The 188,397-nt window shown below is 72.0% G+C and carries 153 protein-coding genes and 13 pseudogenes (1 of these 166 running past the window's edge); 78 read left to right on the top strand and 88 right to left on the bottom strand.

Annotated elements, in window-relative coordinates; genetic code table 11:
• The first annotated feature begins 106 nt into the window (after positions 1-106).
• Positions 107-1,033, top strand: coding sequence for a homocysteine S-methyltransferase (gene mmuM / locus ACWCQS_RS29720; protein ID WP_451007292.1), 927 nt, complete (start codon positions 107-109; stop codon positions 1,031-1,033).
• A gap of 197 nt (positions 1,034-1,230) precedes the next feature.
• Positions 1,231-1,536: pseudogene (locus tag ACWCQS_RS29715) on the top strand (substrate-binding domain-containing protein); the annotation flags it as partial.
• Positions 1,537-1,754: 218 nt separating this feature from the next.
• On the opposite strand, the gene ACWCQS_RS29710 reads toward ACWCQS_RS29715, so the two are convergent.
• The 3 genes and pseudogenes from ACWCQS_RS29710 to ACWCQS_RS29700 form a co-directional block, all read right to left on the bottom strand.
• Positions 1,755-3,323 (bottom strand): carboxylesterase/lipase family protein, encoded by a 1,569-nt coding sequence (locus tag ACWCQS_RS29710; protein WP_451007302.1) that lies wholly within the window; start codon positions 3,321-3,323, stop codon positions 1,755-1,757.
• A 164-nt stretch (positions 3,324-3,487) separates the two neighbouring features.
• Positions 3,488-3,964 (bottom strand): annotated as a pseudogene (locus ACWCQS_RS29705) (alginate lyase family protein); the annotation flags it as partial.
• Positions 3,957-4,577: pseudogene (locus ACWCQS_RS29700) on the bottom strand (putative Ig domain-containing protein); the annotation flags it as partial. The pseudogenes ACWCQS_RS29705 and ACWCQS_RS29700, both read right to left, overlap by 8 nt.
• Positions 4,578-4,854: 277 nt before the next feature.
• Between ACWCQS_RS29700 and ACWCQS_RS29695 the strand changes: the two are divergent.
• The 3 genes and pseudogenes from ACWCQS_RS29695 to ACWCQS_RS29685 all read left to right on the top strand — a co-directional run bounded on the left by ACWCQS_RS29695 (position 4,855) and on the right by ACWCQS_RS29685 (position 6,638).
• The gene (locus ACWCQS_RS29695; RefSeq protein ID WP_451007291.1) at positions 4,855-5,868 is read left to right on the top strand and encodes a hydroxyacid dehydrogenase; all 1,014 of its coding nucleotides are present in this window, start codon (positions 4,855-4,857) and stop codon (positions 5,866-5,868) included.
• Between the two features lie 351 nt (positions 5,869-6,219).
• Positions 6,220-6,372: pseudogene (locus tag ACWCQS_RS29690) on the top strand (LacI family transcriptional regulator); the annotation flags it as partial.
• Positions 6,373-6,434: 62 nt separating this feature from the next.
• Entirely contained in the window at positions 6,435-6,638 is a 204-nt protein-coding gene (locus ACWCQS_RS29685) for a hypothetical protein (RefSeq protein WP_451007290.1), read from the top strand.
• A gap of 124 nt (positions 6,639-6,762) precedes the next feature.
• Here the strand turns inward: ACWCQS_RS29685 and ACWCQS_RS29680 are convergent, their stop codons facing one another.
• The 3 genes from ACWCQS_RS29680 to ACWCQS_RS29670 all read right to left on the bottom strand — a co-directional run bounded on the left by ACWCQS_RS29680 (position 6,763) and on the right by ACWCQS_RS29670 (position 8,697).
• Positions 6,763-7,023 (bottom strand): hypothetical protein, encoded by a 261-nt coding sequence (locus tag ACWCQS_RS29680; protein ID WP_451007289.1) that lies wholly within the window; start codon positions 7,021-7,023, stop codon positions 6,763-6,765.
• On the bottom strand, positions 7,020-7,883 hold the full coding sequence (locus ACWCQS_RS29675) for an isocitrate lyase/PEP mutase family protein (protein ID WP_451007288.1): 864 nt from the start codon (positions 7,881-7,883) through the stop codon (positions 7,020-7,022). The genes ACWCQS_RS29680 and ACWCQS_RS29675 overlap by 4 nt, the downstream gene beginning before the upstream one ends.
• A gap of 157 nt (positions 7,884-8,040) precedes the next feature.
• Positions 8,041-8,697, bottom strand: a complete 657-nt coding sequence (locus ACWCQS_RS29670) for a ThuA domain-containing protein (protein WP_451007287.1) — start codon at positions 8,695-8,697, stop codon at positions 8,041-8,043.
• Between the two features lie 81 nt (positions 8,698-8,778).
• Here ACWCQS_RS29670 and ACWCQS_RS29665 point away from each other — a divergent pair, with 81 nt between their 5' ends.
• Both ACWCQS_RS29665 and ACWCQS_RS29660 read left to right on the top strand, forming a co-directional pair.
• Positions 8,779-9,411, top strand: a complete 633-nt coding sequence (locus ACWCQS_RS29665) for a VOC family protein (RefSeq protein ID WP_451007286.1) — start codon at positions 8,779-8,781, stop codon at positions 9,409-9,411.
• 61 nt (positions 9,412-9,472) lie between these two features.
• Positions 9,473-9,871, top strand: a complete 399-nt coding sequence (locus ACWCQS_RS29660) for a VOC family protein (protein ID WP_451007285.1) — start codon at positions 9,473-9,475, stop codon at positions 9,869-9,871.
• On the opposite strand, the gene ACWCQS_RS29655 is transcribed toward ACWCQS_RS29660, so the two are convergent.
• From ACWCQS_RS29655 to ACWCQS_RS29645, 3 genes and pseudogenes are all read right to left on the bottom strand, one after another.
• A complete protein-coding gene (locus ACWCQS_RS29655) occupies positions 9,857-10,540 on the bottom strand; it encodes a helix-turn-helix domain-containing protein (RefSeq protein ID WP_451007284.1) in 684 nt (227 codons plus the stop codon). The two genes, ACWCQS_RS29660 and ACWCQS_RS29655, sit on opposite strands and share 15 nt — an antisense overlap.
• A 125-nt stretch (positions 10,541-10,665) precedes the next feature.
• Positions 10,666-10,866, bottom strand: a pseudogene (locus ACWCQS_RS29650) (AraC family transcriptional regulator); the annotation flags it as partial.
• A 203-nt stretch (positions 10,867-11,069) separates the two neighbouring features.
• Positions 11,070-12,293 (bottom strand): YihY/virulence factor BrkB family protein, encoded by a 1,224-nt coding sequence (locus ACWCQS_RS29645; RefSeq protein WP_451007283.1) that lies wholly within the window; start codon positions 12,291-12,293, stop codon positions 11,070-11,072.
• 131 nt (positions 12,294-12,424) lie between these two features.
• Here ACWCQS_RS29645 and ACWCQS_RS29640 point away from each other — a divergent pair, with 131 nt between their 5' ends.
• The 15 genes from ACWCQS_RS29640 to ACWCQS_RS29570 all read left to right on the top strand — a co-directional run bounded on the left by ACWCQS_RS29640 (position 12,425) and on the right by ACWCQS_RS29570 (position 27,425).
• Positions 12,425-14,062 carry an acyl-CoA dehydrogenase family protein gene (locus ACWCQS_RS29640; protein WP_451007282.1) on the top strand — a complete coding sequence of 546 codons (1,638 nt, stop codon included), beginning with the start codon at positions 12,425-12,427 and terminating at the stop codon, positions 14,060-14,062.
• A 323-nt stretch (positions 14,063-14,385) separates the two neighbouring features.
• On the top strand, positions 14,386-15,672 hold the full coding sequence (locus ACWCQS_RS29635) for a GAF domain-containing protein (RefSeq protein ID WP_451007301.1): 1,287 nt from the start codon (positions 14,386-14,388) through the stop codon (positions 15,670-15,672).
• A 175-nt stretch (positions 15,673-15,847) separates the two neighbouring features.
• Positions 15,848-17,182: a hypothetical protein gene (locus ACWCQS_RS29630; protein WP_451007281.1), complete on the top strand. Its 1,335-nt coding sequence runs from the start codon at positions 15,848-15,850 to the stop codon at positions 17,180-17,182.
• 87 nt (positions 17,183-17,269) lie between these two features.
• Positions 17,270-17,842 (top strand): GNAT family N-acetyltransferase, encoded by a 573-nt coding sequence (locus ACWCQS_RS29625; RefSeq protein ID WP_451007280.1) that lies wholly within the window; start codon positions 17,270-17,272, stop codon positions 17,840-17,842.
• A gap of 127 nt (positions 17,843-17,969) precedes the next feature.
• On the top strand, positions 17,970-18,053 hold the full coding sequence (locus ACWCQS_RS29620; protein WP_309486338.1) for a putative leader peptide: 84 nt from the start codon (positions 17,970-17,972) through the stop codon (positions 18,051-18,053).
• Between the two features lie 125 nt (positions 18,054-18,178).
• The gene (locus ACWCQS_RS29615; protein ID WP_451007279.1) at positions 18,179-19,879 is read left to right on the top strand and encodes a nitrite/sulfite reductase; all 1,701 of its coding nucleotides are present in this window, start codon (positions 18,179-18,181) and stop codon (positions 19,877-19,879) included.
• Positions 19,876-20,058 carry a hypothetical protein gene (locus ACWCQS_RS29610; protein ID WP_451007278.1) on the top strand — a complete coding sequence of 61 codons (183 nt, stop codon included), beginning with the start codon at positions 19,876-19,878 and terminating at the stop codon, positions 20,056-20,058. The genes ACWCQS_RS29615 and ACWCQS_RS29610 overlap by 4 nt, the downstream gene beginning before the upstream one ends.
• The gene (locus tag ACWCQS_RS29605) at positions 20,055-20,765 is read left to right on the top strand and encodes a phosphoadenylyl-sulfate reductase (protein WP_451007277.1); all 711 of its coding nucleotides are present in this window, start codon (positions 20,055-20,057) and stop codon (positions 20,763-20,765) included. The genes ACWCQS_RS29610 and ACWCQS_RS29605 overlap by 4 nt, the downstream gene beginning before the upstream one ends.
• An 86-nt stretch (positions 20,766-20,851) precedes the next feature.
• Positions 20,852-21,388, top strand: a complete 537-nt coding sequence (gene cysC, locus ACWCQS_RS29600; RefSeq protein ID WP_388624176.1) for an adenylyl-sulfate kinase — start codon at positions 20,852-20,854, stop codon at positions 21,386-21,388.
• Entirely contained in the window at positions 21,385-22,323 is a 939-nt protein-coding gene (gene cysD / locus ACWCQS_RS29595) for a sulfate adenylyltransferase subunit CysD (protein WP_451007276.1), read from the top strand. Before cysC ends, cysD begins: the two co-directional genes overlap by 4 nt.
• Positions 22,324-22,325: 2 nt before the next feature.
• Positions 22,326-23,660 carry a sulfate adenylyltransferase subunit 1 gene (locus tag ACWCQS_RS29590; RefSeq protein ID WP_451007275.1) on the top strand — a complete coding sequence of 445 codons (1,335 nt, stop codon included), beginning with the start codon at positions 22,326-22,328 and terminating at the stop codon, positions 23,658-23,660.
• Positions 23,661-23,882: 222 nt separating this feature from the next.
• Positions 23,883-24,992 carry an aliphatic sulfonate ABC transporter substrate-binding protein gene (locus ACWCQS_RS29585; protein ID WP_451007274.1) on the top strand — a complete coding sequence of 370 codons (1,110 nt, stop codon included), beginning with the start codon at positions 23,883-23,885 and terminating at the stop codon, positions 24,990-24,992.
• A gap of 12 nt (positions 24,993-25,004) precedes the next feature.
• Positions 25,005-25,808, top strand: a complete 804-nt coding sequence (locus tag ACWCQS_RS29580; protein ID WP_451007273.1) for an ABC transporter ATP-binding protein — start codon at positions 25,005-25,007, stop codon at positions 25,806-25,808.
• Positions 25,795-26,679, top strand: a complete 885-nt coding sequence (locus ACWCQS_RS29575; RefSeq protein WP_451007272.1) for an ABC transporter permease — start codon at positions 25,795-25,797, stop codon at positions 26,677-26,679. The genes ACWCQS_RS29580 and ACWCQS_RS29575 overlap by 14 nt, the downstream gene beginning before the upstream one ends.
• Before the next feature lie 8 nt (positions 26,680-26,687).
• Entirely contained in the window at positions 26,688-27,425 is a 738-nt protein-coding gene (locus tag ACWCQS_RS29570) for a sirohydrochlorin chelatase (protein WP_451007271.1), read from the top strand.
• Positions 27,426-27,447: 22 nt separating this feature from the next.
• Here the strand turns inward: ACWCQS_RS29570 and ACWCQS_RS29565 are convergent, their stop codons facing one another.
• The 5 genes from ACWCQS_RS29565 to ACWCQS_RS29545 form a co-directional block, all read right to left on the bottom strand.
• On the bottom strand, positions 27,448-27,756 hold the full coding sequence (locus ACWCQS_RS29565; protein ID WP_450983870.1) for a hypothetical protein: 309 nt from the start codon (positions 27,754-27,756) through the stop codon (positions 27,448-27,450).
• A 717-nt stretch (positions 27,757-28,473) separates the two neighbouring features.
• Positions 28,474-29,109: a mycothiol-dependent nitroreductase Rv2466c family protein gene (locus tag ACWCQS_RS29560; protein WP_451007270.1), complete on the bottom strand. Its 636-nt coding sequence runs from the start codon at positions 29,107-29,109 to the stop codon at positions 28,474-28,476.
• Between the two features lie 55 nt (positions 29,110-29,164).
• A complete protein-coding gene (locus ACWCQS_RS29555; RefSeq protein WP_451007300.1) occupies positions 29,165-30,133 on the bottom strand; it encodes a sigma-70 family RNA polymerase sigma factor in 969 nt (322 codons plus the stop codon).
• A 71-nt stretch (positions 30,134-30,204) separates the two neighbouring features.
• Positions 30,205-31,248 (bottom strand): ketopantoate reductase family protein, encoded by a 1,044-nt coding sequence (locus ACWCQS_RS29550; RefSeq protein ID WP_451007299.1) that lies wholly within the window; start codon positions 31,246-31,248, stop codon positions 30,205-30,207.
• Positions 31,249-31,295: 47 nt separating this feature from the next.
• A complete protein-coding gene (locus tag ACWCQS_RS29545; protein WP_451007269.1) occupies positions 31,296-31,847 on the bottom strand; it encodes a DUF1697 domain-containing protein in 552 nt (183 codons plus the stop codon).
• Between the two features lie 422 nt (positions 31,848-32,269).
• Here ACWCQS_RS29545 and ACWCQS_RS29540 point away from each other — a divergent pair, with 422 nt between their 5' ends.
• Together ACWCQS_RS29540 and ACWCQS_RS29535 are read left to right on the top strand one after the other, a co-directional pair.
• Positions 32,270-34,528: an MMPL family transporter gene (locus ACWCQS_RS29540; protein ID WP_451007268.1), complete on the top strand. Its 2,259-nt coding sequence runs from the start codon at positions 32,270-32,272 to the stop codon at positions 34,526-34,528.
• A gap of 328 nt (positions 34,529-34,856) precedes the next feature.
• Entirely contained in the window at positions 34,857-35,720 is an 864-nt protein-coding gene (locus ACWCQS_RS29535; RefSeq protein ID WP_451007267.1) for a phosphotransferase enzyme family protein, read from the top strand.
• 28 nt (positions 35,721-35,748) lie between these two features.
• On the opposite strand, the gene ACWCQS_RS29530 is transcribed toward ACWCQS_RS29535, so the two are convergent.
• From ACWCQS_RS29530 to ACWCQS_RS29515, 4 genes and pseudogenes are all read right to left on the bottom strand, one after another.
• Complete coding sequence (locus ACWCQS_RS29530) at positions 35,749-36,474, bottom strand: exonuclease domain-containing protein (protein WP_451007266.1); 726 nt, start codon at positions 36,472-36,474, stop codon at positions 35,749-35,751.
• Positions 36,475-36,576: 102 nt separating this feature from the next.
• Positions 36,577-37,815, bottom strand: coding sequence for an SAV2148 family HEPN domain-containing protein (locus ACWCQS_RS29525; RefSeq protein WP_451007265.1), 1,239 nt, complete (start codon positions 37,813-37,815; stop codon positions 36,577-36,579).
• Between the two features lie 116 nt (positions 37,816-37,931).
• A pseudogene (locus tag ACWCQS_RS29520) lies at positions 37,932-38,150 on the bottom strand (copper amine oxidase); the annotation flags it as partial.
• A gap of 25 nt (positions 38,151-38,175) precedes the next feature.
• A pseudogene (locus ACWCQS_RS29515) lies at positions 38,176-38,960 on the bottom strand (Tat pathway signal sequence domain protein); the annotation flags it as partial.
• Positions 38,961-39,155: 195 nt separating this feature from the next.
• Between ACWCQS_RS29515 and glgX the strand changes: the two are divergent.
• Together glgX and treY are read left to right on the top strand one after the other, a co-directional pair.
• Positions 39,156-41,267 (top strand): glycogen debranching protein GlgX, encoded by a 2,112-nt coding sequence (gene glgX / locus ACWCQS_RS29510; RefSeq protein WP_451007264.1) that lies wholly within the window; start codon positions 39,156-39,158, stop codon positions 41,265-41,267.
• 195 nt (positions 41,268-41,462) lie between these two features.
• A complete protein-coding gene (gene treY, locus ACWCQS_RS29505) occupies positions 41,463-43,838 on the top strand; it encodes a malto-oligosyltrehalose synthase (RefSeq protein ID WP_451007263.1) in 2,376 nt (791 codons plus the stop codon).
• 27 nt (positions 43,839-43,865) lie between these two features.
• Here the strand turns inward: treY and ACWCQS_RS29500 are convergent, their stop codons facing one another.
• A complete protein-coding gene (locus ACWCQS_RS29500) occupies positions 43,866-44,768 on the bottom strand; it encodes a LysR family transcriptional regulator (protein ID WP_451007262.1) in 903 nt (300 codons plus the stop codon).
• Positions 44,769-44,864: 96 nt separating this feature from the next.
• Between ACWCQS_RS29500 and ACWCQS_RS29495 the strand changes: the two genes are divergently transcribed.
• Complete coding sequence (locus ACWCQS_RS29495) at positions 44,865-46,415, top strand: dihydrolipoyl dehydrogenase (protein WP_451007261.1); 1,551 nt, start codon at positions 44,865-44,867, stop codon at positions 46,413-46,415.
• A gap of 138 nt (positions 46,416-46,553) precedes the next feature.
• Positions 46,554-47,804: a M14 family zinc carboxypeptidase gene (locus ACWCQS_RS29490; RefSeq protein WP_451007298.1), complete on the top strand. Its 1,251-nt coding sequence runs from the start codon at positions 46,554-46,556 to the stop codon at positions 47,802-47,804.
• A gap of 34 nt (positions 47,805-47,838) precedes the next feature.
• Here the strand turns inward: ACWCQS_RS29490 and ACWCQS_RS29485 are convergent, their stop codons facing one another.
• Both ACWCQS_RS29485 and ACWCQS_RS29480 read right to left on the bottom strand, forming a co-directional pair.
• A complete protein-coding gene (locus tag ACWCQS_RS29485; RefSeq protein WP_451007260.1) occupies positions 47,839-48,252 on the bottom strand; it encodes an SSI family serine proteinase inhibitor in 414 nt (137 codons plus the stop codon).
• Positions 48,253-48,362: 110 nt separating this feature from the next.
• Positions 48,363-48,914 carry an FHA domain-containing protein gene (locus ACWCQS_RS29480; protein ID WP_451007259.1) on the bottom strand — a complete coding sequence of 184 codons (552 nt, stop codon included), beginning with the start codon at positions 48,912-48,914 and terminating at the stop codon, positions 48,363-48,365.
• Between the two features lie 191 nt (positions 48,915-49,105).
• Here ACWCQS_RS29480 and treZ point away from each other — a divergent pair, with 191 nt between their 5' ends.
• Positions 49,106-50,851 (top strand): malto-oligosyltrehalose trehalohydrolase, encoded by a 1,746-nt coding sequence (treZ, locus tag ACWCQS_RS29475; RefSeq protein WP_451007258.1) that lies wholly within the window; start codon positions 49,106-49,108, stop codon positions 50,849-50,851.
• A 78-nt stretch (positions 50,852-50,929) separates the two neighbouring features.
• Here the strand turns inward: treZ and ACWCQS_RS29470 are convergent, their stop codons facing one another.
• The 5 genes and pseudogenes from ACWCQS_RS29470 to ACWCQS_RS29450 all read right to left on the bottom strand — a co-directional run.
• Entirely contained in the window at positions 50,930-51,865 is a 936-nt protein-coding gene (locus ACWCQS_RS29470; protein WP_451007257.1) for an aminoglycoside phosphotransferase family protein, read from the bottom strand.
• 65 nt (positions 51,866-51,930) lie between these two features.
• Positions 51,931-53,058 carry an aminopeptidase P family protein gene (locus tag ACWCQS_RS29465; RefSeq protein ID WP_451007256.1) on the bottom strand — a complete coding sequence of 376 codons (1,128 nt, stop codon included), beginning with the start codon at positions 53,056-53,058 and terminating at the stop codon, positions 51,931-51,933.
• A gap of 254 nt (positions 53,059-53,312) precedes the next feature.
• Complete coding sequence (locus ACWCQS_RS29460) at positions 53,313-53,897, bottom strand: PDZ domain-containing protein (protein WP_451007255.1); 585 nt, start codon at positions 53,895-53,897, stop codon at positions 53,313-53,315.
• A 158-nt stretch (positions 53,898-54,055) separates the two neighbouring features.
• A pseudogene (locus tag ACWCQS_RS29455) lies at positions 54,056-54,703 on the bottom strand (LysR substrate-binding domain-containing protein); the annotation flags it as partial.
• Between the two features lie 112 nt (positions 54,704-54,815).
• Positions 54,816-55,952: pseudogene (locus tag ACWCQS_RS29450) on the bottom strand (multicopper oxidase domain-containing protein); the annotation flags it as partial.
• Positions 55,953-55,980: 28 nt separating this feature from the next.
• Here ACWCQS_RS29450 and ACWCQS_RS29445 point away from each other — a divergent pair.
• Positions 55,981-57,498, top strand: coding sequence for a hypothetical protein (locus ACWCQS_RS29445; protein ID WP_451007254.1), 1,518 nt, complete (start codon positions 55,981-55,983; stop codon positions 57,496-57,498).
• Between the two features lie 32 nt (positions 57,499-57,530).
• Here ACWCQS_RS29445 and cyc2 read toward each other — a convergent pair whose 3' ends face one another.
• Together cyc2 and ACWCQS_RS29435 are read right to left on the bottom strand one after the other, a co-directional pair.
• Complete coding sequence (gene cyc2, locus ACWCQS_RS29440) at positions 57,531-59,693, bottom strand: germacradienol/geosmin synthase Cyc2 (protein ID WP_451007253.1); 2,163 nt, start codon at positions 59,691-59,693, stop codon at positions 57,531-57,533.
• A 317-nt stretch (positions 59,694-60,010) separates the two neighbouring features.
• Positions 60,011-60,301, bottom strand: a complete 291-nt coding sequence (locus ACWCQS_RS29435; RefSeq protein WP_451007297.1) for a hypothetical protein — start codon at positions 60,299-60,301, stop codon at positions 60,011-60,013.
• A gap of 245 nt (positions 60,302-60,546) precedes the next feature.
• On the opposite strand from ACWCQS_RS29435, the gene ACWCQS_RS29430 reads away from it, so the two are divergent.
• Together ACWCQS_RS29430 and ACWCQS_RS29425 are read left to right on the top strand one after the other, a co-directional pair.
• Positions 60,547-61,401 carry an alpha/beta fold hydrolase gene (locus tag ACWCQS_RS29430; protein WP_451007252.1) on the top strand — a complete coding sequence of 285 codons (855 nt, stop codon included), beginning with the start codon at positions 60,547-60,549 and terminating at the stop codon, positions 61,399-61,401.
• Positions 61,398-62,660, top strand: a complete 1,263-nt coding sequence (locus tag ACWCQS_RS29425; RefSeq protein WP_451007251.1) for a cytochrome P450 — start codon at positions 61,398-61,400, stop codon at positions 62,658-62,660. The genes ACWCQS_RS29430 and ACWCQS_RS29425 overlap by 4 nt, the downstream gene beginning before the upstream one ends.
• Here the strand turns inward: ACWCQS_RS29425 and ACWCQS_RS29420 are convergent.
• Positions 62,653-63,843 carry a damage-control phosphatase ARMT1 family protein gene (locus tag ACWCQS_RS29420; protein WP_451007250.1) on the bottom strand — a complete coding sequence of 397 codons (1,191 nt, stop codon included), beginning with the start codon at positions 63,841-63,843 and terminating at the stop codon, positions 62,653-62,655. The two genes, ACWCQS_RS29425 and ACWCQS_RS29420, sit on opposite strands and share 8 nt — an antisense overlap.
• Positions 63,844-63,865: 22 nt before the next feature.
• Positions 63,866-64,513: a ScbR family autoregulator-binding transcription factor gene (locus ACWCQS_RS29415; protein WP_450986427.1), complete on the bottom strand. Its 648-nt coding sequence runs from the start codon at positions 64,511-64,513 to the stop codon at positions 63,866-63,868.
• A gap of 434 nt (positions 64,514-64,947) precedes the next feature.
• On the opposite strand from ACWCQS_RS29415, the gene ACWCQS_RS29410 reads away from it, so the two are divergent.
• Positions 64,948-65,754 (top strand): lytic polysaccharide monooxygenase auxiliary activity family 9 protein, encoded by an 807-nt coding sequence (locus ACWCQS_RS29410; protein WP_451007249.1) that lies wholly within the window; start codon positions 64,948-64,950, stop codon positions 65,752-65,754.
• Positions 65,755-65,784: 30 nt separating this feature from the next.
• Here ACWCQS_RS29410 and ACWCQS_RS29405 read toward each other — a convergent pair whose 3' ends face one another.
• Positions 65,785-66,438 (bottom strand): Tat pathway signal sequence domain protein, encoded by a 654-nt coding sequence (locus ACWCQS_RS29405; protein WP_451007248.1) that lies wholly within the window; start codon positions 66,436-66,438, stop codon positions 65,785-65,787.
• A gap of 592 nt (positions 66,439-67,030) precedes the next feature.
• On the opposite strand from ACWCQS_RS29405, the gene ACWCQS_RS29400 reads away from it, so the two are divergent.
• A complete protein-coding gene (locus ACWCQS_RS29400) occupies positions 67,031-67,762 on the top strand; it encodes a DUF6230 family protein (protein WP_451007247.1) in 732 nt (243 codons plus the stop codon).
• Between the two features lie 5 nt (positions 67,763-67,767).
• Complete coding sequence (locus ACWCQS_RS29395; protein WP_451007246.1) at positions 67,768-68,229, top strand: DUF6114 domain-containing protein; 462 nt, start codon at positions 67,768-67,770, stop codon at positions 68,227-68,229.
• Positions 68,230-68,486: 257 nt separating this feature from the next.
• Here the strand turns inward: ACWCQS_RS29395 and ACWCQS_RS29390 are convergent.
• A pseudogene (locus ACWCQS_RS29390) lies at positions 68,487-68,672 on the bottom strand (transcriptional regulator); the annotation flags it as partial.
• Positions 68,673-68,849: 177 nt separating this feature from the next.
• On the opposite strand from ACWCQS_RS29390, the gene ACWCQS_RS29385 reads away from it, so the two are divergent.
• Together ACWCQS_RS29385 and ACWCQS_RS29380 are read left to right on the top strand one after the other, a co-directional pair.
• The gene (locus ACWCQS_RS29385) at positions 68,850-69,305 is read left to right on the top strand and encodes a tellurite resistance TerB family protein (RefSeq protein ID WP_451007245.1); all 456 of its coding nucleotides are present in this window, start codon (positions 68,850-68,852) and stop codon (positions 69,303-69,305) included.
• A gap of 29 nt (positions 69,306-69,334) precedes the next feature.
• Positions 69,335-70,327, top strand: a complete 993-nt coding sequence (locus ACWCQS_RS29380) for an Lrp/AsnC family transcriptional regulator (protein WP_451007244.1) — start codon at positions 69,335-69,337, stop codon at positions 70,325-70,327.
• A gap of 89 nt (positions 70,328-70,416) precedes the next feature.
• Here ACWCQS_RS29380 and ACWCQS_RS29375 read toward each other — a convergent pair whose 3' ends face one another.
• From ACWCQS_RS29375 to ACWCQS_RS29315, 13 genes and pseudogenes are all read right to left on the bottom strand, one after another.
• Positions 70,417-71,808, bottom strand: a complete 1,392-nt coding sequence (locus tag ACWCQS_RS29375) for an MFS transporter (RefSeq protein WP_451007243.1) — start codon at positions 71,806-71,808, stop codon at positions 70,417-70,419.
• 216 nt (positions 71,809-72,024) lie between these two features.
• Positions 72,025-72,984 (bottom strand): ABC transporter substrate-binding protein, encoded by a 960-nt coding sequence (locus tag ACWCQS_RS29370; RefSeq protein WP_451007242.1) that lies wholly within the window; start codon positions 72,982-72,984, stop codon positions 72,025-72,027.
• A 113-nt stretch (positions 72,985-73,097) separates the two neighbouring features.
• Positions 73,098-73,766, bottom strand: coding sequence for an ABC transporter permease (locus ACWCQS_RS29365; RefSeq protein ID WP_451007241.1), 669 nt, complete (start codon positions 73,764-73,766; stop codon positions 73,098-73,100).
• Positions 73,763-74,416 (bottom strand): ABC transporter permease, encoded by a 654-nt coding sequence (locus ACWCQS_RS29360; RefSeq protein WP_450986417.1) that lies wholly within the window; start codon positions 74,414-74,416, stop codon positions 73,763-73,765. The genes ACWCQS_RS29365 and ACWCQS_RS29360 overlap by 4 nt, the downstream gene beginning before the upstream one ends.
• Before the next feature lie 662 nt (positions 74,417-75,078).
• Positions 75,079-76,206, bottom strand: a pseudogene (locus tag ACWCQS_RS29355) (ABC transporter ATP-binding protein); the annotation flags it as partial.
• A 126-nt stretch (positions 76,207-76,332) separates the two neighbouring features.
• Positions 76,333-77,052 carry an FAD:protein FMN transferase gene (locus ACWCQS_RS29350; RefSeq protein WP_451007240.1) on the bottom strand — a complete coding sequence of 240 codons (720 nt, stop codon included), beginning with the start codon at positions 77,050-77,052 and terminating at the stop codon, positions 76,333-76,335.
• 1 nt (position 77,053) lies between these two features.
• Positions 77,054-77,476: an FMN-binding protein gene (locus ACWCQS_RS29345; protein WP_451007239.1), complete on the bottom strand. Its 423-nt coding sequence runs from the start codon at positions 77,474-77,476 to the stop codon at positions 77,054-77,056.
• Between the two features lie 15 nt (positions 77,477-77,491).
• Positions 77,492-78,829 (bottom strand): ferredoxin reductase family protein, encoded by a 1,338-nt coding sequence (locus tag ACWCQS_RS29340; protein WP_451007238.1) that lies wholly within the window; start codon positions 78,827-78,829, stop codon positions 77,492-77,494.
• Positions 78,830-79,117: 288 nt separating this feature from the next.
• Positions 79,118-80,482 (bottom strand): PP2C family protein-serine/threonine phosphatase, encoded by a 1,365-nt coding sequence (locus tag ACWCQS_RS29335; RefSeq protein WP_451007237.1) that lies wholly within the window; start codon positions 80,480-80,482, stop codon positions 79,118-79,120.
• A 189-nt stretch (positions 80,483-80,671) separates the two neighbouring features.
• Complete coding sequence (gene msrB, locus ACWCQS_RS29330; RefSeq protein ID WP_451007236.1) at positions 80,672-81,079, bottom strand: peptide-methionine (R)-S-oxide reductase MsrB; 408 nt, start codon at positions 81,077-81,079, stop codon at positions 80,672-80,674.
• A 14-nt stretch (positions 81,080-81,093) separates the two neighbouring features.
• Positions 81,094-82,482 carry a UDP-N-acetylmuramate--L-alanine ligase gene (murC, locus tag ACWCQS_RS29325; protein WP_451007235.1) on the bottom strand — a complete coding sequence of 463 codons (1,389 nt, stop codon included), beginning with the start codon at positions 82,480-82,482 and terminating at the stop codon, positions 81,094-81,096.
• Positions 82,483-82,698: 216 nt separating this feature from the next.
• Positions 82,699-83,172 (bottom strand): indole-3-glycerol phosphate synthase, encoded by a 474-nt coding sequence (locus ACWCQS_RS29320; protein WP_388624326.1) that lies wholly within the window; start codon positions 83,170-83,172, stop codon positions 82,699-82,701.
• 130 nt (positions 83,173-83,302) lie between these two features.
• Positions 83,303-84,199 carry a pyrimidine reductase family protein gene (locus ACWCQS_RS29315; RefSeq protein WP_451007234.1) on the bottom strand — a complete coding sequence of 299 codons (897 nt, stop codon included), beginning with the start codon at positions 84,197-84,199 and terminating at the stop codon, positions 83,303-83,305.
• A gap of 37 nt (positions 84,200-84,236) precedes the next feature.
• On the opposite strand from ACWCQS_RS29315, the gene zapE reads away from it, so the two are divergent.
• The 9 genes from zapE to ACWCQS_RS29270 all read left to right on the top strand — a co-directional run bounded on the left by zapE (position 84,237) and on the right by ACWCQS_RS29270 (position 92,923).
• The gene (gene zapE, locus ACWCQS_RS29310; protein WP_451007233.1) at positions 84,237-85,340 is read left to right on the top strand and encodes a cell division protein ZapE; all 1,104 of its coding nucleotides are present in this window, start codon (positions 84,237-84,239) and stop codon (positions 85,338-85,340) included.
• 166 nt (positions 85,341-85,506) lie between these two features.
• Entirely contained in the window at positions 85,507-85,845 is a 339-nt protein-coding gene (locus ACWCQS_RS29305) for a hypothetical protein (protein ID WP_451007232.1), read from the top strand.
• 77 nt (positions 85,846-85,922) lie between these two features.
• Entirely contained in the window at positions 85,923-86,501 is a 579-nt protein-coding gene (locus tag ACWCQS_RS29300) for a carbonic anhydrase (RefSeq protein WP_451007231.1), read from the top strand.
• 8 nt (positions 86,502-86,509) lie between these two features.
• Positions 86,510-87,988, top strand: a complete 1,479-nt coding sequence (locus ACWCQS_RS29295; protein WP_451007230.1) for a SulP family inorganic anion transporter — start codon at positions 86,510-86,512, stop codon at positions 87,986-87,988.
• Between the two features lie 136 nt (positions 87,989-88,124).
• Entirely contained in the window at positions 88,125-88,976 is an 852-nt protein-coding gene (locus tag ACWCQS_RS29290; protein ID WP_451007229.1) for a slipin family protein, read from the top strand.
• A 10-nt stretch (positions 88,977-88,986) separates the two neighbouring features.
• The gene (locus ACWCQS_RS29285) at positions 88,987-89,538 is read left to right on the top strand and encodes a YbhB/YbcL family Raf kinase inhibitor-like protein (RefSeq protein WP_451007228.1); all 552 of its coding nucleotides are present in this window, start codon (positions 88,987-88,989) and stop codon (positions 89,536-89,538) included.
• A 41-nt stretch (positions 89,539-89,579) separates the two neighbouring features.
• Positions 89,580-90,446 carry a PPK2 family polyphosphate kinase gene (locus ACWCQS_RS29280; protein WP_451007227.1) on the top strand — a complete coding sequence of 289 codons (867 nt, stop codon included), beginning with the start codon at positions 89,580-89,582 and terminating at the stop codon, positions 90,444-90,446.
• A gap of 17 nt (positions 90,447-90,463) precedes the next feature.
• On the top strand, positions 90,464-91,987 hold the full coding sequence (locus ACWCQS_RS29275; RefSeq protein ID WP_451007226.1) for an FAD-dependent oxidoreductase: 1,524 nt from the start codon (positions 90,464-90,466) through the stop codon (positions 91,985-91,987).
• An 81-nt stretch (positions 91,988-92,068) separates the two neighbouring features.
• Positions 92,069-92,923 carry a polysaccharide deacetylase family protein gene (locus ACWCQS_RS29270; RefSeq protein WP_451007225.1) on the top strand — a complete coding sequence of 285 codons (855 nt, stop codon included), beginning with the start codon at positions 92,069-92,071 and terminating at the stop codon, positions 92,921-92,923.
• Positions 92,924-92,986: 63 nt separating this feature from the next.
• On the opposite strand, the gene ACWCQS_RS29265 is transcribed toward ACWCQS_RS29270, so the two are convergent.
• Together ACWCQS_RS29265 and ACWCQS_RS29260 are read right to left on the bottom strand one after the other, a co-directional pair.
• Complete coding sequence (locus ACWCQS_RS29265) at positions 92,987-93,658, bottom strand: ABC transporter (RefSeq protein WP_451007224.1); 672 nt, start codon at positions 93,656-93,658, stop codon at positions 92,987-92,989.
• Complete coding sequence (locus tag ACWCQS_RS29260; protein WP_451007223.1) at positions 93,655-94,533, bottom strand: ABC transporter ATP-binding protein; 879 nt, start codon at positions 94,531-94,533, stop codon at positions 93,655-93,657. Before ACWCQS_RS29260 ends, ACWCQS_RS29265 begins: the two co-directional genes overlap by 4 nt.
• 81 nt (positions 94,534-94,614) lie before the next feature.
• Between ACWCQS_RS29260 and ACWCQS_RS29255 the strand changes: the two genes are divergently transcribed.
• The 5 genes from ACWCQS_RS29255 to ACWCQS_RS29235 all read left to right on the top strand — a co-directional run bounded on the left by ACWCQS_RS29255 (position 94,615) and on the right by ACWCQS_RS29235 (position 100,490).
• Positions 94,615-95,349: a peptidyl-tRNA hydrolase gene (locus ACWCQS_RS29255; RefSeq protein WP_451007222.1), complete on the top strand. Its 735-nt coding sequence runs from the start codon at positions 94,615-94,617 to the stop codon at positions 95,347-95,349.
• Between the two features lie 107 nt (positions 95,350-95,456).
• Positions 95,457-96,773, top strand: coding sequence for a DUF692 domain-containing protein (locus ACWCQS_RS29250; RefSeq protein ID WP_451007221.1), 1,317 nt, complete (start codon positions 95,457-95,459; stop codon positions 96,771-96,773).
• 249 nt (positions 96,774-97,022) lie between these two features.
• Positions 97,023-97,796, top strand: a complete 774-nt coding sequence (locus tag ACWCQS_RS29245; protein WP_451007220.1) for a DUF4142 domain-containing protein — start codon at positions 97,023-97,025, stop codon at positions 97,794-97,796.
• A 106-nt stretch (positions 97,797-97,902) separates the two neighbouring features.
• The gene (locus tag ACWCQS_RS29240; RefSeq protein WP_451007219.1) at positions 97,903-98,682 is read left to right on the top strand and encodes a TIGR04222 domain-containing membrane protein; all 780 of its coding nucleotides are present in this window, start codon (positions 97,903-97,905) and stop codon (positions 98,680-98,682) included.
• Positions 98,683-98,849: 167 nt separating this feature from the next.
• Positions 98,850-100,490, top strand: coding sequence for an alpha/beta hydrolase (locus tag ACWCQS_RS29235; RefSeq protein ID WP_451007218.1), 1,641 nt, complete (start codon positions 98,850-98,852; stop codon positions 100,488-100,490).
• A gap of 10 nt (positions 100,491-100,500) precedes the next feature.
• Here the strand turns inward: ACWCQS_RS29235 and hemQ are convergent, their stop codons facing one another.
• Both hemQ and hemG read right to left on the bottom strand, forming a co-directional pair.
• Positions 100,501-101,232 carry a hydrogen peroxide-dependent heme synthase gene (gene hemQ, locus ACWCQS_RS29230; RefSeq protein WP_451007217.1) on the bottom strand — a complete coding sequence of 244 codons (732 nt, stop codon included), beginning with the start codon at positions 101,230-101,232 and terminating at the stop codon, positions 100,501-100,503.
• A gap of 5 nt (positions 101,233-101,237) precedes the next feature.
• On the bottom strand, positions 101,238-102,761 hold the full coding sequence (gene hemG, locus ACWCQS_RS29225; protein ID WP_451007216.1) for a protoporphyrinogen oxidase: 1,524 nt from the start codon (positions 102,759-102,761) through the stop codon (positions 101,238-101,240).
• 139 nt (positions 102,762-102,900) lie between these two features.
• Here hemG and ACWCQS_RS29220 point away from each other — a divergent pair, with 139 nt between their 5' ends.
• Both ACWCQS_RS29220 and ACWCQS_RS29215 read left to right on the top strand, forming a co-directional pair.
• Positions 102,901-103,878, top strand: coding sequence for a DUF4349 domain-containing protein (locus ACWCQS_RS29220; protein ID WP_451007215.1), 978 nt, complete (start codon positions 102,901-102,903; stop codon positions 103,876-103,878).
• Positions 103,879-103,905: 27 nt separating this feature from the next.
• On the top strand, positions 103,906-105,300 hold the full coding sequence (locus ACWCQS_RS29215) for an FAD-dependent oxidoreductase (RefSeq protein WP_451007214.1): 1,395 nt from the start codon (positions 103,906-103,908) through the stop codon (positions 105,298-105,300).
• Between the two features lie 269 nt (positions 105,301-105,569).
• Here ACWCQS_RS29215 and ACWCQS_RS29210 read toward each other — a convergent pair whose 3' ends face one another.
• On the bottom strand, positions 105,570-105,839 hold the full coding sequence (locus tag ACWCQS_RS29210; RefSeq protein ID WP_388624380.1) for a hypothetical protein: 270 nt from the start codon (positions 105,837-105,839) through the stop codon (positions 105,570-105,572).
• Positions 105,840-105,930: 91 nt separating this feature from the next.
• Here ACWCQS_RS29210 and ACWCQS_RS29205 point away from each other — a divergent pair, with 91 nt between their 5' ends.
• Positions 105,931-106,755 (top strand): rhomboid family intramembrane serine protease, encoded by an 825-nt coding sequence (locus tag ACWCQS_RS29205; protein ID WP_451007213.1) that lies wholly within the window; start codon positions 105,931-105,933, stop codon positions 106,753-106,755.
• A 10-nt stretch (positions 106,756-106,765) separates the two neighbouring features.
• On the opposite strand, the gene hemE is transcribed toward ACWCQS_RS29205, so the two are convergent.
• Positions 106,766-107,806 carry a uroporphyrinogen decarboxylase gene (gene hemE, locus ACWCQS_RS29200; protein ID WP_451007296.1) on the bottom strand — a complete coding sequence of 347 codons (1,041 nt, stop codon included), beginning with the start codon at positions 107,804-107,806 and terminating at the stop codon, positions 106,766-106,768.
• 159 nt (positions 107,807-107,965) lie between these two features.
• Between hemE and ACWCQS_RS29195 the strand changes: the two genes are divergently transcribed.
• From ACWCQS_RS29195 to ACWCQS_RS29175, 5 genes are all read left to right on the top strand, one after another.
• On the top strand, positions 107,966-108,643 hold the full coding sequence (locus tag ACWCQS_RS29195; protein ID WP_451007212.1) for a DUF3000 domain-containing protein: 678 nt from the start codon (positions 107,966-107,968) through the stop codon (positions 108,641-108,643).
• Between the two features lie 280 nt (positions 108,644-108,923).
• Positions 108,924-109,580 (top strand): response regulator transcription factor, encoded by a 657-nt coding sequence (locus ACWCQS_RS29190; protein WP_055709811.1) that lies wholly within the window; start codon positions 108,924-108,926, stop codon positions 109,578-109,580.
• Positions 109,581-109,773: 193 nt separating this feature from the next.
• Positions 109,774-111,066 (top strand): ribonuclease D, encoded by a 1,293-nt coding sequence (locus ACWCQS_RS29185; protein ID WP_451007211.1) that lies wholly within the window; start codon positions 109,774-109,776, stop codon positions 111,064-111,066.
• Positions 111,067-111,240: 174 nt separating this feature from the next.
• Entirely contained in the window at positions 111,241-112,458 is a 1,218-nt protein-coding gene (locus tag ACWCQS_RS29180; RefSeq protein WP_228616427.1) for a thiolase family protein, read from the top strand.
• Positions 112,455-114,584 carry a 3-hydroxyacyl-CoA dehydrogenase NAD-binding domain-containing protein gene (locus ACWCQS_RS29175; protein ID WP_451007210.1) on the top strand — a complete coding sequence of 710 codons (2,130 nt, stop codon included), beginning with the start codon at positions 112,455-112,457 and terminating at the stop codon, positions 114,582-114,584. The genes ACWCQS_RS29180 and ACWCQS_RS29175 overlap by 4 nt, the downstream gene beginning before the upstream one ends.
• Before the next feature lie 61 nt (positions 114,585-114,645).
• Here ACWCQS_RS29175 and ACWCQS_RS29170 read toward each other — a convergent pair whose 3' ends face one another.
• The 4 genes and pseudogenes from ACWCQS_RS29170 to ACWCQS_RS29155 all read right to left on the bottom strand — a co-directional run.
• Positions 114,646-115,038, bottom strand: coding sequence for a hypothetical protein (locus ACWCQS_RS29170; protein ID WP_451007295.1), 393 nt, complete (start codon positions 115,036-115,038; stop codon positions 114,646-114,648).
• A gap of 10 nt (positions 115,039-115,048) precedes the next feature.
• Positions 115,049-116,065 carry a hypothetical protein gene (locus ACWCQS_RS29165; RefSeq protein WP_451007209.1) on the bottom strand — a complete coding sequence of 339 codons (1,017 nt, stop codon included), beginning with the start codon at positions 116,063-116,065 and terminating at the stop codon, positions 115,049-115,051.
• A gap of 47 nt (positions 116,066-116,112) precedes the next feature.
• A pseudogene (locus ACWCQS_RS29160) lies at positions 116,113-116,586 on the bottom strand (NlpC/P60 family protein); the annotation flags it as partial.
• A 70-nt stretch (positions 116,587-116,656) separates the two neighbouring features.
• Positions 116,657-117,094 (bottom strand): annotated as a pseudogene (locus tag ACWCQS_RS29155) (CapA family protein); the annotation flags it as partial.
• Between the two features lie 170 nt (positions 117,095-117,264).
• On the opposite strand from ACWCQS_RS29155, the gene ACWCQS_RS29150 reads away from it, so the two are divergent.
• Both ACWCQS_RS29150 and ACWCQS_RS29145 read left to right on the top strand, forming a co-directional pair.
• Positions 117,265-118,239: a hypothetical protein gene (locus ACWCQS_RS29150; protein WP_451007208.1), complete on the top strand. Its 975-nt coding sequence runs from the start codon at positions 117,265-117,267 to the stop codon at positions 118,237-118,239.
• Positions 118,240-118,277: 38 nt separating this feature from the next.
• A complete protein-coding gene (locus tag ACWCQS_RS29145; RefSeq protein ID WP_451007207.1) occupies positions 118,278-118,676 on the top strand; it encodes an NTP pyrophosphohydrolase in 399 nt (132 codons plus the stop codon).
• 246 nt (positions 118,677-118,922) lie between these two features.
• Here the strand turns inward: ACWCQS_RS29145 and ACWCQS_RS29140 are convergent, their stop codons facing one another.
• The 9 genes from ACWCQS_RS29140 to ngcE form a co-directional block, all read right to left on the bottom strand.
• Entirely contained in the window at positions 118,923-120,446 is a 1,524-nt protein-coding gene (locus ACWCQS_RS29140) for an amino acid permease (protein ID WP_451007206.1), read from the bottom strand.
• A 154-nt stretch (positions 120,447-120,600) separates the two neighbouring features.
• Positions 120,601-122,529, bottom strand: a complete 1,929-nt coding sequence (gene dxs / locus ACWCQS_RS29135; RefSeq protein ID WP_451007205.1) for a 1-deoxy-D-xylulose-5-phosphate synthase — start codon at positions 122,527-122,529, stop codon at positions 120,601-120,603.
• Between the two features lie 135 nt (positions 122,530-122,664).
• The gene (locus ACWCQS_RS29130) at positions 122,665-123,957 is read right to left on the bottom strand and encodes a sugar ABC transporter permease (RefSeq protein ID WP_451007204.1); all 1,293 of its coding nucleotides are present in this window, start codon (positions 123,955-123,957) and stop codon (positions 122,665-122,667) included.
• Entirely contained in the window at positions 123,954-124,745 is a 792-nt protein-coding gene (locus ACWCQS_RS29125) for an ATP-binding cassette domain-containing protein (RefSeq protein WP_451007203.1), read from the bottom strand. Before ACWCQS_RS29125 ends, ACWCQS_RS29130 begins: the two co-directional genes overlap by 4 nt.
• A 186-nt stretch (positions 124,746-124,931) precedes the next feature.
• On the bottom strand, positions 124,932-126,032 hold the full coding sequence (locus ACWCQS_RS29120) for a sugar ABC transporter substrate-binding protein (RefSeq protein WP_451007294.1): 1,101 nt from the start codon (positions 126,030-126,032) through the stop codon (positions 124,932-124,934).
• A gap of 133 nt (positions 126,033-126,165) precedes the next feature.
• Positions 126,166-127,365: an ROK family transcriptional regulator gene (locus ACWCQS_RS29115; RefSeq protein ID WP_451007202.1), complete on the bottom strand. Its 1,200-nt coding sequence runs from the start codon at positions 127,363-127,365 to the stop codon at positions 126,166-126,168.
• Between the two features lie 187 nt (positions 127,366-127,552).
• On the bottom strand, positions 127,553-128,473 hold the full coding sequence (locus ACWCQS_RS29110; protein ID WP_451007201.1) for a carbohydrate ABC transporter permease: 921 nt from the start codon (positions 128,471-128,473) through the stop codon (positions 127,553-127,555).
• A gap of 15 nt (positions 128,474-128,488) precedes the next feature.
• Complete coding sequence (locus ACWCQS_RS29105; protein ID WP_451007200.1) at positions 128,489-129,424, bottom strand: carbohydrate ABC transporter permease; 936 nt, start codon at positions 129,422-129,424, stop codon at positions 128,489-128,491.
• A gap of 73 nt (positions 129,425-129,497) precedes the next feature.
• Complete coding sequence (gene ngcE, locus ACWCQS_RS29100; RefSeq protein WP_451007199.1) at positions 129,498-130,940, bottom strand: N-acetylglucosamine/diacetylchitobiose ABC transporter substrate-binding protein; 1,443 nt, start codon at positions 130,938-130,940, stop codon at positions 129,498-129,500.
• Positions 130,941-131,301: 361 nt separating this feature from the next.
• Here ngcE and ACWCQS_RS29095 point away from each other — a divergent pair, with 361 nt between their 5' ends.
• Positions 131,302-135,108 carry a GH92 family glycosyl hydrolase gene (locus ACWCQS_RS29095; RefSeq protein WP_451007198.1) on the top strand — a complete coding sequence of 1,269 codons (3,807 nt, stop codon included), beginning with the start codon at positions 131,302-131,304 and terminating at the stop codon, positions 135,106-135,108.
• A 59-nt stretch (positions 135,109-135,167) separates the two neighbouring features.
• Here the strand turns inward: ACWCQS_RS29095 and ACWCQS_RS29090 are convergent, their stop codons facing one another.
• On the bottom strand, positions 135,168-138,437 hold the full coding sequence (locus ACWCQS_RS29090) for a GH92 family glycosyl hydrolase (RefSeq protein ID WP_451007197.1): 3,270 nt from the start codon (positions 138,435-138,437) through the stop codon (positions 135,168-135,170).
• Between the two features lie 473 nt (positions 138,438-138,910).
• Here ACWCQS_RS29090 and ACWCQS_RS29085 point away from each other — a divergent pair, with 473 nt between their 5' ends.
• Entirely contained in the window at positions 138,911-141,580 is a 2,670-nt protein-coding gene (locus ACWCQS_RS29085) for a SpoIIE family protein phosphatase (RefSeq protein ID WP_451007196.1), read from the top strand.
• Positions 141,581-142,024: 444 nt separating this feature from the next.
• On the opposite strand, the gene acnA is transcribed toward ACWCQS_RS29085, so the two are convergent.
• Positions 142,025-144,742, bottom strand: coding sequence for an aconitate hydratase AcnA (acnA, locus tag ACWCQS_RS29080; RefSeq protein WP_451007195.1), 2,718 nt, complete (start codon positions 144,740-144,742; stop codon positions 142,025-142,027).
• A 379-nt stretch (positions 144,743-145,121) separates the two neighbouring features.
• On the opposite strand from acnA, the gene ACWCQS_RS29075 reads away from it, so the two are divergent.
• Together ACWCQS_RS29075 and ACWCQS_RS29070 are read left to right on the top strand one after the other, a co-directional pair.
• On the top strand, positions 145,122-146,651 hold the full coding sequence (locus ACWCQS_RS29075; protein WP_451007194.1) for a helix-turn-helix domain-containing protein: 1,530 nt from the start codon (positions 145,122-145,124) through the stop codon (positions 146,649-146,651).
• A 63-nt stretch (positions 146,652-146,714) separates the two neighbouring features.
• Positions 146,715-146,864 (top strand): hypothetical protein, encoded by a 150-nt coding sequence (locus tag ACWCQS_RS29070; protein WP_451007193.1) that lies wholly within the window; start codon positions 146,715-146,717, stop codon positions 146,862-146,864.
• Between the two features lie 29 nt (positions 146,865-146,893).
• On the opposite strand, the gene ACWCQS_RS29065 is transcribed toward ACWCQS_RS29070, so the two are convergent.
• The 9 genes from ACWCQS_RS29065 to ACWCQS_RS29025 form a co-directional block, all read right to left on the bottom strand.
• Complete coding sequence (locus ACWCQS_RS29065) at positions 146,894-148,087, bottom strand: MFS transporter (RefSeq protein WP_451007192.1); 1,194 nt, start codon at positions 148,085-148,087, stop codon at positions 146,894-146,896.
• Positions 148,087-148,590, bottom strand: coding sequence for a GNAT family N-acetyltransferase (locus ACWCQS_RS29060; RefSeq protein ID WP_451007191.1), 504 nt, complete (start codon positions 148,588-148,590; stop codon positions 148,087-148,089). Before ACWCQS_RS29060 ends, ACWCQS_RS29065 begins: the two co-directional genes overlap by 1 nt.
• 1 nt (position 148,591) lies before the next feature.
• Entirely contained in the window at positions 148,592-149,860 is a 1,269-nt protein-coding gene (locus tag ACWCQS_RS29055) for a type III PLP-dependent enzyme (protein ID WP_451007190.1), read from the bottom strand.
• On the bottom strand, positions 149,857-151,149 hold the full coding sequence (locus ACWCQS_RS29050) for a DUF6271 family protein (RefSeq protein ID WP_451007189.1): 1,293 nt from the start codon (positions 151,147-151,149) through the stop codon (positions 149,857-149,859). The genes ACWCQS_RS29055 and ACWCQS_RS29050 overlap by 4 nt, the downstream gene beginning before the upstream one ends.
• Positions 151,146-152,192 carry a phytanoyl-CoA dioxygenase family protein gene (locus tag ACWCQS_RS29045; RefSeq protein WP_451007188.1) on the bottom strand — a complete coding sequence of 349 codons (1,047 nt, stop codon included), beginning with the start codon at positions 152,190-152,192 and terminating at the stop codon, positions 151,146-151,148. The genes ACWCQS_RS29050 and ACWCQS_RS29045 overlap by 4 nt, the downstream gene beginning before the upstream one ends.
• Before the next feature lie 97 nt (positions 152,193-152,289).
• Positions 152,290-153,777 carry a glycoside hydrolase family 3 protein gene (locus ACWCQS_RS29040; RefSeq protein ID WP_451007187.1) on the bottom strand — a complete coding sequence of 496 codons (1,488 nt, stop codon included), beginning with the start codon at positions 153,775-153,777 and terminating at the stop codon, positions 152,290-152,292.
• Positions 153,778-153,785: 8 nt separating this feature from the next.
• On the bottom strand, positions 153,786-154,616 hold the full coding sequence (locus tag ACWCQS_RS29035; RefSeq protein ID WP_450983332.1) for a carbohydrate ABC transporter permease: 831 nt from the start codon (positions 154,614-154,616) through the stop codon (positions 153,786-153,788).
• Positions 154,613-155,611, bottom strand: a complete 999-nt coding sequence (locus ACWCQS_RS29030) for a carbohydrate ABC transporter permease (protein WP_388624616.1) — start codon at positions 155,609-155,611, stop codon at positions 154,613-154,615. The genes ACWCQS_RS29035 and ACWCQS_RS29030 overlap by 4 nt, the downstream gene beginning before the upstream one ends.
• 99 nt (positions 155,612-155,710) lie before the next feature.
• On the bottom strand, positions 155,711-156,988 hold the full coding sequence (locus ACWCQS_RS29025) for an extracellular solute-binding protein (protein ID WP_451007186.1): 1,278 nt from the start codon (positions 156,986-156,988) through the stop codon (positions 155,711-155,713).
• 325 nt (positions 156,989-157,313) lie between these two features.
• On the opposite strand from ACWCQS_RS29025, the gene ACWCQS_RS29020 reads away from it, so the two are divergent.
• Entirely contained in the window at positions 157,314-158,117 is an 804-nt protein-coding gene (locus ACWCQS_RS29020) for a GntR family transcriptional regulator (protein WP_451007185.1), read from the top strand.
• 127 nt (positions 158,118-158,244) lie between these two features.
• Here the strand turns inward: ACWCQS_RS29020 and ACWCQS_RS29015 are convergent, their stop codons facing one another.
• The 10 genes from ACWCQS_RS29015 to ACWCQS_RS28970 all read right to left on the bottom strand — a co-directional run bounded on the left by ACWCQS_RS29015 (position 158,245) and on the right by ACWCQS_RS28970 (position 174,074).
• Entirely contained in the window at positions 158,245-159,813 is a 1,569-nt protein-coding gene (locus tag ACWCQS_RS29015; RefSeq protein ID WP_451007184.1) for an MmgE/PrpD family protein, read from the bottom strand.
• A gap of 93 nt (positions 159,814-159,906) precedes the next feature.
• Positions 159,907-160,275 (bottom strand): nuclear transport factor 2 family protein, encoded by a 369-nt coding sequence (locus ACWCQS_RS29010; protein WP_388624626.1) that lies wholly within the window; start codon positions 160,273-160,275, stop codon positions 159,907-159,909.
• Between the two features lie 50 nt (positions 160,276-160,325).
• Positions 160,326-161,288, bottom strand: a complete 963-nt coding sequence (locus ACWCQS_RS29005) for a diacylglycerol/lipid kinase family protein (RefSeq protein ID WP_451007183.1) — start codon at positions 161,286-161,288, stop codon at positions 160,326-160,328.
• Between the two features lie 135 nt (positions 161,289-161,423).
• Complete coding sequence (locus ACWCQS_RS29000; RefSeq protein WP_451007182.1) at positions 161,424-162,617, bottom strand: cytochrome P450; 1,194 nt, start codon at positions 162,615-162,617, stop codon at positions 161,424-161,426.
• Between the two features lie 150 nt (positions 162,618-162,767).
• Positions 162,768-164,237 (bottom strand): MFS transporter, encoded by a 1,470-nt coding sequence (locus ACWCQS_RS28995; RefSeq protein WP_451007181.1) that lies wholly within the window; start codon positions 164,235-164,237, stop codon positions 162,768-162,770.
• A 151-nt stretch (positions 164,238-164,388) separates the two neighbouring features.
• Complete coding sequence (locus ACWCQS_RS28990) at positions 164,389-165,156, bottom strand: thioesterase II family protein (RefSeq protein ID WP_451007293.1); 768 nt, start codon at positions 165,154-165,156, stop codon at positions 164,389-164,391.
• Between the two features lie 29 nt (positions 165,157-165,185).
• Positions 165,186-166,184 carry an LLM class flavin-dependent oxidoreductase gene (locus ACWCQS_RS28985; protein ID WP_451007180.1) on the bottom strand — a complete coding sequence of 333 codons (999 nt, stop codon included), beginning with the start codon at positions 166,182-166,184 and terminating at the stop codon, positions 165,186-165,188.
• 38 nt (positions 166,185-166,222) lie between these two features.
• Positions 166,223-167,824 carry a fatty acid--CoA ligase gene (locus tag ACWCQS_RS28980; RefSeq protein ID WP_451007179.1) on the bottom strand — a complete coding sequence of 534 codons (1,602 nt, stop codon included), beginning with the start codon at positions 167,822-167,824 and terminating at the stop codon, positions 166,223-166,225.
• Positions 167,825-167,847: 23 nt separating this feature from the next.
• A complete protein-coding gene (locus ACWCQS_RS28975) occupies positions 167,848-173,763 on the bottom strand; it encodes an SDR family oxidoreductase (protein WP_451007178.1) in 5,916 nt (1,971 codons plus the stop codon).
• A gap of 11 nt (positions 173,764-173,774) precedes the next feature.
• Positions 173,775-174,074 (bottom strand): acyl carrier protein, encoded by a 300-nt coding sequence (locus ACWCQS_RS28970; protein WP_388624645.1) that lies wholly within the window; start codon positions 174,072-174,074, stop codon positions 173,775-173,777.
• Positions 174,075-174,235: 161 nt separating this feature from the next.
• On the opposite strand from ACWCQS_RS28970, the gene ACWCQS_RS28965 reads away from it, so the two are divergent.
• The 12 genes from ACWCQS_RS28965 to serS all read left to right on the top strand — a co-directional run bounded on the left by ACWCQS_RS28965 (position 174,236) and on the right by serS (position 186,365).
• Positions 174,236-175,867 carry an aldehyde dehydrogenase family protein gene (locus ACWCQS_RS28965; protein ID WP_451007177.1) on the top strand — a complete coding sequence of 544 codons (1,632 nt, stop codon included), beginning with the start codon at positions 174,236-174,238 and terminating at the stop codon, positions 175,865-175,867.
• 27 nt (positions 175,868-175,894) lie between these two features.
• Positions 175,895-177,037, top strand: a complete 1,143-nt coding sequence (locus tag ACWCQS_RS28960) for an acyl-CoA dehydrogenase (RefSeq protein ID WP_451007176.1) — start codon at positions 175,895-175,897, stop codon at positions 177,035-177,037.
• 116 nt (positions 177,038-177,153) lie between these two features.
• Entirely contained in the window at positions 177,154-178,449 is a 1,296-nt protein-coding gene (locus ACWCQS_RS28955; protein ID WP_451007175.1) for an aspartate aminotransferase family protein, read from the top strand.
• A 2-nt stretch (positions 178,450-178,451) separates the two neighbouring features.
• Positions 178,452-178,934 carry a type II toxin-antitoxin system RatA family toxin gene (locus ACWCQS_RS28950; RefSeq protein WP_451007174.1) on the top strand — a complete coding sequence of 161 codons (483 nt, stop codon included), beginning with the start codon at positions 178,452-178,454 and terminating at the stop codon, positions 178,932-178,934.
• A 21-nt stretch (positions 178,935-178,955) separates the two neighbouring features.
• Positions 178,956-179,489 (top strand): hypothetical protein, encoded by a 534-nt coding sequence (locus ACWCQS_RS28945; RefSeq protein WP_450983346.1) that lies wholly within the window; start codon positions 178,956-178,958, stop codon positions 179,487-179,489.
• Positions 179,486-180,031: a flavin reductase family protein gene (locus ACWCQS_RS28940; RefSeq protein ID WP_451007173.1), complete on the top strand. Its 546-nt coding sequence runs from the start codon at positions 179,486-179,488 to the stop codon at positions 180,029-180,031. Before ACWCQS_RS28945 ends, ACWCQS_RS28940 begins: the two co-directional genes overlap by 4 nt.
• Complete coding sequence (locus ACWCQS_RS28935) at positions 180,028-181,011, top strand: VlmB-like protein (protein WP_451007172.1); 984 nt, start codon at positions 180,028-180,030, stop codon at positions 181,009-181,011. Before ACWCQS_RS28940 ends, ACWCQS_RS28935 begins: the two co-directional genes overlap by 4 nt.
• Entirely contained in the window at positions 181,008-182,015 is a 1,008-nt protein-coding gene (locus ACWCQS_RS28930; RefSeq protein WP_451007171.1) for a beta-ketoacyl-ACP synthase III, read from the top strand. The genes ACWCQS_RS28935 and ACWCQS_RS28930 overlap by 4 nt, the downstream gene beginning before the upstream one ends.
• A 75-nt stretch (positions 182,016-182,090) precedes the next feature.
• Complete coding sequence (locus ACWCQS_RS28925) at positions 182,091-182,321, top strand: phosphopantetheine-binding protein (protein ID WP_076095786.1); 231 nt, start codon at positions 182,091-182,093, stop codon at positions 182,319-182,321.
• Positions 182,321-183,541: a beta-ketoacyl-[acyl-carrier-protein] synthase family protein gene (locus ACWCQS_RS28920; RefSeq protein ID WP_451007170.1), complete on the top strand. Its 1,221-nt coding sequence runs from the start codon at positions 182,321-182,323 to the stop codon at positions 183,539-183,541. Before ACWCQS_RS28925 ends, ACWCQS_RS28920 begins: the two co-directional genes overlap by 1 nt.
• Positions 183,542-183,625: 84 nt before the next feature.
• Positions 183,626-185,095, top strand: a complete 1,470-nt coding sequence (locus ACWCQS_RS28915) for an APC family permease (RefSeq protein ID WP_451007169.1) — start codon at positions 183,626-183,628, stop codon at positions 185,093-185,095.
• Entirely contained in the window at positions 185,088-186,365 is a 1,278-nt protein-coding gene (gene serS / locus ACWCQS_RS28910; RefSeq protein WP_451007168.1) for a serine--tRNA ligase, read from the top strand. Before ACWCQS_RS28915 ends, serS begins: the two co-directional genes overlap by 8 nt.
• Positions 186,366-186,417: 52 nt before the next feature.
• On the opposite strand, the gene fabI is transcribed toward serS, so the two are convergent.
• The 3 genes in view from fabI to ACWCQS_RS28895 are tightly spaced (at most 28 nt apart) and all read right to left on the bottom strand, a layout consistent with a single transcriptional unit that may run on beyond the window.
• Entirely contained in the window at positions 186,418-187,185 is a 768-nt protein-coding gene (gene fabI / locus ACWCQS_RS28905) for an enoyl-ACP reductase FabI (protein ID WP_451007167.1), read from the bottom strand.
• Entirely contained in the window at positions 187,182-187,511 is a 330-nt protein-coding gene (fdxA, locus tag ACWCQS_RS28900) for a ferredoxin (RefSeq protein ID WP_451007166.1), read from the bottom strand. Before fdxA ends, fabI begins: the two co-directional genes overlap by 4 nt.
• Positions 187,512-187,539: 28 nt before the next feature.
• Positions 187,540-188,397, bottom strand: partial view of an MFS transporter gene (locus ACWCQS_RS28895; protein WP_451007165.1) — the 3' portion only. It continues 510 nt past the right edge of the window; only the last 858 of its 1,368 coding nucleotides appear in the window; its start codon lies off the right edge, out of view — the gene reads right to left on this strand; it ends in the stop codon at positions 187,540-187,542.

The raw sequence follows: 188,397 nt of genomic DNA, 5'->3' as shown, positions 1-188,397 counted from the left end.
GCGCCCTCGTGGCGGAGCCACGTGGGCGGTTCGGCAACGCGGCGAGCGTGCGTGCCAGGCGTCGCCGAGCAGGCGGGAATTTGACGACAGGGCCTAGCGTCATGACATGACCAGCGACACCTCCCCCAGCCTCGCCTCCGCCCTCGCCGCCGGGACGGTCGTGCTCGACGGCGGCATGTCCAACCAGCTGGAGTCGGCCGGACACGACCTCAGCGACGAGCTGTGGTCGGCGCGGCTGCTCGCCGAACGGCCGGAAGCGGTGACGCAGGCGCATCTCGCCTACTTCCGGGCGGGCGCGGACGTGGCCATCACCGCGAGCTACCAGGCCACCTTCGAGGGTTTCGCACGGCGCGGGATCGGCCATGACGAGGCCGCGCGGCTGCTCGCGCTGAGCGTGGACCTCGCCCGGGAGGCCGCCCGGCAGGCCGGGGACGAGGGCATCGACCGGCCGCTGTGGGTGGCGGCGTCCGTCGGGCCGTACGGCGCGATGCTCGCGGACGGCTCCGAATACCGCGGGCGGTACGGGCTGGGCGTGGCCGAGCTGGAGCGCTTCCACCGGCCGCGGATGGAGGTGCTGGCCGCCGCCGCGCCGGACGTCCTCGCGCTGGAGACGGTGCCGGACGCCGACGAGGGCGCCGCGCTGCTCAGGGCGGTGCGCGGGCTGGGGGTGCCGGCCTGGCTGTCCTACACGGTCGACGGTCGGCACACGCGGGCCGGGCAGCCGCTGGAGGAGGCCTTCGCCCTGGCCGCCGACGTGGACGAGGTGATCGCGGTCGGCGTGAACTGCTGTGCGCCGGAAGACGTCGAGCCCGCGGTTCGGATTGCGGCGCGGGTGACCGGCAAGCCGGTGGTGGTCTATCCGAACAGCGGCGAGGCCTGGGACGCCGAGGCGCGCGCCTGGACGGGGCGGACCAGGTTCGGCGCCGACCGGGTGAAGACCTGGCGGGACGCCGGGGCGAAGCTCATCGGGGGGTGCTGCCGGGTGGGGCCGGAGGCGATCGCGTCGATCAGGCGGGCCTTGGGCACGGCCTGAACGTGGCACTGGCCCCGCCTCCTTCGGGGCGCTGGCCTCCCGCGCGGGAACCGGTTTCTATGGTGTTGCCGCAGTTCCCGACGGTGCGGAGGGGCTGGGTATGACCAGGAGGAGCGAGGCCGCCGGGCGGAGCACGATCCGGGATGTCGCGGCGCGGGCCGGGGTGTCCGCGTCGAACGGTGTCCCGGGTGCTGGGCCTGGAGCGGGGGCTGGACTTCACCGCCGTGGTGGCCGCGGCCGACATGGTCGCCGCGGGTGCCCTGACCGCGCTGCACGAGGCCGGCCTGGACGTGCCGGGGGACGTGTCGCTGGCCGGGTACGACGACATACCGTTCGCCCGCGACCTGCGCCCGGCGCTGACGACGGTGCACGTCCCTCACGAGGAGCTGGGCCGCCTCGCCGTGCGCACCGCCCTGGGCCACGCCGCCGACTCCACCGGCGAGCATCTGCTGCTGGGCACGCATGTGGTGGTGCGGGATTCGGTGGCGGCGATGAAGGGGTGAGGCCGGGCGGACCGGCGGCTGACTACCGGCGACGCGCGATCGACACGACAACCGGCAACCGGCAACCGGCGACCGGCGACCGGCGACCGGCGACACGCGACCGACAACAGACGGCCGACAACCGCCGATCGGCGCCTGACAACCGGCAACGGTGGACGATCAGCTCGTCGCACCCCGCGTCGGTCGGCCGGCGACGGCCGGCCGTCGCCCGTCGGCGATCAACGCCGCCGGGCCCCCACCGACCGCCGCAAGCGCCGTACCGCCGCCGCCAGCTCCGCTCCCGGGGCCCGGATGTCCGAGGCGGGGCCGGGTTCCGGGACGGTGGGAGCGGCCGACCAGAGGGCGATTTCCGCGTCCCGCGGACCGTGTGCGGTATGCGGTTCGCCGTCGCCGAAGATCCGCACCGGATGGGACGCGTCCCAGGCCTGCCAGCCGGGGTCCCCGCTCGTCGCGAAGCGTACCCAGGCCGTGTGCATCGCCTCGGCCAGCTCCCGCGGGGCGCCCTCGCCCGCGAGCTTCTTCGACTCGGGCAGGTCGCCGGAGTCGAAGACGAACCCCAGTTCCAGGGCGTGGCAGGCGCCGAGGTCGGGGACGTTGGACGGCCAGGCGAACTCGTACACGTAGGAAGCGCCGGGGCGGGCGTCGGCGAGGCGGTGCAGCGGGAGGCGCAGCAGGTGGTCGGTGACCATCTGGCCGACGATCTCGGCGGCGCCGGCGTCGGGGCGCAGGGCGCGGTAGCCGCGGGGCACCTCGTGGCCGGCGCGGCAGCGGGCCATGGCTCCGGCGAGGGCGACGGGCCCGAGCCGGTCGACGCGTTCCAGCAGCCCGCCGGGCACGAGCCAGAGCCGGTACTCGTCCCGGGTCCAGCCCATGAGCAGCTCGACGCCCTGGGCCGCGTCGCCGTCGATCAAGGCCTGGAGGGGATCGCGGGGCACGAGGTCGCCGTCCACGACGATGCCGAACGCGGGTCCGCCCAGGACCGGGCTGCTGAGCCGCCCGACCTCGGCCTGGGTGCGCAGCAGCAGGTCGCGGTCGACGGCGGCGAAGGCCTCGGCGGTGGCGGGGATCTTCAGCCGGGTGGCCATGCGGCGCACCATGCGCCGTACCTTGTCCCGTTCGGACGCCTCCGGTGGCCCGCTCTGCAGCACCGCGCGCCGGATCAGGCCCCGGCTCGCGGGTGCGGCGAGCAGCACACCCGCGCTGATGGCGCCGGCCGACTGACCGCACAGGGTGACCTGGTCCGGGTCGCCGCCGAAGGCGCCGATCGCGTCGTGCACCCAGCGCAGGGCGGCGAGCTGGTCGCGCAGGCCGGGGTTGGGCGGTGCGTCGGGGAAGAGCCCGTAGCCCTCGACGCCGAGCCGGTAGTTGACGGAGACACAGACGACGCCGTCCCGGGCGAAGGTGGCGCCGTCGTAGACGGGCACGGCGGAGGACCCCCTGGTCAGGGCGCCGCCGTGGAGCCAGACCAGGACCGGGAGGCGGGCGCCGGGGTCCGGCTGCGGGGTCCATACGTTGAGGTTGAGGCAGTCGTCGCCGGGGATCTCCAGGTCGGACAGGTACTGGGCGAACGCCTCGGAGTACGGCGGTTTCGGCGCGGTGGGACCGAAGGCGCCGGCGTCGCGCACCCCGTCCCAGGGCTCGGGCGGCTCGGGCGGGCGGAACCGCCGGGGACCGAAGGGCGGGGCGGCGTACGGGATGCCCCGGAACACCGCGACACCCCGCTCGTACCGGCCGCTTACGGCCCCGTACGGCGTTCTGACCACGGGGTTCGCCTGGTCCGCCGTCATCGCCCACCAGCCCTTCGCCGCGCGCTCGTGCACCGTGCACCATCAGAGCACCACAAGAGCGCCCGGTATTCCGGCGCACGGGCGCGCGGGAGGGCCGTTCGGGCTACCCCGGTACGGTAGGTGAGGGAGCTGTCGCTTTCCGTGCGGCGGCTACTTGGCGTACACAGCGTGCCGAAGCCGAGCTGGTCGTAGCCGCCGCTGGTGGAGCCGTAGTCACCGCCGCCGCCCTCGGGGGCCACGAGGTCGTGGTACGTGGCCGAGATGTACTTGTCGTCCAGGTACAGACGGCGGTTGTAGTGGAAGTGGAGCATCGCCCACGCGGGGCGGACCTGTCCGCGGGAGCCGGAGCCGATGACCGTCTGCGACTGCTGGGCGCAGTTCTGGCCGCTGCCCCAGGTGTAGGTGGTGTAGGGGACGTCCTGGCCGGTGTCGTACTTCGCGACGTACTGGGCGGCCTTCATGAAGCGGCGCTCGTCGTACGAGTACAGGTCGTCGCCCTGGTTCCAGGCCATCTCGCACAGGGCACCCATCTGGCCCATGCCCATGATGGTGTGCCCCTGTTCGCGGCCGGACTCCTGCCACTGGCCGAGGGCGTAGCCGTCCGCGTCGGTGTACAGGTACGGCATCGCGTGCGCGATGGAACTGGCCGGTCATGGCCTGGTCGTTGACGCTGAGGTCGGTCCCGGCGCCCCGCACCACGAAGGTACCGTCCTGGTGGGCGGTGCTGCCGGGTGTCCGGACGGCGACCACGCCGAGCGTGCCGTAGGCCCGGTCGTCGAGGATCACGTCGCCGAGGTCGTCGTAGGTCCAGGGCGCGGGCGGCGGGGTGCCGACGGTGAGGGTGAGGGTGCCGCTGGTGTCGCCGGCCGCGTTGCCCGCGGTGGTGGTGACGGTGAACTCGCCGGCGCCGGTGGGTGTTCTGGAGATCAGGCCGGTGCGGGAGTCGACTTGCAGGCCGTCGGGCAGCCCGTCCGCCGTGAACCGGGTCGGTTCGTGCGCGGCCCGCAGGAGGTACTGGAAGCGAACTCCCTTGCTGGCGAAGGCAGTTGTGGCAGAGGTGAGTCGGGGTACCGACGGGGTCGGCATGGCGGCGGAGGCGGTCTGCGACAGCGGGCCCCGGCCGGCGGTGTTGGTCTTCGCAACGGTGTAGTGGTAGGTCGTGCCGGGTACGCCGGTGGCGTCCGTGCAGCGGATGCGGGCGCCGGTGCCGACCGGGCCGATGCCCGTGGCGATGGTGCGGTAGGGGCCGTCGGGCGTATGGCAACCGGTTGCTATGCGGGAAGCTTCTTCCGGTGTCGGTGGTGCGTCAAGAGCCTTGACGCACTTTCGAAAAGGCGATGTAACCGGTTGTCCAGCTGGTGCACGCGAGTTCGGACGCCGAGATCCCCACCCTCGGCACTCCACGTCCACGTCCACAACACCCACCCGCCCGATTGACCGCCCCTTCTTGGCAGACCTACGGTAGAAGGCGCTTTCTGAAGCTGTTTCCATTCCCGCACCACACCCCGTTCCCCTCCCTCCCAGGAGAGCCATGCCCAGCCCCCACCAGCCGCGGGCCGTGTTCGCGATGGATCCGGTGCACCTGCCGTTGCTCTTCCCTCCGCCGCTCATGGCCCGGCTGAGGCGGACGGCCGACATCGACACCGGGCTCGTCGTACGGGACTTCGCCGATCCCGCGGTGGCCGACGCCCTGGCCCGGGCCGAGGTGCTGATCACCGGCTGGGGCTGTCCGCACCTGGACGCCGATGTCCTGGCCACGGTCCCGAAGCTGCGTGCCGTCCTGCACGCCGCGGGCTCGGTCCGTTCCCTGATCGGCGAGCCCCTCTGGCAGCACCGCGTCATCGTGTCCAGCGCGGTCACCGGCAACGCCCTGCCGGTGGCGGAGTACACGCTCGCGATGATCCTGCTCGCCGGGAAGGACGCCTTCGGCCACCGCGAGCGCTACCGCCGCACCCACGCCGGCCCGCCCCCCGCCGAGACCGCGGCCACCGGCAACCTCGGCCGCCGCGTCGGGGTCGTGGGCGCCTCCCGCGTGGGCCGCCGGCTCATGGAGCTGCTGCGACCGTTCGACCTGACGGTGCTGCTGCACGACCCTTATGTGAGCCCCGCCGAGGCCGCCACACTCGGGGCCGAACTGCTGCCGCTGGAGGAGCTGTTGCGGCGCAGCGACATCGTCAGCCTGCACGCCCCCGACATCCCCGAGACCCACCACATGCTCGACCGGCCCCGGCTCGCCCTCATCCGGGACGGTGGCGTGCTGATCAACACCGCGCGCGGTGCGCTGGTCGACCACGAGGCGCTGACCGAGGAGCTGGTCTCGGGACGGCTGTCTGCGGTCCTCGACGTCACCGAACCCGAGCCGCTGCCCGCCGGTTCCCCGCTGTACCGGCTGCCCAACGTCTTCCTCACCCCGCACATCGCGGGCTCGCTCGGCAACGAGCTGGAGCGGCTGGGCGCGATCGTCGTGGCGGAACTGGAACGGCTGGCGGCGGGCCTGCCGCCGTTGCACGAGGTGCGGCACGCGGATCTGGCCCGGGTCGCCTGATGCCCGCGGGAGGGCCGCTGCCCACAGGCCCGCCGGGCTCTGGAGGGTGGCTGTCCGCAGCCCCACCCCGGAGGCCGCTGTCCACAGGCCCGATGGGCCCTGGAAAGCGGTTGTCGAGGGTTGCGTAAGCGGTTTCCGGAGCCTTTTCACCATCTCGGTGACTCTCACGCCGCCCGGAACACCCCCACGGGGGTTGCCGCCCTCGAGCGACGCCTCCCGCCCAGGAGCAGGCCGGTGATCCGCGGCTTCGCCCCGGACCGACCGCGTCCCGACCGGTCTCGGAGATGTTCGGAGTTTCGAAAGTACCGACCGCACCCTCCCGCGAATTCCCATGTCGCAGGAAGCGCTTTCCGCCCGGTCGGTGAGATGGCGGCGACCGCGCTACGGCTGCTGGTGCGGATGATGCGGGGCGAGCGCCCGGAGGGCACGCGTACCGAACCGTCGACCCGGCTGGTGGCGCGGGCGAGCACGGCCGCGCCGCCCGAGGAGCGGCCCACTGCGTGATGTGCGGCGCCCTTTCGGGCGCAGGACGGTGACGGCATCCCGGGCGGCATCGTTTCCCGGGCATGGACCTCACCACGCGCACCGCAGCGGGCCTCGCCGTGGCCGCAGTCGCCCTGGTCACCGCCTACGGCGCGGCCCACGCCGCCTGCCACACCGTGGCTCCCGGACCGCACCGGGCCACCGTGGCCGTACCCGGCGACCAGCACGACGCGAAGGAGGACGTGGAGCTCGACCAGACGGGTCGGCCCGACCTCGGCGAGGACTGAACAGACCCCTGCCCGCCCGGGACCGCAGCACGGCGACGGCCGGACACCTTCCGCAGGGGGTGCCCGGCCGCCGTCGTATACCGTCTGCCCTGTCCGGTCGTGGTGAAGGGGTGACGGGCGCCGGTCAGTCCTCCCCGCGGTGGCCGTGGGCGGCGCCGACGAGGGCCTCGATCGCGTCCACGGCGCTGCCGTCGTGGTCGCTGCCGGCGGTGCCCTCGCCGGTCTGGACATTGGCCGTGCGGTCGACCTCCAGCCAGGAGTCGGCGTGTGAGTTGTCGATCACGGTGATCAGGCTGCCGGACGCGTCCGCCGGTGGCGCACCGGCCCCGAGCACCGCGGCGGCGACCGCCGCCACCATCCCGAACCGGGGTACGGCGCCGGTCACACGCCCACCCCCTCGGGGGTGAGCCGCTCGCGGGCGATGTTGCGCTCCAGCAGGGTGGTGGAGGCCTTCACCCCGATCCCGCTCGCCGGGTCCACCTCCGGCAGCCGGCCGTCGGCCGCCTTCAGGCCGGCGAGCGCGGAGTCCATCGCCTGGTGCGCGGCGAACAGGCACGGGGTGCTGTAGATCGCGACGTCCACGCCGAGGTCGGACAGCTCACCGAGGGACAGCCGGGGCGACTTGCCGCCGGCGATCTGGTTGAACAGCAGCGGCTTGTCTCCGACGACCTCACGGATGCGCTTGAGCCACTCGACGCTGCGCACCCCGTCGACGAGCACCACGTCGGCGTCGGTCGCGGCCAGCCGCTCGGCCCGGTGCAGGATGTCGTGCTCGTCGGTGGCGTCCGTACGGGCGACGACCACCAGGTCCCTGCGGGTCCGCAGGACCTGGTGCAGCTTCTCCAGGTACTCCTCCAGCGGCAGCACCTGCTTTCCGTCGGCATGGCCGCAGCGGCGGGGCCGTTTCTGGTCCTCGAGGATCACACCGGAGGCGCCGATGCGCTCCAGGCCCTCGACGACGTGACAGGCGACCTCGGGGTCGACGTACCCGTCGTCGATGTCGACCAGCAGGTGATGGTGCGGGAACGCGCCCCGCAGCCGCTGGACGAAGGCCAGCATGTCGGGCCATGCGATGAAACCGATGTCCGGCAGCCCGTAGTACGAGGCCGCGAAGCCGAAGCCCGAAACGAACATCCCGTCGTAGTGCTTGGCCGCGATCGACGCCGAGTACATGTCGTACACGCCGATCAGCGGTGTGGTCCCGGGCCCGGCGATGCGCTCGCGCAGCTTCTTACCGTAAGTCAAGGTCCGGCTCCTCCTGTGGGTGGGTGACGCGGGGCCGGATGGCCGACGCGTCTCGACGCCCTTTACCAAGACAAGAGCATTCCTAGATACCCACGTGACTCCCTGCGTACGCGAGCTTTACTCACCCCAACGGTGGAACGGGTTCACCGGAGAAACGTCACGCATGGAGCCGTCCCGCCCAGCCGAGCCCGCCGTCGAGGTGGGCCAGGAAGGCCGGATCGCGGTAGGCCTCGGCGGTGTGACCGAGTGCGGTGTAGAACACGCGACCACCGCCCGGCCCCTGCTCACGGCACCAGGCCAGCGGATGGTCCGCGCCCATCCCGCCGCCGTCGTACGACGCCTCGTCCGCGCTCAGCAGCACGCGCACCCGCCCACGGGGGCTGGCGTCGAAGTCGTACCACTCGTCGGTGAAGTCCCAGACGGCCGGCAGCCCGCGGGTCGCGGGGTGGCCGGGGTCCTCGACGACCGCCCGGCCGGGCTGGAGGGCCGGGTGCCGTACGAAGCGGGCACCGAGGAGTTCGCCGTAGTACGGCCAGCCGTACTCGGTGCAGGCCGCCGCGTGCACCCCCGCGAAGCCGCCGCCCCCGTCGACGTACCGCGCGAGCCGCTCCCGGCCGGCCGGGGTCAGCACATCGCCACTGGTGGAGAGGAAGACGACGACCGCGTACCTGTCCAGCGGCCGTTCGAGGTCCGCCGGATCCTCGGTGTGCTCGACGGCGAACCGGCCGAGCGCGCGCACGGCGGCGACGGCGTCCGGGATGGAGTCGTGGCGGTAGTCCGTGGTGCGGGTGCAGAGCAGCAGTCGCGCGGCCATACGACGACCCTAAGCCGCGGCCGCCCGCGTCCGCTCCAACTCCCTTGAGGCGCCGGGCCGCTGACCGTAGCCTCGCCGGACATGAACGCCGTCCCCCCGCTCCTGGACCATCTCGTCCTCGCCACGCCCGATCTGGCGGCGACCGTCGCCGACTTCGCCCGGCGGACCGGGGTGACGCCCGTGCCCGGCGGTGCGCATCCCGGCCTCGGCACGCGCAACCATCTGGTGGGGCTGGGCGGCCGCAGCTATCTGGAGATCCTCGGCCCCGATCCCGAGCAGCCCGAGCCCGCCGGTCCCCGGCCGTTCGGGGTCGACCGGCTGACCGCGCCGCGCACGCTGACCTGGGCGATCAGCCCGCCCGACCTGGACGCGGCGATCACGACGGCTCGCGAGCGGGGCTACGACCCCGGGCCCGTGCACCCGATGAGCCGGCGCACCCCCGACGGCACGGTACTGCGGTGGCGGCTGACCGACGGCGGCCCTGCGCATCCCTCCGGTCTGGTCCCGTTCCTGATCGACTGGGGCGCCTCCCGCCACCCCGCGGCCTCGGGGCTGCCGGTCACCCCGCTCGTGGAGGTGTCCGCCACGGTGCCGGACCCGGAGGAGGTGCACGGCCGGCTCGCGGCCCTGAACACGGCGCTGGCCCTCACCGCGGGCCCCCTCGCGCTCTCCTTCACGGTGGACACCCCCAACGGTCCGGTCACCTTCGGCTGAGGCGGGCCGCGTGTCCGATTCCTTCAAGACCGGCCGGCGACCGCCCGCCTACGGTGACGGCATGACTCCACGATTCGCCCTGATCGGCGTGGTGACGTCGGACATGGCCGCCGCGCTCGCCTTCTACCGTCGCCTCGGACTCGTCTTCCCCGAGGGGTCCGAAAATCAGCCGCACGTCGATGCGGAGCTGCCCGGCGGGCTGATCTTCGCCGTGGACACCGAGGAGACAGTCCGTTCCTTCCACTCCGGCTGGCAGCCGCCCGAGCGCGGTGGCCGCGTCGGGCTCGCCTTCCGGTGCGGCTCGCCCGCCGAGGTCGACGCCCTGTACGAGGACCTGGTGAACGCCGGGTACCACGGCGAGCTGAAGCCGTGGGACGCGTTCTGGGGCCAGCGGTACGCCACGGTGCACGACCCCGACGGCAACGGCGTCGACCTGTTCGCCCCGCTACCCGCCGAGTAGCTGCCCCAGCGGCATGCCCGTCAACTCCCGTACCTCGCGCGCGAGGTGGGGTTGGTCCGCATACCCGGCGCGGACGGCCGTCTCGGCGTACGGCGTCCCGGAGCGGGCCAGCGCCAGCGCCCGTTGCAGCCGCAGGATGCGGGCCAGGGTCTTGGGGCCGTAGCCGAAGGCGCCCAGGCAGCGGCGGTGCAACGTCCTTGTGCCGATGCCGAGTTCGGCTGCCGTGGCCGACACCGGGCGACCCTCGTCCAGGCGCTCCACCAGCCGGTGCAGCAGTGGGTCGGGGGCCGTGGTCCGCGCCGCCCGGTCCAGGGCGATGTCCTCCAGTGCCGTCGCCGGGTCGGGCGCCGCCTCGACACGCTCGCACAACCGCCGGACCCGGGCGGCGGGCCAGAGGTCGGCCAAGTCGACCCGCAGATCTCGCAGTTCGTGCGCAGGCACGCCGAGCAGGGCGGGTGCGGTGCCGGGGAAGAAGCGGACACCGGCCCAGGAACGGGGCGGGCCTCCGGGGACGTAGGGGTGGGTGTTGGGACCCGCGACCAGCAGCCGGCCCTCGCTCCACAGCAGATCCATGCAGCCGTCCGGCAGCACCGGCCCGCCACCGGCCCCGTCCGGGATGTTCGTCCACACGACCGCACCGGTCAGCCGGGACGCCCGCTCCCTGTACACGGGGGCCAGCCTACGTCGCCGACGCCGCCGGGCCCCACCTCCCGCATCAGCCCCGGCCCGATTCCCGGATCGGCTCGGACCCGACCGAGTCCAGCTCCGAGGCCGCCGGAGTGCATATGCACCCCTCAGGAGCGGCCCCCGCCGCGGCCCGCCCGGTGCTCCTGCGGGCTCACTCCGTACTCGCGCTTGAACGCGGTGGACAGGGCGAAGGCGCTGCCGTGGCCGACCTGGCGGGCGATGCTGGCGAGGGTGAGGTCCGTGTCGCGCAGTCGGTCGTCGGCGAGCGCGGCCACCGTCCACGGGTGCGGCGGGTCGTCCTGCGGCAGGCACACTTCGCCAGGGAGGCGGCGGCCGGGGCATGTCAGGCCTGACCCCGGCGGGCGCGGGGCTCCCGGCCGGTACAGGCACACGCCTCCCGCACGTGCGCGCCCGTACGCCCACCCCGCCACCCTGCACGCCCCGGGCCCGCGCCCCATACGCGTGATCCCCTCCCCGCCGACCCGCGGGCCCTCCCCCCAGGTCAGTACTCCTACCGCGCCGTCCCGCCGTCCCCGTTGGTCTCGTGTGGATGCCGGTCGTCGGTCTCGTGCGGCGGTCTGCCGCCGTTGGCCTCGTGCGGGTCCCGGCCGTTCGCCTTGGGCGCCTGGTGGGTGTGCTTGGCGTGGGTGCGCAGGCGGGCCGTGACGTCCTCCGGGGGCAGGAAGCGGGACCAGCGCTCGGGGAACTCGGAGGGCATGTCGGGGTCGTCGGGGTCGGCCTCGCGGGCCGCCGCGGCGCGGGCGACGTACTCGGCGACCTGCACCTCCCGCAACCGCTCGTTCGCGGCGCGGGCGGCGGCCGTGGCCGCGGCGGGCCAGACCCGGTCGATGGCGGCGTTCACCGCCGCGCCGACGAGGACCGCGAAGGCCGACACGCCGATCCACAGGAGCACGGCGACGGAGGCGGCGAGGGAACCGTAGATGGTGGCGCCCTCGATGGTGTGCACGAGGTAGATCCGCAGCAGGAAGCTGCCGAGGACCCACATGGCCAGGGCGACGAGCGCGCCGGGCACGTCCTCGATCCACGGGGAGCGGACCGGCACGGACACGTGGTACAGGGTCGTCAGGAAGGCGATGGACAGGACGATGACGACCGGCCAGTACAGGACCTGCACCAGCGTCTCCGACCAGGGCACCACCCGCACCACCGCGTCCGGGCCCGCCACCATCAGCGGCAGGGCCACCGAGCCGATCAGCAGCGCCACGATGAACAGCAGGAACGACATCATCCGGGTCTTGACGATGCCCCGGACGCCGTCGAGGCCGTACATCACGGTGATGGTGTCGATGAAGACGTTCACCGCGCGCGATCCCGACCACAGGGCGAAGACGAAGCCGATGGAGATGACGTCGGGCCGGCCCTTCATCACGTCGTGCAGGATCGGTTCGGTGATCTCCTTCACACCCTTGTCGGACAGGACCGTCCGGGAGGCGTCGAGGATGTTGGTCTCGAGGCTGCTGATGGTGTGGGCGCCGGTCCAGGTGTCCACGTAGGCGAGCAGCCCGATGAGGCAGAGCAGCAGCGGCGGCACGGACAGCAGCGTGAAGAAGGCCGCCTCGGCCGCCAGGCCCAGGATGCGGTACTCCATGCAGGAGTTGACGGTGTCCTTGAGCAGCAGCCAGGCCGTCCTGCGCTTGGAGACGTTCCGGTAGAGGGCTCTGGCCCGGTGGAGGCGACCGGCGGGCCGCTCGGGGGGTTCACTTGCTGGCTGCACGACCCAAAGGTATCCGCAGCACCGGACCGCCCTCACCTTCCGGGGCTGGCGAGCGGGTCCGGCGCGCCCGGCGGGGCCGCTGTGCCACTCTGGAGTCCATCACCGCCGCTGTTCCGGGTAGGTTCGCAATCATGGCAGGCACCTCCACCCACACCGTGACGAACCAGCCGCCTCCCCTGGTCGGCTACGACGTCTTCGCCGCCGACCGGGCCCTCGTGGCGGCCGTCGAGCGGCACACCGGTCCGGACGTGCTGGACGAGGTGCGCTCGGAGCTGTCGGCGCTGGGCCGCGCCGCGGGCTCGGCGCAGGTGCAGGAGTGGGGGGTGCAGGCGAACGAGCACCCGCCCCGGCTGCGCACCCACGACCGGTACGGCCACCGGATCGACGAGGTCGACTTCCACCCGGCCTGGCACCGGCTGCTCGGCAAGGGGGTCTCGGCGGGGCTGACCGGCGCCTGGACCCGGCCGTCCGGGCACGTCCGCCGGGCGGCCGGCTTCCTGGTCTGGACCCAGGTCGAGGCGGGCAACTGCTGCCCGCTGTCGATGACCCACGCGGCGGTGCCGGCGCTGCGGACCGACCCGGTGCTCGCCGCCGAGTGGGAGCCGCGGCTGACGTCCACGGTGTACGACCGCGAGCTGCGGCCCGCCGTGCGCAAGCCCGGAGCGCTCTTCGGCATGGGCATGACCGAGAAGCAGGGCGGCAGCGACGTCCGCGCGAACACCACCGAGGCCCGGCCGCTCGCCGAGGGGGGCGCGTACGAACTGACCGGGCACAAGTGGTTCTGCTCGGCTCCCATGTCGGACGCCTTCCTGGTGCTGGCGCAGGCCCCGGAGGGCCTCACCTGTTTCCTGGTGCCGCGCGTCCTGCCGGACGGCAGCCGCAATGTGTTCCTCATCCAGCGACTGAAGGACAAACTGGGCAACCGGTCCAACGCCTCGGCCGAGGTGGAGTTCGCCGGCACCTGGGCGCGCCGGGTCGGCGAGGAGGGGCGCGGGGTGCGGACGATCATCGAGATGGTCGCGGCCACCCGGCTGGACTGCGCGCTGGGCTCGGCGGGCCTGATGCGGCAGGCGGTGGCGCAGGCGGTCCACCACTGCGCCCACCGGGAGGCGTTCGGCGGCAAGCTGATCGACAAGCCGCTGATGCGCAACGTCCTCGCCGACCTCGCGCTGGAGTCGGAGGCGGCGACCGCGCTCACGCTCAGGCTGGCGGCCGCCTACGACGACGGCGGTGAACCGGAGCGCGCCTTTCTGCGACTGGCGGTGCCGGCCGCCAAGTACTGGATCACCAAGCGCTGTGCGCCCGTTGCGGTCGAGGCCGCGGAGTGCCTGGGCGGAAACGGCTATGTCGAGGAGTCGGGCCTGCCCCGGCTGGTACGGGAGTCTCCGCTGAACTCGATCTGGGAGGGCGCCGGAAACGTTCAGGCACTGGATGTGCTCCGGGCGCTGCAACGCGAGCCGGGCGCACTCGACGCCTGCCTGACCGAGATCGGCCGCTCACACGGAGCCGACCACCGCCTCGACCGCGCCGTGAAGGACCTCTTCACCGAACTCGCCGACCTGGACGCCGTCGAGGGCCGCGCCCGGCGGATCGTGGAACGCCTCGCACTGGTGCTCCAGGGTTCACTCCTGGTCCGGCACGCCCCGCCGGAGGTGGCGGACGCGTTCTGCGCGTCCCGCCTGGGCGGGGACCATGGAGCGTCCTTCGGCACGCTGCCAACAGGTCTGGATCTGGCGCCGATTGTGGAACGGGCACGCCCGGCACTGTGAAACGCGGCCTGCCGAGCCGAGCGAAGACGGCCGAGCCCCCGGTGGGGGTGGTGCTGCGCCGACACGGCACCACCCCCACCTCATGGGCCCGTTAAGCCCGCGGACGCGACACCGCGTCGGGGTCAAGTCTCGGCCACCCCCCGAACGTCCACCAGGGTTGCAGGGGGTTGCAACTTGTGGGGGCACGTGCGCGGAGTGTGTGCCTCCGGCCTGCCCGGAGCGGCAGTATGAGAGAGAGCAGCCGGACCGGAAACCGCCGCCAGGACGGCTTGACAAATATGTTCGACGCCCCGACCGGGAGGACCCCCGTGGTGAACGCGCCGATGAACGTGGCGCGCCTGGCCGCCGTGGACGCGGCACAGGCGGCGCAGCTGCTGAGTGAGGTACGTGACGCCACCCTTGCCGGTCAGCGGGCGAGAATCGCGCCCCGGCCGGTGATCGAGCAGTCCTGGGGGCGGATGCTGCGCAGTGGTGTCGATCCCGACCACGACTTCAGATCCGGGCTGCTGCCCTCCGACGAAGTGCTGCGCCGGCGCGAGGAGTCGCCGCTCAGGCACGTCCTGCCGGTGCTGCGGCAGGGTCTGCTTTCGGTCGCCGACATCGCCCAGCACATCATGGTCGTCGCGGACGCCGACGGGCGGGTGCTGTGGCGGGAGGGGGCCTCGCCGGTGCTGCGCAAGGCGGACGGCCTGGGCTTCGAACTCGGCGCGGACTGGCGGGAAGACGTCGTCGGCACCAACGGGGTGGGCACTCCGGTGGTGGTACGGCGGCCCGTGCAGGTCTTCGCCGCCGAGCACTTCGTCCGCTCGCACGCCTCGTGGACCTGTACCGGAGCGCCGATCACCGATCCCAGGGACGGCCGGCTGATCGGTGTGGTGGACGTCAGCGGCCCGCTGGAGACCATGCATCCGGCGACCCTCGCCTGGGTGGACTCGGTGGCCAAGCTGGCCGAGGCGCGGCTGCGGGAGTTGCACCGGGACTCGCTGGAGCGGCTGCGGTCGGTGGCGGCGCCGGTGCTGGCCCGGCTGGACGGGCGGGCGCTGGTGGTGGACCGGGACGGCTGGTCGGCGGCGGTGTCCGGGATGCCGTATGTACGGCGGGTCGGGCTGCCCAAGTCGCTGGCGCCGGGCCGCCGGTGGCTGCCGTCACTCGGGTCGTGCGCCGTGGAGCCGCTGGCCGGCGGCTGGTTGCTGCGCGCGGCCGAGGAACCGGCCGGCACGGCTCCCCGGATCGTGCTGGATCTGGCCAGGCCGGGACGCAGTACGCTCACGGTGTCCGGTGCGGCGGGGTCCTGGTCGCATGAACTCAGTCCCCGGCATGCCGAGTTGCTGTATCTGCTCGCCGCGCACCGGGCCGGCCGCGGGGCGGCGGCCCTGGCCGAGGACCTGTTCGGGGACTCCTCACGCACGGTGACGGTGCGGGCGGAGATGTCCCGGATTCGGCGGTACTGCGGGGAACTTCTGCAGCATCGGCCGTATCGTTTCCGCGAGGACGCGGAGTTCGAGGTGCTTCTCCCCGACGACCCCCGTGACCTGCTGCCTTCCTCAACGGCGCCGGCGATCGTGCGGATACGGACGGCCGCGCAGCGCGGCGGGCCCGCGGACCGGTGAGCGTGTCTTCCGCATATTTGCGGGGTCTTCGCCCTGCGCGGGCCGTTGCTGCCGTAGCATCCCATGGGGGCCTCCCCAGCCGCTTCTCGCGTCAACGTAAAGATCATCAGGCGCAGTTGGCCCGCCACCGGCCGGCGCGCCCCGGCGGCGAAGGAGCCCTGGAGAAGGGGACGAGATGAAGCATCGCGGCAGACACCGCCGGCGCAGGCGGGGCGCTGCACTGCGCGCGGTCCTGACCGGGACCGCCTTGGCACTCACCGCGGCCGCCACCCTGATCAGCGCTTCCCAGGCGGACGTCACCGACAGCCCCGGCGCGCTCAGGCCGCTCTCCTCCCCCACGGACACGGGCCGGCTGCGGCTCCAGGAGCGGCTGGTCCCCGCCCGCACGCTGGACCGGCTCTCCGCCGCGATGGGCCGCCCGGTCGGCGTGGACGCCGTGCTGGCGAGCGCCGACCGCGGGATGCGCGCGTCCGCCGACTGCTCCTCCGCCGACCGCGCGTCCCTGCCCGTCACCCCGGCCGCCACCCGCGCCTACTGCTGGGACCCTGCCGACTCCGCCGGCACCGCCTGGCGGCCGGCGTCGGTGACCACGTCCGGGGACGCCGACGACGACGGTGTCTGGGGCGCCCACCGGGTCGTGCTGGCCGGCTGGACCCACAGCACCACCGCCGGCCCGGCCGCCGAGCGGGGGCTGGCCAGGGTCGCCTTCGTGAACGCCGACGACCCTGCCCGGCTCGCCTACCGCTGGGTGCTGTTGGTGGTGCCGGTCGACGGCGGCCGTGACTACCGGGGGCTGACCTCGGGGATCTCCGGGATGGTCTGGTACCAGGACAAGCTGCTGGTCACCGCCAGGACCGGCGGCGCCGACGCGCTGTACGTCTACGACCTGGACCGGATCCAGCGCGCCGGCGTCGACGGGCCAGCGATCGGCCGGGTGCCCGGCGGCTGGTCAGCCGACGGCTACCGCTATGTGATGCCCGCGGTCGGCTCGTACCGCTTCACCGGGGGCCGCTGCCATCGCTCGGGCCCGCCCTGTCCCGGCGCGCTCGCCCTCGACCGGAGCAGCGTGCCGGACAGCCTGGTCGCCGCGGAGTGGACCGCGCCGGACGGGGAGCGGAACGCCCGGCTGTGGCGGTATGCGTTCAGCACGGATCCGGCGCACGAGGGGCTGCTCGCCACGGACGCCGTGGGGCGGGTGACGGCGATGGACGCCTACCGGACCCGGGCGGCCGGGATCCGGGGCGTGCTGTCGTACCGGCAGCCCGGGGCGCAGGACGCGTCCTGGTATGTGGGACGCCTGCCCGGCTCACGGGACGGACATGGGGGGCTGTGGCGGCAGGACGCCGGCGGCGCGAAGGCGGCGCACTGCGGCGCGGACGGCTCGCGTCGGTGCTGGGCCGAGGCGGCGGGCTCCCTGTCGTACTGGCAGGAGACGGGCGAGGTCTGGTCGCTGTCGGACCGGATGCTCTTCGCCGTGCCCCTGGCAGAACTGGACCGGTCTCTGGGCTGACCCCGCCGCCCTCCGAAGGCGACCGGCTGTCCACAGGGTGACCGGGGCGATCGACAGACCGGACGGTGGGATGATTCCCTGGCCCGCATGAGCAGCGTCCCTGTCACCACCTGGTCCCTGGAGCAGACCTCGCCGGCCGACCTCCGGCCGGCCGCCGTGCCCGAGGGCGATGTCCGGATCGTGCGCGCAGAGGTTCCCTCCCCCGAGTTCAGCCGCTTCCTGTACGCCTCGGTCGGCGGCGACATCCGCTGGACCGACCGGCTGGGGTGGACGTACGCCCGGTGGCAGGAGTACCTGGACCGGCCCGGTGTGGAGACCTGGGTGGCCTATGACCGGGGCACCCCGGCCGGCTATGTGGAGCTGGACCCGCAGGAGGAGGGCACGGTCGAGATCGCCTACTTCGGGCTGGTCCCCGCCTTCCGCGGCCGGCGCATCGGCGGTCATCTGCTGGCGTACGGCACGGCGCGTGCCTGGGACCTGGCCGAGCGGTGGCCCGAGCGGACGCCGACAAAGCGGGTGTGGCTGCACACGTGCAGCAAGGACGGCGAGTTCGCCATGGACAACTACCAGCGGCGCGGCTTCAAGCTGTTCGACACCAAGGTGGAGCTGGAGCCGGATGTGGCCGAGCCCGGTCCCTGGCCAGGCGCATACCCGGCCTGACCTGCCGGGACAAGCCTTCCCGCACGGCATGTGAGCGACGACACCCTTGTCCCATGATTCGGGACAAGGGTGTCCGCATGTTGGATAAAGCTGGACTGTGTCCAGATCGCCATGACACGCTTCCGTCATGTCTGGAACTGGAATTGCCTTGGTGAGTCGGCGGCACGTCGACCTCGGCCGCATGTCCAGCGCCATCTGTCCGGCGAGCTGACCGCCCCAGCACCGCCGCGAACCCCCTACCTGATGTTCCTTGCGCAATGACGCGCACGCCTGCCCGCGTGCGCGCATCTACGCAGGTCAGAGCCGATTCCCACCGGTCCCGAAGGACGTAGAACCATGGCCGCCACTCCGCCGAACCCCGCCGCCTCCGCGCCCCGCCGCAAGGTGAGCCGTCACCGTGGTGAGGGTCAGTGGGCGGTGGGCCACTTCACCCCGCTGAACGGCAACGAGCAGGTGAAGAAGGACGACGACGGTCTCAATGTGCGGACACGCATTGAGACGATCTACTCCAAGCGCGGTTTCGACTCGATCGATCCCAGCGACCTGCGCGGCCGGATGCGCTGGTGGGGGCTGTACACCCAGCGCAAGCCCGGGATCGACGGCGGCAAGACGGCGGTGCTGGAGCCGGAGGAGCTCGACGACCGCTACTTCATGATGCGGGTGCGCATCGACGGCGGTGCGCTGACCACCCAGCAGCTGCGCGTCATCGGGGAGATCTCCCAGGAGTTCGCGCGCGGCACCGCGGACATCACCGACCGGCAGAACGTGCAGTACCACTGGATCCGGGTCGAGGACGTGCCCGAGATCTGGGAGCGGCTGGAGGCCGTGGGCCTGTCCACCGTGACCGCCTGCGGTGACACCCCGCGTGTGATGATCGGCTCCCCGGTGGCGGGCATCGCCGAGGACGAGATCATCGACGCGACGCCGGCGCTGGAGGAGATGAAGCGCCGCGTCCTGAACAACAAGGCGTACTCGAACCTCCCCCGGAAGTTCAAGACGGCCATCTCGGGTTCGCCGCTGCTGGACGTCGTGCACGAGATCAACGACGTGGCGTTCGTCGGCGTACGGCACCCCGAGCACGGTCCGGGCTTCGACCTGTGGGTGGGCGGCGGTCTGTCCACCAACCCCAAGCTCGGTGTGCGACTGGGCGCCTGGGTGCCGATCGACGAGGTCCCGGACGTCTACGAGGGCGTCATCTCGATCTTCCGTGACTACGGCTACCGCCGGCTGCGCAACCGCGCCCGGCTGAAGTTCCTCGTCGCCGACTGGGGCGCGGAGAAGTTCCGTCAGGTGCTGGAGGACGAGTACCTGGGAGGGCGCAAGCTGATCGACGGGCCCGCCCCCGAGCAGCCCGTGCAGCAGTGGCGCGACCACATCGGCGTGCACCGGCAGAAGGACGGCCGTTACTACGTCGGTTTCGCCCCGCGGGTCGGCCGCGTCGACGGCGCCACGCTGACGAAGATCGCCGAGCTCGCGGAGGCGCACGGCTCGGGCCGGGTGCGCACCACCGTCGAGCAGAAGATGATCGTCCTCGATGTCGCGCAGGACAAGGTCGACTCGCTGGTCGAGGGCCTTCAGGCGCTGGACCTCACCGCCCGGCCGTCCTCCTTCCGGCGCGGCACCATGGCCTGCACCGGCATCGAGTTCTGCAAGCTCGCCATCGTCGAGACCAAGCAGCGCGGCTCGTCTCTGATCGACGAACTGGAGCGCCGCCTGCCGGACTTCGACGAGCCGATCACCATCAACCTCAACGGCTGCCCGAACGCCTGCGCCCGTATCCAGGTCGCGGACATCGGTCTCAAGGGCCAGCTGGTCCTGAACGACAAGGGCGAGCAGGTCGAGGGCTACCAGGTGCACCTCGGCGGCGCCCTCGGCCTGGAGCCGGGCTTCGGCCGCAAGGTGCGCGGACTGAAGGTCACCGCGGAGGAGCTGCCCGACTACGTCGAGCGGGTCCTGAAGCGGTTCCAGGCCGAACGCGAGGACGGCGAGCGGTTCGCCACCTGGGCCGCGCGCGCGGACGAGGAGGCACTGTCGTGAGCGAACGTGCCGCACCCTTCTACTGCCCCTACTGCGGTGACGAGGACCTGCGTCCGCACGAGCAGAGCCACGGCGCCTGGGAATGCGGGGCGTGCAACCGCGCATTCCAGCTGAAGTTCCTCGGGCTGCTGGCCCGGGGCCTTCAGCGAGCCGACGACGGAGGGGATCCACAGACATGATGACGGCTCAGGAAGACCGTACGACCGACGAGTTGAAGGCGCTCGCCGAGCAGGCGGGCCGCGACCTGGAGGACGCCTCCGCGCTGGAGATCCTCCAGTGGGCGGTCGACACCTTCGGCGCGAAGTTCTGCGTCACCTCGTCCATGGAGGACGCCGTCGTCGCCCATCTCGCCTCGCGCGTACTCAAGGGCGTGGACGTCGTCTTCCTCGACACCGGTTACCACTTCCCGGAGACCATCGGCACCCGTGACGCCGTCGAGGCGGTAATGGACGTCAACGTCATCACCCTCACGCCGAAGCAGACGGTCGCCGAACAGGACGCGGAGTACGGCCCGAGGCTGCACGACCGCGACCCCGACCTGTGCTGCGCGCTGCGCAAGGTCAAGCCGCTCGAAGAGGGGCTGAAGGGCTACCAGGCGTGGGCGACCGGCCTGCGCCGCGACGAGTCCCCGACCCGGGCGAACACCTCGGTCGTCGGTTGGGACGAGAAGCGGCGGAAGGTCAAGATCTCCCCGATCGCCCGTTGGACGCAGGACGACGTGGACGCCTACGTCACCGAACACGGCGTGCTCACCAACCCGTTGCTGATGGACGGCTACGCCTCCATCGGGTGCGCCCCCTGCACCCGCCGGGTCCTGGAGGGCGAGGACGCGCGCGCCGGCCGCTGGGCGGGCCGCGCCAAGACCGAGTGCGGGCTGCACGGATGACGACGAACACAGCCGCTCACACGGCAGCCACAGCTCCCGCTGCTACTGCTGTGACGGAAGCGAACACTGCGACCCAGGAGAACCACTTGACGACCGGAGCCACCGTCTGGCTCACGGGTCTGCCGAGCGCCGGCAAGACCACCATCGCGTACGAGCTGGCCGGCCGGCTGCGCGCCGAGGGCCACCGCGTCGAGGTGCTCGACGGCGACGAGATCCGCGAGTTCATCTCGGCGGGCCTCGGCTTTTCCCGCGAGGACCGGCACACCAACGTGCAGCGCATCGGTTTCGTCGCCGAACTGCTCGCCCGCAACGGCGTCAAGGCGCTGGTGCCGGTGATCGCGCCGTACGCGGACAGCCGGGAGGCGGTGCGGGGACGGCACGCGGAGAACGGGACGTCGTACCTGGAGATCCATGTGGCGACCCCGGTCGAGGTGTGCAGCGTGCGTGATGTGAAGGGGCTGTACGCCAAGCAGGCCGCGGGTGAGCTGTCCGGGCTGACGGGTGTCGACGACCCGTACGAGGAGCCGCGGACACCGGATCTGCGGATCGAGTCGCAGCACCAGACCGTGCAGGAGTCCGCGGCGTCCGTGTACGCCCTGCTGAGCGAGAGGGGACTGGCATGACGACGACCGTGGCGAAGGCCGAGGAGGGCACGGCCAGCCCGTACGCCCTCTCCCACCTGGACGCGCTGGAGTCCGAGGCCGTGCACATCTTCCGCGAGGTGGCGGGAGAGTTCGAGAACCCGGTGATCCTGTTCTCCGGCGGCAAGGACTCGATCGTCATGCTGCACCTGGCGCTGAAGGCGTTCGCCCCGGCTGCGGTGCCGTTCTCGCTGCTGCACGTGGACACCGGGCACAACTTCCCCGAGGTGCTGGAGTACCGCGACCGTACGGTGGCGAAGCACGGGCTGCGGCTCCATGTGGCCTCCGTCCAGGACTACATCGACCGCGGTGTGCTGAGGGAGCGTCCCGACGGCACCCGCAACCCGCTGCAGACGCTTCCGCTGACGGAGAAGATCCAGAGCGAGAAGTTCGACGCCGTGTTCGGCGGCGGGCGCCGGGACGAGGAGAAGGCCCGCGCCAAGGAGCGGGTGTTCTCGCTGCGCGACGAGTTCTCCCAGTGGGACCCGCGCCGCCAGCGCCCGGAGCTGTGGAACCTGTACAACGGCCGGCACGCGCCCGGTGAGCACGTCCGGGTGTTCCCGCTGTCCAACTGGACCGAGCTGGACGTGTGGCAGTACATCGCCCGCGAGGGCATCGAGCTGCCGCAGATCTACTTCGCGCACGAGCGCGAGGTGTTCAAGCGCAGCGGCATGTGGCTGACCGCCGGCGAGTGGGGCGGCCCGAAGGACGGCGAGAGGGTCGAGAAGCGCCAGGTCCGCTACCGCACCGTCGGTGACATGTCCTGCACCGGTGCCGTCGACTCCGACGCCACCACGCTGGACGCCGTGATCGCCGAGATCGCCGCCTCCCGGCTCACCGAGCGGGGCGCGACCCGCGCCGACGACAAGCTGTCCGAGGCCGCGATGGAAGACCGCAAGCGCGAGGGGTACTTCTAAGCATGAGCACGACCACGACCGAGGCGCTCTCGGCCACCACGCTGCTGCGGTTCGCCACCGCCGGCTCCGTCGACGACGGCAAGTCCACGCTGGTCGGACGGCTGCTGCACGACTCCAAGTCGGTCCTCACCGACCAGCTGGAGGCCGTGGAGCGGGCCTCCGCGAGCCGTGGCCAGGACGGCCCGGACCTCGCGCTGCTCACCGACGGCCTGCGCGCCGAGCGGGAGCAGGGCATCACCATCGACGTCGCCTACCGCTACTTCGCCACCCCGCGCCGCCGGTTCATCCTGGCCGACACGCCCGGACATGTGCAGTACACCCGCAACATGGTCACCGGCGCCTCCACCGCCGAGCTGACCGTGATCCTCGTCGACGCCCGCAACGGCGTGGTCGAGCAGACCCGCCGGCACGCGGCCATCGCGGCCCTGCTGCGGGTCCCGCACGTGGTCCTCGCGGTCAACAAGATGGACCTCGTCGCGTACGAGGAGAGCGTGTTCGCCGCGATCGCCGAGGAGTTCACGGAGTACGCGACCGAGCTGGGCGTGCCGGAGGTCACCGCGATCCCGATCTCGGCGCTCGCCGGTGACAACGTGGTGGAGCCGTCCGCGAACATGGACTGGTACGGCGGCCCGACCGTCCTGGAACACCTCGAAACCGTTCCCGTCAGCCATGACCTGGCGCACTGCCACGCCCGGCTGCCCGTGCAGTACGTGATCCGGCCGCAGACCGCCGAGCACCCGGACTACCGGGGCTACGCGGGCCAGATCGCGGCCGGCACCTTCCGGGTCGGCGAGGAGGTCACGGTCCTGCCCTCCGGGCGGACCACCCGGATCTCCGGCATCGACCTGCTGGGCGAGCCGGTCGACGTCGCGTGGACGACGCAGTCGGTGACGGTCCTGCTCCAGGACGACATCGACGTCTCGCGCGGCGACCTGATCGTGCCGACGAAGGACGCGCCGGCCACCACCCAGGACGTGGAGGCGACCGTCTGCCATGTGGCCGACGCGCCGCTGACCGTCGGTCACCGGGTGCTGCTCAAGCACGGCACCCGCACGGTCAAGGCGATCGTGAAGGACATCCCGTCCCGGCTCACGCTGGACGACCTGTCCCTGCACCCGCACCCGGGGCAGCTGGTCGCCAACGACATCGGCCGGGTGAAGATCCGTACCGCCGAGCCGCTGCCGCTCGACTCCTACGCCGACTCGCGGCGCACCGGCTCGTTCATCCTGATCGACCCCAGCGACGGCACCACGCTCACCGCGGGCATGGTCGGCGAGTCGTTCGCCACCCCCGAGCCGGTCAGGGACGACTCCGCGGACGACGGCTGGGACTTCTGAGCATGAAGACGACCGACGTCTACTCGACGTTCGCCAAGGAGGGCGGCCGCATCGGCAGCGGCGCCCTCGGCAGCGGGCAGGGCGGGGTAGCGCGATGTGTGCGCTGACGTACGCGCACCGCTTGCGCGCCCTCACCCCCCACCGCTGTAGACGAAGACCTGCCGACCTCCCGGCCACGACTTGAGAGACGTGACCGCCGGGCCAACGAGAGGAACCCCTCCCGTGCCTGCCATCCGCTCGAAGCTGTTCCGTCGCGGCATAGCCGCCCTCACCGCTCTCCCCCTCCTCACGCTGGCCGCCTGCAGCTACGGCTCCCAGGCCAAGAGCGACGACACCACCAAGGTCGCCGCCGGCGCGAAGAAGATCGACGGACTCGACTCCGTCAAGATCGGCTACTTCGGCAACCTGACCCACGCGACCGCGCTGGTCGGCCGGGAACAGGGCCTGTTCCAGAAGGAACTGGGCGCCACCAAGGCGGACTACGCCACCTTCAACGCCGGTCCGTCCGAGATCGAGGCGCTCAGCTCCGGTTCCATCGACATCGGCTGGATCGGCCCCTCCCCCGCGATCAACGGCTACACCAAGTCGAACGGCAAGAGCCTGAAGATCATCGGTGGTTCGGCGTCCGGCGGGGTGAAGCTGGTCGTGAATCCGAAGAAGATCTCGTCCCTCAAGGACGTCAAGGGCAAGCGGATCGCGACCCCTCAGCTGGGCAACACGCAGGACGTGGCGTTCCTCAACTGGGCCGCCGAGCAGGGCTGGAAGGTCGACGCGCAGAGCGGCAAGGGTGACGTCACGGTCGTCCGCAGCGACAACAAGGTGACCCCGGACGCGTTCAAGGCCGGCTCGGTCGACGGCGCCTGGGTGCCGGAGCCGACCGCGTCCAAGCTGGTCGCCGAGGGCGGCAAGGTGCTGCTGGACGAGTCGGCGCTGTGGCCGGACAAGAAGTTCGTGATCACGAACATCATCGTGCGGCAGGCCTTTCTGAAGGAGCACCCGAAGGCGGTCGAGGCGGTGCTGAAGGCCTCGGTCGAGGCCAACAAGTGGATCAACGCCAACCCGGACCAGGCGAAGGCGGCGGCGAACAAGCAGCTTGAGGCGGACTCCGGCAAGGCGCTGCCGGCGAACGTCCTGGACTCGGCGTGGAAGTCCATCCAGTTCACCAACGACCCGCTGGCCGCCACCCTCAGCACGGAGGCGGCGCACGCGGTCAAGGCCGGGCTGCTGGACAAGCCGAACCTCAATGGCATCTACGACCTGACGATCCTCAACAAGGTCCTCAAGGCTTCAGGTGACAGCCCGGTCGATGCGGCCGGTCTCGGCACCAGCTGACGCCTGTTCCCGATGAGTTCCCAGGAGGTGACGACCATGGCAACAACCCTGGCCAAGGCCGCTGAGTCGGTCGAGTACGCCGCACGCCTCGAGCATGTCTCGAAGTCCTTCGCGACACCCGGCGGGCAGCAACTCGTCCTGGACGACATCAGCATCGATGTCGCGCCCGGCGAGTTCGTCACCCTCCTGGGGGCCTCGGGCTGCGGCAAGTCCACGCTGCTGAACCTGGTGGCGGGCCTGGACCGGCCCACCGCCGGGTCCATCACCACGGACGGGCGCCCGGCCCTGATGTTCCAGGAGCACGCCCTGTTCCCGTGGCTGACCGCGGGCAAGAACATCGAACTCGCGCTGAAGCTCAGGGGGGTTGCCAAGCCCGAGCGGCGCGGCAAGGCGGAGGAGCTGCTCGAACTCGTCCGGCTGAAGGGGGCGTACGGCAAGCGTGTCCACGAGCTGTCCGGCGGTATGCGGCAGCGGGTGGCGATGGCCCGCGCGCTGGCGCAGGAGAGCAGTCTGCTGCTGATGGACGAGCCGTTCGCGGCGCTCGACGCCATCACCCGGGACGTGCTGCACGACGAGCTGACCCGCATCTGGTCCGAGACCGGGCTGTCCGTGCTGTTCGTGACGCACAACGTGCGCGAGGCGGTGCGGCTCGCGCAGCGTGTCGTGCTGCTGTCCTCCCGCCCGGGCCGCATCGCCCGGGAGTGGGAGGTCGACATTCCGCAGCCGCGCCGCATCGAGGACGCGCCCGTGGCGGAACTGTCCCTGGAGATCACCGAAGTACTGCGTGGGGAGATCCGCCGCCATGGCCAGCACTGAGACGACGACCTCTCCCGAGACGGGGAGCGTGGAGGCGGGCCTCGACGCGCTGGAGACGGCGCAGCAGGGCCGTACGCCGTTCCGCAAGACCCTCGTCGACAAGATCGTCCCGCCGATCACCGCGATCGTCGTGGTCCTGGTGGTCTGGCAGGGTCTGATCGCCCTGAAGATCGTCGACGATCCGACCAAGCTGCCGTCCCCGTCGGCCGTCTGGCAGGCGTTCCGGAAGGACTGGCTGGAGGGCAATCTCCTCGGCTACATCTGGACCAGCATCTCGCGCGGTCTGCTCGGCTTCTGCTTCGCCTTGCTGATCGGCACCCCGCTGGGCCTGCTGGTGGCGCGGGTGAAGTTCGTGCGCGCGGCCATCGGCCCGATCCTGTCCGGTCTGCAGTCGCTGCCGTCGGTGGCGTGGGTGCCGCCCGCGGTGATCTGGCTGGGCCTGAACAACTCGATGATGTACGCGGTGATCCTGCTCGGTGCCGTGCCGTCCATCGCCAACGGTCTGGTGTCCGGCGTGGACCAGGTGCCGCCGCTGTTCCTGCGGGCGGGCCGCACGATGGGCGCCACGGGCCTGAAGGGCACCTGGCACGTCACCCTGCCGGCCGCCCTGCCCGGGTATGTGGCGGGCATGAAGCAGGGCTGGGCCTTCTCCTGGCGATCCCTGATGGCCGCGGAGATCATCGCGAACTTCCCCGACCTTGGCACAGGGCTCGGCCAGCTGCTGGAGAACGCCCGCACCGCCGGCGACATGGCCATGGTGTTCGAGGCCATCCTGCTCATCCTGTTCGTCGGCATCGCCGTCGACCTGCTGATCTTCAGCCCGCTGGAGCGGTGGGTGCTGCGCAGCCGCGGCCTGCTGGTGAAGGGCTGAGGCACAGCATGCACGACCCGGTCCTGCTCATCATCGCCCACGGCAGCCGCGACCCGCGGCACGCCCAGGCCGTGCATGCCCTCGTGGAGCGGGTACGGTCGCAGCGGCCGGGGCTGCGCGTGGAGACCGGCTTCCTGGACTTCAACGTCCCCTCGGTTCCCGGGGTGCTGGAGTCACTCGCGGCGCAGGGAGTGCGGGACGTCGTCGCCCTGCCGCTGCTGCTGACCCGCGCCTTCCACGCCAAGGCCGACATCCCCGCCGTGCTGCGGGAGGCGCCGGCCCGGCTGCGGATCCGGCAGGCGGACGTGCTCGGTCCGTCACCGCTCCTGCTGTCGGCGCTGGAACGGCGGCTGTACGAGGCGGGGTTGACGCCCGCAGACAAGTCCTCGACCGGGGTCGTGCTGGCCTCGGCGGGGTCCACCGACCCGGAGGCGATCGCAGTGATCGCCGACATCGCGCGGGAGTGGTGGCACACCGGTTGGTGCGCCGTGCGACCTGCGTTCGCCTCCGCATCTCTCCCCCGCACGGAGGACGCCGTACGGGAGCTGCGCTCTCTCGGCTGCGAGCGGGTCGCCGTCGCGCCGTACGTCCTGGCCCCCGGCTTTCTGCCGGACCGCATCGCGCGAGGTGCGGCCGGGGCGGACGTACGGGCGGACGTGCTGGGTCCGGCACCGGAGGTGGCGCGGGTGCTGCTGGAGCGCTACGACGCGGCACGCCGGCCGGCGCTGACGGCCCTGGGCGCCTGACCGTTTTCCGGCTCTCCCGGGGTCACAGGCCGAGCGCGTGCAGGAGGTGCTGGGTGAAGGTGAGGCTGGCGGTGCCCGCGCCCGCCGTGATGGCGACGTTCTCCAGTGCGGTGCGGATACGGCCCCGGTTGGGTGGCAGGCCGTCCTCCGCGGACAGCGCCAGTTCCGCCTGGACGACCTCCCCGTTCCCGGCGATCCGCGGGTACTCGGCCCGGAGTGCCTCGGTGAGCCGGTCGGCCACCGCCATGAGGGTTTCGAGGTCGGGGGTGCCGTTCCTGGGGTCGATACGGGCGAAATCAATGGGCCCGTTCCCGAAGTTGTAGGTGCTCATGTCCTGTCCTCGCTTGTGATCCGAAGGAGCCTTCGGGGATGGGGGGCTACGGCTTCGGCGCGGGCGACCAGGCTCTGGTTGCCGAAGTTGCCGGTGCGGCTGACGTCGCCGATGTTCCCGGCCGGCGCCCGGCGACCGCGGGCCGTCGTGCACCGGGCCGGGGAGCGATGCCACGCAAAGAGCGTGTCGAGTAGGCCGAAAATCGCCGCCCGTCCGGGTGACCGGTGTCCGTTGACCGGGCTCCGGAGGGCGACGTGGGCGACAGGGGGACGACCGTTTCCGGGAGCCCCCGCACGTACGGCCGATCTCCGGCGACCCGGTCGCCGCGGTGGGCGAGGACGTCGCCGGGGCCCACCGAGGCGCCCGGTCGCCGGGGCGCCCCCTCCCCGCGGTGCCGCACCGGGGCCGGTGACCGGCTGCCCGCGCGGTACGGGGGCAGTGCCCGCGATGCTCTGCCCGTCACGCTCATCCGTCCCCTTGCCCCTTCCGGCCGTCTGCGCGCTTCACCCTAGGGACAACGGGACGAGTTTGTCGCGAGGTTCGGCGAGGGCTGGCCCTGGGGGACGGGCATGTGATAGAGGGCCGCCGGGGTCCGGCGCTCCCCTGTGACGTCGGACCGCGGCGGCTCTTCGTTCTGCGTCGGTCACCACCCGTGTGTCACACGAGCGGCGAACTCGACGCGGGCGAGCGATGTTTATCGGCCAAGCCGGTTCCGGGTCAGTCGAAGCGGAGGGCTCCGGTGCGGGTGCGCTTGAGTTCGAACAGGTCGGGGTGGCGGGCCAACACCCGGAAGCTGTCGAAGAGTTCTGCCGCCGCCTCGCCGCGCGGGACGGCGCGCAGCACGGGACCGAACCACACCGTGCCGTCGACGTGCAGGGTCGGCGTGCCCACGTAGCCGCCCGTCTCCGGCTCGGCGCCGGCCTCGTGACTGCGGCGCACCGCGTCGTCGTACGACGGGTCGTGGGCGGCGGCCGACAGGTCGGCGGGGAGCCCGAGTTCGGCCAGCGCCTCGGTGACCACCCGGTCGAAGTCCTCGATGCGGCCTTCGTGGATCCGGGTGCCGAACGCGGTGTACAGGTCGCGCAGCACCTTGTCGCCGTGCCGTTCGGCGGCGGCCACGGCGACCCGTACCGGGCCGATCGAGCGGTCCACCAAGTCCCGGTACCAATCGGGGAGTTCGTTGCCGAAGTTGTGCAGGTACAGGCTCATCACCCGGAACCGGAGGTCGAGCGGGCGCAGGCGCTCGACCTCCAGCAGCCAGCGGGAGGTGATCCAGGCGAAGGGGCAGGCCGGGTCGAAGAAGAAGTCGACCCGGGTCGGGGCGGACTCGGTGGCGGTGTCGCGGTGCGTCATGCCAGTGACCCTAGGGCCGCATTGGTGCACTGTCCCGGTCCAATCTCCTCTCGTTTCACTGGTCCAATTCTGCGTCGGCGCCCCCGGCCCCGGTCCGCCCCGGGTCGACCGCCGCGATCTCCGTCGCGCGCAGGCGTTCCGGCTCCGCCACGACGTCGATCCGGGCGATCCGGCCGTCCGCGCCGAAGGCGAAGGCCAGGACCAGCCGGAGCCGCCCCCGCTCCGCCATGACCAGGCCGAACTCGCCCTCCAGTAGGGCGAGTCCGGTGAGCTGAGCGCGCGCCACGGCGGCCATCGCACCCTGGGCGACGGGCGCGGCGCCCCGCACGGTGATCGGTTCGGCGGTGGGTACGACCAGCGCGTCGGCGTGCAGCACCACGTCCGGGTCGAGCAGCGCGACCAGGGCCGTGAAGTCGCCGCCGCGGGTGGCGGCCAGGAACGCCTCGACGGCCCGGCGACGGCGTACGGCGTCGGCGGCGGGCGCGGCCGGCCGGCCCTGGACACGGCGGCGGGCCCGGCTGGCGAGCTGCCGGGTGGCGGCCGGAGTCTTCTCGATCAGCGGGGCGATCTCCTCGAAGGGCACGGCGAACATGTCGTGCAGCACGAAGGCGACCCGCTCGGCCGAGCCGAGGGTGTCGAGGACGACCAGCAGCGCAACCCCGACCCGGTCGGCCAGCAGCGCCTCCCGGGCCGGGTCGCCGGCCTCGGCGCCGGCCGCCGGGGTGTCGTGTTCGTGGCCGTGGGCGTCGAGGAACTCCTCGCGCCGGTTGCGGCGGGCGCGCAGCAGGTTGAGGCAGACCCGGGTGACCACGGTGGTCAGCCAGCCGGTGAGGTTGTGTATCCCGTCGAGGTCGGCGTCCCTGGCCCGCAACCAGGCCTCCTGCAGCGCGTCGTCGGCCTCGGCGGCCGAGCCGAGCAGCCGGTGGGCCACGGCCGTGAGATGCCGCCGGTCCGCCTCGAACCGCTCCGCGAGCCGCCGCCCCGTGTCCTCCGTGACGTCGTCCGCGCCGGTCCCGCCCAGGATGTCGTCCACCGTTCCCCCCGCCCCTCGCCCTTAGGCTCCAGGTCCTACGAAACGCCGAACCGCTCGGAAGATCAACTGCCGTGCGGTGCACCGGCGTCGGCCGCCACCGCACCCTCGGCCGCATCGGCCCTGCGCACCAGTTCCGCGACCGGCATCGACCCGGCGGCCCGGCGCTCCCGTGCGAACCGGTCGGCGAGCCGCTGAAGCAGTTCGTTCAGCGGCGTCGGTACGCCGTGCAGCCGGCCGAGGAGCACGATCTCCCCGTTGAGGTAGTCGGCCTCGATGGTGCCGGTGCCCCGGACGAGGGACTGCCAGGAGGAACCGCCGCCGCGCGGGGCCCCGTCCAGCGGCACCAGGGTGACCTTGTCGCCGCGGGCCGCGCGCTGCTCCTCCAGGCTCGTGTACGCGATCCCTGCGGCGTCCAGCACGGCCTCCCCCTCGGCCCGCACGCGCTTGTACAGCGCCTGGGCGGCCCCGGTGTCGCGGGTTCCGGTCAGCGCCTCGACGGCGTTGCTGAGGTTCGCGAGCAGCTTGGCGTACTGCCAGCGGGCCACGTCGGGCACCACCGGCGCCTCGAAGTGGGAGGCCTCCAGGTCGGCGGCGATCCGCTGGGCGGTGTCGTCGGTGCCGTGCGGGAGGCGCCCGAGGTGGAGGATGCCGGTGCGCGGAGTGCCCGCGGCGGAGACGACGCCGGGCTCCACGAAGGTCGAGGGCAACCAGACGCAGACGCCGTACACATGACGGAAGCGGCGCAGCGCGAGCCGTCCGCTCTCGACTCCGTTCTGCAGCAGGACGAGCGGCAGCCGCTCGGCCGCGGTGCCCCCGCCGGCCACGGGCACGTCGCCCCACGTCTCCAGGACGGCCAGGGCGTCCTGGGTCTTCACGGCGAGCACGAGGACGTCGTCGGCCCGCAGCTCCCCGAGCGGCTCCGGCCCGTCGACGGCCGTCAGCCGGTACGTCAACTCCCCTTCCGGCACCCGCAGTCGCAGCCCCCGCTCCGCCAGCACCGCCAGATGCTTGCCGCGTGCCACGAGGACGACCTCACGCCCGGCCTGGGCCAGCCGCCCGCCGACGGTCCCGCCGACCGCTCCGGCCCCGATGATGATGTAGCGCATGGGGTAGAGCCTCGCACAGGCGTACGCGGCCCGTCCGATGCGGTCCGTCACGCCCCCGGAACGGTCAGCTCGACCAGCTTGACCACCGTGTTCCAGTTCCGGCTCGTGGCGATCAGGCCCTTGGTCCGGGGGCGGCGGGAGAGCACCTCGGCGAGCTTGGAGCGGCCGAGGCCCTCGGGGGCGTACAGGTACAGGCAGCGGTCGCCGAGGCGGAACTCCTCGGGGAGATGGACGGCGGGATCGATGTCCGCGAAGCGGTCCGGGGTGACCGGTGCGGAGAAGTACGTGACGTGCAGCTGCTTGGGCGCCAGGTCGGCGGCCGGGAACGGGCAGGCCTCGGCGACCGCCTTCAGATAGGCGTGGTCGCGCACGATCACGTCGACCGGGAAGCCGAACTGCTCCTCGATCGCCCGGCTCAGCTCCGCCGCGAGCGACTCCTCGTCGCCGTGACCGGCGGTGAACACGGCCTGGCCGCTCTGCAGATGGGTCCGTACGCCGGTGTGGCCGAGGCCGGTCAGCAGCGTACGGAGGTCGGCCATCGGCAGCTTCTTGCTGCCGCCGACGTTGATTCCGCGCAACAGCGCCGCGTAGGTCGTCATCCGTCCAGCGTAGAGCGGCCGTCGTGCCCCGTGGGGGTGGGCACGACGGCCGGGCCCGCGCAGGGCGGGCTGCGCGAAACTCTCGCTGATCGGCGGGCGGCGGATCAACCTCTACACGCAGCTGTGACTTGTTCAACAAGGTTTCGTAATCACAAACCGCCGCGCCGGCGGCAGAACGGACAACCCATGTCCGGCGGCGGGCGGGAGAGGCCGGCTGGATCTGCCGGCGAACCCCGAGACGCGCCCCCGAGAAGTGCGGATAGGTGTAAGGGGCCACTGTCCTCCCCAGTGCTGACCGGCGGGTCGCCGAGTTCACCGGGCAGCACGACGAGACGCGTTTATCCAGCTCATACGGTCGTACCGGAGCAAGCGCAGACGTGGCGGCAGGGGGCCGCCACCGCACACGAGGGGTAGGACCCGCGATGGGGAACAGGGACGTGCCGGTGCGGGGGCTGGCCGCCCGCGCCGGTGGCTGGAGCGCCCGGCACCGCTGGGCGGCCGTCGGCATATGGGTGTTGTTCGTCGTGCTGGCCATGGGGCTGGGCTCGGCGGCGGGCCGGGTCGACGTCGACGAGAGCAACCAGCTCAAGGGCGAGACGCACACCGCCGCCCAGATCATCGACGACGCGGGGATCAAGGAGCCGGCCGGCGAGACCGTCCTGATCCAGTCCAAGGACGCCGGCGTCACCGCGACCGGCACCGAGTTCCGCAAGGCCGTCGCCGACGTGGTGAAGGCGGTCGAGGGCACCGGGAAGGTCACGGCCGTGACCTCGCCGTACGACACGCACACCATCTCCCGGGACGGCCGCAGCGCGCTGGTGCAGTTCGACATGCGCGGTGACGCCAAGACGGCCGTCGACCGGGTCGAGCCGGTGCTGAACGCGGTCGCCGGGGTGCAGAAGGCGCATGACTCGCTGCGGATCGAGGAGATCGGCGGCGCCAGCATGCAGAAGCAGTACAAGGACGCCTTCGGGGACGACTTCAAGCAGGCCGAGTACTCGGCGGTGCCGGTGGCCCTCGGCATCCTGCTGATCGCTTTCGGGGCGCTGATGGCCGCGCTGCTGCCGGTGGCCCTCGCGATCACCGCGATCATGGCGACGATGGGTCTGATGGGCCTCGTCAGCCATCTGCAGCCGATGAGCGACACCGCCAACTCCGTGATGCTGCTGGTCGGTATGGCCGTCGGCGTGGACTACTGCCTGTTCTATCTGCGCCGTGAGCGCGAGGAGCGGCAGGCCGGTCGGGACGCGGGCACCGCTCTGCGGATCGCCGCCGCCACCAGCGGCCGGGCGGTCATCGTCTCCGGGGTCACGGTGTGCGTGGCGATGGCGGGCATGCTCTTCACCGGGCTCGCCCAGTTCGAGGCGATGGGCCTGGCCTCGCTGATGGTGGTCGCGGTCGCCATGGTCGGGTCGGTGACGGTCCTCCCGGCGCTGCTGTCCCTGCTCGGCGAGCGGGTGGACAAGGGCAAGATCCCGTTCCTGAGCCGCCGCGACCGGAGCCGGAAGCGGGCCGCGGGCGAGGGCAGTCGGGTGTGGACCGCCGTCCTGCGCGCGGTGCTGGCCAGGCCGCTGGTCTCCGTTGTCGTGGCGGCCGGTGCGCTGCTGGCGGTGGCGGCGCCCGCGCTCGGCATGAAGACCCAACAGCTCACCCTGGACCAGGAGTTCGGGAAGTCGCTGCCGATCGTGCAGACGTACAACCGCATCAACGACGCCTTCCCGGGCGGCAGTGAGCCGGCCCAGGTCGTCGTCAAGGCCAGGGACATCAACGCGCCCGAGGTGCGGCAGGCGCTGGCCGACTTCAAGAAGGAGGCGATCGCCTCCGGCGCCTCGCGCGGCCCGGTCGACATCCGGGTGCACGACGCGCAGAACGTCGCCCTGGTCTCCGTGCCGCTGGTCGGCGGCTCCGACATGGACCAGGCGGTCAAGAGCCTGGACAAGCTGCGCGACGAGGTACGGCCCGACACGCTCGGCAAGGTGGCAGGCGTGCAGGCGCCGATCACCGGGCAGGTGGCCGGCAACCACGACTTCAACGACCAGCTGCTCGGCTCCGTCGTCCCGGTGTTCGCGTTCGTGGTCGTGTTCGCCTTCCTGCTGATGCTGCTGTCGTTCCGCTCGCTGACCGTGGCCATCACCTCGATCGTGCTCAACCTGCTGTCGGTGGGCGCCGCGTACGGCATCCTCGTCGCCGTCTTCCAGCACGGCTGGGGTGCCTCGCTGGTGGGCGCGGCAGGGGTCGGCGCGATCGTGACCTGGCTGCCGCTGTTCCTGTTCGTGATCCTGTTCGGGCTGTCGATGGACTACCACGTGTTCGTGGTGTCCCGGATCCGCGAGGCCCGCATGAACGGCCGTACGACGAAGGACGCGATCCGGCACGGCGTGGTGACCACGGCCGGCGTCGTCACCAGCGCCGCGGTCATCATGGTCGCCGTGTTCGCGATCTTCGGCACCTTGTCGATGCAGTCCATGAAGCAGATGGGCGTGGGCCTGGCCGCGGCGGTCCTCATCGACGCGACGGTCATCCGCGGTGTGCTGCTGCCGGCCGTGATGGCCCTGCTCGGCGAGCGCAACTGGTACCTGCCGAGGTGGCTCCACTGGCTGCCGGACCTGACCCACGACGAGACGCCGGCTGCGGTTGCTTCCCCGCCGGTGCGCGAGGAGGGGGAGCGGCTGCCGGTCTGATCCGGCAGGCCTGATGGGCGCCTACCCGATGGGCGGTTGAGAGCGCGCGGGTGCGGGGGCGTGGGGAGCTGGTCGCACAGTTCCCCACGCCCCTTCGTGCGCTACTCCCCCGTAGAAGCGGCAGTTCGGACTCGATCGGATCCCCGCGCCTCAGGCGCCGCGTCCACGGCCGACGGGAGCCCGGGCAGTGACCGGCCGCGGTCGGCCGACCTGTGCGAATGCGAGACTGGCCGGAGCGACCCGCCCGGAACCGGCATGCGACCGGCACCCGCACGGCGGCGGCCGGGTCCGCTCGAGGCACGGGACGACAGTGGGGCACGGAGGCACGATGGACGAGGCACGGGCACGGGACGTACTGGCCACGGCGGGAGTGCTGCCGGGCCCGGCCCGGGACGCGGCTCTCCTCGCCCTCGGTGAGAACGCGGTGTTCGCCGCCGGTGATCTGGTGGTGAAGGTGGGCCGCGACGCCGAGCTGCTCGACCGGGCCCGACGCGAGCTGGACATCGCCGGCTGGCTGGCCGAGGCCGGCGTGCCGGCGGTACGGGCGGCCGAGCCGAAGCCGCGGCTGGTCGAGGGCCACCCGGTGACGGTGTGGCACCGGCTGCCCGACCCCGTACGGCCCGCCGAGCCGCGGGACCTCGCGAGGCTGCTGCGGATGGTGCACGCACTTCCCTCTCCTCCCTTCGCTCTGCCGCCCCGCGAACTGCTGGCCGGTGTGGAGCGCTGGCTGCGGCTCGCGGGCGACGCGATCGACCCCGAGGACGCCGCCTATCTCCGCGCGCGCCGGGACGGGTTCGCGACGGCCGCGGCCGCCCTGACGCCCCATCTGCCGCCGGGGCCGATCCACGGGGACGCGCTGCCCCGCAATGTGCACGTCGGCCCGGACGGGCCGGTCCTGGTCGACCTGGAGACCTTCTCCGCCGACCTGCGCGAGCACGACCTGGTGGTCATGGCCCTCTCCCGCGACCGGTACGGGCTGCCCGCCGAGGCCTACGGCTCGTTCACCGAGGCGTACGGGTGGGACGTGCGGGAGTGGGACGGCTGCGGTGTGCTGCGCGGGGCCCGGGAGACGGCCAGTTGTGCCTGGGTGGCCCAGCATGCGCCGAGCAATCCGAAGGCGCTGGCCGAGTTCCGGCGACGGGTCGCGTCCCTGCGGGACGGGGACGAGACGGTGCGCTGGTACCCGTTCTGAGGCTGTTTTCGCGCCCCTGAGGGGCGGGCTAAGCAGGCTGGCTCTGCGTCAGCTCCCGCAGCGGCCACGCCCCGTCCACCACCGCCCCCGCCTCCCCCTTGCGGCGCAGGAACGCCTGGAAGTCCGCCGCCCATTGCGCATACCACTCGATCTGCCGCTGGTGCAGGTCGGCCGGAGCCAGGGACGCGATCTTCGGGTGGCGGTCGGCTATCGCGGATGCGAGGCGCGCGGCGGCGAGGGCGTCTGCCGGGGCCGTATGGGCCGCGTCGAGGACTATGCCGTACTCGGCGCAGACCGCTTCCAGGTTCCGTTTGCCACGGCGGTAGCGGTCGACCCAGCGGTCGATGGTGTAGGGGTCGACGACCGGGGCGGGGGCGGCGCCGCCCAGGCGGTCGGCGAGGGACGGCAGGGCGTGGCGGCGCAGCTCGGCGGAGAGCAGGGTGAGGTCGAACGCGGCGTTGTAGGCGACGACCGGGACGCCCGCCTTCCAGTACCCCACCAGGACGTCGGCGATGGAGTCGGCCACTTGGTCGGCCGGCCGGCCCTCGGCCGTCGCCCGCTCGTTGCTGATGCCGTGCACCGCCACCGCGTCCGCCGGGATCTCCACGCCCGGATCGGCCAGCCACTCCCGGCGTCCCATGGGCTCACCGGCCCTGACCTCGATCACCGCGCCGGTGACGATGCGCGCCTCACGCGGATCGGTCCCGGTCGTCTCCAGGTCGAAGCCGATCAGCAGCTCCCGGTGCCAGCCCATGGGCGGCCCCCCTTCTTGGTGGTGCTTTCCCCCAGTGGCCTCCACCCTCGCACGCGGCACTGACAATCAGGGGATCGCGTTCCGCTTGCGCCGGCGGACAGTTCAGGACACGGGGCGCGAATCCGCCCAGGCGAGCTCGAACTCCTCGCGGTATGTCGGGAAGAGACCCGCTTCACCCACGTCGTCCGACTTGACCAGCTTGTTGCCGTTGCGCAGCACCAGTACCGGCGACTCCATCCCCCGCGCGCCTCGCAGATAGGACTGCACCACGCCGATGCCGTCGGCGCCGTCGCCGTCCACCAGGTAGGCGGTGAAGCGCGGCGTCTCGTCGTAGACCTGGATCTCGAAGGCGCCCGGGTCGCGCAGCCGGGCGCGGACCCGGCGCATGTGCAGGATGTTCATCTCGACCGACCGGCTCAGTTCGCCCCGTTTCATCCCGAGTTCGCGCTCGCGGCGCTTGACCGAGCTGGACGCGGGGTTGAGGAAGAGCAGCCGTACCCGGCAGCCGGTCTCGGCGAGCCGGACCAGACGGCGGCCGGAGAAGTTCTGCACGAGCAGGTTGAGGCCGATGCCGATGGCGTCGAGCCGGCGGGCGCCGCCGAACAGGTCCTCGGCGGGGAACTGGCGCATCAGCCGCACCCGGTCGGGGTGGACCGCGACGACATCCGCGTACCGGTCGCCGACCAGGTCCTCGACCGCGTCCACGGGCAGCCGGCGCGCCGAGGGGACGTCACCACCCGCGCCGAGCGTCTCCAAGAGCCGGGCGGAGGCGCGCTCGGCCTGGCTCAGGACCGCCTCGGACAGCGCCCGGTTGCGGGAGACGACATTGCGGGTCACCTCCAGCTCGTCCAGGGCGAGTTCGAGGTCGCGGCGCTCGTCGAAGTACGGCTCGAAGCACGGCCAGTGCTGCACCATCAGTTCGCGCAGCTGGGGAAGCGTGAGGAAGCTGAGCACATTGTCGTCGGCCGGGTCGAGCAAGTAGCCCTTTCGACGGCTGACCTCACGGACGGCGACCGCGCGCTGCACCCATTCCTGCCCGGCCGGGCCGGCCGCGGCGACCACCCAGTCGTCCCCGTGGACGGGTTCGTAGATGGGCCGCAGTACGGCGGCCACGACCGCGCGCAGCCGCTGCTCGACGAGGTTCAGCCAGATGTAGGCCCGGCCGGCCCGCTGGGCGCGGGTGCGCACCTCGCGCCAGGCATCGGCGTCCCAGTCCAGCTCCGGCCCGATGGACCCCGCGTCCATCGGGCGGGCCAGGGACACCGCGCCGGGCGGGACGTCTGTGGAGTTCCCCTCGTGACCCTCGTCACCAGGGGGCAGCTCCAGGCCTCCCGAGCCCACCCGCGCACCGCCTTCCGATCCCCCGGGCCTTTCCCGTCTCAACGATCAAGGAAGGGTACTCCGCGAGGGGTGGGCGGTGCAGCCGGATGGACAGGTCGGTTTCCCGACTGTTCTCGTCAACTGCGCGGTTCCCAATGACCGTTCTGCCATGCCAGGTCACCCGGAGTGAGCGGATTCATAGCGGTCACGTCCCGGGGGGCGATGGCGAAGCCCTGCCAGTGCACCGGCATGGGCTGCTGGTCCTCGTCCCGCGCGATGTGGTGAAAACCGACGTTCATCCAGATCACCGGGTGGGTCAGGGTCTGTCCGCCGACCCATCGGTCGACGGACGCGGCGTGCCCGTGGTCGCACTTCGGGGGCCGCGACCTTGCGCGCACTCAGGTTGATCACCAGGGACCTGGTGTCGATCCAGGGGCCGTTCCTGACCTTGGTGAACAGCCGGACGCACCGGTGCAGACCGCACTGGTCGAGGACCGCCGGCTGGGCGCCGGGAGCGGCCCGGTAGATCCCGCCGCTCAGCAGCAGCTGGTCCGGGGAGGTGAGCTGCTTGCCGGTGGCGTCCTTGTAGTCCGCCTTCAGGCCCGCGCCGAGCGGGGAGGCGATCAGAAGCCGGGCGGCCCCGGTGTTCTCGTCCCGGCTCGGCGGCGGCTGGACGCCGCGCTGGGTGCCGGTCCGTTCGACCTTGCCGGTGTCCAGGTCGACGGTCCTGGTGACGAGGGTGTCGTTCCTGTAGTCGTAGAAGGTGATGTCGGCCCGTCGCGGCGCGTGCGGGTCGTCCGCCTCGCCGGGCTCGGGTTCGGCGAGGTCGACGCTGAGGCGCTGCGGTCCCCGGCCGCCGTCGACGTTCTCGCCCGTGGTCGGCAGCTGCGGGTTCAGGGCTGTCTTCTCGGCCCGGCGGATCTCGTCGTCGGTGAGCGGATCCCGGCCGGTGCCCCTGCCGCGCTCGGCGGGCGCCGGTTCGACGACCCCGGGCCGGACCGCGCCGGGCCCTGCCCGGACCGCGCACCGGCGACTCGCGCGCCCGCCGAGGTGTCCGCCCCCGCCGTGCCCGGCAGGGTGATCGCGACCCTCGCGGCGGTCCCCACCGTGGCGAGGGCCACTCCCGCCACCAACTTGCCCAGATGGCGGTGCACTGTCTCACGCACATTTCCCCCTGCTCCCCGTGGTGCTCCGGGAGTACGTGTTGCCCCACTGGTTCGGCACACGGCCGGTACGAGAGCCGCCGTGTGCGCCGGTCGGTGGGTAAGAGAGACGCAAGACACGTGAGGTTCCGTCGATTCGGGGCGACTCGGGGGCCAACGCGGCCCCGGGGCGGCGGCACACCTGGGAGAGTCATAGCCATGCAGGTCTGGCCTGGAGAGGCGTATCCGCTCGGCGCCACCTACGACGGCGCCGGAACCAACTTCGCGGTCTTCACGGAGGCCGCGGACCGAGTAGAGCTGTGTCTGCTGCACGACGACGGCTCGGAGACGGCGGTGGAACTCCGCGAGACCGACGCGTTCGTGCGGCACGCGTACGTGCCGGGCGTGATGCCGGGGCAGCGGTACGGGTTCCGGGTGCACGGCCCGTACGACCCCGGGCGCGGACTGCGCTGCAACTCCGCGAAGCTGCTGCTCGACCCGTACGCGAAGGCGGTCAGCGGGACGGTCCGGTGGGGTGAGGAGGTGTACGGCTACCACTTCGGCGCTCCGGACAGCCGCAACGACCTGGACTCGGCCCCGCACACCATGGCCTCGGTGGTGATCAACCCCTACTTCGACTGGGGCGACGACCGGCCGCCGCGCACCGAGTACCACCACACGGTGATCTACGAGGCCCATGTCAAGGGCCTGAGCATGCGTCACCCTGGACTGCCGGAGGAGCTGCGCGGCACGTACGCGGCGCTGGCGCATCCGGCGCTGATCGAGCACCTGACCAAGCTCGGGGTGACGGCCCTGGAGCTGATGCCCGTCCACCAGTTCGTGCACGACCACCGGCTGGTCGACATGGGCCTGAGCAACTACTGGGGCTACAACACCATCGGTTTCTTCGCCCCGCACAACGCGTACGCCTCCTGGGGCGACCGCGGCCAGCAGGTGCTGGAGTTCAAGTCCGCGGTCCGGGCGCTGCACGAGGCCGGGATCGAGGTCATCCTGGACGTCGTCTACAACCACACCGCCGAGGGCAACCATCTGGGCCCGACGCTGTCGTTCAAGGGCATCGACAACCGGCAGTACTACCGCCTCACCGAAGACCCCCGCTACTACATGGACACCACGGGCACCGGGAACTCGCTGCTCATGCGGTCCCCGCACGTGCTCCAGCTGATCATGGACTCGCTGCGGTACTGGGTCACCGAGATGCACGTCGACGGGTTCCGCTTCGACCTCGCGGCGACCCTGGCCCGGCAGTTCCACGAGGTGGACCGGCTGTCGTCGTTCTTCGACCTGGTGCAGCAGGACCCGGTGGTCTCCCAGGTGAAACTGATCGCCGAGCCCTGGGACGTGGGCGAGGGCGGCTACCAGGTGGGCAACTTCCCGCCGCTGTGGACCGAGTGGAACGGCAAGTACCGGGACACGGTGCGGGACCTGTGGCGGGGCGAGCCGCGGGCGCTGGCGGAGTTCGCGTCCCGGCTGACCGGATCGTCCGATCTGTACCAGGACGACGGACGCCGGCCGCTGGCCTCGATCAATTTCGTGACCTGCCACGACGGCTTCACGCTGCACGACCTGGTCTCGTACAACGACAAGCACAACGCGGCCAACGGCGAGGACAACCGGGACGGCGAGAGCCACAACCGGTCCTGGAACTGCGGGGCGGAGGGCGAGACCGACGACCCGGACGTGCTCGCGCTGCGCGCCCGGCAGATGCGGAACTTCATCGCCACCCTGATGCTGTCCCAGGGCGTGCCGATGATCAGCCACGGCGACGAGTTCGCCCGCACCCAGCAGGGCAACAACAACGCCTACTGCCAGGACAGCGAGCTGTCGTGGGTGCACTGGCCGGAGGAGCCGGAGAGCGACCTGCTGGAGTTCACGCGCGCGATGGTGTGGCTGCGCCGCGACCACCCGGCCTTCCGCAGGCGCCGCTTCTTCCACGGCCGTCCGGTGGAGGGCACCCACGACGAGCTGTCCGACATCGCCTGGTTCACCCCGGAGGGCGCGGAGATGACCCAGCGGGACTGGGACTCGGCGCGGGCGTCCGCGCTTTCGGTGTTCCTGAACGGCAACGCGATCTCCGAGCCCGGCCCACGCGGGGAGCGCATCACCGACGACTCCTTCCTGCTGATGTTCAACGCCTCCCCGGGGCCGCTGGACTTCCTGGTGCCGGTCAACCACGGCAGGCAGTGGCAGGTCATCATCGACACGGCCCGTCCGGACGGGGTGCCACCGGGATCCGGGCCGAAGGTCGGCGCGGGCGACCGGCTCACCCTGCCCGACCGCAGCCTGACGGTGCTGCAGCGGCCGACGTAGCCGGGGTCCGCGCGCGGCGGCAGCCCCGTCGGCGGGGCTGCCTGTCCGGTACGCGCGCGTGGAGGACGTTTTCGCCGCGTCGGCCGGAAGGGGCGAGCAGGCCGGAAGGGGCGAGCATGAGTCCGTTCGGGGCGAGCATGGGTCCGTTCGGGGGCCGATGACACGAAAGGCGGCGGGCTGGGTACGTAGGTCTCCATGACTTCTGCGCGACTCGGACCGGAGGTGCCCACCGCCACCTACCGGCTGCAGCTCCAGCCCGCGTTCCCGTTCGCCGCCGCCGCGGCGGCCGTACCGTATCTGGCGTCGCTCGGCGTCTCGCATCTGCATCTGTCCCCCGTCCTGGAAGCCGTGCCCGGCTCGCCGCACGGCTACGACGTGGTGGACCACGCGCGCGTACGCGAGGAACTGGGCGGTGAGGAGGGTCTGCGGTCGCTGGCGCGGACCGCGCGGGAGCACGGTCTGGGCCTGGTGGCCGACATCGTGCCGAACCACATGGCCATGGTGCCGCGGCACAACCACGCCCTGTGGGAGGTGCTGCGCGAGGGCCCCGACTCGCCGTACGCCCGGTGGTTCGACATCGACTGGGAGGCGCAGGACGGACGGCTGCTGCTGCCGGTGCTCGGCGGTCCGGTCGGCTCGCAGCTGGAGCACCTCGTGGTGGACGGCGACGTGCTGCGTTACCACGAGCACGTCTTCCCGCTGCGCGAGGGCACCCATGGCCTGCCGCTGCCCCAGCTGCTGGACGCCCAGTGGTACCGCCCGGTGTGGTGGCGGCTGGCCCGCACCGAGCTGAACTACCGGCGGTTCTTCAGCATCTCGGAGCTGATCGGGCTACGCGTGGAGGACCCGGAGGTGTTCCAGGCCACCCATGCCAAGATCCTCCAGCTGCTGCACGAGGGCGTGCTCGACGGGCTGCGCGTCGACCACCCCGACGGGCTCGCCGACCCCGACGCCTACCTCGCGCGGCTGCACGAGGCGACCGGCGGGCGCTGGACCGTGGTGGAGAAGATCCTCGCCGACGGCGAACGGCTGCCGGCGTCCTGGCCGATCGCGGGCACCACCGGCTACGACGCCCTGCGCCAGGTCGACGGCCTGTTCACCGACCAGACGGGCGCCTACGAACTGCTGGGCCGCTACCGGGCGTTCGCGGCGCCGCAGACGGACCGGGGCGGCAACTGGGAGGCGACGGCACGGCGGGCCGCCTACAAGGTGCTCACGCACGAGCTGGCCACCGAGACAGACCGGCTCACCCGGGTGGCCACCCGGCTGTGCGCGTCCTCGCCGGATCTCGGCCTGCGCGACCGGGCTCCCTGGGCGCTGCGCACGGCCGTGGAGGAGCTGCTGGTGCGGATGCGGGTGTACCGGCCGTACGCCTGTGGTGACGCGGCCGCCGTCGTCACCGAGGAGGCCGCCGATGAGGCCCGGCTCGCGTTCGTGGTGCCCGAGGAGGCGGAGGCCGTCGGCATCGTGCGCCGACTGCTGGTCGAGCCCCCCGGTGACCCGTCGGCGCCGGACCACGCCGACCGGGTGGAGTTCCGCACCCGGTTCGCGCAGACCGCGTCGGCGCTGCGCGCCAAGTCGGTGGAGGACACGGCGTTCTACCGCTATGTGCCGCTGCTGTCGGCGACCGAGGTGGGCGGCGATCCGGGGCGGCCGGGGGTGTCCCCGGAGGACTTCCACGCGTACTGCGCGCGCGTGCAGCGCGACTGGCCGGCCACCGGCACGGTGGTCTCCACGCACGACACCAAGCGCAGCGCCGACGTACGCGCCGCGCTGGCCGTGCTCACCGAGTGCCCCGACCGGTGGGCGGAGCTGCTGGCCGAGGTGAACCGGCCCGAGGAGGGCGTGGGCGTCCCGGACGGGCAGCTGGCCTGGGCGGCCTGGCAGACGGTGTTCGGGCTGGGGCCCGCCGAGGAGGCTCGGGTCCAGCAGGCGCTGCTGAAGCACGTGCGCGAGGCGGGCATGTACACCAGCTGGACGGAGCAGGAGCCGCCGTACGAGGAGGCGGTGGCCTCGTTCGTCGCGGCCGGGCCGTGCGGGCCGCCCGGCGAGCGCGTGGCGGCCTTCCGCAAGGCGCTGGAGCCGCACATCCGGGCCAATGTGCTCGGCACCGCCCTGGTCCATCTGACGATGCCCGGGGTGCCGGACGTGTACCAGGGCACGGAGGGCGAGTACCGGGCGCTGGTGGACCCGGACAACCGGCGTCCGGTGGCGTTCCCGCCCGAGGTGCCCGGCGAGAAGGACGCGCTGACGGCGGCGGCGCTGCGGCTGCGCGCCCGCCGTCCCGGCGCCTTCGGCGCGGCGGCCTCGTACGATCCGCTGACCGCCGAGGGCCCGGCGGCCGGGCACTGTGTGGCGTTCGCGCGCTCCGGCGAGGTGGTGACGGCGGTGACCCGGCTGTCGCTGCGGCTCGCGGAGGCGGGCGGCTGGCGGGAGACCCGGCTGGCACTGCCGCCCGGACGGTGGGCGGACGTGCTCACCCCGGAGCGGGAGTTCACCGGCGACACGCGCGTGGCGGACCTTTTCGACCGGTTGCCGGTGGCGTTGCTGGAGCGGGTCGCCGAGGGGTGAGCGGCAGGGCGGAACGTCTGAGGAGCCTCAGCGGACCGGAGGGGCTCCCGGGGCGGGCCAGGTGGCGCGCAGGAGGTCCGTGAAGGCCTCGGCGGCGCCGGTGGGCGGCACGCGCGCGTAGACGGTCAGGGGGCGCTTCCAGGCCGGGTCGGGGGTGAGGATCACGCAGTCCTCGCCCACGGCCCCGCGCACGACGTCGGCGGACGCGGCGCACACGCCGACCCCGGCGGCGGCCATGCGTAAGGCCGTCGAGGTGTGCTCGGTCCACACGGCGGTCCGCGGCCGGAACCCGGCCTTCCCGCACGCCCAGTCGAGGAAGCGCTCGCCGTGGACGACGGGTTCCAGCGCACAGCGGACCCAGGCGCGGTCGGCGAGCTCGGGCAGCGTCACCGTCGTACGACCCGCGAGCCGGTCGTCGAACGGGACCACCAGGACGAGTTCCTCCTCCCCGACCGGTACGACGGTGCCCGGCGGGTCGGCGGGCTCCGGGCCGAAGGCGAGGTCGGCGGTGCCGCGCTGGACGGCCTCCTCCAGCGCCTCGGCGGTGGCGTACTCGTGCAGCCGCAGCAGGACCCGGGGATGGTCCGTGCGCCAGCGGGCGAAGACATCGGGCAGGACGCCGACGGCGAGGGAGTGCAGGGTGGCGACGTGCAGTTCGCCGCCCTCGGCGCCGGCGGTGGCGCGGGCCGCGCGGCGGGCCTGCGCGGCGCTGCGGACGGCGAGTTCGGCGTGTGGCAGGAAGGCCCGCCCCATCGGGGTGAGGCGCACACCGCGGGCCATGCGCTCCAGCAGGGCGCCGCCGACCGACTTCTCCAGGGCCTTGATCTGGTGCGAGAGCGCGGGCTGGGTGACGTGCAGGGCGTCCGCCGCGCGGGTGAAGGACGCCTCGTGGACGACCGTCACGAAGTACTCCATCTGCCGCAGGCTCAACTCCGCGCCCTCCCCCGCTCCCCATAAGCATCCTGCATGGCTTCCACAAGAACATTGCCTTGGACTCATGGCAAGGGGCGGGCGGAGGGTGGGGGCATGAGCACACGGGGCATGAGCACACAGGCCACGAACACAGCGGACGTCATCGTCATCGGCGGCGGCACGGGCGGTTACAGCACCGCCCTGCGCGCCGCCGCGCTCGGTCTTGACGTGGTCCTCGTCGAACGCGACAAGGTCGGCGGAACCTGTCTGCACCGGGGCTGTATCCCGAGCAAGGCGATGCTGCACGCCGCCGAACTGGTCGACGGCATCGCCGAGGCACGCGAGCGGTGGGGCGTGAAGGCCACGCTGGACTCGGTCGACTGGGCGGCGCTGGTGGCCACGCGGGACGACATCGTGGCGCGCAACCACAAGGGGGTCGAGGCGCATCTGGCGCACGCGGGCGTGCGGGTGGTGCGGGGCAGCGCACGGCTGACGGGGGCGCGCACGGTGCACGTAGGGGGCGTGCGCCTGGACTTCGCGCTGAGCGCGCAGAATGCGTACGCGCGAGGCACGCACGCCTCTGCCACACGCCCGCTCACCGATCCCGCGCCCGGGGTAGAGCCGCAATCCGCACCGGGCGTTCACGACTTCAGGGCGCGCCGGGGCATCGTGCTCGCGACCGGCTCGCGACCGCGCACGCTCCCGGGGCTCCAACCGGACGGGCGGCGGGTGGTGACCAGCGACGACGCGCTGTTCGCGCCGGGGTTGCCCGCGTCCGTGCTGGTGCTGGGCGCGGGCGCGATCGGCGTGGAGTACGCCTCCTTCCATCGGTCGATGGGCGCGGAGGTCACCCTGGTCGAGGCCGCGGACCGGATCATTCCGCTGGAGGACGCCGATGTGAGCCGGCATCTGACACGCGGGCTGAAGAAGCGCGGGATCGATGTGCGGGCGGGCGCGCGACTGCTGGACGCGGAGGTGCTGGAGAACGGCGTACGCGCGCGTGTGCGCAGCGCGCGGGGCGAGACACGCACGGTGGAGGCGGAGCGGCTGCTGGTGGCCGTCGGCCGGGCGCCGGTCACCGAGGGCCTGGACCTGGCCGCGGCCGGCCTCACGACGGACGAGCGGGGGTTCGTCGTACCGGCGGACTGGAGCCGGCTGGAGACGGCCGTGCCGGGCATCCATGTCGTCGGGGACCTGCTGCCGCCGCCCTCCCTGGGCCTCGCCCACGCCTCGTTCGCGGAGGGCCTGCTGGTCGCCGAGACCCTGGCGGGCCTGCCGTCGGCCGCGGTGGACTACGCGGCCGTCCCCCGGGTGACGTACTCCTCGCCGCAGACCGCCTCGGTGGGGCTGAGCGAGGCGGAGGCACGCGCGCGTGGGCGTGCGGTCGAGGTGAACACGATGCCGCTGACCGCGGTGGCCAAGGGCATGGTGCACGGCCAGGGCGGCATGGTGAAGGTCGTCGCCGAGGCCGGCGGCGGGCAGGTGCTCGGCGTGCACCTGGTCGGCCCGAACGTGTCGGAGATGATCGCCGAGAGCCAGCTGGTCGTCGGCTGGGACGCCGAGCCCGCGGACGTGGCCCGGCATGTGCACGCGCATCCGACGCTGTCGGAGGCGGTGGGCGAGGTGTTCCTGACGCTCGCGGGACGCGGCCTGCACCAGCAGTGAACGCACGGCACGCACCACGCCCGCCGCGCACCCGGGATTCCGCCCGGGCGCCCCCGGTAGCCTCCCCCGCCGAATACTTGACAGTTCACCCTTCGCATGCGGGACTTGGAGGGCGAAGCCGGGCGGAACAAGTCGGGGGTGAGTCTTCTGCCGGAGCTGCGCTACCCCAGCGTTCCCGAACTGATCGCCTCCGCGAAGGCGTTGGCCGCTCAGGAACCCGGGCTGTGCTCGCTCAGGCGGGTGGGCGTCTCGCGCGGGGGAAGACCCCTGCACCTGCTGTCGGTGGGGCACGCCCGGCGGGCGGTGCTGGTGGTCGCCGGCGCCCACGCCAACGAGCCGACCGGGGGCTCCACCCTGCGGGTGCTGGCCGAACGCGTACTGGCCGAGCGTGAGTTGCGGACGGACACGTCCTGGCACTTCCTGCTGTGCGCGGATCCGGACGGCGCGAGCCTGCACGTGACGCCGGCGCCGCGCAGCCTGCTCGACTACCACCTCGGCTTCTACCGGCCGACGGGCGCCGAGCAGCCGGAGTGGTCGCCGTCCGTGCTGCCGCCGGACCGGCTGCCGCCCGAGACCCGGGCGCTGACCGGGGTGATCGACGAGCTGCGGCCCTACCTGCAGGTGACCCTGCACGGCACGGACCTGGGTGGCAGCTGGGTGCAGCTGACCAGGGACGTTCCGGGGCTCGCGGAGCCGTTCGCCAAGTCCGCGGCGCAGCTGCACATCCCGGTGGAGACCGGCGCCTCGGACGCCGCCGGCTGGCCGGCCTCCGGCCCCGGGGTGCATGTCATGCCCGGCCCGGAGACGGGCGTGGCCTATCCGAGCATGCCGGACGACGCCCGGCACAGCACCTGGTACCACGCGCACCGCTACGGCGGTCTGACGGCCGTGGTGGAGGTGCCGATGTGGGCGAGCGACCTGGTGGACGATCCGGCGCCGCACCCGGCTCCGGCGGCGGCGATGCGGCGCCTGGCGCAGCGGCTGCTGCGGGACTCGCTGGAGGTGGAGCGGATCCTCGCCGAGGCGCTGCCCCGCCTCGACGGCGCGGACGGCCCGCTGCTGCGGGCGGCGCGCTGGGCGCTGGAGCTGATCCCGGGTCTGGCCGAGGACTGGATCCACACCCCGCCGGCCGCCACGACGATGGCGTACGTCGGCAGTGTGGACGCCTTCGGGCGGCGGCTGCCGCTGCGCGCGGCGGCGATGCTGCTGCGGGTGCTGCGGGAGACGGACGACCTGGCGGCGCCGCGGCTGGAGCAGCTCGTCGCCGACTGGTGCGACGCCTTCGCGGCCCGTTTCCGGGCCCGCTGGGTGCCGTTGGAGCATCAGGTGGAGCACCAGTCCCGGACGGTGCTGGTGGCGGCGCAGCAGGCCCGGGAGCGGGCGGTGTGAGCCGGCCGGCCCCCACCGCACACCTGATCGGCGGTCAGCCGTCCAGGTCGAACACCGCACCGGTCCGCGCTTTCATGACGCACGTGTTGGCGTACATCTCCTGGAAGTGGACCGGCCGGCCGTTCCAGCGGCCGCTCGCGTGGGCGGTCACCGGGGCGTAGATCATCGGGCAGAAGACGTTCTTGGGCGGGATGCGGCCGATGTCCCCGTCGGCGGCGGCGAGTTCGGCGCAGGCCTCGGCCGCGTGCGGGTGGCCCAGGGGCGGATCGCACAGCAGCAGCGTGCCCCAGACGCCGCCCGAACTCGCCGCACCCTTGGTGACGGTGAGGTAGAGCCAGTTGCCGGGGAGGAGATCGCGGGACGCCGCGTGGGCCGGGCCCGCGGCGAGGAGCCCGGCGGCCGCCAGCAGGACGCCGCCCGCCGCTGTCGCTCTGGTGAAGTACGTCATGCACCCTTGCATCGGCACGCCGACGCGCGTTCCCCAGCCCGGCTCACCCGATCGGGACCGCACGCGCGCGTGCCGGGAGCATCCGTTCGAAGGGGACCGGCCGGCGCCGCTCAGCTCGCGGCGAGCCGGAACGCCATCCTGCCGAAGGCGACCTGGTCGCCCTCGCTGACGACGACCGCGCCGATCACCCGGCGGCCGTTGACGGTGGTGCCGTTGGTGGAGCCGAGGTCCCTGAGGACCCACACGCCGCCCTGCCGGCTGAGCTCGGCGTGCACGCGGGAGACGGTGTCGTGGTTCAGGCGCAGCCCGTTGGCCGGGTCGCGGCCGATGCGCAGCGGATGGGTGCGCTCCGGGTGCGGCAGCAGCAGCTTGGGCAGCCGCTCGGCCTGCCAGGCCCGGCGCAGCCGTACGGTGAATCCGGAGACGGCCTCCACGGTGCCGAGGACCGCGCGGGAGAGGCGGTTCTCCCGGGGCAGGTCGGCGACGAGGGCGGCCAGTTCATCGGCGCGGCGGGCGGCCAGCGCCAGCTCCATGCGGCGCACGAACGTGTCGTGCGAGAGCCGGCCCATGGCGACGCCGTCACGCAGCACCTGCAGCGCCTTGTCGCGCTCCGCGTCGGACAGCCGCGCGGGGTACGTGGAGAACTCGAAGGACGACGTCACGCAGGTGATTGTCGGGCAGTGAACCCCCGGTGTCCAGAAAACGGGGAATCGACGCCGATCTGCGGGTACTTCCGCGACACCCACCGGGAAAGGACGGATTGGAAGGCGGATTGATCGTCCCGGCGGGCACGATGGGAGCGCGGGACATCACGGTGAGCAGGCGAGACATCACAGACGAAGGGGAACCGTCCGTGCAGTTCGAGGTGTGGGCACCGCAGGCAGACCGAGTGACGCTCCATTGCGAGGGCGGCACGCGCGCGTTGGCGCGCGATCCCGAGCGAGCGGGCTGGTGGACGGGGGAGGCGGAGGCCGGGGACGGCGCCCGGTACGGCTTCGCGCTGGACGACGGCCCCGTCCGGCCCGACCCGCGCTCGCGCCGCCAGCCGGACGGACCCGACGGGCTGAGCGCGGTCGTGGACCACGGGCGCCACGCGTGGCGCACCGAGTGGGCGGGGCGGGGCCTGCCGGGTGCCGTGCTGTACGAGATGCACGTGGGCACGTACACCGCGGAGGGCACCCTGGACGCGGCGGCGGCCCGGCTGGAACACCTGGTGGAACTGGGGGTCACCCACGTACAGTTGCTGCCGGTGTGTCCGTTCCCCGGGCGGCACGGCTGGGGTTACGAGGGGGTGTCGCCGTGGGCGGTGCACGAGCCGTACGGCGGCCCGGAGGCGCTGAAACGGTTCGTGGACCGGGCGCACGAACTCGGCCTGGGTGTCGTGCTGGACGTCGTGCACAACCACTTGGGGCCGTCCGGGAACCATCTGCCGCTCTTCGGGCCGTACTTCACCGACGCGCACCACACGCCGTGGGGCTCGGCGGTGAATCTGGACGGGCCCGGCTCGGACGAGGTGCGCGCGTTCTTCGTCGGCAGCGCGCTGGCGTGGCTGCGGGACTACCGGATCGACGGGCTGCGGCTGGACGCGGTGCACGCGCTGTACGACACGCGCGCGTGCCACTTCCTGGAGGAGCTGTCGACGGCCGTGGACGCTCTCGCCGAGGAGCTGGGCCGGCCGCTGTTCCTGATCGCCGAGTCGGACCTGAACGACCCGCGGGTCATCACCCCGCGCGCGGAGCACGGCCTCGGGCTGCACGCCCAGTGGAACGACGACTTCCACCACGCGCTGCACACCGCGCTGACCGGTGAGTCGCAGGGCTACTACGCGGACTTCGCGCACGCCCCGTTCGCCGCGCTCGCCAAGACGCTCACCGGTGGCTACTTCCACGACGGCACGTACTCCACCTTCCGCGGCCGGCACCACGGCCGGCCGCTGGACCGCGCGCGGGTGGCCGGGCACCGGCTGCTCGGCTACAGCCAGACCCACGACCAGGTCGGCAACCGCGCCCAGGGCGACCGGCTGTCCGCCCGTCTCTCCCCCGGTCTGCTGGCCTGCGCGGCGACGCTGACGCTGACCTCGCCGTTCACGCCGATGCTGTTCATGGGCGAGGAATGGGCGGCGGGCACGCCCTGGCAGTTCTTCACCGACCACACGGACCCGGAGCTGGCCGAGGCGGTACGGCGGGGCCGACGGCGGGAGTTCGCGGCGCACGGCTGGGCCGAGGAGGACGTACCGGACCCGCAGGACCCGGCGACCCGCGAGCGGTCCTGCCTGGACTGGTCGGAACCGGAACGCGAGCCCCACGCGCGCGTACTCGCCTGGTACCGCCGGCTGATCGCCCTCCGGCACGAGCAGCCGGACCTCACCGACCCGGATCTGGCCGACACGAAGGTGGCGTACGACGAGGACGCCCACTGGCTGGCCTTCCGGCGCGGTGACGTACGGGTGGTGGTGAACCTGGGCAAGGCCCCGGCGGCGATCCCGCTGGGCACCCGCCCCGCGGTGGTCCTGGCGGCCTGGGAGCCGGTGGAGCTTCCGGGCCCGGACGGGCTGCTCCAGGTGCCCGGGGAGTCGTGCGTGGTGCTGGCGCAGCCCTGAGCGGGGCGGTGTCCGGTCGCGACCCCCGCCGCGCGGGCGCCCCCGTTGTGCGCCCCGCGGCGGGCCGGAGCCGGTGCGCTACGGCTCCGGCTCGTCCTCCTTGAAGTCCGACAACCGCTCCAGGAGGATCGGCTCCCACGCACGCCGCAGCTGGGTCCGCAGCAGCGCCGGGGAACCGCCCGCGCGGCCTTCCAGGTGGTCGGTGAGGTGGATGACGGCGTCGCATCGGGCGAGCCACAGGCCGCGCAGGCAGGGGCGGGCGCCGTAGCCGGCGAGGGTGGCGGCGCGGACGGCGGCCGGGGAGCCGACGGCGAGGGCCAGGCCGGCGATGTCCTCGGCGGGGTCGCCCAGGACCGCCCGGGTCCAGTCCAGGATGCCGCGCACCCGCCCGTCGGCGCTGACCACCACGTGCTCGCCGGTCAGAGCGTGGTGGGTGAGGACTGAGGTGCCGGGCTGCGTGGCGAGCTGGGCCGCGCCGGGCGGGGTCAGCTGGTGCATCCGGGCGGTGTCGAACTCGTCGGCGGCGGCGAGCCGTTCGGCCGTGTGCACGGCCATGCGGCGCAACGCCTCCAGGGAGCGCGGGGCGGTGCGCGGCACGCCGAGCGCCTCGGCCTGTCGTGCGGGCACCGCGCGCAGCCCGGTGAGCAGCCCGGCGAGGTCGGCCTCGCCGACGGCGGAGACGTCGTGCTCGTCGGCGGTGCCGCCGGGCACCTTGGTGTCCAGGGTGTAGGCGAGGCCGGGCGCCCAGTCGCCGTGCGCGACGCTGGTGGGGACGGCGACGGGCAGGTGCGGCCGGAGCAGGTCGCGCAGGCGCAGTTCCCGGCGGCGCCGTACCGAGGCCTCGCGGTCGGGGGCGAGGCGCAGCACATGGCGGGTGCCGACCCACCAGGTGTACGCACGGCCCTCCGTCACGGGCCGCACATCGGGGCCCGTGGTGTCGTCGCCGCCCTCCTTGAGCAGCGAACGGACCAGTCTGCGGACGGTGTCCGCGGTGGGTGTCGGTGCCTGGGTCATGGGTCGCGCGTCGCCGTTCCTGAATGTCCGTCGAGGGTGTGTCTCCGGGGTCGCTCAGTGGTCTCTCAGTCCACTATGACCAGGTCGCGCGTGGTGTTGTTGAGGCGGCGGCCGCCGTCCTCCGTCACCGTGACGATGTCCTCGATGCGTACCCCGAAGCGGCCGGGCAGGTAGATGCCGGGCTCGACGGAGAAGCACATCCCGGGCACGAGGGGCTGTTCCTCGCCCTCGATCATGTAGGGCGGCTCGTGCGTGGTGACGCCGATGCCGTGCCCGGTGCGGTGGATGAAGTACTCGCCGTACCCGGCGTCGGTGATCACCGCGCGGGCGGCGCGGTCGACGTCCTGGCAGGCCGCCCCGGGCCGTACGGCCTGGTAGCCCGCCTCCTGGGCCTCGCGCACGATGTCGTGCACCCGGCGCTCCTCCTCGGTGGGCTCGCCCACATGGACCGTACGGGTGGTGTCGGAGCCGTAGCCGTCCTTCAGGCCGCCGAAGTCCAGGACGACCATGTCGCCGCGCCGGATGACGCGGTCGCCGACCTCGTGGTGCGGGTTGGCACCGTTGGGGCCGGAGCCGACGATGGTGAAGTCGACCTGCTCGTGGCCGAAGCGGCGCAGCAGGCCGGCGAGGTCGTGGCCGACGTCGGACTCGCGGCGGCCGGCGAAGGGAACTTTGCGGATCTCCTCGAACGTTGCATCGGCAGCCGCTCCGGCGGCGGCGAGGAGTTCCAGTTCCGCGGCGTCCTTGACGGCGCGCAGCATGGGGAGGGCGTCGGTGAGAGAGGCGTAGGAGGTGTCCGGAAGGGCCCGCTGGAGGCCCAGCAGGTGCATGGCCCAGGTGTTGTCGCTGATGCCGAACCGGCCGTGGCCGTCGAGGAGGGCGGCGGTGACGGCGTAGGGGTCCTTGCCGTCGGTCCAGTCGCGCAGGGTGAGCGCGGACGCGCCGGTCGCGTGCTCGGCGTCGGGGGCCTCCAGGGTCGGCACCACGAGCACGGGGTCCTGGCCGGGGGTGAGGACCAGCACGGTGAGCCGTTCGGTGACGGCGGTGGGCGTGTAGCCGGTGAGCCAGACCATGTCCGGTCCCGGTGCCACGAGCAGCCCCGCGAGACCGGCGTCGGCCGCGGAGCGCGCGGCACACTCCATGCGGGCCCTGTAGTCGGCGGCGGTGAAGAGCGCGGGCGTACTACCGGTCATCCGGGCCTCCGGGCGGGTGGGGATACGGGCGACGGCGTCTCGGGCAGCATCCTGCCCGGCCGGACAGGGTCACGCGAGCCGATCGCCGGTGCTCCCCGCAGGGCGCGGTCGGCTCGGAAGGGACTCGGCATGGGGCCATCATGGCGCGCGGGGCGCACGGTGACCAGCGGGTTTCCCGGGGTGACCGAGAGGTGGTGGGGCGGCGGCCGCGCCGGCCCGCCGAAGTGTCATGAGACGGGCCCGCGCCGGTCCGCTCAGGTCGCCATGCCCGGTACGACCGTCAACTGCTGGTAGGCCCCGCCGCTGTGACGCACGGTGAGGAGCACCTGCTTCCCGGGGCGGGCCTGGGCGACGGCCCGGGCGAGGTCGGCGGCGGTGTCCACGCGCGCGGAGCCGAACTGCAGCAGCACGTCCCCGCGGACCAGGCCGGCCGCATAGCCGGGGCCCGGCACATGCACGCCCACGACCAGCGCGCCCGCCTTCTCGGCGTCGACGACCTCCACGCCCAGGGTCGCCCCGGTCGCGGCGGCAGGGGCGGGGTTCGGGGTGGCGGCGGGGGCGGCGGGGACGGTGGACATGCCCCTGGCCGTGGATGCGCTCGGCGGGGCCTGGCGTTGCAGCTCGGCGAGCCTGCTCATCCCGATCACCGTGGCGCCGACGGTGCCCATGCCGACGCCGGACAGCACCAGCAGGGTGCCGGTGCACAGGACGAACAGCAGGGTCCGCAGCCGCCGTCCGCGCCGTGGCACGGCGTGCGGGCGGTGGGGCGGGCCGGTGGTGCCGCCCTCCCGTGGGTCCTGACCGGGCATCGGCTTGGGACGCAACGCAGTCTGTTCCATGGTTCGCTCGCCTCCGGCTGTGCTCTACCCGGAGTGCCGGGCCGCGACGAGACACGAACGAGTGAGAATGGCCGGAGCGTGGCGGAGGGTAGCCATGGCCGAAGAGGCGGGCGCCAGGGGAGCGCCCAGACCACCACAGCCTCCGCGCGACGGGGTGATCACGCCGCTCCGACCAGCCTGCGCACCACCTCCTGTGCCGCTGCTCCGGGACTCCCGCCGTGGACGAGTTCCGTGCGGTGGACGACCTGGGGCGCGGTGAGCGGGACGGCGACCGCGCCGGGTACGGCGGTGGCGGTCGGCCGGGGCAGCAGGACGAGGCCGTGTCCCGCGGCCGCGAAGGCGGTGAGGGCGCGCAGGTCGGTGCCCTCGTAGCGCAGGGCGGAGCGGAACGCGCGGCCGCCGGTCGCGGCGCGCAGCTGGTCGAGCGGGAGGGCGGCGTCGGGCGCGTCGAGCCAGCGGGCGTCGGCGAGGTCGTCGAGGCGCAGGCCGGCCCGCGCGGCGAGGGGGTGGCGGGCGGGCAGCAGGACGCTCACGGGTTCCTCGGCGAGGCCGTGTGTGGTCAGCGGCGCCACGTCGGGCAGGCGCAGCGGGTCGCTGGGTGCGGCGAGCCCGTCGACGAGGCCGAGATCGGCGGTTCCGGTGGCGACGGCGGCCGGGATTTCCTCGCGGGTGACGACACGCAGGGTGACGCCGGCCGGCGGGAGGGCCGCGAGGACACCGGCGCCGAGCGCGGTCGGGGTGGTGACGAGGGTCAGGCCCCGCTGGGGTGCGGCGGCCATGCGGACGATGTCGGCGCGGGCCGCGCCCGCACCCGATGATCCGGGCCCTGGCGCAAGCCGCGGTCGGCCACGCGGTGTCCGGGTTCGCCCGGCCGGCGTGACCCGCTCCACGAGAAGGTCCGCCGAGGCCGGAGCGGTCTCAGCCCGGGTGCGCCTGCCCATGGCCGCCGTGTGCGCCGCCGTGGTCGAACTTCAGGGCTTCGGGCGGCATGACGACGAAGGGCCGCATCATGCCCATGTCCTCGTGCTCCAGCAGATGGCAGTGGTACATGAACCGGCCGTACGCCCCGTCGAAGCGGCCCATCACCCGCAGCATCTGGCTGCCCGGCACCCGGAAGACGTCCTTGTTGCCCCGCTCGTTGGGGGCGAGCGGGATCGCCCGGCCGGCGTCGTACCGGATCGGCGTGCGGGTGCCGCCGACGGCCGGGTCGAAGCCCGAGACGTCGTAGGCGTCCCGGCCGAGCAGCTGGAAGTCGGCCAGGTGGATGTGCATGGGGTGGACGATGGGTGCGAGGTTGAGGAAGCTCCACTGCTCGTAGCCGCCCTCGGCGATGGTGAAGCCTAGGCCGTCGTTGAACGTCCGGGAGGTGCGCCGGTAGGTCTTCGTGCTGCCGTCGGGCCCGGTGACCTGCACTATGCCGTCGGCCGGTAGCTGCAGCCCGCTCGGATCGTCGACCTCGGTCAGCTCCCAGATCTCCGGGTGGCCGCCGGCTCCCTTGGTGGCGGGCGGGGTGAGCAGGACCAGACGGTGGCCGTGCGGGAGGTCGTGGGTGAGGCGGCGGAAGGAGCCGGAGAGCACCGCGGGCAGTTCGAAGGCGTCCTCCTCGCTCGTCTCGCGGACCCGGAACTCCAGGACGTCCGGGTGGCGCACGTCGCCGGCCGGATCGGGCACACCCGCCGGCTGGTTGCGGCCCTTGTTCACCAGCCGCAGGGTGCGGCCCGCGAGGGTACGGAAGTCGACCAGCAGGTCGAAGCGCTCGGCCGGCGCGGCGGTCAGCGTGGGCAGGTCACCGTCGAAGTCGATCGGCACCGGGCGCGGCAGCAGCCCGCCGTCGCTCCCGATCTGGTGCACGACGCCCGGCACCGGGTTACCGTCCTCGTCGATCAGCACGAGCTCGAAGATGCGCGCGTTCGAGGCGTTGACCAGCCGGAAGCGGTACCAGGCGGCGTCCACCTCGGCGTACGGCCAGATGCGGCCGTTGACCGTGGTGTACGGGCCGGTGAACGGGATGGAGACCGGCTTTCCGGTCTCCGGGTTGCTCTGCTGGACGATCATGTCAGTGGGCGCTGTTACGTTCTGTGACATGACCGATCACGCCCTGCGGCTGCTGCGGCAGCACCCGCGCCTCGCCGAACTGGCCGCGTTCCCCTTCGGGTTCGACCTGGACCGGGCCGAAGTCGGCCATGTCGAACCGGTCCGCCTGGCCTCGGGCGGCCCGCTGGAGGTGGTCGCGGGTGACGACTCCGGCGGCACGTACTTCCTGTGCGCGGACGGGTCGATGCTGTACGCCGACTCGGAGGGGGGAGCCGGGATCATCGGGGCGAGCGCGGAGGAGGCGCTGGAGATCATGATCGGCCTGCCGGGCTGGCGGGACTGTGTGGACCTGTCCCCGGCGGACGGCGAGGAGGCGATCCTCGCGTACGTGGCCGGGACGGAGGACGAGATCCGCGAGTGCCACGGCATCGACGCCGAGCGCGTCGAACTGCGCGCCGCGCTCGGTCTGCCGGAGCGTTCCCCGGTGGAGCTGGTCGGCATGCTGCACGCGGCCCTGCTGCGCACCGAGCCGGACCATGTGCTGCTCAACGCCGAGGAGGGGATGGCCTACCGGCTGCTGGCGGACCACCCCCGGCCGCCGTTGTGGGAGCGGGTGCTGGCCGAGGGCCGCGCCGGGCTCGCCCGGCTGCGCGCCGGGGACACGGCCGTGGCCGACGATCCGCTGCGGCGCCGACTGGTGCTGCGGGCCGCGCAGTTCGACCGTGCGGAAGGCGACCTGCCCGTGCTCCGGCTGCTGCTGCGCCGGGAGGCGGAGTCGTCGATGAGCGACGGACTGCGGCTCGCGGCCGTCCTGGTGGGCCTGCACGGGGACCCCGCGGACCTGCCGCTGCTGCACGGGGTGCGCGAGACGGACTACGACACCTGGTGCGGTCTCGGCGGCATACCGGACCCGGACGCCGACGGGGCCGAACTGCGCCGGTGGGCGCAGGGCCTGGACGACTCCCTGTTCGGCACCGACCCGTCCGACGAGCCGGAGTCGACCTGGACCGACCTGGCCGCGGCGCAGGGGCTCACCGAGCTCGCCCGGGTCACCCTGATCCGGCGGCTGGACGCCGTCGTCATGAACCAGAGCCTGTTGCGGCGGCCCGGTGCCCCCGCCGCGATCGACCCCTCCCCACTCGGTGCCCTGGCCCACGACTTCGAGGACCTGGGCGACCTGGAACAGGCGCTGCGGGCCCGGCGGCTGTACGCCGCGCTGCGGGAGTCCGCCTGGGACCGGGTGTCGGCCCTGCTGGACCAGGCGCGGCTGGAGCGCGAGACGGGCCGGCTCGTCCCCGCCGCGCGGACTCTGGCCGGGCTGCGGGACATCCTCTTCGCACCGGGCGACGACTCGCTCGGGTACTGGCGGGAGGTGAACCTCGGCCGGTTCGTCGCCGAGGAGCACTATGCGCTGGCCCGCGCCCTGGCCGACGCGGATCTCCGTCAGGAGGCCCGCGCGGTCCTGGCGGGCGGCGAGGCGATACGCGGCGAACTGCGCGGGGCGGCCCGCACAGCGCTGGACAAGGCCGCCGGGGAGCCGGCCGAGCGGCTCGGCGAGTCCGGCTGACGAGCGGCGCGGTCAGCCGGTGAGCGGCGCGGTCAGCCGGCGAGCTGGACGGGCGGCGCCGGGGCCCGGTCGGGCAGGAAGCCGTGTGAGCGGCGACCCAGCCACTCGGCCTTGTAGCGGTCCACGTTCCGGTGCCAGTTCAGGATGCCGGCCATCCAGTTCTGCAGGTCGAGGACATAGCCGTCCATGGCGGCCCGGGCCGCCTCCGAGAGCTGGAAGTCGTCGTGGAGCACGGGCAGTTCGTGCTCCACGACATGCTCGAACTGCTGCATGCGCTGGGTCGTCAGGTCGTGTACGACCCGGAGGGCGGCCGGGTGGTCGACGCCGAAGAAGTTCTGCACCACCAGGACGGAGTTGTGGATCTCGCCCTCGAACTCGATCTCCTTCTGGTACGAGAAGATGTCGTTGAGCAGACAGGCGTAGTCGATGGCGGCGTTCTCCAGGGAGCGGACCGGGCCGCTGCGGTACACCTCCGGCGGGACGGCGGGGCCGTGACCCCTGCGGCACAGGCTCAGGGTGAGGTCGGAGCCGAAGGTGGCGCGCCGCATCTCCAGGTAGTCGACCGGGTCGGGGATGCGGTTCTGCAGCTGGTTGGACAGCTCCCACACCCAGCTCTCGGTCATCGTGTCCACGGTGGCCTTCAGGGTGCGCCGCTGGTCGGCGGTCATGCCGGCCGTCGTCCGCGCCCACAGGTCGGTCAGCCCCCGCTCCATCGCGTCGGCCGGGACCAGGGCCGGCTCGCCCTCGACGGGCATGCACCGCGACAGCCGGGTCGTGGTCAGCCGGGCGGCGGCGAGGTCCCGGCGGTGGCCGTAGACCAGCGGGTAGTAGTCGTCACCGTAGGTTCCCCAGGCGAGCCACTGGGCGCTGAGGTCGAGCGCCTCGGGCGTGGCGTCCGGGTCGAGGCCGGCGGAGCACAGTGCGAGGTCGTAGGCGGCGAGTTTGTCCTCGTCCCAGACGCCCTCCTCCAGGATGCCCATGCGGTGCGACCAGCCCACGAGGTTGCGGCGCGCGTCGTCGAGGTGGGGGCTCAGTCCGAGCCGGTAGGGCATGTGGAACTCGGGCAGGATGGACGGGCCGACCTTCTGGTACGGCAGGTGGGTGTAGGCGCGCAGGCGTTCCTGCGCGGCAGCGGCGAGGAGTGCGCCGACGTCGGCGGCCGAGACGCCGGGGCCGCTCGGCAGTTGCCAGGGCGAGCCGGGCCGCGCTCCCTTGTTCATGTAGCGGCTGGAGCGCATGTGCCATTCGTGGCCGCCGGACTGCCAGTCCTGCAGTCCCTTGGTGTACGCGGCGACCGCGGCGACCTGGTCCGGGGTGAGACCCTTCTCCACCGCCACGGCCGGGACTTCGGTGAGCGCGGTGTGCTCGAACTGGTGCAGGCGTGAGGTGAGGATGTCGTTGACGGTCTCGGCGGCTTCCTGGGTCGTACAGCCGAAGAAGGTCTCCAGCACCAGCACGCCGTTGCTGTTCTCGCCCTCGTCCTCGACCTCGCGCTGGTAGGAGAACAGGTCGTTGCGCAGGTGGACGGCGTCGGAGAACGTCTCCATGAGGACCCGCAGCGGCCGGGTGCCGGCGACGGCGGCGGGCACCTCGGCGGTCGCGTACTCCACGAGCCCGGCCGACCAGGGGGCGCCGCCCACCTTGCGGCGCATCTCGATGTACTCGACGGGGTTGGCGATCCGCCCCTCGTTGATGTTCGACAGCTCCCACATCGACTCGTTGAGCAGATGCTCGGTGGCCACGCAGAAGCGGCGGCGCCAGTCCACGGACATCGACGGCACCGTGCGCGCCCACAGGTCCTTCAGCCCCGCCTCGACGGGATTCTCCGGCTCCGGCACGGGGGTCGCCGGGTCGAGCGGCATGAACAGCGGCAGGCGGTCCAGGTGGGCCTTTCCGGCGGCGCGGTCGGGGGTGCGCTTGTACATGTCGAGGAAGTGGTCGTCGAAGAAGAACACCCACACGTACCAGTCGGTGATCAGCGAGAGAGCGGGGCCGTCGCAGTCGGGGTGGGTGTAGGCGCACAGGAGTCCGTAGTCGTGCGCCTCCAGGTCGGCCTGCTCCCAGATCCCGGAGCCTTCCAGCATGCCCATCTCGCGCGCCCACCCGGTCGCGTGGGCGCGGGCCTCGTCGAGGTGCGGGTTGAGCCGCGCGGGGTACGGCATGTAGAAGTGCGGGAGTTCGAACGGCTGCGTCATGGCCGGGGCCCTACCCGCGGTCTCCGACGCCCATCCGCCGTGCGGGACATGATCACACCATCGCGTGAACCGCCCCTGAACCGGGGAACTCCCGCCGCCTGCCGTGGGCTTTACGGGCGGGCGGCAGAAGTTCCGCGACGGTTCAGGCCGCCATGCACCCCGCCGCCTCCCGCACACGCTCCGCGCTCGCGCGCGTGCCGCCCAGGGGCCGCCCCGGCAGATCCCCCGGCCGGCGGAAACCCCGGGGGCAGCAGAAACGCCCCGGCGGTCGACGGGACGGCCCCGGGCTCCCGCTCCGTCTCCCCGGGCCAGTTCCGTCAACCGCCCCTGAGCCGACCCGAGTTGCTCGGTGTCGACCCGCGCGCGGTGCCGGGCGGCGCCGTGCCGCAGGGTGCGGTGCAGGGCCGCGTCGCTCCGGCCGCCGATCCACACGGGCGGGCCGCCGGGGCGCGGGGCAGTACGCCGAGCCGTGGCGCGCCGTCCTCGCCCCGCCACAACCGCGGTAAGGCCATGGGCGGTTCGTCGGTACGGCGGCCCCGCCCGGCGAGGGGGACGCCGACCGTGTCGAACTCCGCGCGGTCCCAGCCGGTGCCGACACCGAGGACCAGGCGGCCGTTGGGAGGGCCGGGCGAGGGTGGCGGCCTGGCGGGCGAGGACGACCGGGTCGTGCAGCGCCGCCACCAGGACGCTGGTGACCAGCCGGATCCTCCGGGTCGCGCCGGCCACCGCGGAGAGCAGGACCAGCGGGGCCGGGGTCACCCCGACGTCTCCGGTCCCGGCAACACCGCCGGCCCCGCCCCTGTGCCACCTCCGGACCCTTGCCGAGCCGCCGCGGACGGGCCACGGTAGGCGCATGACCTCCTTTGTGCTGCCCCATGAGGTGCACGGCGACGGCGCCCACAAGGTGTTCGCCGTGCACGGCTGGTTCGCCGACCGCTCCGCCTACGCCGCCGTCCTGCCGGATCTCGACCGCACTGCCTTCAGTTACGCGCTGGTCGACCTGCGCGGTTACGGCGAGGCCCGGCACGCGGCGGGCGCGTACACGACGGCCGAGGCGGCCGGGGACCTGGTGGAGCTGGCCGACCGGCTGGGCTGGGACCGGTTCTCGGTGATCGGGCACTCCATGGGCGGCGCGGTGGCACAGCGCCTTGCGGCCACGGTCCCGGACCGGCTGCGCCGGATGGTGGGCGTCTCGCCGGTGCCGGCCTCGGGGGTGCCGCTGGCCGACGGGCAGGAGGCGCTGTTCACGGACGCCGCGCACAAGCCGGAGAACCGGCGCGCGATCCTCGACTTCACCACCGGGGGCCGGCGTCCCGCCGCCTGGCTGGACCGGATGGTCGCCCGCTCGCTGGAGCGCAGCGACGCGAAGGCGTTCCGGGCCTGGCTGGACTCGTGGGCGGGCGAGGACTTCCACGCCGACGTGGCGGGCAGCGAGGTTCCCGCGCTCGCCGTGGCCGGGGAGCTGGATCCGGCCCTGTCGCCGGAGGTGATGCGGCGGACCTGGATGTCCTGGTATCCGCGTGCCGAGCTCGTGGCACTGCCGTTCGCCGGGCACTACGCCATGGACGAGGCCCCGCTGGACCTGATCCGCGTGGTCGAGGACTTCCTGCGCGCGGACGCCGAAAGCCCGGCGGCCGCCGAAGACCCGACGCCCGCCGTGGACCCGGCGGCCGCCGTGCCCCCCGCCGACGCGAGTGAGCCGGCGTGAGCGTGCGTGAGACCCGGCCGGTGCCCGACGTGTTCGACCCGCGGCGGTACGCCGTCGGTGTGCCGCACGACGACTACCGGCTGCTGCGCGACCGTCATCCGGTCGTCTGGCAGGAGGAGCCGGAGGTGCTGGGCTGGCCGGCCGGGCCGGGCTTCTGGGCGGTGACCCGGCACGCGGACGTCGTCCGGATGCTGAAGGACGCCACGACGTACTCCTCTCATCTCGGCGCGACCCAGATCCGCGACCCGGATCCGGAGGATCTGCCGTTCATCCGGCGCATGATGCTCAATCAGGATCCGCCGCAGCACGGCCGGTTGCGGCGGCTGGTGAGCCGGGCGTTCACCCCCGGCCGGGTCGACCGGTTCGCGGCCGTCGCCCGGGAGCGGGCGCGCATCCTGCTCGCCGCGGCGCTCGGGCAGGCGCGAGAAGGGGACGGCACGGTCGATCTGGTGGCCACCGTCACCGACGAGTACGCCCTGCTCAATCTGGCGGATCTGCTGGGTGTGCCGGAGAGCGACCGGCGTTTGCTGCTGCACTGGACGCAGCGGGTCATCGGTTACCAGGACCCGGACGAGGCCGGTCCGGCGGTGCTGGACGAGGCGGGCAAGCCGGTCAATCCCCGGTCCCCGGCGATGCTGAAGGACATGTTCGCCTACGCCGGACAGCTGGCCGCACACAAACGACGGAATCCTGCCGACGACATCATGACCACACTCGCCCAGGATCCCGAACTCGCCGACGGGGAGCTGGAGATGTTCTTCTTCCTGCTCACCGTCGCGGGCAACGACACCGTGCGCAGCGCGGCCCCCGGTGGACTGCTGGCACTGGCGGAACACCCGGAGGCGTACGCGGCGTTGCGCGCGGGCGACATCGAACTCGCCACCGCTGTGGAGGAGTTGCTGCGCTGGCATCCGCCGGTGCTGACCTTCCGCCGGACCGCCGCACGGGACACGGAACTCGCGGGTCGGCGGATCCGGGCCGGGGACAAGGTCGTGGTCTTCCACGCATCGGCCAACCGGGACGAGCGGGTCTTCATCGATCCGGCCCGGCTCGACCTCGCCCGCTCCCCCAACCCGCACGTGTCCTTCGGTGACGGCCCGCACGTCTGCCTGGGCGCCCACTTCGCACGGCTGCAACTGCGGCTGCTCCACGAGGAGGTGCTGCGCGTGCTCCCCGAGCCGCAGCTCGCCGCACCGGCCGGGCGTCTCGTCTCGAACTTCATCAACGGCATCAAGTCACTGCGGATGCAGGTCACTTGAGGTCGGTGCCGGACACCTGGATCAGCGCGTGCGTGCCGCTGGTGCGCCAGCGCCCGTCCTCGGCCGCCACCAGCGCGGCCTCGGTCGCCGTGGACAGGCCGGTGATCACGTCCGACTTCAGGGTGCGCAGTGCGGCGACCGGGCCGGGGAAGTAGGCGGTCGTCTCCTGGAAGGGCGTGGTCGGCGGCCAGAGCCGGTCGCCCACCAGACGCCGGTAGTTGAGGTCGCCCTTGAAGACGGTCAGCGTGGCCGCGGCGAACTCGGCGCGCAGGTCGTCCGGCATCTGCGAATACGGCAGCGGGGCGCAGGAGAAGGGGTGGGCGCGCACGGTGAGGCGGCCGTCGGCCATGGCCGACCAGAGCACGCGCGCGTACTCGGCGGCCGCGCCGGACGCGGCGCGCAGCCGGTGCAGCGCGTCGACGACGTCGGCGGTGGTGGCGTCGGAGACGTAGTACGGGTACGGCTTGACGTGCAGCACCGCCCGCGCGGCCCGGCCCTCGGCGAGGAGGTGGGCGAGCAGCAGCAGGTCCGGGACGAGTTCGCGGCCCGCGTTGTCCGCGACCAGGACGAGCGTGGCCACGTTGCCGGGCGGCAGCAGCGACCACAGGGCAGCGCTGTCGTCGGCGACCAGCGCGGGAGCCGGGTCCCGGGCCTCGGCGCCCTCGGCGGAGAGCCGGAAGCCGAGGTCGGCGCGGTTGCCCCACAGCGAGCCGTGCAGCAGGGCACGCGCCCGCTCTTCCTCCGGCAGGCCGGGCAGGGCGTCCAGTGCGGACAGTTCCCCGTCCGTCTCCGGCGCGTCGAGTTCGGCGCGCTTGAACGGGCGGAAGGGGTCGATGCCCTGCCAGGCGCCGGGGCCGAACCAGCCGACGGCGTCCAGCAGCCGACGGTAGAAGTAGCTCTCGGACCACAGCCACGGCACGTCGTACCAGGAGAGCCCGGCGCAGCCGGCCAGGCCCCACTCCTGCCACCGGTCCCGGTCCGGGGCGTCGGCGGGCAGCGGCTGGACCGTCCCCTCGGTGCAGCTCTTCAGCAGCTCGTCCAGCGCCCGGTGCTGATCGGGGCCATACGGGAAGGCGTCCCGTACCCGGCTGATGATCGCGGGGTGCCGCTCGGCCAGCACGCTGTGCGGGAACGAGCCGGGTTCGTTGCCGAGGATCACGGGTGCGAACGGGGTGGAGGGCATGTCCGTCACCGTATCGCGTGGGTCAGGCGGTTCTGATCTCCCGCTCCAGCTGCGTGGCGAGGGTGACGTAGCGGGGGCGGCGGTGGACCGGGACCAGGCCCCGGATCAGGAGGTGCCACATCTCGGCGACCCGGCGCGGAAGCCGTCCTACCGGTTCGAGCGAGCGGCCGGCGACCCGGGTGCCTACGAAGAAGGAGACCAGGGAGTGCGCGACGATGCCGATGTCGAGATCGCCGTGCACATCGGACTCCCGGACGGCCCCGTGGAACTTCCGGTTGGCGAACTCCAGCCATTCGGTGAACGGGTGCCGCAGGGGCGGCCGTACGGCGACGCCGGCGGTCGCGAGGCGGAGCGCGGCGCGCGGCACCGGGTCCTCCACGGCGAGTCGGGCGATCCCGAACGTGGTGCGCATCAGGCCTTCCAGCGAGGAGTAACCGCGGCTCTCGACCTCGGCGACAAGCGCTTTCGCGGCGCCCGCGTTGAGTTCGAGGATGGCGTGGGCGAGGTCCTCCTTGGCGGCGAAGTGGAAGTACAGCGCCCCCTTGGTGACCTTCGCGTGCGCGACGATGTCGCTCAGGCTCGTGGACTCGTAGCCCTGCCGGTCGAACAGATCGGCGGCGGCCGTGATGATCGTTGCCCGGGTCTGTTCGGCGCGTAACTGCCTCGCCATCCTTGGACCCCTCCTCGCGACTCGTACGAACGGGACATGCGGTTTGTTTTTGACCCCTTGCACACGATAACTCACCGTCCGGCAGCGGCAGTCCGGGGTGCGGGCCGGCACCAGGACACGTGTCATCGGCGGATCCGGCATCGGGCGGGCCCTCGGCGGTCCGTGAACGACGAGACCAGAACGGATCCCCCCTTCCTTGGCCGGCTGTCCTGGGCAGCCGCGCGGCGGCGGGTGCCGGACCCATGATCGCCACGATACGAGGACGACCGCCGGCTCCTCAACGGGGTCTCGAATCAGGCGCGAAACGTCCGTACCGGTCGGCGCTTTCACGCCCCCGGGCCATCGGTGCGCCGGTCCGGCTGAACACGGGGAACGCCTGCGCCGTACTGGACCGCGCAGACCCCGTTCCCGCGCCCGCCGAGGAGACATCCCGGATGACCGCCCGCACGAGCGTCACGGTGGCCGTCGCCGCGGCCCCGCTCCTGCTCCTGTCGTGGGCGGCGGGGTCCGCCCAGGCGCACGGGGCCCCCACGGATCCGGTCAGCCGGGTCTACGCCTGCTCCCCCGAGGGCGGCGACGCCGGCCGCTCGGCGGCCTGCCGGGCGGCGGTCGCGGCGAACGGCACTCCCTTCACCGCGTGGGACAACCTGCGCGTGGCCGGGGTGAACGGCCGTGACCGGCAGGTGATCCCGGACGGCAGACTGTGCAGCGGCAACCTTCCGGCGTACCGGGGCCTGGACCTGGCGCGGCGGGACTGGCCGGCGACGCGGCTGACGCCCGGCGGCAGACTGACGATGACGTACGCCTCGACGATCGCCCACACAGGCACGTTCCGGCTGTATCTGACCGAGCCCGGCTACGACCCGGCGAAACCGCTCACCTGGTCCGAGCTGCCGGAGCGGCCCTTCGCGCAGGTCACCGATCCACCGCTGCGCGACGGGGCGTACCACATCGCCGCGACACTGCCGAAGGACCGGACGGGGCGTCAGGTTCTGTACACCATATGGCAGAACAGCAGCACGCCGGACACCTACTACTCCTGTTCCGACGTGGTCTTCGCGGAGAAGGGGGCGGGGACGACGAAAACCGGACCTGCCGTCTCGGCAGGTCCGGCTTCCGCCGCGGGCGGGCAGGCCACCCGGGAGATGGGCCCCTCGGCGCCCGTGCTGGCGGGCGGCGCCGCCGCGGTGCTGGTGCTCACCGGGGGCGCCGCCCTCGCCGTACGGCTACGGCGTCACTGAACTCAGCGCTGGCGCAGTCCAGTTGACGGCTCAGTTGACGTACACCGGGGTGCCGCCGTCCGTCACGGGCGCGTACTTGGCGGTGAAGTAGCCGCTGGAGAAGCACAGCGACGAGCCGGAGGTCTTGGTGAACTGCTGGTTGGTGAAGCTGATGCTGTTGTCGGTGTTGTCGGCCTTCCCGGTCAGGGAGGGCGCCTGGTAGACGCAGGTGATGGAGCCCAGCAGGGTGCGCAGCTTGACCGTGGTCTGGATGATGGAGCCGCTCGCCGGCGAGACGGTGAGGGTGCCGTCGGAGGCTACCGTCGCCGTGTAGGGCAGGTTGTCGACGGTGATGCCGCTGACGCCGAGGACGCCGATGACGTTGCTCGTGCAGGAGCTGCTGTCGAAGGTGTGCCCGGTGACGGACTCGGTTGCCGTGCCGGGGGCGGTCGGGTTGCCCGTGACCGTGGCGGTGAACTGGGAGGTCTTGCAGGTGACGCCGCTGGTACCGGTCGCGCTGGAGTAGAGCGTGGCGGACGTTCCGGAGGCCAGCGGTGCGGTGAGGGTGTCGCCGGTCGCGACGGCGGTGCCGCCCGCGCTGCCGGTGGTGAGGACGGCGCTGCCGTCGGCGGAGGCGGGGGCGGCGACCGCGAGGGCGAGTGCGGTGGCGGTGCCGGCGAGGGCGAGAAGGGATCGCGTACGCATGCGGGTGCCTCTTTCCTGGGTGGGGTCCGGGTGAGGTGGGGATGGGGGGTGGCGGTGCCGCCGGCGCAGGGCCGTGCGCCTTCTCCGTACGCGACGGTCCGGCGACAGCGGCGGTCCGGACACCGGCCGAAGGCCCCGGGGGAAGGCCTTCGGCCGGGCCGGCAGGGGGCGGCCGGCACGGCCGGGGGAAGGGGCCGTGCGGTGCCGCACTGAGGTGAAACGGTTTCCTTCGGCCGCGATGAGCGGTCGGCGTGAGACGCCGGGAAACGCATCCGGTGCCGCTCGGCGGATCCGGCGCCACGGATCCGTGAAAACAGGGGAAGTTGTAGACCTGATCAACCATCAACGTCAAGCGCTGCAAGGGCAGTTGTAGGGTGCGATCGCAGCTCGGGCACATCCGACACTCTTTTTTCACATCTGCCTTGACCCTCCGGAGTAACCGGCGGTAACTTCCTCGCAGGCTACTGACGCGTAACGAGAAAGCCCTTGCTCCGCCGGGGTGCGAGGAGGCGTACGCGACAGTCGCTGTCCGCGCCAGGACACCGCGCCGCTGAAGCCCAACCCGCATTGATCCATGCCCATGGGAGCAGACATGGCCTCGTCCCCGGACGTCCCGTCCGTCGGAAACACCCCCGAGAACCCGGGAAACGGTTCACCCTCGGAAGCCTCCGGATCCTCCGCAGCCTCCGGATCCTCCGCAGCACCGCACGCGGCCGGGACCGCCGCCGGCGAGAGACGGGGCCGGGTCCGGGCCCGCCGGGCCGCGGTGATGGCCGTACCGGCCACCCTGATGGCCGCCGGTCTCGCGGTGCTCACCGCTCAGGGGGCGCTGGGCGTGCAGTTCGCGATCTCCGGCATGCCGTTCACGGTCACCGCGACGGAACTGAACGGAACCGGTTTCGAGCAGTTCGGCGCCCTCGACACCATGGCCGACGGCAGCCCGAACGCCGGGGACACCGGGGGCCAGGAGCTCGTGGTGACCTCCGCCATCAAGAACGCCACGCTCGACCATCTGTGCCAGAGCGTCGACCTCGGCGGCACCAACCTGCTGATCACGGCGGGCGCCGGCGCGGACAAGGTGCAGGCGAGCGATCTGACCACGGACTCCACGCACCTGTCCGGCGACGCCGCCTTCACCAACATCGAGATCGGCAACGACGCCAGCACGCTGACCGAGGCGGGCGTGAAGGGCCCGATCGGTGTGTTCAGCCAGCAGGCCGACACCGTGCACATCGCCAATCTGCGGCAGACCAACTACGCGACGACGGCCGGTGTGTTCAAGCTTCCCGGTCTCAAGCTCCGCTTCAGCGACTCGGGGTGCTGATCGCGGTGGCCGACCGTCCACGCCGGGGAGCGCGGGCCGCCTTCCGTGGCTGGCGGGCCCGCCGGCCGTTCTGGGGCGGGCTGCTGCTCGCGCTGGCCGGCGGCGAGATCCTGCTCACCGAGAAGGCCTCGCTGAAGGTCGTGATGCACATCGGCATGCAGGGGGTGGCCGGCTATCTGCTGCCGACGCTGATGGCGCTGCTGGGCCTGCTGATCCTCTTCAACCCGACGCAGCGGCTGTTCTACTCCATCACCGGGGTCCTGCTCTCCCTGGGCAGCTGGGTCACGTCCAACCTGGGCGGCTTCTTCATCGGCCTCCTGCTGGGCGTGACCGGCAGCTGCCTCGCCTTCGGCTGGCTCCCCGACCAGGAACCGCGCGTCAGCCGCCGTCGGCGCCGGAAGCAGGCCAAGGCGGCGGCGCATGCACCGGCCGCAGGGGCCGAGGGCGCGGAGGGCCTGCCCGCCTGACGAGCGGGAGACACCGGTCGACCACCCAGGCGGCAGACACCGGTCACCATCCAGGCGCCGTACCGCCCCACCCGCTCCGGCACCTGGCCCGCACTCACCGGGCCTCCTTCGCCTCGCTCTTGATGCCACGGTGAGGGCCAGGGCGTACAGCCCGAGGACCGCGGCGAGCAGCAGGTGGTACGGCGCGGGCAGGGCGGTCATGCCGAGCGCTGCGCCCGGCGGGCTGGGCGGTACGGCGAGTCCGACGGCGGCGAGGACTGGCTGACTGCGGGCAGCGCGCCGCCGACCCGCTCGGCGAGTCCGGTGACGTCGCTCTTCCCCTGGACCAGCGCCGAGACGATGTGCAGCCGGGCGGGCGAGGCGAGCAGTCCGAAGGCGGCGGCCGCCTCGGTGAGCACCTCGGCGGAGGGGTCCTGGTGGCCGGTGCCGGGCGCTGTCACCACTGACGCCTTCCCCTTCTTCCCCTGCGTCGTCCTGTGTTCGGTCCGTGTGCGGGGATTCAGTCCAGGTCGGCAGGAACTTCCCGGTGGTCCCAGGAGTTTCTACGGTGCTGTAGAAGCTGCGGCCGGTGCGCAGAGGGGGCACCCGTCCGTGGATCACGAGCGATACGAGGAGTGCGCATGGCCCTGTGGGACCGCGTCAAGGAGTCGGCGTCGCAGATGCAGACCCAGTTGGTGGCGAAGAAGAACGACCTGAAGAGCGGCGCGTTCCGCGATGCGAGCATGGCGATGTGCGCGCTCGTGGCCGCCGCCGACGGCACCGTGGACCCCTCGGAGCGGCAGCGGGTGGCCCAGCTCATCGCGACGAACGAGGTGTTGCAGAACTTCCCGGCGGACGACCTCAGGCGCCGCTTCGAGGAGAACCTGAGCAAGCTGACGACCGACTTCGCCTTCGGCAAGGTGAGCGTGTTGCAGGAGATCGCCAAGGCGAAGAAGAAGCCGGCCGAGGCGCGCGCCGTGATCCAGATCGGCATCGTGATCGGCGGCGCGGACGGCGACTTCGACAAGACCGAGCAGGCCGTGGTGCGCGAGGCGTGCTACACGCTGGACCTGCCGCCGCACGAGTTCGACCTCTGAGCCGGCCGGGAGCGCGCGAGGATGGGGGCATGCTCGACGATCTCGACCGTGCCCTCATCCACGCCCTGCATCTGGACGGCCGGGCGCCGTTCAGCAGGATCGCCGAGGTGCTCGGGGTCTCGGCGCAGACCGTGGCCCGCCGCTACCGGCGGCTGCGTACCGAGGCCGGGCTGCGCGTGGTGGGCCTCGCCGACCCGGACCGGGCGGGCCGCGCCCAGTGGCTGGTCCGGCTGACGGCGACGGCGCGCTCGGCGCAGGACATCGCCGGGGCGCTGGTGCGGCGGCCGGACACGTCGTGGGTGAAGCTGACTTCGGGGGGCACCGAGATCACGGCGGTGATCCACGCCCCGGCCGAGGACGCCTCCCCCGGCTCCCTCCTGCTGCACGACGTCCCGCGCACCGGCGGCATCACGGCCGTCTCCGCGCACTGCCTGCTGCACACCTACCTGGGCGGCCCCGCCAACTGGCGGCGCAGCGCCCAGGCCCTCGACGCGCAGCAGCAGGTGGCGCTGGAGTACCGGGAGAGCGCCGAGGGAGTACGGCAACCGGGCCCGGAGGACGCCGAGTTGCTCGCGGCGCTGGAGCGGGACGGGCGGGCCGGGCAGGGGGATCTGGCCCGCGCGACCGGCTGGTCACCGGCGACCGTGGCCCGGCGGCTGGCCGAACTGCGCGCGTCGGGCGCCCTGTTCTTCGACGTGGAGGTGGATGCCGGCCTCTTCGGCGTCCACACCCGGGCCCTGCTGTGGCTGTCGGTGCGCCCGGCGCACCTGGAGCGGGTCGCGCTCGCCCTGGCCGGCCACGACGAGCTGGCCTTCGTGGCCGCGACCACCGGCCGCACGAATCTGGTCGCCCAGGCGCTGTGCCGCGACCCGGCCGACCTGCACCGGTATCTCACCCGGCGGCTCGGGGCGCTTCGGGAGATCGACGCGCTGGAGACCAGCCCGGTGCTGCGCACCCTGAAGGCGGCGAGTCCGGTGCTGAAGGCCGGGTACCGGGTGGCGTCCACCCGGCGGGGTGGTTGAGGCCGTACGCGGCTGCGGGTGCGGGTGGGTTGCCCGCGCCCACGCGGCGGAGCCGCATATCGACACGGCCTCGTGCCCCTTCGGGGTGCCTAGGCTCCCTCCCCCGTCCCCACCCGCGCACTCGCCGCCCAGGCCACCCCCAGCAGTCCCGCCGCCACCCAGCACGCGCCCTGCGGTGCGCTCGGTCCGGTCCCCGCCAGGTACGCGCTGCCGAGGACCGCCACCCCCAGCGTGGCGCCCAGCTGCTGTACCGCGTTGAGCAGCCCGGCCGCCGAGCCGACCTCCTGGGGACGCAGGGGGCGCAGGGCGAGGGTGAAGAAGGCGGGCGTGAACAGGCCGGCGCCGAGGCCGACCAGGGCGAGGGCCGGCAGCAGCGCGACCGGGTAGTGCCCCGGCTCGGTCGTCCGGTACGCGGCCACGGCGGCGAGCAGTCCGGCCAGCAGCAGCCCGAGCCCGTACGGCATGACCCGCCGCCCGTGCCGCCGTACCAGCCGCGACCCCGCCCACCAGGAGGCGAGGGCGAGCCCGGCGGACCACGGCAGCAGACTCAGCCCGGAAGCCAACACGCCCGTGCCTGCGTCGAGTTGGAGCTGCAGGACGACCACGACGGTCAGCCCGTTGGTCACCGCGAAGAAGGCCGTGGAGATGACGAGGGCGGCCGGGAAACCGCGGTGGGTGAACAGGCTGGGCTCCAGCAGCGGACTGGCCGTACGCCGCTGTTGCAGGGCGAAGCCCCCGAGCACGAGCAGCCCGGCGCCGAGCAACAGCCAGTCGAAGGCGTGCAGTTGGCCAAGGTTGCCGCCGATCAGCGGGTATACCAGGAGCCCGGTGCCGAGGGCGGCCAGTGCGGTGCCGGGCCAGTCGAGGGACGGGCGGTGCGGGGCACGGTTCTCCGGCAGGTTGCGGGCGAGGGCCAGCACCACCGCGGCCACCGGGACGTTCACCAGGAACGCGGACCGCCAGGACGAGCCGAACAGGTCGGCGTGGGTCAGCACGCCGCCGACGACGGGTCCGCAGACCGCGGCAAGGCCCATCACCGGTCCGATGCTGCCCAGCGCCTTCGCCGTCTCCTCACCCGAGAACATCGCCTTGATCAGCCCGATGGTCTGCGGGATGATCAGCGCCGCCGCGGCACCCTGCACCGCCCGGAAGGCGATGAGCAGCCCGGGGGACGGCGCCAGCGCGCAGGCCATGGACGCCGCCGTGAACAGCGTGACGCCGAGGACGAACATACGGCGCCGGCCCGCGATGTCCCCGAGCCGCCCGCCGGTGACGAGCAGCACGGCGAACGGCAGGGTGTAGGCGGCGCCGAACCACTGGACGTCGGAGAGTGGCCCGCCCAGGTCGGTATGGACGGCGGGCGCGGCCACCTGGACGACGGTCGCGTCCAGCAGGTTCATCGCCTCGCCGAGGAGCAGGGCGGCCAAGGCGGGCCACCGCCTGCGGTACGGGGCGGCGACAGCCACGTGTGCTGTGGTCATGGGTGTTCAGCTGTTCCTCTCGCGCTCGGTGCGGGGGCCGGGACCGGCCCGGGGCCAGCGTGCGAGAGCGAGGGAGCGGGGCTCCAGCAGGAGCGGTGTGCATGCGGATTTCTTCCATCGGCCGCGCTGTTGGTGAAGAAATCCCACAGCACGACGCGGGTGCTCCCGGTCTTCGGGGGCACCCGCGTCGGCTGTGCGGGGTCGTACCGAGGGACGTCAGGCGAGACCGGCGGACTGCAGCCAGGTCTTGGCCACGTCCAGCGGGTCCTTGCCCTGGACCTGTACCTGGGTGTCCAGGTTCAGCAGGGTCGCGGTGTCGAGCTTGGCCGAGACCGCGTTCAGCGCGTCGACGCCCTTCTGGGAGAGGGCTCCCTTGTGGACGAGCGGCTGGACGTTCTCGAAGCCGAAGAGGTTCTTCGGGTCCTGCAGGACGACGAACTTCTCCTTGGAGATGGTCGAGTCCGTGGTGAAGATGTCCGCGGCCTGCACGGCGTTCTTCTGCAGCGCGGCCTGGGTGAGCGGGCCGCCCGCGTCGAGCGCCTTGAACGACTTGAACTGAAGGCCGTAGACCGACTTCAGGCCCAGCAGGCCCTGCTGCCGGGTCTGGAACTCCGGCGAGGCGCCGATGACCAGGTCCTTCGCGATGTCCTTCAGATCGGCGATGGTCGACTTCTCGGTGAGGTGGTACTTCTTGGCGGTGGCCGCGTTGAGCGTCACGGAGTCCTTGGACTCCGCCGCCGCCGGCTTGAGCAGGGTCAGCTTGGAGTCGAGCTTGGCCTCGATGGCCGTCGTGGTGGCCTCGGCCGTCGTCGGCTTGGCCTTGGGATCGAGGTAGGCCAGCAGCGCGCCGTTGTACTCGGGCAGCACGTTGATGGAACCGTTCTTGATCAGCCCGTAGGTGGTCTCGCGGCTGCCGATGTTCGGCTTGTAACTGACCTTGATTCCCTTGGTCTTGAGGGCCTCGCCGTAGATGTCGGCGAGCAGGGTGCTCTCGGGGAAGTTGTTGGATCCGACGACCACGGTGTCGCCGCTCGCCTTGCTGTCCGTCAGCGGGTTGCCGCCGGACTTGTCGTTGGAGGAACAGCCCGCCAGCAGAGCCGTCGCCGCCGCGAGGGCGACCACCGCCGCGCCTCGGTTCCTCCGGATGGACCTGCTGATGCGGATGTTGGAAGTCACCCACCGATCCAATCCAGCCGGTTCGCGGTCAGTCAAGGGCCGCAGATCACCGATTGGCCTCGATCTGCGGTCACTTGGGGGCCCGGCCCACCGCCCGCACCGGCGGGCGGGCGTCAGCTGCTCCGCCGTACCCCGGCCGAAACCGTGATCCGGGAGGCCGCCCAGAAGACCAGGAGGGTGGCCAGGGCCAGTCCCGCGACCAGGGTGGCGCCGCCGACCACCTTGTCGTAGTCCTTCTGGTAGAGCCCGTCGATGATGTACCGGCCGAGTCCGCCGAGGCTGACGTAGGCGGCGATGGTGGCGGTGGAGACGATCTGGATGGCCGCCGTGCGCAGGCCGCTGAGGATCAGCGGCAGCGCGACCGGCAGCTCCACCTGGAACAGCACCCGCGCCTCGGGCATGCCCATGCCCCGGGCGGCGTCCACGGGCGAGGGGGCGACGGAGCGGATCGCCTCGTAGGTGGTGACCAGGATCGGCGGTACGGCGAGCACGACCAGCGGGATCATCACCGGCAGCAGGCCGAAGCCGATCCAGATGAACATCAGGACCAGGAGACCGAAGCTCGGCAGGGCCCGGCCCGCGGTGGCGATCAGCGCGAGGGCGTTGCCGCCGCGGCCGTAGTGGCCGGTGACCAGGCCGACGGGCAGTCCGATCAGGGCGGCGAAGAGCAGTGCTTCCAGGGAGTACCTGACGTGTTCGGCGAGCCGGGTGGGGATGCCGTCGTAGCCGTGCCAGTGGGCGCTGTCGCTGAAGAAGGCGTGTGCGAAGTTCAGGACGTTCACCGGGTGGCACCCTTCCTCGGCATCCAGGGGGTGAGCAGGCGGCGGACGAGGACCAGCAGGGCGTCGGCGAGGATGCCCAGCAGCGCGGTCGTCAGCACCGAGTTGACGGCCAGGGCGGGCCGGTGGTAGGTGGTGGCGTCGTTGAGCATGTTGCCGAGCGCACCCTGGTTGCCGATGAGCATGCCGACGCTGACCAGGGAGAGGCTGGAGACCACGGCCACCCGCAGGCCCGCGATGATCGCGGGGGCGGCTATGGGCAACTGCACCTGGAGATACCGGCGTACCGGGCCGAAGCCCATGGCCTGCGCGGCGGCCAGGGTCTCCTGCGGCACCGAGCGGACGCCGTCCACGATGCCCGGCACCAGCACCACGAGGCTGTAGACCGCGAGCGGGATCATCACCGTGGTCTCGCTCTGCCCGAAGTAGTCGATGAGGACGACGAAGAAGGCCAGCGACGGGATGGAGTAGAGCACGGTGGTGATACCGAGGACGGGTGGGTAGACCCAGCGGAAGCGCACGCAGAGCTGGGCCACGGGCAGCGCGACGAGCAGCGCGGCCAGCACCGGCAGCAGGCCCTCGCGCACATGCAGGCCGACGAGCCCGAGATAGCTGTGCTGGAGGTCGCTCGGAAGGTCGAAGAAACCGTTCATCGGCCGGCCTTGAGGTCGACGTCGCCGTCCGCGCCCCGACCGGGCATGGCATCGGTGTCGTCCGCTGCCTGGCCGGGCATGGCGCCGCTGTCGTCCGCGGCCTGGCCGGGTACGGCGCCGGTGTCGTCCGCCGCCTGGGCAGGTGCGGCGCCGCTGTCGCCCGCCGCCTGGCCGGGTGCGGCGCCGGTGTCCTCCGCCGCCTGCCCGGGTGCCGCATCGGTGTCGGCCGCGGCCTGGGCAGGTACGGCATCGGTGTCGTCCGCCGCCCGGCCGAGTACGGCACCGGTGTCCTCAGCCGCCTGCCCGGGCGCCGCATCGGTGTCGGCCGCGGCCTGGGCAGGTACGGCATCGGTGTCCTCCGCCGCCTGGCCAGGCACGGCGCCGCTGTCCCCCGCAGCCTGGCCGAGCACGGCGCCCCTGTCCTCAGCCGCCTGCCCGGGCGCCGCATCGGTGTCGGCCGCGGCCTGGGCAGGTACGGCATCGGTGTCGCCCGCCGCCCGGCCGAGCACGGCGCCCGTGTCCTCCGCCGCCTGCCCGGGCGCCGCATCGGTGTCCTCCGCCGCCTGGCCAGGCACGGCGCCGCTGTCGCCCGCTGCCTGACCGGGTACGGCGTCGGTGTCGTCCGCGGCCTGGGCAGGTGCGGTGCCGGTCCCGGCCGCGGGTCGGCTGCGTTCGGCGTCGGTGCCGGCCGCGACCCGGCTGTGCGCGGCGCGGATGGCCTCGCCGATGACCTGCTGGGAGACGACACCGACGGCGCGTCCCTCGCCGTCCACCGCGACGGCCCAGCCGGTCGGCGAGAGCACCGCCCCGTCGAGCGCGGTGCGCAGCGAGTCCCTGCCGGGCACGAACGGCCGCCCGTGGTCGAGGAGTTGCTCCCGGTCCACGGCCCCGGCGGTGAGCCGGCCGGGCTCGCTCCAGCCGAGCGGTCTGCCGTCGGGGTCGGTGACGAGGAGGTAGGGGGCGTCGGCGTGGGCGGCGAGCCGGTCGGCGTCCGCGTCGACGCCCACGATCGGCCCGGTCTGCAACTCCAGGCCGGCGGACGGGAAGAAGGACAGCCGGCGGATGCCGCGGTCGGCGCCGAGGAAGTCCTCCACGAAGGCGTCGGCGGGCGCGCTGAGCAGGTCGGCGGGCGGGGCGAACTGGGCGAGCCGGCCGCCGGTGCGCAGGACGGCGACCATCGTGCCGAGCTTGATCGCCTCGTCGATGTCGTGCGTGACGAAGACGATGGTCTTGCCCAGCTCGTCCTGGATGCGCAGCAGTTCGTCCTGGAGTCCCTTGCGCACCACCGGGTCGACGGCGGAGAACGGTTCGTCCATCAGCAGCACCGGCGGGTCGGCGGCGAGCGCCCGGGCCACGCCGACGCGCTGCTGCTGACCGCCGGAGAGCTGGTACGGGTAGCGCTTGGCGAGCGCGGTGTCGAGCCCGACCCGCTCCATCAGCTCGGCCGCTCTGGTGCGGGCCTTCTGTTTGCTCCAGCCGAGCAGCCGGGGCACGGTGGCGATGTTGTCGAGGATGGTGCGGTGCTGGAAGAGTCCGGCGTTCTGGATGACGTAACCCATCGAGCGGCGCAGGGTGTTGACCGGCTGCTGCCGGATGTCCGTGCCGTCGAGGAGGATGCTGCCCTCGGTGGGCTCCACCATCCGGTTGATCATCCGCAGGGTCGTCGTCTTGCCGCAGCCGGAGGGTCCGACGAGGACGGTGATCGCGCGGTCGGGTATCTCCAGCGACAGCCGGTCGACCGCGACCGTGCCGTCCGGATACCGCTTCGTGACTGACTCTATCCGTATCAAAACGCCGAATGCCCTTCGGGTTTGGCGGATTTCCGCCCGCTTTCGGCCACGGTCGTCGGTGCGCAGGCCGTTGCGGGGAGAGTCTAGACCGCGAGTGTTTCAGCGTTTTGGCGGGCGGGCGGCCCTTCAGACCACCGGAAGTCCCGGTGTGCGCAGCACGCCGCGTGCCGCGTCGACCGCGAACACCTCGCAGCCGGGGCGGGCGGCGGCCCAGGCCGGCCCGTGGGCGCCCAGCGCGAAGGCGGCCGTGGCGGTCACATCCGCCTCGGTCAGGGTCGGGGCCACCACGGTGAGGCTGAGCAACTCCGTCGCGGGGCGTCCCGTGCGGCCGTCGAGGATGTGGTCACCGCGCTCGTACCGCCCGGAGGTGGCCACGGCCGCGTCGCTGACCGCCAGTACGGCACAGACCCGGTCGGCCTGTTCCGGATGCCGTATCCCGACCCGCCAGGGCCCGCCGGAGACCACCACGTCACCACCGGCGTTGAGGCAGAACCGCCGCGCCCCGGCCGCCGCCAGCAGCCCGGCCGCCCGCTGCACCGACCAGCCCTTGACCACCGCGCAGGGATCGAACCCCCGGCCCGGCAGCCGCACGTCGAAGGCACCGCCGGTGGCGGCCCGGTACCACTCGCCCAGGCCGAGCACCTCCGTCAGGTCCGCGCTCAGCTCGCCGTCCGCCAACTCGCCGCGTCCGTACCGGGACACCTCGCTCCCCGGCCTGAACGGGCTGAAGCGGGCGTCGACCTGGCGCAGCCAGGCGAAGGCCTCGTCCGCGGCCGCGCCGAAGTCGCCCTCGTCGTCGATCCGCAGGGAGACCGGGAGACCCATGACGTGCTCGACACGTCGCACGTCAGGAGCCCTTGGCGTCGATCGCGGCCTGGAGGGACGCCCGGTATCCCTGGCTCGTGATCGTGGCCCCGGACACCGTGTCGATGTGCGCGCTCTGCGCCTTGAGCGTCTCCGCGATCAGCTCCGGTACGGCCCACCGGGTCTGCGGATGGTGAGGCGCCTGGAGCATCCGCACGGAGGCGATCCGGTCGCCCCGGAAGGTCACCTCCACCTGGAACACGCCTTTCGTGGTGCTCACCGCGGTGCCCGGGACGACCTTCGAGGCCGACGGCGCGGAGGGCGCAGCGGACGAGGCGGTGGAGGGCACGGTACTCGGCGTCGCCGCGGGCTGTGCGGTCTCGACGGCCCCGGTCGACGGGTGGTAGCGCCACACCGGTACCAGGCCGGCGACGGTCAGGACGAAGACGGGAATGGCTCGCTTCACGGTCGACGCCCTCTCTCAGCCCGCGAGGCTGAAGCGCTCGAAGTGGATCTGCCGCTTGGGCACGCCCAGCTCGGCCAGGCTGCGCAGCACGGCGGTCATCATGCCGGGCGGCCCGCACAGGAAGACGTCCCGTTGCCCGATGTCGGGTACGAGCCGCTCCAGTTCGGGCGGGGCGAGCCGGTCCGGGAGGACCGGTCCGGTCACCAGGTGCAGCTCGGCGCCCTTGGTGAGGGCGAGATCGCTCAGCTCGTCGTAGAGGACGGCGTCGCGGTCGGTGGTCACCCGGTAGATGACCACGGCGTGCCCGTCCAGCTCTTCCAGCAGTGCCCGGATGGGCGTGACGCCGACGCCGCCGGCGATCAGCACGGACTCCGGGCGGGTGCGGTGCAGCGTGGTGAAGGCGCCGTAGGGGCCCTCGGCGAAGACGCGGGTGCCGGGCTTGAGGTGCCGCAGTGCGGCGCTGCCGTCGCCGGACGCCTTGGCGGTGAGCCGCAGGGTGCGGCCGTCGGGGGCGGCGGACAGGGAGAACGGGTTGGCCTGCCACCAGCGGTCCCGGGTGAGGAACCGCCAGAGGAAGAACTGGCCGGCCCGGGCGGGCAGCCGGTCCAGGTCGCGGCCGGTGATGTAGACGGAGACGACGTCGTCGGACTCCGGGACGACCGCCGAGACCCGCAACCGGTGCCGCAGGTTCCGCCACAGCGGCAGCATCAGCCGGCCCACGAACAGCGAGCCGAGGGCGCAGCCCCACAGCGTGTACCAGTACATCCGCGCGAGGGGCGAGGAGGTGAAGGTCGTACCGGCCGCGACCTGGTGGGTGAAGGCGAGGACCACCGCGGCGTAGGTGTACAGGTGGATGAAGTGCCAGGTCTCGTAGGCGAGTCGGCGGCGCGCCCAGCGGCCCGAGACGGCACCGACCACGACGATCAGCGCGAGCGCGACGATCGCGCGCAGCACGCCCTCGACGGTCTCGGCGAGGTTCACGATCTGGCTCACCGGGTCCATGGCGGACGCCTGGGCGTAGCCGAAGGTGATGAACACGGCATGCGTGAGCAGGGTCCACAGGATGCCGAAGCCGGTGCGGCGGTGCCAGGAGGTCAGCCGGTCCATGCCGATCCGGCGGTCCAGCCAGGGCAGCCGGGCCACCAGCAGCAGCTGGAAGGCCATGAGGAGGGCGCCGTACAGACCGCAGAGGCGGCCGAGCACGATCAGGGGGTTGGAGGCGAATCCGGCCTGGACGAAGAACCAGGCCACGACGGCCGCGTTGGCGGCGAGCAGGGTGTACACGCCGGTGCGGGCCACGGCCTTGGGGCGGATCGTCGAAGGGGGTGCGGCACGGGTCTGGAGGGTCGTCACGGACGTGGCTCCTTGATCGGCTCCTGGGTGACGAGCTTCGCCCGCGGACGCTGTCGACTTCCTGCCGGACGACTTTCACTCGAGTATCGACGCGGCCGGTGAGGGCCGGCAGCTCGGACGGGGCCGGACGGGTGGCGCCGGCCTGGTGGCCACGGTCACCCGCTGCGAGGGCTGGGAGGCGGTCACCGCGTACTGCGAGGAGGAGGCACCGGTCCGGAGGCTCCGCGGCGCCGCGCGCCGGCACCGACCCGACCGAGCCGGTGCGCGAGGCCGCGGACGCCCGTACCCCTACCGCGAGACACTCGTACTGCCGGCCGCGACCCACTGCCGGGTGTGCGGCCGTGCGGCCATGGCCGCGACGTCGTCCTCCGCATGCCGCGCGTCCAGCCGGCCGAGGATGGTGTCCAGGACGTCGTCCAGCCCGTCCCCACCGGGGAAGCGCATGGCGGACAGCCGGGCCATGGACCGGTCGATGTCCTCACCGCGGCGCTCCACCAGGCCGTCGGTGAACAGCACCAGGGTCTGCCCCTCGGCCAGCGGATGCGTGGCCGACTCGTAACCGCCGAACCCGGTGCCCAGCGGCGGTCCGACGGGGACCGGAACGATGGAGGTCTCGCCGTCCGTCGTGATGCGCACGGGCGGCAGATGCCCGGCGCTGGCCAGCGTGACCTGGTGGCGCCCGGGGTCGACGCGGGCGAGCAGGCAGGTGGCGGGCCTGAGGTCGGCCTCCCGGGAGGCGATGTCGTCCATCTGCCGCAGCACCCGGTGCGGGGGGAGGTCGGCGGAGGCGATGTAGCGCAGGGAGGAGCGGTAGGCGTTCATGTCGACGGCGGCCTCCAGGCCGTGGCCCATCACATCGCCGACGACGAGCAGGGTCCGCCCGAAGTGCAGCCGTACGGTCTCGCACCAGTCGCCGCCGACCAGCACGCCGCCGCCGGCCGGCAGATAGCGGACGGCGATGTCGAGGTTGGGGTGCGGGCGGCCCGGCTCGGCGAGCAGGGCGCGCTGCAGGTCGCCGGCGGTGCGGTTGATGCTCGCGTAGGCGCGCGCGTGCCGGATGTGGGAGGCGGCGCGCTCGGCGAGCAGGCTGAGCAGCTCGGCCTCGGCGCGGCGCAGCGGCTCCCCGGTGCGGGCCCACACCAGGATGCCGTACCGGTCCGAGCCGCTGGTCAGCGGCGCGCACAGCGCGATCCGGGTGGCGCCCACGTACTCCAGCCAGGGCTCCGGCTGTGCGCCGAGCGCCGGTGTCCCCGCCTCGCGGGCCGCCGCGGTGGCCCACCGGGCGTCGGGCAGCGCCTCGGCGTCCCCGGTGATCGCCTCGTATCCGGATATGGTCTCGCCGCTCCGGCGCATCACGGCGGCCGTGCCACCGGCCAGCCGTACGGCGAGCCGGGTCAGCTCGGCGCAGGTCGTGCCCTCGTCGAGGGTCGTGCCGATTCCGGCCAGCGCCTCCCGCAGCACGCTCAGTCCCGCGCCGGCCACCGTGGCATCGGCGGCCGACCTGCCCTCCGCCGACTGTGCGGAGCCCGCGACAGCCGCGGAATCCTGGGCCCGCGCGGACTTCGCCGTCGTCTCGTGCCCGCCTTCGCCCTCGCGGTGGCGGGTGCTGTCGGCGGGCACAGGCCTGCGACGGGACTGGATCCAGCGCGCCACACCCAACACCCTCACAGAATCTCAAACCGGAGCAAGTGGGGCACCAGCCTCATCCGTCCCAGCGCCCCCGGCCGGCCCAGGACGGGCCTTGAGTCACGCTCCGGTGCCCGATGACGTTCATCTTCGACCGGACGGGCCGGTCGCGGATGCCTTTTGCCAGATTCGGAGTGTCGATCGATCGAGCGGGGGTCAGTCCTCGGCGGGCGTCAGCCGCAGGGAAATGGAGTTGATGCAGTACCGCTGGTCGGTCGGGGTCGGATACCCCTCCCCCTCGAAGACGTGCCCGAGGTGGGAGCCGCAGCGGGCACAGCGCACCTCGGTGCGGACCATGCCGTGGGAGCGGTCCTCGACCAGTTCCACCGCGTCGGTGTCCTTCGGGTCGTAGAAGGACGGCCAGCCGCAGTGCGACGCGAACTTCGTGTCGGAGGTGAACAGTTCGGCACCGCAGGCCCGGCAGGAGTAGACGCCCTCGGTCTTGGTGTCGGTGTACTCACCGGTGAAGGCCGGCTCGGTGGCGGCCTGGCGCAGCACGGCGTACTCGGCCGGATTCAGCTCCGCCCGCCACTGCTCGTCCGGCTTCTCGACGTCGTACGACATGAGCCTCAGCCCCTTTACTGCGACAGGCGGTCCAGGATCAGCGGGCCCAGGTCGGTCACGTCGCCCGCGCCCATGGTGAGAACGAGATCGCCGGGCTTCGCCATTCCCGCGATCACCGAGGGGATCTGATCCTTCTCGTGGACGGCGGTGACGTCGGCGCCTGCGGCGCGCGCGGCCTCGATGATCAGCTCGCTGGTCACGCCCGGGATCGGGTCCTCGCGGGCCGGGTAGATGTCCAGCACCACGGAGGCGTCGGCGAGGGCGAGGGCCTGGCCCATCTCCTTGCCCAGCTCCTGGGTGCGGGAGAACAGGTGCGGCTGGAAGACGACGAGGATGCGGGAGTCGCCGGCGGCGGCGCGCATGGCCTCCAGGTCGGCGGTCATCTCGGTGGGGTGGTGGGCGTAGGAGTCGATGACCTGCACCCCGGCGGCCTCGCCCTTGAGCTGCAGGCGCCGCTTGACGCCGGTGTAGGCGGCGAGCGCGGGCGCGAGCCCTTCGGCCGGGATGCCGAGGGCGGCACCGGCGGTGAGCGCGGCGACCGCGTTGAGGGCGTAGTGGCGGCCGGGCACGGAGACCGTGAAGGCCAGCTCCTGCCCGTCCAGGACCACGGTGACCTGGCTCTTCAGCCCCTGCGGGACGATCGACAGGACCCGTACGCCGGCGTCCTCGGCCTCGCCGTACGTCACCGTCTTCACCGAACCCGCGAGCCGCCGGGTCAGCTCCCGTGCGCCCTCGTGGTCGGCGGAGATCACCAGCGTGCCGCCCGGGACGATCTTCCCGGCGAAGGTCTCGAAGGACTCGTAGATCTCGTCCATCGAGGCGTAGTTGGCGTGGTGGTCGAGTTCGACGTTGAGGACGATGGCGACCTCGGGCGCGTACTTGTGGAAGCTGCGGTCGCTTTCGTCCGCCTCGGCGACGAAGATGTCGCCCGCGCCGTGCAACGCGTTGGAGCCGGGCGCGTCCAGGTCGCCGCCGATGGCGTACGACGGCTTCAGGCCCAGCTCGGTGAGGGAGACGGCCAGCATCGAGGTGGTCGTCGTCTTGCCGTGGGTGCCGGCCACGGCGATCGGGCGCAGCCCCTCCATCAGCGCGGCGAGCGCGTCGGAGCGGTGCACCACCGGGACGCCCAGCTCGGCCGCGCGGGCCAGCTCGGGGTTGTCCTCGCGGATCGCCGAGGACACCACGACACAGCTCGCGTCGTCGGCGAGGTGCTCGGCGGCGTGCCCGATGTGCACGGTGACCCCGAGCGCCCGCAGCGCCTCGGCCGTCGCCGACTCCTTGGCGTCACTGCCCGCGACCTCGGCCCCGCGCTGCGCGAGGATCTTGGCGATGCCCGACATCCCGGCGCCGCCGATGCCGATGAAGTGCGGTCGGTCCATGGCGGTAGGAAGGCCGGGTGCCATGTGGTTCTCCCCAGAGACGGTACGTACGAGAGCGGGCCTAGCCTATGCGCTGAAGCACCGGGCTCGTCGCAGCGAGGGGCAGGGCCGCTGACCCGAGGGGCGCGGGGCCGTGTCGATGTGCGGCTCCGCCGCGCGGGCGCGAGCAACCACAACGCTCCGGCACCCGCGAACGCACCGCACCCGCGACGGCGCTCATCGGCCGAACCGGCGGAGCGGCTACGCCTTGCTGTGCGAGAAGAGCTTCAGCACCGGCACCCCCACCTTGTGCCGCGCCCGCGAGGCCCAGTCCCGGTGGAAGAACTCCTCCACGTAGTGGGGGTCGGTGAGCACGATCACCTCGTCCGCGCCCACCTCGGCGACGAGGGACTTCAGCGCGTCCAGCGGATGGTCCTCCACCATCTGCCCCTCCGCCCGGCTCCCCGCGGCCCGCAGCGCCTGCACCGACACGTCCAGGGCCTGCTGCCCGACGCTTCGGGCGTCCTCCCCCTCGGGCGTCTCGTGTTCGCGGACCGCCTCGTCGAGTTCGCCGAGCGCGATGTCGTCGATGGCCCGCAGCAGGCGGTCCGCCTGGTCACCGCGCGGCTGGAGGAGCACGTGGAAAGCGACCGGCTCGTCTCCGTGCAAGGTCGTGACGAACTCCACGTCGGCGGACGTCAAAGCCTTCTCGATCATCAGAACGCTGGTGAACACCAAACGCCTCTTCTCCTCCGTGGGCCCTGACAGGACCCCTGCGGAAACCATCCTGCCCCGAGATCGCACGGGTTGTGCCGGATTAAGTCTGCCCTCCGGAAGCTAAACGGAACGACACATTCCGCTCATTTCAGGACCGCCGGTAACGACCGAACAGAAATCCGGCGTCCTCGAGGAGGGACACGAGCTCGAACCGGTGCGGCACGGCGACCGACGGCCCGCCGGTGATGCGCTGTGCGTCGCCCGCCGTGAGCATGGGCGACAGGGTCAGGCACAGCTCGTCCAGCACCTCGGCGGCGACCAGCTGGCCGAGCAGCCGGGGACCGCCCTCGGTGAGCAGCCGGGTGTGGCCGAGGCCGGCCAGGGCCCGCACCGCCCGCGCGGGGTCGATGCCGCTGCCCTCGCCGGCGGTCACCACCGTGGCGCCGGCCTTCTGGGCGGCGGCGACACGGTCGGGGGCGGCCGCGGATCCGGTCAGGACCAGCGTCGGCACCAGGGGCGAGGTGAACAGCGGGAGCGAGAAGTCCAGGTCCAGGCTCGCGGTGACCACCGCGATCGCCGGCGCCGGACCCTGCCCGGCGGCTGCCCGGGCCTCGGCGAACTCGGCACGCGCGCGTGCGGGGCGGTACCCCTCCTGGCGCACCGTTTCCGCGCCCACCACGACCACGTCCGCGAGCGCCCGCAGCGTGCCGAAGATCCGCATGTCGGCGGCGCTGGAGATGGGCTGGGAGCGCCCCTCGTGCTGGGCGGCGCCGTCGAGCGTGGAGACCATGTTGGCCCGCAGGCACGGCCGCGGGGCGCCCGGCGGCTCCGGGTAGGCGTAGGCGGCGGCCAGCTCGGCGAGACTCCACTCGCGGTCGACGTGGGCGTCATGCTCGACGTGGGCGCCGTGGTCGACGCGACCGCCGACACCACTGGGCGCATGGGCCACCAGAGTCCCGGCAACCCCCCTCGCCCCCTCCCTCTCGGCCGTCCCGCCGGAGGCCTGGGCTGCTGTTTCGTCGGTCACAGGGAACAGGCGTCGCATGTCGTGCAGTGTGACACGGCGCTTAGCATGGACAACCGTGTCGTCCTCCACCACCGCCCCCGGATCCAGCCCTCTGACCGACGCGGGCCCCCTCTCCCTGTGCGCCCGCGAGCCGCACGTGCCCGCGGACCGGCTGGTCGCCGAGATGGTCCCGCCTCCGCGCTTCGACTCGGTCCGCTTCTCGACGTACATACCGGACCCGAACCAGCCCAGCCAGAGCGAGGCCGTGACGGTACTCGAAGGCTTCGCGGGCGGGCTCGGCGGGGCGCACGCCTCCGGCGCCGGCCGGCGCGGCTTCCTCGGCTTCGGCAGGGCCAGGGCGCCCAAGGCCCCGGCCGGCCCGCGCGGGGTCTATCTGGACGGCGGCTACGGCGTCGGCAAGACCCATCTGCTCGCCTCCCTGTGGCACGCCACCCCGGCCGAGCCCGCGCTCAAGGCCTTCGGCACCTTCGTGGAGCTGACGAACCTGGTCGGCGCGCTCGGCTTCCAGAAGACCGTGCAGACCCTCTCCGGCCACCGCCTGCTGTGCATCGACGAGTTCGAGCTGGACGACCCGGGCGACACGGTCCTGGTGTCGACCCTGCTCGGCAAGCTGGTCGAGGCGGGCGTGGCGCTCGCCGCCACCTCCAACACGCTGCCGGGCAAGCTGGGCGAGGGCCGGTTCGCCGCCGCCGACTTCCTGCGCGAGATCCAGGGCCTGTCGGCCCACTTCCGCACCCTGCGCATCGACGGCGAGGACTACCGCCACCGCGGCCTGCCCGAGGCACCGCGGCCGTTCACCGACGAAGAGGTGACCAAGGCGGCCTACGCCACCCCGGGCGCCTCGCTCGACGACTTCCCGCATCTGCTGGACCACCTGGCCAGGGTCCACCCGAGCCGGTACGGCGCGCTGACCGACGGGGTGAAGGCGGTGTGCCTCACCGATGTGCGGCCGGTGCCGGACCAGTCGACGGCGCTGCGGCTCGTGGTGCTGGCGGACCGGCTCTACGACCGTGAGGTCCCGGTGCTGGCCTCGGGGCTGCCGTTCGACAAGCTGTTCAGCGAGGAGATGCTGAACGGCGGCTACCGCAAGAAGTACTTCCGCGCGATATCCCGGCTCACCGCGCTGGCCCGCGACGCGAAGGGGCTCGTCGGCTCCTAGTCAAGAGCGAGATCGCGCCACGCGACCGGCACTTTTCACGCTCTCTTGCGCTTGTGACGCGTAGTTGACCCTGCAAAGGACTTTGCAGGGTTAACGTGTTTCTTGACCAAGCATTGACCAATGTTTGGTGCCCGCGAGAGATGTGAGACGTCCGGGAGGAGGGCGCATGTTGCGAGGTACGACGGCCCGGACCGTGCTCGTCGCTGCGACCGTCGCCCTGCTCGCCCTGCTGTTCCCGGCATCCGCGGAAACCTTCACACCTGCGCACACCCTCAGTGAAGCAACGGCCAAGGCCGAGGCCGGAACCACATCGTCCGAACAGCCGGTGGGCGACGAGCCGGACGTGTTCCGCGGCTCCGCCTCCCGCTGCGCGCGGCAACACCCGCCGATAGCCGGCCGGGCAGCCGGTACCGGCCCCGCACACACACCCGGCACCGCGCACGGCCCGGCCCCCAGAGCCTCCAGAGCCCACGCCCCGGCAGCACTTCAGGTCTTCCGCTGCTGACAGGCGCTCATCTTTCCCCCCACAACCGTCGTTCAGGTCCGACGCGCCGCTCCGACGCGCCAGGAGGAACCACATACATGCAGCCCCTCATCGACAACGCCCGTACCTTCGGACAGCGCCCTGAGGAGTTCGCCAAGCTCGCCGAAGGCCAGTCCCCGCAGGTGCTGTTCATCACCTGCTCCGATTCCCGGGTCGTCCCGGCCCTGATCACGGGCGCCCGCCCCGGCCAGCTCTTCGAGCTGCGCACCGCGGGCAACATCGTCCCGCCCCACACCTCGCGGCACCCCACCAGCGAGGCAGCCACCATCGAGTACGCCGTGGAGGTGCTCGGCGTCCAGCACATCGTCGTCTGCGGTCACTCGCACTGCGGCGCCGTCGGCGCGCTCGTGCGCGGCGACGACCTGACCGCCGTACCCGCCGTGCGCGACTGGCTCGCGCACGCCACCCCGCGCCCGGCCGGCCAGGCCGAGGACCCGGAGGTCGCCATGGGCGTGCAGGCCCACGTCCTGACCCAGCTGCTGCGGCTGCGCTCCTACCCGTGCGTCGAGCGGAAGCTGGCGGAGGGCCGACTCGGCCTGCACGCCTGGTACTACGAGGTGCACACCGGCGCCGTACGGGCGCACCGCCCGCAGACCGACACCTTCGAGTCCCTGTGAGCGCGCCGATGACCAGCAAGAACCTCATATCCCGGTTTCCTTTTCCGCGGCAGGACTTCGCCGCCTCCCTCGTCGTCTTCCTGGTCGCGCTGCCGCTGTGCGTGGGCGTGGCCGTCGCCTCCGGTGTCCCGGCCGAACTCGGCCTGGTCACCGGGATCGTGGGCGGCCTCGTCACCGGGCTGATGCGGGGCAGCAGCCTGCAGGTGTCGGGTCCGGCGGCCGGCCTGACCGTGCTCGTCCTCGAGGCGGTCAGGGAGTTCGGGCTGCCGGCCCTCGGCGTGATCGTCCTCGCCTCCGGACTTCTCCAGGTGGCGATGGGCCTGCTGAAGCTGGGCCGCTGGTTCCGCGCCATCTCGGTCTCCGTCGTCGAGGGCATGCTGGCCGGAATCGGACTGGTGCTCATCGCCGGGCAGTTGTATCCGGCGCTGGCGGCCAAGGCCCCCGACTCCGGCCTGGGCAAGATCGCCGGGTTGCCCGGGGCGTTCCTGGACGCCCTCGGCGACGGCAGGGCGGTGGCCTCGCTCGCGGTGTGCGCGGGCACGATCGCGGTGCTGCTGCTGTGGCAGCACCTTCCGGCGAAGGCGCGGACGCTGCCCGGCCCGCTGGCCGCGGTCGGCCTCGCCACGGTGGCCGCGTTCGCGCTGGACCTGCCGGTGGCCACGGTCGAGGTGCGGGGCCTGCTGGGCTCGGTCCAGCCGCCGCCGCTCTGCGCGTTCGGCGAGCTGGCGAGTGCCGGGCTGCTCGGCACGGTCGTCGCCTTCACCCTGATCGCCTCCGCCGAGTCGCTGTTCAGCGCGGCGGCCGTGGACCGGCTGCACTCCGGGCCGCGCACCGAGTACGACAAGGAGCTGGTCGCGCAGGGCGCCGGCAACGCGGTGTGCGGCCTGCTGGGCGCACTGCCGATGACCGCGGTGATCGTGCGCAGCGCGGCCAACGTCCAGGCGGGCGCCCGTACCAAGGCCTCCCGCGTCCTGCACGGCGTGTGGCTGCTGCTGTTCGCCGCGCTGCTGCCCGACGTGCTCGCCTACATCCCGATCCCGGCGCTCGCGGGCATCCTGATCCACTCGGGCGCCAAGCTGGTCCCGGTCCGGGCGCTGGCCGCGCTGTGGCGCGAGCACCGGGGCGAGGCGCTGATCCTGGCGGTGACGGCGGTCTCGATCGTGGCGGTCAGCATGTTCGAGGGCGTGCTGATCGGCCTGGCGATGGCGGTGGTCAAGACCGCCTGGCAGGCCTCGCACATCAGGCTGGAGGTCGTCGACAAGGGCGCGGGCCCGGTCGACGCCTGCCTCTCGGGCAACGCGACCTTCCTGCGGCTGCCGAAGATCCTGGACAGCCTGGAGTCGCTGCCGCAGGACCGCCCGGTCCGCCTGGACCTGTCCGGCCTGCACCATCTGGACCACGCCTGCCGTACGGCCCTGGAGAACTGGGCCGCGCGGCACAGCGCCGCGGGCACGGAACCGGTGCGGGTCACGATGCCCGTCCGCTGAGGTCCCCGTCTCCGGGCCGGGGTGCCGACGCCCCTCGGCACCCCGGGCCGGTCCCCCCGGCTTATGGCTTCCGCCCCACCCCGGGCATATGGTTACAGCAGCGGACGAAATCGGACCTCTCCGTGAGGAGGTCACCATGCTCCAGGAGCTGCTGGGCGCCGTGGCGGCGGCGGGTTCGGTCGCCGTGGTCTACCTGGCGATGGCGGCACGGATCGTCAAGCAGTACGAGCGAGGCGTGCTCTTCCGCCTCGGCCGGGTGATGGGAGGCGAACGCCAGCCCGGCCTGACCCTGGTGATCCCGTTCGTGGACCGGCTGCACAAGGTCAACATGCAGATCGTCACGATGCCGATCCCGGCCCAGGAGGGAATCACCCGCGACAACGTCACCGTCCGGGTGGACGCCGTCGTCTACTTCCGCGTGGTCGACGCGGCGAGCGCCCTGGTGAAGGTCGAGGACTACAAGTTCGCGGTGTCGCAGATGGCCCAGACGTCCCTGCGGTCGATCATCGGCAAGAGCGACCTGGACGATCTGCTCTCCAACCGCGAGAAGCTCAACGAAGGCCTGGAGCTGATGATCGACAGCCCGGCCGTCGGCTGGGGCATCCAGGTCGACCGGGTCGAGATCAAGGACGTCTCGCTGCCGGACACGATGAAGCGGTCCATGGCCCGCCAGGCCGAGGCCGACCGGGAACGCCGGGCCCGGATCATCAACGCCGACGCCGAGTACCAGGCCTCCAAGAAGCTGGCCGAGGCGGCCCAGCAGATGGCCGACACCCCGGCCGCTCTCCAGCTGCGGCTGCTCCAGACGGTGATGGCGGTGTCCGCCGAGAAGAACTCCACGCTGGTGCTGCCCATCCCGGTGGAGCTGCTGCACTTCCTGGAACGGGGCAACCAGCAGGCCGCGCCGAACGGCGACGGCACACCGCGCCTGGAGAAAGGCGAACAGAAGGCCGTGCCGAACAAGGGCGGAGAGCCCCACTCCGGATAGCGTGCCGGGCATGCGCAGAAGCTGGGTGATCGCCGTGGCCGCGATGGCCTTCGCCGCGGGCTGCGGGAACGGTGTCGAAACGGCCGTCGCGCCCTCCCCCGTCGCCGCCCGCCGGCTGACCGTCACCAGTACGGCGTACGCCGACCGCGGCACCATCCCGCGCCGGTACACCTGCGACGGCGCCGACGTCTCGCCTCCGCTGTCCCTCGCCGGCGTACCCGCGGGCACGGCCTCGCTGGCCCTGCTTCTGCGGGACGCCGACGCCGCGCACGGCAGGTTCACGCACTGGCTGGTGTGGGACATCGACCCGCACACCAGGCGGCTGTCCACCGGGGAGCATCCGCGGGGGGCGGGCGAGGGCCGCAACGACTTCGGGAGGACCGGGTACGGCGGTCCGTGCCCGCCGCGCGGTGACCAGGCGCACCACTATGTCCTCACGGTCTACGCCGCGGACCGCCGTGTGTCGCCGGGCGCGGGGGCCACGTCGGCGGATCTGCTGCGGGCGCTGTCCGGGCACACGCTCGCCGTGGGCGTGTTGATGGGCCGGTACGGGCGGGGGTAGTCACCGGCGCCACGCAGACGCACGACCCGGGATCCGGAGGGATGGTGCCCGTGGCGAAGAAGAACGGCAGGGACCTGCGGGAGGCGCTGCGTCTCCCGCCCGGTGAGCCCGTCGAACTGGACGCGTACGACACGCGGGCCACACCCGGTGCCCCCGGTGGGAAGAGGACGGCCCTGCAGGACACCGCACGCACGGGAAAGCGACTGGCCGAGTTCCAGGCGCGGTTGTGGGCGGCGAGCACGGCGGGGGACCGGCGGCGGGTGCTGGTGGTGCTCCAGGGGATGGACACCAGCGGCAAGGGCGGCACGGTCAAACACGTCATCGGCCATCTCAACCCGGCCGGCTGCCGGATCCGGGCGTTCAAGGCGCCCACCGAGGAGGAGCGGCGGCACGACTTCCTGTGGCGGGTGCGCCCGGCACTGCCCCGGCCGGGCGAGATCGGCATATTCGACCGCTCCCACTACGAGGACGTGCTCATCGCCCGGGTCCGGCATCTCGCCCGGCCCGCCGAGATCGGCAGCCGCTACGGCCTCATCAACGACTTCGAGCGGTCCCTCGCCGAGGACGGCGTGACCGTGGTCAAGTGCTTTCTGCACATCTCCCGCGAGGAGCAGCGGCGCCGCCTGCTGTGCCGCCTGGACCGCCCGGACAAGCACTGGAAGTTCGATCCCGGTGACATCGACGAGCGCGCGCTGTGGCCCGCCTACCGGGAGGCGTACCAGCTGGCCCTGGAGCGCTGCGCGGCGCCGTACGCGCCCTGGTATGTGATCCCGGCGGACCGCAAGTGGTACCGGAACTGGGCGGTCGGCCGCCTGCTGCTGGAGCATCTGGAGGAGCTGGATCCGCGGTACCCGAAGGGCGACTTCGACGTGGCGGAGTGCCGGGAGCGGCTGCTGAAGGGGGCGTAGCCGGGTACCCGGCGGCCATGCGGGAACAGTGGCAGGTCACCGACTCGTACTGGCTCCGGACCGCACCGGGGCCGTCCCGTCCCCGGCTGAGCGAGGACCTGGACGTGGACGTGGCCGTCGTCGGCGCGGGCATCGCCGGGCTGAGCACCGCGTACGAACTGGTCCGGGCCGGGCTGCGGGTCGCGGTGCTGGAGGCCGGGCGGGCGGCGGCCGGGGTCACCGGACACACCACGGCCAAGCTGACCGCCCAGCACACCCTCGTCTACGACCGGCTGCGGCGCACCCGCGGATCCGAGGGGGCGCGGCTGTACGCCCGCTCGCAGTCGGAGGCGATCGAGCGCGCGGCGGCGCTGGTGGCCGAGCTGGGCATCGGCTGCGAGTGGGAGACCCGGGACGCGTACACGTATGTGCGGGACCGGTCGCGCGTGGACGAGGTGCGGGCGGAGGCGGAGGCGGCGCGGGAGGCGGGGCTGCCGGCCGCGTTCACCACGGAGACCGGGCTGCCGTTCCCGGTGGCGGGCGCGGTCCGGGTGACGGGGCAGGCGCAGTTCCATCCGGTGAAGTACCTGCGGGCGATCACCGAGGATCTCGTGGCGCGCGGCGGTCAGGTGTACGAGCGAACGCGGGTCGTCGGGCTGCAGGAGGGCGGAGAGCCCTGCCGTCTGACGACCGAGGTGGGCCACACGGTCACGGCGCGGGACGTCGTGATCGCCACCCACTACCCGGTGTTCGACCGGGCCCTGCTGTTCGCCCGGCTCGCCCCGCGCCGGGAACTGGTCGTGGCGGGCCCGCTGGGCGCCGGCCCCGACCCGGAGGGCATGTACATCACGCCGGAGGAGAACACCCGCTCGGTGCGCACGGCGCCGTACGGCGCGGACGGGCAGCGGCTGCTGGTCGTCACCGGGGAGCACTTCACGCCCGGCACCGGCGATGTGCGGGCCGGCTTCGACGGCCTCGCCGCCTGGGCCGAGGAGCACTTCCCGGGTGTGGCCCTGGACCACGCCTGGGCCACCCAGGACAACGACTCCACCGACACCGTGCCGCTGGTCGGCACCTTTCACCCGGGTGCCCGGCACACCTACGTCGCCACCGGCTTCGGCGGCTGGGGCCTGAGCGGCGGCATCATGGCCGGGCTGCTGCTGACCTCGCTGATCACCGGGCGGGACTGCGCCTGGCGCGAGCTGTACGACCCGCGGCGGCTGAAGCCGGTGGTGCGCGAGGTGCCGTCGCTGCTGAGGACACAGGCGGAGGTGGCCCGGCACTTCGTCGGCGACCGGCTCAGACCGCCGGCCTCGGTGGATGGCCTGGCGCCCGGCGACGGGGCGGTGGTGCGGGCGGACGGCGGCCGGCTCGCGGTGCACCGGGACGACGAGGGCGCCCTGCACGCGGTGTCGGCCCGCTGCACCCACCTCGGCTGTCTGGTCGCCTTCAACCGGACCGAACGCGCCTGGGAGTGCCCCTGCCACGGCTCGCGCTTCGACGTCGACGGCGCGGTGCTCCAGGGCCCGGCGGTGCGGCCGCTGGAACAGCGGGAGATCTGAGGGCCGCCGCGCGGGTGACCGTAACGCCGCGCCATGGAACATATCGCCATACAAGCGGTCATCCAGACCTACGTTCATACGGTGACCACTCGAGTACGCCGTATCAGTGCCCTCAGTGCCCTGGGCGTGGCCCTCGCCGCCTGCGGTACGGCGAGCCACCCGGGCGGTGTCCACCGGCCCCCGGCCAGGCCGTCCGTCGCCGCCGCCCCGTCCGCCTCGCGGCCGCCCGTGCTGGCCCCGGGTCCCGGCGGCCTGACCCCGGTCTTCGAGCACGGCCCGCGCACCCTGGGCAAGACCGTCGCGCTGACCTTCGACGCCGACATGTCCGCCGACCAGGGGCCCCGCGCCGCCGCCGGCGAGCACTTCGACAACCCGGACCTCATCGGCACCCTGCGCGCGCTGAAGGTGCCGGCGACGATCTTCATGACCGGCCGCTGGGCCGACCAGTACCCGACCGAGGCCAGCAGCCTCGGCCACGACCCGCAGTTCGAGGTCGCCAACCACTCGTACAGCCACTACGCGTTCACGGCCGACTGCTACGGCCTGCCCACCGTCGCTCCCGACAGGATGCGCTCGGAGGTGGAGCGGGCGTACGCCTCCCTGCGCAAGGCCGGCGTGCCGCACGCGCTGCCGTACTTCCGCTTCCCCGGCGGCTGTTACGACCGGCGGGCGCTGCGCGCGCTGAGCGGGCTCGGGGTGACCGCGATCCAGTGGGACGTGGTGAGCGGGGACGCGTTCGCCACCGACGCCGACGCCGTCACCAAACAGGTGCTGGACGGGGTGAAGCCCGGCTCGGTGGTCGTCATGCACTGCACCCGCAGCGCCGCCCCGACCACCGAGCGGGTCGTCCGCGCGGTCGTACCGGAACTGCGCGGGCGCGGCTACCGGTTCGTGAAGGTCTCCGAGCTGATCGGCGAGACCGGCGGGCACCGCTGACGGTCCTTTGGAGCCCGCCGGGCCGCCGTGTGCCATGGGGCCTGCTCGGGGTGACCGGCTCGCTCAGGGGGACCGTCGGGCGGTGAGCCGGCCGGCCAGGGCGAAGGCCACGGCCGTGAGCAGCGCCGCCCCGGCCAGCGGCAGCAGCGCCACCGGCGCGCGGCCGGTCTGCGAACCGGTGACCAGACCCTGGACCGCGGCCTGCGCCGGGGATCCGGTGAGCACCACCGCCAGCAGCGCGCCCAGCAGCATCGCGGGCACCGCGCGGCCGCTGGAGCGCAGCAGCGGCCGGTTGGTGAGCGCGCCGACGGCCGCGCCGAGCAGCGCGCAGGTGAGCGTGGCTGGCAGCCCGGCCGCGCCCGCCCGCGGCAGGGGTACGGGAACGCGGTGCCCGTTGCTCGCCGGGTCGCTGATCAGCGTCACCATCGCGGTCGCCACCACCCCGAGCGCCACCGAGGAGAGCAGTGCCGTCAGCAGACAGGCGAGGTGTGCCCGGGCGGGGCCGCGCGCGGCGGCGACACAGGCACGGGCCGCGTCCGGCTCGCCGGTGACACAGATCCGCACCAGCCAGGCGGCCACCGGGAGCAGACCGGCGGCCGTGTAGCCGAGCGAGTCGAGGACGGGCTGGCCGCTCTGCACGCCGATCCCGAGGAACGCGGCGTACAGGATCACCGGCGGGAGCCAGCGCTGGGAGCGCACCAGCAGGTCGGCCTGGTAGCGCAGGAGTGCGGTCATGGGCGGCTTCCGGGGCTCGGTACGGGGTCGTCCGGGGGCGGGGTGACGCTCACGACGTGCCAGGGCGGGCGTGCCGTGAGCAGGGTGCGCAGGACGACGTCGGAATGGGAGGCGGCGACACCGAGGCGGTAGGTGCCGGGGGCGGTCTCCTCGGCACAGGCGGCGGTCCGGGCCGCGTCGGGCGGCAGCCGGCCGCCGGCCGGTCCGCGCACGGTGACGAGGGTGAGCGGCCCGGCCGGTGAACTCACCTGGTCCGTACGGCGCTTGAGACCGCCGTCGAGCACGGTGTACGTCGCGTCCGGTGCCCCGGCCAGCCGGCGCGGGTCGTGGTCCACGAACACCACGGCGCCCCCGGCGGCGGTCCGCTCGGCCACCGCCCGCTCCAGCTCGGCCCGCGCCGCCGCGTCCAGTCCGGTCCAGGCCTCGTCCAGCACCAGCAGCTCCGGCTCACCGAGCAGCGCCTGGGCGACGGCGACCTTCTGGCTGCCGCCCTTGGAGAGCTGCGCCATCGGCGTACCGGCGTACGCCCCGGCACCGAAGCGCTCCAGCCAGGTGCCCGCGACGCGGTGTGCCGTCCGTCGGCTCAGGCCGTGCACCGTGCCGAGGTGGCTGAGGTAGCCGAGGGCGGTGAAGGGGAGGGCGGAGGGGAAGCGCTCGGGGACGTACGCGGTGCGGGGGTGGCCGGTGACACGGCCCTCGCTGGGGGCGTCGAGCCTTGCGAGGAGGCGGAGCAGGGTGGATTTTCCGGTGCCGTTCGCTCCTTCCACGCGGGTGAGGGTTCCGGGGGTGACGGTGAGGTCGACGCCTCTTAACACCCAGGGGCCGCGGATGCCGTAGCGGCGGCCTACGGCGGTCAGTCGCAGGTCATGTTGCATGAGGACATTCTCCGGTTCCGGCCCTGGGCTCGATCAGCTTGCCGGTCGGACACAGCCGCGGGCCCCTTAAGGTTGGCTGGTGTGAGCCAGGTTTCAGCCTCCACCGCAGACAGCCCCTTCCAGTCCGAGCGCAATCCGCGCGACGAGGCGCCCCAGTTCGTGCTGCCCCTCGTCGTACGGATCGAGAAGAGCGCGCCCCCGGCGCGTACCGACGCGCTGGAGACGGCCGCCCGGGCGGTGCTGGTGCTGCTCGGCGACGAGCGGGCGCACGGGGACGGCGAGTGGGCCGAGGCGGTACGGAGCTGGGAGGACGCACGGATCCGCAAGGTCGTGCGGCGGGCCCGGGGCGCCGAGTGGCGGCGGGCCGAGGCGCTGCCGGGGATCACGGTGACCGGCAAGTCCGCGCAGGTACGGGTGTTCCCGCCGGTCCCGCTCGACGGCTGGCCCAAGGACCTGGCCAAGCTCCAGGTGTCCGGCACCGAGCTGGACGACCCGGAGCCGCCGGTCGCCGCCGACCCGGCCCAGCCCGTGCTGTGGCTGAACCCCGAGCTGGAGATGTCGGCCGGGAAGGCGATGGCGCAGGCCGGGCACGGTGCCCAACTGGCCTGGTGGGCACTGTCCGACGCCGAGCGCACCGCCTGGCGGGACGCGGGCTGCGCACTGGCCGTCCGTACGGCCGACCCCGCCGACTGGGCACGGCTGGCCGGCAGCGGCCTGCCGATGGTGCGGGACGCCGGCTTCACGGAGATCGCGCCGGGCAGCTGCACGGTCGTCGCCGACCATCCGGCGCTGCCGACCGGACCCGACCGGCGCTGAAGCTCAAATGTTGCTCTGAACACGACACGGAGGAGGTTCGGGTCCGGGCGCCGGGGCCATACCCCCGTCATTCGGCGGAGGGGTTGGCTCGACGGAGGGGAGGCGCCATGCGGCGACTGGGCACGGGGATCGGCTGGCGGCCGGAGATCGCGGACGCCGTGGAGCACATGCCGGGCATCGACTGGGTGGAGGTCGTGGCGGAGAACGTCTGCCCCGGCCACCTTCCCGAGTCGCTGCTGCGGCTGCGCGAGCGCGGCGTGACCGTGATCCCGCACGGCGTCTCCCTCGGCCTCGGCGGCGCCGACCGCCCCGAGGAGGCCCGGCTGACCGCACTGGCGCAGCGTGCGGAGGCCCTCGGTTCTCCCCTGGTCACCGAGCACATCGCGTTCGTCCGCGCGGGCGGCCCGCTCACCGCCTCCCCGCTCCTGGAGGCCGGGCACCTGCTGCCGGTGCCGCGCACCCGGGACGCCCTGGACGTCCTCTGCGAGAACGTCCGCATCGCACAGGACGCCCTTCCGGTGCCGCTGGCCCTGGAGAACATCGCCGCACTGTTCTCCTGGCCGGGCGAGGAGCTGACCGAGGGGCAGTTCCTGTCCGAGCTGGTCGAGCGCACCGGCGTACGGCTGCTGATCGACGTGGCCAATCTGCACACCAACCACGTCAACCGGGGTGAGGACCCGGCCGAGGCGCTGGCCGCGCTGCCCGTGGAGGCGATCGCCTACGTCCATGTCGCGGGCGGCTTCGAGCGGGACGGCGTCTGGCACGACAGCCACGCCCACCCCGTGCCGCGCCCGGTGCTCGACATCCTGACCGACCTGGCCGCCCGCACCGCGCCGCCCGGCGTGCTCCTGGAACGGGACGAGAACTTCCCCGAACCCGGCGAGCTGGAGGGGGAGTTGACCATGATCCGGGACGCGGTGGCGGCTGGGCGCACCCGGGCCGCCGGGAGTGCGGGGGCCGGTGCCGCCGGTGGCTGGGCGGGCGGAGGTGTCGCCGTCCTGGCGCGGCCGACGGTCCGTGCGCGGGAGCGGCTCGCCGTCGCCCAGGCCGCCGTACTGTCCTCGCTGGTGGCCGGGACGCCGGTGCCCGAGGGGTTCGACCGGGTGCGCCTGGGGGTGCAGGCACGGGCACTCGCCTCGAAGCGGGCGGACGTGGTGGCGAAGGTGGCGCCCGAGCTGCCGGTGATTCTCGGCGCCGGGTACCGGGCGGCGTTCCTGGACTACGCCCGGGTGCGGCCGATGACCGGGGGCTACCGACGCGACGCCCTGGATTTCGCCGGGCACGTGCTGAAAGCGGACCGGCCGCAGGACCCGGGGTCTCGCCGACAGCTCCGTGAATGGTGGCTGGACCGGGCGGGTCCGGCACCGAGGTCGGGCGGACGGGTGGCCCGGGCGGCGCGGAGGCTGCTGCCGCGGAGGGCGTGACTGCCCGCAGCTACGGCGCGAGTGCAGGTGCGGCGACGGCAACTGCCCAGGGGCGCGGGCTGTATCGATGTGCGGCTCCGCCGCGTGGGCGCGACCAGCCACGACGCACCCGCAGTCGCCAACGCGCCGCATCCCCGACGGCATCCACGCGCACCCCCGAGCCCGGCGGCAGCCGCACGCAGCCGAGTAATATGCCGCCCGCACCCCACCCCCCTGCACAGTCGCGTGCGGTGCGCTACAGGAGGCGTCATGCGACCCCGACCCCCCGTCAAGGGCCGAGGCATATTCAGCGGCACAGGGCTCATCATCGCGGCCCTCGCGGCGACCGCGGCGGCGCTGCTCTACCCGCTCTGGTCCTACGCCGACCGCCAGAACCCGGCGGCCGGTGCGACCGTTCTGAGCACGCAGACCGTGACGACCCCCTACGGCCCCCTGTCCGCACAGGACCGGGACTTCATCACCAAGGTCCGGCTGGCGGGGCTGTGGGAGCTGCCCGCCGGCGAACTGGCGGAGCGCAAGGGCACCACGGCGGCCGTCCGCACGGCGGGCCAGCACCTGGTGGACGGGCACGCCTCACTGGACGCCCATGTCCGCACCGTCGCCACCCAACTCGGTGTACCGCTGCCCAACGAGCCGAACGCACAGCAGCAGCAGTGGCTCGACACCCTGAAGACGGCGCAGGGCCAGGACTTCGACCGCCGGTTCGCCGGCATCCTCCGGCTCGCCCACGGCCGGGTGTTCGCGCTGGTCGCCGAGGTCCGGGCCGGCACCCAGAACTCCCTGGTCCGCGATCTCGCCGACGACGCGAACGCGACCGTCCTGGATCACATCAAGGTGCTGGAGGCGACCGGGTACGTCGACTTCGCCGCGCTCGCGAGGGAGCTGGCCTCCTCGCCCAGCCCCGTACCGGCCCCGCCCGCCGTCGACCCGAGTGCCGCGGTGCCGGTCACCCCGTCGCCGGCCGAGTCGTACTCCCTGCCGCCCGCCACCACCAGCCCGCCGCCGGCGACGAGCGGCTCCTGACCTGCCTGACCTGGGCGCGAAACGGAATGTCACAGACCGCCAACACTGTGTCCGGATGATGAACAGGGCATGGCGCCCACCCAGGCCTCTGACATAGAAACACGTCATGTTCTGGGTCCTTCTCCTGCTCCTGGCCTGGGCTTTCGCCGGTACGGCGTGCACCCGGCTGTGTCTGGCGGCCGTCCGCGCGGCAGCCCTGGACGCGGATGCCGCGACGGCGGACCGGGAGCGCGATCTGACGCTGTACGAGGCGGCCTTCCTCTCCGGCGGCCCGGCCCGCGTCGCCGATGTGACGATGGTCGCCATGGCCCGCCAGCGGCGCCTGCTGCTCGCGCACACCGGCTGGGCCACCGTGGTGGACCCCCAGGGACGCGACGAGATGGAGCGGTCCGTCATAGGGGCCATAGGTCCGGAGGGGCAGTCGCGCATCGCACCCGCGCGGGCCCGGGCGGCCGGTGCCGAGGCGGTGCGGCGGCTAGCCGACCGGCTGGTGCGCTCCGGTCTCGCCGTCCCCGACGGCAGCGGTGCGACCGTGGGCGCCGCTGTCCGCCAGGTGCGCGCCGCCGTGCCGGCCGTGGCGGTGCTCGGGGTGACCGCGCTGCTGCTGCCCATCCAGACCGGGACGCCACGGCTGCTGGTCGCACTGTGGTTCGCCCTGCCCCTCATCCTGTCCCTGAGCTGCCTGGCCATCGCCCGGTTCGAGGTGCACCCGTACTCGCGCTGGGCCTCCCCGGCCGGGCAGCGGCTGCTGGGCGCCCTGGTGCGCAGGCCGGCCGGCGACGAACGGTCGTTCCTGACCTCGGTCGCCGTACGCGGGATCCGTGCGATCGGTGAGCCGCAGCTGCGCGCCGCCTTCACCCACCGCGACCAGCCCTGGCGGGAGTGAGAGCGCCCGGGGGGTCTCCCCGGGGTCGTTCCAGGGGCGCATAGGGGGCATAGGGCCGACACCGGCCGGATGGTGCTTGCCTTCACCGAGAACCGAACGAAATATCCCTTTTGTTGTCGCCGGGGCGTGGCAGCCCTGCCATCGCCGCCGCACCGAAGGGATACGCGATGAGAGCTGCCGCCCTGTACTCGGCCGCCGGGTCCTTGCTGCTGACCACCCTGGCCGTCGCCCCGGCGGGCGGTGCGGCCGGCGCGGTCGGGGAGCCCGCCGCCACGGCCGAGCTGCGCGGCACCGAGGTGGCCGCGGCCCGCGCCCGGGCGGCAGGCATCGACTTCGGCCCGTGTTCCGCCGCCGATGTACCGGAGGCACCCCGCGGTGTGCGGTGCGGCACGGTGACCGTCCCGCTCGACTACGCCCACCCGGACGGCACCCGGATCAAACTGACCGTCAGCCGGATCCCGGCGACGCAGAAGGACCCGCGCAACAGCAAGCGGAAGGTCCCCCGGCAGGGCGCCCTCGTCTACAACCCCGGCGGCCCCGGCGCGTCCGGCATGTACTTCCCGCTGAGCGGCACGGTCCCGCAGTGGCAGCGGATCGCCGCCGCCTACGACCTGGTCGGCTACGCCCCGCGCGGCGTGGGCCGTTCGGCGCCGCTGTCCTGCGAGGACCCGAAGCGCTTCGTCAAGGCGCCCACCACGGCGCCGGCCCACCCGACGGAGGCGTTCAAGCGGCAGCGCATCGCCGAGGCCAAGGCGTACGCGCGCGGCTGCGCCCGGCGCTCGGGGAGCAAGCTGCGCTTCTACACCTCGCTGAACAACGCCCGGGACCTCGACGTGCTGCGGGCCGCGCTGGGTGAGGACCGACTGACCTTCGTCGGAGCGTCGTACGGCACCTACTTCGGCGCGCTGTACGCGGCCATGTTCCCCTCGCACGTACGGCGCATGGTGCTGGACTCGGCGGTGAACCCGGACCCGACGAAGGTCTGGTACCGCGACAACCTCGACCAGTCGGCCGCCTTCGAGGACCGCTGGGCGGACTTCCGGGACTGGATCGCCCGCCACGACGACGTCTACAGGCTCGGGAACACCGCGGCGAAGGTGCAGCGCAGCTACGACACCGCGGTCCGGCGCCTGGCCGCGAAGGCGGCCGGCGGGAAGGTCGGTCCCAGCCAGCTGCAGAGCGCGTTCCTGACGGCCGGGTACTACGACGACTTCTGGCCGAGCCGGGCCGAGGTGCTCTCGGCCTATCTGCACGGCAACCCGAAGCCGCTGGTCCGGCTGGCCACGCCGAGCCCGGAGACGGCCACCGATGCGGAGAACGGCAGCGCGGTCTACACGGCCGTGGAGTGCAACGACGCGCCCTGGCCCACGGACTGGAAGGTGTGGGACCGGGACAACACCCGGCTGGCCCGGGTGGCGCCGTTCGAGACGTGGGCCAACGCCTGGATGAACCTGCCCTGTGCGTACTGGCCGGCGCCCCGGCAGCAGCCGCTGGACCTGCGGACCGGGCCGGGTGAGCTGCCGCCGGTGCTGATCCTGGCGGCCGAGCGGGACGCGGCGGCGCCGTACCCCGGGGCGCTGGAGATGAACCGGCGGCTGGCCGGCTCGGTGCTGGTGACCGAGCGGGACGCGGGGACGCACGGGATCGGGGGCGGGCCGAACCAGTGCGTCAACGGGCACCTCGACGCGTATCTGCTGGAGGGGCGGGTTCCGGGGCGGCGCGCGTCGTGCGCGCCGCACGGGTTGCCTCCGGCGGCCGGGCCGGCGAAAGAGGCTCGGCGAGGCTCTTTGCGGGCCGGGCGGCGCTAGGGGGCGCGCTTCAGGCCAGGCCCGCCACCAAGTCCGCGATGTCCTTGCGGCGGCCTGTGAAGAACGGGATCTCCTCGCGGACGTGCATGCGGGCCTCGGAGCCGCGCAGGTGGCGCATGAGGTCGACGATGCGGTGGAGCTCGTCGGCCTCGAAGGCCAGGATCCACTCGTAGTCGCCGAGGGAGAACGAGGCCACCGTGTTGGCGCGCACGTCCGGGTAGCCGCGGGCCATCTTGCCGTGGTCGGCGAGCATGCGGCGGCGGTCCTCGTCGGGCAGCAGATACCAGTCGTAGCTGCGCACGAAGGGGTACACGCTGACGTAGTTGCGCGGGGTCTCGTCGGCGAGGAACGCCGGGATGTGCGAGCGGTTGAACTCGGCGGGGCGGTGCAGCGCCATGTTGGACCACACCGGCGTGAGGGCGCGGCCCAGCTTGGTGCGGCGGAAGAGGTTGTACGCGTCCTGCAGCTGGTCGCTGGTCTCGGCGTGCCACCAGATCATGAGGTCGGCGTCGGCGCGCAGGCCGGAGAGGTCGTAGGTGCCGCGGATCGTCACGTCCTTGGCGGCGAGCTGGTCGAACAGCTCCTGGACCTCGTCGGCGTAACCCGCGCGGTCCTCCGGCAGCACGTCCTTCAGCTTGAAGACCGACCAGAGGGTGTAGCGGATGACCTCGTTGAGGTCCTTGGCCAGCTTGCCCTTGTTCGGGATCCTGCCGGACTCGGTGGTGGGGGCGTCGTCACTCATGGTCCCTATTCTCCCGCTCCGCCGTGGAGGCTCTGCACCGGGTTGGCCGCAAGCTCCCGGATTCCGCTCAGGTCGCCGCCGAGCTGGTCGACGGCCGCGTATGCGCTCGCGATGCAGGCCGGGATGCCGACGCCGTCGTACTGCGCACCGCACACCGCGAGGCCCGGCAGCTCGGCGACGTGCTCGCGGATGCGGGCCACGCGCGCGTGGTGCCCGACCGGGTACTGCGGCAGGCCGTCGGTCCAGCGGGTGACCCGGGTCCGCAGGGGTACGGCGTCCAGGCCGGTGGCCTCGCGCAGGTCGTGCCGGGACACCTCGACGAGGGCGGCGTCGTCCCGCTGGAGGATCTCCGTCTCGCCGTGCCGGCCCACGGAGGTGCGCAGCACGAGCACGTCCGGGTCCTCCTCGGCGATCCAGCCCCATTTGCGGGAGGCGAACGTGGACGCCTTGATGGCGCGGCCGTCGACGGGCGGCACGAGGAAGCCGCTGCCCTCCGGGAGGTCGGCGTCCGCACGCCGGTAGGCGAGGGTGACGAGGGCCATCGAGGCGTACTCGACAGCGGCGAGTTCGGCCGCCGCGGCCGGGGCCTCGGCGCGCAGCAGGCCGGCGGCCGCACCTGCGGGCACGGCGACGACGACCGCGTCCGCGTGCAGCACACGGCCGCCCGCGACCACGCGCCAGACCGTGTCCGGCCGCGCCGCCGCGGAGGGCTGCGCGAGCGGCGAGCCGTCGGCGCCCGCGCCGTCCGCCTCCGGCCTGCGCACCCTTCTCAGCTCCGTCACCGTGGTGCCGGTCAGGATCTCCCCGCCCCGCGCCCGCACCGACTCCGCGACCGCGAGCGGCAGGGTGCCGACTCCGCCCTCGATGCCCATGAAGACCGGCCCGGTCTGCTGGTTCGCCGCGGCCTTGGCCTGGATCTCGCGGACCGCCTCCGTGAGGGAGGCGTGGGTGCGGGCGGCCTGGAAGAGCTGCGGGACGGCCGAGCGCATCGAGATGCGGTACGCGTCGCCGGCGTACACCCCGCCGAGCAGGGGCTCGACGAGGCGGTCGACGACTTCGCGGCCGAGGCGTGCGGCCACGAACTCCCCCACGGCCACGTCGTCGCCGACCTCGGTGCGCGGCAGGTCGGCGTCGCGCTCGATGCGGGCCAGGCCCTCGTCGGAGAGCACTCCGGAGAGCGCGCCGGCGGTGCCGGGGACACCCATCACATGGCCCTTGGGCATGGGTCGCAGGGCGCCGCGGGTCCAGATCGAGGCGGTCGCGGTGGCCGGCGGCTGAAGCCGCTCGGTCAGACCGACCTCGCGGGCGAGGGCCACGGCCTCGGGGCGGCGGGCGAGCATCGACTCGGCGCCGAGGTCGACCCGCACGCCCGCGATCTCGCCGGGGAGCAGCTTGCCGCCGACCCGGTCCGCGGCCTCCAGCACGGTCACGCGCGCGCCGCGCCCGAGCAGCCGGTGGGCGGCGGCCAGCCCGGCGACACCGGCACCGATGACGACGACATGCCCCGTGGGCGTACCCGTTGCGCTCATGCCCCCACTTTCTCAGACCCCACTGACACTCCGGCCAGGGCCCGAGGTCCCCCGCACCGGGGACCGTCGGCCGAACGTTCCGGCACGTCCGGTCGTCGTAGGAACGTCACAGGCCGCACAGCCCTCGGGGGTACCGCTCATGCGCACAGCACGTTCCGCACGACCCGCACGTCCCGCCAGGGCCCTGGCCCAGATCCTGCTCGCCGCATCCCTCGCCCTCGCCGGGTGCGGCGGCGCCGCCGACGACAACACGGGCGGCGGCACCTCGGCGAAGTCCGCGGCGAACGGCGCGGACGTGGCCGCCGGACCGCGCACGGCGGACGGCACCAAGCCCGCGGCACCGAGGACACCACGGCTCACCCAGAACGCGATCATCCGGACCGCGTCCCTCACCCTCCAGGTGAAGGACGTGCCCAAGGCCCTGGACCAGGCCCGGACCACCGCGGCGGACGCGGGCGGCTACGTCGGCGAGGAGAGCACGAGCCGGGACGCCGGCGGCCATGAGCACACCCGGGTCGTGCTGCGGGTGCCCGGCGCGAAGTACGACGAGGTGCTCGCCGGGCTCCAGGGCACGGGCCGGCTGATCGACCGTACGGCCCAGGCGGAGGACGTCACCGACCAGGTCGTCGACGTGGACAGCCGCGTCAGGTCGCAGCGGGCCAGTGTGGACCGGATCCGCGCGCTGATGGCCCGGGCGACCAAGCTGAGCGATGTCGTCGACCTGGAGGGCGAGTTGAGCAGCCGTCAGGCCGACCTGGAGGCGCTGCTGGCCCGGCAGGCGTCCCTGAAGGACCGCACGAGCCTCGCCACCATCACGCTGTCGCTGTCCGAGACGCCGGTGAAGAAGGCCTCCGGTGACGACTCCCCCGGTGTCGTGGACGCGCTGTCCGGTGGCTGGCACGTGTTCGTGAGCATGCTGCGCTGGATCGTCCTGGCGCTCGGTGCCGCCCTGCCGTTCGCGGCGTGCGCGGCGCTGCTGACCCTGCTGTGGCTGCGGGTCGTACGGCCCCGGCTGCCGCGCCGGCCGGAGCCCGCGCCCGCAATGACCGCGCTGGGACCGCTGCCGTCGGCCCGCCCCGCGCCGGAGTCCGCCGAGGAGCGGCCCGACCGCGACTGACCTGCCCGCGCCCCGTAGCGTGGTGCCATGAGCGTGCGCGGCGGGCGGGGCGGGACGGAACGACTGGTCGTGATCGGCGGGGACGCCGCGGGCATGTCCGCGGCGTCGCAGGCACGCCGGCTGAAGGGGCCCGGCGAACTGGAGATCGTGGCCTTCGAACGCGGCCACTTCACCTCCTTCTCGGCGTGCGGCATCCCCTACTGGGTGGGCGGCGACGTCCCGGAACGGGACGAACTGATCGCCCGCACCCCCGAGGAGCACCGGGGGCGCGGGATCGATCTGCGGCTGCGTACCGAGGTCACGGAGATCGACGTGGCCGGGGCGCGGGTACGCGCGCGTGACGTCGATTCCGGCGCCGAGTCCTGGACGCCGTACGACAAACTCGTCATCGCCACCGGCGCGCGGCCGGTCCGCCCCGGCCTGCCCGGCGTGGACGCCCCCGGCGTGCACGGCGTGCAGACCCTGGACGACGGCCAGGCCCTGCTGGAGACGCTGGCACGCACGCGTGGCCGCAGGGCCGTGGTCGTGGGCGCCGGCTACATCGGCGTGGAGATGGCGGAGGCGCTGATCAACCGCGGCTTCGAGGTGACGGTCGTCAACCGCGGCAAGGAGCCCATGTCGACGCTCGACGCGGACATGGGCCGGCTGGTGCACCGGGCCATGGAGGGCCTCGGCATCACCATGGTGAACGACGCCGAGGTCACCAAGATCCTCACCGGGGAGGACGGCCGGGCCCGCGCGGTGGCCACGGAGGACGCCGAGTACCCGGCGGACGTCGTCGTCCTCGGCATCGGCGTCCGCCCGGAGACCGCCCTCGCGAGGGCCGCCGGCCTCCCCCTCGGCACGCACGGCGGCCTGCTCACCGACCTCGCGATGCGGGTGCGCGGCCACCGGAACATCTGGGCGGGCGGCGACTGTGTGGAGGTGCTCAACCTGGTCTCGGGCCAGGACCAGTACGTGCCGCTCGGCACCCATGCCAACAAGCACGGCCAGGTCATCGGCACCAACGCCGGCGGCGGTTACGCCACGTTCCCGGGCGTGGTCGGCACGGCGGTCAGCAAGGTCTGCGACCTGGAGATCGCCCGCACCGGTCTGCGCGAGAAGGACGCCGACCGGGTGGGCCTGCGGTACGAGACGGTCACCATCGAGTCCACCAGCCGCGCCGGTTACTACCCGGGCGCCTCCCCGATGACGGTCAAGATGCTCGCCGAACGCCGCACGGGCCGGCTGCTCGGCGTCCAGATCGTCGGCCGGGAGGGCGCGGCGAAACGGGTCGACATCGCCGCGGTGGCGCTGACCGCGCAGATGACGGTGGAACAGATGACAGCCCTGGACCTGGGCTACGCCCCGCCTTTCTCCCCGGTGTGGGACCCGGTCCTGGTGGCGGCGAGAAAGGCGACGGCGAAGGTGCGGGTCTCCTAGGTCCTGTCGTCAAACTCCCGCCGTCCGCCCGGAGGGCGGGCCTCGCGCCCGCCGCGGAGCAGCTGATGTATGCAGTAGGTGCGTGCTCTGGGGGTCCCCCCCGGCCCAAGGCTGGGGGAGTGCCGGGCCCTGGCCCTCGTACTGGGCGTACTTGGGCCCGGGCCCTGTACGGCGAGTGGGGGTGCCCCCTTTGGGGGAGCGTGCATGGCGTCGCGGGGCTGGGGGCACCGCCCGGCCGAAGGCTGGGGGAGGGAGTTTGACGACAGGGCCTAAGCCGTTCCGCTGATGCGGGGCAGAGCCGAGACGGCCGCCGGTGGCTGCTCGCCCGCCGGTTTCGCGTGTGTGGCGGTGGGCCGGGTCGACCGCAGCCGATAGCTGACGGCCTCGTCCAGCGTCACGGGCCGCTGCATCTGCGAAGCCAGCCGTCCGGCCTCCTGGCCGAGCCGTGCGACGTCCTCCCAGGGGAGCCGTACGACCAGGGAGATCTCCGCCTCACCGTCGGGCAGCGCATGCATCGGAGGAATGATTCGTTCACTCATCGCCTGTCCTCACGTCGGTTGACGAGAGATACGCACACTCACCCCACGCCGTTCACCGATTCGCCCGCCGCATCCCGGGCACTACTTCTGTGTGGTCATCCCCGTCCATGACATGAACCCGGTGCGCCGCACGCCCTGGGTGACGTACGCCCTCATCGCCGCGAACGTCCTGGTGTTCGTCACCACGCCCGGCATAGCCGGTTCCGTGGCCGGCGGCAGCGGCCTGGCGCAGTTGTGCCATCTGCAGGCCTTCATGGACCACTACGCGGCGGTCCCCCGAGAGCTGATCCACCATCAGATGCCCAGGCTGGTCCCGACGGGCGGCGTCGGTGTGGGCCCGCACGGCCCGGGCTGTGTCGTGGCGCCGCCGGCCTACGACAAGTCGCCGCCGCTGTCGGTCTTCACGGCCATGTTCCTGCACGGCAGCTGGCTGCACCTGCTCGGGAACATGCTCTTCCTGCTGATCTTCGGCAACAACGTCGAGGACCGGATGGGCCACATCCGCTTCTTCCTTTTCTACGTCGTCTGCGGTTACGCGGCCGGATACGGTTTCGCGCTGCTCAACGACAGTTCGGGCGACCCGTTGATCGGCGCGTCCGGTGCGATCGCGGGGGTGCTCGGCGCCTATATCGTGCTGTGGCCGAGGGCGCGGGTGTGGGTGCTCGTCCCGTTCCTGGTCTTCCTGCCGCTCCGGCTGCCCGCCTGGCTGGTGCTGGGCTTCTGGTTCCTGCTGCAGGCGGTCTACTCGTCCGGGCACGGCGTGTCCGGGGCGGGCACGGTCGCGTACGCGGCGCACGTGGTCGGATTCGTGGCCGGCATGCTGCTGGCCTGGCCGCTCAAGCCCGGCACGCCACCCCCGCCGGAGCCGCGCGGCCTGCTGTTCGGCAGGCGGGCGCGGCCCCGCTACACCTGGTGAGCCGGCCGGGTCAGCGGGCCGTCGCGGTGTGGACGTAGTCCACGAGCCGGGTCAGCGCGTCCGGGTCGGTGTTCGGCAGGACGCCGTGGCCGAGGTTGAAGACATGGCCCTCCAGGCCGGCGGCCGCGTCCAGCACCTCGCGGGCCTTGGCCTCGACGGTGTCCTTGTCGGTGAACAGGACCGTCGAGTCGAGATTGCCCTGGAGCGCCTTGCCGGGGCCGACGCGGCGCTGCGCCTCGTCCAGCGGGACGCGCCAGTCGACGCCGACCACGTCCGCGCCGGCCTCGCCCATGAGCTTCAGCAGCTCGCCGGTGCCGACACCGAAGTGGATGCGCGGGACGCCGTAGCCGGCGACGGCGTCGAAGACCTTCGCGGAGGCGGGCATGGCCGAGCGCCGGTAGTCCGCCGGGGCGAGGGCGCCGACCCAGGAGTCGAACAGCTGGACCGCGCTCGCGCCGGCCTCGATCTGCACCTTCAGGAAGGCGGCCGTGATGTCGGCCAGGCGGTCCAGCAGGTCGGCCCACAGCTCGGGGTCGCCGTACATCATCGCCTTGGCGTTCTCGTACGTGCGCGAGGGACCGCCCTCGACGAGGTAGCTCGCGAGGGTGAAAGGCGCACCCGCGAAACCGATCAGCGGAGTGCTGCCCAGCTCCTTGGTGAGCAGGCCGATGGCCTCGGTGACGTAGGGGACGTCCTCGGGTGTGAGGTCGCGCAGCCGGGCCAGGTCGGCGCGGGTGCGGATGGGCTCCTCGACGACCGGGCCGACGCCCGGCTTGATGTCGAGGCCGAGGCCGACGGCCTTCAGCGGGACGACGATGTCGCTGTAGTAGATCGCCGCGTCCACGTGGTGCCGGCGCACCGGCTGCAGCGTGATCTCGGTGACCAGCTCGGGCCGCATGCAGGACTCCAGCATGGGGATGCCCTCGCGCACCTTGCGGTACTCGGGCAGGGAGCGGCCGGCCTGGCGCATGAACCACACGGGGGTGTGCGGCACGGGTTCGCGCCTGCACGCCTTGAGGAAGGCGCTGTCGTACGTCGCTGTCGGCTGCATGCTGGTCTTGGCGGTCACAGAGGCAAGTTTCGCATGCCGTCGGACGCGGTTCGCCCCTGCCCGGTGCCGGCCGGGAGTCGGGGCGCTCGCCCGTGGCCACGTGCGTCGCGGTGGTGTCTTGCCCTGCGCGAAGGCCCGGTTCCCCTTACTCTTCCCCGCATGGCTGCGGCTCACGGACGAATGTCGGACAGCGCTGACGGATTGGACGACGTGAAGGACACCGAGGAGGCGGACCGGCGTTCCGGAACTTCGGGGCCGCCGGCGTTCCAGGCCGCGGTCGAAGCCCTGCGCAGCAGCCGGCTGCGGCCGCAGGTCGAGGTGGAGCCCACGCCCGCCCCGCAGCGGCTCGCCCCGTACACGTACGCGCTGGAGGCCGTGGTGGTCGACGGCGAACAGGAGCTGGCCGATGGACGCCTGGTGCTGCTGCACGACCCGGCGGGTCACGACGCCTGGCGCGGCACCTTCCGGCTGGTGACGCTGGTGCGCGCGGAGCTGGAGCCGGAGATGGCCGCCGATCCGCTGCTGCCGGAGGTCTGCTGGTCATGGCTGACCGGGGCGCTGCAGGCGCGCGGGCTCGGCTACGGCGAGCCGAGCGGGACGATCACACGCGCGAGTTCGCACTACTTCGGCGGGCTGGCCGAGCGGCCGGCGGCCTCACAGATCGAGATCCGGGCGTCCTGGACGCCCCGGGAGGGTCTCGGCGGCGTGCCGGACACCGCCTCCCATCTGGCCTCCTGGTGTGATCTGCTGGCCCAGGTCGCGGGGCTGCCGCCGGCCGGTCCGGGCGACGCCTCGGTGGTGACGCTGCCGCAGCGCAGGGGCCCGCAGTCACGGTGAGCGCGGCCGGCGAACCGGCGCTTCATCCGCATGGGCGCCTTATTGACCATCCCTTTGTCGATACGGCCACTTTCCGACCTCGAATGGCACCCTCTCGAACCGATTCGATCTTCGGATGATCGATCGCATGTCCGAATTGCACAGATTGTTACTCACTAGATCGTGATCATTCTCTAAAGGCGGACGACTTTGCTGCCGAAGACGACTGTGACCTTGAAAGCACGGTTCGTCCCGGCTTCCTCCCCACAAGCCGGCCCCGTCCCCCCACCCAGGAGGCCTGGTGTCCGTTCTCCTCGAGCAGCCCGCAAGCCTGGTCGCCTACCGCCCGAACAAGCCGACCGCCATGGTGGTCGTGGCCGACCCGCGCGTCCGTTCCACCGTCACCCGCCATCTGTGGGCGCTCGGCGTGCGCGATGTCATCGAAGCCTCGTCCATCGCGGAGGCTCGTCCCCGCATCGGCAACCCGCGCGACATCTGCGTCGCCGACGTCCATCTGCCCGACGGCTCCGGCCTGACCCTGCTGTCCGAGACCCGCGCCGCGGGCTGGCCCAACGGGCTGGCGCTGTCCGCCGCCGACGACATCGGCGCGGTGCGCAACGCCCTGGCCGGCGGGGTCAAGGGGTACGTCGTCACCGGCACCCGTACCAACCTCGGCCTGCCCACCCGGCCCGGCGCCGCTCCCCTCGGCGCCGCCCGGATGCACCGCCGCCCCCCGGGTGCCCCGAGCCACCCGGGCGGCTACCGCGAACTGTCCGGCCGCGAGGTCGAGGTGCTGCGGCTGGTCGCGGAGGGCCAGTCGAACAAGGCGATCGGCGTGTCCATGGGCCTGTCCGCCCTGACCGTCAAGAGCCACCTCGCCCGCATCGCCCGCAAGCTGGGCACGGGCGACCGGGCCGGCATGGTTGCCGTGGCCCTGCGCACGGGGATCATCCACTGAGCCGAGCCGAGCACCGGGCCGAGCGTCCAAGCGATCATTGTCCACCGAGCCACCCGTTGAGCCGTTCAGAGCAGCGGACGGTTCACTCCGTGAACCGCACCTTTCACCGACCTGACTGGTTTACGACCCTCCAGCGCCCGCCGACGGAACGTTCCGTCGGCGGGCGCCGTCCACACACGGATACCCTTGACAGGTGACCGACGCCCAAGAGACCGCAGCAGACAGCTCCCTGCGCATCACCGGAGGCACTCCCCCGGACGACGCCGGATCTTCTGTGATGGGGGCGCCGACACCGCTTCTCGAACCCCGCGAGGGCATTCCGCCCGTCGTCGCCGACGAGGCCTCGCTCGCCAAGGTGGTCGCCGCCTTCGCCGCGGGCTCCGGCCCGGTCGCCGTCGACGCCGAGCGGGCCTCCGGCTACCGCTACGGCCAGCGCGCCTACCTGGTGCAGCTGCGCCGCGAGGGCGCGGGGACCGCGCTGATCGACCCCGTCGCCTGCCCCGACCTGTCCGGGCTCGGCGAGGCGCTGTCCGGCGTCGAATGGGTGCTGCACGCCGCCACCCAGGACCTGCCCTGCCTGCGTGAGATAGGCATGGTCCCGGCCCGGCTCTTCGACACCGAGCTGGCCGGAAGGCTCGCCGGATTCCCCCGGGTCGGCCTCGGCGCCATGGTCGAGAACGTGCTCGGCTTCGTCCTGGAGAAGGGCCACTCCGCCGTCGACTGGTCGACCCGGCCGCTGCCCGAGCCGTGGCTCAGGTACGCCGCGCTCGACGTGGAGCTCCTCGTCGACCTGCGCGACGCCCTGGAGAAGGAGCTGGACCGGCAGGGCAAGCTGGAGTGGGCCCTGCAGGAGTTCGACGCGATCGCGGCCGCGCCGCCGGCCGAGCCGAGGAAGGACCCGTGGCGCCGCACGTCCGGGATGCACAAGGTGCGCAGGCGCCGGCAGCTCGGTGTCGTACGGGAACTGTGGGAGACGCGGGACCGGATCGCACAGCGGCGGGACGTCTCGCCGGGCAAGGTGCTCAGTGACGCCGCCATCGTGGAGGCGGCGCTCGCTCTCCCGGCCAACGTCCATGCGCTCGCGGCGCTGAACGGGTTCGGGCACCGGGTGGGACGGCGGCAGCTGGAGCAGTGGCAGGCGGCGGTCGACCGGGCCAAGGCCCTGCCGGATTCCGCGCTGCCCCAGCCGGGTCAGCCCGTGACCGGGCCCCCGCCGCCGCGGGCCTGGGCCGACAAGGATCCCGCCGCCGCGGCCCGGCTGTCCGCGGCCCGGGCGGGGATCACCGCTCTGGCCGAGCAGCTCAACATGCCGCAGGAGAACGTGGTGTCCCCGGACACGGTCAGGCGTATTTGCTGGGAACCACCGAAGGTGATCGACGCCGGCTCGGTGGAGACCGCCCTGGCCGGATACGGGGCGCGGGCGTGGCAGGTGGAGCTGGTGGCGCCGGTGCTGGTCGCCGCGCTGGCCAGGAACCAGGGTGCCTGACCGCCGTAGGGCTTGATCGCGTTCGGCGCCCGCACGTCGAGATCAAGCCATACCGCATGCCGCGGTGGTGTGACCTTCGCCGCTCCAGCGGAGGGGACTGGGCAGCAACATTACCCATGAGTAGCATGGGCTTAAGCAAGCGCTCAGCGTCCCGCACCCTGGAGGAGAGCCATCGTGCCTCGTACCGTCAGGGACGTCGTCTTCGTCGACGGCGTCCGCACCCCGTTCGGCAAGGCGGGCCCGAAGGGCATCTACCACGAGACCCGCGCCGACGACCTCGTCGTGAAGGCGATCCGGGAGCTGCTGCGCCGCAACCCCGGTCTGGACCCGAAGAAGATCGACGAGGTCGCCATCGCCGCGACCACGCAGATCGGTGACCAGGGGCTCACCCTGGGCCGTACGGCCGGCATCCTGGCCGGGCTTCCGCAGTCCGTGCCCGGCTACTCGATCGACCGCATGTGCGCCGGCGCCCTGACCGCCGTGACGACCACCGCCGGTTCGATCGCGTTCGGTGCCTACGACGCCGTCATCGCCGGTGGTGTGGAGCACATGGGCCGCCACCCGATGGGCGAGGGCGTGGACCCGAACCCGCGGTTCGTCTCCGAGAAGCTGGTCGACGAGTCCGCCCTGTTCATGGGCATGACGGCGGAGAACCTGCACGACCGCTACCCGCACATCACCAAGCTGCGGGCCGACGAGTACGCGGTGCGCTCGCAGGAGAAGGCCGCGAAGGCGTACGCCAACGGCAAGATCCAGCAGGACCTGGTGCCGATCTCGGTGCGCCGCACCAGCCCCGAGGCCGGCGAGACCGGCTGGGGCCTGGTCACCGCCGACGAGCCGATGCGCCCGGGCACGACCCTGGAGAACCTGCAGGGCCTGAAGACGCCGTTCCGTGTGCACGGCAGGGTCACCGCCGGCAACGCGGCCGGTCTGAACGACGGCGCCACCGCCTCGATCATTGCCTCCGAGGACTTCGCCCGCGAGAACGGCCTGCCCGTCAAGATGCGGCTCGTCTCCTACGCCTTCGCGGGCGTCGAGCCGGAGGTCATGGGCTACGGCCCGATCCCGGCCACCGAGAAGGCCCTCGCCAAGGCGGGCCTCGGCATCTCCGACATCGGTCTGTTCGAGATCAACGAGGCCTTCGCCGTCCAGGTCCTGGCCTTCCTCGACCACTACGGCATCGCGGACGACGACGAGCGCGTCAACCAGTACGGCGGCGCCATCGCCTTCGGTCACCCGCTGGCCTCCTCCGGCGTCCGCCTCATGACGCAGCTGGCCCGCCAGTTCGAGGAGCAGCGACACGTCCGCTACGGCCTGACCACCATGTGCGTCGGCTTCGGCATGGGCGCGACGGTCATCTGGGAGAACCCGCACTTCGAGGGGGACAAGTGAGCACCACCGCCGAGCTTCTGAAGCAGGCCGCGCAGCAGTTCCCCGACGAGGTCGTCACCAGTGCGCACGTACGCCACTTCGACCTGCCGTTCGGTGCGGGCCGCTTCGCGCTGATCACGCTGGACAACGGCTTCGACCACACCAAGCCGACCACCTTCGGCCCGGGCTCGCTGGCGAACCTGAACACCGCCATCGACCAGGTCGAGAAGGAGGCGGCGGACGGCGAGATCGTCGGCGTCGGCATCACCGGCAAGCCGTTCATCTTCGCGGTCGGCGCCGACCTCAAGGGCGTCGAGGTCCTCAAGGAGCACGAGCACGCGCTCGCCATCGGCAAGGGCGGCCACGACGTCTTCAAGCGTCTGGCGGGCCTGGCCGTCCCGACCTTCGCCTACTACAACGGCGCGGCGATGGGCGGCGGTGTCGAGGTCGGTCTGCACTGCACCTACCGCACGGTGTCGAAGGCCGTCCCGGCGTTCTCGCTCCCCGAGGTCTTCCTCGGCCTGGTCCCCGGCTGGGGCGGCTGCACCCTGCTGCCCAACCTGATCGGCGCCGACAAGGCCGTCTCGGTCATCATCGAGAACTCGCTGAACCAGAACAAGCAGCTGAAGGGCAAGCAGGTCTTCGAGCTCGGCATCGCCGACGCGATCTTCGAGGGCGCCGACTTCCTGGAGCAGTCGCTGCTGTGGACCGCGCAAGTCCTCAAGGGCGACGTCCAGGTCGAGCGCCCGGTGATCGACCGCGGTGAGGCCTGGGACCAGGCCGTCGAGCGGGGCCGGTTCGTCGCCGACACCAAGGTGCACGGCGCGGCCCCGGCCGCCTACCGCGCCCTCGACATCATCGCGGCCGCCAAGAACGGCGACCTGCAGCAGGGTTACGACGCCGAGGACCAGGCCCTCGCGGACCTGATCATGAGCGGTGAACTGCGCGCCGGTCTCTACGCGTTCAACCTGGTCCAGAAGCGCGGCAAGCGTCCCGCCGGCGCCCCGGACAAGAACCTGGCCCGCCCGGTCACCAAGGTCGGTGTCGTCGGCGCCGGTCTGATGGCCTCCCAGCTCGCCCTGCTCTTCCTGCGCCGCCTGGAGGTGCCGGTCGTGCTGACCGACATCGACCAGGAGCGCGTCGACAAGGGTGTGGGCTACGTCCACTCCGAGATCGACAAGCTGCTCGGCAAGGGCCGGATCAACCAGGACAAGGCCAACCGTCTCAAGGCGCTGGTCACCGGCGTCCTGGACAAGGCCGAGGGCTTCTCCGACGCGGACTTCGTCATCGAGGCCGTGTTCGAGGAGATCGGTGTCAAGCAGCAGGTGTTCGCCGAGGTCGAGGCGGTCGCCCCGGCGCACGCGATCCTCGCGACCAACACCTCCTCGCTGTCGGTGACGGAGATGGCGTCGAAGCTCAAGCACCCCGAGCGGGTCGTGGGCTTCCACTTCTTCAACCCGGTCGCGGTCCTGCCGCTGCTGGAGATCGTCCGCGGCGAGCAGACCGACGACGCGTCGCTGGCCACCGCGTTCGCCGTCGCCAAGAAGCTGAAGAAGACCGCGGTGCTGGTCAAGGACGCCCCGGCGTTCGTCGTGAACCGCATCCTGACCCGCTTCATGGGCGAGATCCAGAACGTCATCGACGAGGGCACCCCGGTCGAGGTCGCCGAGAAGGCCGTCGAGCCGCTCGGTCTGCCGATGTCCCCGCTGGTGCTGCTGGAGCTGGTCGGCCCGGCGATCGGCCTGCACGTCTCGGAGACCCTCAACCGGGCCTTCCCGGACCGCTTCACGGTGTCCCCGAACCTCAAGGCGGTCGTGGAGGCGGGCAAGCGCGGCTTCTACGTCTACGACAGCGGCAAGCCGGAGCTGGACCCGGAGGTCGCCGCGCTGCTGAAGCAGGGCGATGTCGTGCTGACCGAGGAGCAGGTCCGCGCCCGTGTCCTGGACGCGGTGGCGCAGGAGATCGGGCTCATGCTCGACGAGGGCGTCGTCGCCGAGGCACAGGACATCGACCTCTGCCTCATCACCGGCGCCGGCTGGCCCTTCCACCTGGGCGGCATCACGCCGTACCTGGACCGCGAGGGCGTCTCGGAGCGCGTGAACGGCAAGAAGTTCCTGGCGCAGGGCGTGGCCAGCGTCCCTGTGTAAGGCACCGCATACGGTCGTAGGATGCCCGGCACACCGACTGGTGTGCCGGGCATCGGCGCTCTCAGCCCGCGCCCTGGCGGCCGTCCTCGACATGGACGACGTGCAGCTCCGTGCCGTCGAGATCGCGCCGGGAGCGGCCGAGGATGCCGACGGCCAGGTGCGTGGGGTCGTCGGGGTCGTCCAGTGGGACGAAGGTGACGACGTCCGGGTGGTGGCCGGTCACCAGCCAGCCCTCGCCGTTGTGCAGTTCCAGCACCCGGAAGTCGCCCGCGGGGCCCCCGACCCGTACCGGCCCGAACTCCCGCAGGATCTCGGTGGCTTGGGCGGCGAGGTCCCCGGTGGGCTGTTCGAGCACGACACAGGTGCCGTGCTCGAACAGCACCCACGTCTTTCCGGAGCCGGCAAGGAGACGCCGCCAGGCGTCGATGAGAGTCTCGGTGTCCACGCCGGCCATCATGGCGCACTCAGACCTGCCGCCACGCCTCCAGGGCCAGTCCCGGCTCCGACTTGCGGCGGGTCAGCAGGAGTTGGCCGGTCGACGGAGACAACGTTGCCGCCGTCACCCGGCCGTCCGCGTCCGTGGTCAGGGACACCGTCGCGTCCACCGGCAGTCGCGGGCCCGACTCGGTCCACCAGGCGCCCGCCGACTCCGCCTCGGTGGGGTACGCGGCGAAGGCGACGCGGCCGCTCGCCGAGCGCTGGGCGAGCAGGGTGCAGTCGTGGCCGTCGAGTTCGCAGCGGACCGCCGAGACCGGGCCGGAACCGGCCGAGGGCAGCAGGGTGACCGGTTTGCCGCCGGGGCGCCAGGCGCACAGGTCGCCGCCCGGGTCGGTGTAGAAGAGCGTCGTGCTGTCGGGGGAGGTGGCCAGGGCGTACAGGGTGCCCGGGCGGACCGGGGTGCGCAGGGACTCGGTCAGGACCGGCTCGGCGCCCGCCTCCTCCTGGCGCCAGTGGAGGATCCCGTCGGGGACGGCCGCGTACAGCTCGACCCTGCCGGACTCCCCCGTCACCGCCGCCAGACCGTCCCGGACGTTCTCGCCCTTCAGGTCCCGCCAGGCCTCCCAGCCGCCCTTCTCCTTCTGTGCGAGCAGCCGCACCCCGCCCTGGCCGTCGGGCACGAAGACATGGGCGCGGCCCTGTGCGTCGACGGCGACCGCGGGCGTGCCCGTGCGCTCGCCCTTCTTCAGCGGGTGGCCGAGCGGGTTCCAGTCCAGGGCCGCGAGCCGCGGGCGGAAGTGGGTGGAGTGCACAAGTCCCGATTCGCCCTTGACGGTGGGGCGCCAGGAGACCAGATGGGCGTAGCCGTCGGCACCCTGGCCGATCGCGAGCACGGGGTGCAGCCTCTGGTCGCCGCCCACCGTGCGCGGGGTGGTCCAGGGGCCGCCGGGTTCGCGCTCCGCCCGGCACAGGACGGCGTCGCCCGACAGCTGGTAGACACTGAGCCGGCCGTCTCGGCCGCGCAGAAGCCAGTCGCCGTTCACCGGTTCACTCTAGCCGCGGGCCGCACGAACAACCTCGCCGCCCCTGGTCACAGCCGCTTCGCACTGCGGAAGAGCCCGGCGTAGAAGCCGTTTCCGTCGAGGCGCGAGACACCGCCCTGGTCGCCGATCGTGGGGCCGTTCTGCTCCTTGCGGCTGGAGATGAAGACCTTGTGGCCCTCGGTGTCCGGGCCGAGGTAGATCGCCGAGTGGTCCATGTGGTTGGCGGTGCGGTGGTCCATCTTGAAGAACAGCAGATCGCCCGGCTGGAGGACGTCGATGTTCTGCGGCCGCACGTACCAGGGGCTCGGGCCCTGGAGCTTGATGATGTCCACGCCCTCCTTGCCGCGGGCCATGCCGTCGGCGGTGCGCGGCAGCCCGTCGCCGTGGTCGTTGTCGGACATCAGCGGATAGCGGGCCCGGTAGCCGTAGACCAGGCGCAGATAGCCGGAGCAGTCCACGGCGCGCAGCCGGTCCTGCTGCGGGTACTTGGTCACGCCGTCCCGGAAGGTGTACGGGATGCCGCTGCTCGGCGGCCTTGATCCGGCCCAGGTCCTGCAGATTGGCCAGCCACGGTTTGTCCTGGGGGAGCTTGTGCGGCTCGTTGAAGCCGTAGGCGAAAGAGATCTGCGCGACCTTGACGCCCTTGACGTCCATGATCAGCGGGGTGTTCGCCTCCTTCGCGGTGCGGGCCGAGCCGGTGTGCTTCAGGCCCGCGGCGTCCAGGACGTCGAGGGTGCGCTTCACGCCGTCGTAGCCGTGGTCGAGGGTGTGGTTGGAGGCGGTGGAGCAGGTGTCGTAGCCGATGTCCTTGATGGTCTTCGCCTGCTGCGGCGGCACCTGGAAGTCCGGGAAGCCCTCGAACGGCCCCTGCGCCGGGCCCATCACCGGCTCGAAGTGGCAGATCGCCAGGTCGGCCTTGCTGATCAGCGGCTTGATGCCGGCCATCATCGGCCCGAAGTCCAGCCCGTCCACGCCCTTGCCCGTGCGCCCCGCGTCCTTGCGCGCCTGGTCGACCAGCTCGGGGTGCATGAGGATGTCCCCGGCGGCCGCGACGGTGAAGGAGCGCCCGCCGCCGGAGGCACCGGCGCCGTCCGAGAGGAGTCCGCAGCCGGAGACGGCGGCGAGGAGGGCGACCGGGGTCAGCAGGGACAGCAGGGTCCGGCTACGGCGTCTGTTCACCGGGATATCTTGGTACAACCATGAGAGCCTCTCGCTCACGCCTCAGAACGATCGCAACACTGCTGCTGGTCGTCACCGGTCTCGCGGCCGGCCTCACCGTCCTCCTCCGCACCCCGGGCGGCGCCGTGGAGGATGCCCGCCGGCCCGCGCCGAAGGGGGCCGAGCAGATCGACCTGGCCCGCGAGGTGGCGGACTACACGAGCCGGTTCGGCCCCGGCCGGGGCTATCTGCCGCCCGGCCGGGCCGACCGCGAGGACATCGCCGCGGCCATCGGCCTGTTGCTCGACGGTCACCGCGCTCAAGCCGAACAGCGGCTGTCCCAGCGGGACTTCACCGTACGCACGGTCTTCGACCGGCCCTCCGGCCACCGCTATACCGAGGTCGCCGACCGCACCGACTCCGCCGCGACGCCGCGCGGCTGGGGCCGGGTCTACCTCGATCTGGACCACCGCCCGAGCTGGTCGGTGCAGGTCCCGCATCCGGGCTTCGATCTGGGCACCGAGCAGCTCGGCGTGCGGGTGCTGCGCGGCTCGCCCGGCGGGATCCTCGTGATCGCCGGAGCACACCGCAAAGCCGGAGTCGGTAACGCGGCGGACGTGGCACACCGCGAGGACACCGTTTTCCACGCCATCTGGGCCGAACTGGCCCGCCGCGGGATGCCCGGGATCCAGTTGCACGGCTTCGCCGCCTCCGCCGCGCCCGGCTACGACGTCATCGCCTCCACCGGCGCCGGGTCGGCGGGCCGGCAGGACGGCCGCGACCTGGCCGACGCCCTGAGCGCCCATGGCTTCCGGGTGTGCCGGGCCTGGGCGCGCTCCTGTCCACTGGAGGGCCGGACGAATGTGCAGGGCCGGGCGGCCGACGCCGACCATGTGCCGTTCCTGCACGTCGAGTTCTCCCCCGGGGTGCGCGCGGGAGGGCGGCCCGCCGAGCGCGCGGCCGCCGCGATCGCCGGGATCACGGGCCGCTGGGCGAGGGAACCCGTGACAGACTGAGTCCGCCAGGGACACGGCAGAACAGGGCTGTCACCGATATGACGGACACTTCGGGTGTTGCGCGCGGAGCGCTCCCGCTGCTCATCGTCGACGGCGCGAACGTCGTCGGGTCGGTGCCCGACGGCTGGTGGCGGGACCGCCGCGGTGCCGCCGAGCGCCTGCGCGACCGACTGGCGCCCCTGGCCCGGTCCGGCGTGGCCGGCCTGCCCGGCCCGCTGGAGCTGGTCCTGGTGGTGGAGGGCGCGGCCCGGGGCGTGGAATCGGTGCCCGGGGTGCGCGTCGAGGACGCGCCCGGCAGCGGCGACGACCACATCGTGACCCTCGCCGCGGCGGCCGGCGACCGCCCATGCCTGGTCGTCACCGCAGACCGCGCACTCCGGTACCGGGTCCGCGAACACGGCGCACAAGTCACCGGCCCCCGCACAGTACTGGCCTGACCTGCCCAGCCACACGATCCGGCGCCGACCACGACCACATCGTGACCCTCGCCGCGACGGCCGGCGACCGCCCATGCCTGGTCGTCACCGCCGACCGCGCACTCCGGTACCGGGTCGGCGAACACGGCGAACAGGTCACCGGGCCCCGGCCACACGGTCCGGCGCCGGGTCGGACGTCCATGCGGTATGGGGTCGGCCCGCTCCTGTACGGCGAGATGGCCGAAGGACGGCAGCCGGGGGAGACGGTTACGGCGCGTTTCCGGCGGACGGCCGCTGGGGCTCTCCGGTGGCGGTCCGCCCGACCGGGGCCAGCCGGCTGTGGGTGCGGCCGTAGAAGAAGTAGACGGCGAAGCCGATCACCATCCAGATGGCGAACCGCAGCCAGGTCTCGGCCGGCAGGTTGAGCATCAGCCACAGCGAGGCGCACACCGACAGGATCGGGATGACCGGAACCCACGGGGCGCGGAAGGCGCGGGGCAGGTCGGGGCGAGTGCGGCGCAGGATGATCACGCTGATCGCGACGACGACGAACGCGAAGAGCGTGCCGATGTTCACCAGCTCGGCCAGCGCGCTGAGGCTGGTGAAGCCGGCGACGATCGCGATGATCACGCCGAGCAGGATGGTCGGCCGGTGCGGGGTGCGGAAACGCGGATGGACGCGGGAGAAGAAGCGCGGCAGCAGTCCGTCGCGGCTCATCGCGAAGAACACCCGGGTCTGGCCGAGCAGCAGGATCATGCACACGGTGGTCAGTCCGACGGCCGCGCCGAAGCTGATCACCCCCGCGAACCAGGGATGTCCGATGGCCTTGAAGGCGTCGGCGAGCGGGGCCTCCACGGACAGCTTGGAGTACTTCTCCATGCCGGTGACGACGATGGAGACGGCGACGTAGAGCAGGGTGCAGATGAACAGGGAGCCGAGAATGCCGCGCGGCATGTCCCGCTGCGGGTTGCGGGTCTCCTCGGCGGCCGTGGCCACGATGTCGAAGCCGATGAACGCGAAGAACACCACCGAGGCGGCCGTGAAGATGCCCATCACACCGAAGTTGGCGGGCGCCCAGCCGAACATCAGCTGGATCAGCGGGGCCCTGAGGTTGCCGCCGGCCGGCACCGGCTGGGGCTTGGGGATGAACGGCGAGTAGTTGCTGCCCGTGATGAAGAAGGCACCGGCGATGATCACGATGAGCACGACGATCACCTTGATGGCGACGACGAGCGAGGTGATCCGGGCCGAGAGTTTCATGCCGAGGACGAGGATGCCGGTGAGCACCAGCACCAGGGCCGCGGCGAGGATGTCGAAGCCGAAGCCGGAGGCCGTGTCCCGGCTGGCCAGGTAGTCGGGCAGATGCCAGCCGACGTTGTCCATCAGGGAACGGATGTAGCCGGACCAGCCGACCGCCACCACCGCCGTACCGAGCGCGAACTCCAGGATCAGGTCCCAGCCGATGATCCAGGCGGGCAGCTCGCCCAGGGAGGCGTAACTGAACGTGTACGCCGAGCCCGCCACGGGGACCGTGGACGCGAACTCGGCGTAACAGAGGGCGGCGAGCGCGCAGACCACGCCGGCCACCACGAAGGCCAGGGACACCGCCGGGCCGGCGTTGTTCTTGGCGACCTGTCCGGTGAGGACGAAGATGCCGGTGCCGATGATGACGCCGACGCCGAAGACGGTCAGATCGAGCGCGGAGAGGGACTTCTTGAGCGAATGCTCGGGTTCCTCGGTGTCCTGGATGGACTGCTCGACGTTCTTCGTCCTGAACAACGCGCTGCTCACGTACCTGCCTCCCACGCTTGGGGCCCCTCGCCGTGGCCCGTCATGATCGAGAGGGTCGGGATGCGTATGCCCCGGCACAGGCAGGTTCACGCAGACGGGCCGGTTCCGCCACCGCAAGAGTGGCGGAACCGGCCCGTGAGGGGCGTGTTCCGGGTCAGTCGCGCGCGGGCTCGACCGAGTCCACTTCCGCGGCCGTACGGTCGAACCGGCCGTCCAGCCTGGCGACCAGCCCGGTGACCTGGCGGGCGATGTCCGGGGCGGTCAGGCCGATCTCGGCGAGGACCTCGCCGCGGGAGGCGTGGTCGAGGAAGCGCGGCGGGATGCCGAAATCGCGCAGCGGCACGTCCACGCCGGCGTCGCGCAGGGCCTGCGCGATCGCGGAGCCGACACCGCCGGCCCGGCTGTTGTCCTCGACGGTGACGACGACCCGGTGCCGCTCGGCCAGCGGGGCCATCGCCTCGTCGACGGGCTTGACCCAGCGCGGGTCGACCACGGTGGTGGAGATGCCCTGCTTGTCGAGCAGGCCGGCGATCTCCAGGCACATCGGGGCGAGGGCGCCCACGGAGACGAGCAGCACGTCCGGCCGGTCGGTGCCGGGCTCGCGCAGCACGTCCATGCCGCCGATCCGGCCCACGGCGGGTACGGCGGGGCCGACGGCGCCCTTGGAGAAGCGCACCACGGTCGGGGCGTCGTCCACCGCGACGGCCTCCCGCAGCTGGGCCCGCACCTGCTCGGCGTCCCGCGGGGCGGCCAGCCTCAGGCCCGGCACGACCTGCAGGATCGACATGTCCCACATGCCGTTGTGCGAGGCACCGTCCGTTCCGGTGACACCGGCCCGGTCGAGCACGAAGGTCACCCCGCACTTGTGCAGGGCCACGTCCATGAGGACCTGGTCGAAGGCTCGGTTGAGGAAGGTGGCGTAGACGGCGAAGACGGGGTGCACCCCGGCGTACGCGAGGCCCGCGGCGGAGACGGCGCCGTGTTGCTCGGCGATGCCGACGTCGTACACCCGCTCGGGGAAGCGCTTGGCGAACTTGTCGAGTCCGACCGGCTGGAGCATGGCGGCGGTGATGGCGACGATGTCCTCGCGCTCCTCGCCGAGCCTGACCATCTCGTCGCCGAAGACGGAGGTCCAGTCGGCGCCCGAGCTGGCGATCGGCAGACCGGTGTCCGGGTGGATCTTGCCGACCGCGTGGAAGCGGTCCGCCTCGTCCTGCAGGGCGGGCTGGTAGCCGCGGCCCTTCTCGGTGAGGCAGTGCACGATCACCGGGCCGCCGAACCGCTTGGCGCGGGCCAGGGCGGACTCCAGCGCCTCGATGTCGTGGCCGTCGATCGGGCCGACGTACTTCAGGCCCAGGTCCTCGAACATGCCCTGCGGTGCGATGAAGTCCTTGAACCCCTTCTTCGCCCCGTGCAGGGTCTCGTACAGCGGCCGGCCGACGACCGGGGTGCGCTCCAGGAGTTCCTTCGTGCGGGCGAGGAACCGCTCGTAGCCGTCCGTCGTGCGCAGGGTCGCCAGGTGGTTGGCGAGGCCGCCGATGGTGGGGGCGTACGACCGCTCGTTGTCGTTGACGACGATGACGAGCGGGCGGTCCTTGGCGTCGGCGATGTTGTTCAGCGCCTCCCAGGCCATGCCGCCGGTGAGCGCCCCGTCGCCGATGACCGCCACGACATGGCTGTCCCGCTTCTTCAGCTGGTTGGCCTTGGCGATGCCGTCGGCCCAGCCGAGCACGGTGGAGGCGTGGCTGTTCTCGATGACGTCGTGCTCGGACTCGGCCTGCGAGGGGTAGCCGGACAGGCCGCCCTTCATCTTCAGCCGGGAGAAGTCCTGCCGGCCGGTGAGCAGCTTGTGCACATAGGACTGGTGGCCGGTGTCCCAGAGCACCTTGTCCTTCGGCGAGTCGAAGACCCGGTGCAGGGCGATGGTCAGCTCCACCACACCGAGGTTGGGGCCGAGGTGGCCGCCGGTCTTGGCGACGGCGTCGACGAGGAAGGTCCGGATCTCCTCTGCCAGCTGGTCCAGCTGCTCCAGGCTGAGCCGGTCCAGATCGCGCGGTCCCCTGATGCGGGTCAGCAGCGGCACCCGTGCCTCCTTGCAGTAGAGCTGATCGAGCTTTCGCCGGGCTCGCCAGAGTCTAATGTTCCGGCTTTGCACGACACGACAGCGCCCGGCACGTTTCGATGTGCCGGGCGCTGGTCAACCTGTGAAGACCAGGCGTTATGCACGCCCTGCTGTCTTCTGGGTCTTGCGCGTCACCGCGTCGATCACGACCGTGGCCAACAGCACACCACCGGTGATCATGTACTGCACCGGAGAGGCGATGCCCTGCAGCGCGAGGCCGTACTGGATCGAGACGATCACCAGCACGCCGAGGAGCGCGTTCCAGGTGCGGCCACGGCCACCGAAGAGGGACGTGCCACCGATCACGGCCGCCGCGATCGCGTTCATCAGCAGGTCACCGCCGCCGGCGCCCTGGTTGGCGGAGGCGATCTTGGAGGCGATGAACAGACCGCCGATCGCCGCGAACGTGCCGGAGATGGCGAACACCGAGATCCGGACCATGTCCACGTTGATACCGGCACGGCGGGACGCCTCGACGCTGCCGCCGAGCGCGAAGACCTTGCGGCCGTAGGAGGTGCGGCGCAGCACGAAGTCCGTGATGAACAGCACGGCGACGAAGACCACCACGGCCAGCGGCAGGCCCTTGTACTGGTTGAAGACGACCGCGGCGGCGAAGGCCACGATGGCCAGCAGCACGGTGCGCAGGATGGTCTCGCTCAGCGGGCGGGACGGCACACCGGCGGCCTCGCGGCGCTTGTTGCCGAAGTAGGAGCTGAGGAAGAACAGCACCGTCACCGCGATGGCCAGGCCGTAGGCGGCGGCCACATCGGAGAAGTAGTAGCTGGTCAGCTTGGCGACCAGGCCGTTGTCGTTCAGGTTGATCGTGCCGTTGTCGCCCAGGATCTTGAGCATGAGGCCGTTCCAGAACAGCAGACCGGCCAGGGTCACCGCGAAGGCCGGCACGCCGATCTTCGCGAAGAAGAAGCCCTGCACCGCGCCCGCGACCGTCCCGGTGAGGATCGACAGCACCAGGGCCAGGATCTCGTTCATGCCGTGGGTGACGTTCAGCACCGCGAAGGTGGCGCCCGCGACACCGGAGAGCGAACCGACCGACAGGTCGATCTCGCCGAGCAGCAGGACGAACACGATGCCGACGGCGATCATGCCCGTGCCGACCATGGCGACGGAGATGTCGGAGAGGTTGCCCGCGGTCAGGAAGTTGGAGTTCAGGCTCTGGAAGATGATCCAGATGACCGCCAGGCCGATGACGACCGGGATGGAGCCGAGGTCACCGGCCTTCATCTTGCGCTTGAACTCGGTGACGTAGCCCGCGAGGCCCTGCTCGCGCACCAGCAGACGGGGGTCGACGGCGACGTCGGAGCCGCGTGCCGCCTCGGGGTTCTCCACGGGCGTGTCCTCGGGGGGCGTGGAGGTCTTGTCGATGCTCACTTCTTGATCTCCCCATTGCTGCGCGCCGCACGACGGGTCACGGCGTTGTCCGTGGCGCCGGTGATGGCGGAGATGATCTCTTCCTGCGAGGTCGACTTGACCTCGAAGACGCCGTTGTTCTTGCCCAGACGCAGCACGGCCACCTTGTCGGCGACGGCCTTGACGTCGGCCATGTTGTGGCTGATGAGGATCACGGCGTGACCGCGCTCCCGCAGCCTCTCCACCAGGTCGAGGACCTGGGCGGTCTGCTCGACGCCGAGCGCGGCGGTGGGCTCGTCGAGGATGACCAGCTTGGGCTCGCCGAGCATGGAGCGGGCGATCGCCACGACCTGGCGCTGACCGCCGGAGAGCGAGGCGATCGGGATGCGGACGCTGGGAATGCGGATCGAGAGCTGGTCCAGCAGCTCGCGCGAGCGGCGCTCCATCTCGACCTCGTCCAGCACACCGCGGCGGCGGATCTCCCGGCCGAGGAACAGGTTGCCGACGACGTCGATGTTGTCGCACAGCGCGAGGTCCTGGTACACCGTCGCGACGCCCAGGTTCTGGGCGTCGTGCGGCTTGTTGACCTGGACGGCCTTTCCTTCCCATTCGATGACGCCCTCATCGATGGGGTGCACGCCGGCGATCGTCTTGACCAGCGTGGACTTTCCGGCACCGTTGTCGCCCACCAGGGCGACCACCTCACCGGCGTGGACCTCAAGCTCTACGTCGGTGAGCGCCTGAACGGCACCGAACCGCTTGGAGACCCCGCGCAACGCCAGCACGGGCGTAGCGGACACGTGAACCATCTCCTTCGCCGCCTGACCCGGCGGGAGGTTGTGCAGAAGTTTGGGGGGTAGTTCCGTCCGGCGCCCCGCACCGAGCTTGCGGGGCTGTTTGTGTGCGCGGGGCACCGGAGGAGCCTGTGGGCGCCTTCCTCCCGCTAGGGAAATTCAAGGGTGAATTCCCCTAGTTGGAAAGGCGCGTGCGGCTGCTTACTTCAGACCGATCTTGTCGCAGGCGGCCTTGTACTGCGCGGTGCAGATGTCGGCGACCGTGTAGACGCCGTCCTTGATGACGGTGTCCTTGATGTTGTCCTTGGTCAGCGCGGTGACGGGCACCAGGACCGAGGGCACCTGCTTGGTGGTCGGGCTGTCGACCTTGTCCTTGGCGACGGAGTCGAGCGACTTGCCCTGGGCGAGGTCCACGGCCATCTCGGCGGCGGCAGCGGCCTCGGGAGCGTACGGCTTGTAGACGCTCATGTACTGCTCACCGGCGACGATGCGCTGGACACCCGCGAGCTCCGCGTCCTGGCCGGTGACCGGGATGTTGGCGATGCCGGCGGCCTTGAGGGCGGTGATGATACCGCCGGCCATGCCGTCGTTGGCGGAGTAGACGCCGATGATGTTCTTCTTGCCCAGAGCGGAAATGGCGCCCTCCATGTTGGAGTTGGCGTTCTCCGGCTTCCACTCCTTGGTGTCGTACTCCTTGCCGACGTTCACCTTGCCGTCGAGCACCTCGTGGGCGCCCTTCTTGAACTGCGCGGCGTTCGGGTCGGTGGAGGAACCGTTCATCATGACGATCTTGCCGGACTTGGCCTTGGAGCCCAGGGCCTTCAGCAGGGCCTCGCCCTGGGTCTTGCCGACCGTCTCGTTGTCGAACGAGGTGTACGCGTCGATCGGGCCCTGCGCCAGGCGGTCGTAGGCGACGACCGGGATGCCGGCGTCCTTGGCCTTCTGGACCGAGTTCTTGATGGCCGCGGCGTCCACCGCGTCCACGATCAGGACGTCCACCTTGTTGGTGATCATGGTGTCGACCTGCTGGTTCTGCAGCGTCGCGTCCTGCTTGGCGTTGGCGTAGACGATCTTGCCCTTGCCGTTGGTGAGCTCCTGGACCTTCTTCTCGATCAAGGGCTTGTCGAACTTCTCGTAACGAGCGGTCTGGTTCTCCGGCAGGAGCAGACCGACCGTGATCGCGTCGCCCTTCTTGGGGCTGGACGACTTGGAGGAGCCGCCACCGGACTGCTTGGCGCTGCCACAGGCAGCGAGCGAGACGGCCATGGCACCAGCAGCAACGGCGAAGGCCGCACGACGCATACGCATGTTCACTTCAGAAACCTCCCTGACGAGGCCGCGTCGTTGCGGCCGAGGTGGCTGGAAGTCAACTCGGCCACACGTGCGACGTCAAGAAGTAAATCCTTAACGAGATGGCAACGGTGCCATCCGTTCTCTAAGTGAAGGCAGGGGCCGCCATGGACAGCGAACCATCCAAAAGGGTCGAATCGCCCATCTCGCCGAGGGCGAGGGCGAGCGCCCCGAGCACCTCGGCTCGCCCGCCAAGTGCCCCCGGGAGAACGGACAGTTGGCGCGCCGCGCTGGGAATGGCGTAGCGGCCGACGGACTCCCTGATCGGCCCGAGCACCAGCTCACCGGCCTCGGCGAGATCACCGCCGAGGACCACCCGGCTCGGGTTGAGGAGATTGCAGAGATTGGCCACTCCACTGCCGATGTGGCGGCCGACGTCGGCGATCACCCGACGGCAGCCCGGGTCTCCGTCCCTGGCCAGCCGCACGACGCCCTCCATGGTCAGGTCCGGGCCATGACTGGGCTGGAGCAGCGGCAGCACATAACGTGCGGCCGCGAACGTCTCCAGACAGCCGCGGTTCCCGCAACGGCAGACCGGGCCGGATTCATCGAGTGTAATATGTCCGATTTCCCCGGCCGTGCCGCCCGGACCCCGGTAGATCTTCCCGTCGATCACCAGACCGGCACCGACACCGCTCGCGACCTTGATGTACGCAAGGTCACGGACCCCCTTGCCGGCTCCCCAGACCAGCTCGCCGAGAGCGCCGAGGTTGGCGTCGTTGTCCACGTGCACCGGCACACCGAGCCGCTCGCGCAGCTCCTCGGCGGGCTTGGCGCCGGTCCAGCCCGGCAGGATCGCGGTGGAGCCCAGCGTCCCCGACTCCACGTCGATGGGACCCGGCACACCGAGCCCCACGCCGGCCACCTTCGACCGGTTCACGCCCGTGGCCGCGATCAGGCGGCTGACCAGCTCCTCCGCCCGGTCGAAGCCCTGCGCGGCGGAGGCGTCGACGTCCAGCGGCTCGGCCTCCTCGGCCAGCACCTGGTGGGCGAGGTTCCCGATCGCGACGCGCAGATGGGTGTGCCCGAAATCGACGCCGATCACAATCCCGGCGTCCCCGCTCAGACTGACGCTGCGGGCCCTGCGCCCGCCCGCCGACGTGGGCGTGACCTCGACGGTTCCGCCGTCCTTCAGCTCCCGCACGATGTTGGAGACCGTCGCGGCGGACAGACCGGTCGTCCGCGCGATCTCCGCCTGCGTGAGGGACCCGGCCAAGCGCACGGCCCGTACGACCCGCTCCAGGTTGGCTCGGTGCAGCGACGACTGCGACCCTGGAGTCTCCACGACGACCTCCTGAGCGCGAGGCCGCTCCGGCGAGGCCCCGCGTATGTCCAACTAGTGAACTCTAAGCTGAGCCGTTCGGGGTGTCTTACGTCAAGAGGTTGAACCGCATCCGGGTACCCGGACACACGTGTGCACACCGCTCCGAGGCTCGGAACGGCGTGCACACGGACGGTCGCGGAGCGTCCCGCTACTTCAGGGTCGCCGAGGTCAGACCCGCCTGCACCTGGCGCTGGAAGGACAGGTACACGACCAGCATCGGAATCATCGCGATCGTCACACCCGCGAACAGAACCGGCAGGTCGGAGGCGTATCCCTGCTGCTGTTGCAGCTGGATCAGACCCTGGGTGAGCACATAGCGCTCGGGATCGGAACCGCTCTGCGGCTGCATGAGCACCGTGGGCAGGATGAACTGGTTCCACTGGCCCAAGGTGTTGAAGATCCCCACACTGATCAGGCCCGGCTTGGCCATCGGCAGCATCACCTGGAAGAAGGTCCGGGTGTGCGAGGCACCGTCCAGGACCGCCGCCTCGAAGACCGCCGTCGGCAGGGTCCGGAAGAACGCGTGCATGAAGAACACCGTGAACGGCATCGAGTACGCGACATAGACCAGGATCAGACCCTGGTAGGTGTTCAGCATGTCCAGCCGCTTGACCATGAAGAACAGCGGGACGAGAGCCAGGAACACCGGGAACATGGCGCCGGCGACGAAGAAGTAGTACAGCAGCCGGTTGCCCCAGAACTGGTACCGGGCCAGCACGTACGCCGCCATCGAGCCGAACAGCATGGTCAGCGGCACCGAGAACACCAGGACGATCACGGTGTTCAGGAAGTAGTCCCCGATGCCCTTGCTCCAGGCGCGGTGGAAGACGTCGAAGGACCAAGAGTGCGGCCAGCCGAAGGCGGAGCCGCCGATCTGCGCGTCGGTCTTGAAGGAGCTGAGCACCAGCCACAGCAGCGGCAGCACGATCAGCAGCGCCCACAGGGCGAGGAAGCCGTGCGAGAAGACGTTCAGTACGACACCCTCGCCGCGCCGGTCGCCGGGCCGGACGGGCGCCTTCGCCACGGGACCCTCGGCCGGAGCGGGGGCGGTCTCCTTGAGTGCAGTCATCGTCGATACTCCCGCTCAGAACTCGATGCGCTCGCGGCGGGTGGCGCGCAGCGTGACCACGGACAGGATCAGGGTGAGCAGCAGCATGACCACGCCCATGGCACAGGCGTAACCGCTCTTCCCGTAGTAGAGGAAGTTGCGCATCATCACGGTCGCCATCACATCGCTGTGGTGATCGGGACCGCCGCCGTACGCGCCCATGCTCTGGGTCATGGAGGACACCAGCACGAACATGTCCATCGCGACGATGCCGAGGTAGACCCAGGCGGTCTGCACGGTGTCCCACAGCAGCGGCAGGGTGATGCGGAAGAAGGACTGGTTGCGGCTCGCGCCGTCGATGAGCGCGGCCTCGTAGATGTCCTTGGGGATGGACTGCATCGCGGCCGAGAACAGCACCAGATAGAAGCCCACGCCCTGCCAGATCACGGCCACCATCAGCGCCCACAGCACCAGGCTCGGCTCGTTAAGCCACTCCACCGGGTTGTTGGCGTCGACCAGGCCGACCTTGATCAGCAAACCGTTGAGCAGACCACCGCCGTCACTGCGGTACACCGCGTTGAACAGCACCGCGAGAATCGCCAGCGACAGCACCTGCGGGAAGAAGTAGACGATTTTGTAGAACTTCGATCCCGCGACCCCCTGCACTCCGCCGGCCCGGCTGCGCCCGCCCGCGTTCAGCATGAAGGCGAAGAACAGGGCGAGCAGAATCGTGATCACCGGGATGAAGATCAGGAACAGGATGTTGTGCCAGATCGCCTCCAGGAACACATCGTCCTGGAACAGCGCCTTGTAGTTGTCCAGACCGACGAAGCCGAAGGTCTGCGACTGCCCCTTCCAGTCGGTCAGTGAATAGCCGAACGTCTGGATGTACGGCCAGATCACGAAGATCAGATAAAGCGACACGGGAGCGAAGAGAAACCCCGCGACGAACCGGTACTGCCCTTTGCGCATACCTGCCCCTGGTGTGCCGGACCGGACCGGGAGTCACGAGAACTCCCGGTCCGGAATCCGATGTCGAGCCGGCTCAGCTGTGGACGTTCTTCTTGCTGGCCGGGTCCTTCGCCTGCTTGTCCACCGCCGCCTGACACCTCTTCAGCCATTCCTTCGGCTGAATCCGCTTGGCCATGAGCTCATTGGACGCGTTCTGGATCGCCGTGTCCATCTCGCTGTACCAGTCGGGGTACAGATACCGGAACGTGTTGGCGCCGGCCGCCTTGGAGGCCTCGACCGTGGACTGCGTACCGGGCCGCAGCTTCACACTCGGGTCCACGCCGTCCTGCAGAATGGTCAGGGAGTTCGCCTCCTTGGCGAACAGCGTCGACCAGTCCTTGGACAGCATCCGCCGCATGAACTCCTTGGCGCCGGGCAGGTTCGCCGCCTTCGCGGGGATGATGAAGGGCTCACCGGAGCCGGCCCGGATCGCCTCGAACGGCATCTTGCTGCCGGGCAGCAGCGGCATCGGCAGGAACTTCATGTCGAAGTCCGTCGGCGTCTGCTTCAGCTGCTCGTTCTCCAGCCAGGAGCCACAGGTGATGAACGCGGCCTTGTACTGGTTCCAGCGGGTCTGCGACTCGGTGTGGGTCAGGCCGTTGGTGCCGGGCATCAACAGGCCCTTCTCGACGACCTCGTAGATCGCCTCGACGCCCGCCTGGGCCGCGTCGGAGCCGACGAACGCCTTCGGGTCCAGGTTGTCGATCGCCTTGACGGCGTCGATGCCGCCCTTCTTGGCGATCATGTCCATGATGGCGACATTGATGTAGTACGGGTACTTGCCCTGGTGGGCGAGGCCGCCGATGCCCTGCTTCTTGGCGTCCTGGCAGATGGCGAGGAAGTCGTCCCAGGTCTTCGGCGGCGTCCAGCCCTTCTGCTTGAAGAGCTTGCCGGAGTACCACAGGCCCCACACGGTGTAGATGTAGTTGAGGGCGACGACCTTGCCCTCCTGGATGCCCGGGTCGAGGGTGCCGGGGATCAGGGTGTCACGGACCTTCTTGCTCGGGTCGTCGACCGACGGTGCGTCGAGGACCTCGGAGAGGTCGAGCAGCGAGCCGTTCTTGTACAGGACGTCGATCTTGATCTGCTGGGCGCCGGAGTCGTCCACGACGTCCGGCGGGTTGCCGGCGTTGAAGCGCGGCTGCAGCTTGCCGGTGATCTCCTGGGTGCCGGTGTGGGTCGAGGTGATGCCGAGCTTCTTGCTGAAGTCGGCCTCCCACGCCTTGGCGTAGTCGTCGCCGTATCCGCCCTTGAAGACGACGACATCGAGTTTGCTGCCGCTCTTCGCACCGAAGGGGTTGTCCTTGGACGCCTTTCCCTTGGTGTTGCCCTCGTCGTTGCTGCCGCCTCCGCCGCCGCTCGCACAGGCGGACAGCAGGCCCATTGCGGGGGCCGCCACCAGGCCCAGCGCGGCCGAACGCTTGATCAGATCACGGCGGCCGACACCGTCGCCACCGTGGTGCGCAGTGGATCCCATGCTCAAGTCCTCGCCTTCTCCAGGACTCAGGCGGTGAACCGGATCCTCCCCGGCACCGCGGTCGGGTAGTGCTGGGTCGTGCAGAGTAGTGCTGGATCGTGCTGGAAGTGCCGACAGGTATAGTCCACTTCCCGCCAGCGGAGCAAGATCGAATGCAGGGTTCGCGATGGGTCTTTTCCGAGTTGAGACCTGGCGGAAATATGAGCCCCCTGTGGAGCGCCTGGTGGAAAAACCCGCGCCATGAGTGCCCGAATGCCACACCCAACACCCTTGACACCACGGGCCACTTGACGCCCTACTGGTTCCTGCGCACCGAAGATGACAACGTTGTCCAGAGCGGTCGCAGGAGGGGAATCCGTAGATGCAGCGGAGAACTCGGCACAGATGGGGTCCGGCGGTCGTCCTTACGGCCGCCTTTGTCATGGCCGTCGGCGCTCAGGGCGCGGCGGTCGCCCTGCCCGCCAAGACTCCGGCAGCCGACCGGGAGTTCGCATCCTCGTTCGAGACGGGCGATCCGGCGCCCGACTGGCTCAATACCGTCGACACCGCGCCGGACGGCACCAAGCGCGCCTCCGGGGTCGACGGCGGCTACAGCACCGGCATACCGGGCAATGTGAACGACCATGTCACCGAGGTCCGGGCGAGCGGCGAGAACACGGGTGCGGGCGAGGTCAAGGAGAACCTGGTCGACGGCGAGTCCGGCACCAAGTGGCTGACCTTCGAGCCCACCGGGTGGGTGGAGTTCGACCTCGACAAGCCCGTCAAGCTGGTGACGTACGCGCTCACCTCGGCCAACGACTACGCCGAGCGCGACCCGAGGGACTGGACGCTGCTCGGCTCCACCGACGGCAAGGACTGGAAGACGGTCGACACCCGGGCGGGCGAGACCTTCTCCGAGCGGTTCCAGACCAAGTCCTACGACCTGGCCGAGCCCGTCGAGTACCAGCACTTCCGGCTGGAGATCACGAAGAACTCCGGCGCGGACATCCTGCAGCTCGCCGATGTGCAGTTCTCCACCGGTGGCGGAGGCGGTCCGGTGCCGCAGGACATGCTGACGCTGGTCGACAAGGGCCCGACCGCCTCGCCGACGGCCAAGGCCCGGGTGGGGTTCACCGGGAAGCGTGCGCTGCGCTACGCCGGGCGGCACACGGCGGGCGGCCGGGCGTACTCGTACAACAAGGTCTTCGACGTGAACGTGAAGGTCGGCGGCGACACGGAGTTGTCGTACCGGATCTTCCCGCAGATGGCCGACGGCGACCGGGACTACGACGCCACGAACGTCTCGCTGGACCTGGCCTTCACCGACGGCACGTATCTGAGTGATCTGGGTGCGCCGGACCAGCACGGGTTCCCGCTGTCGCCGCGCGGGCAGGGCGACTCGAAGTCGCTGTACGTCAACCAGTGGAACAACGTTGTCGCGCGGATCGGTTCGGTGGCGGCGGGCAGGACGGTCGACCGGATCCTGGTGGCGTACGACTCCCCCGCCGGGCCGGCGAAGTTCCGGGGCTGGATCGATGACGTGGCGATCAGGCCGGTAGCGCCCGAGAAGCCGAAGGCGCATCTGTCGGACTACGCGCTGACCACGCGCGGCACCAACTCCAGCGGCAGTTTCTCGCGCGGCAACAACTTCCCGGCGACGGCCCTTCCGCACGGTTTCAACTTCTGGTCGCCGGTGACCAACGCGTCGTCGCTGAGCTGGCTGTACGAGTACGCACACGCGAACAACGACGACAACCTGCCCACGATCCAGGCGTTCAGCGCGAGTCATGAGCCGAGCCCGTGGATGGGCGACCGGCAGACCTTCCAGGTGATGCCGTCGGCGGTGTCCGGCACTCCGGACACCGGCCGCGAGGCGCGCGAGCTGGCGTTCCGGCACGAGAACGAGACCGCGCGGCCGTATTACTACGGGGTCCGTTTCGAGAACGGTCTCAAGGCGGAGATGACGCCCACCGACCACGCGGCGATGCTGCGCTTCACCTATCCCGGCACCGACGCGAGCGTGCTGTTCGACAACGTCACCGAGCAGGCGGGCCTGACGCTCGACAAGGAGCACGGGATCGTCACCGGTTTCTCGGACGTGAAGTCGGGCCTGTCGACCGGTGCGACACGGCTGTTCGTGTACGGCGAGTTCGACAGGCCCGTGACGGACGGCGGATCGAGCGGGGTGAGGGGTTATCTGCGGTTCGACGCGGGCGTGGACCACACCGTGACGCTGCGCCTGGCGACCTCGCTGATCAGCGTCGACCAGGCGAAGGACAACCTGCGCCAGGAGATCCCGGACGGCACCTCCTTCGACACGGTCAGGGAACAGGCCCAGCGCACCTGGGACAAGCTGCTCGGCAAGGTCGAGGTGGAGGGCGCGACCCCGGACCAGCTGACCACGCTGTACTCCGGCATGTACCGGCTGTACCTGTACCCGAACTCGGGCTTCGAGAAGGTGGGCGGCAAGGACCAGTACGCCTCGCCCTTCTCCCCGATGCCGAGCCAGGACACCCCGACCCACACCGGCGCGAAGATCGTCGATGGCAAGGTGTACGTCAACAACGGTTTCTGGGACACGTATCGGACCACGTGGCCGGCGTACTCCTTCCTCACGCCGTCCCAGGCGGGTGAGATGGTCGACGGGTTCGTGCAGCAGTACAAGGACGGCGGCTGGACCTCGCGCTGGTCCTCCCCCGGGTACGCCGACCTGATGACCGGTACCTCCTCGGACGTGGCGTTCGCCGACGCGTACGTCAAGGGCGTGAAGTTCGACGCGAAGGCCGCCTATGACGCGGCACTGAAGAACGCGACCGTCGTGCCGCCGATGTCGGGCGTGGGCCGCAAGGGCATGAGCACCTCGCCGTTCCTCGGATACACCAGCACCGCCACCTCCGAGGGCATGTCCTGGGCGATGGAGGGCTACGTCAACGACTACGGCATCGCGAAGATGGGCGAGGCCCTGTACCGGAAGACGGGCGAGAAGCACTACAAGGAGGAGTCCGAGTACTTCCTCAACCGCGCCCGGGACTATGTGAACCTGTTCGACCCCAAGGCGTCGGGCGGCTTCTTCCAGGGCCGTGACGCCAAGGGCGACTGGCGGGTGGACTCCGCGTCGTACGATCCGCGCGTGTGGGGGTACGACTACACGGAGACGAACGGCTGGGGGTACGCCTTCAGCGTTCCGCAGGACAGCCGGGGCCTGGCCAACCTCTACGGCGGCCGGCAGGGTCTCGCCGAGAAGCTGGACGCGTTCTTCTCCACCCCGGAGACCGCTTCCCCGGACTTCGTAGGCTCCTACGGCGGTGTCATCCACGAGATGACCGAGGCGCGGGACGTCCGGATGGGCATGCTGGGGCAGTCCAACCAGGTCGCGCATCATGTGTCGTACATGTACGACGCGGCCGGCGAGCCGTGGAAGACGCAGGCGGCGGTCCGCGAGATCCTCTCGCGGCTGTACCTCGGCAGCGAGATCGGGCAGGGCTACCACGGCGACGAGGACAACGGCGAGCAGTCGGGCTGGTACCTCTTCTCCGCGCTCGGCTTCTATCCGCTGGTGATGGGCAGTGGCGAGTACTCGATCGGCTCCCCGCTGTTCAAGAAGGTCACCGTGCACCTGGAGAACGGCCGCGACCTGGTGGTCAAGGCGCCCGCCAACAGTGCCAGGAACGTGTACATCCAGGGCGTGAGGTTCAACGGCAGCCCTTGGACGTCGACTTCGCTGCCCCATTCGCTGCTGTCCAAGGGCGGGGTGCTGGAGTTCTCCATGGGTGCCGAGCCGTCGACCTGGGGCACGGGCAAGAACGCGGCCCCGGTCTCCATCACCCAGGACGACAAGGTGCCGGCGCCCCGCTCGGACGTGCTGAAGGGTGATGGCGCGCTGTTCGACAACACCTCGGCGACGGACGCCACGGTCACCTCGGTGGATCTTCCGGTGGACGGGGCGGTGAAGCCCGTCCAGTACACGCTGACGTCGTCGGCGGACCACACCAGGGCGCCGACCGGCTGGACCCTCCAGGGCTCCACGGACGGCACGACCTGGCGGACCCTGGACCACCGCTCCGGCGAATCGTTCACCTGGGACCGTCAGACCCGGGCGTTCACCATCGCCGCGCCGGGGACGTACGCGAAGTACCGGCTGGTGCTGGACGGCGAGTCGACGCTGGCGGAGGTGGAGCTGCTGGCCTGACCCGGGCACATGACAGGGGGCGGGCCCGTTCGGGTCCGCCCCCCTTGCCGTGTGATCGGTCAGCCGGTGGCGAGGGTGAACACATGCAGGTCGCCGTTCTGCGGGAGCCGGACGCTCGCGATGGTCTTCCCGTCCGGTGCGGTGAAGGGCCTGGTGGCGAAGACGTAGGTGGCCACCGGGTCCTTGTCGGCGCCCACGACATTGTGGTACGTGGTCCTGGCGACGACCTCGTTGCCGTACTGGACGGTGCCGCCTCCGCCGCCGATGGTCCAGTCGGTGAAGGAGAGGTCGACGGTGTCGGTCGTGCCGTCGGTGTAGGTGACGGTCGCCGTGGTCTGCTGGTTGCCGTTGACCGCGCTGCCGATGAAGGACAACGTGCTTGCAGGGTCGGTGAGTTGGATGGTCCGGCCGGTTCCCGAGGCGTTGTCCGGGCGGCCGTCGGGTGAGTTCGGCCAGGTGAAGGCGAGGCCGTCGACCGTGCCCGGCCCGCCGGGCGTCAGGCCGGCCGCGGCGAGGGCCTGGCGGGAGTAGCTCCAGCCGCCGCCGTCGTAGTCGGCCTCGTCGTGCTCGCCCGTGTCGTCGGAGATTCCGGTGTTGTCGTAGGCGGCGAGCAGGGTGCCGGGGGCGGCCACGGTGAGCGTGACCGGCTGCCGGTAGGAGGTGTCGCCCGAGGTCACCGTGATCGTGACGTCGGCGAAGCCCTGTGCGGCGGTCTTCGCGGCGGTGAGGGTGATCTCCTGGACGCCGTCGGTGACCGTGCCCTCGGCGGGCGTGGCCGTGACACCGGCCGGGGTGTCCACCCGGAAGCGCACCTCGGGGCCGGTGCCGCCGGTCAGGGACAGCGCGCGGACGACGGTCCTGGTGCTGTCGCCGGGGGCGAGCGTGGCGGCGGTGGGGCCGACGCCGATCTGGTACGGCTGCTCGCCCTCGCGGAAGGACGGCGGGGCGGACCCGGGGTCGCTGCCCCAGGTCCGGTTCGGGGTGCCGGAGAGGGTGTAGTCCAGGGTGCCGCCGTCCCGGACGAAGGACGCCGGCAGCCAGGGGCGGTCGCTGCTGCGGCCGTCGACCTTCAGGGACTGGACGTACGGCGCGTCGGGCGCCGCTCCGCTCGCGCGGATGGAGATGTCGTTGCCCCGCGGCCTGCTGATCTCCACGCGCTCGAACAGCGGTGAGGCGAGGACGAGTTCGGCGCGGGAGGGCACCTGTGGATACATGCCGAGGGCCGAGAAGACGTACCAGGCCGACATCGCGCCGAGGTCGTCGTTGCCGGGGATGCCGCCGGGCGCGGTCGACCACAGCTGCCGCATGGCGGCCCGTACGGTCTCCTGTGCCTTGTACGGGGCGCCCGCGTAGTCGTAGAGGTAGGGGACGTTGATCGACGGCTCGTTGTCGAGCTCGGACTTGGTGCCGCCGTGGCCGGTGAGGGCCCAGCCGCCGTCGGCGTCGTGGAAGAAGTCGTCGAGCCGGGCGAGTGCCTTGTCCCGGCCGCCGAGCGCGGCGAACAGACCCGCCGGGTCGTGCGGGACCATCCAGGTGTACTGGGCGGCCGTGCCCTCCACGAAACCGTTGCCGGTGTCCGGGGTGAAGCCGGTGGCCCAGCTGCCGTCCGCCTTGCGGTTGGCGATGTAGCCACCGGTCCTGTCGGCGGCGATGTCGAAGTTGTTCTGCCACCACTGGGCACGGCGCCGGAAGGTCGCGGCCGTGTCCTTCTCCCCTGCCGCGGCGGCGAGTTGGGAGATCGAGAAGTCGGCCGTGGACATCTCCAGGGTCTCGGCGGCGCCGCCCCAGGCGTTGGAGACGCTCGGCATGTAGTGCAGCGCGAGGTACTTGTCCAGCGAGGGGCGCTGGCCGGCGGACAGCACCGGTTTGCCCGCCGGGGACAGGTCCTGTGCGGTCGGGACGGTGGCCGCCCGGGCCAGCGAGTCCAGGGCGCCGTGCAGGTCGAAGCCGGTGCCGCCGAAGGCCCGGATGCCGGCCAGTGCGGTCGGCGAGGGGTCGCCGTTCATGACGTGGGTGCCGCTCGCACCGTGCAGCCAGCGGTCCCAGGTGCCGCCGTTCTGCCGGGCCAGCTCGTACAGCGACTGGGCGATGTCGGAACCGGTGCTCGGGTCGAGCAGGGTGAGCAGCTGCACCTGGTCGCGGTAGACGTCCCAGCCGGAGAAGGTGCCGTACTGGGCCTGATGGCCGTGGCCCACCGTATGGACCTCGCCGTCGCTGCCGCGGTATCGGCGGTCGGCGTCGCTGATGACGTTGGGATGCAGCAGCGCGTGGTACAGCGCGGTGTAGAAGGTGGTGCGGTCGGCGTCCGTGCCGCCGCCGACGCGGACCTGGCCGAGCCGTGCGCGCCAGGCCCGGCGGGCCGCGCTCTCGACGTCGTCGAAGGAGCGGCCGGGTGGGTTCTCGGCGGCGAGGTTGGCCTCGGCGGCCTGCCGGCTGACGTAGGAGATGCCGACCTTGACGTTCACCGGTCCGGTGCCGGGCGCGAACTCGACGTATCCGCCGGCGCCCTTGCCCGCGACGGGCCGTCCGCCGTGCCTGAAGCCGCCGGTGCCGCCGGAGGCCGTGCGGGAGCCGGGGTTCAGCTTGTCGTCCTGCCAGGTGCCGGTGCTCCGGAAGGCGCCGTCGAAGCGGGCGGTGAAGTAGAGGGTGTAGTAGGCGCGCCGGCCCTCGGGGTCGAGGTAGCCGCAGAAGTCGCCGGAGGTGACGGAACCGGAGATCGTACGGCTCTCCGGGTCGATCGTGACGGTCGAGTCCGCCGAGCCGAGCTCGGAGTTGGCGGTGCGCACCAGCAGCGAGGCGGGCTTGCCGGGCGGGAAGGTGAAGCGGGCCGAGCCGGTGCGCGCGGTGGCGGTGAGGTCGGCGGTGACCCCGGAGGCGAGGCCCACCTTGTAGTGGCCGGGCTCGGCGGTCTCGTCGGCGTGGCCGAAGCCGGAGGCGTAGACGGCGTCCTCGGTGTCGCTCGCCGGGGAGGAGGTGACCTCGCCGGCGTACGGGAAGAACGGGATGTCGCCGCTGCCGCCCGCGCAGCCGGTGCCGGACATGTGGGTGAGGCTGAAGCCCCGGACGCGGGTGGCGTCGTACTGGTAGCCACCGGGGGCGGCGGTTCTGGTGGCGTCCCCTCTGGTGTTCTCGGGACTCCAGGAGAGCATGCCGAAGGGCACGACGGCGCCCGGGAAGACATCGCCGCCGTTCCTGGTGCCGATCAGCGGATCGACGTACCCGGTGGGGTCCTTGACGAGGCCGGGAGGTGCGGTGGTCGCCGCGGGGGTGGCGGCGGCGCCGGTGGTGAGAAGCGCGGCCAGTAACAGGGACAGGGGGCGGAAACGCATACGCGGCCCTTCCTCCTTACGGAGGGGTCGCGCACCACGGGTCGCACAAGCCGCAGGGACAGTAACGCGCCCCAGCGGTACCACGGAAGACCGCGGGAAGATCGCGTATGCCTCGGCAGGCGCACGCCTGGATCACCCGGTCGGGTTACCACAAGTGGGTTGACATCGTTGTCGGTTGCCGCGGTAGAGTCATGTACAGACCATAAGACAACGTTGTCGTGCACTCGGCGCACCTCACAAGCCAGCACCACCCGGGCGGGTTCCCAACACCCCCCTCACCCGCCCGGCTCGCGGACCCGGTGCACGAACACCGGGTCCGCCCAGAGCGGTTCGGGCACCGAATCCCCCAGCCACCTCCGGACCCGCCCCGACGCTCGTGACCTGGGACGATCCGCGCCCCTGGGGAGGCGACACGCGTCCAGCCCGTGGAACGGCCATAGCCACCCGGGTGAAGCCGGTGCTACAAAGGCCGCATGTCGGACATGACTGACCGGCTCAGGCGTCACTCCTGGCGGTCTGTGATCGGCAAAAGCCCGCGGAGCGTCGCCGGGCAGGTCTTCGTGCTGCAGGTGGCGCTGGTCGTGGCAATCGTGCTCTGCGCCGTCCTCGCCCTCGTCCTGCAGTCGGAACGGGACACCAGTACCGAGGCCAGACGACGGTCGATCGCCGTCGCCCAGACCTTCGCGCACTCCCCCGGCGTCCTGCAGGCGCTGCACGCGCCCAACCCTTCCAAGATCCTCCAGCCGCTCACCGAGGCGGGGCGCAAGTCCGCCGGCGTCGACTTCATCGTCGTCATGGACACCCACGGCATCCGCTACACCCACCCGATCCCCAGCAAGATCGGAAAGCGGTTCGTGGGCCAGATCGGTCCGTCACTGGCCGGCAAGGTGTACACGGAGAGCGTGCACGGCCCGCTGGGCCACGAGGAACAGGCGACCGTGCCGATCGACGACCCCCACGGCAAGGTGGTCGCGCTCGTCTCCGCCGGGATGAAGGTCAAGAACGTCACCCATGAGGTGAACCGGCAGCTGCCGATCATCCTCACCGCCGGGGCCGCGGCGCTCGTGGTGTCGACCGGGGGCACGGCGCTGGTGGGCAGGCGGCTGCGCAGGCAGACCCACAGCCTGGCCCCGGACGAGATGACCCGCATGTACGAGCACCATGACACGGTGCTGCACTCGGTGCGGGAAGGCGTGCTCATCGTCGGCGCCGACGGGCGGCTGATGCTGGTCAACGACGAGGCCAGGCGGCTGCTGGAGCTGCCCGCCGAGGCCGAGGGGCACCATGTCTCCGAGTTGGCGGGCCTCGATCCCGACTTCGCTGACCTGCTCGTCTCCGGGCGCGTGGCCACCGACGAGGTGCTGTTCGCCGGGGACCGGCTGCTGGCGGTCAACCAGCGGCCCACGGACCGGGCCGGAGGCCCCAGGGGCACCGTGGTGACCCTGCGCGACACGACCGAGCTGCAGGCGCTGTCCGGACGGGCCGAGGTCGCCAGGGAGCGGCTCAAGCTGCTGTACGACGCCGGTCTCGGCGTCGGCACCACGCTGGACGTGGAGCGCACGGCGGACGAGCTGGCGCGGGTCGCCGTGCCGCGCTTCGCCGACTTCGTCACCGTGGATCTGGCCGACGCCGTGCTGCACGGCGAGGAGCCGGCCGCCACCGCCACGGACATGCGGCGCATCGCCGTCCATGGCGTCCGGGACGACCATCCGCTCTACGAGAAGGACCGGCTGATCGACTTCCATCCGTCCACGCCGCAGGCCCGCGGGTACGGCAGCGGCCGCTCGGAGCTGGTGATCGATCTTTCCGCCGCGCAGGGCTGGCAGGCTCAGGATCCGCGGCGCACCAGGGAGATCCTCGACTACGGCATCCAGTCGCTCATCGTCGCCCCGATCCGGGCCCGCGGTGTCGTGCTGGGCATGGCGAACTTCTACCGGGCCAAGCGGGACCCCTTCGACGAGGAGGACCTGTCCCTGGCGGAGGAGCTGGTGGCCCGCGCCGCGGTGAGCATCGACAACGCCCGCCGGTACGCCCGTGAGCACGCGGTGGCGGTCACCCTGCAGCGCAGCCTGTTGCCGCGGGCGCTGCCCGAGCAGAGCGCCCTCGACGTCGGTTACCGCTATCTCCCCGCGCAGTCGGGGGTGAGCGGGGACTGGTTCGACGTGATCCCGCTGCCGGGGAGCCGGGTGGCGCTGGTCGTCGGTGACGTGGTCGGGCATGGTCTGCACGCGGCCGCCACCATGGGACGACTGCGCACCGCGGTGCACAACTTCTCCACCCTCGACCTGCCGCCCGACGAGCTGCTGGGCCATCTGGACGACCTGGTCGGCCGCATCGACCAGGACGAGGGCTGCGCGGGGGCGACCGGGGAGATAGCCGGTGCCACCTGTCTGTACGCGATCTACGATCCGGTGACCCGCCGCTGCACCATGGCGCGGGCGGGGCACCTGGCACCGGCGCTGGTCCGCCCCGACGGCAGCGTCACCTTCGCCGACCTGCCGGCCGGGCCCCCGCTCGGCATCGGGGGCATGCCGTTCCAGACGGCGGAGTTCGAGCTGGCCGAGGGCACCGAGCTGGTGATGTACACCGACGGTCTCATCGAGGACCGCGCCCGCGACCTGGACGTGGGCATGGAGCTGCTGGCGCAGTCCCTCGCGGGCCATCCCGGCCGGGCACCGGACGCGAGCTGCCAGGCGGTGCTGGACGAGCTGCTGCCCGGGCGGCCCACGGACGACGTCGCGCTGCTCGTCGCGCGCACCCGGGCACTGATGCCCGACCAGGTCGCCGAGTGGGACGTGCCGCCCGTTCCGGAGGCCGTGTCGGACATGCGCCTGGCCGTGTCCGGGAAACTGGACGAGTGGGGCCTTGCCGAGCTGGGCTTCGCCACGGAACTCGTGCTCAGCGAGTTGATCACCAACGCCATCCGCTACGGCGGCGAGCCGATCCGGGTGCGGCTGATCCGTGACCGCACGCTGATCTGCGAGGTCTCCGACGGCAGCAACACCTCGCCGCATCTGCGGTACGCCGCAACCACCGACGAGGGCGGCCGGGGTCTGTTCCTGGTCTCGCAGATGACCGAGCGCTGGGGCGTTCGGTACAGCCCGCAGGGCAAGGTGATCTGGGCGGAGCAGGCACTGCCGTAGGCGGACGGCGAGGTCGGCGGGGTGTTCGGGGTGCCGCGCGGCCCCGGTCACCCCGTGCCCGGCGGCGTCACTCACCCGGTCGTCCAACTCGCCCATCACATAGGCGCGTGGGCGAGGACGGTAATGAGCACGAGCGCGGCGCACACGCAGCCGAGGACGGCGGTGAAGAGGAGCGGCAGGCGGGTGCGCAGGGGGCGCCGGGTCATCTGGACCTCCCCGTCGGCTGGGTGGCTCCGGTGGGGGCCGGTTCGTCGTGGACGTTCGGTGTGCGGAGGTGACCCGTACGGGAACCGGGGGCGCCAGACAGGCAGCAATACTGTGCCGGTCCGCCGGGGGAAGGCTGTGTTCCCACTGAGCCGGGCCGATGACCCGGTCGCGGGAGGGACGGCGAAGGGCCGCACCCCCGGTGCCGGGGGTGCGGCCCTGAACCGCCGTGCCTGCCGCTTACTTGCGGATCAGGTTGCGCAGCACGTACTGCATGATGCCGCCGTTGCGGTAGTAGTCGGCCTCACCGGGGGTGTCGATGCGGACGACCGCGTCGAACTCGACACCGGTGTCGGTGGTGACCTTGACCGTGCGCGGCGTGGTGCCGTCGTTCAGCTCGGTCACGCCGGAGATGGAGAAGGTCTCCTCGCCGGTCAGACCGAGGGACTCGGCGGTGGAGCCCTCCGGGAACTGCAGCGGCAGGACGCCCATGCCGATGAGGTTCGAGCGGTGGATGCGCTCGTACGACTCGGCGATGACGGCCTTGACGCCGAGCAGCGCGGTGCCCTTGGCGGCCCAGTCGCGGGACGAGCCGGAGCCGTACTCCTTGCCGGCCAGGACGACCAGCGGGATGCCCTGCTCGATGTAGTTGCGGGAGGCGTCGTAGATGAACGACACCGGACCGCCGTCCTGGGTGAAGTCGCGGGTGTAGCCGCCCTCGGTGCCCGGCGCGATCTGGTTGCGCAGGCGGATGTTGGCGAACGTACCGCGGATCATGACCTCGTGGTTGCCGCGGCGCGAGCCGTAGCTGTTGAAGTCGCGGCGCTCGACGCCGTGCTCCGTGAGGTACTGGCCGGCCGGGGTGTCGGCCTTGATCGCACCGGCCGGGGAGATGTGGTCGGTGGTGACCGAGTCGCCCAGCTTGGCCAGGACCCGGGCGCCGGCGATGTCCTCGACCGGGGCCGGCTCCATGCCCATGCCCTCGAAGTACGGGGGCTTGCGGACGTAGGTGGACTGCGGGTCCCACTCGAAGGTGTTGCCGGTCGGGACCGGGAGGGACTGCCACTGGGCGTCGCCCGCGAAGACGTCGCTGTAGGACTTGGAGAACATGTCCTCGCCGATGGCGCTCGCGACGACGTCGTTGACCTCGGCCTCGGTCGGCCAGATGTCCTTCAGGTAGACCGGGTTGCCGTCCTGGTCGGTGCCCAGGGCGTCACGGGTGATGTCCACCTTCATGGAACCCGCGATGGCGTAGGCGACGACGAGCGGCGGGGACGCCAGGTAGTTCATCTTGACGTCGGGGTTGATCCGGCCCTCGAAGTTCCGGTTGCCGGACAGGACCGAGGTGACGGCGAGGTCGTGGTCGTTGACGGCCTTGGAGACCTCCTCCGGCAGCGGGCCGGAGTTGCCGATGCAGGTGGTGCAGCCGTAACCGACCAGGTTGAAGCCCAGCTTGTCCAGGTACGGGGTGAGGCCGGCCTTCTCGAAGTAGTCGGTGACGACCTTCGAGCCCGGGGCGAGGGTGGACTTGACCCACGGCTTGCGGCTCAGGCCCTTCTCGACCGCCTTCTTGGCGACCAGGGCGGCGCCGATCATGACGTACGGGTTGGAGGTGTTGGTGCAGGAGGTGATGGCCGCGACCGTCACCGCACCGTGGTCCAGCTCGTAGGTGGTGCCGTCGGGGGCCGTGACCGGAACCGGGTTGGTCGGGAAGCCGTTCGGGTGGACGGCCGGGGCGTCGGAGGCCGGGAAGGACTCCTTGCCCGCCTCGTCGATGTCGTCCACGTAGTTGCGGACGTCCTGCTTGAACTGCTCGGCGGCGTTGGCCAGGACGATGCGGTCCTGCGGGCGCTTCGGGCCGGCGATGGACGGGACGACGGTCGACAGGTCCAGCTCGAGCTTCTCGGAGAAGTCCGGCTCGGCCTTCGGGTCCAGCCAGAGGCCCTGCTGCTTGGCGTAGGCCTCGACGAGGGCGACCTGCTGCTCGGAGCGGCCGGTCAGGCGCAGGTAGTTCAGGGTCTCGTCGTCGATCGGGAAGATCGCCGCGGTGGAGCCGAACTCCGGGGACATGTTGCCGATGGTGGCGCGGTTCGCGAGGGAGGTGGCGGCGACGCCCTCACCGTAGAACTCGACGAACTTGCCGACCACACCGTGCTTGCGGAGCATCTCGGTGATGGTGAGCACCAGGTCGGTGGCGGTGGTGCCGGTGGGCAGCTCACCGGTGAGCTTGAAGCCGACGACGCGCGGGATGAGCATGGAGACCGGCTGGCCGAGCATGGCGGCCTCGGCCTCGATGCCGCCGACGCCCCAGCCGAGGACGCCGAGGCCGTTGACCATCGTGGTGTGCGAGTCGGTGCCGACCAGGGTGTCCGGGTAGGCCTTGCCGTCGCGGACCATCACGACACGGGCCAGGTGCTCGATGTTCACCTGGTGGACGATGCCGGTGCCCGGGGGGACGACCTTGAACTCGTCGAAGGCGGTCTGGCCCCAGCGCAGGAACTGGTAGCGCTCCTTGTTGCGACCGTACTCCAGCTCGACGTTCTGCTTGAAGGCGTCGTTGGTGCCGAACTTGTCGGCGATGACGGAGTGGTCGATGACCAGCTCGGCCGGCGCCAGCGGGTTGATCTTGGCGGGGTCGCCGCCGAGCTCCTTCACGGCCTCACGCATGGTCGCGAGGTCCACGACACAGGGCACGCCGGTGAAGTCCTGCATGATCACGCGGGCCGGCGTGAACTGGATCTCCTGGCTGGGCTGGGCCTGGGAGTCCCAGTTGCCGAGGGCGCGGATGTGGTCGGCGGTGATGTTCGCGCCGTCCTCCGTGCGGAGCAGGTTCTCCAGCAGGACCTTGAGGCTGTACGGCAGGCGGGCCGAGCCCTCCACCTTGTCCAGCCGGAAGATCTCGTACGACTCGTCGCCCACCTGCAGCGTGCTGCGGGCGTCGAAGCTGTTCGCCGACACGACAGTCTCCTTCATTGATGTGCGCGTACCACCGTCAATCGTGCCGCCACCCCGGCTGGGCCGATCCGCTAAGGTAAGGCTAAGTTAGGTAACCCTTAGTGGGTGGCGGTTGCGGTGCGCCTGGCAGATATCTCGATGTCGAGATAACTCTAGTACATGGGCGCTGGATGGTCATGCCCGGCCGGGCCGGGCCGTGTCGCTTTTCCTCGGCCGCGCGGGAATGACGGACGGTACGCACGGGAAGCCGAATAACGGGGCACCCAGGGATGAATCACCCACATGTACGACATCCCCCGTGAACCCGCAGGCCACTGACGTGCCGTCACCCGAATGGACCCCCCGGCGGGCGCCATCTCATATCTGAGATAACCTCAACCTCATGGCAGACGACTACCTCGTACGCATCGGCAAGCTCATCCGTGACGCCCGGCAACACCGAGGCTGGACACAGACGCAGCTCGCGGAGGCGCTGGGCACCAGCCAGAGCGCGGTCAACCGGATCGAGCGCGGGAACCAGAACATCAGCCTTGAGATGATTGCCCGCATAGGAGAAGCCCTGGACAGCGAGATCGTGTCGCTGGGGTACGCGGGCCCGATGCATCTGCGCGTGGTGGGCGGCCGCCGTCTGTCCGGCGCCATCGACGTGAAGACCAGCAAGAACGCCTGCGTCGCCCTGCTGTGCGCCTCGCTGCTGAACAAGGGGCGCACGGTGCTGCGCCGGGTGGCCCGCATCGAGGAGGTGTACCGCCTGCTGGAGGTCCTCAACTCCATCGGCGTGCGCACCCGCTGGATCAACGACGGCGTCGACCTGGAACTGGTGCCGCCGGCCCAGCTGGAGATGGCGGCGATCGACGCGGAGGCCGCCGTACGCACCCGCTCGATCATCATGTTCTTCGGTCCGCTGCTGCACCGCATGGACCACTTCAAACTGCCGTACGCCGGCGGCTGCGACCTCGGCACGCGGACCATCGAACCGCACATGATCGCACTGCGCCGGTTCGGCCTGGACATCGCGGCCACCGAGGGCCAGTACCACGCGCGGGTCGACCGCACGGTCCGTCCCGACCGTCCGATCGTGCTGACCGAGCGCGGCGACACCGTGACCGAGAACGCGCTGCTGGCCGCCGCCCGGCACGACGGCGTGACGGTCATCCGCAACGCCTCCTCCAACTACATGGTCCAGGACCTGTGCTTCTTCCTGGAGGCCCTGGGCGTCAAGGTCGAGGGCATCGGCACCACCACGCTGACCGTGCACGGTGTGCCGAACATCGATGTCGACGTCGACTACTCCCCCTCCGAGGACCCGGTCGAGGCGATGAGCCTGCTGGCCGCCGCGGTGGTGACGGAGTCCGAACTGACCGTGCGCCGCGTCCCCATCGAGTTCCTGGAGATCGAGCTCGCGGTCCTGGAGGAGATGGGCCTCGACCACGACCGGTCGCCCGAGTACTTCGCGGACAACGGCCGCACCCGCCTGGTCGACCTGACCGTCCGCCCCTCCAAGCTCGAAGCCCCGATCGACAAGATCCACCCCATGCCCTTCCCGGGCCTGAACATCGACAACGTCCCGTTCTTCGCGGCGATCGCGGCGGTGGCGCAGGGCAAGACCCTGATCCACGACTGGGTCTACGACAACCGCGCGATCTACCTCACGGACCTCAACCGCCTCGGCGGCCGCCTCCAGCTCCTCGACCCGCACCGGGTCCTGGTCGAGGGCCCCACCCGCTGGCGCGCCGCCGAGATGATGTGCCCGCCGGCCCTGCGCCCCGCGGTGGTCGTCCTGCTGGCGATGATGGCGGCCGAGGGCACGTCGGTGCTGCGGAACGTGTATGTCATCAACCGGGGTTACGAGGATCTCGCCGAGCGGCTGAATTCGATCGGGGCGCAGATCGAGATTTTCCGGGATATCTGAGCCTGCGTCGGGAACGAGCCGCCGCACCGCCTTTTGACCTGCTGACCTGCGGGTCGGAAGGAGGTGCGGCGGCTCTGTGCGGATTCATTTGGAGCGGAGCGCTCCGCTCCGACCGGGCTGCGCACCCCGGCCGTCGACCGGGCCGCCGCGCTGCCGGGCCCGGCACCGGACTGGGCGGAACTCAGGGAGCTGTGGAACGCGGCCGAGGACTGAGGCCCCGCACAGCGCCGCGCCGCAGATCCTCACGGCCCGCTGAACGAAGGCCGGGGTTCGGCCGCTGGTGTCTGGGTGCGGTGGTCGGGCCAGGGGATTCGGAGCGCGGTCAGCGTCACGATCAGGGCCGACGCGGCGACGGTCGCCATGCCGAGGGTGAGGCTCGTGGCGCTCGCGACGAAGCCGATCAGGGCCGGGCCCGCCAGCAGGCCGGTGGTGCCCATCGCGGCGACCAGGGCCAGGGCGTCGGAGCCGTGGCCGGCGGCCGCGACGTACACGCACGGGGTGACGGCGGCCGCGCCGAGGCCGACGCAGGCGAAGCCGAGGAGCGTCGGGACCAGCCCGCCGGCGAGAAGGGCGAGGGCCAGTCCGGCGGCGGCCACCGCGCTGCCGGCCCGGACCACCCGGCCGTCGCCGAAACGGGTGCGCCAGCGGTCGGCGCACACGCGGGCCAGCAGCATCATCGCGGAGACGACCGCGATGCCCAGCGGGGCCACGGACGCCGAGGCCTTGACGACGTCCTTCAGGTAGAGCGTCGACCAGTCGTTCATCGCGCCCTCGGTGATGGTGCCGGAGGCCATGGCGCAGCCCATCAGCAGGGTCGGCCAGGAGGGAAGGCCCCGGCGGCGGTTCCGCCTCGGCTCGCCCGGCGTCCCCGGTTCCGTCTGGGTGAGCAGCCCGGAGCGGGCGCCGGCGAGCAGGAGCAGCAACAGGGCCCCGGCCACGGTGAAGTGCGCCGGCACCGACGCGGTCCACGTGGTCACGCCCGAGGTCAGCAGGGCACCGGCCAGCAGACCGGCGCTGAACGTGGCGTGCAGCTGGGACATGGCGGTGCGCCCGTACGCCTTCTCCAGCGCGGCGCCCTGGGCGTTCATGGCGACGTTGAGGCAGCCGACCGCGACTCCGTCGGCGCAGACGGCCAGGAGGGCGAGCGGGTAGTTCGGTACGGCGGACAGGGCGGCCAGGACCGCGATGAGGCACGCGGCCGAGGCCAGGGACAGCCGCCGGGAGCCGAGGCGCCGCATCAGGGCGGCGACCAGCGGGAAGGAGGCCGCCGCGCCGGCCCCGCAGGCCATCAGCAGCAGGCCCACCTCCCCGGCGCCCAGGTCCAGCCGGGTCTTCAGCGCGGGCAGGCGGGAGACCCAGGTGCCGTACTGGAGGCCGAGGAAGCAGAACAGCGCCGCGATGGACCACTTGGCGCGCGGGAAGGAGTGTGTGGACATCAGCTCGCCTTCCGCACGGCGGCGAGCCGCGCCGACATGTACACCGCGCCGCTGCCGTAACCGGCCGGCAGGCGTGCCTCGTGGTGCGGGCGGTAGCCGTTGGCCCGCCAGAAGGGTTCCCTGCCTGCGACCGCGATCAGGGACATGGTCTCGAATCCACGGGTGCGGGCCACGTCCGTCAGATGGCGGGCCATACGGCTGCCGAGCCCTCTGCGCCGCAGGGGCGCGGCGACGACGAGGTCGTGCAGGTGGAGGTTGGCGGAGCAGTGGGGGGTCTTCTCGGGCCGGGTCAGGTCGGGGTAGCGGAACCTCGGGTAGGGCAGGGCCAGTGCGTAGCCCGCGATCCGGCCGTCGAGGTCCAGGACGAGGCAGGTGCCCGCAAAGCCCCGGGAGCGCAGCGCGGCCTCCCCCTCCGTGAGCCCGGTGTCCGCGTAGGCCTCCGCTTCCAGGGCCACCACGTCGGGCCAGTCGGCCTCGGTGATGCCGCGTATGAGGTGTGTCATGTCAGTGGTGTCCTTCCTGGCCGCGGACGCACACGCAGGGCAGCGGACCGATGCCGTTGAAGCCCTGGGTCGTATAGCTGGTGGCGTAGGCGCCGGCGGAGAGGATCCACACCGGGTCGCCGGAGGTGACGGACGCCGGCACGCGCACCGGGTACCGGCCCTCGCCGTAGGCGTCGTCGCTGTCGCAGGTGGGGCCGGCGACGATCGCGGAGACGTACTCCTGTGCTCCGAGGTGGTCCGGGAACACCATGCGATGCGTCAACTGGTCCATCTCGTAGAGGCCGTTGAACTTGCCGCAGCTCAGGTAGAGCCAGTGGGCGACGGTGCCGTCCGGCTGCCTGCGGCGGGTCAGGCGGGAGACGTGGGCGCGGACGGCACCGTGGTCGGCGACCAGGTGACGGCCCGGTTCCATCACGAAGCCGAGCGGGGAGGGCGTGAGGCCGCGCAGCCGGTCCATGCCCTCGCGGAGCACGGTGAAGATCTTGTCCAGGGGCGGGTCGAGGGGGTTGCCATGGCGGTCCTGGTAGCCGAGCGCGGGCAGGCCACCGCCGAGGTTGACGTGGTCGGGTACGATCCCCCGCCCGGCCAGCGCCGTCAGAGTCCCGGCGAGGGTGTCGAGGGCCTGCTGCCAGGCCTCGCCGGTCATCTGCTGGGAGCCGACGTGCACGGACAGGCCGGCCGGGGTGAGTCCGGCCGCGCGGGCCGCCGCCAGCACCCGGACGGCGTCGTCGGGGGTGCAGCCGAACTTGCGGTTGAGGCCCCACAGAGCGCCCTCACCTCCGGTGGCCAGACGGCAGAACACCCGTGCCCTCGGGGCGTGTGCGGCGATGGCGGTGACGTCCTCGATGCTGTCGGTGGCGAACGTGCGGACACCCAGGCGGTGGGCTTCGGCGATGTCTCGGTCGGACTTGATGGTGTTGCCGTAATGGATGTGGTCGGGGTGCGCGCCGACCTGGAGGGCCTGGGTGATTTCGGCGGGGCTTGCCGCGTCGAAGCCGGCGCCTGCGGCGGCCAGACAGCGGAGGACTCCGTCCACGGGGCAGGATTTCAGGGCGAAGCGGACTTGAATTCCGGGCAACTCGGTCAGCAGGGCGGTGTATTGATCCTCTATGCCGGTGAGGTCGTAGATGATGCGGTCGGTTTCGGCTGCGACGAGTTCCGTGGTGAGGGGTTTGCTGAGTGGTTCACTGCCGGCTCGTTGTGGTTGGTCGCGCCCACGCGGCGGTAGCCGCATATCAGGCAGGGCCCCGCGCCCCTGCGGGGCGCTCATGTGCGGGTCGCTTCCATCAGTGCCGGCCAAGCCTCGACCAGGTACGCGTAGTCCGCGATGTCCGACTCGGCCTCGTCCAGTAACCGGTCGCGCTCCTCGGCCAGTTGGCCGGCGAACGCGGCGTAACGGCCGCCCAATTTGCGGTACGCCGTGTCCACGCGGTCCAGTCGCCAGACGTTCTCGGTGCGGTCCAGGCCGGTGCTCTCCCGCAGGAGGTCCACGATGCGGTCGGGCCGTACCCGGTGCCGCTCGTCCAGCAGACCGGCGCCCTCGTCCGCCATCCGGTCGTAGACGTGGTGGAAGTAGAGCATCGACAGCAGGAACTTCACGAACCGCCGCTGGTAGGCCGGGAAGCCGGTGTCGGTGCGGCGTTCGGGGGTGTGGAAGTTCTCGATGTGGCGGTTGTGCAGGATGCCGGGCAGGGCGGCGTCGTGGACCAGGTGGAGGAGGAAGTAGTCGCTGCCGATGGTGTCGGTGGCGGGCGGGAGCGGGACGCGTGCGTAGATCGCGTGGTCGAAGGCGATGTTGCACATGTCGACGCGCATCGGGTCGACCACGGTGAGGGTCGCCCGGTCGCCGGTGAAGGGTGTCGTGCCCGCGCCGGTGAAGGACTCCTCGACCAGATGCCGTTTGCGTTCCTCGGGCCAGTCGCCGGGTGCCCAGAGGCTGACGACGTCGTGGTAAGCCCCCTCGTCCAGCTGTCGCATCTCCCCTATGTCCACGGAGAGTTCGCCGATGAAGGAGGCTCCGGCCAGGGACACCGGACGGCCCAGCAGCGCCGGGTCGAGGTCGGTGGGCAGGCCGTCCGCCGTGGCCTCGGCGGCGGGACGGCCCAGCCAGGGCAGTTCGTGGTGAACCGGGTACACCGGCTGTCCGGCGTGGAGTTGGTAGGTGCTGTCGGAGTCCCTGCGGTGCAGCGAGCGGCAGCCGAGGGCTGTGGCCAGCAGGAAGGCGCGGTTGGTGCAGGCGCCGTAGGAGACGGTCGGCGGGAGCATGAGGTGGAGCAGGCGGTCGGGCTCGGGGAGGCCCGCGCGCTCGATCGTCCGGCGCAGGAAGGCGCGCTGCTCGGACTCGTCGAGGTGGTGGACGGTGACTCCGGGCGCCGGGTGGAGTCCGGCGACGACCCGGGCGTGCTCGGCGCGGGTGCGGTCGTCGGAGGAGTCGAGGATCAGTAACTGGACGTCGGCGCCGAAGCGCTGGGCGGCGTAGGCGGCCTCGTCGTTGATCGCGGTGAGGGTGGCGGAGCAGGCCCGGTTGGTCGGCAGGCACAGGCAGATCCGGTGGTTCACTGCGCCTCTTCCGCCGTGGCGGTCCAGGAGTCCAGGCCGAGCAGTCTTCTGCCGAGCGGGTTGAGCGTGGCGGGCCCGTAGCGCTCGGCCTCCGGCTCGCGGGCGTCGCCGAGGAGGGTGGCGTTCCAGTCGGGGGTCGCGAGGGTGCGCCAGGAGTCGATCCGGGAGTCGCGCAGGGTGGTGTGCTCCTCCAGCGCGGGCATCATCGACAGGTACTGGACGGCTCGGACAGCGTTGTCGGAGAGGTTCGGTGCCACGCCGTGCGCCAGCAGCCCGTTGAAGATCAGCAGGTCGCCGGCCTGGAGGTCGGGGCGGATCACCGGGAACTCGGCGCGGTCGGTGCCGGGCCGGACCGGGTCGCGGCCGGGCGGCTGGGCCACGCGCCACTCCTCGAAGCGGCGGAAGAGCTCGGGGGCGCACTGGAAGCCGCCGAGTTCGGGCCGGGTGTCGCCCAGGGCGATGATGCCCTGGACGCGCTGCGGGAGGACGGCGAGGGTGGTGTCGACATCCCAGTGCAGCTCGATGTCGAAGCCCTCGTCGGTGGGTTCGATCAGGGAGCGGGAACGGGTGCGTGTGTTGGGCGGGTTGAGGTTGAGCCGGTCCAGGGTGACCCACAGCTCCTCGCAGTCCCATACGTCCACGAACGCGTCGTAGACCCGCCGGGTCTGCCGGCTGTCCCAGATGAGCTGGTGGTGGTAGGCCTCGACGAAGCCGTAGATGAACAGGTGCCGGTCGAGTTCGGAGCGGAACTCCGGTTCCTCGTACCAGGTGTCGGGGCGGTCGGGGTCGAGGCCCTGGAACTGCCAGGCGAAGTCGAGGAGTTGTTTGGCCTCGCCGGGGGTGATGGCCTCGCGGACGACGACGTAGCCGTAGGTCTGCCAGAAGGCGAAGTCCTCTTCGGAGAGCGCCCTGAGGGGCTGGGACTTCTCGATGTGGCGCAGGGGCGTCGGGGCGAGGTAGGTCTCGCCGTCGGCGCTGAAGTAGGGGCGGGCGGAGACGGCTCGGTGGAGGTGGGGGTGGGGGTCGGGGTGGGGCGTCTGCATGCGATTCCTCTGGAACACAAGGTGCGGTTGGGATCCGGGGAAAGAGCAAGGTCGAGCGGGCCGCCCGCTCCTGCGGGCGGCCGGTGGAGAAGGTGCGTCAGCCCGCGACGACGGCCTCGGCCGCCGCCACACCGCAGACCCGGGCGGCGCCGTAGGTGGCGATGTGCAGGGCGCCGCGCGGGGCGGCCTGGGGCAGGCCCATCTCGACGACGACGGTGTCGGGGCGGGCGGCGAGCAGGGTGTCGAGGGCGGCGCGCATCCAGTCGTGCCGGTGCTCGTCGCGGACCACGGCGACGATCCGGCGGCCGTCGGCCGCGGCGAGGGCCGCCTCACCGGCGCCCTCGCCGGTGAAGGAGCCGGAGTCGGTGCCGGGCAGCAGCCGCTCCAGCTCGGCGGCCACGCCCCAGGGGGTCTGGTCGCCGACGGCGATGTTGCGGGCTGGCTCGAACTGGGCGACGTAGGCGGGTTTGTCGACCGGTACGGCGGTGCCGGCGCGGGTCACTCGCAGCGCGCGGCGGGCCGCGACCAGGCCGATCTCGGGGTCGGGCACGGTCCCGGACGCGGCGGCGCGCGCCCCGGCGGTCCATGCGGCCAGGTGCCGTACCCGGGCGGCCGCGTCGGCGAGCCGTTCCTCGGGCAGTTCGCCGGAGCGTACGGCGGCCACGAGCGCGTCCCGCAGCTTGAGCACGGTGCCCTCGTCGCACAGCCCGCCGCCGACGCAGATGGCGTCGGCACCGGCCGCGATGGCGAGGACCACGCCGTGCTCCAGGCCGTAGGTGCCGGAGATCGCGCGCATCTCCATGCCGTCGGTGACGATCAGGCCCTGGTAGCCGAGTTCCTCGCGGAGCAGTTCGGTGAGGATGCGGCGGGAGAGGGTGCCGGGGCGGTCCGGGTCGAGGGCGGGCACGAGGATGTGCGCGCTCATGACGGCCCGGGTGCCGGCGGCGATGGCCGCGCGGAACGGGGGCAGTTCCCGCTCGTACAGGGTCCTCGCGTCGACGTCGATGCGGGGTACGGCGTGGTGGGAGTCGACGTTGGTGTCGCCGTGGCCCGGGAAGTGCTTGGTGCAGGCGGCGACGCCGGTGGACTGCAGGCCCTCGACCCAGGCTGCGGTGTGCCGGGCGACCAGGTCGGTGCTCGCGCCGAAGGAGCGCACTCCGATGACGGGGTTGTCGGGGTTGGCGTTGACGTCGGCGGACGGGGCCCAGTCGAAGTTGACGCCGCAGGCGGCCAGGCGGCGGCCGAGTTCGCGGGAGACGGCCCGGGTGAGGGCGGGGTCGTCGACGGCGCCGAGGGCGTGGTTGCCGGGGAAGGAGGAGCCGGTGCGCACATCCAGGCGGGTGACGTCGCCGCTCTCCTCGTCGATGGCGACCAGCAGGTCGTCCCGTTCGGCCCGCAACTGCGCGGTGAGCGCGGTGACCTGGCTCTCGGTGACGACGTTGCGGCCGAACAGGGCGACGGAGGCGAGCCCTTCGCCGAGGCGGCGGCGCACCCAGTCGGGCGCGGTGGTGCCGTCGAACCCCGGCTGGAGCACGGCCAGGGCGTCGCGGGTGAGGGTGTCCGGGCCGGTGGCGAGTGTGGTCATCGGCGGTGTCATCCCTTCACGGCGCCGTCGGTCAGGCCGCTGACGGCCTTGCGTTGCAGGAAGATGAAGAGGATCAGGATGGGCAGCGCGAACAGGGACGAGGCGGCCATCGTGGCGCCCCAGTCGTCGCCGAAGGCGGTCTGGAACTGCGACAGCCACAGCGGCAGGGTCTGCTTCTCGATGTCCTTGTTGAGGATCAGGACGAGCGGGTACTCGTTCCAGGCGGTGATGAACCCGAACAGCGAGGTCGCCATCAGACCGGGGGCCAGCAGGGGGAAGATGACCCGGACGAAGGCCTGCGTGCGGGTGCAGCCGTCGACCATGGCCGCCTCCTCCAGGTCCTTCGGTACGGCGGCCACATAGCCGCGCAGCGTCAGGACGGTCAGCGGGAGCACCATCATCGTGTAGAACACGGTGAGCGGCACCAGGCTGTCCAGCATGTCGTTGTCGCGGACGATCATGTAGATGGCGATGATCAGGACTTCCCAGGGGGCCATCTGCGCCAGCATGAACGTCACGATGAGCCCGCGCCGGCCCCGGAACCGCATCCGGGCGAGTGCGAAGGCCGCGAACAGGGCGATGACGAGGGAGAAGACCACCGACAGCACCGTGACGGTGACGGAGTTGACGACCAGTGTCCAGAAGTGGTCGGCGTGGATGGCCTTCTTGAAGTGGCCGAGGGTGACGTTCGTCGGAAACCAGACGGGGTTGTCGGAGATGATGTCGCCGGTCGGTTTGAAGGCCGTGGCGAACATCCAGTAGACGGGGAACACGAAGCCGACGAAGAGGACCACGGCGGTCGCGTTTGGCCAGATGCGGCCGAAGAGCGAGCGCTTCACAGCTCGTCCTCCTCTTGCTTGAGCACCATGCGCAGGTAGTACGAGGTGATGACGAGCAGCACCAGGATGGTCAGGAAGGAGATCGCCGCGCCGACTCCGAAGTGCTGGTTGCCGACGCCCTCGACGAAGGCGTAGATCGGCAGGGTCTCGGTGAGGCGGTCGGGGCCGCCCTGGTTGATGGCGAAGATCTGGGTGAACGCCTTGAAGACCCAGATGACCTCGAGGAAGGTCGTCGCGTAGAGGAAGGGCCGCAGGAAGGGCAGGGTCACCGAGGTGAAGCTCTGCCAGGCGCCGGCGCCGTCCAGGGAGGCGGCCTCGTACAGCTCCCTGGGGATCGTGGTGGTGGCGGCGTACAGGTTGATCGCCACGAACGGGATCGACTGCCACACGATCAGCAGGACGACCACGGAGAAGGTGGAGAACTGGCTGCCCAGCCAGTTGTGGTCGGCCATGGAATGCCAGCCGAGCTTGTCCAGCGTCCAGTTGACGACACCGAAGCGCTGGGCGAACAGCCACTGGTAGACGGTGGTGGCGGCGATGGGGGGCATCGCCCAGGCCAGGACGAGGCCCACCAGGAGCAGCAGCCGCATCCGCTTGCCGAGCCGGGCCAGCAGCAGCCCGATGAGGGTGCCGAGCACCATGATGAGCACGACGTTGGCGGCGGTGAAGAAGACGGTGCGCTCGACGACGTGCCAGAACTCCGGCTCGGACAGCACCTGCCGGTAGTTGTCGACGCCGTTCCACTCGGTGAGGTGCTGGATGAGCTGCCGCGGGTTGAGGTTCTGGAACGACAGCATGCCGTTCTTGACCAGGGGCCAGCCGAGCAGGACCACCGTGGCCAGCAGCGCGGGCAGCAGCAGGAGGTAGGGGGCGGCGGCACCGCGGCGGGACGGGGAACTGGAGTCACGCTCCGCCCCCCTGGGCGGCCCCGGTGTCCGGGCCTTGCGGACAGCGGGCTCCCCGGCCGTGTCCGTGCCTTGGGTCTGCACTGACATGAGTTGCCATCTCTTCCGTGGCCGTACGAACTCCCCGTGCCGTATGTGCGAACGGCACGGGGAGCCGGGGGCGCCTGTGGCGGCGCCCCCGGCGGGTCATCAGTTCTGCTGGGCCAGGCGCTTGTTGATCTCGCCCTCGACGTCCTTGGCGGCCGCCGCGGGAGCCTTGCCGTTCAGCACCGCGGTCATATAGGACTTGATCGGGTTGGGGGTGTTCTCCACCGCGGCCCACGCCGGGATCAGCGGGGTGGTGCCGCCGACCGCGGCGCCGGGGGCCGCGGCCTCGGCGGCGGCGTTGCCCGTGAGGTTGCTCTGCAGGGCCGTCTTGTTGGGGACGATGCCGTTGAGCTTGGCCAGTTCGCCCTCGTACTGGTCGGACAGGGCGATCTTCAGGAACTCCTTGGCCAGGGACTGCTTCTTGCTGTTCTGGGCGACGGCGAGGTTGGAGCCGCCGAGGAAGACGCCCTCGGGCTTGTCGGCCGTCGCGCCGGGGATGGTGAAGTAGCCGAGGTCCTTCTCGATGGACTTGTTGGCCTGGATGGCGGTGCCGGCCTCCCAGCCCATGCCGATGATGGCGCCCGTCTTGCCCTTGGCGAAGATGGTGGCCTGCTGGGGGGTGGCCTCGTCCTTGTCCTTGGGGGCCTTGGAGTAGGAGGCGTACTTCTTGTAGATGTCCATGGCCGCGGCGACCTTGGGGTCGGCGAGGTTGGAGACGTACTTGTCGCCCTGCTTCTTCACCAGGTCGCCGCCCTGGCCGATGATCAGGCCGTCGAGGAAGTACCAGTTCTGGCCCGGCAGGTAGAGGGGCTCGGCGTCGGTCTTCTTGCCGATGGTCTCCAGGTCCTTGAAGAACTCGTCGCGGGTCTTCGGGGTGGCCTTGATGCCGGCCTTCGCCCAGATCGCCTTGTTGTAGATGACGACACGGTTGGCGAAGTACCACGGGGCGGCGTACTGCTTGCCGTCGTACACGGAGGACTGGGAGACGGACGGCGTCCAGTCGGCGCCGATCCCCTTCTTGAGGTCGGCGAGGTCGGCGAGGCCGCCGGTGGCCGCGTAGGCCGGGGTCTGGGTGTTGCCGACCTCCAGGACGTCCGGCGGGTTGTCCTCGGAGAGGGCGGTGGTGATCTTCTGCTGGATCCCGTCCCACTTCTGGATCTCGAACTTCAGCTTCGCGCCGGTCTTCTTCTCGAAGGCGGCCTGGACGTCCTTGCTCCACTGCGGCGGCGCGGAGCCGTCCATGGTCCAGACGGTGAGCGTCTGGCCCTTCCAGCTGTCCGGTCCCGCGTCCTTGCCGCTGTCCTTGCCGTTTCCGCCACACGCCGCAACGGAGACCATCATGCCCGCGATCACGATCGCGGCAGCGAGCTTGCGCTTCACGCCACCCTCCTCAGGGATGCCACTAATCCCCCCACGCCCTCGGCGGTGACCTGCGTACGACGCTGTTGCACGTAGGGCTCGGGACCTGGCCACTAATGGTGTAGACCAGTACGGTGGAGCTTGGCCTAGACCTTTCGGGGTGTCAAGGGTGGTCCGGGAAGCCGATTCCGGCCGTTACGAGAACGTCACCGGAGCGCGCCCGTCCGCATCCGCCCGATTCATCCGGCCATCGGGCCGGCCCGGACCTGAGCGGGCGGGTTGGACTAGACCATAGGGCAGTTGGTCGCTATAACGGGAGACCGTCGACACAGCCGGGAAGGCAGGCATGACCACCGACGTCAGCAGCGCCCAGCCGCACGGAGGGGCGTCCGGCCGCACCGCGCGCGTGCCGAAGTACTACCGGATCAAACAGCGACTGCTCGCCATGGCCGAGGAGTTGCAGCCCGGCTCGGCGATGCCGGCCGAGCGGCTGCTCGCCGTCCGGTTCGACACCTCCCGGACCACCGTCCGGCAGGCGCTCACGGAACTCGTCGGCGAGGGCCGCCTGGACCGGATCCAGGGCAAGGGCACCTTCGTCTCCCAGCCCAAGCTGTACCGCACGCTCCAGCTGACCTCGCACACCGAGGACATGCGCGCCCAGGGCCTGACCCCCGCCTCGCAGGTGCTGGACATCGGGGAGGTCCCGGCCGACCAGCGGCTGGCGGAGCTGCTCGGCATCGGCCTCGGCGAGCCCGTGCTGCGCATCGAGCGGCTGCGGCTGGCCAGCGGCGATCCGATGGCGATCGAGACGACCCATCTGTCCGCGCGGCGCTTCCCCGGCCTGCGCCGCTCGCTGGCGACCCAGCCCTCGCTGTACACGGCCCTCGCCGAGGTGTACGGCGTCCATCTCGCGGAAGCCGACGAGACCATCGAGACCTCGCTGTCCACCCCGCGCGAGGCGCAGTTGCTCGGCACCGACGTGGGGCTGCCGATGCTGCTGCTGTCCCGGCACTCGCGGGACGCGGAGGGCACCCCGGTGGAGTGGGTGCGCTCGGTGTACCGGGGCTCCCGGTACAAGTTCGTGGCCGCGTTGCGCCGTCCGGCGCAGGGGACCGGCGGCACGGCGGGCGGGCGGTTCCCCGTGCAGTGAGGGTGTTCCGCGTGGCCGCGTTGCGCCGTCCGGCGCAGGGGACCGGCGGCACGGCGGGCGGGCGGTTCCCCGTGCAGTGAGGGTGTTCCGCCGTGCTGCCGGCCGTCGAGGTGCCGTAGCCGTGCCGTCAGTCCAGGAACGCCGTCTCGATCCAGCGGCGCACCGCCCGCGGACGCATCCGGTGCAGCCGGTCCACGGTGTCGGCGACCTCCTGCGCGCCGCCCACCGACAGGAACTTCTCCCGCACCAGCTCGGCATGGCCCGCCCGGGTCTCCGGGCCGGCCGCCCCGACCGGGATCAGCCGGGTGCGCGAGACCGTACGGCCGTCCGTCAGCCGTACGGTGACCCGGGCGCCGGTGGCCTTGGTGGACCGGGAGAAGTCACGGTCGTCGGCCGCCGACACACCCACCAGGTCCACCAGTTCGTCACCGCCGAAGCCGCGCAGCCACGGCACGGCCAGCTCCCCCGCCTCGCGCACCGCCTCGCCGAACGGCGCGTCGGACAGGAAGAGTTGACGCGTCATCTCCGTGTCGTGCTCCAGCCGTATCCGCCTGGCCAGCGCCCACCGGTCGGGGTCGTCCAGCAGGGGTGCGGAGAAGTCGTCCACGCCGAACTCGCCGGTGAGCAGGGTGGTCGCCACCGGGTAGGGCACGTCCAGCACCAGCGCGCCCAGCGGGGAACCGGGCCCGGTGACGTACTGGGCGGCCCGCTGGCCCGCGAACAGCGTGTACAGGGAGGCCTCGACGACGACTTCGGCCACGTCCCGCGGGCGCAGCGCGCCGATCTCCTTGTGGATCTCGGCCGCGCAGTCCACTGCCGCGTCGATACCGGGCCCGCCCGGGTGCATCTTGAACGACAGGGTGTCCGTGTGCCAGCGGCGCCCGAGCCCCTTGGTCACCGCCTGGGGCAGCGGCACGGTGGCGAAGCGGGCCAGGAAGCCGTCGCGGTGCTCCATGATGTCCGGCGCCCCGCGCAGCCCGGCGTACGCGGCGTCACAGGCGTCCATCGCAGTGCGCACCGGGGTGAAGGTGTTGAACAGGCGGGCGTCGCTGGCCAGGAAGGCGCGCATCAGCGGCCAGTTGGGCATCGCGAAGGCCAGCCCGAAAGCGTTCTCGAACAGGGCTGCCGGGGCCCGGTCGCAGTGCAGCCGCCCGGCCACCGCGCCGGCCAGATGGGTGTGTACGGCGCTCTGGCCGCGCAGGGGTCCGAGGGTCGCGGAGGCGGTGATCCGGGCCGCGCACTCGTTGGCCGCGACCACCGCGGTGAGCAGCGAGAGCCCGTCCAGCTGCCGGGCGTAGGCGAAGGCGAGCGGCACCGCCACGGTGGAGTTCGACAGGTGTCCGGCGTAGGCGGTGTCGTCCAGGTTCAGCCAGGAACCGAGCGCGGCGAAGACACCGGCCGCCTGACGCGGATCGCGCTGCATGGGGTGCCCGAACGCGGCCACCAGCCTTCTGCCGAGCGGGTGTTGCAGCCCCGCGCGGATGGAGGCGATCTGCGAGAGCACCTGGCTCGCGGCGAGCTTCAGCACCCGGCACGGCACATCCTGCGGCCGCAGGGTCGCGGCCCAGTGCGAGAGCTCACGCAACGGGGTGTCGGCTGGGGTGCGGCCGCGGGCGGCCCGGGCCGGGGTGCGGGCCTGCTCGGCCCAGTCGGCGCACAGCGCCCGGGCGACGCTCTCCGCGAGGACGGCGGTCATGGCGGGTACCTTCCGTGCGTGCGCTGGGACGTGCGGGGGAACACGGCTGCGGGAGCACCGTCGCCCCGGTGCTCCCGCAGTGCATGGGTGGTGTTACGCGGCCGGGACCTTGTCCAGGAAGCCGTAGACGGCCTTGATCTTGCCCGCCTCGTCGGTGACGAGCACGTCGAAGCCGATGGCGATCGGCTCGGCGCCCGGCTCGGTCACCAGGCCCCACTGGAAGCGGGCCTGGTTGTGGTGGGCGTCGACGGTGCCGTGCAGTTCGAAGGCGAGGCCCTTGAACTGGTCGCGGGCACCGGCCACCACGGCCCCGAAGCCCTCGTGGCCCTCGACCGCGGCGAGCGGGTCGATGTACGGGGCGTCGGCGGTGAACAGCTCGGCGATGGCCGCGGCGCGCTTCTCGGCGTCCGCCTCGTTCCAGATGTCGAGGTAACGGGTGACGGTGGTGGTCAGGTCGCTCATGCGGGCGATCTCCTCTGTGGCGTGCTTCTCTGGTTCTTCGGACAGGTGGTTCAGGGGGTGGCCGGCGCCCAGACCGGGAGGGCTCCGGGGAGCACCTCGAAGGTGGCCGTGGTGCCGATGCCGTGCTGGTACTCGCCGTCGTGTTCCAGCGGGAGCCGGCGGCCGTCGGTGCGCTCGACGGTGATCGTGCGCCCGCGGGCGTAGACGGTCGCCGGGTGGTCCATGTGCCGTGCCTTCAGGGTCAGTTCCGGCACCTGGTCCGCCGGGACCGCGCCGCCGATCACACAGACGTCGAGCAGTCCGTCGTCGAGCAGCGAGCCGGGCAGGACCAGGAACCGGCCGCCTCGGTAGCGGCCGCCGCCGACGTTGGCGAGGACCGTGGGGCCCTCGTGCACGACCCGGCCGTCCACGGTGACCCGGCCCGGGTACGGCTGGTAGCCGGCGGCCGTGTCGGCGAAGGCGCGGGCATAGCGCTCCCGCCCGGTCAGCGGCAGCTCCCGGGCGGTGATCAGCGCGTCGGCGATCACTCCCGAACAGGCCCCGAGATACACGTGGTTGCGCGTCTCGGCCAGGCGGGCCAGGTCGAGGCGGCGCAGGCGGGCGCTGCCGCCGATGCCGTTGTCGGTCAGGACCGCCTTCAGGGACTCGCTCCAGGGGCGCTCGCCCCACAGCATCTTGTAGCCGGAGTTGCCGGTGCCGCCGGGCACCACCGCGAGGGCGGCGTTCCCGGTCACGGGCACGAGTCCCTGGACGGCCTCCCGGACGGTGCCGTCCCCGCCGATGACCACGATCAGGTCGGGCGCGCCGGGGGATGCCGCCGCGGGCCGCTGCAGGGCGCGGCGCACCGCGACCGTGGCGTCACCGGGGCCGGTGGTGAGGTGCATCTCGGTGTGCTCCAGGCAGGAGGCACACAGCTGCCTTACTTCTTCGACCAGTTCGGGCGAGTGGCTGCCGGAGGCGGGGTTGCCCAGGACGAGCGCCCGGGTGGGAGCCGGGGCTGCGGTGTCTGCCATGGCGGGCGTACTCCTTCTCGTCGGACGGCAGCGGACCGACCAGGCCGGGTGGTGCTGCCCCGGTCTCGCCGCGTTTTCCACTGTGCCGGGGGGCGCTGACACGGCGCTGACGCCGGGTCCCGGGGCGCGCGGGGTTCACCAGGTGACCGGCAGTTCCTCCAGGCCGTACACGATCGTGTTCTCGCGGAAGCGGACCTCCTGCGGCGGCACCGCCAGGCGCAGCGTCGGGAAGCGGGTGAAGAGGGCGCTCAGGCACACCTCCAGCTCCATGCGGGCCAGCGACGCGCCGGGGCACAGATGGGCGCCGAAGCCGAAGGCGAGATGGCCGGAGGTGTCGCGGTGGATGTCGAGGCGGGCGGCGCCGGGGTAGACCGACTCGTCGTGGTTGGCGGCGGGGATGGCGACGATCACGCCGTCCCCCTTGCGGATCCTCGCCCCGCTCAGCTCGACGTCGTCCACGGCGGCGCGCACCTGGTTGTCCTGCGAGATGGACCAGTAGCGCAGGAGTTCCTCGACTGCGGGCCTGAACAGGCCTGGGTCGGCACGGAGTTCGGCCAGCTGGTCCGGGTCGCGCAGCAGGCTGAGCACGCTGAGGCTGATCTGGTGGGCCGTGGTCTCGTGCCCGGCGACAAGGATGAACCGGGCCATGGCCACGAGGTCCTCGTGGGTCAGCTCGCCGCTCGCCACATAGCGGGTGGCCAGCCGGCTGATCAGGTCGTCCTGCGGAGTGGCGGTGCGCTGTGCGACGAGCCGGTCCAGGAACTGCGACATCTCCACGAAGGCCGCGTACGTCTCCTCGGGGCCGGCCTCCTGGGAGAGGATGACCCGGCTCTGCTCGGTGAAGTCCGCCTCGTCCTCCTCCGGCACGCCGAGCATCCGGGCGATCACCAGGGAGGGCAGCCGGACCGCGAAGTTCGCCACCAGGTCGACCGGGCGGGGGCCCGCCGCCAGCTCGTCCAGCAGCTGTTCGACCAGGAGTTCCACCTCGGGGCGCAGGGCGCGGGTGCGGCGGGCGGTGAACTCGGTCATCGCCATGCGGCGCAGCCGGCCGTGCTCCGGGTCGTCCATGCGGCTGAAGGACATCACGCCGGGCTCGGGCGGCAGCTGGATCCGGATCGGGAAGCCGGGCTGCTGGTCGTCGGCGCTGAAGCGGTGGTCGTTGAGCACCCGGCGCACGTCCGCGTGCCGGGTGACCAGCCAGGCCTCGCCGCCGCGTATGCGCACCCTCAGCGGGGGCCGCTCTCTCAGCTCCGCGTAGGCGTCCGGGGGCGTGTAGGGGCAGGAGCGGGGCATGGGCCAGGCGGGGAGTGGGTCAAGGGTGTCGGGCACGGATGTCCTCCGTCGGCTCGGCCGAAATCCGGTGGGTTGTTTCGGCCAGCGTGGAGGAGACGGCTGACGGAGTTCTGATGCAGCACTGACGGGCGCACGGAGGCTCTGCCTCCGTGCGCCCGTCAGGCGGTGGTCCACCCGGCCGGTGGGTCAGGACGCCTGCGCCCGGCGCGGCAGCAGCTGGACCAGCAGTGCCACCACGACGCAGATGCCCGCCTGGACCAGCAGGCCCGCGCCGAAGGCGTGGGCGTAGGAGTGGGCGGTGACCTGGTGGCCGGCGACGCCGAAGAAGACGACGCCGATGACCGCGATGCCGACGGCGTTGCCCATCTCCTGGGCGGTGGAGAAGACCCCGGAGGCGGCGGCCGCGTGGTGCGGCGCGACGCCCTCCAGGACCAGCGAGGCGAGCGGGGCGACGACGAAGCCCATGCCGAAGCCGGCGAGCACCATGGCCGGGATGCACCAGCCGACGGAGCCGCTGCCGCCCAGCTCCCACGCGGTGGCGGCGAGCGCGATGTTGCCGACCGCCTGGAGCAGCGCGCCGATGGTCAGGACCTGCTTGCCCAGCTTGCCCGCGACCTTCGGGGACTGCGCGGAGCCGATGAAGAAGCCGAGGCCGAGCGGGATGAACAGCAGACCCGACTGGAGCGCGGACAGGCCGCGGCCCTCCTGCAGGTACAGCGCGAGGACCAGGAAGAAGGAGGCCATCGCGGCGAAGAACACCAGCAGCGAGACGACGCCCACGCCGAACGCGCGGTCCTCGAACAGGCTCGGGTGGACCAGCGGCGACTTGTCGCGGGCCGCCTTGCGGCGCTGGGTCCACCAGAACGCGGCCAGCAGCGGTACGGCCGCCACCAGGCACTCCCAGGTCCAGGTCGGCCAGCCCTGTTCACGGCCTTCCACCAGCGGCAGCACGACGGCGGCGAGTCCCGCGGTCACCAGGATCACGCCGGTCCAGTCGAGGCCGGTGTGGCCCTCGGCCCGGGACTCGGGCACCACCTTCGGTGTGAGCAGCAGGACCACCGCGCCGATCGGGGCGTTGATCAGGAAGATGGTCCGCCAGTCCCAGCCGAAGATGTCGGCCTTGATCAGCAGGCCGCCGATCAGCTGGCCGAACACCGCGGAGGCGCCCATCGTGATGCCGTAGGCGTTGAACGCGGCGACCCGGGCCTTGCCCGCGTAGGCCGTGGTCAGGATGCCGAGGACCTGCGGGATGACGAGGGCGGCCGCGGCGCCCTGCACCGCGCGCGCCACGATCAGCTCGGTCATGTTCGGGGCGATGCCGCAGGCCAGCGAGGCCAGCGTGAACAGGGCCAGGCCGATGGAGAAGACCTTCCGGCGGCCGTAGAGGTCGCCGAGCCGGCCGCCGGTGATCAGCATGGCGGACAGGCCGATGTTGAAGGTCGCGGCGACCAGCTGGATCTCGGCGCTGGTCGCGTGCATGTTCCGCTGGAGTGACGGGATGGCCACGTTGACGATGAAGAAGTCGACGTTGGCGATGAACAGGCCGGCCAGCACGACCCAGAGCGCACCCCAGGCGGGCTTGCCCGCGGCCTCCTCGATGTCCGGTGGCGAGGCGGCCGAGGCCGCGCTGCCGGTCAGTTCCGCTTCGGTGGTCATGGACGACCCTCCTAGGTCGTTTCGTGCTGGTGGGGGGCGTGCCGAAGAGGTCCGCGAGCACGCGAGGGGCATGGGACGGCACTCGGTACGGCAGTCCTCCGAGCACTGTCCCGCGCCCCGCTGACACGGCGCTGACACGGACCCTCGGCGGTCAGCGCACCGCCGCCGCGGCCAGCCGCTGGAGCCGGTGCGCGAAGTGCGCGGTCACGGCCTGGGCGTGGGTGTCGATGTAGAAGTGGCCGCCCTCGTATTCGTTGTGGCCAAGGTAGGCGGGGGTGCGGCCGGCCCAGTGGGTCATGGCGTCCGGGGCCTCCTGGAGCGGGTCGCTGCGGCCGCCGTAGGAGGCGAGCGGGCAGGTGACGCCCTTGCCGTCGTCCTCGTACTGGGCGGCGACCCGCAGGTCGGCGCGGAGCGCGGGCACGACCAGGGCGAGCATCTCGGGGTTGTCGTAGATCTCCGCCGGGAAGGACCCCAACTTTTTGATCCACTCGACGAGTTCGGGCTCCGGCATCCGGCTCTGCTCCTCCGTCGGCTGGAAGAAGCCCTCGGGCGACCAGCCGGACATGCCGACCAGCACCGGCGCCGGTCCGCCCTCCTCCTGCATCCGGATGGCCAGCCGGAACGCCAGCTGGGCGCCGAGGCAGTGCCCGAAGAGGGCGAACGGCCGCTCGTCCAGGTCGTTCAGCACCGCCTCGTGCAGTGCGTCGAGCAGCGGCCAGAACTCCTCGTACGTCGGTTCCTCCCGGCGGTTGTGGCGGCCGGGCAGGGTGACGGCCTGCGGGGCGATGTCCGGCGGCAACAGGCGCTCCCAGTCGCGGTAGATGATGGCGCCACTGCCCGCGTGGGGCAGCAGGAACAGCCGGACCGAGGCGTCGGGCGAGGGCTCCACGGGGTGGAACCAGTGCCCCTCGCTGGACATCTGGCTGCCTATGGTGCCGATGGCGGTGGTCACGACGGCGTACTCCCAACGGTGGTGGACGGGCCGAGGGCGCGTACCGCGGGCAGCAGCACCTCGGCGATCTCCTTCAACTGCGGCTCGGGGTCGAGCGATCCGATCCGTACGACCAGATGCCGGGCGCCGGCCCGGACGTATCCGCCGAGCCATTCGGCGCACTTCTCGGCGCTGCCCCAGGCGTAGGCCTGGATGCTGCTCATCTGCTCCAGGGAGCGGCCGTAGTAGTGGCTGATGTAGTGCTCCAGCTCGGCCTTGGCGGCGCTCTCGTCGCTGTTCACGGTGACCGTGGCGTACAGCGCGGGAGTGACCGTGCGGCCGGCCTCCGCCGCGAGTTCGGCGATACGGCGGCGGGCGCGGGCGTAGGCGTCGACGTCGGGCAGGAACGGCAGCCAGCCGTCGTAGCGGGCCGCCGCGCGGGCGAGGACCTTGGGGGTGTCGCTGCCGGCGAGCCAGAGGGGCGGGCCGCCGGGCACCGCCGGCGAGGGCAGCCGGTCGAGGTTGTCGGCCTGCCAGAACTTGCCCTGGAACTCGGCGGGTTCGCCCTCGTCGTGGGACCGCCAGGCCGTCCGCCACAGCGCGGTGATCTCGTCCAGGCGGCCGACCCGGCCCTGGAAGGAGGCGCCGACGGAGGCGAACTCCTCCTCGGTCTCGGCCATGGGGAACCCGGAGCCGAGCCCGAGGACCAGCCGGCCGGCGGCGACATGGCTGAGGCTCGCGATCATGTTGGCGCCGATGAGGGGGTGGCGCAGGGCGGGGGTGAGGGCGGCGGTGCCGACGGTGATGCGCCGGGTGGCGGCGGCCGCGGCGGACAGTACGATCAGCGGGTCCAGGCGAGGGCGGGCCGTCAGTGAGTCCCCGGCCCACAGGGAGTCGAACCCGAGGGTCTCCGCCCGACGGGCGAAGTCGAGCAGGGGGGCGGCCGCATAGCTGCCCCTGATGGCCTGTTCCCGGGTGGGCAGCTGGACGCCGATCCGCAGGGCCTCTGCGCTCATGGTCAAGTCCTCTTCCGCTGGGCGATGTCGATACGTCGTCATAGTGCGTGACCCAGCGGGTCCCTGGCTGGTGCCGCCAGTACCTCCCGCACCGCGCGGCGCAGGATCTTCCCCGAGGGGTTGCGCGGCAGGGAGGCCGTGAAGTGGTACGTCCCCGGGATCTTGTAGTCGGCGATGCGGCCCCGCAGGGACAGCAGGAGTTCCCGGGGGGTGGCACTCGCGCCGGGCTTCAGCACGACCACCGCGTGCACGCTCTCGCCCCAGCGTTCGTCGGGCAGGCCGACCACCGCCACGTCGGCCACCGCGGGATGCGCGGCGAGGGCCTTCTCGACCTCCGCCGGGTAGATGTTCTGCCCGGCGACGATGATCGTGTCGTTGATGCGGTCGCACAGGTGGAGGTAGCCGTCCTCGTCGAGGTAGCCGGCGTCGCCCATGTGCAGCCACTCCCCCACCAGGGTGCGGGCCGTGGCCTCGGGCAGGTTCCAGTAGCCGAGCATCCGGGACGGGGTGCGCACGCAGATCTGGCCGACCGCGCCGGGCGGCAGGGTCTCGCCGTCGGGGCCGATCACCTTGATGTCGGTGCCGGGGCAGGGGCGGCCCACGGAGTTCAGCCTGGTGCTTCCGGGGTGATGGGCGTCCGGCGGGAGGCACACCGCCACGCTGCCGGTCTCGGTGCTGGCGTAGATCTGGGCGAACTCGCAGTCGTAGGTCTCCAGGCACTGCTTGAGCAGGGTCTCGGACATGGGGGCGGCGCCGTACGCGATCTTGCGGAGCGAGCGGAACGCCTCGGGTCCGGCCTCGCGTTCGGCCGCCATCGCCTGGAGCATCGCGGGGGCGGCGAAGGTGGTCGTCACGCGGTGGGCGCGGATGAGCCGGACCGCTTCCTGCGGGTCGAACTGCGGCATGATGACGTTGGTGCCGCCCGCGTTGAGGGTGTGCAGGAACCAGCCGATGCCGGCCACGCCGAAGCCCGGCAGCGAGATCAGGGCCACGTCCTCGGGCCGCCAGTCGATCCAGTCGACGCCCTCGGCGCGGCTCGCGTGCGGCAGCGTGAAGAAGCTGCGGTGGGCGAGGACGGCGCCCTTGGGCAGGCCGGTCGTGCCGCTGGTGTAGATCTGGATCACCGCGTCGTCCGGGCCGGTGCCGGGCGTGGGGTCGGTCTCGGGCTGGTCGGCCGCCCAGGCCGGCACGCCGGCGCCGCGCGCGGGTTCGCCGTCGGCGTCGGTGCCGTCGACGCGGATCACCCGGCGCAGTCCGCGCAGTTGGTGGCGGACGGTGGCGACGGTGTCCCAGAACTCGTCGTCCACGAAGATCAGCGTTGCCCCGGAGTCGCGCAGGATGTGGTCGACCTCGTTCGGGGTGAGCCGCCAGTTGACCGGGACCAGGACCGCGCCGGCCTTGGCGCAGGCGATCATCACGAGGTAGTAGTTCGCGGACTCGCGGCCCAGGTAGGCGACCCGGTCACCGCGCCGGACGCCGCCGGCGCGCAGGGCGTGCGCGGCCCGGTTGCTGTCCTGGTGGAGCTTGGCGTAGGTGGTGACCCGGCCCTCGCAGACGATCGCCGGGTGCTCCGGGCGGCTTCCGGCGTGGGCGCGCACGGAGTGGTGGAGCGTCCAGCGCTCCCTCGGTGTGTCGGTCATCTCGGTTTCCCGTCCCTTGCTGTTCACGCTGCCGGGGCGAGCTGCCCGTCGACGAACCGGGCCAGCGCGCGGACCGTGGGGTGGTCATGGGTGAGGGAGGCCGGCAGGGGCAGCCGGAACGCCTGCTCCAGTGCGGCCTTGACCTGCTGGGCCATCAGGGAGTCCAGGCCCAGCGACACGAATTCGGCGTTCGCGTCCAGCTCGTCGCCCTCCTCCAGGTGCAGGACGGCGGCGACCTTCTCGCGGACCACGCAGGTGACGGCGGCGAGCCGTTCGGCCTCCGGCAGCGCGGCCAGCGCGCCGAGGTCGAGCCCGGTGCCGTCCTCGTCCGTGGTCCGCCGGGCGAGCCGGTCGTAGAACAGGTCGCCGGTGACGCTGCCGGAGACATAGCGGTCCCAGTCGAACTCGCCGACGATCCGCTGGGTGCGCGGCCGGCCCCAGAGCCGGGCGAGGGTGTCCAGGGCGCGGGTCGGGGAGAAGAAGCGGACGCCGCTGCGTTCGATCTCCTGGCTGAGGTGCTCCTCGAGGCGGGCGGACATGCCGACCCGGGCCCAGGCGCCCCAGTTGACCGACAGGCCGGGCACCCCGCGCCGGCCGCGCCACTCGGCGAGCGCGTCGAGGGCGGCGCTGGCGGCGGCGTAGTGGCCCTGGGTGGCGCCGCCGAGGACGGAGGCGATGGAGGAGTAGGTGACGAAGAACTCCAGCTCCGGGAAGGACTCCTCGGCGGCCTCGTGCAGCAGCCAGCCGCCGTAGGCCTTCGCGGCGAGCTGGGCGTCGATGGACTCCCAGGTCAGCTCGGAGATCAGTTTCTTGTCGTAGGAGCCGGCGGCGTGCACGATCCCGCCGACCGGGTACGGGCCCGCCGCGAGCTGCCGGACGAGCCGCCGCACGTCCTGCGGGCGGGAGATGTCGGCGCGTACGACGTCGATCTCGGCGTCGGCGGCGAGGTCGGCGAGGAGCGCCGAGGCCTCCTCGGTGGCCCGGCCGCTGCGGCTGACCAGGGTCAGGTGCCGGGCGCCGAGGGCGGCCAGCTTGCGGGCGGTGACCAGGCCGAGGCCGCCGAGGCCGCCGGTGACCAGGTAGGTGCGGTCGGCGCGGAGCCGGGTGGGGCCCTCGTCGACCGCGTACTGCTGCGGCTCGGGCCGGCCCTCCGGCGGGATCACCGCGTCCCGTTGCGATCCGGCCCGGCCCTCCGCCAGGAGCACCGCGTCCGGCGGCTGCTCGGCCGGGTCCTCGGGCAGGGTCACCCAGGCCCGTCCGGCGGGGTCGGCGAGGGCGGTGCGCAGGGCCTCGCCGGTCTCGTCGAGCCGGAAGCGGGGTGCGGTGTCGTCGGAGCCGGTGGCGTGGACGACGGCCGGGACGGGCACGGTGAGCGTGGCACGGAAGGTGCCGTCGTGCCGTACGAGCACCTCGTCGCCCGGCGCGAATCCGGTGCCGTCGGCGGTGGCGAGGACCGTGCCGCGCGCCAGCCGCCCGAGCAGCGGCGGGGGTTCCTCCTCGCCCTCCGCCGCGCGTTCCGCCCGGCCGGTGTCCAGGGCGGTGCGGGCGTCCTCGGCGGTGAGGCCGACGGTGTGCACGCGGACCTGGACCTCGCCGGCCCCGGGCGCCCGGTCGGGGACCGGGGCGAGGGCCAGGTCGGACAGGTCGCCGGAGTCGGGGGCGCGCAGTTCGAAGCCCCCGGTCCAGGTGAGCGCGGTGTCACCGGCGAGCAGCCGGCGCACATAGCGGCGGCCGGGCCGGTGGGCGACCTGGTACTCGCCGGGCGGCTCGGCCCGCCACTCCTCGGCGAGCGGGGTGAGGCCGCTGCCGGGGGCGAGGTCGACCAGGGTGGCCCGGTACTGCGGGTACTCGGTGAGCAGCACCCGGCCGAAGCCCCACAGGGTGGCGGCGCCGAGGTGGCCGCCGTCGCCGGCCGGGTCGCCGGGCAGCCACTGGGCGCCCTCGGTGACCAGCCACAGCCGGGGCGGCCGGGCCGCGGCCTCCAACGCGCCGACCAGCGCGAGGAGTTCGCGGTAGTTGTCCTCGCACTCGGCGCGCAGCCGCTCGGCGGACATCGGCTCGGGGCACTGCCGCCACAGCCGGCAGACGTCGGTGACGGTGGGGTCCTCCAGGGCGGCCTTGAGGTCGGTGAACTCCGTCAGCCAGGTGACCTTGAGGCCGGGCTCGGCGGCGAGTTCGGCGGCCCGCGCGGCGGACGGGTCGAGCAGCACCACATGCCGGGCCGGGCCGTGCTCCGTGGCCGGGAGGGCGCGGCGGACCCAGTCGGGGCGGTGCAGGAACTGACGGCGGCCGGCGCGCCCCTCGGGCCGGGCCATGCGTACCCCGAGCAGCTCGGCGACCGGCTCGCCGTTCTCCAGCAGCAGCACGTCCGCGAGGCGCCGGTCCTGTTCGCCGCGCACCCGGGCGAGGACCCTCAGGTTCTCGCCGCGCGGCTTGCGGAAGTGCCGTACGGCGGCGATCTCCCGCGGCACGAACACCGGGCCCTCGGGGTCGAGGACGACCAGGGCCTGCACGGCGGCCTCCAGCAGCTCGGCCGGGACGTGCTCCACGGCGGTGGCGTCGCGGCCGGTGAGCTCGCCGGTGACCAGTGCCCCGGCAGGCAACGTTTGCCCATCAAGGAGCGGCGTCCGGTGCGTGCTATCGGCGTGCCCGCCGGAAGCCCTCGTACTGGACGTACTTGGGCTTTCGGCTCGTGCGGCGAGAGTGCGTGCCGGGCGTCGCGACGGGGCGGACGTTGCCTGTCGGGGCACTGCGTCGCCGTGCCGGGCGGCGCTCAAGAGGAGCCGCATCCTCGGACCCTGGGGGCGGCCGACGGAGGCGAGGTCGGTGTAGATGTCCTCGTCGTCGATGTGCTGGGCGGCGGGGGCGAGGGTGGCGTCCAGTTCGGCCAGCTCCGAGACCGGGACGAGGGGTTCGGGCGCCGCGGCGACGACGGCGGTGGCGTGCAGGTTCTCCTCGCCGCCGACGATCGTGAACACCTCGACCTCGGCGCCGCCGCCGTGCCGGGGCCGCCAGCGGGTGGTCAGCGCGGTCACGGTCTCGGCGGGCAGCTCCAGCGGGGCGAGCAGCCTCAGGTCGCGGACGGCGGAGCGGGCGTGGCCCTGGACTGCGTCCTGCACGGCGAACAGCAGGTCGACGTAGGCGCCGGCGGGCAGCACGGTACGGCCGCCGTCGGCGAGGTCGGCGAGCGCGCCCAGCTCCTCGGCGGTGAACTCGGCCGTGAACTCCCGCACCCCGCTGGCGAACCGCTCCTCGATGCCGAGCAGCGGGTGCCGGGCGCTGCCGTTCGCGGCGGAGCGGCGCGGGGTGACCGAGGGCAGCCAGTAGCGCTTGCGCTGGAAGGCGTAGGTCGGCAGGTCCACGCGGGCGGGCACCGGGTGTCCGGCGTGGTAGCCGCTCCAGTCGACGGTGAGGCCGGCCGTGTAGTAGTCGGCGAGCGCGGTGAGGGTGGTCGCGGTCGTGGTGTCGCGGCGGCGCAGGCTCGCGAGCCACAGGTGGTCCTCGGCGGTGACGCCGCGCCGGGCGAGCGCGGTGAGCGCGGCCTGCGGGCCGATCTCCACCATCGCGTGCCGCCCGCGCCTGGCGACGGCCCGGATGCCGTCGAGGAAGCGGACGGGTTCGCCGATGTGGCGTACCCAGTAGTCCGGGTCGCCGATCTCCCGGAAGCGGGCGAGGCGGCCGGTGACGTTGGAGATGAGGCTGATGGCCGGCTCGCGGAAGGTGATGCCGTCGAGGGCGGCGCGGAAGTCGTCGTAGACCTCGGCCATCAGCGGGGAGTGGAAGGCGTGGGAGACCTTGAGCCGGTCCACGCGGACGCCCTTGGCCTCCAGGGCGGCGACGACCTCGTCCAGCGCGGCCGTGGCGCCCGAGATCACCGTCTGGTCAGGGGCGTTGACGCCCGCCAGCGCCAGGTCGTCGTGTCCCTGGAGCAGGGGCTCGACGTCCTCGACGGGCGCGGCGACGGCGGCCATCCCGCCCGCGGTGCGCACGGCCTGCATCAGCCGGGCGCGGGCGGCGACCAGCCGGACGGCGTCGGGCAGGTCGAACAGCCCGGCGACGGCGGCGGCGACGACCTCGCCGATGCTGTGTCCGATGAGCACGTTCGGCCGGGCGCCCCAGGCCATCCACTGCCGGGCGAGGGCGTACTCCAGGGTGAACAGGGCGGGCTGGGTGTACTCGGTGCGGTCGATCGCCTCGGGGTCGGCGGCGGTGCCGAGCAGCAACTCCCGCACCGACCGGCCGAGATGGGCGGCGAACAGCTCGTCGCACGCGTCCACGTGCTCGCGGAAGACGGGGCAGGCCGCGTAGAGGGCGGCGCCCATGCCGGCGTACTGGGAGCCCTGGCCGGTGAACAGGAACGCGGTCTTGCGGATGCCCGAGGGGCCTTCGTGTTCCTGCTCGGCGGCCCGGTCGAGGAGCCTCGCCAGGGCGGCCCGGTCGGCGACCGGGGCGGCGATGCGGTACGGGTGGTGGGCGCGGGTCGTGTTGGCGCTGTGGCAGAGTGCGTCCAGGGGCCGGTGGTCGACCGACTCCCGGTAGGCGGCGGCGAGTTCGCGCAGGGCGGCGGCGTTCTTCGCCGACAGGGTGAACAGCGGCGCTGCCCCTTCGCCCGCTGCGGGCTCGGCGGGCGCCGGCGCCTGCTCCAGCACCACCGCACCGATGGTGCCGGCGAACCCGAAGCTGTTGACGACCGCTCGCCGCACCTCGGCGTCCCACGGCTCGCAGGCGGTGGGCACCCGCAGCGGGTAGAGGTCCCAGGGGATGCGGCCGGAGGGCGTCTCCAGGTTGAGGTGCGGGTAGATCGTCCGGGCCCGCAGCTGAAGCACGGTCTTGATGACGCCGACGATGCCGGAGGCGGGCTCCATGTGCCCGAGGTTGGTCTTCACCGAGCCGACCAGCACGGGCCGGTCCTTGGTGTGGGAGTCCACGAACACGTCGCCGATGGCACCGAACTCGATGGGGTCGCCGAGCGGGGTGCCGGTGCCGTGCGCCTCGACGTACTGGATGTCCCCGGGCGTCAGGCGGGCGGCGGCGAGCGCGCTGCGGATGACCTTCTCCTGGGCCGGCCCGTTGGGCACGGTCAGGCCCGCGCTGTCGCCGTCCTGGCCGACGGCCGTACCACGCACCAGGGCGAGGATCCGGTCGCCGTCGCGCTCGGCGTCGGACAGCCGCTTGAGCACGACGATGCCGCAGCCCTCGGCGCGCGCGTAGCCGTCGGCGGACTCGTCGAAGGTCTTGCAGCGGCCGTCCGGGGCGAGCATCTGGGCGTTGGAGAACATCACCGGGATGCGCGGGTGGTGCAGGGCGTTGACGCCGCCGCACAGCGCGATGTCGGTCTCGCCGGCGCGCAGCGCGTTCACGGCGAGGTGCAGGGCGACCAGGGAGGAGGAGCAGGCGGTGTCGACGCTCATGCTCGGGCCGCGCCAGCCGAGGAAGTAGGACAGCCGGCCCGACAGCGGGAACATGGTGATGCCGGACGCCAGATGGCCGTCCAGCTCCTCGTACGGCAGTGAGTCCAGCTCCAGGGCGTAGTCGATGGAGCTGGCGCCGATGTAGACGCCGCCGTTGCCGCGGCGCAGCGGGGCCGGGTCGATACCGGCGTGCTCCAGGGCCTGCCAGGCGGTCTCCAGCAGCAGCCGCTGCTGGGGGTCCATGTAGCGGGCTTCCTTCGGGGAGATGTTGAAGAAGCCCGCGTCGAACAGGTCGATGCGGTCCAGGAACCCGCCGGCCGAGGCGATGATCTTGCCCTTGTCGTCGGGGCCCTCGGGGGTGAACGCCTCGACGTCCCAGCGGTCCCGCGGGATCGGGCCGATCCCGCTCCTGCCCTCCTTGAGGAAGGCGTCGAACTCGTCGGGCGAGCCGCTGCCGCCGGGGAACCGCAGACCGATTCCGACGATCGCGACCGGCTCGGGCGCCTGCTCTGTCTCCGTACGCGGCATGGAGCGACTCCTCAAGCTTCCTTGACGGCCTGGGTCAGGTGGTCCACGAGATGGGCGATCGTCGGCTCGTTGAAGAGCACGCTGACGTTGATCGACAGGTCCAGGAGCTGCTCCAGGCTCTGCCGTATCTCGGTCAGCCGCAGCGAGGTGAGGCCGAGATCGAAATAGCTGATGTCGAGCGGAAGATCCTCGGAATCGTCCATGAGCAGAACGGTCCTGAATTTGGCGAGGACGATTCCCTCGATCTCCTCGGCGAGTTCGCTGCGCGGCAGCTCACGCAGGCGCCGGCTGGTGCTGTCGACAGGTGGCATGCGCCTCATGCAAGCAGCGCCGGCTGACGCCCCACTGACGGCTTCGCACAGGGCAGTTGGCCGGATCGGGCCGGTCAGTCGGGCGTCAGCGCGGGGTCAGATTCCGCTGCCACGCTCGCCTTGCTTCAAGAAATCCACACGCCATATCCGAAAGGCTGAAGATGCTTCGCGAAGCCGCGCAGGAGGAGAGTGCTGAGGCACCTTCCGGATTGAAGAGCTACGACCTCTACATCGCGGGCAAGGACGTCGCCGGAGACGGCTGGGTCTACACCGTCAGCGGACGCTCCCTGCTGGAAGACGTGTTCACCAGCGTGAGCCTGAAGCGCTCCCTCGAACAGGACCCGGAGTCCGAGGCGGCGAGGCACCCCTATGTCGTCGGGCGCTGCGCGATCGCGGACGACTCCGCCATCGACCTGGCCACCCAGGCCGCCGCCGCTGCCGCCCCCGACTGGGCGGCCGTGCCGCTGGAGCGGCGGATGCGCCTCGGCACCCGCTTCCGCGAGGAACTGATCAAGCACCAGGACGAGTTCCTGCGCATGCTGGTCGCCGAGTCCCACCCGGTCAAGCTCGCCCGCTGGGAGCTGAGCTGCCTGCTGCAGATCTACGCCCCCGGCTCCCTGCGCTGGTACCTGAAGCAGATGCGGGTGGAGAAGGAGTACAACGGCCGCAAGCTGATCCTGCACCGCCAGCCGGACGGCGTGGTCGCCTTCAACCCGCCGCAGAACGCCCCGCTGCCGAGCGCCGCCCTGTGCGTGCTGGCGCTGATGGCCGGCAACGCGGTGGTGGTGCGGGCGCCGCGCAGCATCGCGCTGTCCACGATGTGGCTGCTGCGGGACGTCGTCGCCCCGCTGCTGGAGGAGATCGACGCGCCGGCCGGGGTGCTCAACGCGGTGTGCTCCAATCCGAAGCAGACCATGGACCGCTGGATCGCCGACCCGCTGATCAACGACATCTTCTACATCGGCGGCAGCCAGGAGGGCCTGCGCTTCGAGCAGCAGTGCGTGGCGCACGGCAAGAAGCCGATCCTCGAACTCGCGGGCAACGACGGCATCGTGGTGTGGAAGGACGCCGACGTGAAGTGGGCGGCCGAGGCGATCACGGAGGCCTTCTACGGCTCCGGGCAGATCTGCATGGTGCCCAACTACGTCCTCGTCCACCCCGATGTCGCCGAGGCGCTGATCGCCGAGGTGAAGGAGCAGGTCAAGGGCATCCGTCCGGGCCTGCCCGAGGAGGAGGACGTGCTGCTGTCGCCGGTCAGGCGCAGCGAGCGGTTCTTCCGGCTGCTGCGGCAGGCCCTGGACAACGGCGCCGAGCTGGTCACCGGCGGCCACCGCACCGAGCTGGACGGCACGGTCTCGGAGACGGGCGTGTTCCTGCAGCCTACGGTGGTGCGGGTGGACGGCCTGGACCGGGCGCGGACGTACGACGTGGTCCGCGAGGAGACGTTCTTCCCGCTGATCCCGATCGTGATCGCCGAACGCGACCACGACGACGCCCTGCTGGAAGCCTTCCTGCAGTTCGTCAACAGCAACGACTACGGGCTGCGCAACTCGCTGTGGTCCCGCTCGGACCACGTCGTGGAAACCTTCGTGCGGCGCACGGTCAACGGCGGTCTGCTGAAGGTCAACGACTCCCACATCGGCTTCCTGCCGTATCTGCCGAGCCACGGCGGCACCGGCCGCACCGGCGGCGCCTTCGGCGAGGCCAACTACCCGATGCTCAAGACCTCCCATGTGCAGGGGGTCAGCATCGCCCGCGACGTGAGCCCGTACGACGCGGTCTTCGGCGCCTGACCACATTCCGACCTGCGGAGGTTTCCCGTGCGTTCCCTCGATGCCGCCCGGACCGTCTGCGAGCGGTTCCACCCCGGACTGCTCAAGGAGCTGGAGCAGATCCCGTACGCCGAGCGGGAGCAGCCCGGCAGCCCTGTGATCGACCTCTTCCGCATCCACGGCGGGGTCGGCCTGCTCATCCCCGAGACCTACGGCGGCCATGGCGCGGCCCCGCTGGAGGCGCTGCGCGTGCAGCTGGCCCTGGGCGCCCTTTCGCCGTCCCTGGTCGCGGCCGTGTCCATGCACCACTTCACCGCCGCCATGCTGTACTCGCTCGCGGTGAAGTCGGGCCGGCTCACCGCCGCGCAGACCGAGCTGCTGCACCGGATCGTGCCGGAGCAGCAGGTGATGGCCTCCGGCTGGGCCGAGGGCCGTACCGCGCAGAACATCCTGAAGCCGGCCGTGACCGCGCGCCCGGTGGAGGGCGGGTTCCTGCTCTCCGGGGCGAAGAAGCCGTGCAGCCTGTCCGGTTCGATGAGCCTGCTCACCGCGTCCATCGCGATCCACGGCGAGGACGGCGGCGAGCCGGAGCTGGCGCTCGCGATCGTCCCCGCCGACGCTCCCGGCCTGTCCGTGCACCCGTTCTGGGGCAACGACCTGCTGGCCGGCGCGGAGAGCGACGAGGTCCGGCTGGCGGACGTGTTCGTGCCGGCCGAGATGGTGGTCCGGGCCGGCGCCGACGACCCCACCCGCCTCGACGACCTTCAGTCGGCCGGGTTCGTCTGGTTCGAGATGCTGATCTCCGCCGGGTACGCCGGCACCGCCGCCGCGCTGGTGGAGCAGGTGCTGGAGCGCAAGCGGGGCGGCGTGGAGGAACGGGCCGCGCTGGCCGTCGACATGGAGGCCGCGCTGGCTCTGCTGGAGGGCGTGGCCCGCGGCACGGGTCCCGAGCCCGGTGACGAGGAGTCGGTGGCGCGGGTGCTGGTCGCCCGGTACGCGGTGCAGAACGCGCTGCCGGACATCGTGGGGCGGGCGCTGGAGCTGCTCGGGGGGCTGGAGTTCATCAGCAACTCGGCCTCCGCGCAAGGCGCTGCGGCTACGCGTGCGCTGGCCTTTCATCCGCCGTCCCGTATCGCCGCCTCGGAGCCGTTGCTCGCGTACTTCGGCGGGGGGTCGCTGGTTCTGGCGTAGAGCTCGGTCGGCATAGCTCAGTGGGCGGCTGCGGGTCCGTCTGTGGCTGGTCGCGCAGTTCCCCGCGCCCCTTTCGGGGCGTTTCCCCCACCCACCCCTTTTGGAGTGAGCGACACGTGACCGTTATCCAGGAATCACCGGCGACTTCGGCCGCCGACACCGAGGCGGAGATCCTCAACCTCTATCGCGCCCACCTCAGCAAGGGCCGGGCCACGCTCGCCGAGTTGTTCGGCAGTCATATGGAGGTGGCGTCCGAGGGCGCCTGGCTCACCACCAGTGACGGTGAGCGCTTCCTGAACGCCGGAGGCTACGGCGTGTTCATCATGGGCGCCCGGCACCCGATCGTCATGGAGGAGGTGGAGCGCCAGCTGCGCACCCACCCCACCGCGACCCGCATCCTGCTGGAGCCGACGGTGGCCCGCGCCGCCGAGGCCCTGGTCTCCGTGCTGCCGCCCGGTCTCGACCGCGTGCACTTCGCGCTGTCCGGCGCCGAGGCGGTCGAGACGGGACTGAAGCTGGCCCGTGCGGGCGGCTACAAGCGGACGATCTCGATGCGCGGCGGCTACCACGGCAAGACCCTGGGCGCGCTGTCGGCGACCGCCAAGGACGTCTACCAGGCGCCGTTCCGCCCGCTCGTCCCCGACTTCCAGCATCTGCCGTACGGCGACGCCGACGCCCTGGAGGCCGAGCTGAAGGCCCACCCGGGCGAGGTCTGCGTGATCCTGGAGCCGGTGCAGGGCGAGGGCGGGGTGATCGTCCCGCCCAAGGGCTACCTGAAGCGGGTCGAGGAGCTGGTCCGGGAGTACGACGGCTTCCTGATCCTCGACGAGGTGCAGTCCGGGTTCGGGCGGCTCGGCGAGTGGTGGGGCGCCGACATCGAGGGCGTCGTACCGGACGTCCTGCTCACCGGGAAGGCGCTCGGCGGCGGAGTGATGCCGGTGTCGGCGGCCGTCGCCACCCGCAAGGCGTTCCGCCCCTTCGACAAGGACCCCTACGTCCACACCGCCACCTTCTCCGGGCAGCCGGTGCTGATGGCCGCGGTGCAGGGCGCGATCCGGGCCGTCAAGGAGGAGCGCCTGGTCACCCGGGCCATGGACCTCGGCGCCCGGCTGCTGCCGCGGATCGCGGAGGTCGCCCGGCGCAACATCCCCGAGCTGGTGGTGGATGTGCGCGGCCGGGGCCTGCTCATCGGTGTCGAGCTGGTCGAGGCGGGTCTCGCCGGCGAGCTGCTGATCGAGCTGTTCAACCACGGCGTGGTCGCCAACCACTCCATGAACGGCAGCTCGGTGGTGCGGTTCACCCCGCCCGCCGTGCTGGACGACACCGACGTGGACTTCCTCGTCAACTCCTTCGACCTGGCCACCCGCGACCTGATCAAGGGCGCGGCCAAGATGCCGGAAGGCGGTAACTGATCGTGCGGCACGTCGAACTCGATGCCCTGATACCCGCGGAGCAGGCCGAAACGGTCCTGCACGCCGTACGGCGCTGGGAGAAGTACCCCGACCTCGCGCCCCATGTCAACGCGACCACCGTGCACGCCTCCTACCCCGATCCGAAGGCCTCCTCCAGCTGGGAGCTGCACTTCCGCAGCGGTCTGCTGCGCTGGACCGAGGACGACGTGATCGTGCCCGAGGAGGGCACGATCCGCTTCGAGCAGTCCGACGGCGACTTCGACTCCTTCTCCGGGACCTGGTCCGTCCAGCAGTCCGGCGCGGACGTCACCGTCCGCTTCGAGGCCGACTTCGACTTCGGCATCCCGAGCCTGGAGGGCATCCTCGACCCGATCGCCGAGCGGGTCATCAAGGAGACCGTCGCCTGGGCGCTGACCGGCCTGTTCCCGGCCGTACGCATCCAGGGCGGCATCCAACTCACCGAGCCCGCCGCGGTCGGCGCCTAGGACCCGCGCGAGGAGCTGACCATGGACCAGGCGAACCCCTTCGAGACCCCGCGCACCTACTCGCTGCACCGCGCCGAGTACCTGGTGGGCCTCGCCGTCACCACCGGCCTGATCGTCTACCACTTCGGCGACATCCGCTGGCTGCCGGCGCTCGGACTGTTCCTCTACATCGACCTGATCGGCTACATCCCCGGCGCGATCGCGTTCCGCAGGAGCGGCGGCCGGCCGATCCACAAGGCGTACTACGTCCTCTACAACGTCATGCACAGCCTCATCACCCAAGGCGCGGTCGCCGCGCTGTGGTGCTGGCTGGTCAGGCCCGAATGGGCACTGCTGGTGCTGCCGTTCCATCTGTTCGGCGACCGCGGCCTGTTCGGCAACTTCATGAAGTCCTTCGCGCTGCCCTTCGAGCCGGTGCGCCAGGAGGGCTATCTGCGGCTGCTGGACGACCTGGGGCTGCCCCACCCGAAGCCCGTGGGACACGCCATGGACCCGGTGCCGGTCGGGCACGTCCCGGCGCGGCCCGCCGTACGCGAGACGGAGGCCGTGCGATGACCACCGCCACGGATGTACGGCGTCCGGTCCGACAGGACCCCGCCGAGCGCCGGCGCGCCCTGTACCACCTGGCCTCCCCGGTGTCCGTGCTGACCACGGGTCCCGAGGACCAGATGCACGGCACGACGGCCAGCACGGTCACGCTCGTCTCGCGCGCCCCCCTGCTCGTCGGGGTCGTGCTGCGCGCGGGCTCGTCCTTCGCCCGGCTGGCGGCCGCCGAGGGCCGGTTCACGATCAATGTGCTCGGTGCCGAACAGGCCGATGTGGCCCGGCGGTTCGCCGACAGCACGCGGCCCGACGGCGACGCGGCCTTCGCCGGCCTGGCCTGGACGGCGGACCGGTACGCGCACGCCCCGCTGATCGCGGGCGCGCTCGCCCACTACGTCTGCCGCTTCCACTCCGCGCACGCGGCGGGCGACAGCGAGCTGCTGCTCGGCCATGTCGTCCGGGCCACCGCGGACGACGGGCTCCCGCTGTTCAGCTACGCCGGCGGGCTGTACGCCGGCTCCCTGCGCCCGGCGAAGGAGGCCGCCGCGTCATGACCTCGTCACCCGTTGCTCCCGAGGCGGACTGGGACAAGGCGCCCGGTCTGCTGGACGGCGCGAAGGAACTCACCCTCGGCCCCGAGGAGTGCGACCTCGCCTACTGGATCACCTCCGTCGCCCAGGGCACCCTGCGCGACCGCGGGGCGACCGGCCACCACGAGAACGCGTTCACCCCGGACTTCCTGAAGGCGCCCGGCCCGCTGCGTGAGGCCCTGGTGCTGGAGTTCGGCTTCCGGGCGCTGGCGGAGGAGCTGGCCACCCGCCTCCTCGGCCACTACGTCTCGATCGCGCCCGGCATCCCCCAGATGGAGTTCTACGCCACCCAGCTGCTCGACGAGGCCCGGCACGCCCGGGTCTTCCGCCAGCACCTGGTGGAACTGGGCATCCCGCAGCACACCCTGCTGAAGGACATCGAGGAGATGGCCCGGGACTACCGCAAGCGGGTCCTGGACCCGGTGGTGGACTTCACCCTGGACATCGTCCGCGACCGGGCCGACTTCCCCGGCGGGGTCGCCGTGTTCGCGATCGTCATCGAGGGCGTACTCGCCCCGGCCGCCGAGCTGAGCGAGCGCAAGTGGACCCCGCTGTCCCCGGCGACCGGCGAGATCTCGCGCGGCACGGCCATCGACGAGATCAGGCACCTCACCGTGGCCAGCACCATTCTGCGCGACCACGTGATCGAGCACCCGGAGTACAGGCCGCGGCTGCTGGAGATCCTGCGCGCGGGCGTGAAGCTGTGGGACGAGATCCCGGACCGGGAGTTCGTCATCCACCGCGAGGAGCTGTTCCAGGAGGGCATGTTCCGGCACGCGGATCTGATCGGCGACTACGAGATCTGGCCGGGCGTGCGGCTGCTCGACACCACCGCCGAGCAGCGCTACGACATGGCGGAGCGGTGGACCGACGAGATGGCCGAGGTCCGCATGGCGTACATGGGCCTGCCCGTCGAGGTCCTCGCCTCGGAGACCGGCGCATGAGCACCGGGCGGGCCGCGGTGATCGCCGGCATCGGGTCGTACGTGCCGCCCAACCGGGTGACCAACGACGACCTGGCGGCCCGGCTGGACACCTCCGACGCCTGGATCCGGTCCCGCACCGGGATCGCCGAACGGTACGTCGTCCCGCCGGGTACCGCCACCGGCGACCTGGCGGTGGAGGCGGGCCTGAGGGCCCTGAAGTCCGCCGGGGCCGAGCGGGTCGGGGCGGTGGTGCTGGCCACCACCACTCCGGACCAGCCCTGCCCGGCGACCGCACCGCAGGTGGCCGCGCGGCTGGGTCTCGGACCGGTGCCGGCCTTCGACGTGGCGGCCGTGTGCTCCGGGTTCCTGTACGGCCTCGCGTCCGCCGCCGGGCTGATCGCGGCCGGGATCGCGGACAGCGCGCTGCTGGTCGCCGCCGACGCCTTCACCACGATCATCAACCCCGCCGACCGCACCACCGCGGTGATCTTCGCGGACGGTGCGGGCGCGGTGGTGCTGCGGGCCGGCTCGGCCGCCGAGCCCGGGGCGATCGGTCCGCTGGTGCTGGGCAGCGACGGCGAGCTGAGCCATCTGATCGAGGTGCCCGCCGGCGGCTCCCGGCAGCGGTCCACCGGCCGCCCGGCCGCCCCGGAGGACCACTACTTCCAGATGCTCGGCCGGGACACCTACCGGCACGCGGTGGAGCACATGACCGCCGCGTCCGCCGAGGCCGCCGAGCGGGCCGGCTGGCGCCTCGCCGACGTCGACCGGTTCGTGGCCCACCAGGCCAACGCCCGGATCCTGGAGGCGGTTTCGGACCGGCTCGGCATCCCCGCCGAACGGCGGCTGAGCAATATCGCACGGGTCGGCAACACCGGCGCCGCCTCCATCCCGCTCCTGCTCGCGGAGGCCACCGCCGAGGGCCGGCTCGGCACGGGCCACCGGGTGCTGCTCACCGCGTTCGGCGGCGGCCTGTCGTGGGGAGCGGCGACGGTCGTCTGGCCTCAGCTGCAGACCTTCTGACGCGCGGTCCGACGCGACGTCAGCCACTCGTATTCAGCGGTACGCGGGGCGCGTACACCTTCGAAAGGAACCGACATGCTGGAGCAGCTCAAGGAAATCCTGTCCAACAAGCTCAAGGTGTCGCCCGAGGCCATCACCCCGGAGGCGACCCGGGAGGACATCGAGCTGGACTCGCTGGCCGTGGTGGAGCTGTCGCTGCTGCTGAAGTCCGAGCTGGACCTGGACATCAGCGACGACGACCTCCTGGAGGCCGAGACCGTGGCCGACATGGTCCGGCTCATGGAGGAGCGGAGCGCGACGGTCTGATGGCCGGCATGGACATCGCCGTCACCGGGCTCGGTCTGGTCACCCCGGGCGGGATCGGGGTCGGGCCGAGCTGGGCGGCGGTCTGCGACGGCAGGCCGGCCGCCGCCCTCGATCCGGTGCTGGCGGACAACCCCGTACAGATCTCCTGCCGGGTGCCCGGCTTCGACCCCGAGGCCCTGCTGAGTGCGCGGCGCGCCCACCGGCTGGACCGGTTCGTGCAGTTCGCGCTGGTCGCCGCGCACGAGGCGGTGGCCGACGCGGGCCTGGACCCGCAGACCTGGGACGGCGCGCGGGTGGGTGTGGTGCTGGGCTGCGCCGACGGCGGTCCGGGCACGGTCGAGGACCAGCACCATGTGCTGCGCGAGCAGGGCGCCGACCGGGTGTCGCCGCTGCTGCTGCCCATGCAGCTGCCGAACATGCTGGCCGGTCAGACGGCCATCGAGTTCGGGGCGACCGGGCCCAACCTGGTGGTGGCGACGGCCTGTGCCTCGGGTGCGACCGCCATCGGCACGGCCCGGGACCTGCTGGCGCTGGGCCGCTGCGACATCGTGCTCGCGGGCGGCAGCGAGGCCATGATCACCCCGCTGGTCATGGCCGGGTTCGCCCAGATGGGCGCGCTGTCTAAGCGGCACGACGATCCGGCCTCCGCGTCCCGGCCGTTCGACGCCGACCGGGACGGGTTCGTCGCGGGTGAGGGCGCCGGGATCCTCGTGATGGAGCGGGTGGCCGACGCACGGGCGCGGGGCGCCCATGTCCACGGCCGGATCATCGGCTACGGAGCGACGGCCGACGCCCATCACATGACGTCACCGCATCCGGACGGCGCGGGCATCGAGGCGGCGGTCCGGGCGGCGCTCGCGGACGCGGGTGCCGATCCGGACGACGTGCAGCACGTGAACGCCCACGGCACGTCGACACCGCTCAACGACCTGTCCGAGGCCCGCATGATCCAGCGGACCCTGCGTGGGGATCCGCTGGTCACGTCCACGAAGGGAGTCACCGGGCATCTGCTGGGCGCGGCGGGGGCGGTCGAGGCCGCGTTCGCCGTGCTGAGTGTGGAGCACGAACTGATTCCGCCCGTCGCCAACTTGGTCCTGCCGGATCCCCGGATCGAGATCAAGCTGGCCCAGACCCTGACCGAGATGCCGATCGATCTGGCGCTGAGCAACTCCCTGGGCTTCGGTGGGCAGAACACGGCGCTGGCGATCTCGCCCGCCTGAGCCCCCTGAGCAAGCAGCCGTCCGCCGAGCAAGCCTCCGCGGGCGGCTGTTCCCCTGTCACGTCCCGTCAGCTCTGGAGTCCCCATGTCCACCAGTGGTCCCCCCTCCTCACCCGGCCGGCTCGGTACCGGGCACATCCTCTTCCTCATCGTCGCCGCCGCCGCTCCGCTCTCCGCGATGGTCGGCACGGTCCCGCTCGCGTTCGCCTTCGGTGACGGCGCCGGCGTACCCGCGGCCTTCCTGTTCGCCGGCGTGACGCTGCTCTGCTTCTCGGTCGGATACGCGGTCAGTGCCCGGCGTACCGGAGGCTCCGGTGGCTTCTACGCCTCCGTCGCCGACGGGCTCGGCAGGCCGCCCGCCGTCGCGGCCGGCTACGTGGCTCTGCTGTCCTACAACTGCGCCACCATCGGACTGGCGGGCGCGCTCGGCTACTTCACCCAACTGGTGCTCGCGGCCCACGGGTTGGCGATCTCCTGGGAGTGGTGCGCCGCCGTCGGGCTGGTGCTGACCGCCGTGCTCGGGTACCGGGAGATCGCGCTCAGCGCCCGGGTGCTCGCCCTGCTGATGCTGGGGGAGATCGGTGTGCTGGCGGCCCTCGACGGGGCGATCCTCGTCCGGCACGGGGTGCACGCGCTGCCCGCCGTCTCGTTCTCGCCCCATACGGCCGCCGGACCGGGTGCCGGGGTCTCGCTGATGTTCGCGTTCGTCTCCTTCATCGGCTTCGAGTCGGCCGCGCTGTACGGCAAGGAGGCGCGGGATCCGCGGCGCAGTGTGCCCCGGGCCACCTACGCGGCGGTCGTGCTGATCGCCGGTTTCTACGCGCTGACCAGCTGGCTGGCGGTGGGTGCGGTCGGCAGTGGCCGGGTGCGGGTGGTCGCCGGGAAGGAGATGGGCGATCTGTTCTTCGTGCTCGGCGACGACTTCCTCGGCAAGGCGGGCAGCACCGGGCTCCAAGTCCTGCTGTGCACCAGCCTGTTCGCCGCGACGCTGGCGCTGCACAGCGCCGCCAACCGGTATGCGCAGGTCCTCGCCGAGGACGGTCTGCTGCCGGGCGCCCTGGCCGCCGAGCACCCGAAGCACGGCTCCCCGCACCGGGCGAGTCTCGCGCAGAGCGCGCTGACGGTCGTGGTCGTCGCCGGGTTCGCCGTCGCCGGACTCGACCCGTACGCCGACCTGACGACCAGCATGCTCGGGCTCGGCACCCTCGGCATCGTCGCCCTGCAGGCGCTGGCCGCGCTGTCGGTGCTCGGCCTGCGACTGCACGGGGGCGGCGGGCACTGGTGGCGGGAGACCCTCGCCCCGCTGCTCGGCTTCGCCGGGCTGGCCGCCTCCGTCTGGCTGGTCGTCGGCAACTTCGACATGCTCACCGGCTCCCCGTCGAAGGTGATCGCCGCCCTGCCCTGGCTGCTGCCGCTGGTCGCGCTGGGCGGTCTGGCGTACGCCGCCCGCATGCGCTCGGCCCACCCGCTGCGCTACCGCCGGCTCGGCACCCGGCACCTCGCCTCCCCCGCACCGGCACCCTCCCCCGCCCTGACTGGAGACCGCCATGCATGACGCCCACGAGCTGATCGAGGCTGGCCCGGACGCCGTACGGCGCCTGGCCCGCCGCCGCCACGAGCTGGACCTGGAGGCGCTGAGCGCCGCCGTGCGCGACCGCTCCGCCGCCCAGGCCGAGGTCACCCGGCTGCGCACCGAGCTGAACCGCACGGCCAAGGCCCGCCGCTCCGGCCCGCCGACCGAGGCGGAGAAGGAGGCCGCGCGGGCGCTGCGGGCCGAGGTGCAGCGGGCGGAGAGCGCGGCCCGGAAGACCTCGGGCGAGCTGTGCGAGCTGCTGCTCTCCATCCCCAATCTGCCGCTGGACGCGGTCCCGGACGGGGACTCGGAAAAGGAGGCGGTGGAGATACGGCGGGGCGGTCCCGCGCCGCGTCCGGCGGACGGGGCCCGCCACCATGCCGAGATCGGCGAGGCCCTCGGCATCCTCGACTCCTCCGCCGCGGCCCGGCTGTCCGGCGCCCGGTTCAGTGTGGCCCGGGGTGCCGGTGCCCGGCTGGAGCGGGCCCTCGGCGACTTCTTCCTGGACCTGCACACCCGCGAGCACGGCTACACCGAGCAGTCCGTGCCGTTCCTGGTCAACCGGGACACCATGACCGGCACCGGGCAACTGCCCAAGTTCGAGGAGGATCTGTTCCGCACCCAGGTCGGCGACCGGGAGCTGTTCCTGATCCCGACCGCCGAGGTACCGCTGACCAACCTGGTGGCCGGACAGCTGCTGGACGCGCGGAGCCTGCCGTACGCCTTCACCGCCCGCACCCCCTGTTTCCGCGCGGAGGCGGGGGCGTACGGCCGGGACACCCGGGGTGTGCTCAGGCTGCACCAGTTCGAGAAGGTGGAGCTGGTGCGGATCTGCGCGCCGGAGCAGGCGCAGGAGCAGCTGGAGCTGATGACCGGGCACGCCGAGGAATGTCTGCGCCGGCTCGAACTGTCCTTCCGTACCGTGCTGTTGCCCGCGGGCGACATCGGCTTCTCGGCGCGGATGACGTACGACATCGAGGTCTGGCTGCCGGGCGGCGGCTCCTACCGGGAGATCTCCTCGGTCTCCGACTGCGGCACCTTCCAGGCCCGCCGCGCGGACATCCGGGTGAAGCGGGCCGACGGCCGCAAGACCCCGGCGGCCACCCTGAACGGTTCGGCTCTGCCCGTCGGGCGGACCGTGGCCGCGCTGCTGGAGCAGGGCGTCCAGGGCGACGGGTCCGTGGTGCTGCCCGAGGCGCTGGTGCCCTACACCGGTTTCCGGCGGATCCTGCCGGGCGGCGGAACCGAGTGAGGGCAGCGGAAAGGGGCGGGAGTCGCACTCCCGCCCCTTTTCCCTGCGCGGCTCACGCGCCCGTCATGTGCACCCCGCCGTCCACGTGCACGATCTCGCCCGTGGTGCGCGGGAAGAAGTCCGAGAGCAGGGCGACGACGCCGCGGGCGGCCGGGTCGGGGTCGGTGAGGTCCCAGCCGGCCGGGGCGCGGTCGGTGGTCCAGACGTCGGCCAGCTCCGTGAAGCCGGGGATGGACTTGGCGGCCATGGAGCGCAAGGGGCCTGCCGCGACCAGGTTGCAGCGGATGCCGTGGGCGCCGAGGTCGCGGGCCAGATAGCGGCTGGTGGACTCCAGGGCGGCCTTGGCGACGCCCATCCAGTCGTAGTGCGGCCAGGCCACGCTCGCGTCGAAGGTGAGGCCGACGACCGAGCCGCCGCGCCGCTCCAGCAGCGGCAGGCAGGCCGTGGTGAGGGACTTCAGGGAGTACGCCGAGACATGCACGGCCGTCGACACGTCGGCCCAGGTGCCGTCGAGGAAGGAGAAGGCGCCCTGGGGGCCGTAGGCGATGGAGTGGACGACGCCGTCGAGGGAGTCGGTGTGCGCGCCGATCCGCTCGGCGAGGGTGTCCAGGTGGTCCTGGTCGGTGACGTCCAGCTCGATGACCGGGGTGGACTTGGGCAGCTTGCCCGCGAACCGCTCGATCAGGGAGAGCCGGCCGAAGCCGGTGAGCAGGACCTCGGCGCCCTCCTCCTGGGCGATCCGGGCCACATGGAAGGCGATCGAGGCGTCCGTGACCACTCCGGTGACCAGGATCCGCTTGCCGGCGAGGATGCCGCTCATGCCACCGACACCCCCTTGGGCAGCGCGCTCACCAGCGCCGAGTCGTGGTCCTGGGGGCCGAGCGCGCTGCCGCCGCCGGGCGAGCCGAGGTCCGCGAAGAACTCGGCGTTGGAGGCCGCGTGGTCGTCGCCCCACTCCTCGGGCAGGTCGTCCTGGAAGTAGATGGCGTCGACCGGGCAGACCGGTTCGCAGGCCCCGCAGTCCACGCATTCCTCCGGATGGATGTAGAGGGCGCGGCGGCCTTCGTAGATGCAGTCGACGGGGCATTCGTCGATGCAGGAGCGGTCCTTGATGTCGACGCAGGGCAGTCCGATGACGTAGGCCATGTTCAACTCCTCCTTCTGCTCGGTGGGTTCAGTCGACCGGGGTGCCGGTGGTGCGCTCGCCCAGGGTCAGCACGGTGAGCGCCAGGACGGCCATGGCGGCGGCGATGACGGCGAACAGGGCGCCGGCGCCATGTGCGTCGAGGACCGGCAGCAGGACGAACGGCAGTGCGGCGGCGCTGAGTTTGGACAGCGAGTAGGCGGCGCCGGCGGCGGTGGCCCGGATCGCGGTGGGGTACTGCTCGGACAGGTACACATGGGAGACGCTGGAGAAGACGTTGCTGAACAGCGTGTAGGCGAAGCCGCACGTCACGATCTGGGCGGCGGAGCCCGCGTAGGCGAAGCCGAGTCCCGCCCCGACCATCGCGGCCGCCGAGAGGGCGATCAGGGTGCGCCGCTCGATCCGGTCCACTACGGGCAGCGCCAGGGCGGAGCCCACGGGGTAGCCGAGGAAGGACAGCGCGGTGAAGCCGAGGCCGGCGACGACGCCGTAGCCCTTGGCGGCGACGATCTGCGGGGCGAGCGTGCCGAAGCCGTAGTAGCCGACGACCGAGAGCACGCAGAAGAGCCAGAGCACGAGGGTGCGGCGGCGCAGGCCGGGCCGGACGACGTCCAGCAGCCGGGCGCGCTGCGCGGGCGGCTCGGACCGGGGCACCGGCTGGGCCGGGAGCAGGCCCCGGCCGGCCGCCTCCGCCTCCATGCGCGACACCAGCCTTTCGGCCTCGGCGGCGCGGCCCTGCGCCGCGAGCCAGCGCGGGGACTCGATCAGCCCGCGCCGCAGCAGCCATACGACGGCCGAGCCGAGCGCGCCGAGCACGAACAGCCAGCGCCAGCCGGCCACGCCGAGCGGGGTCCGCGGCACCAGCCACAGCGCGGCGAAGCCGACCGC

It is taken from the genome of Streptomyces sp. NPDC002076 (assembly GCF_053593835.1).
Note: the sequence above shows the minus strand (reverse complement) of the source record. Positions and strands in the feature narration are given on the sequence as shown.

Coding starts and splice junctions, on each gene's coding strand:
- ACWCQS_RS29410 (WP_451007249.1), top strand. CDS start 64,948: ATGACCGCCCGCACGAGCGTCACGGTGGCCGTCGCCGCGGCCCCGCTC.
- ACWCQS_RS29375 (WP_451007243.1), bottom strand. CDS start 71,808: ATGACCACAGCACACGTGGCTGTCGCCGCCCCGTACCGCAGGCGGTGG.
- ACWCQS_RS29625 (WP_451007280.1), top strand. CDS start 17,270: ATGAGCAGCGTCCCTGTCACCACCTGGTCCCTGGAGCAGACCTCGCCG.
- ACWCQS_RS29570 (WP_451007271.1), top strand. CDS start 26,688: ATGCACGACCCGGTCCTGCTCATCATCGCCCACGGCAGCCGCGACCCG.
- ACWCQS_RS29240 (WP_451007219.1), top strand. CDS start 97,903: ATGTTCTGGGTCCTTCTCCTGCTCCTGGCCTGGGCTTTCGCCGGTACG.
- ACWCQS_RS29560 (WP_451007270.1), bottom strand. CDS start 29,109: ATGACGCACCGCGACACCGCCACCGAGTCCGCCCCGACCCGGGTCGAC.
- ACWCQS_RS29445 (WP_451007254.1), top strand. CDS start 55,981: ATGACCGATCACGCCCTGCGGCTGCTGCGGCAGCACCCGCGCCTCGCC.
- ACWCQS_RS29055 (WP_451007190.1), bottom strand. CDS start 149,860: ATGAGCGCCCCGCAGGGGCGCGGGGCCCTGCCTGATATGCGGCTACCG.
- murC (WP_451007235.1), bottom strand. CDS start 82,482: ATGGCACCCGGCCTTCCTACCGCCATGGACCGACCGCACTTCATCGGC.
- ACWCQS_RS29460 (WP_451007255.1), bottom strand. CDS start 53,897: ATGGAACAGACTGCGTTGCGTCCCAAGCCGATGCCCGGTCAGGACCCA.
- ACWCQS_RS29105 (WP_451007200.1), bottom strand. CDS start 129,424: ATGCGCAAAGGGCAGTACCGGTTCGTCGCGGGGTTTCTCTTCGCTCCC.
- ACWCQS_RS29710 (WP_451007302.1), bottom strand. CDS start 3,323: ATGACGGCGGACCAGGCGAACCCCGTGGTCAGAACGCCGTACGGGGCC.
- msrB (WP_451007236.1), bottom strand. CDS start 81,079: ATGTCGTACGACGTCGAGAAGCCGGACGAGCAGTGGCGGGCGGAGCTG.
- hemG (WP_451007216.1), bottom strand. CDS start 102,761: ATGAGCGCAACGGGTACGCCCACGGGGCATGTCGTCGTCATCGGTGCC.
- ACWCQS_RS29150 (WP_451007208.1), top strand. CDS start 117,265: ATGAGAGCCTCTCGCTCACGCCTCAGAACGATCGCAACACTGCTGCTG.
- ACWCQS_RS29275 (WP_451007226.1), top strand. CDS start 90,464: ATGCGGGAACAGTGGCAGGTCACCGACTCGTACTGGCTCCGGACCGCA.
- hemQ (WP_451007217.1), bottom strand. CDS start 101,232: ATGAGTGACGACGCCCCCACCACCGAGTCCGGCAGGATCCCGAACAAG.
- ACWCQS_RS29695 (WP_451007291.1), top strand. CDS start 4,855: ATGCCCAGCCCCCACCAGCCGCGGGCCGTGTTCGCGATGGATCCGGTG.
- ACWCQS_RS29530 (WP_451007266.1), bottom strand. CDS start 36,474: ATGGGCTGGCACCGGGAGCTGCTGATCGGCTTCGACCTGGAGACGACC.
- ACWCQS_RS29550 (WP_451007299.1), bottom strand. CDS start 31,248: ATGCGCTACATCATCATCGGGGCCGGAGCGGTCGGCGGGACCGTCGGC.
- ACWCQS_RS28940 (WP_451007173.1), top strand. CDS start 179,486: ATGACCACCGCCACGGATGTACGGCGTCCGGTCCGACAGGACCCCGCC.
- ACWCQS_RS28945 (WP_450983346.1), top strand. CDS start 178,956: ATGGACCAGGCGAACCCCTTCGAGACCCCGCGCACCTACTCGCTGCAC.
- ACWCQS_RS29670 (WP_451007287.1), bottom strand. CDS start 8,697: ATGGCCGCGCGACTGCTGCTCTGCACCCGCACCACGGACTACCGCCAC.
- ACWCQS_RS29045 (WP_451007188.1), bottom strand. CDS start 152,192: ATGCAGACGCCCCACCCCGACCCCCACCCCCACCTCCACCGAGCCGTC.
- ACWCQS_RS29090 (WP_451007197.1), bottom strand. CDS start 138,437: ATGCGTTTCCGCCCCCTGTCCCTGTTACTGGCCGCGCTTCTCACCACC.
- ACWCQS_RS29170 (WP_451007295.1), bottom strand. CDS start 115,038: ATGGCCGGCGTGGACACCGAGACTCTCATCGACGCCTGGCGGCGTCTC.
- ACWCQS_RS29125 (WP_451007203.1), bottom strand. CDS start 124,745: ATGGTTCACGTGTCCGCTACGCCCGTGCTGGCGTTGCGCGGGGTCTCC.
- ngcE (WP_451007199.1), bottom strand. CDS start 130,940: ATGGGATCCACTGCGCACCACGGTGGCGACGGTGTCGGCCGCCGTGAT.
- ACWCQS_RS29640 (WP_451007282.1), top strand. CDS start 12,425: ATGGCAGGCACCTCCACCCACACCGTGACGAACCAGCCGCCTCCCCTG.
- ACWCQS_RS29300 (WP_451007231.1), top strand. CDS start 85,923: ATGCAGCCCCTCATCGACAACGCCCGTACCTTCGGACAGCGCCCTGAG.
- ACWCQS_RS29380 (WP_451007244.1), top strand. CDS start 69,335: ATGCTCGACGATCTCGACCGTGCCCTCATCCACGCCCTGCATCTGGAC.
- ACWCQS_RS29470 (WP_451007257.1), bottom strand. CDS start 51,865: ATGACCCAGGCACCGACACCCACCGCGGACACCGTCCGCAGACTGGTC.
- ACWCQS_RS29465 (WP_451007256.1), bottom strand. CDS start 53,058: ATGACCGGTAGTACGCCCGCGCTCTTCACCGCCGCCGACTACAGGGCC.
- ACWCQS_RS29665 (WP_451007286.1), top strand. CDS start 8,779: ATGAACGCCGTCCCCCCGCTCCTGGACCATCTCGTCCTCGCCACGCCC.
- ACWCQS_RS29145 (WP_451007207.1), top strand. CDS start 118,278: ATGACGGACACTTCGGGTGTTGCGCGCGGAGCGCTCCCGCTGCTCATC.
- ACWCQS_RS29235 (WP_451007218.1), top strand. CDS start 98,850: ATGAGAGCTGCCGCCCTGTACTCGGCCGCCGGGTCCTTGCTGCTGACC.
- ACWCQS_RS28975 (WP_451007178.1), bottom strand. CDS start 173,763: ATGCCGCGTACGGAGACAGAGCAGGCGCCCGAGCCGGTCGCGATCGTC.
- ACWCQS_RS28970 (WP_388624645.1), bottom strand. CDS start 174,074: ATGCCACCTGTCGACAGCACCAGCCGGCGCCTGCGTGAGCTGCCGCGC.
- ACWCQS_RS29620 (WP_309486338.1), top strand. CDS start 17,970: ATGTCTGGAACTGGAATTGCCTTGGTGAGTCGGCGGCACGTCGACCTC.
- ACWCQS_RS29110 (WP_451007201.1), bottom strand. CDS start 128,473: ATGACTGCACTCAAGGAGACCGCCCCCGCTCCGGCCGAGGGTCCCGTG.
- ACWCQS_RS29405 (WP_451007248.1), bottom strand. CDS start 66,438: ATGCGTACGCGATCCCTTCTCGCCCTCGCCGGCACCGCCACCGCACTC.
- ACWCQS_RS29540 (WP_451007268.1), top strand. CDS start 32,270: ATGGGGAACAGGGACGTGCCGGTGCGGGGGCTGGCCGCCCGCGCCGGT.
- ACWCQS_RS29245 (WP_451007220.1), top strand. CDS start 97,023: ATGCGACCCCGACCCCCCGTCAAGGGCCGAGGCATATTCAGCGGCACA.
- ACWCQS_RS29430 (WP_451007252.1), top strand. CDS start 60,547: ATGACCTCCTTTGTGCTGCCCCATGAGGTGCACGGCGACGGCGCCCAC.
- ACWCQS_RS29030 (WP_388624616.1), bottom strand. CDS start 155,611: ATGTCAGTGCAGACCCAAGGCACGGACACGGCCGGGGAGCCCGCTGTC.
- ACWCQS_RS29545 (WP_451007269.1), bottom strand. CDS start 31,847: ATGACGACCTACGCGGCGCTGTTGCGCGGAATCAACGTCGGCGGCAGC.
- ACWCQS_RS29565 (WP_450983870.1), bottom strand. CDS start 27,756: ATGAGCACCTACAACTTCGGGAACGGGCCCATTGATTTCGCCCGTATC.
- ACWCQS_RS29495 (WP_451007261.1), top strand. CDS start 44,865: ATGAGCACACGGGGCATGAGCACACAGGCCACGAACACAGCGGACGTC.
- cyc2 (WP_451007253.1), bottom strand. CDS start 59,693: ATGACGCAGCCGTTCGAACTCCCGCACTTCTACATGCCGTACCCCGCG.
- ACWCQS_RS29385 (WP_451007245.1), top strand. CDS start 68,850: ATGGCCCTGTGGGACCGCGTCAAGGAGTCGGCGTCGCAGATGCAGACC.
- fdxA (WP_451007166.1), bottom strand. CDS start 187,511: ATGGCCTACGTCATCGGACTGCCCTGCGTCGACATCAAGGACCGCTCC.
- ACWCQS_RS29220 (WP_451007215.1), top strand. CDS start 102,901: ATGCGCACAGCACGTTCCGCACGACCCGCACGTCCCGCCAGGGCCCTG.
- serS (WP_451007168.1), top strand. CDS start 185,088: ATGCATGACGCCCACGAGCTGATCGAGGCTGGCCCGGACGCCGTACGG.
- ACWCQS_RS28920 (WP_451007170.1), top strand. CDS start 182,321: ATGGCCGGCATGGACATCGCCGTCACCGGGCTCGGTCTGGTCACCCCG.
- ACWCQS_RS29360 (WP_450986417.1), bottom strand. CDS start 74,416: ATGAACGGTTTCTTCGACCTTCCGAGCGACCTCCAGCACAGCTATCTC.
- ACWCQS_RS29005 (WP_451007183.1), bottom strand. CDS start 161,288: ATGGCAGACACCGCAGCCCCGGCTCCCACCCGGGCGCTCGTCCTGGGC.
- ACWCQS_RS29075 (WP_451007194.1), top strand. CDS start 145,122: ATGGCAGACGACTACCTCGTACGCATCGGCAAGCTCATCCGTGACGCC.
- ACWCQS_RS29615 (WP_451007279.1), top strand. CDS start 18,179: ATGGCCGCCACTCCGCCGAACCCCGCCGCCTCCGCGCCCCGCCGCAAG.
- ACWCQS_RS29535 (WP_451007267.1), top strand. CDS start 34,857: ATGGACGAGGCACGGGCACGGGACGTACTGGCCACGGCGGGAGTGCTG.
- ACWCQS_RS29605 (WP_451007277.1), top strand. CDS start 20,055: ATGATGACGGCTCAGGAAGACCGTACGACCGACGAGTTGAAGGCGCTC.
- treY (WP_451007263.1), top strand. CDS start 41,463: ATGACTTCTGCGCGACTCGGACCGGAGGTGCCCACCGCCACCTACCGG.
- fabI (WP_451007167.1), bottom strand. CDS start 187,185: ATGAGCGGCATCCTCGCCGGCAAGCGGATCCTGGTCACCGGAGTGGTC.
- ACWCQS_RS29290 (WP_451007229.1), top strand. CDS start 88,125: ATGCTCCAGGAGCTGCTGGGCGCCGTGGCGGCGGCGGGTTCGGTCGCC.
- ACWCQS_RS28925 (WP_076095786.1), top strand. CDS start 182,091: ATGCTGGAGCAGCTCAAGGAAATCCTGTCCAACAAGCTCAAGGTGTCG.
- ACWCQS_RS29295 (WP_451007230.1), top strand. CDS start 86,510: ATGACCAGCAAGAACCTCATATCCCGGTTTCCTTTTCCGCGGCAGGAC.
- hemE (WP_451007296.1), bottom strand. CDS start 107,806: ATGCAGCCGACAGCGACGTACGACAGCGCCTTCCTCAAGGCGTGCAGG.
- ACWCQS_RS29315 (WP_451007234.1), bottom strand. CDS start 84,199: ATGCGACGCCTGTTCCCTGTGACCGACGAAACAGCAGCCCAGGCCTCC.
- ACWCQS_RS29120 (WP_451007294.1), bottom strand. CDS start 126,032: ATGCGTCGTGCGGCCTTCGCCGTTGCTGCTGGTGCCATGGCCGTCTCG.
- ACWCQS_RS29040 (WP_451007187.1), bottom strand. CDS start 153,777: ATGACCACACTCGCCACCGGCCCGGACACCCTCACCCGCGACGCCCTG.
- ACWCQS_RS28915 (WP_451007169.1), top strand. CDS start 183,626: ATGTCCACCAGTGGTCCCCCCTCCTCACCCGGCCGGCTCGGTACCGGG.
- ACWCQS_RS28930 (WP_451007171.1), top strand. CDS start 181,008: ATGAGCACCGGGCGGGCCGCGGTGATCGCCGGCATCGGGTCGTACGTG.
- ACWCQS_RS29260 (WP_451007223.1), bottom strand. CDS start 94,533: ATGCAACATGACCTGCGACTGACCGCCGTAGGCCGCCGCTACGGCATC.
- ACWCQS_RS28965 (WP_451007177.1), top strand. CDS start 174,236: ATGCTTCGCGAAGCCGCGCAGGAGGAGAGTGCTGAGGCACCTTCCGGA.
- ACWCQS_RS29685 (WP_451007290.1), top strand. CDS start 6,435: ATGGACCTCACCACGCGCACCGCAGCGGGCCTCGCCGTGGCCGCAGTC.
- ACWCQS_RS29630 (WP_451007281.1), top strand. CDS start 15,848: ATGAAGCATCGCGGCAGACACCGCCGGCGCAGGCGGGGCGCTGCACTG.
- ACWCQS_RS29575 (WP_451007272.1), top strand. CDS start 25,795: ATGGCCAGCACTGAGACGACGACCTCTCCCGAGACGGGGAGCGTGGAG.
- ACWCQS_RS29215 (WP_451007214.1), top strand. CDS start 103,906: ATGAGCGTGCGCGGCGGGCGGGGCGGGACGGAACGACTGGTCGTGATC.
- ACWCQS_RS29065 (WP_451007192.1), bottom strand. CDS start 148,087: ATGTCCACACACTCCTTCCCGCGCGCCAAGTGGTCCATCGCGGCGCTG.
- ACWCQS_RS29010 (WP_388624626.1), bottom strand. CDS start 160,275: ATGAGCGACCTGACCACCACCGTCACCCGTTACCTCGACATCTGGAAC.
- ACWCQS_RS29195 (WP_451007212.1), top strand. CDS start 107,966: ATGGCTGCGGCTCACGGACGAATGTCGGACAGCGCTGACGGATTGGAC.
- ACWCQS_RS29285 (WP_451007228.1), top strand. CDS start 88,987: ATGCGCAGAAGCTGGGTGATCGCCGTGGCCGCGATGGCCTTCGCCGCG.
- ACWCQS_RS29635 (WP_451007301.1), top strand. CDS start 14,386: ATGAACGTGGCGCGCCTGGCCGCCGTGGACGCGGCACAGGCGGCGCAG.
- ACWCQS_RS28980 (WP_451007179.1), bottom strand. CDS start 167,824: ATGACCGACACACCGAGGGAGCGCTGGACGCTCCACCACTCCGTGCGC.
- ACWCQS_RS29060 (WP_451007191.1), bottom strand. CDS start 148,590: ATGACACACCTCATACGCGGCATCACCGAGGCCGACTGGCCCGACGTG.
- ACWCQS_RS29085 (WP_451007196.1), top strand. CDS start 138,911: ATGTCGGACATGACTGACCGGCTCAGGCGTCACTCCTGGCGGTCTGTG.
- ACWCQS_RS28935 (WP_451007172.1), top strand. CDS start 180,028: ATGACCTCGTCACCCGTTGCTCCCGAGGCGGACTGGGACAAGGCGCCC.
- ACWCQS_RS29580 (WP_451007273.1), top strand. CDS start 25,005: ATGAGTTCCCAGGAGGTGACGACCATGGCAACAACCCTGGCCAAGGCC.
- ACWCQS_RS29265 (WP_451007224.1), bottom strand. CDS start 93,658: ATGACCGCACTCCTGCGCTACCAGGCCGACCTGCTGGTGCGCTCCCAG.
- ACWCQS_RS29250 (WP_451007221.1), top strand. CDS start 95,457: ATGCGGCGACTGGGCACGGGGATCGGCTGGCGGCCGGAGATCGCGGAC.
- cysD (WP_451007276.1), top strand. CDS start 21,385: ATGACGACGACCGTGGCGAAGGCCGAGGAGGGCACGGCCAGCCCGTAC.
- ACWCQS_RS29095 (WP_451007198.1), top strand. CDS start 131,302: ATGCAGCGGAGAACTCGGCACAGATGGGGTCCGGCGGTCGTCCTTACG.
- ACWCQS_RS29590 (WP_451007275.1), top strand. CDS start 22,326: ATGAGCACGACCACGACCGAGGCGCTCTCGGCCACCACGCTGCTGCGG.
- ACWCQS_RS29020 (WP_451007185.1), top strand. CDS start 157,314: ATGACCACCGACGTCAGCAGCGCCCAGCCGCACGGAGGGGCGTCCGGC.
- ACWCQS_RS29420 (WP_451007250.1), bottom strand. CDS start 63,843: ATGCCCTCCACCCCGTTCGCACCCGTGATCCTCGGCAACGAACCCGGC.
- ACWCQS_RS29015 (WP_451007184.1), bottom strand. CDS start 159,813: ATGACCGCCGTCCTCGCGGAGAGCGTCGCCCGGGCGCTGTGCGCCGAC.
- ACWCQS_RS29660 (WP_451007285.1), top strand. CDS start 9,473: ATGACTCCACGATTCGCCCTGATCGGCGTGGTGACGTCGGACATGGCC.
- ACWCQS_RS29400 (WP_451007247.1), top strand. CDS start 67,031: ATGGCCTCGTCCCCGGACGTCCCGTCCGTCGGAAACACCCCCGAGAAC.
- glgX (WP_451007264.1), top strand. CDS start 39,156: ATGCAGGTCTGGCCTGGAGAGGCGTATCCGCTCGGCGCCACCTACGAC.
- ACWCQS_RS28985 (WP_451007180.1), bottom strand. CDS start 166,184: ATGAGCGCAGAGGCCCTGCGGATCGGCGTCCAGCTGCCCACCCGGGAA.
- ACWCQS_RS28990 (WP_451007293.1), bottom strand. CDS start 165,156: ATGTCCAGCGAGGGGCACTGGTTCCACCCCGTGGAGCCCTCGCCCGAC.
- mmuM (WP_451007292.1), top strand. CDS start 107: ATGACCAGCGACACCTCCCCCAGCCTCGCCTCCGCCCTCGCCGCCGGG.
- ACWCQS_RS28995 (WP_451007181.1), bottom strand. CDS start 164,237: ATGACCACCGAAGCGGAACTGACCGGCAGCGCGGCCTCGGCCGCCTCG.
- ACWCQS_RS29210 (WP_388624380.1), bottom strand. CDS start 105,839: ATGAGTGAACGAATCATTCCTCCGATGCATGCGCTGCCCGACGGTGAG.
- ACWCQS_RS29305 (WP_451007232.1), top strand. CDS start 85,507: ATGTTGCGAGGTACGACGGCCCGGACCGTGCTCGTCGCTGCGACCGTC.
- ACWCQS_RS29415 (WP_450986427.1), bottom strand. CDS start 64,513: ATGGCGAGGCAGTTACGCGCCGAACAGACCCGGGCAACGATCATCACG.
- ACWCQS_RS29280 (WP_451007227.1), top strand. CDS start 89,580: ATGGTGCCCGTGGCGAAGAAGAACGGCAGGGACCTGCGGGAGGCGCTG.
- ACWCQS_RS29485 (WP_451007260.1), bottom strand. CDS start 48,252: ATGACGTACTTCACCAGAGCGACAGCGGCGGGCGGCGTCCTGCTGGCG.